213 protein-coding genes and 1 pseudogene (2 of these 214 only partly in view) are annotated in these 230686 nt (G+C 65.8%); 133 read left to right on the top strand and 81 right to left on the bottom strand.

The window, feature by feature from the left end:
- The 14 genes from eccCa to AC4ELH_RS12315 all read left to right on the top strand — a co-directional run.
- Window positions 1-1056: the end of a type VII secretion protein EccCa gene (eccCa, locus tag AC4ELH_RS12380; protein WP_498884669.1), read on the top strand. Its footprint begins 1176 nt before the window's first position; only the last 1056 of its 2232 coding nucleotides appear in the window; its start codon lies beyond the left edge, outside the window; its stop codon occupies window positions 1054-1056.
- Window positions 1053-2804, top strand: a complete 1752-nt coding sequence (gene eccCb / locus AC4ELH_RS12375; protein WP_498884667.1) for a type VII secretion protein EccCb — start codon at window positions 1053-1055, stop codon at window positions 2802-2804. The genes eccCa and eccCb overlap by 4 nt, the downstream gene beginning before the upstream one ends.
- Window positions 2805-2984: 180 nt before the next feature.
- The gene (locus AC4ELH_RS12370) at window positions 2985-3278 is read left to right on the top strand and encodes a PE family protein (RefSeq protein ID WP_498884665.1); all 294 of its coding nucleotides are present in this window, start codon (window positions 2985-2987) and stop codon (window positions 3276-3278) included.
- Between the two features lie 41 nt (window positions 3279-3319).
- Entirely contained in the window at window positions 3320-4648 is a 1329-nt protein-coding gene (locus AC4ELH_RS12365) for a PPE family protein (RefSeq protein ID WP_498884664.1), read from the top strand.
- A 91-nt stretch (window positions 4649-4739) separates the two neighbouring features.
- Complete coding sequence (locus tag AC4ELH_RS12360) at window positions 4740-5042, top strand: WXG100 family type VII secretion target (protein WP_064933487.1); 303 nt, start codon at window positions 4740-4742, stop codon at window positions 5040-5042.
- Between the two features lie 30 nt (window positions 5043-5072).
- Window positions 5073-5360, top strand: a complete 288-nt coding sequence (locus tag AC4ELH_RS12355) for a WXG100 family type VII secretion target (protein ID WP_135358654.1) — start codon at window positions 5073-5075, stop codon at window positions 5358-5360.
- Between the two features lie 131 nt (window positions 5361-5491).
- Window positions 5492-6922, top strand: coding sequence for a MinD/ParA family ATP-binding protein (locus tag AC4ELH_RS12350; protein WP_498884661.1), 1431 nt, complete (start codon window positions 5492-5494; stop codon window positions 6920-6922).
- Entirely contained in the window at window positions 6919-8451 is a 1533-nt protein-coding gene (gene eccD / locus AC4ELH_RS12345) for a type VII secretion integral membrane protein EccD (RefSeq protein WP_498884659.1), read from the top strand. The genes AC4ELH_RS12350 and eccD overlap by 4 nt, the downstream gene beginning before the upstream one ends.
- Before the next feature lie 264 nt (window positions 8452-8715).
- Window positions 8716-8979 (top strand): hypothetical protein, encoded by a 264-nt coding sequence (locus AC4ELH_RS12340; protein ID WP_498884658.1) that lies wholly within the window; start codon window positions 8716-8718, stop codon window positions 8977-8979.
- Between the two features lie 130 nt (window positions 8980-9109).
- Window positions 9110-9430 carry a WXG100 family type VII secretion target gene (locus AC4ELH_RS12335; RefSeq protein ID WP_498884656.1) on the top strand — a complete coding sequence of 107 codons (321 nt, stop codon included), beginning with the start codon at window positions 9110-9112 and terminating at the stop codon, window positions 9428-9430.
- 3 nt (window positions 9431-9433) lie between these two features.
- On the top strand, window positions 9434-10705 hold the full coding sequence (locus tag AC4ELH_RS12330) for an Rv0964c family protein (protein ID WP_498884654.1): 1272 nt from the start codon (window positions 9434-9436) through the stop codon (window positions 10703-10705).
- Window positions 10706-10714: 9 nt separating this feature from the next.
- On the top strand, window positions 10715-11476 hold the full coding sequence (locus AC4ELH_RS12325) for a DUF4333 domain-containing protein (RefSeq protein WP_498884652.1): 762 nt from the start codon (window positions 10715-10717) through the stop codon (window positions 11474-11476).
- Window positions 11477-11511: 35 nt separating this feature from the next.
- Window positions 11512-11853, top strand: coding sequence for a DUF4333 domain-containing protein (locus AC4ELH_RS12320; RefSeq protein ID WP_498884650.1), 342 nt, complete (start codon window positions 11512-11514; stop codon window positions 11851-11853).
- A 99-nt stretch (window positions 11854-11952) separates the two neighbouring features.
- On the top strand, window positions 11953-12345 hold the full coding sequence (locus AC4ELH_RS12315; RefSeq protein WP_498884648.1) for a hypothetical protein: 393 nt from the start codon (window positions 11953-11955) through the stop codon (window positions 12343-12345).
- Window positions 12346-12668: 323 nt separating this feature from the next.
- Here the strand turns inward: AC4ELH_RS12315 and AC4ELH_RS12310 are convergent, their stop codons facing one another.
- Together AC4ELH_RS12310 and AC4ELH_RS12305 are read right to left on the bottom strand one after the other, a co-directional pair.
- A complete protein-coding gene (locus AC4ELH_RS12310) occupies window positions 12669-13247 on the bottom strand; it encodes a hypothetical protein (protein WP_498884646.1) in 579 nt (192 codons plus the stop codon).
- 174 nt (window positions 13248-13421) lie between these two features.
- On the bottom strand, window positions 13422-13850 hold the full coding sequence (locus AC4ELH_RS12305) for a DUF4333 domain-containing protein (protein WP_498884644.1): 429 nt from the start codon (window positions 13848-13850) through the stop codon (window positions 13422-13424).
- Window positions 13851-14613: 763 nt separating this feature from the next.
- Between AC4ELH_RS12305 and AC4ELH_RS12300 the strand changes: the two genes are divergently transcribed.
- The 4 genes from AC4ELH_RS12300 (at window position 14614) to AC4ELH_RS12285 (ending at window position 20601) form a co-directional block, all read left to right on the top strand.
- Window positions 14614-15423, top strand: a complete 810-nt coding sequence (locus AC4ELH_RS12300) for a hypothetical protein (protein ID WP_498884643.1) — start codon at window positions 14614-14616, stop codon at window positions 15421-15423.
- 259 nt (window positions 15424-15682) lie between these two features.
- Window positions 15683-16636 carry an ESX-1 system-associated protein gene (locus AC4ELH_RS12295; RefSeq protein WP_498884641.1) on the top strand — a complete coding sequence of 318 codons (954 nt, stop codon included), beginning with the start codon at window positions 15683-15685 and terminating at the stop codon, window positions 16634-16636.
- A gap of 1265 nt (window positions 16637-17901) precedes the next feature.
- On the top strand, window positions 17902-18918 hold the full coding sequence (locus tag AC4ELH_RS12290; RefSeq protein WP_498884640.1) for an EspK C-terminal domain-containing protein: 1017 nt from the start codon (window positions 17902-17904) through the stop codon (window positions 18916-18918).
- Window positions 18919-19050: 132 nt separating this feature from the next.
- Window positions 19051-20601, top strand: a complete 1551-nt coding sequence (locus tag AC4ELH_RS12285) for a PPE domain-containing protein (protein WP_498884638.1) — start codon at window positions 19051-19053, stop codon at window positions 20599-20601.
- Between the two features lie 387 nt (window positions 20602-20988).
- Here the strand turns inward: AC4ELH_RS12285 and AC4ELH_RS12280 are convergent, their stop codons facing one another.
- From AC4ELH_RS12280 to mycP, 3 genes are all read right to left on the bottom strand, one after another.
- The gene (locus AC4ELH_RS12280; protein WP_498884636.1) at window positions 20989-21318 is read right to left on the bottom strand and encodes a YbaB/EbfC family nucleoid-associated protein; all 330 of its coding nucleotides are present in this window, start codon (window positions 21316-21318) and stop codon (window positions 20989-20991) included.
- Window positions 21319-21418: 100 nt separating this feature from the next.
- Window positions 21419-22816, bottom strand: coding sequence for a type VII secretion protein EccE (eccE, locus tag AC4ELH_RS12275; RefSeq protein ID WP_498884634.1), 1398 nt, complete (start codon window positions 22814-22816; stop codon window positions 21419-21421).
- Window positions 22813-24162 (bottom strand): type VII secretion-associated serine protease mycosin, encoded by a 1350-nt coding sequence (gene mycP / locus AC4ELH_RS12270; RefSeq protein ID WP_498884632.1) that lies wholly within the window; start codon window positions 24160-24162, stop codon window positions 22813-22815. The genes eccE and mycP overlap by 4 nt, the downstream gene beginning before the upstream one ends.
- A gap of 317 nt (window positions 24163-24479) precedes the next feature.
- Between mycP and AC4ELH_RS12265 the strand changes: the two genes are divergently transcribed.
- Both AC4ELH_RS12265 and AC4ELH_RS12260 read left to right on the top strand, forming a co-directional pair.
- Complete coding sequence (locus AC4ELH_RS12265) at window positions 24480-25238, top strand: type VII secretion target (protein WP_498884630.1); 759 nt, start codon at window positions 24480-24482, stop codon at window positions 25236-25238.
- Window positions 25239-25861: 623 nt separating this feature from the next.
- Window positions 25862-26605 (top strand): DUF6199 family natural product biosynthesis protein, encoded by a 744-nt coding sequence (locus tag AC4ELH_RS12260; RefSeq protein WP_498884628.1) that lies wholly within the window; start codon window positions 25862-25864, stop codon window positions 26603-26605.
- Window positions 26606-26749: 144 nt separating this feature from the next.
- Here AC4ELH_RS12260 and AC4ELH_RS12255 read toward each other — a convergent pair whose 3' ends face one another.
- The 6 genes from AC4ELH_RS12255 to AC4ELH_RS12230 form a co-directional block, all read right to left on the bottom strand.
- On the bottom strand, window positions 26750-27394 hold the full coding sequence (locus AC4ELH_RS12255) for a hypothetical protein (RefSeq protein WP_498884627.1): 645 nt from the start codon (window positions 27392-27394) through the stop codon (window positions 26750-26752).
- Between the two features lie 125 nt (window positions 27395-27519).
- Window positions 27520-29874, bottom strand: a complete 2355-nt coding sequence (locus AC4ELH_RS12250) for a TPR repeat domain-containing protein (RefSeq protein ID WP_498884625.1) — start codon at window positions 29872-29874, stop codon at window positions 27520-27522.
- A gap of 466 nt (window positions 29875-30340) precedes the next feature.
- Entirely contained in the window at window positions 30341-30598 is a 258-nt protein-coding gene (locus AC4ELH_RS12245) for an HPr family phosphocarrier protein (RefSeq protein WP_498884623.1), read from the bottom strand.
- 22 nt (window positions 30599-30620) lie between these two features.
- A complete protein-coding gene (locus AC4ELH_RS12240; RefSeq protein WP_498884621.1) occupies window positions 30621-32642 on the bottom strand; it encodes a PTS fructose transporter subunit IIABC in 2022 nt (673 codons plus the stop codon).
- Window positions 32639-33607 carry a 1-phosphofructokinase family hexose kinase gene (locus tag AC4ELH_RS12235; protein ID WP_448444346.1) on the bottom strand — a complete coding sequence of 323 codons (969 nt, stop codon included), beginning with the start codon at window positions 33605-33607 and terminating at the stop codon, window positions 32639-32641. Before AC4ELH_RS12235 ends, AC4ELH_RS12240 begins: the two co-directional genes overlap by 4 nt.
- On the bottom strand, window positions 33604-34371 hold the full coding sequence (locus AC4ELH_RS12230; protein WP_064878619.1) for a DeoR/GlpR family DNA-binding transcription regulator: 768 nt from the start codon (window positions 34369-34371) through the stop codon (window positions 33604-33606). Before AC4ELH_RS12230 ends, AC4ELH_RS12235 begins: the two co-directional genes overlap by 4 nt.
- 102 nt (window positions 34372-34473) lie before the next feature.
- Here AC4ELH_RS12230 and ptsP point away from each other — a divergent pair, with 102 nt between their 5' ends.
- Window positions 34474-36153, top strand: coding sequence for a phosphoenolpyruvate--protein phosphotransferase (gene ptsP, locus AC4ELH_RS12225; protein WP_064878617.1), 1680 nt, complete (start codon window positions 34474-34476; stop codon window positions 36151-36153).
- A gap of 142 nt (window positions 36154-36295) precedes the next feature.
- On the top strand, window positions 36296-37270 hold the full coding sequence (locus tag AC4ELH_RS12220) for a pirin family protein (protein WP_055119343.1): 975 nt from the start codon (window positions 36296-36298) through the stop codon (window positions 37268-37270).
- 4 nt (window positions 37271-37274) lie between these two features.
- Here AC4ELH_RS12220 and AC4ELH_RS12215 read toward each other — a convergent pair whose 3' ends face one another.
- Window positions 37275-39419, bottom strand: coding sequence for an FUSC family protein (locus AC4ELH_RS12215; protein ID WP_498884618.1), 2145 nt, complete (start codon window positions 39417-39419; stop codon window positions 37275-37277).
- An 11-nt stretch (window positions 39420-39430) separates the two neighbouring features.
- Window positions 39431-40006, bottom strand: coding sequence for a TetR/AcrR family transcriptional regulator (locus AC4ELH_RS12210; RefSeq protein ID WP_448444337.1), 576 nt, complete (start codon window positions 40004-40006; stop codon window positions 39431-39433).
- Between the two features lie 123 nt (window positions 40007-40129).
- Here AC4ELH_RS12210 and AC4ELH_RS12205 point away from each other — a divergent pair, with 123 nt between their 5' ends.
- The 3 genes from AC4ELH_RS12205 to AC4ELH_RS12195 all read left to right on the top strand — a co-directional run bounded on the left by AC4ELH_RS12205 (window position 40130) and on the right by AC4ELH_RS12195 (window position 42728).
- Window positions 40130-40765 (top strand): TetR/AcrR family transcriptional regulator, encoded by a 636-nt coding sequence (locus AC4ELH_RS12205; RefSeq protein ID WP_448444335.1) that lies wholly within the window; start codon window positions 40130-40132, stop codon window positions 40763-40765.
- A 71-nt stretch (window positions 40766-40836) separates the two neighbouring features.
- Window positions 40837-41799, top strand: coding sequence for an SAM-dependent methyltransferase (locus AC4ELH_RS12200; RefSeq protein WP_448444333.1), 963 nt, complete (start codon window positions 40837-40839; stop codon window positions 41797-41799).
- Complete coding sequence (locus tag AC4ELH_RS12195) at window positions 41796-42728, top strand: class I SAM-dependent methyltransferase (protein WP_448444331.1); 933 nt, start codon at window positions 41796-41798, stop codon at window positions 42726-42728. Before AC4ELH_RS12200 ends, AC4ELH_RS12195 begins: the two co-directional genes overlap by 4 nt.
- Before the next feature lie 63 nt (window positions 42729-42791).
- On the opposite strand, the gene AC4ELH_RS12190 is transcribed toward AC4ELH_RS12195, so the two are convergent.
- Together AC4ELH_RS12190 and AC4ELH_RS12185 are read right to left on the bottom strand one after the other, a co-directional pair.
- Window positions 42792-42989: a hypothetical protein gene (locus tag AC4ELH_RS12190; RefSeq protein WP_448444329.1), complete on the bottom strand. Its 198-nt coding sequence runs from the start codon at window positions 42987-42989 to the stop codon at window positions 42792-42794.
- A gap of 158 nt (window positions 42990-43147) precedes the next feature.
- On the bottom strand, window positions 43148-43315 hold the full coding sequence (locus AC4ELH_RS12185) for a hypothetical protein (RefSeq protein WP_448444328.1): 168 nt from the start codon (window positions 43313-43315) through the stop codon (window positions 43148-43150).
- 230 nt (window positions 43316-43545) lie between these two features.
- Between AC4ELH_RS12185 and AC4ELH_RS12180 the strand changes: the two genes are divergently transcribed.
- The 6 genes from AC4ELH_RS12180 (at window position 43546) to AC4ELH_RS12155 (ending at window position 47883) form a co-directional block, all read left to right on the top strand.
- Window positions 43546-44409 (top strand): SDR family oxidoreductase, encoded by an 864-nt coding sequence (locus AC4ELH_RS12180; protein ID WP_055119353.1) that lies wholly within the window; start codon window positions 43546-43548, stop codon window positions 44407-44409.
- A 5-nt stretch (window positions 44410-44414) separates the two neighbouring features.
- Window positions 44415-45380 carry an NADPH:quinone oxidoreductase family protein gene (locus AC4ELH_RS12175; protein WP_448444325.1) on the top strand — a complete coding sequence of 322 codons (966 nt, stop codon included), beginning with the start codon at window positions 44415-44417 and terminating at the stop codon, window positions 45378-45380.
- Between the two features lie 66 nt (window positions 45381-45446).
- Window positions 45447-46142, top strand: a complete 696-nt coding sequence (locus AC4ELH_RS12170) for a haloacid dehalogenase type II (protein ID WP_448444323.1) — start codon at window positions 45447-45449, stop codon at window positions 46140-46142.
- Window positions 46143-46151: 9 nt separating this feature from the next.
- The gene (locus tag AC4ELH_RS12165) at window positions 46152-46862 is read left to right on the top strand and encodes a methyltransferase domain-containing protein (RefSeq protein ID WP_448444321.1); all 711 of its coding nucleotides are present in this window, start codon (window positions 46152-46154) and stop codon (window positions 46860-46862) included.
- A complete protein-coding gene (locus AC4ELH_RS12160; RefSeq protein ID WP_448444319.1) occupies window positions 46859-47362 on the top strand; it encodes a DUF456 domain-containing protein in 504 nt (167 codons plus the stop codon). Before AC4ELH_RS12165 ends, AC4ELH_RS12160 begins: the two co-directional genes overlap by 4 nt.
- A complete protein-coding gene (locus tag AC4ELH_RS12155) occupies window positions 47359-47883 on the top strand; it encodes a YceI family protein (protein WP_448444317.1) in 525 nt (174 codons plus the stop codon). Before AC4ELH_RS12160 ends, AC4ELH_RS12155 begins: the two co-directional genes overlap by 4 nt.
- 88 nt (window positions 47884-47971) lie before the next feature.
- Here the strand turns inward: AC4ELH_RS12155 and AC4ELH_RS12150 are convergent, their stop codons facing one another.
- Together AC4ELH_RS12150 and AC4ELH_RS12145 are read right to left on the bottom strand one after the other, a co-directional pair.
- Complete coding sequence (locus tag AC4ELH_RS12150; protein WP_448444315.1) at window positions 47972-48769, bottom strand: tyrosine-protein phosphatase; 798 nt, start codon at window positions 48767-48769, stop codon at window positions 47972-47974.
- Window positions 48766-49983 (bottom strand): acyl-CoA dehydrogenase family protein, encoded by a 1218-nt coding sequence (locus tag AC4ELH_RS12145; protein WP_498885028.1) that lies wholly within the window; start codon window positions 49981-49983, stop codon window positions 48766-48768. The genes AC4ELH_RS12150 and AC4ELH_RS12145 overlap by 4 nt, the downstream gene beginning before the upstream one ends.
- A gap of 55 nt (window positions 49984-50038) precedes the next feature.
- Here AC4ELH_RS12145 and AC4ELH_RS12140 point away from each other — a divergent pair, with 55 nt between their 5' ends.
- Entirely contained in the window at window positions 50039-50524 is a 486-nt protein-coding gene (locus AC4ELH_RS12140; RefSeq protein ID WP_064878585.1) for a nuclear transport factor 2 family protein, read from the top strand.
- On the opposite strand, the gene AC4ELH_RS12135 is transcribed toward AC4ELH_RS12140, so the two are convergent.
- A complete protein-coding gene (locus AC4ELH_RS12135) occupies window positions 50470-51714 on the bottom strand; it encodes an MFS transporter (protein ID WP_236734625.1) in 1245 nt (414 codons plus the stop codon). The two genes, AC4ELH_RS12140 and AC4ELH_RS12135, sit on opposite strands and share 55 nt — an antisense overlap.
- A gap of 46 nt (window positions 51715-51760) precedes the next feature.
- Window positions 51761-52642, bottom strand: a complete 882-nt coding sequence (locus AC4ELH_RS12130) for a LysR family transcriptional regulator (protein WP_498884612.1) — start codon at window positions 52640-52642, stop codon at window positions 51761-51763.
- Between the two features lie 42 nt (window positions 52643-52684).
- Here AC4ELH_RS12130 and AC4ELH_RS12125 point away from each other — a divergent pair, with 42 nt between their 5' ends.
- Entirely contained in the window at window positions 52685-53335 is a 651-nt protein-coding gene (locus tag AC4ELH_RS12125; RefSeq protein ID WP_064878581.1) for a response regulator, read from the top strand.
- 1 nt (window position 53336) lies between these two features.
- On the top strand, window positions 53337-54503 hold the full coding sequence (locus AC4ELH_RS12120) for a sensor histidine kinase (RefSeq protein ID WP_064957575.1): 1167 nt from the start codon (window positions 53337-53339) through the stop codon (window positions 54501-54503).
- A gap of 6 nt (window positions 54504-54509) precedes the next feature.
- Here the strand turns inward: AC4ELH_RS12120 and AC4ELH_RS12115 are convergent, their stop codons facing one another.
- Window positions 54510-56123: an LCP family protein gene (locus AC4ELH_RS12115; RefSeq protein WP_448444308.1), complete on the bottom strand. Its 1614-nt coding sequence runs from the start codon at window positions 56121-56123 to the stop codon at window positions 54510-54512.
- A 91-nt stretch (window positions 56124-56214) separates the two neighbouring features.
- On the opposite strand from AC4ELH_RS12115, the gene AC4ELH_RS12110 reads away from it, so the two are divergent.
- Window positions 56215-57129, top strand: a complete 915-nt coding sequence (locus tag AC4ELH_RS12110; RefSeq protein ID WP_448444306.1) for an alpha/beta fold hydrolase — start codon at window positions 56215-56217, stop codon at window positions 57127-57129.
- On the opposite strand, the gene AC4ELH_RS12105 is transcribed toward AC4ELH_RS12110, so the two are convergent.
- Both AC4ELH_RS12105 and AC4ELH_RS12100 read right to left on the bottom strand, forming a co-directional pair.
- A complete protein-coding gene (locus AC4ELH_RS12105; protein ID WP_448444304.1) occupies window positions 57104-58243 on the bottom strand; it encodes an acyl-CoA dehydrogenase family protein in 1140 nt (379 codons plus the stop codon). The two genes, AC4ELH_RS12110 and AC4ELH_RS12105, sit on opposite strands and share 26 nt — an antisense overlap.
- Before the next feature lie 31 nt (window positions 58244-58274).
- A complete protein-coding gene (locus tag AC4ELH_RS12100) occupies window positions 58275-59435 on the bottom strand; it encodes an ROK family protein (RefSeq protein WP_448444302.1) in 1161 nt (386 codons plus the stop codon).
- Window positions 59436-59687: 252 nt separating this feature from the next.
- Between AC4ELH_RS12100 and AC4ELH_RS12095 the strand changes: the two genes are divergently transcribed.
- Together AC4ELH_RS12095 and AC4ELH_RS12090 are read left to right on the top strand one after the other, a co-directional pair.
- On the top strand, window positions 59688-62396 hold the full coding sequence (locus tag AC4ELH_RS12095; RefSeq protein ID WP_498884609.1) for a cadherin-like domain-containing protein: 2709 nt from the start codon (window positions 59688-59690) through the stop codon (window positions 62394-62396).
- Window positions 62397-62617: 221 nt separating this feature from the next.
- On the top strand, window positions 62618-65419 hold the full coding sequence (locus tag AC4ELH_RS12090) for a cadherin-like domain-containing protein (protein WP_498884607.1): 2802 nt from the start codon (window positions 62618-62620) through the stop codon (window positions 65417-65419).
- 129 nt (window positions 65420-65548) lie between these two features.
- Here the strand turns inward: AC4ELH_RS12090 and AC4ELH_RS12085 are convergent, their stop codons facing one another.
- The 5 genes from AC4ELH_RS12085 to AC4ELH_RS12065 form a co-directional block, all read right to left on the bottom strand.
- Complete coding sequence (locus tag AC4ELH_RS12085; RefSeq protein WP_064878563.1) at window positions 65549-65932, bottom strand: RidA family protein; 384 nt, start codon at window positions 65930-65932, stop codon at window positions 65549-65551.
- Between the two features lie 76 nt (window positions 65933-66008).
- Complete coding sequence (pntB, locus tag AC4ELH_RS12080; protein ID WP_448444296.1) at window positions 66009-67448, bottom strand: Re/Si-specific NAD(P)(+) transhydrogenase subunit beta; 1440 nt, start codon at window positions 67446-67448, stop codon at window positions 66009-66011.
- A gap of 34 nt (window positions 67449-67482) precedes the next feature.
- A complete protein-coding gene (locus tag AC4ELH_RS12075) occupies window positions 67483-69009 on the bottom strand; it encodes a Re/Si-specific NAD(P)(+) transhydrogenase subunit alpha (RefSeq protein ID WP_064878558.1) in 1527 nt (508 codons plus the stop codon).
- 118 nt (window positions 69010-69127) lie between these two features.
- Complete coding sequence (locus AC4ELH_RS12070; protein ID WP_064878658.1) at window positions 69128-70141, bottom strand: magnesium transporter CorA family protein; 1014 nt, start codon at window positions 70139-70141, stop codon at window positions 69128-69130.
- A 62-nt stretch (window positions 70142-70203) separates the two neighbouring features.
- The gene (locus AC4ELH_RS12065; RefSeq protein ID WP_064878556.1) at window positions 70204-70872 is read right to left on the bottom strand and encodes a TetR/AcrR family transcriptional regulator; all 669 of its coding nucleotides are present in this window, start codon (window positions 70870-70872) and stop codon (window positions 70204-70206) included.
- 123 nt (window positions 70873-70995) lie between these two features.
- On the opposite strand from AC4ELH_RS12065, the gene AC4ELH_RS12060 reads away from it, so the two are divergent.
- Both AC4ELH_RS12060 and AC4ELH_RS12055 read left to right on the top strand, forming a co-directional pair.
- Complete coding sequence (locus tag AC4ELH_RS12060; protein ID WP_448444293.1) at window positions 70996-72309, top strand: cytochrome P450; 1314 nt, start codon at window positions 70996-70998, stop codon at window positions 72307-72309.
- A gap of 55 nt (window positions 72310-72364) precedes the next feature.
- Entirely contained in the window at window positions 72365-72979 is a 615-nt protein-coding gene (locus AC4ELH_RS12055) for a DUF3159 domain-containing protein (protein ID WP_064878552.1), read from the top strand.
- A 13-nt stretch (window positions 72980-72992) separates the two neighbouring features.
- On the opposite strand, the gene AC4ELH_RS12050 is transcribed toward AC4ELH_RS12055, so the two are convergent.
- Window positions 72993-73850 carry a 3-hydroxyacyl-CoA dehydrogenase gene (locus AC4ELH_RS12050; RefSeq protein ID WP_498884601.1) on the bottom strand — a complete coding sequence of 286 codons (858 nt, stop codon included), beginning with the start codon at window positions 73848-73850 and terminating at the stop codon, window positions 72993-72995.
- Window positions 73847-74518, bottom strand: a complete 672-nt coding sequence (locus tag AC4ELH_RS12045) for a TetR/AcrR family transcriptional regulator (RefSeq protein ID WP_498884599.1) — start codon at window positions 74516-74518, stop codon at window positions 73847-73849. The genes AC4ELH_RS12050 and AC4ELH_RS12045 overlap by 4 nt, the downstream gene beginning before the upstream one ends.
- A 186-nt stretch (window positions 74519-74704) precedes the next feature.
- On the opposite strand from AC4ELH_RS12045, the gene AC4ELH_RS12040 reads away from it, so the two are divergent.
- The 3 genes from AC4ELH_RS12040 to AC4ELH_RS12030 are packed head-to-tail and all read left to right on the top strand — an operon-like array spanning window position 74705 to window position 77362.
- Entirely contained in the window at window positions 74705-75568 is an 864-nt protein-coding gene (locus AC4ELH_RS12040) for an ABC transporter permease (RefSeq protein ID WP_448444285.1), read from the top strand.
- Complete coding sequence (locus tag AC4ELH_RS12035; RefSeq protein WP_064878546.1) at window positions 75565-76593, top strand: taurine ABC transporter substrate-binding protein; 1029 nt, start codon at window positions 75565-75567, stop codon at window positions 76591-76593. The genes AC4ELH_RS12040 and AC4ELH_RS12035 overlap by 4 nt, the downstream gene beginning before the upstream one ends.
- Window positions 76577-77362, top strand: coding sequence for an ABC transporter ATP-binding protein (locus AC4ELH_RS12030; RefSeq protein WP_498884596.1), 786 nt, complete (start codon window positions 76577-76579; stop codon window positions 77360-77362). The genes AC4ELH_RS12035 and AC4ELH_RS12030 overlap by 17 nt, the downstream gene beginning before the upstream one ends.
- A gap of 95 nt (window positions 77363-77457) precedes the next feature.
- On the opposite strand, the gene AC4ELH_RS12025 is transcribed toward AC4ELH_RS12030, so the two are convergent.
- Genes AC4ELH_RS12025 through AC4ELH_RS12015 form a run of 3 tightly spaced genes read right to left on the bottom strand, consistent with a single transcriptional unit; the run spans window position 77458 to window position 79975 of the window.
- Window positions 77458-78438, bottom strand: coding sequence for a zinc-binding alcohol dehydrogenase family protein (locus tag AC4ELH_RS12025; RefSeq protein WP_463791596.1), 981 nt, complete (start codon window positions 78436-78438; stop codon window positions 77458-77460).
- Window positions 78435-79112 (bottom strand): haloacid dehalogenase type II, encoded by a 678-nt coding sequence (locus AC4ELH_RS12020; protein ID WP_498884594.1) that lies wholly within the window; start codon window positions 79110-79112, stop codon window positions 78435-78437. The genes AC4ELH_RS12025 and AC4ELH_RS12020 overlap by 4 nt, the downstream gene beginning before the upstream one ends.
- The gene (locus AC4ELH_RS12015) at window positions 79112-79975 is read right to left on the bottom strand and encodes an alpha/beta fold hydrolase (RefSeq protein WP_448444275.1); all 864 of its coding nucleotides are present in this window, start codon (window positions 79973-79975) and stop codon (window positions 79112-79114) included. The genes AC4ELH_RS12020 and AC4ELH_RS12015 overlap by 1 nt, the downstream gene beginning before the upstream one ends.
- An 85-nt stretch (window positions 79976-80060) precedes the next feature.
- Between AC4ELH_RS12015 and AC4ELH_RS12010 the strand changes: the two genes are divergently transcribed.
- Window positions 80061-80588: a CGNR zinc finger domain-containing protein gene (locus AC4ELH_RS12010; protein ID WP_463806981.1), complete on the top strand. Its 528-nt coding sequence runs from the start codon at window positions 80061-80063 to the stop codon at window positions 80586-80588.
- On the opposite strand, the gene AC4ELH_RS12005 is transcribed toward AC4ELH_RS12010, so the two are convergent.
- Entirely contained in the window at window positions 80589-80699 is a 111-nt protein-coding gene (locus AC4ELH_RS12005) for a hypothetical protein (RefSeq protein ID WP_088305440.1), read from the bottom strand.
- 127 nt (window positions 80700-80826) lie between these two features.
- Between AC4ELH_RS12005 and AC4ELH_RS12000 the strand changes: the two genes are divergently transcribed.
- Together AC4ELH_RS12000 and AC4ELH_RS11995 are read left to right on the top strand one after the other, a co-directional pair.
- Window positions 80827-81504 carry a TetR/AcrR family transcriptional regulator gene (locus tag AC4ELH_RS12000; RefSeq protein ID WP_064878534.1) on the top strand — a complete coding sequence of 226 codons (678 nt, stop codon included), beginning with the start codon at window positions 80827-80829 and terminating at the stop codon, window positions 81502-81504.
- Window positions 81505-81507: 3 nt separating this feature from the next.
- The gene (locus tag AC4ELH_RS11995; RefSeq protein WP_064878532.1) at window positions 81508-82281 is read left to right on the top strand and encodes an SDR family oxidoreductase; all 774 of its coding nucleotides are present in this window, start codon (window positions 81508-81510) and stop codon (window positions 82279-82281) included.
- On the opposite strand, the gene AC4ELH_RS11990 is transcribed toward AC4ELH_RS11995, so the two are convergent.
- The gene (locus AC4ELH_RS11990; protein ID WP_448444270.1) at window positions 82274-82654 is read right to left on the bottom strand and encodes a DoxX family protein; all 381 of its coding nucleotides are present in this window, start codon (window positions 82652-82654) and stop codon (window positions 82274-82276) included. The two genes, AC4ELH_RS11995 and AC4ELH_RS11990, sit on opposite strands and share 8 nt — an antisense overlap.
- A 99-nt stretch (window positions 82655-82753) precedes the next feature.
- Here AC4ELH_RS11990 and AC4ELH_RS11985 point away from each other — a divergent pair, with 99 nt between their 5' ends.
- Both AC4ELH_RS11985 and AC4ELH_RS11980 read left to right on the top strand, forming a co-directional pair.
- Window positions 82754-83650: a sigma-70 family RNA polymerase sigma factor gene (locus AC4ELH_RS11985; protein WP_064878528.1), complete on the top strand. Its 897-nt coding sequence runs from the start codon at window positions 82754-82756 to the stop codon at window positions 83648-83650.
- Window positions 83651-83659: 9 nt separating this feature from the next.
- Window positions 83660-85378 carry an acyl-CoA dehydrogenase gene (locus AC4ELH_RS11980; protein ID WP_064878526.1) on the top strand — a complete coding sequence of 573 codons (1719 nt, stop codon included), beginning with the start codon at window positions 83660-83662 and terminating at the stop codon, window positions 85376-85378.
- Here AC4ELH_RS11980 and AC4ELH_RS11975 read toward each other — a convergent pair.
- Window positions 85375-86466, bottom strand: a complete 1092-nt coding sequence (locus AC4ELH_RS11975; RefSeq protein ID WP_448444267.1) for an alcohol dehydrogenase catalytic domain-containing protein — start codon at window positions 86464-86466, stop codon at window positions 85375-85377. The two genes, AC4ELH_RS11980 and AC4ELH_RS11975, sit on opposite strands and share 4 nt — an antisense overlap.
- A 26-nt stretch (window positions 86467-86492) precedes the next feature.
- Here AC4ELH_RS11975 and AC4ELH_RS11970 point away from each other — a divergent pair, with 26 nt between their 5' ends.
- Both AC4ELH_RS11970 and AC4ELH_RS11965 read left to right on the top strand, forming a co-directional pair.
- Window positions 86493-86957 carry an acyl-CoA thioesterase gene (locus tag AC4ELH_RS11970; protein WP_448444265.1) on the top strand — a complete coding sequence of 155 codons (465 nt, stop codon included), beginning with the start codon at window positions 86493-86495 and terminating at the stop codon, window positions 86955-86957.
- Complete coding sequence (locus AC4ELH_RS11965; RefSeq protein ID WP_064878520.1) at window positions 86926-87366, top strand: SRPBCC family protein; 441 nt, start codon at window positions 86926-86928, stop codon at window positions 87364-87366. The genes AC4ELH_RS11970 and AC4ELH_RS11965 overlap by 32 nt, the downstream gene beginning before the upstream one ends.
- Here AC4ELH_RS11965 and AC4ELH_RS11960 read toward each other — a convergent pair.
- Both AC4ELH_RS11960 and AC4ELH_RS11955 read right to left on the bottom strand, forming a co-directional pair.
- Window positions 87363-87665 carry a hypothetical protein gene (locus tag AC4ELH_RS11960; protein ID WP_064878516.1) on the bottom strand — a complete coding sequence of 101 codons (303 nt, stop codon included), beginning with the start codon at window positions 87663-87665 and terminating at the stop codon, window positions 87363-87365. The two genes, AC4ELH_RS11965 and AC4ELH_RS11960, sit on opposite strands and share 4 nt — an antisense overlap.
- A gap of 424 nt (window positions 87666-88089) precedes the next feature.
- Window positions 88090-88782 carry a GntR family transcriptional regulator gene (locus AC4ELH_RS11955; protein ID WP_498884588.1) on the bottom strand — a complete coding sequence of 231 codons (693 nt, stop codon included), beginning with the start codon at window positions 88780-88782 and terminating at the stop codon, window positions 88090-88092.
- Window positions 88783-88908: 126 nt separating this feature from the next.
- On the opposite strand from AC4ELH_RS11955, the gene fadD5 reads away from it, so the two are divergent.
- The 14 genes from fadD5 to AC4ELH_RS11885 all read left to right on the top strand — a co-directional run bounded on the left by fadD5 (window position 88909) and on the right by AC4ELH_RS11885 (window position 104303).
- Complete coding sequence (gene fadD5, locus AC4ELH_RS11950; RefSeq protein WP_448444262.1) at window positions 88909-90498, top strand: fatty-acid--CoA ligase FadD5; 1590 nt, start codon at window positions 88909-88911, stop codon at window positions 90496-90498.
- A 306-nt stretch (window positions 90499-90804) separates the two neighbouring features.
- Entirely contained in the window at window positions 90805-91542 is a 738-nt protein-coding gene (locus tag AC4ELH_RS11945) for an MlaE family ABC transporter permease (protein ID WP_165610635.1), read from the top strand.
- A 1-nt stretch (window position 91543) separates the two neighbouring features.
- A complete protein-coding gene (locus AC4ELH_RS11940) occupies window positions 91544-92413 on the top strand; it encodes an MlaE family ABC transporter permease (protein ID WP_064881265.1) in 870 nt (289 codons plus the stop codon).
- A 4-nt stretch (window positions 92414-92417) separates the two neighbouring features.
- On the top strand, window positions 92418-93647 hold the full coding sequence (locus AC4ELH_RS11935; protein WP_064881268.1) for an MCE family protein: 1230 nt from the start codon (window positions 92418-92420) through the stop codon (window positions 93645-93647).
- Window positions 93644-94675: an MCE family protein gene (locus AC4ELH_RS11930; protein WP_064881270.1), complete on the top strand. Its 1032-nt coding sequence runs from the start codon at window positions 93644-93646 to the stop codon at window positions 94673-94675. The genes AC4ELH_RS11935 and AC4ELH_RS11930 overlap by 4 nt, the downstream gene beginning before the upstream one ends.
- Window positions 94672-96237 carry a virulence factor Mce family protein gene (locus AC4ELH_RS11925; protein ID WP_448444258.1) on the top strand — a complete coding sequence of 522 codons (1566 nt, stop codon included), beginning with the start codon at window positions 94672-94674 and terminating at the stop codon, window positions 96235-96237. Before AC4ELH_RS11930 ends, AC4ELH_RS11925 begins: the two co-directional genes overlap by 4 nt.
- Window positions 96238-96246: 9 nt before the next feature.
- Window positions 96247-97881 (top strand): virulence factor Mce family protein, encoded by a 1635-nt coding sequence (locus AC4ELH_RS11920; protein WP_064881272.1) that lies wholly within the window; start codon window positions 96247-96249, stop codon window positions 97879-97881.
- Window positions 97881-99035 (top strand): virulence factor Mce family protein, encoded by a 1155-nt coding sequence (locus AC4ELH_RS11915; protein WP_064881338.1) that lies wholly within the window; start codon window positions 97881-97883, stop codon window positions 99033-99035. Before AC4ELH_RS11920 ends, AC4ELH_RS11915 begins: the two co-directional genes overlap by 1 nt.
- A gap of 6 nt (window positions 99036-99041) precedes the next feature.
- Window positions 99042-100592 (top strand): MCE family protein, encoded by a 1551-nt coding sequence (locus AC4ELH_RS11910; RefSeq protein WP_064881334.1) that lies wholly within the window; start codon window positions 99042-99044, stop codon window positions 100590-100592.
- Window positions 100562-101206, top strand: a complete 645-nt coding sequence (locus AC4ELH_RS11905) for an Rv1363c family protein (RefSeq protein WP_448444255.1) — start codon at window positions 100562-100564, stop codon at window positions 101204-101206. The genes AC4ELH_RS11910 and AC4ELH_RS11905 overlap by 31 nt, the downstream gene beginning before the upstream one ends.
- On the top strand, window positions 101203-102180 hold the full coding sequence (locus tag AC4ELH_RS11900) for an RDD family protein (protein WP_448444253.1): 978 nt from the start codon (window positions 101203-101205) through the stop codon (window positions 102178-102180). The genes AC4ELH_RS11905 and AC4ELH_RS11900 overlap by 4 nt, the downstream gene beginning before the upstream one ends.
- On the top strand, window positions 102177-102737 hold the full coding sequence (locus tag AC4ELH_RS11895; RefSeq protein ID WP_064881336.1) for an Rv1363c family protein: 561 nt from the start codon (window positions 102177-102179) through the stop codon (window positions 102735-102737). Before AC4ELH_RS11900 ends, AC4ELH_RS11895 begins: the two co-directional genes overlap by 4 nt.
- The gene (locus tag AC4ELH_RS11890; protein WP_498884583.1) at window positions 102704-103600 is read left to right on the top strand and encodes a mammalian cell entry protein; all 897 of its coding nucleotides are present in this window, start codon (window positions 102704-102706) and stop codon (window positions 103598-103600) included. Before AC4ELH_RS11895 ends, AC4ELH_RS11890 begins: the two co-directional genes overlap by 34 nt.
- A 16-nt stretch (window positions 103601-103616) precedes the next feature.
- Window positions 103617-104303, top strand: coding sequence for a YoaK family protein (locus tag AC4ELH_RS11885; RefSeq protein WP_064881280.1), 687 nt, complete (start codon window positions 103617-103619; stop codon window positions 104301-104303).
- On the opposite strand, the gene AC4ELH_RS11880 is transcribed toward AC4ELH_RS11885, so the two are convergent.
- Both AC4ELH_RS11880 and AC4ELH_RS11875 read right to left on the bottom strand, forming a co-directional pair.
- On the bottom strand, window positions 104266-105003 hold the full coding sequence (locus AC4ELH_RS11880; protein WP_110777075.1) for a hypothetical protein: 738 nt from the start codon (window positions 105001-105003) through the stop codon (window positions 104266-104268). The two genes, AC4ELH_RS11885 and AC4ELH_RS11880, sit on opposite strands and share 38 nt — an antisense overlap.
- A 48-nt stretch (window positions 105004-105051) precedes the next feature.
- Window positions 105052-106104, bottom strand: a complete 1053-nt coding sequence (locus AC4ELH_RS11875; RefSeq protein ID WP_498884581.1) for a PQQ-binding-like beta-propeller repeat protein — start codon at window positions 106102-106104, stop codon at window positions 105052-105054.
- Between the two features lie 150 nt (window positions 106105-106254).
- Between AC4ELH_RS11875 and AC4ELH_RS11870 the strand changes: the two genes are divergently transcribed.
- On the top strand, window positions 106255-107061 hold the full coding sequence (locus tag AC4ELH_RS11870; RefSeq protein WP_498884579.1) for a fructosamine kinase family protein: 807 nt from the start codon (window positions 106255-106257) through the stop codon (window positions 107059-107061).
- 348 nt (window positions 107062-107409) lie between these two features.
- On the top strand, window positions 107410-109557 hold the full coding sequence (locus AC4ELH_RS11865; protein ID WP_498884577.1) for an AAA family ATPase: 2148 nt from the start codon (window positions 107410-107412) through the stop codon (window positions 109555-109557).
- A 3-nt stretch (window positions 109558-109560) separates the two neighbouring features.
- Here AC4ELH_RS11865 and AC4ELH_RS11860 read toward each other — a convergent pair whose 3' ends face one another.
- The gene (locus AC4ELH_RS11860) at window positions 109561-109887 is read right to left on the bottom strand and encodes an antibiotic biosynthesis monooxygenase family protein (protein ID WP_448444241.1); all 327 of its coding nucleotides are present in this window, start codon (window positions 109885-109887) and stop codon (window positions 109561-109563) included.
- A gap of 61 nt (window positions 109888-109948) precedes the next feature.
- Here AC4ELH_RS11860 and AC4ELH_RS11855 point away from each other — a divergent pair, with 61 nt between their 5' ends.
- Genes AC4ELH_RS11855 through AC4ELH_RS11845 form a run of 3 tightly spaced genes read left to right on the top strand, consistent with a single transcriptional unit; the run spans window position 109949 to window position 112613 of the window.
- The gene (locus AC4ELH_RS11855; protein WP_064881290.1) at window positions 109949-110404 is read left to right on the top strand and encodes a MarR family winged helix-turn-helix transcriptional regulator; all 456 of its coding nucleotides are present in this window, start codon (window positions 109949-109951) and stop codon (window positions 110402-110404) included.
- Complete coding sequence (locus AC4ELH_RS11850) at window positions 110401-111048, top strand: TetR/AcrR family transcriptional regulator (RefSeq protein WP_448444238.1); 648 nt, start codon at window positions 110401-110403, stop codon at window positions 111046-111048. The genes AC4ELH_RS11855 and AC4ELH_RS11850 overlap by 4 nt, the downstream gene beginning before the upstream one ends.
- A 17-nt stretch (window positions 111049-111065) precedes the next feature.
- Window positions 111066-112613: a carotenoid oxygenase family protein gene (locus AC4ELH_RS11845; RefSeq protein WP_498884575.1), complete on the top strand. Its 1548-nt coding sequence runs from the start codon at window positions 111066-111068 to the stop codon at window positions 112611-112613.
- A 3-nt stretch (window positions 112614-112616) separates the two neighbouring features.
- Here the strand turns inward: AC4ELH_RS11845 and AC4ELH_RS11840 are convergent, their stop codons facing one another.
- Window positions 112617-114767, bottom strand: a complete 2151-nt coding sequence (locus tag AC4ELH_RS11840) for an acyltransferase family protein (RefSeq protein WP_498884573.1) — start codon at window positions 114765-114767, stop codon at window positions 112617-112619.
- Between the two features lie 83 nt (window positions 114768-114850).
- Here AC4ELH_RS11840 and AC4ELH_RS11835 point away from each other — a divergent pair, with 83 nt between their 5' ends.
- From AC4ELH_RS11835 to AC4ELH_RS11825, 3 genes are all read left to right on the top strand, one after another.
- Window positions 114851-115279, top strand: a complete 429-nt coding sequence (locus AC4ELH_RS11835) for a guanyl-specific ribonuclease (protein ID WP_448444234.1) — start codon at window positions 114851-114853, stop codon at window positions 115277-115279.
- On the top strand, window positions 115276-115554 hold the full coding sequence (locus tag AC4ELH_RS11830) for a barstar family protein (RefSeq protein ID WP_448444232.1): 279 nt from the start codon (window positions 115276-115278) through the stop codon (window positions 115552-115554). The genes AC4ELH_RS11835 and AC4ELH_RS11830 overlap by 4 nt, the downstream gene beginning before the upstream one ends.
- Before the next feature lie 216 nt (window positions 115555-115770).
- Window positions 115771-116295, top strand: coding sequence for a LuxR family transcriptional regulator (locus AC4ELH_RS11825; RefSeq protein ID WP_448444769.1), 525 nt, complete (start codon window positions 115771-115773; stop codon window positions 116293-116295).
- Window positions 116296-116299: 4 nt separating this feature from the next.
- Here the strand turns inward: AC4ELH_RS11825 and AC4ELH_RS11820 are convergent, their stop codons facing one another.
- The 7 genes from AC4ELH_RS11820 to AC4ELH_RS11790 all read right to left on the bottom strand — a co-directional run bounded on the left by AC4ELH_RS11820 (window position 116300) and on the right by AC4ELH_RS11790 (window position 123681).
- Complete coding sequence (locus tag AC4ELH_RS11820) at window positions 116300-117379, bottom strand: phosphodiester glycosidase family protein (protein ID WP_498884571.1); 1080 nt, start codon at window positions 117377-117379, stop codon at window positions 116300-116302.
- A gap of 63 nt (window positions 117380-117442) precedes the next feature.
- Window positions 117443-118174: a TMEM165/GDT1 family protein gene (locus AC4ELH_RS11815; RefSeq protein WP_448444229.1), complete on the bottom strand. Its 732-nt coding sequence runs from the start codon at window positions 118172-118174 to the stop codon at window positions 117443-117445.
- Between the two features lie 305 nt (window positions 118175-118479).
- On the bottom strand, window positions 118480-120855 hold the full coding sequence (locus AC4ELH_RS11810; protein WP_448444227.1) for an ATP-binding cassette domain-containing protein: 2376 nt from the start codon (window positions 120853-120855) through the stop codon (window positions 118480-118482).
- A gap of 3 nt (window positions 120856-120858) precedes the next feature.
- Window positions 120859-121269, bottom strand: coding sequence for a VOC family protein (locus AC4ELH_RS11805; RefSeq protein ID WP_448444225.1), 411 nt, complete (start codon window positions 121267-121269; stop codon window positions 120859-120861).
- Between the two features lie 5 nt (window positions 121270-121274).
- Entirely contained in the window at window positions 121275-121709 is a 435-nt protein-coding gene (locus AC4ELH_RS11800) for a helix-turn-helix transcriptional regulator (protein ID WP_064881309.1), read from the bottom strand.
- Between the two features lie 27 nt (window positions 121710-121736).
- Window positions 121737-122993: a PQQ-dependent sugar dehydrogenase gene (locus AC4ELH_RS11795; RefSeq protein ID WP_448444223.1), complete on the bottom strand. Its 1257-nt coding sequence runs from the start codon at window positions 122991-122993 to the stop codon at window positions 121737-121739.
- Window positions 122971-123681, bottom strand: coding sequence for a pirin family protein (locus tag AC4ELH_RS11790; RefSeq protein WP_448444221.1), 711 nt, complete (start codon window positions 123679-123681; stop codon window positions 122971-122973). Before AC4ELH_RS11790 ends, AC4ELH_RS11795 begins: the two co-directional genes overlap by 23 nt.
- A 72-nt stretch (window positions 123682-123753) precedes the next feature.
- Between AC4ELH_RS11790 and AC4ELH_RS11785 the strand changes: the two genes are divergently transcribed.
- Together AC4ELH_RS11785 and AC4ELH_RS11780 are read left to right on the top strand one after the other, a co-directional pair.
- Entirely contained in the window at window positions 123754-124530 is a 777-nt protein-coding gene (locus AC4ELH_RS11785; protein WP_055119465.1) for an SDR family NAD(P)-dependent oxidoreductase, read from the top strand.
- 77 nt (window positions 124531-124607) lie between these two features.
- The gene (locus AC4ELH_RS11780) at window positions 124608-125021 is read left to right on the top strand and encodes a YkvA family protein (RefSeq protein ID WP_498884568.1); all 414 of its coding nucleotides are present in this window, start codon (window positions 124608-124610) and stop codon (window positions 125019-125021) included.
- Window positions 125022-125079: 58 nt separating this feature from the next.
- Here the strand turns inward: AC4ELH_RS11780 and AC4ELH_RS11775 are convergent, their stop codons facing one another.
- On the bottom strand, window positions 125080-126204 hold the full coding sequence (locus AC4ELH_RS11775; RefSeq protein ID WP_064881318.1) for an NDMA-dependent alcohol dehydrogenase: 1125 nt from the start codon (window positions 126202-126204) through the stop codon (window positions 125080-125082).
- 174 nt (window positions 126205-126378) lie between these two features.
- Here AC4ELH_RS11775 and AC4ELH_RS11770 point away from each other — a divergent pair, with 174 nt between their 5' ends.
- Together AC4ELH_RS11770 and AC4ELH_RS11765 are read left to right on the top strand one after the other, a co-directional pair.
- Window positions 126379-126870 carry a VOC family protein gene (locus tag AC4ELH_RS11770; protein ID WP_463791560.1) on the top strand — a complete coding sequence of 164 codons (492 nt, stop codon included), beginning with the start codon at window positions 126379-126381 and terminating at the stop codon, window positions 126868-126870.
- A 165-nt stretch (window positions 126871-127035) separates the two neighbouring features.
- Window positions 127036-127944: a type IV toxin-antitoxin system AbiEi family antitoxin gene (locus AC4ELH_RS11765; protein ID WP_498884567.1), complete on the top strand. Its 909-nt coding sequence runs from the start codon at window positions 127036-127038 to the stop codon at window positions 127942-127944.
- 15 nt (window positions 127945-127959) lie between these two features.
- On the opposite strand, the gene AC4ELH_RS11760 is transcribed toward AC4ELH_RS11765, so the two are convergent.
- Window positions 127960-128985 carry a sigma-70 family RNA polymerase sigma factor gene (locus tag AC4ELH_RS11760; RefSeq protein ID WP_448444211.1) on the bottom strand — a complete coding sequence of 342 codons (1026 nt, stop codon included), beginning with the start codon at window positions 128983-128985 and terminating at the stop codon, window positions 127960-127962.
- 44 nt (window positions 128986-129029) lie between these two features.
- On the opposite strand from AC4ELH_RS11760, the gene AC4ELH_RS11755 reads away from it, so the two are divergent.
- From AC4ELH_RS11755 to AC4ELH_RS11725, 7 genes are all read left to right on the top strand, one after another.
- Window positions 129030-129869 carry an alpha/beta hydrolase gene (locus AC4ELH_RS11755; protein WP_064881325.1) on the top strand — a complete coding sequence of 280 codons (840 nt, stop codon included), beginning with the start codon at window positions 129030-129032 and terminating at the stop codon, window positions 129867-129869.
- Entirely contained in the window at window positions 129866-130858 is a 993-nt protein-coding gene (locus tag AC4ELH_RS11750) for a hypothetical protein (RefSeq protein ID WP_448444208.1), read from the top strand. The genes AC4ELH_RS11755 and AC4ELH_RS11750 overlap by 4 nt, the downstream gene beginning before the upstream one ends.
- 9 nt (window positions 130859-130867) lie before the next feature.
- Window positions 130868-131611, top strand: coding sequence for a DUF2786 domain-containing protein (locus AC4ELH_RS11745; RefSeq protein WP_498884564.1), 744 nt, complete (start codon window positions 130868-130870; stop codon window positions 131609-131611).
- Window positions 131608-132078 (top strand): TIGR04338 family metallohydrolase, encoded by a 471-nt coding sequence (locus tag AC4ELH_RS11740; protein ID WP_064957625.1) that lies wholly within the window; start codon window positions 131608-131610, stop codon window positions 132076-132078. Before AC4ELH_RS11745 ends, AC4ELH_RS11740 begins: the two co-directional genes overlap by 4 nt.
- A 130-nt stretch (window positions 132079-132208) precedes the next feature.
- Window positions 132209-135286, top strand: coding sequence for an ATP-binding protein (locus tag AC4ELH_RS11735; protein ID WP_498884562.1), 3078 nt, complete (start codon window positions 132209-132211; stop codon window positions 135284-135286).
- 2 nt (window positions 135287-135288) lie between these two features.
- Entirely contained in the window at window positions 135289-136524 is a 1236-nt protein-coding gene (locus AC4ELH_RS11730; protein ID WP_448444203.1) for a glycosyltransferase, read from the top strand.
- A gap of 16 nt (window positions 136525-136540) precedes the next feature.
- Window positions 136541-137197, top strand: coding sequence for an O-methyltransferase (locus AC4ELH_RS11725; protein ID WP_448444200.1), 657 nt, complete (start codon window positions 136541-136543; stop codon window positions 137195-137197).
- A gap of 74 nt (window positions 137198-137271) precedes the next feature.
- Here AC4ELH_RS11725 and AC4ELH_RS11720 read toward each other — a convergent pair whose 3' ends face one another.
- From AC4ELH_RS11720 to AC4ELH_RS11710, 3 genes are read right to left on the bottom strand one after another with little or no spacing between them, the layout of a single operon-like run.
- On the bottom strand, window positions 137272-140178 hold the full coding sequence (locus tag AC4ELH_RS11720) for an MMPL/RND family transporter (RefSeq protein WP_498884559.1): 2907 nt from the start codon (window positions 140176-140178) through the stop codon (window positions 137272-137274).
- Window positions 140175-140555: an MmpS family transport accessory protein gene (locus AC4ELH_RS11715; protein ID WP_254358843.1), complete on the bottom strand. Its 381-nt coding sequence runs from the start codon at window positions 140553-140555 to the stop codon at window positions 140175-140177. The genes AC4ELH_RS11720 and AC4ELH_RS11715 overlap by 4 nt, the downstream gene beginning before the upstream one ends.
- Complete coding sequence (locus AC4ELH_RS11710) at window positions 140467-141189, bottom strand: SAM-dependent methyltransferase (protein WP_498884557.1); 723 nt, start codon at window positions 141187-141189, stop codon at window positions 140467-140469. The genes AC4ELH_RS11715 and AC4ELH_RS11710 overlap by 89 nt, the downstream gene beginning before the upstream one ends.
- 140 nt (window positions 141190-141329) lie before the next feature.
- Between AC4ELH_RS11710 and AC4ELH_RS11705 the strand changes: the two genes are divergently transcribed.
- Entirely contained in the window at window positions 141330-141917 is a 588-nt protein-coding gene (locus tag AC4ELH_RS11705; protein WP_064880471.1) for a TetR/AcrR family transcriptional regulator, read from the top strand.
- 8 nt (window positions 141918-141925) lie between these two features.
- Here AC4ELH_RS11705 and AC4ELH_RS11700 read toward each other — a convergent pair whose 3' ends face one another.
- Together AC4ELH_RS11700 and AC4ELH_RS11695 are read right to left on the bottom strand one after the other, a co-directional pair.
- On the bottom strand, window positions 141926-143617 hold the full coding sequence (locus tag AC4ELH_RS11700) for an aldehyde dehydrogenase family protein (RefSeq protein WP_064880474.1): 1692 nt from the start codon (window positions 143615-143617) through the stop codon (window positions 141926-141928).
- Window position 143618: 1 nt separating this feature from the next.
- The gene (locus AC4ELH_RS11695; protein WP_498884554.1) at window positions 143619-144704 is read right to left on the bottom strand and encodes an oxygenase MpaB family protein; all 1086 of its coding nucleotides are present in this window, start codon (window positions 144702-144704) and stop codon (window positions 143619-143621) included.
- 90 nt (window positions 144705-144794) lie between these two features.
- On the opposite strand from AC4ELH_RS11695, the gene AC4ELH_RS11690 reads away from it, so the two are divergent.
- A complete protein-coding gene (locus tag AC4ELH_RS11690; RefSeq protein WP_082941576.1) occupies window positions 144795-145511 on the top strand; it encodes a TetR/AcrR family transcriptional regulator in 717 nt (238 codons plus the stop codon).
- 90 nt (window positions 145512-145601) lie between these two features.
- Here AC4ELH_RS11690 and AC4ELH_RS11685 read toward each other — a convergent pair whose 3' ends face one another.
- Window positions 145602-146582: a nitronate monooxygenase gene (locus tag AC4ELH_RS11685; RefSeq protein ID WP_498884552.1), complete on the bottom strand. Its 981-nt coding sequence runs from the start codon at window positions 146580-146582 to the stop codon at window positions 145602-145604.
- 99 nt (window positions 146583-146681) lie between these two features.
- Entirely contained in the window at window positions 146682-148136 is a 1455-nt protein-coding gene (locus AC4ELH_RS11680) for a hypothetical protein (RefSeq protein ID WP_448448020.1), read from the bottom strand.
- 146 nt (window positions 148137-148282) lie between these two features.
- Here AC4ELH_RS11680 and AC4ELH_RS11675 point away from each other — a divergent pair, with 146 nt between their 5' ends.
- Complete coding sequence (locus tag AC4ELH_RS11675; RefSeq protein ID WP_064880480.1) at window positions 148283-148723, top strand: SPW repeat protein; 441 nt, start codon at window positions 148283-148285, stop codon at window positions 148721-148723.
- 177 nt (window positions 148724-148900) lie between these two features.
- Complete coding sequence (locus AC4ELH_RS11670; protein WP_448448022.1) at window positions 148901-151507, top strand: LuxR C-terminal-related transcriptional regulator; 2607 nt, start codon at window positions 148901-148903, stop codon at window positions 151505-151507.
- Here the strand turns inward: AC4ELH_RS11670 and AC4ELH_RS11665 are convergent.
- The 3 genes from AC4ELH_RS11665 to AC4ELH_RS11655 form a co-directional block, all read right to left on the bottom strand.
- The gene (locus AC4ELH_RS11665) at window positions 151479-152645 is read right to left on the bottom strand and encodes an ankyrin repeat domain-containing protein (RefSeq protein WP_448448024.1); all 1167 of its coding nucleotides are present in this window, start codon (window positions 152643-152645) and stop codon (window positions 151479-151481) included. The two genes, AC4ELH_RS11670 and AC4ELH_RS11665, sit on opposite strands and share 29 nt — an antisense overlap.
- A 154-nt stretch (window positions 152646-152799) precedes the next feature.
- Window positions 152800-154503: a dihydroxy-acid dehydratase gene (gene ilvD / locus AC4ELH_RS11660; protein WP_064881144.1), complete on the bottom strand. Its 1704-nt coding sequence runs from the start codon at window positions 154501-154503 to the stop codon at window positions 152800-152802.
- Between the two features lie 65 nt (window positions 154504-154568).
- Window positions 154569-155033 carry a hypothetical protein gene (locus AC4ELH_RS11655; protein ID WP_463807010.1) on the bottom strand — a complete coding sequence of 155 codons (465 nt, stop codon included), beginning with the start codon at window positions 155031-155033 and terminating at the stop codon, window positions 154569-154571.
- Between the two features lie 99 nt (window positions 155034-155132).
- On the opposite strand from AC4ELH_RS11655, the gene ricR reads away from it, so the two are divergent.
- Together ricR and AC4ELH_RS11645 are read left to right on the top strand one after the other, a co-directional pair.
- On the top strand, window positions 155133-155438 hold the full coding sequence (gene ricR / locus AC4ELH_RS11650; RefSeq protein WP_064881149.1) for a copper-sensing transcriptional repressor RicR: 306 nt from the start codon (window positions 155133-155135) through the stop codon (window positions 155436-155438).
- A gap of 2 nt (window positions 155439-155440) precedes the next feature.
- Window positions 155441-155668, top strand: a complete 228-nt coding sequence (locus tag AC4ELH_RS11645; protein ID WP_064881142.1) for a hypothetical protein — start codon at window positions 155441-155443, stop codon at window positions 155666-155668.
- Here AC4ELH_RS11645 and AC4ELH_RS11640 read toward each other — a convergent pair.
- Window positions 155665-155964 (bottom strand): MTH1187 family thiamine-binding protein, encoded by a 300-nt coding sequence (locus AC4ELH_RS11640; protein WP_055119508.1) that lies wholly within the window; start codon window positions 155962-155964, stop codon window positions 155665-155667. The two genes, AC4ELH_RS11645 and AC4ELH_RS11640, sit on opposite strands and share 4 nt — an antisense overlap.
- A gap of 43 nt (window positions 155965-156007) precedes the next feature.
- Window positions 156008-156397, bottom strand: coding sequence for a PPOX class F420-dependent oxidoreductase (locus AC4ELH_RS11635; RefSeq protein WP_064960788.1), 390 nt, complete (start codon window positions 156395-156397; stop codon window positions 156008-156010).
- Between the two features lie 64 nt (window positions 156398-156461).
- On the opposite strand from AC4ELH_RS11635, the gene AC4ELH_RS11630 reads away from it, so the two are divergent.
- Together AC4ELH_RS11630 and AC4ELH_RS11625 are read left to right on the top strand one after the other, a co-directional pair.
- A complete protein-coding gene (locus AC4ELH_RS11630; RefSeq protein WP_064881137.1) occupies window positions 156462-157709 on the top strand; it encodes an MFS transporter in 1248 nt (415 codons plus the stop codon).
- A gap of 142 nt (window positions 157710-157851) precedes the next feature.
- A complete protein-coding gene (locus AC4ELH_RS11625; protein ID WP_064960786.1) occupies window positions 157852-158871 on the top strand; it encodes a L,D-transpeptidase in 1020 nt (339 codons plus the stop codon).
- An 83-nt stretch (window positions 158872-158954) separates the two neighbouring features.
- Here the strand turns inward: AC4ELH_RS11625 and AC4ELH_RS11620 are convergent, their stop codons facing one another.
- The gene (locus tag AC4ELH_RS11620) at window positions 158955-160943 is read right to left on the bottom strand and encodes a M13 family metallopeptidase (protein WP_064881133.1); all 1989 of its coding nucleotides are present in this window, start codon (window positions 160941-160943) and stop codon (window positions 158955-158957) included.
- A gap of 65 nt (window positions 160944-161008) precedes the next feature.
- On the opposite strand from AC4ELH_RS11620, the gene AC4ELH_RS11615 reads away from it, so the two are divergent.
- Both AC4ELH_RS11615 and AC4ELH_RS11610 read left to right on the top strand, forming a co-directional pair.
- Complete coding sequence (locus AC4ELH_RS11615) at window positions 161009-161626, top strand: hypothetical protein (RefSeq protein ID WP_448448035.1); 618 nt, start codon at window positions 161009-161011, stop codon at window positions 161624-161626.
- Window positions 161623-162312, top strand: coding sequence for a hypothetical protein (locus AC4ELH_RS11610; RefSeq protein WP_448448037.1), 690 nt, complete (start codon window positions 161623-161625; stop codon window positions 162310-162312). Before AC4ELH_RS11615 ends, AC4ELH_RS11610 begins: the two co-directional genes overlap by 4 nt.
- 42 nt (window positions 162313-162354) lie before the next feature.
- Here AC4ELH_RS11610 and AC4ELH_RS11605 read toward each other — a convergent pair.
- Together AC4ELH_RS11605 and AC4ELH_RS11600 are read right to left on the bottom strand one after the other, a co-directional pair.
- Window positions 162355-162801: pseudogene (locus AC4ELH_RS11605) on the bottom strand (hypothetical protein); the annotation flags it as partial.
- A gap of 476 nt (window positions 162802-163277) precedes the next feature.
- On the bottom strand, window positions 163278-166136 hold the full coding sequence (locus AC4ELH_RS11600) for an MMPL family transporter (protein WP_064881127.1): 2859 nt from the start codon (window positions 166134-166136) through the stop codon (window positions 163278-163280).
- A gap of 269 nt (window positions 166137-166405) precedes the next feature.
- On the opposite strand from AC4ELH_RS11600, the gene AC4ELH_RS11595 reads away from it, so the two are divergent.
- The 4 genes from AC4ELH_RS11595 to AC4ELH_RS11580 all read left to right on the top strand — a co-directional run bounded on the left by AC4ELH_RS11595 (window position 166406) and on the right by AC4ELH_RS11580 (window position 169662).
- Window positions 166406-166963 (top strand): hemophore, encoded by a 558-nt coding sequence (locus AC4ELH_RS11595; RefSeq protein WP_064881125.1) that lies wholly within the window; start codon window positions 166406-166408, stop codon window positions 166961-166963.
- A gap of 168 nt (window positions 166964-167131) precedes the next feature.
- The gene (locus AC4ELH_RS11590; RefSeq protein ID WP_019346133.1) at window positions 167132-167515 is read left to right on the top strand and encodes a heme-binding protein; all 384 of its coding nucleotides are present in this window, start codon (window positions 167132-167134) and stop codon (window positions 167513-167515) included.
- Between the two features lie 76 nt (window positions 167516-167591).
- Complete coding sequence (locus AC4ELH_RS11585) at window positions 167592-168260, top strand: response regulator transcription factor (protein ID WP_167769574.1); 669 nt, start codon at window positions 167592-167594, stop codon at window positions 168258-168260.
- 55 nt (window positions 168261-168315) lie between these two features.
- Window positions 168316-169662, top strand: coding sequence for a HAMP domain-containing sensor histidine kinase (locus tag AC4ELH_RS11580; protein ID WP_448448040.1), 1347 nt, complete (start codon window positions 168316-168318; stop codon window positions 169660-169662).
- On the opposite strand, the gene AC4ELH_RS11575 is transcribed toward AC4ELH_RS11580, so the two are convergent.
- From AC4ELH_RS11575 to AC4ELH_RS11565, 3 genes are read right to left on the bottom strand one after another with little or no spacing between them, the layout of a single operon-like run.
- On the bottom strand, window positions 169650-170015 hold the full coding sequence (locus AC4ELH_RS11575) for a DUF3054 domain-containing protein (RefSeq protein ID WP_448448042.1): 366 nt from the start codon (window positions 170013-170015) through the stop codon (window positions 169650-169652). The two genes, AC4ELH_RS11580 and AC4ELH_RS11575, sit on opposite strands and share 13 nt — an antisense overlap.
- Window positions 170002-171201: a M23 family metallopeptidase gene (locus AC4ELH_RS11570; RefSeq protein WP_064881119.1), complete on the bottom strand. Its 1200-nt coding sequence runs from the start codon at window positions 171199-171201 to the stop codon at window positions 170002-170004. The genes AC4ELH_RS11575 and AC4ELH_RS11570 overlap by 14 nt, the downstream gene beginning before the upstream one ends.
- Window positions 171202-171209: 8 nt before the next feature.
- Window positions 171210-172397, bottom strand: coding sequence for a lysylphosphatidylglycerol synthase transmembrane domain-containing protein (locus AC4ELH_RS11565; RefSeq protein ID WP_498884545.1), 1188 nt, complete (start codon window positions 172395-172397; stop codon window positions 171210-171212).
- A gap of 72 nt (window positions 172398-172469) precedes the next feature.
- On the opposite strand from AC4ELH_RS11565, the gene AC4ELH_RS11560 reads away from it, so the two are divergent.
- Window positions 172470-173606, top strand: a complete 1137-nt coding sequence (locus tag AC4ELH_RS11560) for an AI-2E family transporter (protein WP_064881115.1) — start codon at window positions 172470-172472, stop codon at window positions 173604-173606.
- A 72-nt stretch (window positions 173607-173678) separates the two neighbouring features.
- Here AC4ELH_RS11560 and mmpL3 read toward each other — a convergent pair whose 3' ends face one another.
- The 3 genes from mmpL3 to trmB all read right to left on the bottom strand — a co-directional run bounded on the left by mmpL3 (window position 173679) and on the right by trmB (window position 178291).
- Entirely contained in the window at window positions 173679-176702 is a 3024-nt protein-coding gene (mmpL3, locus tag AC4ELH_RS11555) for a trehalose monomycolate exporter MmpL3 (RefSeq protein ID WP_448448047.1), read from the bottom strand.
- Window positions 176703-176780: 78 nt separating this feature from the next.
- Entirely contained in the window at window positions 176781-177497 is a 717-nt protein-coding gene (locus tag AC4ELH_RS11550) for an NYN domain-containing protein (protein ID WP_064879806.1), read from the bottom strand.
- The gene (trmB, locus tag AC4ELH_RS11545; RefSeq protein WP_498885025.1) at window positions 177494-178291 is read right to left on the bottom strand and encodes a tRNA (guanosine(46)-N7)-methyltransferase TrmB; all 798 of its coding nucleotides are present in this window, start codon (window positions 178289-178291) and stop codon (window positions 177494-177496) included. Before trmB ends, AC4ELH_RS11550 begins: the two co-directional genes overlap by 4 nt.
- A gap of 230 nt (window positions 178292-178521) precedes the next feature.
- Here trmB and AC4ELH_RS11540 point away from each other — a divergent pair, with 230 nt between their 5' ends.
- The 3 genes from AC4ELH_RS11540 (at window position 178522) to AC4ELH_RS11530 (ending at window position 182930) form a co-directional block, all read left to right on the top strand.
- Window positions 178522-179418 carry a P-loop NTPase family protein gene (locus AC4ELH_RS11540; protein WP_498884542.1) on the top strand — a complete coding sequence of 299 codons (897 nt, stop codon included), beginning with the start codon at window positions 178522-178524 and terminating at the stop codon, window positions 179416-179418.
- Window positions 179415-180944 carry a hypothetical protein gene (locus AC4ELH_RS11535; protein WP_498884540.1) on the top strand — a complete coding sequence of 510 codons (1530 nt, stop codon included), beginning with the start codon at window positions 179415-179417 and terminating at the stop codon, window positions 180942-180944. The genes AC4ELH_RS11540 and AC4ELH_RS11535 overlap by 4 nt, the downstream gene beginning before the upstream one ends.
- A gap of 156 nt (window positions 180945-181100) precedes the next feature.
- On the top strand, window positions 181101-182930 hold the full coding sequence (locus AC4ELH_RS11530; protein ID WP_064879804.1) for a phosphoenolpyruvate carboxykinase (GTP): 1830 nt from the start codon (window positions 181101-181103) through the stop codon (window positions 182928-182930).
- 86 nt (window positions 182931-183016) lie between these two features.
- On the opposite strand, the gene AC4ELH_RS11525 is transcribed toward AC4ELH_RS11530, so the two are convergent.
- Window positions 183017-186049: an MMPL/RND family transporter gene (locus AC4ELH_RS11525; RefSeq protein WP_498884538.1), complete on the bottom strand. Its 3033-nt coding sequence runs from the start codon at window positions 186047-186049 to the stop codon at window positions 183017-183019.
- Between the two features lie 76 nt (window positions 186050-186125).
- Between AC4ELH_RS11525 and AC4ELH_RS11520 the strand changes: the two genes are divergently transcribed.
- Entirely contained in the window at window positions 186126-186695 is a 570-nt protein-coding gene (locus tag AC4ELH_RS11520; protein ID WP_448448056.1) for a TetR/AcrR family transcriptional regulator, read from the top strand.
- 46 nt (window positions 186696-186741) lie between these two features.
- Here AC4ELH_RS11520 and AC4ELH_RS11515 read toward each other — a convergent pair whose 3' ends face one another.
- On the bottom strand, window positions 186742-189393 hold the full coding sequence (locus tag AC4ELH_RS11515) for an ATP-binding protein (protein WP_498884536.1): 2652 nt from the start codon (window positions 189391-189393) through the stop codon (window positions 186742-186744).
- A 225-nt stretch (window positions 189394-189618) separates the two neighbouring features.
- On the opposite strand from AC4ELH_RS11515, the gene fadD4 reads away from it, so the two are divergent.
- The 10 genes from fadD4 (at window position 189619) to AC4ELH_RS11465 (ending at window position 201143) form a co-directional block, all read left to right on the top strand.
- Window positions 189619-191169, top strand: a complete 1551-nt coding sequence (fadD4, locus tag AC4ELH_RS11510; RefSeq protein ID WP_498884534.1) for a fatty-acid--CoA ligase FadD4 — start codon at window positions 189619-189621, stop codon at window positions 191167-191169.
- Window positions 191169-192068, top strand: a complete 900-nt coding sequence (locus AC4ELH_RS11505) for an enoyl-CoA hydratase/isomerase family protein (protein WP_498885023.1) — start codon at window positions 191169-191171, stop codon at window positions 192066-192068. The genes fadD4 and AC4ELH_RS11505 overlap by 1 nt, the downstream gene beginning before the upstream one ends.
- A 136-nt stretch (window positions 192069-192204) precedes the next feature.
- Window positions 192205-193107, top strand: a complete 903-nt coding sequence (locus tag AC4ELH_RS11500; protein WP_498885022.1) for a hotdog family protein — start codon at window positions 192205-192207, stop codon at window positions 193105-193107.
- A complete protein-coding gene (locus AC4ELH_RS11495; protein WP_448448062.1) occupies window positions 193107-194219 on the top strand; it encodes a CoA transferase in 1113 nt (370 codons plus the stop codon). The genes AC4ELH_RS11500 and AC4ELH_RS11495 overlap by 1 nt, the downstream gene beginning before the upstream one ends.
- Entirely contained in the window at window positions 194213-195490 is a 1278-nt protein-coding gene (locus AC4ELH_RS11490; RefSeq protein ID WP_498884532.1) for an amidohydrolase family protein, read from the top strand. The genes AC4ELH_RS11495 and AC4ELH_RS11490 overlap by 7 nt, the downstream gene beginning before the upstream one ends.
- Window positions 195487-196647 carry an MFS transporter gene (locus tag AC4ELH_RS11485; RefSeq protein WP_498884530.1) on the top strand — a complete coding sequence of 387 codons (1161 nt, stop codon included), beginning with the start codon at window positions 195487-195489 and terminating at the stop codon, window positions 196645-196647. Before AC4ELH_RS11490 ends, AC4ELH_RS11485 begins: the two co-directional genes overlap by 4 nt.
- Window positions 196613-198076 carry an aminotransferase class I/II-fold pyridoxal phosphate-dependent enzyme gene (locus AC4ELH_RS11480; RefSeq protein ID WP_448448068.1) on the top strand — a complete coding sequence of 488 codons (1464 nt, stop codon included), beginning with the start codon at window positions 196613-196615 and terminating at the stop codon, window positions 198074-198076. Before AC4ELH_RS11485 ends, AC4ELH_RS11480 begins: the two co-directional genes overlap by 35 nt.
- 306 nt (window positions 198077-198382) lie before the next feature.
- Window positions 198383-199255, top strand: a complete 873-nt coding sequence (locus tag AC4ELH_RS11475) for an enoyl-CoA hydratase (protein ID WP_418009102.1) — start codon at window positions 198383-198385, stop codon at window positions 199253-199255.
- A gap of 60 nt (window positions 199256-199315) precedes the next feature.
- Window positions 199316-199624, top strand: a complete 309-nt coding sequence (locus tag AC4ELH_RS11470) for a hypothetical protein (RefSeq protein ID WP_418009101.1) — start codon at window positions 199316-199318, stop codon at window positions 199622-199624.
- A gap of 4 nt (window positions 199625-199628) precedes the next feature.
- Window positions 199629-201143: a class I adenylate-forming enzyme family protein gene (locus tag AC4ELH_RS11465; protein ID WP_418009100.1), complete on the top strand. Its 1515-nt coding sequence runs from the start codon at window positions 199629-199631 to the stop codon at window positions 201141-201143.
- A 31-nt stretch (window positions 201144-201174) separates the two neighbouring features.
- Here AC4ELH_RS11465 and AC4ELH_RS11460 read toward each other — a convergent pair whose 3' ends face one another.
- The 3 genes from AC4ELH_RS11460 to AC4ELH_RS11450 are packed head-to-tail and all read right to left on the bottom strand — an operon-like array spanning window position 201175 to window position 204491.
- Window positions 201175-202320, bottom strand: a complete 1146-nt coding sequence (locus AC4ELH_RS11460) for an acyl-CoA dehydrogenase family protein (protein ID WP_448448073.1) — start codon at window positions 202318-202320, stop codon at window positions 201175-201177.
- Window positions 202321-202353: 33 nt separating this feature from the next.
- Window positions 202354-203346 carry an acyl-CoA dehydrogenase family protein gene (locus AC4ELH_RS11455; protein ID WP_418025741.1) on the bottom strand — a complete coding sequence of 331 codons (993 nt, stop codon included), beginning with the start codon at window positions 203344-203346 and terminating at the stop codon, window positions 202354-202356.
- 2 nt (window positions 203347-203348) lie between these two features.
- Window positions 203349-204491: an acyl-CoA dehydrogenase family protein gene (locus tag AC4ELH_RS11450; RefSeq protein ID WP_448448075.1), complete on the bottom strand. Its 1143-nt coding sequence runs from the start codon at window positions 204489-204491 to the stop codon at window positions 203349-203351.
- A gap of 295 nt (window positions 204492-204786) precedes the next feature.
- Here AC4ELH_RS11450 and AC4ELH_RS11445 point away from each other — a divergent pair, with 295 nt between their 5' ends.
- The 3 genes from AC4ELH_RS11445 to AC4ELH_RS11435 all read left to right on the top strand — a co-directional run bounded on the left by AC4ELH_RS11445 (window position 204787) and on the right by AC4ELH_RS11435 (window position 208324).
- Window positions 204787-206259, top strand: a complete 1473-nt coding sequence (locus AC4ELH_RS11445; protein ID WP_418009096.1) for an aldehyde dehydrogenase family protein — start codon at window positions 204787-204789, stop codon at window positions 206257-206259.
- Between the two features lie 46 nt (window positions 206260-206305).
- Window positions 206306-207511 carry a CaiB/BaiF CoA transferase family protein gene (locus tag AC4ELH_RS11440; protein WP_418009095.1) on the top strand — a complete coding sequence of 402 codons (1206 nt, stop codon included), beginning with the start codon at window positions 206306-206308 and terminating at the stop codon, window positions 207509-207511.
- Window positions 207512-207577: 66 nt separating this feature from the next.
- The gene (locus AC4ELH_RS11435) at window positions 207578-208324 is read left to right on the top strand and encodes a GntR family transcriptional regulator (RefSeq protein WP_418009094.1); all 747 of its coding nucleotides are present in this window, start codon (window positions 207578-207580) and stop codon (window positions 208322-208324) included.
- A 26-nt stretch (window positions 208325-208350) separates the two neighbouring features.
- Here AC4ELH_RS11435 and AC4ELH_RS11430 read toward each other — a convergent pair whose 3' ends face one another.
- Genes AC4ELH_RS11430 through AC4ELH_RS11410 form a run of 5 tightly spaced genes read right to left on the bottom strand, consistent with a single transcriptional unit; the run spans window position 208351 to window position 213709 of the window.
- Window positions 208351-209169 (bottom strand): mycofactocin-coupled SDR family oxidoreductase, encoded by an 819-nt coding sequence (locus AC4ELH_RS11430; protein ID WP_171512265.1) that lies wholly within the window; start codon window positions 209167-209169, stop codon window positions 208351-208353.
- Window positions 209156-209623, bottom strand: a complete 468-nt coding sequence (locus AC4ELH_RS11425) for an OB-fold domain-containing protein (protein ID WP_171512264.1) — start codon at window positions 209621-209623, stop codon at window positions 209156-209158. The genes AC4ELH_RS11430 and AC4ELH_RS11425 overlap by 14 nt, the downstream gene beginning before the upstream one ends.
- The gene (locus AC4ELH_RS11420) at window positions 209623-210825 is read right to left on the bottom strand and encodes a thiolase C-terminal domain-containing protein (RefSeq protein WP_448401065.1); all 1203 of its coding nucleotides are present in this window, start codon (window positions 210823-210825) and stop codon (window positions 209623-209625) included. Before AC4ELH_RS11420 ends, AC4ELH_RS11425 begins: the two co-directional genes overlap by 1 nt.
- A gap of 27 nt (window positions 210826-210852) precedes the next feature.
- On the bottom strand, window positions 210853-212676 hold the full coding sequence (locus AC4ELH_RS11415) for a flavin-containing monooxygenase (protein WP_448401067.1): 1824 nt from the start codon (window positions 212674-212676) through the stop codon (window positions 210853-210855).
- Between the two features lie 46 nt (window positions 212677-212722).
- Window positions 212723-213709, bottom strand: a complete 987-nt coding sequence (locus tag AC4ELH_RS11410) for a cyclase family protein (protein ID WP_448401069.1) — start codon at window positions 213707-213709, stop codon at window positions 212723-212725.
- Between the two features lie 188 nt (window positions 213710-213897).
- Here AC4ELH_RS11410 and AC4ELH_RS11405 point away from each other — a divergent pair, with 188 nt between their 5' ends.
- The 19 genes from AC4ELH_RS11405 to AC4ELH_RS11315 form a co-directional block, all read left to right on the top strand.
- Window positions 213898-214620 carry a GntR family transcriptional regulator gene (locus tag AC4ELH_RS11405; RefSeq protein WP_171512261.1) on the top strand — a complete coding sequence of 241 codons (723 nt, stop codon included), beginning with the start codon at window positions 213898-213900 and terminating at the stop codon, window positions 214618-214620.
- A 167-nt stretch (window positions 214621-214787) separates the two neighbouring features.
- Complete coding sequence (locus tag AC4ELH_RS11400; protein ID WP_171512260.1) at window positions 214788-215009, top strand: ferredoxin; 222 nt, start codon at window positions 214788-214790, stop codon at window positions 215007-215009.
- Window positions 215006-216220 (top strand): cytochrome P450, encoded by a 1215-nt coding sequence (locus tag AC4ELH_RS11395; RefSeq protein WP_448401071.1) that lies wholly within the window; start codon window positions 215006-215008, stop codon window positions 216218-216220. Before AC4ELH_RS11400 ends, AC4ELH_RS11395 begins: the two co-directional genes overlap by 4 nt.
- Window positions 216217-216984: a glucose 1-dehydrogenase gene (locus AC4ELH_RS11390; RefSeq protein WP_171512258.1), complete on the top strand. Its 768-nt coding sequence runs from the start codon at window positions 216217-216219 to the stop codon at window positions 216982-216984. The genes AC4ELH_RS11395 and AC4ELH_RS11390 overlap by 4 nt, the downstream gene beginning before the upstream one ends.
- Window positions 216985-217266: 282 nt before the next feature.
- The gene (locus AC4ELH_RS11385) at window positions 217267-217629 is read left to right on the top strand and encodes a DUF732 domain-containing protein (RefSeq protein WP_171512257.1); all 363 of its coding nucleotides are present in this window, start codon (window positions 217267-217269) and stop codon (window positions 217627-217629) included.
- A gap of 438 nt (window positions 217630-218067) precedes the next feature.
- A complete protein-coding gene (locus AC4ELH_RS11380) occupies window positions 218068-218871 on the top strand; it encodes an MlaE family ABC transporter permease (RefSeq protein WP_065072675.1) in 804 nt (267 codons plus the stop codon).
- Window positions 218868-219719 carry an ABC transporter permease gene (locus AC4ELH_RS11375; protein WP_065072676.1) on the top strand — a complete coding sequence of 284 codons (852 nt, stop codon included), beginning with the start codon at window positions 218868-218870 and terminating at the stop codon, window positions 219717-219719. The genes AC4ELH_RS11380 and AC4ELH_RS11375 overlap by 4 nt, the downstream gene beginning before the upstream one ends.
- A gap of 2 nt (window positions 219720-219721) precedes the next feature.
- Window positions 219722-221164 (top strand): MCE family protein, encoded by a 1443-nt coding sequence (locus AC4ELH_RS11370; RefSeq protein WP_498884522.1) that lies wholly within the window; start codon window positions 219722-219724, stop codon window positions 221162-221164.
- Between the two features lie 21 nt (window positions 221165-221185).
- Window positions 221186-222214: an MCE family protein gene (locus AC4ELH_RS11365; RefSeq protein ID WP_448401076.1), complete on the top strand. Its 1029-nt coding sequence runs from the start codon at window positions 221186-221188 to the stop codon at window positions 222212-222214.
- Window positions 222211-223503, top strand: a complete 1293-nt coding sequence (locus AC4ELH_RS11360) for an MCE family protein (RefSeq protein WP_171512254.1) — start codon at window positions 222211-222213, stop codon at window positions 223501-223503. The genes AC4ELH_RS11365 and AC4ELH_RS11360 overlap by 4 nt, the downstream gene beginning before the upstream one ends.
- Window positions 223504-223526: 23 nt before the next feature.
- Window positions 223527-224831 (top strand): MCE family protein, encoded by a 1305-nt coding sequence (locus AC4ELH_RS11355; protein ID WP_448401344.1) that lies wholly within the window; start codon window positions 223527-223529, stop codon window positions 224829-224831.
- Entirely contained in the window at window positions 224828-225964 is a 1137-nt protein-coding gene (locus AC4ELH_RS11350) for an MCE family protein (RefSeq protein WP_448448079.1), read from the top strand. Before AC4ELH_RS11355 ends, AC4ELH_RS11350 begins: the two co-directional genes overlap by 4 nt.
- Before the next feature lies 1 nt (window position 225965).
- Window positions 225966-227423, top strand: coding sequence for an MCE family protein (locus AC4ELH_RS11345; RefSeq protein ID WP_448448081.1), 1458 nt, complete (start codon window positions 225966-225968; stop codon window positions 227421-227423).
- On the top strand, window positions 227387-227995 hold the full coding sequence (locus tag AC4ELH_RS11340) for an Rv1363c family protein (RefSeq protein ID WP_418009080.1): 609 nt from the start codon (window positions 227387-227389) through the stop codon (window positions 227993-227995). Before AC4ELH_RS11345 ends, AC4ELH_RS11340 begins: the two co-directional genes overlap by 37 nt.
- On the top strand, window positions 227992-228645 hold the full coding sequence (locus AC4ELH_RS11335) for an Rv1363c family protein (protein WP_418009079.1): 654 nt from the start codon (window positions 227992-227994) through the stop codon (window positions 228643-228645). Before AC4ELH_RS11340 ends, AC4ELH_RS11335 begins: the two co-directional genes overlap by 4 nt.
- Window positions 228646-228669: 24 nt before the next feature.
- Window positions 228670-229107, top strand: a complete 438-nt coding sequence (locus AC4ELH_RS11330) for a lipoprotein LpqH (RefSeq protein ID WP_418009078.1) — start codon at window positions 228670-228672, stop codon at window positions 229105-229107.
- A 45-nt stretch (window positions 229108-229152) separates the two neighbouring features.
- Window positions 229153-229626 (top strand): CAP domain-containing protein, encoded by a 474-nt coding sequence (locus AC4ELH_RS11325; RefSeq protein WP_418009077.1) that lies wholly within the window; start codon window positions 229153-229155, stop codon window positions 229624-229626.
- 21 nt (window positions 229627-229647) lie between these two features.
- Complete coding sequence (locus AC4ELH_RS11320; RefSeq protein WP_109757068.1) at window positions 229648-229758, top strand: hypothetical protein; 111 nt, start codon at window positions 229648-229650, stop codon at window positions 229756-229758.
- A gap of 6 nt (window positions 229759-229764) precedes the next feature.
- Window positions 229765-230686: the 5' portion of an alpha/beta hydrolase-fold protein gene (locus AC4ELH_RS11315; protein WP_448448084.1), read on the top strand. The gene runs 38 nt beyond the window's last position; only the first 922 of its 960 coding nucleotides appear in the window; its start codon is at window positions 229765-229767; its stop codon lies off the right edge, out of view.

The following is a 230686-nucleotide window of genomic DNA, read 5'->3' as shown; positions in this document are numbered from 1 at the left end:
GCAGGCTGGTCGATCACCGGAACGATCATCGACAAGAACGTCCGGGTGCAGAAGAAGGTCTCCAAGGAATGGCACCACCTGGTGGGCGCCAAGTCGGTCGAAGAGGTGACGCCGGCGCGCTGGCGGATGTTCACCGACACCGACCGCGACCGGCTCAAGATCCCGTTCGGGCACGAGCTCAAGTCCGGCGAGGTGATGAAGCTGGACATCAAGGAGGGCGCCGAGTTCGGTGCCGGCCCGCACGGCATGCTCATCGGAACCACCGGCTCGGGTAAGTCGGAGTTCCTGCGCACCATGATCCTGTCGTTGGTGGCCACCCATCACCCAGACCAGATCAACCTGCTGCTGACCGACTTCAAGGGCGGTTCGACCTTCCTTGGTATGGAGAAGCTGCCGCACACCGCGGCCGTCGTCACCAACATGGAAGAGGAAGCCGAGCTGGTCGGCCGTATGGGCGAGGTGCTCACCGGTGAACTCGACCGGCGCCAGCAGATCCTGCGGCAGGCCGGTATGCAGGTGGGCGCCGCGGGTGCGCTGTCCGGTGTGGCCGAGTACGAGAAGCACCGCGAGCGTGGTGCGGACCTGCCGCCGTTGCCGACGCTGTTCGTGGTGGTCGACGAGTTCGCCGAGCTCCTGCAGAACCACCCCGACTTCATCCAGCTGTTCGACCGCATCTGCCGCGTGGGCCGGTCGCTGCGCGTGCACCTGCTGCTGGCCACCCAGTCGCTGAACACCGGCGGCGTGCGGATCGACAAGCTCGAGCCGAACCTGACCTACCGAATTGCATTGCGTACCACCAGCTCCTCGGAGTCCAAGGCGGTGATCGGTACGCCCGAGGCGCAGTACATCACCAACAAGGAGAGCGGTGTGGGCTTCCTGCGGGTGGGTATGGAGGACCCGGTGAAGTTCAGCACCCTCTACACCGGCGCCAACTACGTGCCGGAGGTCGAGGAGTCGACCGACGGCGAAGCCAAGCCGCGGTCGAAGCGCCAGGCCCGCGTGCGGATTCATCAGTTCACGACCACACCGATCTTCGACACGGCGGTGAACTCATGAGCACAGATGCTGAACCGAGAGTGCTGCGCGAGGTCGTCCTCGGGCAGTTGGGCACCGGTGAGAGCCGCGCCTACAAGATGTGGCTTCCGCCGCTGACGGATCCCACTCCGGTGAATGAGCTGATCGAGCGCGACTACCAGCGTCAGTCACTGCGCTTCCCGATGGGAATCATGGACGAGCCGCGCCGGCACCGCCAGGACATCTGGGGCGTCGACGTCTCGGCCGCCGGCGGAAACATCGCGATCGGCGGTGCCCCGCAGACCGGCAAGTCGACCTTTCTGCAGACCCTGATGCTTTCGGCCGCCGCGACCCATACGCCGCGGCAGGTGCAGTTCTACTGCATCGACCTCGGCGGCGGTGGCCTGATGTACATGGAGGATCTGCCGCACGTGGGTGGCGTGGCCACCCGTGCCGAACCGGACCGGGTCAACCGGGTGGTGGCCGAGGTCAAGGCCGTGCTGAGGGCCCGTGAGCAGGTGTTCAAGCAGTACCGGGTGGGCTCGGTTTCGGCCTACCGCGAGATGCGGGAGGACCCGAACAACCCGGCCGCCCAGGATCCCTTCGGTGACGTCTTCCTGGTGATCGACGGTTGGCCGGCGTTCGTGGCGGATTTCCCCGATCTCGAGCCCGCCGTGCAGGACCTGGCCGGTCAGGGGCTGGCGTACGGAGTGCACGTCATCATCTCCACTCCGCGCTGGACCGAGCTCAAGTCACGTGTGCGTGACTACCTGGGCACCAAGGTGGAGTTCCGGCTCGGTGACGTCAACGAGACCCAGATCGACCGGATCACCCGGGACATCCCGGCCAACCGGCCGGGCCGCGCCGTCTCCCTCGAGAAACATCACCTCATGATCGGTGTCCCTCGACTGGACGGTGTCCACAGCTCCGCCAACATCGTCGACGCGATCACGGCGGGTGTGCGGGAGGTGGCCTCGCGATACACCGACCAGGCACCGCAGGTCCGGGTGCTCCCGGACAAGATCTACCTGCACCAGCTCGACCCGAACCCACCGGGACCGGACTCCGACTACCGGACGCGCTGGCAGGTGCCGCTGGGGCTGCGCGAATCCGACCTCGGCGTCGCCTACAACCAGATGAACATGACGCCGCATCTGCTGATCTTCGGCGCTCCGAAGTCGGGGAAGACGACCATCGCGCATGCGGTGGCCAAGGCGATCTGCAGTCGCAACAGCCCCGACCAGGTGCGGTTCATGCTGGCCGACTACCGGTCGGGCCTGCTCGACGCGGTGCCCGAGTCGCATCTGCTGGCGGCCGGGGCGATCAACCGCAACAGCGCTTCGCTGGAAGAGGCGATCAAGGCACTGGCGACCAACTTGAAGAAGAGGTTGCCACCGCCGGACCTGACCACGGCGCAGCTGCGGGCGCGGTCGTGGTGGAGTGGGCCGGACATCGTGCTGCTGGTCGACGACTGGCACATGATCACTGCGGCTGCGGGCATGATGTCGCCGATGGCGCCCCTGGGTCCGCTGTTGCCCGCGGCAGCCGATATCGGTCTGCACGTGATCGTGACGTGCCAGATGAGCCTGGCGCACCGGGCCACGATGGACAAGTTCGTGGGGGCCGCCTACGGTGCCGGTTCGCCGACGTTGTTCCTGTCCGGGGAGAAGAACGACTTCCCGTCGCGGGAGATCATCGTCAAGAAAAGGCCGCCTGGCCAGGCATTTATGGTCGCGCCGGAGGGCAAGGAAGTCATTCAGGCGTCCTATGTCGATCCGCCCGCGGAATAAGTGTTCTCAGCACTCCAAAACTGCAGTTAGTATTTATCCAACGCACTCAGCAACGCTGGCGGCGGCCCGCCAGCAAAGGGATCGGGGGACAGATTCCTTGGCGACTTGGCAAACTCCATGCCACGTCGGTCTTGAGTGCTTGTCCCTGGTTATTTGCAATCGAAACAGGGGAGCAAGCAAATGCAACCGATGATGCACAACCCGGGCGCCGAAGGTGTTGCGGCACAGGTGATCGCAAACGCGGCCCGCGGTTTGGCGGGCGGCACGACTGCTGCCGCCGCCGTCACTGCGCTGGTTCCGGCCGGGGCTGACGAGGTCTCGGCCTTGGCGGCGATGGCCTTCGCCAGCGAGGGTGTCGAGGCGCTGGCCGCGAACTCGTTCGCCCAGGAGGAACTCACCCGGGCGGGCGCTGCCTACGCGGAGATCGCGGGCATCTACAACGCGGTCGACGCCGCCCAGGCCACCACGCTGTAGCTGCTCGTCGGTAAATTCGTCAGAGATAGGGTCATCTGGTAATGGTTGCGGTTCCGCCCGTCCCACCGACCTGGTTCGCGCTGCCTCCAGAGGTCAACACCGCGCGGCTGATGGTCGGGGCCGGTCCGGCACCGATGCTCCAGGCGGCAACCGGTTGGGAAGGCCTGGCCATCCTGCTGGAGACCCAGGCCGACGAACTGGCCGGCGCGTTGAGCAACCTGACGTCGGTGTGGAACGGCACGGCAAGTGAGCGTGCTGTCGCAGCAACGATGCCGATGATCATGTGGCTGCGGACGATGGCTATGCAGGCGCAGAAACGCGCTCTGCAGGCCGGTGCGCAGGCGAGCTCGTACACCCTGGCTCTGACGACCACTCCGCCGATACCTGAGATCGAGCAGAACCACATCACTCACGGGGTCCTGGAAGCCACTAACTTCCTCGGCATCAACACGATGCCGATCGGGCTCAACGAGATCGACTACTTCGTCCGGATGTGGAACCAGGCTGCGGGTGCGATGGAGGCCTACCACGCCGAAACCACCATCAACCTGCTGTTCGAGCCGATCATGCCGATGACTCCGATCGTGCTGCCTGGGGTCGGAGAGACCACCGCGGCGGCGGCGCTCGCGGCGACGGCACCGCGGACCGCCCAAGGGGTGGCCCGCAATATGACGGTCGAAACGATCAGCGCGGTATCCACGTTCTCGTCGATGAAACTGCTTGCCGGCAATGCCGCAGCGCAGGCCAACCATGCCGAGCAGCGGGCCGTCGGTGCGGCCGGCAAGGCCGAGAACGCCGGGCAGCAGGAGAAGGACCCGAACGAGAAAAACCCGATGCAGCAGGGCATGCAGATGGTCATGCAGATGGGGCAGCAGGCCGGCCAGATCGCTGGGCAGATCCCGCAGATGCTCCAGAGCCCCATGCAGATGATGACCCAGCCGCTGCAGCAGGTGACCCAGATGGTCAGCCAGTTCTCCAGCATGGGGGGCAGTGACCGGGGCATGCAGGTGGGTCTGATGGGAGCGATGCCGTTCTCGAACCATCCGCTGGCGGGGGGTACGGGGCCGAGTTCGGGCGCAGGCCTGGTGCGTGCGGCCTCATTGCCGGGCGCACTCGGATCTCCGCCGCGGACGGCGCTGTTGACCAGCATGTTGGGCATCAGCGGAGAAGCGAAGCCCGCCGGGTTTGCCTCGGCCGCGGGCGCCGCAGGTCCGGTGGCGCCGGTGGGTAGCGGTGCCGGCGGAGGTGGCGGGGCACCGGTGCACGCCGCCAAGAACAACGAAGAGAAGAGCGGCGGCACCAAGGACGGATTGATCGCGCCGACCTCGCTCACATACGACCAAACCGACGACGGGGACGACGACTGGTAGTCGTCCACCACACAGACTTTCCGGCCACCCGGCCGGAGGACTCGCCAAATTTTCTCTGGTGAGGACAAAGGAAAAATAAGGGGAATCCAACATGGCACAGATGAATACAGATGCCGCCGTCCTCGCCAAGGAGGCCGCTAATTTCGAGCGCATCTCCGGTGAGCTCAAGAGCGTGATCGCTCAGGTCGAGTCGACCGGCGGCACCTTGGCGGCCCAGATGCAGGGTCAGGCCGGTACCGCCGCGCAGGCTGCGCTGGCCCGGTTCCACGAGGCTGCTGACAAGCAGATCCAGGAGTTGAACGAGATCTCGACCAACATCCACACCTCGGGTACCCAGTACTCCAGCACCGACGACGATCAGGCCGGCAACCTGGCCTCGTCGATGCAGATCTGACCTAACGACCACTAGAAACGGAGACAAGACATGACAGAACAGGTTTGGAACTTCGCGGGCATCGAAGGCGGAGCCAGTGAGATCCAGGGCGCCGTCGGTACCACCGCTGGCCTGCTGGACGAGGGCAAGGGTTCGCTGGCCTCGCTCGCCTCGGCGTGGGGTGGCTCGGGGTCGGAGGCCTACCAGGCCGTCCAGACCCGTTGGGACAACACCTCCAACGAGCTGAACCAGGCGCTGCAGAACCTTGCGCAGACCATCAGCGAGGCGGGACAGACCATGGCCCAGACCGAGGCCGGCGTCTCGGGGATGTTTGCGTAGTCCTGCGCGGCAAACAAGCATGCTTTGGTGGGCGGGTGTTCGGACTATCTGACGATGGCCCGAACCCGCCCACCACTTGTGCTTGGGTGTAAAGATCTAACCATCTGTTTTTGACTATCTGAGGGGTCCCCATGTCGGCCGACTATGACCGGCTCTTTCACTCGTCGGAACCGGGTAAACCGGTCGACGACGCCACGGCCATCGTGGACAGAGATGCCATCCTGAAGGCCGCCGCGGCAGCGGCGCCACCGCCGGTCCCGGTTGGGGAGACCAGTTCCACGGATATGCCCGTGGCCCCCACAGCCTCCACCCAGACTCAGGCTGCTCCGCAGCCGCGGCACGCGGAGACGGCGCAGCAGATGCCTGCGCCCATGCCGCAGCCGCCGGCGAGCGCGCCACAGTGGCCGCAGAACTCCATGCTGCGCGCGCCACAGCAGCAACAGCAGTTCGGCCAGGGCGCCCGGCACGAGCAGGCACGTGCCATGCCCGGTCCGGCGCCGCGCGTCGCGCCCGGTCCGGCACCGTCGCAGTTCGCCGATCTCGATCCTGAGGTCAGTGGCCAGTGGCGGGCGGGGCAGGCCATCCCGAGTCCGGCCGCGCCCGGGCCCACCTCGGCCGCCACGATGGGCAACCACCGCGCGATCGACGCGTTGTCGCATGTCGGGGTGAAGACCGGCGTGAAGATGCCGTCCCAGCGCGGTTGGCGTCACTGGCTGTACCTCACGACGCGGATCAACCTCGGCCTGTCGCCTGATGAGATCTATGAACTCGAACTGCACAACCGGATTCGGCGTAACGCCCGCGACTCCTACCAGATCGGCGTGTTCGGTCTGAAAGGTGGCGTCGGTAAGACCGCGGTCACGGTCGCGCTGGGATCGGCCATGGCCAAGGTCCGTGGCGACCGCATCCTGGCGATCGACGCCGATCCCGACGGCGGCAACCTGGCCGACCGGGCCGGCCGTCAGTCCGCGGCGACGATCTCCGATCTGCTCGCCGACCAAGAACTGTCGCGCTACAACGACATTCGCGCCTACACGAGCATGAACGGGGCGAACCTCGAGGTGCTGTCGTCCGAGGACTACAGCGGCGCACAGCGTGAGTTCAACGACGACGACTGGAAGGGCGCCACCGCCGTGGTGTCGCGCTACTACAACCTCGTCCTTGCTGACTGCGGCGCCGGTCTGTTCCAGAAGGCGTCCCGCGGAGTGCTGTCGACGGTGTCGGGCATGGTCATCGTGGCCAGCGCCTCGATCGACGGGGCCCGGCAGGCCGCCATCACGATGGACTGGTTGCGCCAGAACGGTTACCAGGATCTGCTCGGCCGGTCCTGTGTCGTAATCAATCACGTCACGCCAGGTAAGCCGAACGTTGACGTCGAAGATCTGGTGCAGCAGTTCGAACGTCACGTACCTCCGGGCCGGGTCATCGTGCTGCCGTGGGACAAGCACGTCGCCGCGGGCACCGAGATTCAGCTCGAGCTGCTCAGCGACACGTTCCAGCGCCGCATCACCGAGCTGGCCGCTGCCCTTTCCGACGATTTCGACAGGCTTGAACGGCGTTGACAACCACCGCAGCTGCCGCTGACACGTCGAGCTCGACGCCGGGCCGGCCGGCCACCACCCGCGTCACCATCCTCACCGGTAAGCGGATGACGGATCTGGTGTTGCCGGCCACGGCGGCGATCGAGACCTACATTGACGAAACCGTGAGTGTCCTGGGTGAATTGCTCGAGGACACTCCGAAGGACACCCTCGCCGGGTTCGACTTCTCCGAGCAGGGCATGTGGGCATTCGCCCGCCCGGGTGCGCCGCCACTGAAGGCCGACGAGTCCCTCGATGACGCCGGGGTGGTCGACGGTTCTTTGCTGACCTTGGTTTCGGTCAGCCGCACCGAGCGCTACCGCCCGCTCGTCGAGGACGTGATCGACGCGATCGCGGTGCTCGACGAATCACCGGTATTCGACCGCACGGCACTGAATCGCTTTGTCGGCATTGCCATTCCGGTGGTCGCAACGGTCATCACCGTGATGTCGCTGGTGTCCTGGAGCGGGGCAGGCCAGGGCTGGTGGTGGGCGCTGGCGCTGGGCCTGTTCGGTCTGGGCCTGCTCGGCGGAAGCTTCGCTGCGCAGAGCCGTTACCAGAACCTGGATTTGGCCGAGAGCCTGCTGCTCGCGGCGACGATCGTGTTGGGCGGCGCCGCGGCACTGGCCGTGCCGTTGCCCTATGACGCCGATTCGCTCGGTGCGCCACAGCTGGCCGGCGCCGGCGCTGTGGTGCTGTTGCTGACCTTGGCGACCCGCGGCGGACCGCGCGGTCGGGCTGACGTGGCCTCATTCGCGGCAGTGATGGCGATCGCCATCACCGGCGCGGCGATCGCCGTCGGTTACGACGGCGGTGCCTGGGTGCCGGCCGGAGCCATCGCGTTCGGGTTGATCGTGGTGACCAATGCCGCCAAACTCACTGTCGCCGTTGCCCGTATCGCCTTACCGCCCATCCCGGCGCCCGGTGAGTCGGTGTCCAACGACGAACTGCTCGACCCGGTCATCACTCCCGACGAGGTCGACGAGGCCTCGCCGACCTGGAAGGCGATCATCGCCTCGGTGCCAGAATCCGCGGCGCGGCTGCAGGAGCGCAGCCTGCTCACCCGCCAGCTGTTGATCGGGTTCCTCTCGGCCGGTGCGCTGGTGCTGTCGGTGGGCGCGATTGCCGTTGTGGTGCAAGGACACTTCTTCGTACACAGCATGATCGTGGCCGCCCTGGTGGCGGTGATCTGTGGCTTCCGGTCACGGCTGTATGCCGAGCGGTGGTGCTCCTGGGCGCTGCTCGCGGCAGCGGTCGCCGTGCCCACCGGTGTGATGGTTCGGTTGTGCCTGTGGAATCCCGGCAGCGCGTGGCTGGTGCTGGCGATCTACACGGCGCTCGGGTTGGTCGCGGTGATTGCCATCGGCGCCACCGACGGCGTGCGCCGCGTATCTCCGGTGACCAAGCGGATCCTGGAACTCGGCGACGGCGCGGCCATCGCCGCGGTGATTCCGTTGCTGCTGTGGATCGCCGGCGTCTACGACCTGTTGCGAAACCTGCGGTTGCACTGAGATTACGGGGCGGGCCGTGGAATTCCGCGTCGGTAGCGTCAGGCCGTGATAACCCAATGGCGGCGACTGTTGTTTGCCCTACAAGTGGGCTTGGTAGTCGTCTGCATGGCGATAGTGGGGGCCGCGTGTGCGCCAACCGAGTCTCCGACGCCGCAAGCCCAGCAATTGCATGACGTGAATCAGAATTCGCTTGAGGGCGTAGCGATTCTGACGGCCGCGACTACCGACGTAGATAGCCAGCTGGGTAAACCCGCTCAATTTTCGGTGCAGACTTTCAAGGCGGCGAGCGGGTGGGCGTTCCTGTCGACACAGCTCAAGGGTCCCGACGGGAGCCCGTTCGACTATGCCGGAACTCCGCTGGCCGAGGCGGCGGCAAACGGTGGCGCATCGAAGCGGTACGTCGGGCTGTTCCGGGCAAACGGAAGCGGCGGTTGGGATTTGGTGACCAGCGTGGTCGGGCCCACGGCACCGGTGTGGACCGAGTGGGCGCAGGAATACTCCGCCCCGGCGGAGCTCTTCGGCAGCTGATACCTCAGCCGGCAGGTTGCGGTCCATGGGATAAAACTTCTGCACCTGAGGCCTGTGACCGCGGGTTAGGCTAGCTACTCGTGAGAGGCCGCGCCTGGCGGACTGTTTGAGCATTGGTAGAGGGGGGCCGATGAGCCAACTACGTGTGGACGCGGCGGCTGTGCACGAATCGGGCAAGCAGGTAGGCGAGCTTGCTGCAACGTTGCGGGGTGAACTCGCCTCCTCGAGCCAGCAGCTCGCGGCAGCACAATCGGGGTGGATCGGTAAGTCGGCTGCAGCCTTGGCCGCAAAGTTGGCCGAATGGGACGAGGAGGCCGAGATTCATCACCACAATATTTCTGGGCACGGGGAGCGTTTCGTTGCCGCTGCGGCGATGTACGGCCACACCGATGAATCCGAGGCGGATACGGTGAAATCTGCAGGCGACGCGTTCGATTCCAGCGCGGACTGATCCGTGGGCCTGAACATAGCCGATATCGATCGGTGGGATTCTGCTGCAATCAACGCGGTTAGCCAGTCAAGCGCGGTCCGCGCTGAAGCTGCTTCTCGGGTCAGTGGCTCACTCGGGAGTCTGACTGCATTCCAAAGTTGGTCAGGCCAGGGGTCGGCGGCGGCGCTGCAACAGACGCAGGCCCGCGCAAGCGACCTGCTCAGCCATGTCCAGGATTCAACGGGGGTTTCCACCGCCGCGCGGACTGCGGCGAACGAGGTAAATCAGGTCAAATCACAACTGGCGGCGCTTCGTTCAACGGCGGGGGCCTACGGGATTGTGATCGATGCGGCGACTAGCCGAGTGATAGCACCGTCGGTTGAATCGCTTCAGGCGGCGAGCAAGAAGCTCGTAGAGACGATGGTGAAGAACACCCAGTCAGCCGTCGACAAGCTGCTGCAAGCCGCGGATAAGGCGGATGACCTGCTGGCGAAGGCCTTCGAGCCGGGCGAGAAGAAGAAGGTGCTCGAGAAGTCGAAGGAATTCGACCCGAAACGCAAGGTGGAGCGCGATTTCGGATCCCGAAAAGATGACAAAAACGACGGCAAAGACAAAGACGGCAAAGATAAGGCCGATAAAGACGGCAAAGGTGGCGATGGAAAAGGTAAGGACGGCAAGGACAAGAAGGACCCTCCGAACGTAAAACTCTATGAAAAGGACGGCAGTGTACGAGCGGCCGCCCTGGAGGGTAAGAAGGAGGGCGAGCACACCTTTGGTAACGGCGCCAAAGTGGAGGGCTCGATATCTGGCGAAGTGGCCAGCGCGGAGGCCGGCGCAAACTTCGAGGTCGGTTCCGACGGTATCTCGGCTGGTGTCAACGCCAACGCGACATTGGTTGGCGGGGAGGCGAAAGGTTCTGCCACCTACGGTATCGCTGAGGCTCAAGGCGAGGTGCGTGCCGCCGTCGAGGCCGAGGCCAGCGGCGACGTCTCCCTTGGCGCCGACGGTCTGCACGCAGGGGGCGAGGCATTTGTCGGCGGACGTCTCACCGGGGACGGCAGCGTGGAAGCGGGCGGCGTCGGTGTCGGTGCTCACGGTGAACTTCAGGCTGGTATCGGAGTCTCGGGCGATTTGGATGCTGGGTTCGAGGATGGCAAGTTCAAATTCGGGGGATCGGTTGGCGCCGCTCTGGGTGTTGGCGGAAAGGTAGGGTTCGATGTCGAAATTGATCCTGCAGAGGTCACCAGCACCGTTAAGGACGCAGCCAAGAGCGTCGGTAAGTGGTTTGGACTCTAGGGAGGTCATGTGGCTGGTCGCGCAGTCGAGCTGACGGGGTCCGTGCCCGATGGCTGGGTCTCGGTTGAGCCCCAGGTGGTGAACGAGAATGCTGCATCAATTGTGTTGCTGCGCAAGGCGGAACTCGATGCGCCGTTCACGACGAACATCACGGTCACGGAACAGGTCATGGTGCCGACCGGCGACCTAGCCGAGTCGGCGGCGGAGTACCGCCAGAGACTGGTGGGCCGGACCACGAATTTGACGTTGGTGCGGGAGGGGATGTTGTCAGACTCGCCACCCAACCAGTACGCCCAAGAACTTGAATTCACGATCAATCTTGGCGGGCGCTCTATTGATGTCAAGCAGTCGCAGTTCTTGTTCGAGATACCGACAGAGGAACCGACCACACTGGTCTTGTTGCAACTGTTGTACACCGCTCCGGTGGAATCTTATGAATCCGGGAGATCGGCGGTCGTGACGTTCATGGAATCAATTCAAGCCAGGCGTGAGCCCCTGCAATCAGGTGGGGAGGCTGTCGACAGCCCAAAGATTGCTGGAATGGGAAAGGCCCACCTCGAGGCACGTGTGAAGGAACTCCTGGAGGAGTCCGCTGGCCATAAGTCCGACGCCGTGATTTGCAACGGAGGGCTTCCGGCGACCATCGGTGCTGTGCAACGCTGCGCTCTGGTGGTGGGCCCGGACAAACTCGGCGTGACTGTCACCGTCACCGACGTCGTCGGCTCCGATATAAAGTTCGATATCCAGGTTGACCGTAAGCCCATGGTGTAGGGCGCACCGGGGGCCTGAGAGGGGAATCATCAAGTATGGCAATTGCGAAGCGTAACAAGCGGACTCTGCTCGCCGGGTCGATGCTGGCGACGGCGGGTCTGCTCGGAGCGTGTTCCGGTAGCGTCCACGTTGGCGCGACGCCGGAGATACCGCAGGACAAGTTGGGCACCCTGGTGAAGGGACAACTGGAAACCAAGTTCAAGGCAAAGGCCGACTCTGTCGTTTGTGACGGTGGTCTGCGCGGCGAGGTCGGTGCGACGCAACGTTGCCTGTTGACGGCTGGTTCTACCAAGGTGGGTGTGACGGTGACAGCCACCTCCGTTGACGGTGACAACGTCAAGTACGACATCGTGGTTGATGACAAGGCGATGAAGTGAGCGGCGAGTATGGGATTCAGGGATTTCTTCGGTAGCGGAAGCCGTAAGCCTGAGGCAGACGCCATACCGGTACCTGCTCAGGAGTTGTGGAATCGGTTGATGGGTTTGAACCATCCCACGTGTCCGTGGCGTGTCCGAACCGGAGCGGAGGAGGGAGTCGACCTCGTCGCGGAGTGGAAGACCGGTGATCCGCAGTGGCAGCCGATCTTTGATGAGATCAACATCAACGAGAGCTTCATGATCCACATGCGGTTCGACCATGAGAAGTCCGAACTTCGTGCCAAGGACCACATGTGGGAGTGGCGACGCGCTGATGGCGATCCGTTGCGCAAGATCCGGGTTGATTCCAGTGGCAATCTTCAAGTGACGGCGGCGGGAACGGTGAACGGGTATGACTACAGGTTTTCCACCAACGATATGAAGAATCCGCTACGAGATACCGCGACCGCTTCCGGGTGGATGTACCGGGGGCTGCTGTACCGGAACGTGTGACAGCCAGGTTGCCCGAGTCCGGGCTTATCCCAACGTTGGTAGGGCCTTGTCCGCCGGTCGACTAGCTCGCAAACAACCAATCTGACCGATACCGCCGACAAGTGGCCCATGCCAACTTTACCGTAAACGGTTGGCGTTCTTTGAGTCTAAGTTGTTTGGCAACGCTCTGGATCAGATCCCGGTCACCGCGTGCATGGAACCGACATAGTCGACCACCTGGTCGATGCGGCCGCGATCAGGCAATGTGACTGCGCTCAGGTGAGCGTGCCCGCCGGAGGCACCGACGCATTGGCAAGGGGCCGCAAGGATCCGAACATCTAGGACTATTGGCCGAAATGGCGTATTACCAGCGCGCGTTCGGCGTCGCCGGCCTGCTCCGGGGTTGCGTATGGCATGTTCGTCTCGACGAAGTACCGAGCTTCACGGACGTCCATTCCTTGCTCGACGAGCATGTTCACGGCTTCGCTGTGTAGCACTGCGGTTGCGCGTCTGGCGGCCACCCCGGCCACGAACAAGATTTCATCGGCCAGTTGGGCTTCGGTGAGTGTGGCGACTTTCGGCGCCAGGTCCACCTTCGCGATCGAGCCATTGAGGTACGCGCTGACGGTGACAGTGCCAGGCGGATTGGTGGCCTGAACGATCGGGATCTGCTCTTCTTCTTCGGGCTCAGCTTGGTCCACGTTGGCTCCGAAGCTGTTGACCTCGGGTTCGTCGAACGGGTGGTCCAGGTAGCCAGTTGCTGCGTCGAGGCCCCCACTGTTTTCAGAGTTCTGGCCGCTATGGAGATCTGGCAGGGCATCGAGGCCGGAATCATCGTCGTACACCGGGGTGCCGAAGTCGAGCGCGTCGAGGACACTGTTGTCGTCGGTGTCGTCCCAGTCGTTCGAACCGTAAGGCGCCATATGCCAGTAATCCCCCTTGGCAGTCAGCCAGTCGGCAGGCCGCGATTCACGTTCACCGCAGATCATCTGCGGACCGAGGTTTGCTCCAGCCTGAATATTCTTCTAAGTCGTCCTGCGATGCAAGCGATGTTTGGCTAGCGCCCGTATTGATTCTCATCTGGTCAGCAGCGAGTGTCAGTTGGCGGGGCTGGGTGACGGGTGATCAGAACCCGTTGATCCGCCTGACTTCCTCTGGCCGGGTGGAATCACAATTTGGAAGTCGACGTTTATCCCGTTGACCTCGGTGGCCGTCACCGTCGCGTGATAGGTGTCCTCTCCAACGGTCACAGTGCATGTTTGGGTCGCATTCACCTTGACAGGCAGACCACCGTCGCAATCAACGGAGTCGATTGGGTCGTCGGACTGGGGCTGAAGCTGCTTCCTTGCGGCGGCCTCCAAAGCCTTCTTGCTCACCTCGGGCACTGCTGGTGCGGTTGAGGTGGCAGACGACGCAGGTGCGGAAGACATCGTGCCGACCTCGAAGCTGCCGGAACACCCGGTCAAAACACCGATCAGTGGCAAGGCGGCAAGGGCTATCCCTCGCGTCATCGATTGCAATGCCACATCTGCCCCCTGAATCCTCGCCGCCCGCGGCGACCTCCGCGAACGTCCAAAAGAGTATGGCAGGCAGTCGATTCGTGTGACCGTCACCGTATAGGTGGGCAGGCGTGGTTTTTGCGCACTCGGGGTACTGGCACTGCAGTTAGTCAGTGTCTTGCTGAGCCGTTGGTAGGGAACCACATTTGGGCGCGTCTGAATGGGCGTCCCCGGGGTGCCCTGCCTTCTGGGAAGTGTGTCGAGTGGAGCGATCTTGGGTCGTCATCGTGACGATGAGTATCGGCGCGGGGCCTCCCTCGACATCGAGGCGTGCTGTTTAAGCGGCCTGGGTTGTCATTCGTTCGGACCCGGCTCTCCTGGTTCTGGACGTTCCGTCGATCATGAGGTGCGGTCGGACGCGTGCCTCACGTGGGCTGCGCCGTCTTGAGGTTCCGGCGGAGGTGTGGCAAGCCCGCGCTTACGCTGAGCTATCCGGGCTTGTGTGCAATCGAGTGAAGTGACTGCAACTGCTCGGCTGAATCTTGTGCTCCGACGCCACAGGTGATCGGCTTAAGATGTTGTTCGCGGCGTCGCCAGCTAAACGTTGGTGTCGACATAAGCGGAATTGGGGGGACTAGGTGGTTCATCCGCGATCGAGTATCGACATGCGCGAGTGGATGCATGATCGCGGTGCTGCCCGTCCGCCCGCGGCGATCGATTCTGCTATCGACATACCGGTAGTTCAGGCACAGTGTGACGAGCGAGGGGTTTGCTGATGGGGAGTCCCGAAATGCGGGTCAACGAAGCGTCACTGACGTGGGAGCCGGCAGAGGTGGCGGTCCCGCCCGTTCCCAGTGCTGGGGACGTGGTAGACGGCGCCGCTTCCGATCCGATGAGCTTGATGGTCCAAGCAATACTGCCGAGCATCGCCGACGACGTCGTTGCGAAAGTCGCCGCGACGCGAGCGCGCGAACAACGGTTTGCTGAGAACATTTCTGCTGCCCGAGCGGCATATTCATCCACCGACGGTGCAGCGCAGGGGGACATCAGCGGCGCCGGTCGGGGGGTTTCCGATGCGGGGAGTGCTTCCAGGACTTCGTCTTCGGCGGCGGGTGTTGGTGCTGGTTCGCCCGGCGGCGACGGTATGGGGCAGTTTGGCCAGTTGCTGAGCATGGCGATGCAGATGGGACAGCAGGCCGTGCAGGTTCCGATGCAGATGGCTGGCATGGCTGGGCAGTTGGCCCAGCCCATCTCGCAGGGAGTGCAGGGCATTGTGCAGCAGGCCAGCCAGGCTGCGGACAAATCCGATGGCACGGGTGAGCGTGCCGATGAAGGACAGCCCGGCGGTGGTGACGCGCCCGCCGGCGAGTCAGAACTAGCACCGGCCGAGGACAAGCGTGTCGCTGGCGAAGAAGACAAGGGCGAAGCCGAGAAGGACGACAAGGAGAAGTCCAACGAACAGGCGCCTGGTGATCGAGGCGCGGGTGCGGCCGGTGGTTCGCGTGCGCCAGTCACTGATGCACGGCCTGACGTATCCAGTCCGAACGGTGCACCGGATCACCGGCGTACCCCCGATGTATCTGCGGAGGTTGTTCTGTGACGCGTGGCTGCGGTGCTGCGGTTGATGGCAAGACGGTTGTGGGGGTTGGCCGATGACCCTGCCTCCACCGCCAGGTTCAGTGCCTCCGCCATCGTCGGGAGGTCCGTTTCCGCCGCATTCTGGTGGGCAAGGTCCGTACCCGGGCCTTCCGGGCGGGCAGCCGCAATGGCAGGCGCAGCCGCAGCCGGCAACCCCGCGAAAAAGGGGCAACGCCTGGAAGTGGGCACTCGGTGGTGTGGCGCTAGCGGCGGTCATCGGGGTGACGGCCGCGGTCACACTGTCGGTGGCCGATAACGGCAAGGGCAACGGAAACGGCAACAGCGCCCCGGCCGGGGTCACCGGGCCGGCCGACGGTAAAACCTCGGATATCGCGAGTGCCGACGACACCGGGCCGGTTGCGATTATTACCGAGGATCCGACGTGTGCGGCACTAGACCCGATTCTGCAAACTCTGGGGAGCAAGCGCCGAAATGGTTGGGAAAAACGCGACGCGTCGAAGCCTGCAAGTGAGTGGACACCAGAGGTACGAGCACAGTTTGAGGAAGCGGGTAAAGCGACGCGCGCCGCCGCCGATCAGATGGTCCCTTTGGCGAAACTCACCCCACATCGAGTTATGCGCGAACTGTACGAACAGTTCATCGTGCACGCGCGGGCGTATGCCGACAGCATCCCTACATATACAGCAGCAGATGAGGACCTAGCTGGGGTGTCTAATTCCGCGTCCAGTGCTCTCTCTCATATTTGTGCAGCGATAGGGAATGGATCGGCGGCAGCAAGATCGCCTTTGGTCCCACCGCTGAGCGCACCGGGGCAGGTTACCCCAGTCGGTAACCCAGCGGACCCGCAACGGTTTCTCGACGAACCAAATCCTGTGTGCGGTGATTGGAAAGCAGCCCTGGACCAATATACCAGCGACATTGCTGAATGGGATAAAACGGACCCTGCGATCCCGGCTAGCCAATGGACACCTGAGATGAAAGCGTTGAGCGACTCTGTAGTGCCCGTCATGAGTGGGTTCGCTTCGCGTGTGCAAGAACTTGGTGAGGGAAGCGGAAACCCCGTGCTGCGTGACTTGGCTGATCTATCGGCGCAGTACCGGCGGGCATTTGTCGTTGCGATACCTACCTACCTACCGGCGGATAATTACCTTGCGATTGTTTCCAGCAGGTTGGCGGCGTTGGTGGGGGCGGCATGCCATGCAGTCGAAGAATAGTGCTGTGGGGGCCGTAGCAGAATCGAAGGATTGTAGACAGCGTGGCGATTCAACCTGACGGTAGTGTTCACGGTGGACGGTCCGTGGTCGGCAGCGGCTTTGTGAACTTGAATGAGGACGTTATTGGTTCCGCCGCAAAATCGTTCGAGGATCTGGCGAGCCACATCCGTAGCGAGGTGATTCCGGCCACCCGCAATAAGATGTTTCGATTATTAGATGAATGGGAGGGCGCCGGTTCGGAAGCCGCTCGTGACGAAGCTAGTGGGCTCATCGATGAGCACGAATCGAATGCCAAAGCTGCAGATAAAACTGGTCGCGACTTACGGAAAATCGAAGATACGATCGTAAAGACAAAGAACGCAGTCAATTACACCGCCAACGGGGATTTTCCTGACAGCGCTGGCGAAGGTGGCGATTCTCCGAAGAGCGTCCAGGAAGACTGCGAAAACATAATGGCTGAGGATCCTCCTTCTCGGGAAAGTGGTCTCGCCGATACACGAGATAAGCGGAAAGAGGAACGGATCGCAACGGGCCTGAAAAGCAACGAAGGCGAAGTTTCACAAAATACCACCGAATTGGCGAGTGATCTAGAGGTTAAGGAAGGTACACCAGGCGCCGACGGGAAGATGCCGGCCGCGTCGACTGCTCCGCCGGGTGGGCGCGGGGAAACTCCAGCCGTGCCCGTTGATGACGGCCAGGCGCCCCCTGCGCCCCCTGCACCCCCTGCGCCTGCAGCGCCTGCCCCTGCGCCGGGTGGGCGCGGGGAAACTCCAGCCGTGCCCGTTGATGACGGCCAGGCGCCCCCTGCACCCCCTGCGCCTGCAGCGCCTGCCCCTGCGCCGGGTGGGCGCGGGGAAACTCCAGCCGTGCCCCTTGATGAGGGTAAAGCGGCAGCGCCCCCACCTCTTAACGCGCCAGCAGCGCCGATCGCGCCAGGTCCGGCCATTCCTGGGCCCGGCACCGTTGGAACACCGCCGGCGCCGAAGAGCGGTGGCACACCGCCCTCGCCGCTATCGGGGTTTTCTTCGCCATCCACGGAAGCAGGCGGTAATTCGTCTCCGTCCGTGAATCCAGCTGCTGCAGGGCTACAGCCGTCCAATCCCTTGGATCAGTTCCAGAAGGGCATGGCAGATGCGGCTAAGGCCAGTGGGCCCCCGCAACAGATGTCGTCGTCGCCGTCGCAACCGCTTGGTGGGCCGCCTACCTCGCAACCACTCAACGCAACACCGGCCGGCCCGCCAGCGGGCGCGCCGACACCGGGAACCATGGCTCAGGCAGCAGGTGGCGTGGCCGGCGCCGGCGCCGCTCCGGTGAGTGCGGGCCCGGCCACCGGAGCCGCACCGAGCACCCCGATGCCGTTGGGCCCGCCACCAACCGCACCTCCCGCCGCGCCGGTTTCGCCCGGCGCGCCGGCCCCGGGCGCGCTCGGTCCGGCGGTCAACCCGGCATCTCCTGCGACCGCCAGTGGCGGGGCGCAGGTGGCGCCTATCCCGGTGTCGGCGGCACGGGCCGAGCGCGACGCAGCTGCGAAAGCGTCGCGGCGGTCCAGTACTGATCCTTTGGAGCTCGCTCGGCGGATCGCGGCGGCGCTGAACGTAGGCACGACTGCACCGCGGTTCATGTGGCTGACCGCGTTGACTAACGACGGCACGATCGTGGTGGCCAACAACTATGGGTTGGGCTTTGTGCCAGACGGGGTGAACTTGCCCGATCAGGTGAAGTTCGCCAGTGTGGATGAGTCGGTTGCGGCTAAGGAGCGGGGGCGGTCGGCGACGTATCCGATGTTGGCGCTGGAGAGTTGGGCTCAGGCCCACGACACGCAACTACGGGCCGTGATTGCGCTCGAGGATCAACTCAAGGGGTTCGACTCGGGAGCAGCATCCGTTGTACTGCACCCCGACGACTTGCCGGCCAACGGCCAGATGCAGGGGCGGTCGCGGTTGATGTTGATCGCGCCAGAGGTGGCCGAGCGTTTGTCGAAGGTCAGCGATGCGGGGCTGACGGAGTTGTTGCCGCCGGCGCCGGTGGATCCGCAACCGCCGGAGGATCGTCGGGTGAAACTGCTCATGGCGGTGTTCCGTCCCTTGCTCAACAGCGACCCAGGTCGGGTGGCGGTGCAGTTGCAGGCGATGGTGGCCTACGGCCAGCACATGTATGAGGTGGCGATGCACGCCGCGTACACGGCCACCGATGGACCCAGCCAGCGGGAGGCGATCGCCGACGCATTGTATTGGCAGCATGTGAGTGTGCTGAACTCCGATGCGCTCGGAGAACCGAGTTGACGGCGCTCGCTGAGGCGCTCTCGGGAATTGCCGCCACCCCTCGATCAGGTGGATGGGTAGGGCGCGATCAATGTGAACAATCTGGTTGTGGCTCAAGGGTCTTCGTTAAAGACCATGGCATGAGGAGTACGGGTGGTCGAGCACGTTAACGTCGCTGCAGACGAGCTGAACAAGCGGGCGCAGTGGATCGAAGGAAACGCGGGGGATTGGCCATCCGAAGCGCCGAAAGCCACCGCGCCGGACGGGTTGAAATCGACACAGGCAGCGATCGACAACCTGAACGCTTACGGCGAGTCGTTGCAGCAGTACACAAAGGCCAGTAAAGACGAAAGTCTGCGGATGGCAAAAATGTTGCGCGATACCGCCACGGCATATACCAACGTCGACGACGCCGGCAAGGTCGGTATCGAGAGGACGCAGGCGATAGAGGCCATTCCGGTTCCGAACACTTCCGGGCCTGAGGTGCAGCTACCACCGGCGCCACCGCAACCGGGCATGGTGACCTCGGATGGGTACGCCACGGTGCCTGAAACCGAGGAATTGCTCAACAACCCAGGCAGTACCGCCTCATTGGATGCGGCGATCGCTAAAGCGGCGAAGGCGCATTTCGGCTTGAAATTCAATATTCCCGATTCGAACATAGAAAACTGGGAGGGCGAGGCGGCGGACGCGGCGTTCCGCAAGTTCAACCTGTTTCGCGATTGGATCGAGGACCTCTCCGACGCGTGGGGACAGTATGGTGTCGCGGCCCTGGCAATTATGCAGGCCCACAACAAGGCCGAGGCCGAACACAAACCGATTGCTGCGGCTTACAAGGACCTGGAAAACGCCATGAACGACCTGTTGAACGGGACCAACCCGAGCCAGGCCGACATCGACGCTATCGCCAACCGCATGGAGGAAGAAGAACGCAAGTCTCTGGGTGTTCGTGATGGGTACGCGCAGTCGGCGCGGCCGGAGATGCCCGCACCGCCGAGTCCGCCCTTTGGGAAAGCTGGTGGGAACAGCAACGGTCCCGGCGACCCTGGTGACAAGGAAGGAACCAGCGGTGCCGCCAAGAGCGGCGGCAGTGAGAGCGAGGGTAAGAGCAACGGACAGTCGCCGGCCGGGGAACCGTCCATGTCGCCGGCGAGCGCCAGCCAAACCGGGCAACAATCCGGGGCTCAGTCTGGTGAAGGGAAAGGCGCCGGTGGCTCCGGTTCGGGCGGTGGTTCGCCATCTGGCGGTGGCTCTCCGTCCGGTGGAGGGTCACCGTCTGGCGGCATGCCCGGCGGCTTGCCGGGGGACAAGCTTGGTGACCTACCCGGATTGGGCGAGCCTGGCCTGAAGCCGGCGAGCGCCGGAGGTGGCGGCGGTGGCCTCGGTGGCGGTGGAGGTGGCGGAGTGCCGTCCGCCCCGTTGGGGCCGGCGGTCGGTGCGGATTCCGTCGCGGCCAACCCCGCCGCGGCCGCGCGCGGTGGGGCGGGGCCGGCTGGCGCGGCACCTGGTGGTGCGGGCATGGGAGGCATGGGCGGCGGCATGGGGGGTATGGGTGGCGGCCACGGTCAGGGCAACCAGGGCAAAGAGAAGCGCCGCGATCCCAACCTGACTCCCGACGACGACCTCTACGTCGAAGACCGTGCCCATACCGAGGCCATCATCGGACACCGGCCGCGTAGGGAAGGTAAGGAAAACAAGAAGTAGGGAGAGTACGGCTGGCACAGCGACCCGTGAGAACATCACGGTTCGCCGTGCTGGCCGAAAACTCGAATCTTGTTCTGCGCGAAGCGCGTTGTCTCGTACGGCCTCTACCTCGGGGTCACCGATTCCGGCCATCCAGGATCTGCGGTCGACTACGCGAAATCTGCGGCGGTGAGCGAGCCGCGAGCTAGCCTATTCCTATGGTCGAGTGGGCCTGGCGCAGTCGCTACAAAGTCGGCTACAGCTTACTCATTGGTCGGCCATTCATCTGGGGCCGCACCGGAGTGAGTTCGGAAGCCAAGTCTTTGCAACGACCGATCACATTCACCGCCGGAACGGCAGCCCATCCGTGCTGAGTAAGCCAGGGGGCCTCAGCGGCATTCGTCCGCCCTAAGCATCCTCGGCCGTAATCCGGGCAGCAACCTCATCTATACGTTCGCGGTCGGCTTCGATCGAAGCCGACGCAAGCGCAGTGGCCTTCTGCAGCGCCTCGTTGAGGCGTTGCTGCACCACCTGTGCGCCGAGCCGCAGTAAACCATCCTCGATGAAGATCGATCTCAGGTTGTGGTGACCGTCGAGGGTAACCTCAACTGTGTCGGTTTCGTCGCTGGCAGTGAAGGTTTCATTGGCCATCTTGTGCAGCTGATCGTCCATCAGCGACTGAAGGCGTTGCGCCTGACGTAGAACCGCGGCGACTTCCGGGTGCATATCGTCGTTCACTGCGAGCCCTGCCTCGCGTGGCCGGACTTGATTGCCGATGTCCTCGTCATAACGGTGTCCTCCCGACCTTTCTGGGACCCCTCTCCCAGGAAGCTTGATGTCACTGCTCGAGCGCCATCTGGTAGCGGCTCTCTTCACGCGGATTGATCAACGTGATGGGCAGCTGACGGTGCCGTGGCGTGTCAATGAAGTTGGGCCGCATGATTACTCGGCCGACGCCTTGATGCGGACCCAGATAAGTGGTCGAGTTCGGCCAGGCCACTCGTGGCACGCGGCCGACGCGGCCGTTGATCATGGTTGCGAATTCGCGGAACTGCGGCCCGAGGGTCACCACGGCGCCTGATGCGGCGGAGCGGATGACGAACTGGGTGAACAGGCGCGCGTCGCCGAGGTTGATGCTGACGTCGACGTTGTCGAACGGCATGTACACGGGATAGCGGTCCGAGGTCTCACCCACGAGCACGCCCGCTGAGCCGATCGGCAGCTCATGATGCTTGTCGGTCACCGGAGTGAGGCCTTGAAGGGCCGCGCGCTGCCCGCCGTACAGGCAGGAAAACCCGCGCGGCGTCGTCGGATTGGACAACGTCGTCAAGAGCACCGTCGTGGTCGGGGCGGCCCCGGGACGCACCCGTACACACGTGGTGGTGTGGTCGGCGCGCGCCGACCACCAGACGTCGGGACCGCCGGGAGCGTTGTAGGCCGCGGTGAAGGTGCTGCGGCCCTTGATCACTGACCAGGTCTCCTTCTCGAAGGAGATCTCGGTGGCCTTGTCGAAATCGTCGAAGCTGCGCGAGCACCGCGCGTCAACCCCGTTACTGGCCAACTGGTCTGCGATACGCGTGGCCGACGCCACCAGGTATCGCGCCAGCCCCGACACCCCGCTGTCGCGTCGCTGAGCTGAGCGTCGGGTCTCCTCCGGGTTCGCACGGAGCACAATCCAGGTCCGACGGTTGGCCGGTGCCGGGTACGGCCCCACGACCTGCTCGTAAAGGGCGACCAGGCTCGCGGGTGCGGTCTTGCCGACTCGATAGCCGGCGGAGACGATGTCGGCCTCGAGGTCGGGGCAGTGCGCGGACAGCAGCTTCTCGACCAGCTTGGTGCTGACGGTGTCGTCGGAGACCGCACCTCCGTTGACGATCACGGTCGGGGTGAAAGGCCTTGGTACCAGCTCGATCACCGCGACGAGGTAGTCACCTTGCCAGCGCACTGCCACGTGATCGCCCGGCATCACGGTGGCGCCGACCGCAGGCTCTGACGGCACATCGGGGGTGCTGCGGTGGCGGCGCCGCCAAGAAAAGATCGCCCGGACCCAACCGGTGAGCCGGTAACCGCGGATGGTGAGTACCGAGAAGATCGCGGTCAGCACCGACAGCGTGATTCCCAGCCAAAGCAGGTTGAAGTGCATACATATCGCGATGTACGCCGGGATCAGCGTGGCCGCCCAGATGGCGTGCCCCGTGGTGAAGCGGAAGCCGAAATGCCGCTGCAAGAAGCTCATTGGCGCCGCCGCAGTGCACGTCGGGTCATCGCGGCGATCCCGAGAATCAGTGCGAGTGCAACTCCGGCGACCACCACTCCGGTGATCGGGCCGCGGTCTGGCGGCGGGATGTACACCGGCGGCGGAACTTCCTTGACGCGGAACGGCGCCTTGGCCGGTCCCTCGGGGACCTCCCACGTCAGCGCGGCCACCGGATCGACGACGCCGGCACCGACATAGTTGTCCACGCCGCCGCCGGGGTGGCGCGCGGTGGCGGTGATCCGGTTGATCACCTGGGCCGGGGTCAGATCCGGGAAGCGCTGCTTGACGAGCGCCGCCAGGCCGGACACGAACGCTGCCGAAAACGACGTGCCGTTCAGCGGTACCGGGCCGTCCTCACCGGGGGTGGCATTGATGGGTTGGCCCTCATAGCCGAGTGCAGTGAGGTTCTCGCCAGGAGCTGCCGCACCCAACCATGGGCCCGACATCGAGAAGTTGCTCGGCTGACCGTTCTGGCCGACGCTGCCGACGGTCAGCACCAGCGGGTCGTACCAGGCCGGGCTGACGATCGTCTGCACGCCCTTCCAACCGCGGGCATCGGCCGGAAGCGACTGATCCGGCGGCGGGTTCTGGGTGCAGTCCTGGCCGGTGTTGCCGGCGGCCACCACGATCACCGCGCCTTTGACGTTCACCGCGTAGTTGATGGCCGCGCCGAGGCTGGACTCGTCGATTCGGCGGGTCACCTTGTAGCAGGCGGCCTCACTGATGTTGATCACCTGCGCGCCCATGTTGGCGGCATGCACCACCGAACGGGCCAGGCTGCGGATCGAGCCCGCGGTTTGGGTGGTGTTCGGGTCGTTGGGATCCTGCCGCGAACCCTTGGGCTGGAACGCCACTGACGTCTGACGCAGCGAAATCAGTCGCGCATCAGGCGCCACACCGACGAATCCGTCAGTCGGGGACGGGCGCCCGGCGATGATCGACGCGGTCAGGGTCCCGTGGGCGTCGCAGTCGGACATTCCGTTGCCTGCGGCGTCGACGAAGTCACCACCCGGCTCGGCCGGAACCCGGGGTGAACCGTTGACCCCGGTGTCGATCACCGCGACAGTTACGCCGGCGCCGGTTGCGAACTTCTGCGCCTCGGCCAGCTTCAGGTAGTCCGCCGCCCACGGTTTGTCGGCGAAGTTCGAGTTCGGCATGACCGTCGGTGTCGCGCAGATCTTGCGTTGCTCCGTCGGCTGATCGGGACCGGTCTCATCAGGCGGAACGGCCGCGGCATCGATCGCCGGCGGATCGATCGCGAACGCCGGAGGCGCACTGAATAGGGCCAGCAAAACTGCCAGCAGCATCACGGCTAAGCGCTGCACGCCTCACACTCCCCCAAAGACGTCGGACATGTCTGCAGTGTGCTGACGCACTTTCAGCAAACAATATCCGGCCTGTTCAGAAACGCATCGTCTCACGTCAAGCCGTCCGGCTATTTGCACGCAGGCAATCATAAGGGGACGCTGACCCAGTTGATAACGCTTCTTCGGGGTTGCCGGTTGTTCCACGAACAGGCGGCTGAGGCCGGTCACGCCGGCGTCGACTCTGATTCTGTGGGCAGAAATGTTCTGTGATTGACGTGTCGACGGACCCCATAGACTGCCCACCACAGGCAAACGCCACGCAGGGAGGGGCGGCGATGACAGAGATTAGAGCCTTCACCGAAGGGGTTGCGGCTTTGGGAGGGCAACTCGACAATGTTGCTGCGGACGTAGGGAGCCTGGTCAATGGTGAACCCGGACTGTCGGGGGTGCTCAACAGCCATGGCGCCATTGGGTTCGCGGCTGATTTTGCTGGAGCATCCGAAGCTCGGAGTGCGGCGGTAGGCGCTACCAAGATTGCCTCCGAGGGGATGGCTGAAACGCTTCGCCAGGCCGCCAAAGCGTATGAGCGTGGCGATCTGGAGGCTGCTGAACGGCTGAAAGCGCAAGCTGATCGGATGGACAGTGCGGGTGGTGCATCGGGTTCCGGTGGGGCCGGTCCCAGTGTCGGCGGTGGTCAAGGCGGTGCCCAGGGTGCGAGCCAGCTGATGGGCCAGTTCTCTCAGATGGCCGGGCAGATGATGCAGGGAATCACCCAACCGGTTCAGGGCATCATGCAGGGTCTGTCGCAGGTGCCGCAGCAGGCACTGCAGGGCGTGCAGGGCATCGTCCAGGCCGCCACGCAAGCTGCTGGTGGGCTGGATGGCCCGGGGGCGGCACTGGCCGGAGCTAGCCAACCTGACGGAGCGGCAGCGCCTGCCGACGGCGGGAAGCCACCCGTTCAATCCGGCATCATGAGCGAGGAGCGAGTGCGGGAGATACAGGGTCTGCCACCGCTGGAGCGAGACCGTGTGGCCCACGAAACCGAGCCGGGGTCTCCGTCGCCCATTGACCCACGAAATGCCCGAGACATGTGATGTCGGACGGTGGCGCCGAACGGCGATGGTCATCACGTGCTCGGAACAGAGTACTGAAGCGTCATCTCTGGATGGGAAGGCGCGGATTGTCTTGAGCTGCAAGTCAATCCCGACAGCTGCGAGATATGGCGTCTTTGGTATGGCCGAACTACTGAGATGCGGAGGGTGTCACTGTCGATCCCTTCTGGAGGTTTCCAATCGGTTCGACGGATGCGTTCGATTCGGCGGTCGAATGCGCGAGCAACTTTCGGTCAGAGGACCGCGGTAGCAAGGCGAGTTCCAAGGGCTGCGCAACCAGTCTGGAGACCCAGAGAAAGGCCCGACGGATCCAAACAACCCGCTCGGCGCCCAGAAACAGTATGCAGATGGTGAGCTAACCGCGGAGGGCATAGCGGGTCTTGTCCACAACGCGGCCGAAGGATATGAGGATGCCGCGGCCAAGGTCGACGAACTCCTCCATGTGAACCACATCCAGGGTGAAAGCCCGAGGCTACATTCCGAGACACTGCGAGAGCCGCTGAAGGTGAATCGTGGGACGTCACCTGGCTGGAGACCACAGGCGGAACGGGACCAGCCCCACCCGTGTTGCCGTAGGCGAGAATTCCGGGCATTACGATCCTGGCGTGGCGCTCGCGATCATCATTCTGCTGATTGGTATTCCGATTGGGTTGTTCATGCTGCTGAAACCGAGGGCGGTATGGCGGACCTTTCAGTCATGGAACTACAAGAATCCCGGCATGAACGAGCCGAGCGATGCAGCGTACGCGATGAGTTCGCTCGGTGGGCTGGTGATGATCGTCGCCGTGATGATTGTGGCGGTCATCGCGTGGACGAAACCCGATCGGGCCGACCACCGCGCATCGAACACATCGATACCGGCTTCGCCAGATAGCCACATGCCGAAACCACCCCCAGCGCCTCCGCAAAACCGTGGTGAGATCCCGATCGTGGCATACCACCTCATGGACGGGGACCCCGGCCGATTCGCGGGCAAGACGTATCTCAACGTGGCATACCTGGTGCCTGAGAACGCTGATGCGGTCGCCGGCGGAATGAACACCGAACCGAGAGGCGGTTGCCAGATAATGCAGGCGGTCAGTGGAATGGGTACCGACCGGGTAACTGTAGATCTGCATCTGTGGTGGGCTGACGGAACCGGGCGTGCCAAGCCTGGCGCAGATGAGAAGTGTCGACTCGGGAAGTGGTCGCCATACGTCAGCACAATGGTGGTGACCGAAGTTCGCCCGGGTACCGCGGTTCTGACCAATGGTCCCATCGTTGACAAGTTCGGGCGGGTGCTCGTGCCCGCTGGTACCGGAAACGCGGTACCCAACCTTTACTGCACACTGGATGGCTGCCGTGAATAGTAATTATATGAAGGTGAGGTTACTTCCGAACGCCCCCGACTCGGGTCTGACGACTGTGACCTAACTCAGGTCGGATGCGCTTGCGCCAGATGGCCTCGCCCTGCCTCGTTGGCCGAGTCAATGAACCCAGCGGTCCAAGCTCCGTTAGGTTCTCGGTGGGGCCGGCCAGCCCGGCGTGGCACGGAGAGTGGGAAAGTCACTGGACGGCAGGTAGTTTTCCAGCAGATGCCGTCGCCGCTCCAACGGAACTGGCGCCTTGGCGATGCACTCGTCGGCCGCTTGTTGGCGCTCCGGCCAATTCCAGTTGTCCATGGTGTGGGCCTCGACATAGCCGCCCCAATAACCGGCGACTCGGTACCCTCCGAAAACATCGTCGGACGGTGTACGCGCTGGCCCCGATTGCGGCTCCAGGGAGCCGGCCGAAGGCGAGTCTTCGGCAAGGGTCACCTTGAAGGCGCTGATACCGGACACAGGCATGCCACGCGCTGAGAACTCACCGTCATCCGCCGGGGCGCCAACACCGTAGGTGTACATGCACCCGATCGCCGACACCTCCGAACCATTGCGGGTCACCGACAGCACGTGATTCGTCGCAGTACCGATCCACGGCCCGTCCGGAGCCGGATCACCCGAGGCCGGCTCCCACTTCTCGGCGACCGCTCGGCCAAAACCCGGATACAGGTACTTGTCATCACCGGTCAATTCCACGAGGAAGAACGACTCGATGTAGGCCCGCACCGCAACCACCGGACCGGTGACCAGATCGACACCCTTCTCACCGGTCCACACGATCGTAAAATCCTCATAATCCGCCGGCCAACCGGCAGGTGCCGCCTCGGACCTCTCAGGCGAACATCCGGCACTCAGCAACACTGCAACAATCACGGCGATCCCACCGATTAATGTCTTTGCCACTATTTCTTATTCGGGTCCGGAGTTTTGTTGAGGACGACGTCATCGTACCGGCTTTTATAATGACCGTCTTGGAAATCAAAGCCCAAGGTGTTATTAACCGCGGTGCTCACTACCTCGGCATACCTGCCAGGGGTCAGCATATTGTTCTTCGCATACATTTCCTCATAACTGAGGACGCGCCCGTCTTTCTGGTACTCGGTTGGCAGGTCCACTATTGGCGTATTAACGGAGTGGAGCGCATTAAGCATTTCGGCTTCGGCTCGCCCCGCAGCGAACCGGGCCATGGGTTCGGGTTGGCCTTCCTTCGGCGGTTCTGGACCAATAATGCTGTCCTTCACCGCCGGACCAAGCTGCGACAATGCTTCGCTGCTGATCGTACCTCCCGTGCCTGGAATTGCTGCACCCGCCCCCTCGGTCAATCCCTGCAAGCCGAGATCGAATGCGGCGCTCTTTGCCTTGTACAACTCCTGCTCGATCGCCGCCTGGTTCTTGGCGGTGGTGTCGATATTGTTCTCCAGACCAACGTCTACGAGCGCACGTAAAGTAGCGCTGTCGTATAAGTTGTGTGGCTTATCGCCGGCAACGGGATGCTCGGCGTATGCCGTATCGTGCAGCAAGGCCTGACCCAATGCCGCACCGTTTATGATCTCGCCCGCTTTGTCATCGGTGTTGAGTACCGAGAACAGATTCTTGGCCTCGGACAGGGTCCCGTCTTCAATTTCTCCTGGGCCATCAAGCAGGCCGCCGAAGGTCGAAAGACCACCCTCGGTGCCGGCGATGTTATTGACATACGGCGTCAAGCCTTCGGCCATGCCTTGCACGAGAACTGGATTCACATCGCCGAGGGCATGTGTCCCATACAACCCCACCGTGTTATCTCCGTTGAGCGAGTTCAGTCCGGGGGTGTTACCGAGGTACTCGGACAAAGTCCTGCCGGTTTCGCCGGCGATCTGAGCTTCTGGTCCGTGCGCCGAATCATCCATCCATCTGAACAACTCGCTCGCCCCAGTGCCGGCGTCGTCCCATGCTTCATGCGTCAGGTTGTACATCAAGTGATCGCTGTCGATCTTGAATTTGTCGCGATACTCGTTCCCGGGCTCCACATTTCCTGTAACCGCGTCATGGATCACTTGGTGATCGTATTGAATTCCGCTCATCACATCGGACGCGACCTTTTCCAGTGCCGCATGCGGCGGACGAGGATCATCCCAGGTTCCCGGTAAATTGCTGTCTCCGGGGAGGCGGAATGGCGCATCGTCGGAACGCCACAACGGTGATTCCATCATGTCTGCTACTTTGTGCATCAGCCCACGATCGAGGTCCGTGTTGTGTTGGAAGTGCTCGCCGTTACCACCCTTGACGATATCTGCGATCTGCTGCAGATTTTCTGACTGCTCGATGCCCGGAGACTGGATTGCAGACTTCACGCTATCCGGTAGTTGATCGAATCCGCCTTTTGTGACTTCGGTTGACTCCTGCGCACCATCGCGAGATTCGGTCTTTGGAAATTCAATCTCAGGGTTGCTCATCAGTTGCCAAGAATTCGACATGATGTCCTTGGCGCCTTTATTTGCCGCTTCGGTCAGCTGATCGACCGTCCGCAGCTTCTGCTGCGCTTCCATCTGGCTGACGTAGGAAGCTTGTTCCGGCATAAGCTTTTCCTTGCCGGTTTGTTGAGCGTCGTTGATAGTATTCAGGACATTCCGCACGCGCTGCTGGGCATCTTTGTCTCCCTTCAGCGCAGCATCGACATCTTTCCGGGCCCGTTCTTTGAGGGCCGGATCTGCGGGCCCGCCGTTCTTATCGTCGGTCAGCTTATTTGGATCGGTAGGTGCTTCCTTTGGTCCGCCAAGTTGGTTGCCCAACGCCTGTAACTCGCCCTTGATAGGGTTGACGCGGCTACCGATATCACTCATCGCGCCGTGGGAGTCCTTGATGACATCGCCAATCTTGCCAATGCCCTGGCTAGCGATGGAGAGCAATTTGTTGTTGCGATCAGATGCGCTGGTGCCAGCCGGTATCGCATCTACCATGCCGGAGACCCAACTCTTAACATTGTCGAGGTTCTGGCGGCCGGTCCTTACCACGTTGGCTGCGTTTGTGATCTCGGTCGACATCCGCTTGTCGAGATCTGCAAGCTTGCCGTAGACCGCCGCGTGCTCTTTGTTCTTCGAGGCGTATGCCTCCGAAGCTGGACCTTGCCAGCGCGAATCCGGAGCGGCGGCCTCAACACCTTGTTTCATCTGCTGGAAGCGGGAACTGGCATCGTATTGCGCACCATCTTGAGGGCTGCCTTGCCCAAACGTATCCAGCGCCCTCGACCACGTTGAGTAGAACGCATCAAGCACACTCACGAATACCCTCCTAGGCCACGAGCAGTTGCGTCTCAGTATTCCAGCACCTCGAGCGGTCCGAGCGCACGAAAGTGCCGGGACGGGGGAGCATCAGCGCCGATGGTGCTAAGAGACAGTTGCACTGGCGGCGAGTCGATCGAATTCGACGACTCGACGGCGGTGTGTCCGCCAAGCGGGTGCGATCCAGACCTGCAGGTGACCACCGGTGAGGAGCTGTGTCAACCGCACGAATGTCGACGGCTCACATTGCGGTGCGGCCCGCTTCAGGGCAAGTCCGGTACCGATCTGGATTGACGGTTGGTTTAGCGTCACACCGCCCGGCGAATTGTGGCTTCACGCGGAGCTCGTCGAGCATGTCGTGAGACTCGGGATATCGTAGGCGCGAACATCAGGTTCTTGCCCCCCTGGTCAGGCCTGCGACGGTGAACTCGCGCTCATCGCCCGCCACTTCGAGCGGTAGCCCCAACTACGCGTCCAGATCCTGCTCCACGAGCCCGGCCACAGTGGCCAATGCGTCAGCGTCGTCGGAATCCACCGTCACCTGAGCCCCGTTACCGGCACCCAGCGTCATGATCATCAGCGCCGAACCGGCGTCGACGGGCTCGCCGCCGTCCATGGACAGGGTGACGGGAACTCCGGCATCGACGACCGCCTCGGCGATGATCGCGGCGGGGCGGGCGTGCAGGCCGATGGCCGAACCGACGGTGACAGTCTTGCTTGGCATTGTTTCTCCTTCGGGTTGTGACTCAGGTGGTGGCCAGCGCCGGAGCTTCCGGCGTGGTGACAGACGGTTTTGCGAACTGCTTGGCCGCAACGACCGCCAGGGCGCTGACGACGGTGCCGGCAGCCAGGGCGATCAGGAACCACAGCAGGTTGCCGATCGCGAAGAATACGAAGATGCCGCCGTGCGGCGCCTTGAGCGTGACGTCGAACGCCATGATCAGCCCGCCGGTGACGGCGCCGCCGAGCATCATCGACGGGATGACCCGCAGGGGATCGGCGGCAGCGAACGGGATGGCACCTTCGGAGATGAAGGACGCGCCCAACAGCCATGCGGCGCGGCCATTCTCGCGCTCCGGCTCGGTGAACAGCCGCGGCCGCAGCGTCGAGGCGAGCGCCATGGCGAGCGGCGGCACCATGCCGGCGGCCATCACCGCGGCCATGATGCGCAGCGTGGCGGGGTCGGCGACGTTGAGGCCCGCGGTCGCAAATGCATAGGCCGCCTTGTTGACCGGGCCGCCGAGGTCGAAGCACATCATCAAACCGAGAATGACACCGAGGATGACGACCGAAGTCCCGGTCATGCCGCTGAGCCAGTTGGTCAGACCGGTGGTCAGCGCGGCCAGCGGCCGGCCGAGCAGCAGGAACATCAACAGGCCGACGATCAGTGACGCACCGAGCGGGATCACCACCACCGGCATCAGTCCCCGGAACCACTGTGGCACCTTGAAGGAGCTGATCCACTGGGCGGCGAATCCGGCGATCAGACCGCCGACGATGCCACCGATGAACCCGCCGCCGACGAATACTGCCACCGCTCCGGCGGTGAAACCCGGTGCGATGCCGGGCCGGTCGGCGATCGCGAAAGAGATGTATCCGGCGAGTGCGGGTACCAGGAACATGAGCGCCAGTCCGCCGAGCGTGAACAGCACCGCGCCGAGGTACTGCGTCAGACCACCGGGTGGCAGGTCGGCCAGGGTGTTGGTGACCGCGATGTGATGACCGAGCGAGTTCATTCCGTAGGCCAGCGGGGTGGGTTGGCCGTCCGGGGTGTTGCCGATGTCGTAGCCGGCGAAGAGGAAGCCCAGGGCGATGAGCAGACCGCCCGCCGCGACGAACGGGATCATGTAGCTCACGCCGGTGAGCAGGATCTGTCGGGTGCGGGTGCCCCAGCCCACGTCGCCCGACGCGGCCGGAGCGGCCTCGTCAACCGAGCCGGCCACTCGCGGGGCATTGGGATTGCCTGCGGCGCCGATGGCTTCGGAGATCATCACCCCGGGTTCGTTGATGGCGCGTTTGACGCCGGAGGCGACGACGGGCTTGCCGGCGAAACGCTGCTTGTCCTTGACCCCGACGTCGGTGGCGAAGATGACGGCATCGGCCGCAGCGATCGTCGCCGCGGACAACGGCGTGCTTCCGGACGAGCCCTGGGTTTCGACGGTCAATTCGACCCCGGCATCATCGGCGGCCTGTTTGAGTGCGTCGGCCGCCATGTACGTGTGAGCGATGCCGGTGGGACAGGCGGTGATGGCGACGATCGACACCGCCTTGACGGGCTCAGCAACAGGCTCAGGAGCAGGGGCAGGAACAGGCGCCGGGTTGACCACGCCGTCGACGAGTGCCACCACCTCGTCGACGCTCGCGGCACCCCGTAGTGACGCCACGAAGTCCTTGCGGACCAGCGCGCGGGCCAGGCTGGAGAGCAGCTTCATGTGTTCGGCCCCACCGGATTCCGGTGCGGCGATCAGGAACACCAGATCCGCCGGTCCGTCGGGAGCCCCGAAGTCGACCTTGGGGGAGAGCCGGGCGAAGCCGATCGTGGGCGTCTCGACGTAGGGGGAGCGGCAGTGCGGGATCGCGATGCCACCGGGCAGTCCGGTGGCGGACTGGGCTTCTCGCGCCATTGCGGCGCCCACCAGGCCGTCGGTGTCGTCGGTGCGACCTGCCTCGGCGAGTGCTCCGACCAGTCGCGTGATGACGGCTTGCTTGTCGCGGCCCGCGTCGGCGTCGAGCAGGACCAGCTCGGGGGTGATGATCGGTTGGGTCATGGCGACACCTTCATGGGGTGGGTGCGGACTGCGTCGAGGTCGAGCTGGGCAGGTGTGGGCAGGGCGGATCCGGGCAGTGCCGCGGCGGCGCTGCCGTAGGCGACGGCCATCTGCAGTCGTTGCGGGGCTTCGGCACCGGCGTCGGCGGCGCGCAGGTAGCCGGCCAGGGAGGCGTCGCCCGCGCCGACGGTGCTGCGCGGAACGATCGGCGGCGGCGTGGCCAGCCAGGAGCCCGAACTGTCCACGAGGACCGCGCCGGCTGCCCCCAACGTGGCGAGCACCGCGCCGACGCCCCGGTCCACGAGCCGACCGGCGGCCGCCACCACCGATGACACGTCACCTTGGGCCGCAGCATTTTCCAGGGCGTCGGCCGATACCCCGGCCAGGTCGGCCAGTTCCTCGGCGTTGGGCTTGATCAGATCGGGCGCGGCCACCTCGAACGCGGCGGCCAGCGCGGCCAGCGGCGCTTCGGAGGTATCGACGGCGACCCGGCAGTCGAGCGGCGCCAGCAGCTGCACCACCTGGGCATACCAGTCGTCCGGAATCCCGGGCGGTAACGACCCGGACAACACCAACCACGATGCTTCTTGCGCCTTGGTCAGCAGGCAGCTGGTGAGCGCCGACAGCGTGTCAGCGTCCACGCTGGCGCCGCGCTCGTTGAGTTTGGTTGTGGTGCCATCGGATTCGGTGATGGCGACGTTGGTGCGGACGGGCTCCGCGATCGGAACGGCGGTGAACGGCACACCGTGCGCCCGTAACGCCGCGAGCAGGGGATCAGTGTCGGCAGCGGGCAGCACCGCTTCGGCGGCAACGTCGGCCAGGGTCAGAGCTCGGGCCACGTTGATGCCCTTGCCGCCGGGTTCGACGGTGACGGTGTCGACGCGCTGTACGGCTCCGCGCGTCAACGGCGTCCTCAATGTGACGGTGCGGTCCAGGCTGGGGTTGGGGGTGACCGTGATGATCATGCGATCACCACCTCGACGCCGTGTTCGGTGAGCTGTGCGCGGTCGGCATCGGAGATCTCGCTGTCGGTGATCAGGGTGTCGACGCTGTCGATGGGGGCGAAGCTGACGAAGTCCTCTTGGCCTACCTTTGATGAGTCTGCGACCACCACAACGTAATTCGCGGCCTGCACCATGGCCCGCTTGACGGCTGCCTCGTCGGTGTCGGGGGTCGAGAGACCGTGTCGCACGTTGATGGCGTTGGTGCCGATGAACGCGATGTCCACCCGCAGGGTTTCGAGTACCCGCAGCACCTGCTCGCCGACGGCGGCCTGGGTGAGGCCGCGGACCCGCCCGCCCAGTAATTGCAGGGTGACGGTAGGCATGGTGGCGAGGAGGCCGGCGATCGGCACCGAGTTGGTCACCGCGGTGAGCTCCCGGTCCGTCGGTACCTGCGAGGCGACGCGGGCGGTGGTGGTGCCGGCGTCCAGCAGGACGCTGGCACCGGTGAGGGGGAAGAAGTCGACTGCAGCCGCGGCGATGGCATCCTTCTGCGCGGCGCGGGTGGTGTCGCGTTCGCCGACGCCGGCTTCCACGAGGTGGAGGGTCCGGGCGGGGACGGCTCCGCCGTGCACGCGGCGGACGACGCCGGCCTTGTCGAGCACTGCCAGATCTCGGCGGACGGTTTCGGTGGTGACGTCGTATGTCTGCGCGAGTTCGGCGACCGAGGCGCGGCCCCTGCTCATGACCAGCGCGGCGATGGCCTGCTGGCGCTCCTCGGCGTACATGAGCCTCCGTTTGTGTGGGTTCGAGCCTAACGAGATGTTGATATATGTTGTTTTACGCTTGACTGTGTTGATTTGTCAACATTTTCTTGTAATGTGGCTCACATGGGCACTACAGCATCGGTTGCGTCACCCATCGTCTTGCGCGGGGTTCCGGTGGTCCCGGGAGTGCAGTACGCACCCGTGATCCGGGTCAGCAGACTCCCGGAGGTCGAGGTGCCGGCCGGCGACATCGCCGAGGCGGACCGGCCGGCCGAAGCGGGGCGTTTTGCAGCTGCGGCGACGGAGGTCGCCACCCGGCTGCGGGACCGGGCCGCGCACGCCACGGGTGCCGCCTCGGAAGTCCTCGCCGCCACCGCGACGCTGGCCCAGGACCGGGCCTGGCTCGGGGCTGCTGACAAGAGGATCGCCGCAGGCGCTCCCGCGGTCCGCGCCGTGACCGAGGCCGTGGACCAGTTCGTGGAGTTGTTCACGCAGCTCGGCGGGCTGATGGCCGAACGCGTCACCGACTTGCGGGATATTCGCGACCGGGTCATCGCCGAGCTGTCCGGTTTGCCAGAACCTGGTGTGCCGCTGCCGGATATCCCGTCGGTCCTGTGTGCCGAAGATCTGGCACCTGCCGACACCGCCGGTCTGGACCCGCAGCTGGTGGTCGGCTTGGCCACCACCCTCGGTGGGCCGACCAGCCACACCGCGATCATCGCCCGCCAGCTCGGAATTCCCTGCGTCGTGGCCATCGGTGGCCTCGACGCCGTCGCCGCCGGCGCGATGGTTCTTCTCGATGGCACCGCGGGCACCCTCACGGCAGACCCCGACGCCTCGGAGGCTGCCGCGGCTGTGGCCGCTGCGCAACGGGACGCGCTGGCAGCCCGACAGTGGGCGGGCCCCGGTGCGACGGCGGACGGCCACACCGTCGCCATCTTGGCGAATGTCCAGGACGGTGCCGCCGCCCGCGCAGCCCGCGAAACCCCTGCCGAAGGTGTCGGGCTGTTCCGCACCGAACTGTGCTTCCTCAACCGCGACACCGAGCCCACCGTCGACGAACAGGCGAACATCTACGGTGAGGTGCTCGAGGCGTTCGCCGGGCACAAGGTGGTGGTCCGGACCCTCGACGCGGGTTCGGACAAGCCGTTGAAGTTCGCAGGTCATCCCGAGGAGGCGAACCCGGCGCTCGGCGTGCGCGGCATCCGCATCGCCGAGGGCAATCCCGGCCTGCTGGACCGTCAGCTCGAATCGGTCGGCGCGGCTGCCGAGCAGACCGGCAACCCGCCGTGGGTCATGGCGCCCATGATCGCCACCGCGGCCGAGGCGAAAAGCTTTGCCACCAAGGCACGTTCGTACGGGCTGACGCCGGGCGTGATGATCGAGGTGCCCGCTGCGGCACTGTTGGCCGACAAGATCCTCGAGCACGTCGAGTTCCTGTCGATCGGCACCAACGACCTCGCCCAGTACACGATGGCCGCCGACCGGATGTCGGCCGATCTGGCCGCCCTCACCGATCCGTGGCAGCCCGCGGTACTGGCTCTGGTGGCGATGGCGGCCCGCGCCGGAGCGGCGGCGGGCAAGCCGGTCGGAGTATGCGGCGAGGCCGCGGCCGACCCACTCCTGGCCGCCGTGTTGGTGGGCCTGGGTGTGACGTCGTTGTCGATGGCGCCGGCCGCGATCGCAGCGGTGGGCGCGAAGCTCGCGCAGGTGACGTTGCAGCAGTGCCGCGCCGCCGCGGAGGCGGTACTCGACACCGCGACAGCTGCCGAGGCCCGCGAGGCCGCCGCGGCTCACCTTTGAACCGCGAGCAGACAACTAGGTACCCGAAAATGCTGCCGAAGGGGTACCGGAGCGTCTGCTCGCGGGAGGAAAGGGCCCCGGGGGAATAATCGGACCGCAGTCCGGTTATAGCTGGCATAAGACTACAAACAGGAGGTAGGAGATGCCAGCCATCACCGCAGACACCTTGACCCTGCCCCGTATCGCGGCAGCTCAGGCGTCGGAGACCGAACGCCCGGTTCGCTCGATCACCACCGGCCCGCGCGGATACGAGGGCGAGGGATTCCCCGTCGTCCGCGCGTTCGGCGGAGTCAGCGCCGCCGACCTCGACCCGTTCGTCCACATGGACCAGATGGGTGAGGTGGAATACCAGCCCGGTGAACCGCGGGGCACCGACTGGCACCCGCACCGCGGCTTCGAAACCGTCACCTACATGATCGACGGCCGGTTCGCGCACCAGGATTCACATGGCGGCGGCGGTCTGATCACCGACGGAGCCACCCAGTGGATGACCGCAGGGTCCGGCATCCTGCACATCGAAACTCCGCCGGCCGAACTGGTCGAGAGCGGCGGCACGTTCCACGGCATCCAGCTGTGGGTGAACCTGCCGAAGAAGGACAAGTTCGCGACGCCGCGTTACCAGGCCATCGAAGGTCCCGACGCGAAGTTGCTGTCGTCCCAGGACGGCGGGGCGTTGGTCCGGATCATCGCCGGCGAGATCGACGGTGCTCAGGGGCCGGGTAACACGCACACCCCGATCACCTTGGCGCACGCCACGATTGAACCGGGTGCGCAGCTCAACCTGCCGTGGAACCGCGACTTCAACTCGTTGGTGTACGTACTGAGCGGGCGCGGCAGCGTCGGCCCCGTCGGTCACCCGATCCACCAGGGCCAACTAGCCGTGCTCGGCCCCGGCGACCGGATCACGGTGTCGGCCGAGGGAACTCAGGATTCACACCGGCCCGCCATGGAAGTTCTGCTGCTGGGCGGCCGGCCGATTCGGGAACCGGTCTTCCACTACGGCCCGTTCGTGATGAACTCCAAGTCGGAGCTCATCCAGGCGCTGGAGGATTACCAGGCAGGCAAGTTCGGCCAGATCCCGCCGAATGCGCTGATGCCGCACCGGCCGCTGAACTGATCGACTAACCCACCGACTCGGCGGGCTGCGGGTACAGCAACTCCAGCTCGCCGAGATGCGCTGCAGCCGTCACCAGCGGCAGGGCCGCCGAGACCGCAAGGTCGGTTCCGGTGGCCTCGGCACGCAACGACACCACGAAATTCTCGCCGATCGGTACCAGTTCCGACGTGGTGTCCGCGCCGGTGAGCCGGGCGCAGATCGCCGCGGCATGCTCCTCGATCACCGAGCGGGTCTGCGGATAGACGCCCAGCGGTGGGGGTACGACATCGGCGATCAGCTCTGCTACCGCCCGTACCCGGATGACCCGGTTGGCCGCGCGCACCGCCGGAGCGCGTTGGTCGGTGGGTCCGCCGGTCTCCGAAAGGTACTGGCGGACCGCGTCATCCAGTGTCCGCGTGGCGGTGAGGGTGTCATGCCCGAGTGCGATCACGCGATCGGTGGCTGCCTCGGAGGCGCCGCGTGTCACCCGCAGCACGGCGGCATCGAGGAACTGTGCGCCCACCGCCCGGGCCTGATCGATCGCCTTGGCTACCGAGGCCGTCGCACCCCGCGGCCACAACAGCACCGACGCCACGATCCCCACGAGTGCGCCCACCACGACGTCTTCCACCCGGACGAGTCCGACGCGCCAACCTGTCGGTGCGATCAGGTTGAAGTTGATCAGCACCATCATCGTGAACGCTGCCTGCCCGGCGATGAACGATCCGACCTTGGGCACGTAGGCCGACCCGAATGCCACCAGAGGCAACAAGATCCACATCACCACCGGGTCCACCCCGAGGAACTCGATGAGCACCGCGCCGAGGATGAAGCCGATCGTCGTGCCGGCCACGGCGCGCAGCACCCGTGTCCCGGTGTCCAGCGCGCTACTGCGCAGCACCGACATCACACCCAGCACGACCCAGAACCCGTGCTGCACCGGAAACAGGTGGGTGACGGCCACCGCGAGGGCCAACCCCAGCCCGGTGCGCAGGCTGTTGCGCAGCACCACCGCGCGGGAGGCGACCAGGCCGCGGGTGATGGCGGCGACTGCGACGGTCTCAGGCATCACCCAATCCGCGGCGCCGGTTTTGGGTAGCCGCCGGCCCAGCACCCGGGCCCATACCGGGCGGGCATCGGCCAGCGCCGCGTTGCCGATCACGCGTCCGGTGACCGCGATGGTGGCCGAGATGGTGCGCCGGTTCAGCAGGACACCGCCGACCTTGGCGGCGGACGCGTCGTCGGCCATGCTCAGGATCTGGGTGATGTCCTCGCGGTAACTGCTCTGGGCCACGGTGCGCTGCTCGGCGAGAGCCGCGCGCAGATCGGCTTCGCGGGTGGCACGCTCGGCGCGATCATGAATCTTCAGCAGGGCGGCACTGTCGCGCAGTACCCGCACCGTGGGCTCGCGCGTGGCACCCAGCAGTTCGCCGGTCTGGTCGGTGACCTGGTCGCAGATCCAGCCGAGATCGTCGACGACGCGCACCAGGGCGCGGCTGCCCGCGCTGAGCGCGACGGGCCGGTAGTCGGCGCCGAGAAAGCTGGCGTAGAGCGCGTTCATCGCGCGGGTGACGTCACGGTCCGAGGCCTGGCCCTCCAGCCGGTCGGCCAATAGCCGGCATACCCGCGCGGCGTCGCGGCGCAGCTCATCGTGGTGGCGGGGCGCAAACAGGAACAGCGCGGCAGGCACGCACACCACCAGCGCGATCAGCCAGCCGAGCAGCCGGTCGGGAATCGGGCCGACGGGCGTGCACAGGGGCAGCACGAAAAGCAGCAGCGTGGCGCGTTGCCCGGCGGCGACGATCTCGCTGAGCACCCCGGAGAACGTCACCACCAGTCCGACGACGAACATCGCCGCCACGCTCGGCCACGGATGCGGGGCCAGGACCGTGCCCAGCACGATCAGTACGAACCCGTTGAGGGCCAGGCCGCCGTAGGCCAGGGCGCGGGCCGGCCGGTTGCCGGGGAAGTCGGCGGTGATGAGCAGGGAGACCGCTCCGAAGATCGCGAACAGCGGAGTCTGTGAGTCGCCCCCGACGGCGAAGCCCACGGCTGCGGCGACGGGTAGGACGATGGCGGCCCGGACGGCACGGCGCAGCGCGTCGTAATCGGGGTCCTTATCGCGCAGGCGGTCAGCTGCCCGGTGCCAGATCTCGGCCGGGGTCAGCATGATCGCCGATGTTAGACCGGTTGGTCCGATCCCGGCGTGGGAGTGAAGCGGCCCGTTTCGAGCGCGTCGCGCATCTGGCCGGTGATCCACGCCAAGGTTTCGGGGTCGCGGGGCAACGTCGTCTGCTCGTAACCGACGACCAGATACAAACTCCATGCCGCGAAATACCGGGCGTTCCGTTCGTCGCCGATGATCTCGTAGGCGGACTCGAAGATGATGTCGAAACGCAGTTGGTCCACCACCGCCTGCACGTCGTATACGTAGGGATCGAGCGAGCTCCATACCCGGATGGCTGCCTCTGCCCCATGGGGAAGGGCCAGCGCTTCACCGATCAAGGACTCGATGCGGTGATGCGGATCGGTGTCGGCGCGGATCGCCTCGACCACCCGCAGAGTGCGCGCCTCACGCCAGTGCGCGATCAACTCCTTGGTGTAGGCCGCCCAGTTGGGGAAGTAGTGATAGAACGACCCGGTTGTGACGCCGAGTCGGTTGCACACCTCGGCAAGTTTGAGCCCGCCGTACCCGAGATCGGACAACACATCCAGACCGGTTTCGAAGTACGCCTCCCGCGACACCAGCCCCGCCATCGGGCTAACGCTAGTTCGTCGTCAACATTTTCGGCGCGGCGGGGCTTTGCTGGTCAGCCGCATATAACGCACACGAACATGACGGCATCGGGGCTCTCAGGTGACGTGTGGCACAATTTGGGTGTGGCCCACATGGCGAGTCGAGGACCTGGACGTCCTCCCGCAGCAAAGGCAGCGGAGACACGCGAGCGCATCGTGCGTGCCGCCCGCGAAGTTTTCAGCGAACTTGGCTACGACGCAGCTACATTTCAGGCAATCGCGATCCGCGCGGATCTCACCCGTCCGGCAATCAACCATTACTTCAGTAGCAAACGCGTTTTGTACCGCGATGTGGTCGAGCAGACCAATGCGAAAGTGATCGCCGCAGGCATTGCCAAGGCGCGGGAAGCCACGAGCCTGCTGAACCGTATTTCGGCGTTCTTCGCCGCGGCCATGGATGCCGAGTCCACCGACCGGTCGGCGGCGGCATTCCTGGTGACCTCGGTGCTGGAGGCGCAGCGCCATCCCGAGCTCGTCTCCGAGGAGCACGACGCGTTGCGCAGCTCGCGCGAGTTCGTCAGGTGGGCAGTCGACGAGGCGATCGCCGGCGGCGAATTGTCCACCGACACCGACATCCCGGCCATCGTGGAGATGCTGGTGGCGGTGATGTGGGGAATGGGCTTTTACGCCGGTTACGTGGGGCATCGTGACGACGTAGCGGTCATCGTCGACAAGTTCGAACTGCTGATGGCGAACAAGCTCTGGCAACTGCGCGATTGATGCAGCGATGCCGTGAGGTGCCCCACAGCACCGCATAGATCGGCTAAGTATTCGGTAGTATTGCTTGGCAAATGACTGATCTGAGCGAGGTACGGCCGGGTCGGGCCGAAGGCGACAGTTGGGACATCACCGAGAGCGTCGGGGCGACTGCGCTGGCGGTTGCCGCTTCCCGTGCCGCCGAGACCGTGCAGCCCGAACCCCTGATTCGCGACGAGTTCGCCTTCCTCCTGGTGGCGGCCGCAGGTCCGGCCTGGGCGCAGCTGGCCGGCAGCGAACCGCACTGGATCGGTGACGATCCGGAGGCACACCGCATTCACGACATGGCCCGCAACTACCAGGCCGTGCGCACCCACTACTTCGATGACTACTTCACCGAGGTCACCCATGACGGCATCCGTCAGGTCGTGATCCTGGCCGCGGGCCTGGACTCGCGGGCGTTCCGGCTGGACTGGCCGGCGGGCACCATCGTCTACGAGATCGATCAGCCCAAGGTGCTGCACTACAAGACCGAGACATTGCAGGCGCACGGTGCGTTGGCCCGGGCCGAGCACGTCCCGGTGCCGGTCGACCTGCGTGACGATTGGCCCACGGCGCTGATCGACGCGGGCTTCGACCCCGGGCAGCCGACTGCATGGCTGGCCGAGGGGCTGCTGCCCTACCTGCCTGCCGAGGCGCAGGATCGGCTGTTCGAACTCGTCGGCGCACACAGCGCGCCGGGCAGCCGCGTCGCGGTCGAGGACTTCGTCATGGATCCGGCGCGTTTCACCCCGGAGAAGCGGGCCGCACGTCGGGCCCGCGGTGAGAACATGCGCGCCTCGCTGGGACTCGACATCGATGCCGACGCGCTGATGTACGCGTGTGACGGGCGCGCCGCCGCCGCGGAATGGCTCGCGGCTCACGGCTGGGACGTCGACGCAGTGTCCAGCGCCGACGAGATGGCCCGGTTGGGTCGCGCGGCCGACGCCGACGAACTGGCGGAATTCGGTTTGGACAGCGTGCTGTTGCGCGCCCGATTGGACGGAGAATCCCGATGAGCTCACTGCGCAGCCACGACGACACCTGGGACATCGCCACCAGCGTCGGGTCGACGGCCGTGATGGTCGCCGCCGCCAGGGCCGGGGAGACCGGACGCGAGAACCCACTGATCCGTGATCCGTACGCGGCGGTCCTGGTGGCCGGCGCCGGAACCGGCTTCTGGGAGACACTGCTGGACCAGGATGTCGCCGCCAAGATCGCAGAGGTCGATGACGAGGCCGCCAAGATCTTCGAGCACATGGGCAGCTACCAGGCGGTGCGTACGCACTTCTTCGATGCGTACTTCACCGAGGCCGCGAACGCCGGTATCCGCCAGATCGTCATCCTGGCGTCGGGCCTGGATTCACGCGCGTACCGGCTGGATTGGCCGGCCGGCACCACGGTGTTCGAGATCGATCAGCCGAAGGTGCTGGAGTACAAGGCCGAGACGCTGGCCGCCCATGGTGCGCAGCCGTCGGCGCAGCGCCGGGAAGTGGCCATCGATCTGCGCCAGGACTGGCCCAAAGCATTGCGGGAAGCGGGGTTTGACGATTCCCAGCCGACCGCGTGGCTCGCCGAGGGCCTGCTGATGTATCTGCCTGCCGACGCCCAGGATCGGCTCTTCGAGCTCGTCACCGAGTTGTCGGCCCCGGGAAGCCGGATCGCCGCCGAGACCGCCGGGGTTTCGGCCGGTGAGCGTCGCGAGGAGATGCGTGAGCGTTTCGAGCGTTTCGCCGCGCAGTTCAACATGGAGCAGGCGCTCAACATCCAGGACCTGATCTACGAGGATCCTGATCGTGCCGATGTGGCGGAGTGGCTGGGCGCTCACGGTTGGCGGGCCGACGGTGTGCACTCGCTCGACGAGATGCGCCGGCTGGGCCGCTACGTGGAGATCGAGCACGACGACACGCGGGCGTTCTCCACCTTCGTCACCGCCGAGAAGCTCTGAGCTCGCTGACACGACAAAAGGGGCGCCCCGGTTGCGGGGCGCCCCTTTTGTTTTCGTTGTCGATCAGTGGTTCGACATCGCCTTGGTGCGATTCACATTGGTGTGCTTGACCGTGGTGTCGACCTGAGGAGCCGTTGCCTTCTGATGCATCTGGTGCACCCAGAGGTGGTGGTCCACTCCGGCTGAGGCGGGTGCGGACAGGCCCAGAAGGGCGGTGGCCACTCCGCTGACGAGCACTGCGGGAATTCCGAACTTTTTCATCTATTTCTATCCTTTTAACGAACACTTCCACATCTATTAACCCGCCGGACCTGGGCGTTTATTCCTACTAAACAGTCACGAAAGCGTGACTGTGGTCACCCGGCCGGTCGGTTCGTCGCGAGGTGTCTGCGAGCCGCATCCGCCGGCAGGCCGGAGCTTCAGTGGCTCTGGTGCACCGTGGTGTCGACGTGTGGCACGGTCACGTGCGGGCCGATCTGATCCAGCCAATCGTGGTGGGACACATCGGCGGAAGCTGGGCCGGCCAGGCCCAGAACTGCGGCGGCCAGGCCGCTGGCGACAACTGCGGTCAATCCGAACTTCTTCATTTCCTCTGCCTCTTTCCAACTCTTTACTTTCCTGATTGGTTCAACTAAAGGGGCACACCGTTGATTTCCGGATCGGCGACGTTGGCGGCAATTGACTCCCGGCTGGCAGAAACACGTCAGCCGCGCCTCGAATGAGCGCTGACCGACCCGGTTGACCGGGAGTTGTCCGCTCGCCGTATACAGGAGGGGAGCTGAGCCGTTTCGAGGCCCGTTATCGAGGAGGAATCCCCATGCCAGGAGTGCAGGATCGCGTCGTCGTCGTCACCGGAGCCGGTGGAGGTCTGGGCCGTGAATATGCCCTGACGCTCGCGCGCGAGGGCGCCAGCGTCGTCGTCAACGACCTGGGCGGCGCCCGCGACGGGTCCGGCGCCGGGCACAACATGGCCGACGAGGTGGTGGCCGAGATCAAGGCTGCCGGTGGCCGTGCCGTCGCCAACTACGACAGCGTCGCCGAGCAGGCCGGCGCCGAGAACATCATCAAGACCGCGATCGACGAGTTCGGCAAGGTCGACGGTGTGGTGAGCAACGCGGGCATCCTGCGTGACGGCACCTTCCACAAGATGACGTTCGAGCAGTGGGACGCCGTGCTCAAGGTGCACCTCTACGGTGGGTACAACGTGATTCGCGCCGCGTGGCCGCACTTCCGCGAGCAGAGCTTCGGCCGCGTCGTCGTCGCCACCTCCACCAGCGGCCTGTTCGGCAACTTCGGTCAGGCCAACTACGGTGCTGCCAAGCTCGGCCTGGTCGGCCTGATCAACACGCTGGCCCAGGAAGGCGCCAAGTACAACATCAAGACCAACGCGGTCGCGCCGATCGCCGCCACCCGCATGACGCAGGACATCCTGCCGCCCGAGGTGTTCGAGAAGCTCACCCCCGAGTACGTCGCCCCCGTGGTGGCCTACCTGATGACCGAGGAACTGCCCGACACCGACTCGGTGTTCATCGTCGGCGGCGGCAAAGTACAGCGCACCGCGCTCTTCCAGAACGACGGCATCACCTTCAGCGAGGTGCCTTCGGTCGATGAGATCGCCGCCAAGTGGGGCGAGATCACCGATCTGTCCGCCGCCCAGCAGGCCAGCTTCAAGCTGGGCTGAAATACGTGAAGGCGCTTGTAGCGCAGGCACTTACCGGCACGTCCGGGCTGGCGTACGTCGACGTCGACGGCCCCGTGTCTTCCGACATGGTAGTCATCGACGTCGGCGCCGCCGGCGTCTGCTTCCCCGATCTGCTGTTGCTGCGCGGCGAGTACCAGCTGCGGCTCGAGCCGCCGTTCACACCGGGCATGGAGGTGGCCGGAACGGTGCGCTCGGCACCCGAGGGCTCGGGATTCACCCCGGGTCAGCGGGTCTCGGCGATGACGATGCTGGGCGGGTACGCCGAACAGGTGGCGGCCTTGCCGGCCAATGTGATCCCCACTGCCGACGGACTCGACGACGGCCAGGCCGCATCGCTGCTGGGCAACTACTACACGATGCAGTTCGCGCTGGCCCGCCGCGGTGGGCTGGTGTCGGGGGAGACGGTGCTGGTGCTCGGCTCGGCCGGCGGTATCGGAGTCGCCTCGATCCAGCTGGCCAAAGCCATGGGCGCCAAGGTGATTGCCATGGTGCACCGATCCGGGGCCGAGGAGTTCGTCTCGTCTGTGGGTGCAGATGTGGTGCTACCGCTGACCGACGGCTGGCGTCAGGCGGTCATGGATGCCACCGGAGGCGAAGGCGTCGATCTGGTGGTGGACCCGATCGGCGGCGAGGCCTTCGACGACGCCATCCGGGTGCTGGCACCTGAAGGCCGGCTGCTGGTCATCGGATTCGCTGCAGGCGCCGGCATCCCGACGGTCAAGGTCAACCGGTTGTTGCTGCGCAACGTCAGTGTGGTCGGGGTGGGTTGGGGCGAGTTCGTCCGCCGCCATCCCGCCGCACAGGCCCAGGTCGGGGCCGAGCTCAACAAGTTGGTGGCCGGTGGGCTTCGTCCCCCTGCGCCGGTCCGGTTCCCGCTGTCCGAGGGCGCGGCCGCGCTCGATGCGCTGGCCAGTGGGCAGGTGCGCGGGAAGCTCGTCCTGGAGCCGTGATGAGCGCTTGCGCGAAGAACATCGAGCCCTGATGAGCGCTTGCGCGAAGAACATCGAGCCGTAGCGATGAAAGCCCTGGCCTTCGATGTGTTCGGCACCGTCGTCGACTGGCGGTCCAGCATCATCGGTGAGCTGGAAGCATTCGGTGAAAGCCATGGGCTGCAACGGGATTGGCCGGTCTTCGCAGACAACTGGCGGGCCGGCTATGCCCCGGCGATGGACCGCGTGCGCCGCGGTGAGCTGCCGTGGACCAGGATCGACGATCTGCATCGCGCGATCCTGGTCTCACTGCTCGAGGAGGCAGGCGTAGAGGCAGGCCCGGACGAGATCGACCACCTCAACCGGGCCTGGCACCGGCTGGATCCGTGGCCGGACTCGGTGGTCGGGCTGAGCCGGCTCAAGCAGCACTACCTCATCACCACGTTGTCGAACGGCAACGTCTCACTGCTGACGAACATGGCCAAACGTGCCGGGCTACCGTGGGATTGCGTGATCTCGGCCGAGTTGTTCCGGCACTACAAGCCCGACCTCGAGGCCTACCTCGGGTGTGCCGACCTGCTGGACATCGTCCCCGAAGAGCTGACGCTGGTGGCGGCCCATCCGTCCGACCTGCGGGCCGCCCGCGACGCCGGACTCGGGACCGCATACGTGGCCCGGCCCCTGGAGTATGGCCCGGACGCGACTCCGCACGACGTCACGGCCGACGGTTTCGACATCGTCGCGACCGATTTTCTCGACCTTGCCGACCAACTTGGTGCGTAGCGTAGGGGTGTGGACACCGCACTAACCAAGGCGCTGGAACTTCTCGCCGAACCGCCGGCGGAGCCGGACGTCAGCAAGGGATATCTCGACCTGTTGGGCGACGGCAGTGACGCCCCGAAGAACGCAGGATTCATCCAGAAGGTGTGGGCGTCCCCGCTCGGGTCGAAGCTCTACGACAACGCCCAGGGGATCGGCCGCAAGCTGATGACGGCGTGGCAGGAACCCACCGAATGGCTGGATATCCCGCCCGGCGGCCTCGCACTCGATGTCGGCAGCGGTCCTGGCAATGTGACGGCCGCGCTGGCGCGGTCGGCCGGGCTGGACGGGTTCGCGTTCGGTGTGGACATCTCCGAGCCGATGCTGGCCCGCGCTGTCGAGGCCGAAGCGGGCCGCCAGGTCGGTTTCCTGCGTGCCGACGCTCAGAAGCTCCCGTTCCGGGACGACGTCTTCGATGCGGTGACGTCGATCGCGGTTTTGCAGTTGATCCCCGACGCAGAGGCCGCACTGGCCGAGATGGTGCGGGTACTGCGCCCCGGCGGGCGGATGGCGATCATGGTGCCCACGGCGACCAACCGGGGACCGGCGCAGCTGTTGTCGAAGGGCGGTGCGCGCTTCTTCGCCGAAGATGAGCTCGCCGACCGGTTCGAGGTGCTGGGTCTGGAGCGGGTGCGGTCGAAGACCATGGGCACCATGCAGTGGGTGCGCGGGCAGAAACCGTGAGCACTCTCGGCGTTGTTCTCGTCGCATTGGTGATTGCCATCGGTCTTATCGGCATCGTGTTGCCGGTGCTGCCCGGGGGTGGGTTTCTGGTCTTCGCCGCGATCGCGGTGTGGGCGGTCTTGGAGGCCAAGGACGGGACCAACGCCACAGTTGCGTGGGTGACGCTCGGGGTCGCAGCGGTGTTCTTCGTGACGGCCGAGGTGATCAAGTACGTCTGGCCGGTACGCCGGATGCGGGCCGCGGAGGTGGGGATCTGGAGCCTGGCAGCCGGCGGGGTGCTCGGCCTGATCGGGTTCTTCGTCATCCCGGTGATCGGTTTGGTGATCGGCTTCGTCGCGGGTGTCTATCTGGCCGAGCTGGCCTCGCGCCGCGACTACCGGCGGGCTTGGACGTCAACTGTGCACGCGCTCAAGGGTGTTGCGCTGTCAGTCGGCGTCGAGCTGACCGGAGCCCTACTCGCGACGGTCACCTGGGTGACGGGTCTGGTGATCGCCGCGTGACGCAGTGGAACCTGGGCCCCGACTCGGGCGAGTTGCTGCTCCACACCGGTGTGACGGGGAGCGCGTCGCGGATGGGCCATCGGTTGACGATCGCGATGCGCTCGTGGCACGCGACCGTGGAATGGGACGGCGATGAGCCTGCGGCGGTCGAGGTGACGGTGGACCTTGACTCCCTGGACGTGCTGCGGGGCGAGGGCGGCATGACTCCGTTGTCGGGGGCCGAGAAGCTGCTGATCCGATCGAACGCGTTGAAGACGTTGCGGGCGAAGAAGTTTCCCCAGGCCCGGTTCCGGTCCACATTGATCGAGCGCTCCGGTTCTCTGATACGGATCGCGGGAGTCCTCGAGCTTGCCGGCCATTCCGGCGACCAGACCGTCGAGGTTGAGGTGTCCGGCGATTCTGTGCTCGGCACGGCTTCTGTGCGGCACAGCGATTTCGGAATCAAGCAGTTCTCGATGCTGATGGGGGCGATGAAGGTGGCCGACGAGGTCGGGGTGAGTCTGACAGCCAACCGTCCCTGACCGGCGGGTGGCGGTGCCCGTTGACTTTGACACCACGCACACCGTTACCCGCAAAAATGCAGCGTCAGTCCAAAGTCAACAAGCAGCTTCAGCCCACCAAATTGTTCCGCAACGCGGCGAGGTCGTCAGGCGAGACTCCGGCCGCCTCGAGGAAACCTTGCACCGACCCGTACGCCGCGTCGAGCTTCTTCCACGCCGCGTCGAGGTACTCCTCACGCACGCCCAGCACGTCGTCGGACAACCGCGCCTCGGCGTAGGTGATGGCCTCAGCCGAATCCGCACGAGCCCGCACCGATTCCATGATGCGTTCCCGCAGGGCGACGGTCGCGTCATTGCTGCGCAGGAAGTCGGTGATGACCGCGTCGCGGTCCACGCCTACCGCAGTGAGCACAGTCGCCACGGTGAAGCCGGTCCGGTCCTTGCCCGCGAAGCAGTGCGCGATCACCGGGCGGTTCGCCCCGAGTAGCGAAATCACCTGCCGTACAGCGGTATGCGCACCGGGCAGGCCCGGGAACTCCTCGTACACCTCGGTCATGTAGCGGCGCGCGGACGCGGAGGTGTCCTCGCCGTCGCGTGACTCGGACATCACCCGCTGGAACGTCGACTCGTGTGGTGCGTCCTGGTTGGAGTCGTCGCCCTGGTGGAACGGCAGCATGTGCACCGTCACGCCGTCGGGGACCTGGCCGGGCCCGCGCCGCGCGACCTCCTGATGTGAGCGAAGGTCGGCGACATCGGTGATACCAAGCCCGCTGAACGCCACGCGGCCGTCGTCGGTGAGCCGGCTCAACTCACTGGAGCGGTACAGCAGGCCCGGGCGGATCCCGGCGATCTCGGCGACGTCGCGAAAGTTCCACGCCCCCGACAGTTCCCCCAGCTCGGTGGTCACTGCGCGATCACCGCCGCAGCGAGAGGCGATTTCTCACGGCCCAGCTCCGCTCGGGCGATCGTGCGCATGTGGACCTCGTCGGGGCCGTCGAACAACCGCATCGCGCGGTGCCAGCTGTAGAGCCGGGCCAGCGGGAAGTCGTCGCTGACGCCCGCTGCGCCGTGCACCTGGATGGCGCGATCGATCACGTCGCAGGCGACCTGCGGGGCCACCGACTTGATCTGGGAGACCAGCACGTGTGCGGCCTTGTTGCCTTCCTGGTCGATCAGCCACGCGGCCTTCTCGCACAGCAACCGAGCTTGGTCGATCTCGTTGCGGGACTTGGCAATCGACTCACGTACCACGCCCTGCTCGGCCAAGGGCTTGCCGAAGGCGACCCGCTTCTGCACCCGGTCGATCATCAATGCCAGCGCCCGCTCGGCCGCACCGAGGGCACGCATGCAGTGGTGGATGCGGCCCGGCCCCAGCCGGGCCTGGGCGATCGCGAAACCGCTGCCCTCTTCGTGGAGCAGGTTCTCGGCGGGCACCCGCACGTTGTCGAACACGATCTCGCAGTGCCCGTGCTGATCCTGCCAACCGAACACCGGCAGGGACCGCTGAATGTCCACCCCCGGGGTGTCCACCGGCACCAGGATCATCGACTGCTGGGCGTGGGAGGCGGCGTCGGGATTGGTGCGGCCCATCACGATCAGGATCTTGCAGCGCGGATCGGCGGCCCCGGTGATCCACCACTTGCGGCCGTTGATCACGTAGTCGGCCCCGTCGCGCAGCATCGTCGTCTCGATGTTGCGGGCATCCGAGGACGCCACGGCCGGCTCGGTCATCGCGAACGCACTGCGAATATCGCCGGCCAACAGCGGCTCGAGCCACTGCTTGCGCTGGGCCTCGTCGGCGAACAGGTGCAGGGTCTCCATGTTGCCGGTGTCCGGCGCGGCACAGTTGAGCGCCTCGGGGGCGATCTCCATGCTCCACCCGGACAGTTCGGCCAGGGGCGCGTACTCGAGGTTGGTCAGTCCGGACTCCGAGGGCAGGAACAGATTCCACAGGCCCTGCTCACGCGCCTTGACCTTGAGCTCTTCCACCACCGGCGGGACCGTGTGATCCTTGGGCCCCTTCTCCTCGCGATAGGCGTGGTAGGAGGCTTCTGCGGGGAGAACGTGCTCCACCATGAAGTCGGTCAACCGGGAGTGGTAATCAGCCGCTTTGGCCGACAGCGCGAAGTCCATGGCAGCCACGATAGCCACATGGTTAGACAGGTAGAAAGGTGGCATGACCGGAACGCCACCCGCCATCCCGCCCGAGAGTCGCCCGCCGTTCCCGCCCTTCACTCCCGAAACAGCTCTCCAGAAGGTCCAAGCAGCCGAGGACGCGTGGAACACGCGTGACCCGCAGAAGGTCAGCTTGGCCTATACGCCGGACTCGCAGTGGCGCAATCGCGACCAGCACATCGTCGGGCGGGAGCAGATCGTGGAGTTCCTGACCGCCAAATGGGAGCGCGAGCTGGACTATGTGCTGCGCAAGAGCCTGTGGGGGTTTCGGGAGAACCGGATGGCGGTGCGGTTCCAGTACGAATGGCACGACGCACAGGGCCAGTGGTACCGCAGTTACGGGAATGAGTTGTGGCAGTTCACACCCGAGGGTCTGATGGCCCGGCGCGAGGCCAGCATCAACGACGTCGCGATCGACGAGTCGCAGCGGCGCTACTTCGGTCCGCGCCCGGAAGCGGAGTACGGTCGCGACATCGAACTCTGGTAGTCGCCCAGCGTCGAGGCCAGCACCCCCGCCACCACCGCCAGACCGATCACGGTGCCGGCCACGGCGCGCCATCCCGCGGCGTCGAACGCCAGCCCGCCGACCCAGCCGATGACGCTGGATCCCGCGTAGTAGAAGAGGTTGTACAGCGACGACGCCTGGGCCTTGCCGTCCCCGGCGGCGGCACCCACCCAACCCGAGGCGATCGCGTGCGCACCGAAGAAGCCGGCGGTGGCGATCACCAGCCCGATCAGCACCACGAAGACATTGCCGGCCAGCGTGATCGCGACGCCGGCGATCATCGTGGCGATCGAGCCGATCAGCACGGTCTTGCGGCCGAACCGACTGGCCTCGGCGCCGGCCCGGGCGGAGGCCCAGGTGCCCGACAGGTAGGCCAGGAACACCAGGCTGACGACGGTCTGCGGCAGGTTGAACGGGGTGGCCATCAGCCGGAAACCGAGGAAGTTGTACATCGCCACGAAGCCGCCCATCAGCAGGAAGCCCTGGCTGTAGAGCACCAGTTGACGGGGTGAGCGGAGGTTCTCGGCGAGCCGACGGCCCAGGTTTCGGCTGCGGGCCGGGGTGAATCCCCGCGCCGGCGGGGCGAGCTTGACGAATGCGAATGCCGACAGACCACACAACACCGCGACCACGAGGACGCCGACGCGCCATCCGGCGAACTCGGCGATCGGCCCGGTGACGAGCCGGCCGGCCAATCCGCCGATGGTGGTGCCCGCGACGTAGGTGCCTGCCGCCCGGGCGGCATGCCCGGCGTCGATCTCCTCGGTGAGGTAGGCGATGGCCACCGCGGGCACCCCGCCCAGCATCAGCCCTTCGAGCAGCCGACCGGACAGCAGCAGCGCGGCACTGGGGGCCAATGGCACGATCAGGCCGAGAACCGTTGCTGCGGTGATGGATATCGTCATGGCCTGGACCCGGCCGATGCGATCGGCCAGAGCGGACCACGGGATCACACCCAGTGCCAGCCCGACGGTGGCGGCCGAGATCGTCAAGGCGGCGTGCGCGGCGCCGGTGCCCATGTCGTGGGCGATCAGCGGGAGTACGGCCTGGGGTGAGTACAGCTGGGCGAAGGTCGCGACGCCGGCGCAGAACAGTGCGGCCAGCAGCCTCCGGTACTCGGTTGAGCCACGGGAATGCCCGCGCCATTCAACGGAGGTCAGGGAGGTGGACACTCAGCCGACGGTAGGACGCCGGCAAAAATGTGTCCAATGCATGATTTTACTCAAGCTCATGAATATTCTGCATGATGAATTCGGCCAGACGCGCCGCGGCCGGCGGCAGCGGGCGGTCGGCGTTCCACGTCAGCCCGATCTGGCGCCTGGCCGAACTCTCCGACAGCGGCACGTACGCGGCTGCGGGTTCGGCCCGTTCGGCCCGGGGTACCGGGACAACCGCGACCCCGAAACCGGCGGCCACCAGCCCTTCCATGGTCGGGATCTCCATCGCCTCGAACACCACCGGCGGCGAGATGCCGGCCTCGGCGCACAGTTCGTCGGTGAGCTGACGCAACCCGAAGTCGGGTGCCAGGGCAATGAAAGGCTCGGCGCCGGCGTCTGCCAACCGGACCCTGGATCGGCGGGCGAAGCGGTGCTCGCGCGGCACGGCCAGGCACAACCGCTCCATGTACAGTCCGCTCCAGCGAAAGCCCTCGGGGCGCGGCGAAGTGATCGCCAGGTCGGCTTCACCGCCGGCCAGGCGTTCGACGATCTCGTGGGCCGCGCCCTGGAACAGCTCGAAGCGCACCCGCGGAGCCTCGGTCCGGAACCGGCGCAACAGATCCGGCACGTACCAGCCGGCCTGCGAATGCAGGAAGGCCAGCCGCACGGTCCCGGTATCCGGGTCGCGTAACTCGGCGATTCTCTCGGTGGCCGTACGGATTTCGTTGATACTGCGGCGGGCGTGCTCCAACAGGATGTGCCCGTAGGCGTTGAGCCGGAGCCGCCGGTTCACCCGATCGAACAGTGGAACACCCACCTGCTCCTCGAGCCGGGCCAGTGCGCGCGACAGGGTGGGTTGGCTGATGCCGAGTTCGGCTGCGGCGTCGGTGACATGCTCGGTTTCGGCGAGCACCACGAACCACTGCAGCTCGTCCAGATGCATACCGCCGACTCTAAACGCGCTGATCAACGGTCAGCCTGTGCCATGCTGTGTCGCATGGTCGCCAAGGTGCGGGTGGTCGTGGGTGATGACCACCCGATGTTCCGCGAGGGCGTCGTGCGCGCCTTGACCTCCAGCGGCGAGATCGACGTGGTGGCCGAGGCCGACAACGGTGCCGACGCACTGGAATTGATCAGGACCCACCAGCCGCAGGTGGCCCTGCTCGATTACCGCATGCCACAACTCGACGGGGCCCAGGTGGCGGCCGCGGTCAGCCGTGACGAGTTGCCCACCCGGGTGTTGCTGGTCTCCGCGCACGACGAGTCGGCGATCGTCTACACCGCGTTGCAGCAGGGGGCGGCCGGATTCCTGTCCAAGGAGTCCACCCGCAGCGAGTTGGTGAACGCCGTGTTGTCGTGTGCCAAGGGCCGCGACGTTCTCGACCCAAACCTGGCGGCCGGGTTGGCCGGCGAGATCCGGCGTCGCAACGAACCCGACGTCCCGGTGCTCAGCCCGCGGGAACGTGAGGTGCTCGACCTGATCGCCAAGGGCCTTTCCATCCCGGCCATGGCCAAGCAGCTGTTCCTGGCGCCGTCGACCGTGAAAACCCATGTGCAGCGCCTCTACGAGAAGCTGGGCGTCAGTGATCGGGGCGCGGCAGTCGCGGAGGCGATGCGCCGCCGGCTGCTGGACTGACATGGCTGGCGGGCGCGTCGTCGAATTCTTCACCACCCAACCCGTGCGGGTCTCGGCGCTGCTGCGGCTGCCGCTGATCGGTCTGATCGTGGTGCTGGTCTCGGTGTGGGACGTCGACCACTGGTTACCAGTCCTGTACGCGGTGATCCTGAGCGTCTACGCCGCCGTGGCGGTGCTGTGGCTGGTGGTGGTGTTCCGCGGGCCCATGCCGCCGTGGGCCGAATGGGCCTCGACCGCTGTGGATGTGCTGGTGCTGGTCGCCCTGTGCGCCGTCTCGGGCGGGGCCACCGCGGCGTTGCTACCGGTGTTCTTCCTGTTGCCCATATCCGTTGCGTTCCAAGACCGTCCGTGGCTGACCGCACTGCTCGGCGGCAGCACCGCAGTGGGATATCTCGCGGTGTGGATCTTGTATTCCGAGCGCGACGACAACGTCGGCCTGCCCGACATCGTGTACATGCACGTGGGCTTTCTGGCGTGGCTCGCGGTCGCGTCGGCCGCGCTGTCATTTGTGCTGGCGCGCCGCTCGGCGCGGGTACGGACCTTGATGGAGGTGCGTCGCCAGTTGGTGTCGGAATCCACCCGGGCCGACGATCTGCGCAACGCCGAACTGGCCGAGCACCTTCACGACGGGCCACTGCAGACCCTGCTCGCCGCGCGCCTCGACCTCGACGAGATCCGCGAACGCATCCCGGATCCCGGCCTGGACCGCGTCCATGCCGCACTGCAGGAGACCGCCGTCGGACTGCGCTCCACCGTCACCGCACTGCATCCGCAGGTCCTGGCTCAGCTGGGACTGACCCCGGCGGTGCGGGAACTGTTGCGTCAGTACGAAACTCGGCCAGATATAGCGGTGCGGGCAGATCTGGAGGACGTCGGGCAGCCCGACGGGCAGGCGCTGTTGTACCGCGCCGCGCGCGAACTGCTGGCCAACATCAACAAACATGCCGGGGCGACCACGATTTCCGTCGGCCTCTACCGTTCGGGGGAGCGCGTCGTGCTGACCGTGGCGGACAACGGCAAGGGATTCGACCCGGCGATACTGGGCCAGTCTGTGGCCGAGGGACACATCGGGCTGGCCTCACTGCAGGTGCGCATCGATGCCATGGGCGGCTCGATGGCGATCAGCTCAGAGCCCGGGTTCGGCACCCAGGTCCGGGTCACGCTGTAGCCGCGGCTATTTCACGCAGGGAATGCCGGAGACCTTCATCTGGCTCAGGTCAGTGGGGGCCGGGGTGTAGGTACCGGTCGCGGTGGCGGCCACCGTCGTCACCGGCGTGCTGGGCGTGGTCTCTTCCGTCGTCTCGCTGCTGGAGTCCCAGGTGGAGTCCGACCCGGACTCCGACGTCGCATCGCTCGATCCCGACAGGTATTCGTCGCCGGGGAAATCGGTCCCCAGCGTCAGCTGAACGGTGCCGGCCACCACTTCGGACGACGGGTTCGCGATCACGCCGAGCTCGTCGGCCAACGATTGAGCAGCGGCCTCGGCGCCGGTCCCGTAGTCGATCGTGGTGGTGGCGGCCAGTGATTCGCCGTCACCGATCTGCCCCTCGGTGAATCCGTGTGCGCCGAAGGTCGTTTCGAGCTGGGCAGCCAGTCCGCTGTAGGTCGACGCATTGATCACGTCGAGCACCGCACCGTGGCCGTTGAGCGTCTGAGCCTTGCTGGTGGGTGCCGACGACGACGCGGCGTCGTCCTTGGAGACGAGGTCATGCACGATCTTGCGGATCGTCGGCACATCGACGAGGTTGATGTCCTCGCCGTAGGAATTCTGGCTGAACTCCTTGATCGGCAGCGTGTAGAGCGTCGGTGGTTTGTCGGTCAGCGCGGAGGCCCGTCGGGCGAAACTGGGCAGGTCGAATCCGGCGTCCAACGCGACGTTCTGCTTGACCACGTTCAGCAGGCTGCGCAGTCCGGTTGGGCTGTTCAGCGTTCCGCTGTGGCCCAGCGCCGACACCAGCGCCGCGATGAAGGCCTGCTGACGGCGGGTGCGGTCGAGGTCGGTGAAGTTCTCGTCGTTGATATCGCGACGCTGACGCACGAAGGCCATCGCCTGGGCTGCGTCGATCTCCTGGACGCCCTGGTGGAAGTCGGCCCCCGAGTACGGATCTGAGGTGTCGGCGTTGAGGCAGACCGTGATCGGTGACACGGCCTTGGCGATCTCGAAGAACGCGCCGAGGGTGACCTCGACGAAATGGTCGATCGGGATGCCGAGCAGGTTGCGGACCGTGGCGATCTCCGCCTTGCGGCCCGCCTCACGGGCCTGCTGCTCATTCGCCGACGGGTTCTCGGAGTCAGCCTCCAGCGATTCCATCTCGCGCTGATAGGCCCAACCGTAGGCCTGTTTGACCTTGCCCTTGCACGGCGAGACATCGCACCCGGCCAGGTCCACATAGTCGTCGCGCGGAATCGAGAACGCGGTGGCCGGGCCGCCGTCACCGGGCAGGTGCACCACGATCAGCACGTTGGCGTTGTAGCCGCCGACAGTCTCGTCGCCGGCGTGGAGGGCCTGGTAGACATCCTCGGGCAGCGGGTTGCCGTGCTGATCCAACCGGCTGTCCAACCCCATGATCAGGATGTTCTCGGTGTCGCCGGCCGACATCGGCCCACCGTCCAGAGCGTTGGAGGTGGTGATGCCGTCCAGGGCCCCGTGGTAGGTCACCCAGCCCGCACCGGTACCGGCCACCACGGATGCCGCCACCAGGCCGACTGCGGCGCGGCGAGCGGCCCGCACGCCCCGACGCGGCATACGGTGCCGGGGGACGCCGGCGGTGTGGGCAGGTGTGTTCATTGCCCTGTCATTATGGGGCCGTTCGCTGAGACTCGTTCCACCGGGGAAAATTGCTGGTCAGTGCCGACGTCTTGGCATTAGCGTGCGCAGGATGAAATTGCGCATCGCCGTCGTCGTGCTGCTGTTGGCTGTGGTGGCGTTGCTGCTGAATGAACTGGCGGCGACCAAGGAGCACCATCGGGCCGAGTCGTTCGGCGGCGGGCACGTGCTGGAACTGGACGGTCCCGACCTCAACGTGCGTGAGTACGGGCCGCCGGGGGAACGCGCGGTGGTGTTGCTGCACGGGTACTCGGCCTCCATGGAGTGGTGGGAGAAGGTGGCCCCGCAGCTGGCCCGGGACCAGCGGGTGATCGCGATCGATCTGGTCGGTCACGGCGGCTCGGAGGCGCCCGCCGCCGGCGCCGCCTACCGTTCGGATGCGCAGGCCACGGCGGTGCGCAACGCGCTCGTGGCGCTCGGTGTGCGTCACGCGGTGCTGATCGGCCATTCGATGGGCGGAGCGGTCTCGGCCGAGCTGGCCCGGCAGTATCCCGACCTGGTGGAGCGCGTCGTGGTCTCGGACACCCCGGGATCGGACGATCTGGTCAGCATGCCGCTGCTCGGACAAATGGTGTGCTGGCCGGTGATCGGGCCGGCGATGGATCTTGTCCGCGGCGTCGACGCGATCAGCGAGAGTTCACTGCAGACCGGGTTTGCCGCGGACTACCCGGTGCCCGGCTATGCTCACCGCTCGTTGGAGCGGCTCACCTACACCGGCCTGTGCGACTCGAAGGACGGTCCACACCCGACTGCGGAAACGCTTGCCGCACTGCACAAGCCGGTACTGGTGCTCTGGGGTGACGAGGACGTGCTGACCCCGACAGCGCCCAATGTCCAGCGTTACACCGCGGTTGGGTTGCCGCCCGTGGTGATCAAAGGGTCCGGACATTCGCCGATGGTCGAGCAGCCCGATCAGTTCCTGGCTGCCGTGACCGGCTTCGTCAGGACCCCAGCCCCCGCGAGATGACCAGGCGCTGAATCTGATTGGTGCCTTCGAAGATCTGGGTGATCTTGGCTTCCCGCATGAAGCGTTCGACCCGGAAGTCGCGGGTGTAGCCGACACCGCCGAACACCTGCACCGCGTCGGTGGTGACCTTCATGGCGGCATCGGTGGCGATCAGTTTCGCGACGCTGGCCTGTGACGAGTAGGGCAGCCCGAGATCGCGGCGGCGGGCGGCATCCAGGTAGGTGGCGCGGGCGCTGACCACTGCGGCGGCCATGTCGGCGAGCAGGAACCCGAGGCCCTGATGGTCGACGATCTTGCGGCCGAACGTGGTGCGCTCGTTGGCATAGCGGACGGCTTCGTCCAGGGCGGCCTGCGCGATGCCGACCGCGACCGCGGCGATGCCGAGGCGGCCGGAGTCCAACGCGGAGAACGCGATCGACAGTCCCTGCCCCTCGGTGCCGATCAGCCGGTCGGCGGGCAGGCGGGCATTGTCGTAGAACGCCGAGGTGGTGGGCACGGCGTGCAGACCCATCTTCTCCTCGGGTTTCCCGAAGCTCAGGCCGTCGAGATCGGCGGGGACCAGGAAGCACGAGATGCCCTTCGAACCTTCTCCGGACCGGGCGAACAGTGTGTAGAAATCGGCCTTCCCGCCGTGGGTGATCCACGCCTTGGAGCCGTTGAGGACGTAGCTGTCGCCGTCGCGGGTGGCCTTGCAGTTCAGGGCGGCGGCGTCGGATCCGGCCTGCGGTTCGGACAGGCTGTAGGCACCGATCTGGTCGCCGGCGAGCATGCCGGGCAGCCAGCGCTGCTTCTGTTCCTCGGTGCCGTAGGCCAGCAGCGGGTGCGACGAGAGACTGTGCACGCTGACCGCGACGCCGATCGCGGCCCACCGCGCCGCGATCTCCTCGAGAACCTGCAGGTAGACCTCGTAGGGCTGGCCACCGCCACCCCACTCCTCGGGCTGGGGCAGGCTCAACAGCCCGGCCGAGCCGAGCTGGGCCATGACGCCTTCGGGGTACTTCTCGTCGCGTTCGTACTCGTCGACGATCGGGTCGAGGACCTTGTCGGCGACATCGCGGGTCAGCGCGATCAGGTCGCGAGCGTCGTCCGAGGGCAGGAGGCGGTCAACCGGCATACTTGCACATCCTAGTTTTCCGGGCGGCAGGTCACGGGCTGGGGGTTTGCAGCAGTCCGGCGATGTCGGGATCGAGTTGCTGCAGGGCCACGATGACGGCCACCCGGTAGTCGCGGCCGATCTGCGAGCGCACGGTGGCGGTGCGGCCACGCCTCTCGGGTGGTCTGATCTCGTCGATACGCGCTTCGAGGGCGACGATGAGTTCCTCGAACTCGGTGATGAGCCCGGACAGGATCAGGATCTCCGGGTCAATGAGTGCTTCCATGAGGATCGCGGTGTGCGCGATCCGGTCGATCACATCGCGGATGATCTTCTGGGCGGCCGGGTTCCGGCTCGTTTCCTGCGCCACTGCGTCGAGGTCGATGTCCTTCAGGGGCACACCTTCGGTGTGCGGGGCGACGGGTTGCATGGCGTGCAGTGACATTTCGGCGTTTACGCAACCGGTTCTGCCGCAAAGGCATTGCGCGTTGCTCCCCGCGATCGGCATGTGCCCGACAGCTCCGGCGACGCCGGTGGCGCCGGAATACGGCCGTCCGCCGATGATCAGCCCGACGTTCACGTGGCCTCCGCAATCGAGGAGTAGCGCGGAGCGCACCTCTCGGGCTTCGCCGGCAATCGTTTCGGCAAGCGTCATGGCCTGGGTCGAATCCAAAACGGCGGTCGGTACTCCGAGGGCGTGCGAGATCGGTTGGCCCAGCTCTACCTCGGACCACCCGAGCGACTTGGATTCCACGACGAATCCGGTTGTGCTGTCGATGAATCCGGGTATGCAGATGCCCGCGGCGGCGACGGATTCCACCGCGGGGTCCTCGATCAGCTGTTTGGCGATCCGGATGATCGAGCGGATCACCGACGCGGCCGCTCTGCCTGCCGTGGGTGTCTCATCTTCGTGGGTGATGTTGCCCGTTGCGTCGGCGACGGCGATACGTGCGCGACGTTCGTCTATCCAGATTCCGAGGACCCGACGTGCGTGCGGATTGCAGCCGAGAAGTTTGCGAGGCCGGCCGCGGTAACCCGGACCCTCGACGCGGGAATCCAGTTCGACCAGGGTGCCGTCCTCGATCAGCTCACCGACGAGGGTGGTGATGGAGGGACGGCTCAGCCCGAGGCGATCAGCCAGATCGGCTCGAGCGAGCGGACCCTCGGTCCGCAACAGGTGGACGACGCGCTGGCGGTGCAGCAGGTGCAACACCTGCTTTTCCCGGCGCGCTGATTCTGACCGCTTCAGCGGAACCTCCTTGACGGCGTCGTAAGGCGGCTGCTATTAAGTTCGTCACAGAAATTAAATAGGTACCTAGGGCATCGGAGCCAGGCCATGACCGCTAGTAATCCCCTCATCAACCCCCTGTTCGCCTCGTCTTCGTCGAGCACGTCGGCCCGGTCGGCCGCGTCTCGGAGAACAACTCAAACTACCGCGAGGATCGGCGCGTACAGCGGTGTCGTGGTGGCGGGATGGCTGGTCGCCGCGGTAGCCAGCGGCTATGGCGTCGCCGCGGCCGACACGACCGGTTCGGCATCGGATTCCTCGACGTCGGCGTCCTCTGGTGACTCGTCCCGCGGGGCAACGGCGGCCAAGCCTGAGTCCGGGTCCGCGAAGGGCGTCGCTTCCAAGCCGAGAAAGAGTGGGCCGCCGTCACTCGGTCTTGGCAAGGATTGGAGGCAGAAAGCCGGCGGGTCGAAGAGGCCGGGCAAGACGGCCACGACCAAGGAACTGGCGCCCGGAGTGACGGTGAGCAGCAGTGGAGGGGCACGCGACACCGCAGACGAGGCAGTGACCAGCATTGGGGCTCAGGAGGAATCGGCCAGTTCCGGCATGGCAGTTCCTGCGTCGGGACCCGTGCCATCGGTGCCCGCCACGACTGTTGACCAGCCGCTGGAGGTGGTGTCGTCGATAGCCGACAAGGTCCGATCGACCGTCTTGGATCTGCCGGGGATCAAGAACGCGCCGGAACGACCGGCAACAGACGTGGAGATGTCACACGTCTCGGATACCGCGCAGCCCTTGGCGTCACCGAGTCAGGTGAAACTCGGTGACAGGGTGAAGCAGTCGCTTGACCGAGTGGAGCGAGTGACCGGTGTGATCTCCGAGAAGGTGTCGGAGGAGATCGCCGACAAGCTCGCCGAGCCGAAGCCGGCTTCTACGGTGTATGAGGCCAAGGCGCTTGCGGTGTCGACAGCGAGTGATGTTCAGGTCGCGACGGCTGCGGTGGTGGCTCCGAAGAATCCGGTGGCCAACCCTGTCGAGGATGCGGCGGGGGTGCTCAACGGGATTGTCACGAATCTGTTGAATCCGTTCCTGGCGCCGTCGCCGGATTCTCCGGAGCCGTTTACGCCGATGGCGTGGGCGGTGTTGGGGTGGGTTCGGCGCAATCTGTTCAATCAGGCGCCGGTGGTGAGTAATCCGACGACGACGGTGCAGGCGGGTCAGACGGTGACCGGCAATATCGGGGTGACCGATGCCGAGGGTGACGCGTTGACCTACACCGTGACCCAACAGCCGCAGCACGGCACGGTGACCATCGATCAGGAGACCGGTGAATTCACCTACACTCCGGATGACATCAATTACGAGGCGGCGCAGGCAGATACGTTCACCGTGTCGGTCACCGACGGCGACAAGATCAACCTGTTGGCTCTGTTCAAACCCCGCACTGCTCAGAAAGACGTCGATGTCACGGTGCTCAGCCCGGCTATAGAGCGGGTGATCCTGGATCTTCCCGACGACATCACCAACCCGAACCGGCCGAGGTTCTCCGCGGACGGCAAATCGATCTACTTCGGGGCCACATCCGTAGCCGGCGGTCGCGACGAGGTGTACCAGATGAACATCGATGGCACCGACCTTCGATGCTTGACTTGTGGTGTCACGACGAGCGTTACCGACGATCTGCAGAAACCGCTTCCATTCGAAGACGGATCGGGCCGGGTGCTGATCCGGGTTACGTCCAGCACAGGTTCGTACACCTATGCGGTTCTGGAAGACGGTGTGAACGGAAGGGAACTGGTTCCCCTCACTACGCCGGACAGTCCGACATATGTCGTTGACCGGCAACGCGAAATGAAGATCTCGCCCGACGGGACCCACGTGTTGTTCAGCCGACTTGAATTGGGCACCAACGGTTACGTGGCAATCGTTCCAGTCGTTGGCAAGCTGGTCCGCACGGACAACGGGTACGTGATCGACGACGCACGTGTGGTTGCTCCCTATGGCGAGGGTAAGTCTTGGACGCCCGACGGCAAGAGCGTGATCATCATGGGCGGACAGTACGACGCAGGCAATGTCGACGCCATCAAGGTCGATCTCGCCACCGGGAACATCACCCGTGAGACAGCTGGTCTCGACTACGAGGAGAACGTCTTCGAATCGCCCAACGAACAGTGGATCGTCACCGGAAGCACGCGGGGGTTGAACGCCCTCACCCCGATGTCGCGGATCGCACGGCCGGCATTCCTGCCCGCCTACATCGTCGGACCGGTCTACAACGCCTATGCGTCTCCGGTGAATGTCTCCAATCAGGCCTGGGTGATCGCAGTCGGAGACGAGCTTGAGAGGGAGAACGGTCTCCCGCTGATCGTCGAAGGTGACGGGTACGCCGGTCAAAGCATGCCCGGTTGGAACAACGACGGAACGGCAGTTGCGTTCTGGGAACAGAGCAACGAAGACCCAACGGACACCCGGTTGGTCATTGCCAACCTGAAATACACGACGAGTGTGGGCCCCCTCCAAGGCGATAACCAGACTCCGGAATTGTCGTCGACGCTGCCCAAACTGAGCACCTACGTTCCCAGCGCGCCGGAACTTCCGCCGACCGGTACCTATGCCGGCGCGGGTGGGGGCACCGCGGTGGTCAGCGAGGCCGCGGACCCGACGAATCCGGGGCACACGATCCGCACTGTCACCTACACCAACTATGTCAACGAGGACGGGATGATCCTCAACGGCACCGAGGCCACCGACTCCACGGCCAACCAGTTGTACATCCACTACACCGCCGACGTCAGCGTGACCGGGACGCACACCGGCTACCTCAAGGGCGATGCCACCATCACCAACCGGCAGACATACAGCGGGTACATCACCTCCGATGTCGACGGCGACGTGCAGAGCATCTTGGACCAGAACGCGATCAACGAAGCGCAGCAGAACGTGTAGGCGTCGACGGTCCGTACTACCCCTTCGCCTCGACCACTCCGGCCAGTTCACTCAAGTGGACACGCCGGAGTGGTTGGCGTGCAAAGGATTCAAGCTCAGCTCCGTCGTACATTCTGACATCTGGCCAATTCTGTCAATCGGCTTCCGATCGTCAAGAAAAGTGCTGTGATTAAATTCGTCAACCCAATTAAACCTGCCCACAGGGCAACTGGAGTCACGCCATGACTGTTGTCAATCCGCTCTTCAATCCGCAATTCACTGCCCCTCCATCTCGCCGGACACTTCAGGCCACCGGGCGTATCGGTGCCTACAGCGGCATCGTGGTGACTGGTTGGTTGGTCGCGGCCGTCGCCTCCGGATACGGCGTCGCCGCGGCCGACTCGACCGGCACCTCCTCCTCGGATTCGTCGACGTCGACCTCCGCGAGCTCGGCGGCTGGTGAGACCTCGACGGGGCCGTCATCTGCCGGTGCGTCGGGCGAGAGCTCACCGGGCAAGGGCAGATCGTCGAACGGTCCCCGTAAGAGTTGGGCCAAGAAGACCACCAAGCCGAAGGTCGTCGGCGAGACGTCATCGACCAAGGAGTTGGCACCCGGGGTGACGATCAGCAGTAGCGGTGGGGCACAGAAGGAGCCGGGTCGGCCGGAGGGACTCGCCGGAGCGATCGATGCGCACCTGCAGGCGTTGTCGTCGATACCGGACAGGGTGCGCGAGAGCGTGCTGACCCGCAACGACGGCACGGAGAAGCCGGAGTTGTCGCTGCCGTCGCTCTCGCTGCCGGAAGTCTCGTTGCCGGAAGTCTCGCTGCCCGACGTCACGTCGCCTCGGGCCGCGGATGCTGTGGCGGACGCCGATTCGAAGACCGCGGCTCCGCTCGGGCCGGTCAAGCTCAGCGCCACCCTCGAGCGGTCGCTGGCGAAAGCCAAGGAGGTGACTGAGCGGGTCGAGCAGGTAACGGGGTCGATCAGCGAGAAGCTTTCGGAGCAGCTGAGCCAGAAGCTCGACGCGCCGATGCCGGCGGCTACTGCGCGCGAGGCCAGGACGCCGGCAGTGTCGAGTGCGGCGAATGTGCAGATTGCCACGGCTGCGGTGGCGCCGAGGGGTAAGGTGGCCACCCCTACCGATCCGGCGGGGGTGCTCAACGGGATTGTGGCGAATCTGCTCAACCCGTTCCTGGCACCGTCTCCGGATTCACCTGAGCCCTTCACCCCGATGGCGTGGGCGGTGTTGGGGTGGGTTCGGCGCAATCTGTTCAACCAGGCGCCGGTGGTCAGCAGCCCGACCACCACAGTGCAGACCGGTCAGACCGTCACCGGCAATATCGGTGTGACCGACGCCGAAGGTGACGAGTTGACCTACACGGTGACCGAGCAGCCGAAATACGGCACGGTGACGATCGACCAGGAGACCGGGGAATTCACCTACACCCCGGACGATATTGATTACGATGCGGCGCAGATGGATTCGTTCACCGTGTCGGTCACTGACGGGAACAAGGTCAACCTGTTGGCGCTGTTCAAACCACGCACCGCTCAGAACGACATCGACGTCACGGTGCTCAACCCCACCGTCGAGCGGGTGATCCTGAACCTGCCTGACGGCATCAAGAACCCGAACACCCCGCGGTTTTCGGAAGACGGCCAGTCCATCTACTTCGGGGCCACACCGGCCGAAGGGGGCCGCCAGGAGATCTACCGGATCAGCGTCGACGGCAACGAAGTCGAGTGCATCACCTGTGGTGTGTCGACTGAGGTCACCGGCGGCCTCGGTAGGGTTGTTCCCTTCCAAGATGGTTCGGGGCGACTGATGATCCAGGTCACGACAAGTCCGAACTCCTATGTGGTCTACGAGGAGACGGCCGACGGCAAGCAGCTCGTTCCGGTCATCACACCCCCGGCGGGGGCGCGCGTCCTCGATCCGCAGCGCGAGATGCGGATCTCGCCCGACGGGACACACGTGCTGTTCAGCCAGATCCAGATGACCCCGCAAGGTCTTATCACCGCCGTGCCGATCGTCGGCAGGCTGGAGCGTACCGACGCCGGCTACGAGATCGCCGACGCCCGTGTGGTTTACCCGGTCGGCGAGGGCAAGCAGTGGACCCCCGACGGCAAAGGGGTGATCATCCTCGGTGGGCGGTATGAGGCCGGGAACGTCGACGACATCGTCGTCGACCTCGAGACGGGCGAAGTGACCCGCCTGACCGGCAACCTCGACTACGACGAGGACATCGACCTCTCGCCCAATGAACAGTGGATCGCGGTCGGAAGCACCCGTGGGTACGACGCGCTGACACCGATGTCGCGGATCGTGCGGCCGGCGTTCCTGCCGGCAGACATCCAGGGCGCGGTGTACGAGGCTTACCGAGGTACCGGGGATGGAACGAACATCTCGAACCAGGAGTGGGCACTGGCCGTCGAGGATGACCTTGAGGGCGAGAACGGAATCCCGCTGTTCGTCGACGGCGACGGATACACCGCCCGCAGCATGGCGAGCTGGAACAACACCGGCGATGCAGTCACGTTCTGGGAGGCCAGCCCCACCGGCGAATCCCGACTGGTGATCGCCAATCTGAATTACACGACCAGCGTCGGCCCGGTGGCCGGCGACCGGACGACGCCGGACCCGACGTGGGCCCCCGAACTCAAGACCTACGTTCCCAGCGCGGCCCCGCTGCCTCCCACCGGCACCTATGCCGGGGCCGGCGGTGGTACCGCGGTGGTCAGCGAGTCCACCGATCCGACGACCGGCCACATCGTCCGCACCGTCACCTACACCGATTACGTCAACGAGCAGGGAATGATCCTCAACGGCACCGAGTCGACCGACACCACCGCCAGTCAGTCATCCATCCGCTACCTCGCCGACATCACGGTGACAGGCGAACACACCGGATACCTCAAGGCGGACGCCACCATCAACAAGCTCCAGCGAACGATGACCGGCCACATCACCTCTGACCTCGACGGTGACGTAAAGAGTGTCAACGATCAGGACAGGATCGACGAGGACAGGGCGAATATGTAGTTGTGTCGGCGAGCGCTGTGACGAACGTGCAGGCTTTCGGCGAAAATTCGCCAAATGGCATGGATTTCCTGCACGTTCGTCACAGTGTCGTGAACCGGACATATGTCGGGGTCCCCGGGCGCGGCCGGGTCAGCGCATCCGCGCGACGATCTGGACCTCGACCAGCGCACCTGGGATCGCCAACTCGGTGACGCCCACAGCCGTCCAGGCCGGGTACGGTGCGGCCACGAACTCGTCCTTCACCTCACCGAAAGTCTGCACGTGTTGCTGCAGGCCGACGTGGTAGCTGGTGATGTCGACGACATCGGCGAAGGTCAGTCCGGCCTCCGCCAACAGTCCCTGCAGGTTCGAGAAGGCCTGGATGAACTGGGCCCGTGGATCCTCCGGAACGGACATGTCGGGGCGCATCCCGATCATCCCCGAGCAGCGCAGGTGATCGCCGTCGATCACCGCCGGCGAAAAGTGGTGCGCGTCGTACATCGGCCGCATCCATTCCGGTACAACGATTTTCATGGGCACCTTCCAGTGAAGAAACGCGAAAGCCCCTTATTTCCGGGGAAATAAGGGGCTTTCGCACTAGCTGAGGGAATTACACCCGCGCCTCGGCCGGCAGTGCTGCCAGGATGTCGTTGACGCGGTCGCGGGCGTCGCCGAACAGCATCTGGGTGTTCTCGCGGAAGAACAGCGGGTTCTGCACGCCGGCGTAGCCCGAGGCCATGGAGCGCTTGAACACGATGACGTTGTCGGCATTCCACACCGTGAGCACCGGCATGCCGGCGATCGGACTGCCCGGGTCCTCGGACGCGGCCGGGTTGACGGTGTCGTTGGCACCGATCACGAGCACGACGGAGGTGCCGTCGAAATCGTCGTTGATCTCGTCCATCTCGAGCACGATGTCGTAGGGCACCTTGGCCTCGGCCAGCAGCACGTTCATGTGGCCGGGCAGACGGCCCGCGACGGGGTGGATTCCGAAGCGGACATTGACGCCGCGCTCACGCAGCTTGCGCGTCAGGTCGGCCACGCCGTACTGGGCCTGTGCCACGGCCATGCCGTAACCGGGGGTGATGATCACCGAGTCGGCGTGAGCGAGAAGTTCGGCCGCGCCCTCGGCGTTGATCTCGCGGTGCTCGCCATAGTCCTTGTCCTCGGCCGGCCCGGCTTCGATGCCGAACCCGCCGGCGATCACCGAGATGAACGACCGGTTCATGGCCTTGCACATGATGTAGGACAGGTAGGCACCGGAGGAGCCGACGAGGGCGCCGGTGATGATCAGCAGGTCGTTGCCCAGCAGGAAGCCGGATGCCGCTGCGGCCCAGCCCGAATAGCTGTTGAGCATCGACACCACGACGGGCATGTCGCCGCCACCGATCGAGGCGACCAGGTGCCAACCGAGCAGCAGCGCGAGCACGGTGACGACGATGAGCAGCCACAGGTGCGGCTCGATCACGAACCAGACGGTCAGCGCACCGAAAACCACCAGCGCACCGACATTGAGGAAGTTCTTGCCAGGCAGCATCAGCGGCGCGGACTTCATCCGGGCCGACAGCTTGAGGTTGGCCACGATCGAACCGGTGAAGGTGACCGCACCGATGAAGACGCCGATGAACACCTCGGCCGAGTGGATGCCGAGCATCTTCTCGCCGACGAGCTTCACCGCTTCGTCGCCGCCGAGGCTGTTCTCGACGTGCAGGTAGCCGTTCCAGCCGACCAGCACGGCGGCCAGACCGACGAAGCTGTGCAGCAGCGCGATCAGCTCGGGCATGCCCGTCATCTCGACGACCTTGGCGCGCCACAGGCCGATCGCGGCGCCGACGATCATGGCGACGACCAGCAGGGCCAGGCCCAGCGGCTCGATCTTGCGGTCGAAGGCCAGCGCGATGGTCGCGATCAGGGCGATGGCCATGCCGGTCATGCCGAAGGTGTTTCCGGCCCTTGACGTCTCGTGCTTGGAGAGGCCGGCCAGCGCAAGGATGAACAGCAGGGCCGCGACGACGTAGGCGGCCGAGGCAACGTTTTCTAGGGTGAACATGGAATCCGTTCCAAAGTCTCTGTGGGTAGGTCCGTCAGCTGCGGGAGAACATCGCGAGCATGCGACGCGTCACCGCGAAGCCGCCGAAGACGTTGATACTGGCCAGCAGGATGGCCACGAAGGCAAGGGCGGTGATGGCGATATCGCCGTGGCCGATCTGCAGCAGGGCACCCACCACGATGATTCCCGAGATCGCGTTGGTCACCGACATCAGCGGGGTGTGCAGCGCGTGGTGCACATTGCCGATCACGTAGTAGCCGATCACGATCGCCAGCGCGAACACCGTCAGGTGGACCTGCAGCGCGGCCGGGGACATCGCGATCAGGGCGAAGATCGCGGCCGCGGCGCCGAACGTGACGCCCAGTCGGCGCCCGGTCGACATCGGCTGCTTCTCTTCCTTGACCACCGGGGCCGCTGCAGCCTGCTGGGCGGCCGGAGCGGCGGAGACCTGCACCGGTGGCGGGGGCCAGGTGGTCTCGCCGTCGCGCACCACGGTCATCGAGCGCTGCACCACGTCGTCCCAGTCGAGGACGACCTTGCCGTCCTTCTCCGGGGTCAGCAGCTTGAGCAGGTTCACCAGGTTGGTGCCGTACAGCTGGGAGGCCTGGGCGGGCAGGCGGCCGGCCAGGTCGGTGTAGCCGATGATGGTCACGCCGTTGTCGGTGACGATCGCCTGGTCCTTGACCGTGCCCTCGACGTTGCCGCCGTTGGCCGCGGCCATGTCGACGATCACGCTGCCGGCCTTCATCGAGGCCACCATCTCGGCGGTGATGATGCGCGGCGCGGGCTTACCGGGGATCAGTGCGGTCGTGACGATGATGTCGACGTCCTTGCACTGCTCGGCGTACAGGGCCGCTTCGCGGGCCTTGTAGTCGTCGTCCATCTCCTTGGCGTAACCGGTGGCCGAGACCTCGGCGGCCTCGTTGGCCACAGAGAGGTACTCACCACCGAGGGAGGCGACCTGATCGGCGACCTCGGGACGCGGGTCGGTGGCTCGCACGATCGCGCCGAGGCTGCCGGCAGCGCCGATGGCAGCGAGGCCGGCCACGCCGGCACCCACCACGAGGACCTTGGCCGGCGGGACCTTGCCCGCGGCGGTGACCTGACCGGTGAAGAATCGGCCGAATGCGTGGGCGGCCTCGACCACGGCGCGGTAACCGGCGATGTTGGCCATCGAGGACAGCACGTCCAGCGACTGGGCGCGCGAGATGCGCGGCACCGCGTCCATGGCCAGCACGGTGATCGGTCGGGTGGACAGCTTCTCGACCAGCTCGGGCTTGAGCCCGGGTGAGATCAAGCTCACCAGAGTCGCTCCGTCGCGCAGCTTGCCGATCTCGGCATCATCAGGTGCGTTGACCTTCAGCACGACGTCGGCGTCCCACGCGTCACCGATCTCGGCACCGGCGTCTACATAGGCGGCGTCGGAGAAGCTCGAGGCAGCACCGGCGCCGGTTTCTACGACTACGGCATAGCCGAGCTTGATGATCTGCCCGACTGTCTGCGGGGTGGCGGCGACGCGCGTTTCCCCAGGTAGGGACTCGCGCGGGATCCCGATGAGCATCGAATCCGCTCCGTTCTATGTGTCCAGGCCTCTTCGTTCAGCCTGGAAGAGTGTCGCACTTGTGTTCAGATAACGCGCATGCCCCTTTTGGGGGATGTGACTGCTGGCCCTGGTGCGGCTACAGCCAGTCACGACGTTTGAACATCACATACAACAGGATGACCAGCACAACAATCAAAATGGAGCTGGCGACGAACCCCACGGCGGTGTTGATCCCGGGATACAGGACGTTCTGGCCGTAGAAGCCCGTGATGGCCGTCGGCACCGCGATGATGGCAGCCCAGCCGCTGAGTTTCTTCATCACGGTGTTGAGCCGCGCGTCCTGCAGGGACAGGTTGGTCTCGAACACCGTGGTGACCATGTCGCGTAGCGATTCGGTCCATTCCGAGGCCCGCAGCACGTGGTCGTAGAGGTCGGCATAAAGCGGATCGAGCGCGGGTTCTGTTGACGAGTCCAACCGCCGGTGCTGGATGGTGCTGACCACCTCACGCATGGGCAGCACCACCCGGCGCAGGTCGACCAGGTCCTTGCGCAGCTGGAACGTGCGTCGCTGGAGGCCGCGTCGTGGACCGCCGTCGGCGAACAACTCGTCCTCGAGCCCTTCGATGGCATCGTCGAGCGCTTCGACGGCCTCGAAGTGTCCGTCGACGACGACGTCGAGCAGCGCATGGACCAGTGACCCGACGCCGTACCGCTGTCCACCGAGGTCGTCGAAGCGCCGCGACACCTCGCTGATGTCGAACTCGGTGGACTCACCGTTGAAGCTGGGCAGACGCACGGTGATCAGACCTCGGGGCAGGACGAATGCCGAGATGCGATGTTTGATCAACAGCGATGTGTCGGGTGTCGTGTCCGGCTCCGGCTCCCGGGTGTCGACGGCGTACACCGTGAAGAACGTATGTGTTTGGTACACAGAGGTTTTCGTGCGTTCCTTGGGCGCGACGGCATCCTCGACCGCCCACATGTTGAGCCCGAGCTCGGTGGCCAGTTCACGGAGTGCCTCGTGATCGGGGTCGTAGATGTCAGCCCAGACGAGCGTGTCCTCGTCGGCCAGACAGTCCGAGATATCCGTGAACTTGAAGGCGTCCACCGACTGTCCGGACCGCCACACCCGTCCCTGCACCTGTCTCACGATGAACCAGTCAAGCACCGCGGGATCGTTGTAGCGGTCATTCGCCCCAGTCGGTTGGTCGGTCAGTCGGTTCCGATGGCCACCATCGGAAGTAGGTACCTGCGCACGTACTCGCGGGTGTCGTCCAGGCTGGTCAGTTTGATGCTGGTGTGCGGGGTGACGATGAACGACAACGTGAGTCGGGTGTGCAGCTCGGCCACGGTGCGGATGTGACGTTCCTGCTCCGGGGTGGTTTCGCTGGTCCCGTACACATCGGTGCGTAGCTGCGCAGCCGAGTAATCCGTCGCGAAATCGATGATGGCTCCGGCGTCGATGGTGAGACTGGGCAGGATCGTCTCGGGTTCGGTCCGGAGCAGCTTTTTGAGCAGGGCGTGGTCCCGTAGGAAGGTCACCGTGAAGACGGTTTCGTAGACCATGCGGTCTTCGAGAGTGTCCGCGTGGGCACGAGCCTGTGCACTGCCGTCGAGGTAGCGCCGTGCCTCGGACAGCACCACCGCGTCGATCAGCACGTCCTTGGTGGGGAAGCGGCGGTAGAGCGTCGCCCGCCCGACCCCGCTGCGACGCGCGACATCTTCCATGGTGGTGCGCCGAATGCCGACCAACTCGGCCTGTTCCAGTGTCGCGCTCAAGATGCGCCCGGTGATTTCGTCGGGGTCTCGTACGCGGGCCAGGACCGCGGGATCCGGTTCGGCGAGTCGCCGCACGAAGTCCGCTGTTCGAGTTGATGTCACCGAACTACTCCTTGCCCGCGTCGATCGATCGTCGTAGCCTAGCCATCGAGACGGGTGAGACGATGAGCGTCTAAATGTCTCGCAAGTCTCATTCTAGGGTTCCGGCCGAGCGAGGGGCGCGTTATGGACATCAAGCTGTGGACGAGATGGTTCGCACTGCACGCAGTGCCGAAGGCGTTCATGTCGGTGCAAGGGCGGGCGGGCAATCCGATGGGCGCGCTGATCTCCAGCCACGGCAAGGGCATCGACCCCTATCCGTTGATGGAACAGATCCGCCGACGTGGTCCGTTGGTGAAGACCCCGTTCGTCTGGGTCACCGCCGACCACGGGGTCTCCCGGGAGGTGCTGCGGGACAAGAGGTTCGGCGTTACCGCACCCACCGGGATGGGGATGCCGAAACCGGTTCAGCAGCTGCTGGACCGGACCGATCCCAAGGTGGCGAATCCGGTCGAGCCGCCCGCGATGGTCATCGTCGACCCGCCCGCGCACACGCAGTACCGGCAGCTGGTCGCGCAGAGTTTCACTCCGCGCGCGATCGACAAGCTCGACGCCAGGGTGGCGCACGTGACTGCCGAACTCATCGACCGGCTGGCGGGTACGCCCCGTCTCGATCTGATCGCGGACTTCGCCGCCGTCCTCCCGGTTGCCATGATCGCCGAGATCCTCGGGCTGTCCGGCGAATCCCGCGCGCAACTGCTCGAGTGGGGTCACGATGGGGCGCCGCTGCTCGACGTCGGGATCCCGTGGCGGACCTACCGTAGGGGTATCGACGGCATGCGCGGTCTCGGCGCATTCCTCGCCGAGCACTTCGACAAGGTCCGTGCCGGCGCCGCCGAGGACAACCCGTTCACCAAGATGGCCGCCGACCACACGCTGACAGACCACGAACTCGCGGCCAACGCAGCACTTCTCATCGGCGCGGGCTTCGAAACCACGGTCAACCTCATCGGCAACGGGATCGTGCTGTTGCAGCAGCACCCCGATCAGCTCGCCCTGCTGCTCGACAATCCGGACCTGTGGCCGGCTGCGGTGGAAGAGATCCTGCGTATCGAGAGCCCGGTGCAGATGACCGCGCGCACCGCACAGTGCGACGTGGAGATCGAGGGTCGACGCGTTCGTGCCGGGGACATGGTCGCGGTGCTGCTCGGCGGCGCCAATCGCGATCCGCGGGTGTTCGCCGAACCGGAGCGTTTTGACGTGACCCGCTCCAACGCCCGCGAGCATCTGGCATTCGCTTCGGGTATCCACGCCTGCCTTGGGGCGGCCCTGGCCCGCATCGAGGGGTCGACCGCGCTGCGCGCACTGTTCGAGGCCTATCCGGACCTGCGCCTGACCGAGGCCCCGCGCCCGCGGGGTCTGGTCAATCTGCACGGATATGTGAAGCTGCCCGCCCTGCTGGGGTCCAGGCGCACCGAGCCGGCCAGTCTGGTCTGCTGAGCTCGGTACTCTCGATGTGGACCTGCCCGATCTTGAACGCGAGGCCCACACCCCCATGACGGATTCCCCACTCGACGGACTGATGGCGCGCGTCGGCGGTGTCAGCGGCATGGTCTACTCGGCGCTCCCGGTGACCGTGTACGCGACGGTCTCGGCGCTGTCGGGACGGGTGCCTGCGATCATCTCCGCGCTGGTGACGGCGGCCCTCGTATTCGGTTGGCAGTTGATGCGGCGCGAATCGATCAGGCCCGCACTGTGGGGATTCGTCGGGGTGGCGGCCTGCGGGCTGCTGGCCCTGGTAACCGGCCAGGCCAAGGACTTCTACCTCCCGGGTATCTGGATGTCGTTGGCATCGGCCATCGTGATGACCGGCTCGATCCTGGTCAGGCGTCCCCTCGTCGGGGTGATCTGGGCCTGGGCCACCGGTCGCGACAGCAGCTGGCGCAGGGTCCCCGGGGTGCGGCTGGTCTTCAACATCGTCACCGCAATCCTGGCGACAGTGTCCTGGTCGCGATTCCTGGTGCAGAACTACCTCTACGACACGGGGCAGGACGGACTGCTGGCAGTGGCGCGGCTGGCAATGGGCTGGCCGTTGTTCGTGGTCACCACGACGCTGGTCCTGCTCAGCGCCCGGTACGCCATCCGGGCGCTGCCGCGTTCGGCATCCTGACCGGAGCCGCTCCTCAGCTGTACTTGTAGAAGCCCTCGCCGGTGGCCAGGCCCAACTTGCCTTTGTCGATGTAGTTCTCTTTGAGCCACGCGGCGAGCTTCTGAGCTTCGGCGTCTCCGTTGGCCATGATGTTGTACGGCGTTGTGAGGCCGATGATGTCGTAGATCTGGAACGGTCCGACGGGTGCGCCGGTGGCGATCCGCCAGGTGTCGTCCACGGCGCTGGGGTCGGCGTAGCCGCCGGCCGCGAGCTCGGCAGCCGCATTGAGGAACGGCACCAGAAGTGAGTTGAGGACGTAGCCGGCCTTCTCCTTGTGCAGTTCGATGGGCACCATCCCGATGGCCTTGGCGAAGTCGACCACTGCGGCGAATACCGCCGGGTCGGTGTCGGTGGTCCCCATGATCTCGGCGGTGTTGAACTGCCACACGCGATTTGCGAAGTGCAGGGCCAGAAACTTGTCGGGGCGGCCGGTGGAGTCCTTGAGATCGCTGGGCAGCAGCGTGGAGGAGTTGGTGACGAAAATGGTCTTGGCCGGGGCGAGTTCCCCGAGCTTCTGGTAGGTGTCCCGCTTCAGATCGAGGATCTCCGGGATCGCCTCGATGACCAGATCGGCGTCGGCCACCGCGTCCTTCAGATCGGAGGTCAGCGTGAGCCGGCCCAACGCTTCCTGGGCCTTGCCGTCACGCGCGTCGGGTACCTCGTTGGCGTAGGTTTCGGCCAGCTTCGCGAACCGGTCCTTGGCCGCTTCGAGGACCTTGTCGTCGATGTCGTAGGCCGTGACGGTGAAGCCTTTGAACGCGGATTGGAACGCGATCTGGGAACCGAGCACTCCGGTCCCGAGCACGGTCACCTTCTTGATGGAGTTCGTCATGAAGCCTCTCCTTCTCGTGGTGTTTTGGTTGTCAGGAACCCCAACACGATCTGGTTGATCTGCTGGAGCAGTTCGTGGGCGCCGTCAGCACCCCACTTCACGCCGGTCGACGGTTGGACCACCAGGAGATGCAGTGCAGCGAAGACGCTTCTGGCGGCGCGGTCGGCGTCGGCCCGCAACTCGTTGTCGGTGGCCGGATCGGCCGGGTGACAGCGCATCAGGCGCGCGGCGATCGCATCCTCGAGCCGCATGACGTGGTCGAGGCCCTCGGCACGGAAACGCTCGGTGGGGGAGCCGAACAGCAGTTCGCGCTGGTAGGCCGTTGCATTTCCGGGTTGCCGTGCGGCCTCGGTGATCACGGGTGCCACCATCGCGAACACGGCAGCGCTCGGATCGTCGATGTCGGCCGCGTTGCGCATGCCGGTCTCGATGGCCTGCCGGAACTGGTCGTTGTAGACCATCAGCAGCAGCTCGGCTTTCGACGACGCGTAGCGGAACAGGGTGCCTGCCGCGACGTCGGCGCCCTCGGCGATCTGGGCCACCGTGACGGGCTCGAATCCGTGCGCCTCGAACAGTGAACGTGCGGCAGCGAAGATCCGCTGCTGCTTGTCCTGCATGTTGCGCGTCCGTCGGCCGGTCATCATCACCTCGCTAATGAGTGCGCTCATTAATGAACGTACTCACTAATCGTGGGTGATGTCAACCGGCGTGAATAAACTCAGCCCGATTTCAGACCTTCACCGCACCGGTGCTCGCCGGTACCAATACCCAGGTGAACGGATCACTGCCCGGTTGCTGTCGTCGCTGAAGCCCATCGCCACCCCACTACCTTCAGCAACAGAAAGCTGTCCACAGTGTCTGTGTTCGTCGACATCGTTCCCCCCGAGGCCGAAGCCGGTCCACCGCGCGCGGTCAGGCCGTCAAACCGATGGCGCACCCTGCTGACCACGTCCGCGCTGCCACTGCTGTCGGTGGTCCTGTTCTTCGTGGTGTGGCAGGTGGTGGCCTGGGCAGGCATCTGGAACCAGACGTTCGTGCCTTACCCGTCGGCGGTCTGGCGGGCCTTCGTCGACGTCTCGACCACTCATGACGGCGCACGCGGCTATGCGGGGTACCTGCTCTACGAGCACCTGTACATGACGCTGCGCCGGGTACTGGCCGGCGTGGTGATCGGCGTGGTGGCCGGCGTTCTCCTGGGCCTGCTGATGGGTTCGGTCGGATGGCTGCGCAGCGTGCTCGAACCGTGGCTGACCTTCCTGCGGGCGCTGCCGCCGTTGGCGTACTTCTTCCTGCTGGTGATCTGGCTCGGGATCGACGAGGCGCCCAAGATCACGCTTCTCGCTCTGGCCGCACTACCGCCGGCCGCCGTGGCCACCACGGCCGCCGTGGTCGCTGCCCCCGTCGGTCTGCAGGAAGCTGCGCGGGCGTTGGGCGCCACCCGGGCACAGGTCATCCGCGACGTCGTGGTGCCCTCGGCGCTGCCGGAGACCTTCACCGGGATCCGGTTGGCCGTGGGGATGGCGTACTCGTCGGTGGTGGCCGCCGAACTGTTCAACGGCATCCCCGGCATCGGTGGATTGGTCAAGGACGCAAGCAATTACAACAACACACCGGTCGTACTGGTCGGGATCTTCGCCATCGGGATCTCGGGCTTGGTGATCGACGGAGGTCTGCGGGCTGTCGAACGACGGGCCGTTCCATGGAGAGGGAAGATATGAGATTGACGAAGCTGCTCACAGTGCTGGCTGCCGCGACGGTGGCCCTGGCCGGTTGCGCGGTGGACCACTCCGGGGAGAAGTCCGACAAACCCACCATTCGTGTTGGATACCAGTCCTTTCCGAGCGGCGATCTGATCGTCAAGAACAACAAGTGGCTCGAAGAGGCCCTGCCCGACTACAACATCAAGTGGACGAAGTTCGACTCCGGGGCCGACGTGAACACCGCATTCATCGCCAAGGAACTGGACTTCGGTGCCCTGGGCTCGAGCCCGGTCGCCCGCGGTTTGTCGGCGCCGCTGAACATTCCGTACAAGGTGGCGTTCGTGCTCGACGTCGCCGGCGACAACGAGGCGCTGGTGGCTCGTGACGGCGCCGGCGTCAACTCGATCGCCGACCTGCGGGGCAAGCGTGTCGCCACGCCGTTCGCGTCCACCGCGCACTACAGCCTGCTGGCAGCGCTGGCGCAGAACGGCTTGTCGCCCAACGATGTCCAGCTGATCGACCTGCAGCCGCAGGCCATCCTGGCGGCCTGGGACCGGGGCGACATCGCCGCGGCGTACAGCTGGCTGCCCACACTGGACCAGCTGCGCAAGACCGGCAAGGATCTGATCACCAGCCGGCAGCTGGCCAAGGACGGCAAGCCGACGCTGGACCTTGCCGCCGTGTCCGACGAGTTCTCCACCGCCCACCCTGAGGTGGTCGACATCTGGCGTCGGCAGCAGGCCCGCGCGCTGAACGTCATCAAGGACGATCCGCAGGCTGCGGCCAAGGCGATCGCCGCCGAGGTCGGTCTGAGCCCCGAAGATGTTGCCGGACAGCTCAAGCAGGGCGTCTACCTGACGCCGGCCGAGGTGGCATCTCCCGAGTGGCTGGGTACCGATGGCGCACCGGGCAACATCGCCGCCAACCTGCAGAGCGCATCGCAGTTCCTGGCCGATCAGAAGCAGATCCCCGAGGCCGCTTCGCTGCAGGTCTTCAAGGACGCCATCTACACGAAAGGCTTGCCGGATGTCCTCAAGCAGTGACGCATCGGGCGGCCTGAAGATCAAGAACGTCGCCCATCGGTACAGGCGCGGCTCGGACGAGGTGACCGCGCTCGGACCGGTGGATCTCGATGTCGATCCCGGTTCGTTCCTGGTGCTGGTCGGGGCGTCTGGGTGCGGCAAGAGCACGTTGCTGCGGCTGATCGCCGGTTTCGAGACCCCCTCCGAAGGGGAGGTCGAGGTCTCCGGCTCCCGCCCCACGCCCGGTGTCACCTCGGGTGTGGTGTTCCAGCAGCCGCGGCTGTTTCCGTGGCGCACGGTGGGCGGCAACGTGGATCTGGCGCTCAAGTACGCCGGCGTGCCGCGTGAGCGACGGACCGAACGGCGCGAGGAACTGCTGGAGCGGGTAGGTCTGGAAGGCACTGCCAAGCGCAAGATCTGGGAGATCAGCGGCGGTCAGCAGCAGCGTGTCGCGATCGCGCGAGCGCTGGCCGCCGAGACCCCGCTGTTCCTGTTGGACGAGCCGTTCGCGGCCCTGGACGCGCTGACCCGTGAGCGCTTGCAGGAGGATGTCCGTCAGGTCAGTGCCGAGTCCGGCCGCACCACGGTGTTCGTGACGCACAGTGCCGATGAGGCGGCGTTCCTGGGTTCGCGGATCGTGGTGCTGACGCGTCGACCGGGCAAGATCGCGTTGGATCTGCCGGTGGACTTGCCGCGCACCGGCGTTGATGCGCACGAACTGCGACGCTCACCCGAATACCTCAAGTTGCGTACCGACGTGAGCGAGGCAGTCAAACTCGCTGCCGCATAGGTCGTTTCATCTCGAAAATGACGCGATGGTCGTAAACTTTCGCGGTCAACGACCCTGGCGTCACTTTCGGCGGAGCCGCTACCAACACGCCGCGGTCAGACGACCACCACCATCTTCCCGCCGGCGGCACCTGACTCCATCACTTCGTGTGCTTCGCGGATCTGATCGAACGTGAACACCCGCGACGGCGCGGCGTCCAGCACGCCGTCGGCGACCTGGCGGGCGATGTCGCTCAACGGCACGTCGGACAGCGGGAACCCAGGTGAACCGAACACGAAGCTGCCGAAGAACGTCAGATTGACGCCACTGGCCATCTGCAACAGCGGGTTGAAATCGGGGATCGGGTCGAGCCCGCCCAGCCACCCCGCCAGGCATGCGGTCCCGCCCCGGCGCAACATGTCCAGGGAGTCGAGGATGGTGCTGTTGCCGACCAGGTCCAGTACTGCGTCCACGGTGCCGGATTCGGCGATGTGCGCGCTCAGATCGGGCACCTCCTGTTCGGCGCGAGTAACACCGAGACTTTCCAGCAGTGCGAATCGTTGGGGACTGCGGGTGGTCGCGATGACGCGCGCCCCCGCGTTGACCGCGAGCTTGACCGCGGCTTGGCCGAACGACGAGGTGGCGCCGCGGATCACCACGGTCTGGCCGGGCTGCAGGTCGATGTTGCGGAACAGGCAGGTCCACGCCGTCGCATAGGTCTCAGGCAGGGCTGCCAGTTGGTCCCACGGCAAGTCGGCGTCGATCAGTGCGACGTTATCGGCCCGGACGCGGGTGTACTCGGCGTAGCTGCCGTTGATGGTGCGGCCCAGTCCACCCATGAGTGCAGCAATTTTGGCGCCCACAGGGAATTCGCCGCCGGGACACGAGTCGACGATGCCGACGCATTCGATGCCGCTGACCTCCGCGGCCTCGGCCCATTCACCTCGGCGCATGTGCATCTCGGCGTGATTGATGCCGAAGGCCTTGATCTGGATGACCACCTCGCCGGCTTTGGGCTCGGGTTTGGGGATGTCGGTGTAGACGAGGTGGTCGAGCCCGCCGAAGCCGTCGAGAACGATGGCGCGCATGGTGCTCATGATTGTTCCTCCAGAATGTGGCTGAGTTGTACGAGGTCTGTTGCGACGACGGTGGGTTGGGGCACGTTCGGTGCTCGCAGCACACCGTTACCGGGACGGGTGATGAGTGCTCCGCTGAATCCGGCGGCCTGGGCGCCCAGGGTGTCCCACATGTGGGCGGCCACCATCATGCAGTCCGAGGGCGCCACCCCCAGACGTTCGGCGACGCCGGTGTACAGCACCGGCGACGGCTTGAAAGCGCGATGCTCGTCGACGCTGAACTGGTGCTCGAAGTAACTGCCCAAGCCCGCCCGTTCCAGCGGCGTCGGCCCGTCTCGATGTGGTGAGTTGGTAAGTGTGACAAGGCGAAAACCGTTTGCCAGAAGCCGCTGCAAGCCTGTTGCGACGTCGGTGTGTGCCGGCATGGCGCGCATGCCGTCGGCGAGGGCGGTCAGATCGTCCGCGGTGAGATCCACGTGGCGGACATCGGCGGTCATCCGCAGCGCAGCCTGACCGAGCGTGAAGAAATCGGTGTACCGCCCGGACAGTGTGATGGCCATGGAGTACATCACCAGCTGGTTGAACCATTCGCGAAGGACCTGAGGGTCGCCGAACATTCGCTCGAAATACGGTTGCAGGGAATCGATGTCGATGAGCGTCTCGTTGACGTCGAACACCAGCACCCCGGGCCGCATCAGGCGACCCGGCGTTGCAGGAATCCGTCGATCAGGCCCGCGACTTCGTCGACATGGGTTTCCAGCAGGAAGTGCCCGCCGGCGAGCAGATGGATCTCGGCGTCGACCGCGTCCTTGGCGAAGGCGCGCGCCCCGTCGGGCCCGAAGATCGGGTCGCCCTCGCCCCACACGGCAAGCACGGGAACCTCACTGCTGCGTAGGTACTCGTGCAGCGCGGGATACAACGGGGCGTTGGTGGCGTAGTCCCGGAACAGCTTGAGCTGCACCAGATCGTTGTCGGGCCGCGACACCATCGCGGCGTCGTGCACCCAGGTGTCGGGGTTGACCAGGCTTTCGTCCGAAACCCCGGTCAGGTACTGCCATTTGATGCCGTCGATGCTCAACGCGGTCCGCACCCCGGCCTCGGTTTCGGGGGTCTGCTCGCGCTGGTAGGCCCACACCCCGGACCAGAAGCTCTCGACGAAACCTTCGTCGTAGCCGTTGCCGTTCTGGCTGACGATCGCGGTGATGGCTTCCGGGTGCCGCAGGGCCAGTCGCCAGCCGATCGGTGCGCCGTAGTCCTGGACGTAGATCGCGTAGCGGGACACCCCGAGTTGGTTGAGCAGGCCGTCGGTGAGGTCGGCCAGGGCGTCGAAGGTGTAGTCGAAGTCGGTGACCGCGGGCGCATCGGAGTGGCCGTAGCCCAGGTGGTCGGGGGCGATGACGTGGTAACGCTCGGCCAACCGTGGGATCAGGTCACGGAACATGTACGAACTCGTCGGGAAACCGTGCAGCAGCACGATCGTCGGTGCGTCGGGTGCTCCGGCCTCGCGGTAGAACAGCCGCTGCCCGTCGACGGTGGCGTAGCGATGGTGAACGGTCATGTCTAACTCCTTTAACTAGTTTTAGTGGTTAGTGACATCTAACGCCCGACGGCATAACCTGTCAATAGCTATTTGGGGGTTAGATATGAAGCTCATGGAGGTAGGCCTGACGGACGAGTCGCTGCTGCTCGATCTCCTCAACACCACGCCGGTGGTGGAGGGAATGCAATACGACGTGCTGAAGAGAAATGCCGCCGTGAGGGTCTGGCTGCGTGAGCATCAGGCGGCCGAAGCCGAACTGGCAGAACTGGCCGTAGCGCGGAATCTGCTTCAGGACGTGGTGCGCGGAACCGAGTCGCCGGATGCGCTGACGCCGTACCTGAATGCCGCGGTTCTACGAGCGCACGCGACGGAGAACGGCGTGACCTGGGAACTGGATGTCGACGAGGAAATGCGGGGCGCCGTGCGGGCGGTCCTGGCCTGGGATGCGCTGCGGACCGCGCGTCCGGGGCGGCTGCGCGCGTGCGCGAACCCGGACTGTCGGCTCTTCCTGATGGATCGGAGCAAGCCCAACGCAAAACGCTGGTGCTCGATGACTACCTGCGGAAACCGCATGAAGGCGCGCCGATACCACCGGCGCGCAAGGATTGCGAAGACTGACGAACAGCCCTGATTACACCGGGGGATAGGCCGGCGGCGGGTAAACGCCACGCAAGCCCCAGGCCAGCCACGGGAAGAAGAAGTCGCTCTCGTCGCTGACGTCGTAGTCAGGATTCGGATCCATTCCCGCAGTCTAGACGCAGTACGCGAGGTCGGAACAGGGCCGGGAACGGAAATTGCCTACACTCTTCAACCATCTAGTTGATTGATTTCCCGGGCAAGGTCCCGGCGATGCTGATAGTGAGTGTGCTATGTCATCCGACGCAGAGGGCGGCCGGGGCCGCGGGGGCGCGACTGCCAACGGGACATCCCGCCGCGATGAACTGCTGACCGTTGCGGCGAAACTGTTCGCCGCTCGCGGGTATCACGGCACCCGGATGGACGATGTCGCCGAGGCCGTCGGGCTGAACAAGGCCACGGTCTATCACTACTACTCGAGTAAGTCCCTCATCCTCTACGACATCTACAAGGGCACTGCGGACTTCACCGTCGAGGCGCTCCACGATGACCCGACCGCCTCGGCGCGGGAGACCATCTACAACTTCACCCGGCGGCTGATGGTCGGCATCGCCAACGACCTGGAGCGCGCAGCGGTGTACTTCCAGGAGGGCCCGTATATCGCGGAGTGGTTCACCGAGGAGCAGGTGGCCTACATCCGGCGCGCCGAGACCCAGGTCTACGAGCATGTCCGCGACGTGATCGACCGCGGTATCGCCAGCGGCGAGTTCTACGACTGTGACTCGCACGTGTTGGCACTGGGCTACATCGGCATGACGCTCGGTTCCTACCGATGGCTGCGACCCCACGGCCGACGGAGTGCCCAGGAGATCGCCGTCGAGTTCAGCACGGCGCTGCTGCGCGGGCTGATCCGCGACGAGGGAATCCGCAACGAATCGCCATTGGGCGTCGAGATCGAGGAAAAGGCCTAGAACATGACCGATCTGTTCCGACTGGACGGCAAGGTCGCCGTCGTCACCGGAGGCGGCCGGGGCATCGGCCTGATGATGGCCCGTGGCCTGCTGCAGGCAGGCGCTTCGGTGTACATCTCAAGTCGCAAGGAAGCCGAGCTCAACGCGGCCGTAGACGCGCTGTCCCCGCTCGGCCGGATCTCGGCGGTGCCCGCTGATCTCGGCACCGCCGAAGGGGTCGCCGCACTCACCGCGGCCGTCACCGGACGCGAGGACGCCATCCACGCACTGTTCAACAACGCGGGCGCGGCCTGGGGTGCACCCTACGAGGAGTTCCCGGAGTCGGGATTCGACAAGGTCTACGACGTCAACGTCAAAGGCGTCTTCCTGCTGACCCGCGCGCTCACCCCGTTGCTGAATGCCGCTGCCACCGAAGATGATCCGGCCCGCGTGATCAACACCGGCAGCATCGACGGCATCGTCGCCCCGGGCAAGGGCCGCGACAACTTCTCCTACAGCGCCAGCAAGGCCGCCGTGCACATGCTGACCCGGCACCTCGCCGGTGAACTGGCCCCGAAGATCCTTGTCAACGCGATCGCCCCGGGTCTGTTCGAATCCCGGATGACCAAGGAGATGCTGCGGGCCGGCTCGGAAGAGGTAGGCGCCGTCCTTCCCTTGGGCCGGATCGGACAGCCCGACGACATCGCCGGCATCTCGGTGTTCTTGGCCAGCCGGGCCAGCGCCTACATCACCGGCGCGGTCATCCCGGTCGACGGCGGCGTGAGCACCATCAGGTGATGGGCAGGGTGAACCAGCCCCAGGCCAAGAAGGCGAACACGCCGAGATAGACGATGTCGCCGGCCATGTACAGCCACTCGCTACGACGGAACCTGGTCGTGGCTGCCCCGGCCATGAACAGCGCCAGGCCGCAAGCGGCCACCGGGGTCAGCACCGGTGCGATGTTCAACGCCGCGGGCAGCACCAGGCCGATCGCGCCGACCAGCTTGATGGTCCCGATCACCTTCAGGTGACCGTCACCGAACTCGTCGACCCAGTGCTGGGTGCTGCCCATCGACCGGTACCTCTCCCGCGACATCAGCAGCATCGTGGTCCCGCCTGCGGCGTAGGCCGCCGCGGCGATGATGGTGATGATCCAAAGGGTGGTGTGCATTCCTCGCTCCGTTTCGTGGTTACGTCTGGGCTTCGTAGTTACGTCGGGCACTGCTGACTCGTCACTCTTATGACGGGTCGGCGCGAGGAGAGGTAACTGATGACGCCTGAGGCATCTTTGGCGGAGGCATTCGAAGGGCAGCGGCCCCGACTGCTCGCGGTGGCCCAGCGCGTCCTGGGCTCCCGGGCAGACGCCGAGGACGCCGTGCAGGAAGCATGGCTGCGGCTGTCTCGTCAGGACGCGGCCTCGATCGAGAACGTCGCGGGTTGGCTGACAACGGTGGTGGGCCGCATCTGCATCGACATGTTGCGGTCGCGCACCAGCCGCGGCGAGGTGACGCCCACCGCCGACATTCCCGAATTCGCCGTCACCGAGGACTTGGACACCCGGGAGGACTCCCCGGAGGACGCCGCGGTGCTCGCCGACTCGGTGGGGCTGGCGATGCTCGTCGTGCTGGGGTCGCTGCGTCCGGACGAGCGCCTCGCGTTCGTCCTGCATGACATGTTCGCCGTGCCCTTCGCGGAGATCGCGCAGATCCTGGAGAAGTCGAGCGACGCCGTCAAGATGCTGGCCAGCCGTGCGCGCCGGAAGGTGCAGGACGTGCCGGCGCCCACCGGCGGCCGCCGACGGAAGCAGGAGCAGCGCGCGGTCGTCGACGCCTTCCTGGCCGCCGCGCGTGACGGAGACTTCGATGCCCTGCTTCGCGTGCTGGATCCCGACGTCAGTTGGCAGCGGTACACGGCCACCGGCGTGACCGTCGGGACCGGATCGGACGCGATCGTCGCCGCGGTGCGGCGCGGCCAGGGCACCCGCGTCCTGGCCCGGCGCGTATCGGTCAACGGCGAGCCGGGGATCCTGGCGTGGGGGCCGACCGGTCGTCCGCTCAGCGTGATGGCCTGCGTCGTCGACGGGGGTCGACTGGTGGGGATCGTGTCGATCATCGACCCGGGACGGCTGGCTCGGATGTCACTGCCCGAGCCGCCGTCCGGCGATTAACCTGGCCGCATGAAGTCGACCATCCTCTCGCGGCGCGACCTGGACTTCCTGCTCTACGAGTGGTTGGACGTCGAAAAGCTCACCAAGTTGGACCGGTTCTCCGAGCACTCACGCGAAACGTTCGACGGCGTATTGGATCTGTGCGAGCAACTCGCGACCCGCTACTTCGCGCCGCACAACAAGCTCAGCGATGCGAACGAGCCGACGTTCGACGGGCAGACGGTCACGCTGATCCCCGAGGTGAAAGAGGCCTGGGACGCGTTCGCGGCGGCCGACCTGATCGCCATGGGTTTCGACGATGAGCTCGGCGGTGCGCAACTGCCGGTCACCGTCGCGCAGGCCGCATTCGCCTGGATCGCCGCGGCCAACGTGTCGACATCGGGCTATCTGATGCTCACCATCGCCAACGCGAACCTGCTGGCCCGTTTCGGCTCGGCCGAGCAGATCGAGCGGTTCGTCAAACCCATGCTGGCCGGCCGGTTCTCGGGCACGATGGCGCTGTCGGAGACCCAGGCCGGATCGTCGCTGGCCGACATCACCACGCGCGCCGAACCTCAGCCCGACGGCAGCTATCGGGTGTTCGGGTCGAAGATGTGGATCTCCGGCGCCGAGCATGAGATGACCGAGAACATCGTCAACCTGGTGCTGGCCAAGATTCCCGGCGGGCCGGCCGGAACCAAGGGCATCTCACTGCTCATCGTGCCCAAGTACCTGGACGACGGAAGCCGCAACGGGGTCGCCATCTCCGGGCTGAACCACAAGATGGGGCAGCGCGGTATCACCAACACGGTGCTCAACTTCGACGGTGCGGTCGGCTATCTCGTCGGCGAACCGCACCGCGGGATCGTCTACATGTTCCACATGATGAACGAGGCCCGCCTCGGCGTCGGGATGGGCGCCGTCGCACTCGGGTACACCGGCTACCTGAAGTCGCTGGAGTACGCGCGCGAGCGTCCCCAGGGCAGGCCCCTGGGGATCAAGGATCCGTCGACCCCGCAGGTGCCCATCATCGAACATGCTGACGTCAAGCGAATGCTGTTGGCGCAGAAGGCTTATGTCGAGGGTGGCCTGGCTCTGGCGCTCTATTGCGCCAAACTCGTAGACAGGGATGCCGCCGGGGACAGTTCTGTCCTCGACATCCTCACCCCGATCGCCAAGAGTTGGCCGTCGCAGTGGTGCGTGGAGGCCAACAATCTGGCGATCCAGGTGCACGGCGGCTACGGCTACACCCGCGAATACGACGTCGAGCAGCACTACCGCGACAATCGGCTGAACCCGATCCACGAGGGCACCCACGGCATCCAGAGCCTGGATCTTTTGGGGCGCAAGGTGACCCAGAACGGCGGGACGGGTCTCGCGGCATTAGGAGAGCGGATCGCAGCGACGGTCGCGGCCGCTTCGGATGCGGCGCCCGAACTGGCCGCACAGCTCGACGCGGCCTGGCAGCGGTTGGTCGCCGTCACCGCTGCCATGTTCGCCTCGGGTGATATCGAAGCCGCGATGGGCAACAGCGCGGTATACCTGGAAGCCTTCGGGCACATCGTCGTCGCCTGGATCTGGCTGGAGCAGTTCCTGGCCGCCGAAGGCCGGACCGGGGATTTCTATGACGGTAAGCGTCAGGCCGCCCGGTACTTCTTCCGTTACGAACTGCCCAGGACCGCACCGCAATTGGATCTGCTGGAGAGCCTGGACCGCACCACGCTCGAGATGCGTGACAACTGGTTCTAGTCGAACTCGATGATCTGCCGCACAGCTCGCCCGTCGGCGAGGGCGTCCATCCCGGTGTTGATCTCATCGAGGGTGATGGTGTCGGACACCAGGGATTCGACCGGTAGCCGACCGGCCCGCCAGAGTTCGACGAAGCGCGGGATGTCGCGTGCCGGCACCGCCGAGCCCAGGTAGCTGCCGATCAGCGACCGGCCTTCGGCGACGAAACCCAACGGCGACACCGAGATCCGGGCGTCCGGGCGGGGTAGGCCGACGGTGATCGTGCGCCCGCCCGCGCCGGTCAGCGCGATCGAGGTTTCCAACGCCGCGGGATGACCGGCAGCTTCGATCACGATGTCGGCCTTGAGGTCGGCGGCCTGCTCGGGGGTATAGGTCTCGTGCACGCCGAGTTCACGGGCCCGGGCCAGTTTGTCGGGCAGCTGATCCACACCGATGACGCGGACGTCGTCGTGGGCCAGCGCGGTCACGGCCGCAGCCATGCCGACACCGCCCAGTCCGACGACCGCCACGGTCTGGCCCGGCCGCGGCGTGCCCACGTTGAGTACCGCGCCACCCCCGGTCAGGACCGCGCAGCCCAACAACGACGCGACCACAGCCGGGACATCCGAGGGCACCGGCACCACCGAGCGACGGTCCACGACGGCGTAGGTGGCGAAGCCGGACACCCCGAGGTGATGGAACACCGGTCGGCCGTCGCGGGTCAGCCGGATGTCGCCGTTCATCAACGTGCCGGCACCGTTGGCGGCCGATCCCGGTCCGCAGGGGGTCAGGCCGTCGGTGGCGCACGCGGGGCAGTCTCCGCAGCGCGGCAGAAAGGTCATCACCACCCGCTGGCCCACCGGCAGATCGGTGTCACCGGCCTCGACTATCCCGGCTGCTTCGTGGCCCAGCAGCATCGGGACCGGTCGTACCCGGTTGCCGTCCACGACCGACAGATCGGAGTGACACAAACCCGCGGCCTCGATACGGACCAGAAGTTCACCCGGGCCGGGCTCGGCGAGTTCGAGGTCGCTCACCCGGATCGGTCGGGACTCGGCGTACGGGCGGTTGAGGCCGATGTGCTCGAGGACGGCGCCGCGGATCTTCATGACCTCCAGCCTGTCAGACTGCCGGAATGACCGACGGAGCTGAATTGACCCCCGAGGACTTCCCGCTGCACTGGCCGGTGCTGACCCGTTGGACCGACAACGACATGTTCGGCCACCTCAACAACGCGGTGTACTACGAACTCTTCGACACCGCGATCAACGCCTGGATCAACACCAACTGCGACGTCGATCCGGTCACCGCGTCCTGGCTCGGTGTGGTCGCCGAGTCCGGGTGCCGCTACTTCGCGGAGCTGAAGTTCCCGGACCCGCTGGTGGTCGGTCTGGCGGTGGCCCGGTTGGGGAACAGCAGCGTCACCTACCGGCTCGGGCTCTTCGAGCCGGACGGGCCGGTCGCGGCGGTCGGCCATTGGGTACATGTCTATGTCGATCGGACCTCGCGACGTCCGGTACCGATTCCCGACGTGATCCGCGATCTGTTGCAGTCGATATGCTCGCCGGATGCCACTCGTGAGCAAGACCGTCGAGGTTGATGCCCCTGCCGAGAAGATCATGGCGATCGTCGGCGATTTCGAGGCCTATCCGCAGTGGAACCCCGAGATCAAGGGCTGCTGGATCTTGGCCCGTTACGACGACGGACGGCCCAGCCAGCTGCGGCTCGACGTCGAGATCCAGGGTCAGTCCGGCGTCTTCATCAACGCTGTCTACTACCCGGCCGAGAACCAGATCTTCACCGTGCTGCAGCAGGGCGACCACTTCACCAAGCAGGAACAGCGCTTCTCCGTCGTTCCTTTGGGGCCGGACAGCACGCTGCTTCAGGTCGATCTCGAGGTCGAGGTCAAGCTGCCCATCCCGGCGATGATGGTCAAGAAGCTCATCGGGGACACCCTGGACCACCTGGCCAACGCACTCGTCACCAGGGTGAAGGAACTGTCCGCCTAGGCCGCACGGTCCGCCGCCGCCGCACGGAGTTCCAGCACGCGATTGCGGATGCGGTACTCGGTGGCTCGCGGCATCTCGGCGGGGCGATAGCGGCCGTGCCTGACCCGGTAGACGCGGCCGTGGCTCATCTCCCAGCGCAGGGCGTCGGAGATCGCCTTCGATGTGCGCCCCGAGGTCGTGAATCCCTGATCCGCGAGGGCATCGACCAGGTCGGCGACCGATTGTGGGCCGCATTGCAGCAGCTGCATGGTGAGCACGTAACGGAGGTTGGTGCCCCGCAGCAGGAGTTTGTCCGCCATGGAGTCACGGTGCCAAGGGGGTCTGACAATCATGCCGGTCCCGGATTTCCGGGGGATATCCGATGTGCCCGACTGTTAGCGACAATCCAGCGACAATCGCCACGGGGGCATCATGCGCCACGGCAAGCTCATTGTCGCTGCGCGTTTTTGCCACTCCTGCATCTGAGAGCTCATGGGCCCCAGTAGTTCGTTGCCCACCTGTCAGCGACACTGTCGCTGATAGGTGGGCAACCCGATTTCTGTTACACGCGAGGCTGGTTTGACCTGGAGTGGCGCATGTATTGATCGTTGATGTGACCGCCGATGCTGACGATGTGTGTGAGGCGATTGTCGCTGGATTGTCGCTCGTAGGCGGGCAGGTCGAACACTGGTTTCCCGGGCCGACACGCCGACGCGGACACACAGCCGGCCCGGCTCGGAGTCCTCAGTCCCACATCCCGATCTCGTTCAGCCGCGTGATCAGCCGCTGGGCGGCGTCGGTGAACTGGTTGGCGTTGAGCTCCACCGCGGCCTCCGCATCGCGCCGGCGCAGCGCATCGATCAGGAGCCGGTGGTTCTCGACGGCTTCGGTGCCCCACTTCGGATCGGTCGAGTAGATCAGCGCGGGCAGGTACCGCGCGACATGCAGCAGGAACCAGGCCAGCTTGATCCGGCCGCTGGCGTGGTTGAAGGCCCGGTGGAAGGTGAACTCGGCTGACGAGATCGCCACCGGATCCTGCTCCTTGACCGCCGCGGCGAGGTCGGCGTTGAGCTGCTCCAGCTCGTCGATCTGGGCCGCGGTGATGCGTGCTGTGGCGGTGGCGGCCAGCTTTCGCGCGATGGTGGCCTGCAGCCAGAAGATGTCCTCGACGTCGGCGCGGGTCAGTGGCACCACGACGTGTCCGCGGTTCGGCTCCAACTGCACCATGCCCTCACCGCGGAGCGTGCGCAGCGCCTCCCGCACCGGGGTGATGCTGACTCCGAGTGCCGCCGCGGTCTCGTCGAGCCGGATGAACGTCCCGGGGCGTAGTACGCCGGTCATGATCTCGGCGCGCAGTTGGGCGGCAACCTCGTCGGAAAGTTGCTCGCGCCGCCCTCCGCGACGACGTTGCACGGCCGTTCTGGCAGGTGCATTCACGCGAATCCGGTCGCCTTTCTGGTGGGCTTGTCGCCGAGGCGCCGAGGCCATAGTGTGACCGGGGCAACCCCATGTTTGATCAAATATAAAATTCGTGCAACTCAATACCCATGGAGTACAGATCCGTTGACTGCCGAGCCGTTCCCCACTGAGCAGCCATACCTGGCCCGTCGTCAGAACTGGGCCAACCAACTGACCCGGCATGCCCTGATGCAGCCCGAAAAGACGGCCCTGCGCTTCCTGGGGCACACCACCACGTGGCGCGAGCTCGACCACCGGGTGACCAGGTTGGCCGGCGCCCTGAGCCGGCGCGGGATCGGTTTCGGCGACCGCGTGCTGATCCTGATGCTGAACCGCCCCGAGTTCATCGAGGCGATGCTGGCGGCCAACAAGCTCGGCGCGATCGCAGTGCCGGTGAACTTCCGGATGACCCCGCCCGAGGTGGCGTTCCTGGTCAGCGACTGCGAGGCCCGCGTCATCGTCACCGAGCCCGTGCTCGCCGGAGTCGCCACGGCGGTGCGCGATCTCGATGCCACGCTGTCAACGGTCATCGTGGCCGACGCCCCCACAGAAGAAGGCGTCCTCGGCTACGAGGACCTGATCGCCGAAGACGGCCCGCCCGTCGAACCGGTCGACATCCCCAGCGATGCCCCGGCGCTCATCATGTACACCTCCGGCACCACCGGCCGGCCCAAGGGTGCGGTGCTGACGCACAACAACTTGGTCGGACAGGGCATGACCAACCTCTTCACCACCGGTGTCGACATCAACAACGACGTCGGCTTCATCGGGGTCCCGCTGTTCCACATCGCCGGTGTCGCCGGAAACGTGAACACAGGTCTGACCCTCGGCCTGCCGACGGTCATCTATCCGCTCGGCGCGTTCGACCCGGGTGCGTTGCTCGACGTACTCGCGGCAGAGAAGGTCACCGCGATCTTCCTGGTGCCCGCGCAGTGGCAGGCGGTTTGTGCCGAGCAGAAAGCCAATCCGCGCGACCTGTGCCTGCGGTCGCTGTCGTGGGGTGCTGCGCCGGCGTCGGACACGTTGCTACGCGCAATGGCCGAGACGTTCCCGGGCAGCCAGATCCTCGCTGCGTTCGGGCAGACCGAGATGTCCCCGGTCACCTGCATGTTGTTGGCAGACGACGCAATTCGGAAGCTGGGCTCGGTCGGTCAGGTGATCCCCACCGTTTCGGCCCGCATCGTGGACGAGAACATGAACGACGTCCCGGTCGGCGACGTCGGTGAGATCGTCTACCGCGCCCCGACTTTGATGGCGGGCTACTGGAACAACCCGAAGGCCACCGCCGAGGCGTTCGCCGGCGGCTGGTTCCACTCGGGCGATCTGGTGCGCCAGGATGCGGAGGGCTACATCTGGGTTGTCGACCGCAAGAAGGACATGATCATCTCCGGCGGCGAGAACATCTACTGCGCCGAGGTCGAGAACGTTCTGGCCGGGCACCCCGCCATCACCGAGGTCGCGGTGATCGGGCGCCACGACGAGAAGTGGGGCGAAGTTCCGGTTGCGGTGGTTGCTTTGAGTCGAGGCGATGCACTGAACCTCGGGGATCTCGACGGCTTCCTCACCGAGCGCCTGGCGCGCTACAAGCACCCGAAGGCGATCGAGATCGTCGACGCTTTGCCCCGCAACCCGTCGGGCAAGGTACTCAAGACCGAACTCCGGGAGCGGTTCGGTTCTCCGATCAACGTCCAGTAGCGGTTGACGTTTACGAAAGTAACTCCGCGTCAACGGGTTTCTGCAGGTCGCGGGGAAAGTTTGCTGTCTTTGCACGCCCTTGTTAACGGTTGATGGCACAATCCACCCGATGCAGTGCACGGCCCGGTTTCCATCGGGTACAGTCCGGTGGTCTCAATTACTACTCGCGAGTAGGGAGAGACGGATCACACAAGCTGACAGGCGACGAGGAGGGGGCGTGCGACACGTCCAGGGGGCGCACCGGTGACGGCGCCCGCCGACGGGCTCGTCGGCTACGTACGTGGTCAATTGGAGAAGCCGCTGGCTATGGTCGGTGGCTTCTTCAAGATGACTGTGCTCACTGGAAAGGCCTTTCTCACACGGCCTTTCCAGTGGAAGGAATTCGTGCTTCAGAGCTGGTTCCTGATCCGCGTGGCATTCCTGCCAACGCTCGCGGTGTCGATCCCGCTGACCGTGCTCATCATCTTCACCCTCAACATCCTGTTGGCGGAGTTCGGTGCAGCCGATGTTTCAGGCGCGGGCGCGGCCCTCGGCGCGGTGACGCAGCTCGGTCCGCTGGTGACCGTGCTCGTGGTGGCCGGCGCCGGGTCGACCGCAATTTGCGCAGACCTCGGAGCCCGCACCGTGCGTGAAGAAATCGACGCGCTCGAGGTGCTCGGCATCGACCCGATCGAGCGGCTGGTCGTCCCGCGCGTGGTGGCCTCCACATTCGTCGCTTTCATGCTCAACGGTGCGGTCATCACCATCGGCCTCATCGGTGGCTTCTTCTTCGGCGTGTACGTCCAGAACGTGTCCGCCGGTGCGTACGTGTCCACCCTGACCCTGCTCACCGGATTCCCCGAGGTGATGATCTCGGTCATCAAGGCAACCTTGTTCGGCCTGATCGCCGGACTCGTCGGCTGCTACCGGGGCCTGACGGTGGCCGGTGGCTCCAAGGGCGTCGGTACCGCGGTGAACGAGACCCTGGTGTTGTGCGTGGTGGCATTGTTCGCAGTCAACGTCGTGCTCACCACCATCGGTGTGCGGTTCGGGACAGGGCACTGACATGAGTACTGCAACAGTTCTTCGCTCCCGGTTCCCCCGGGCGTTCTCGCGCACCTCGGACATCGCGGGCACTCCGGCCCGGTTCCTCGACAGCATGGGCCACGTCGCGTGGTTCGTCGTCCAGGCCATCGGCTCCATCCCGCATGCGTTCCGGCACTATCGCCGTGAGGCCCTGCGCCTGGTCGCCGAGATCGGTATGGGTACCGGCGCCATGGCCGTCATCGGCGGCACCGTGGCCATCATCGGTTTCGTCACGCTGTCGGCCGGCTCCTTGATCGCCATTCAGGGCTTCGCATCCCTGGGCAATATCGGTGTCGAGGCCTTCACCGGCTTCTTCGCCGCGTTGGCAAACATCCGCGTCGTTGCCCCGGTGGTCACGGGTCAGGCCCTGGCTTCGACAGTCGGCGCCGGTGCCACCGCAGAGCTTGGTGCCATGCGGATCAGCGAAGAGGTCGATGCACTGGAAGTCATGGGTATCAGGTCGATTTCGTACCTGGTGTCGACTCGCCTGATCGCCGGCTCGATCGTCATCATCCCGCTGTACGCCGGGGCGGTCCTGCTGTCCTTCCTGTCTGCGCAGTTCGTCACGACGGTCTTCTACTCGCAGTCAGTCGGTACGTATGAGCACTACTTCCATACGTTCCTACGCGTCGACGACGTGATGTGGTCCTTCCTTCAGGTCATCGTCATGTCGATCGTGGTCATGTTGAACCACTGCTACTTCGGCTATTACGCCAGTGGCGGTGCCGTCGGTGTGGGTGAGGCAGTAGGGAGGTCGATGCGAACCTCGTTGATCGCAATCGTGTTGGTGGTCCTGTTGGCATCGTTGGCGCTCTACGGCACCGACCCCAACTTCAACCTCACGGTGTAGCGGCATGACCCAGCCTGCAGTGCCGCACGCGCCCTTGAACAAGCCGAAGGTCCCGCCGTACAAGCTGGCCGGCTTGATCCTCGCCCTCGTCACCATGGTGGTCTTCGCGTTGACGTGGATGCAGTTCCGCGGAACGTTCGAGAAGAAGACACAGCTGACCGTGCTGTCGGGTCGGGCCGGTCTGTCGATGGACCCGGGTTCGAAGGTCACCTTCAACGGGGTGCCCATCGGGCGACTGGCCTCGATCGACGTCGTCACCGTCGACAACAACCCCGAGGCGAAGCTGATCCTGGACGTCAAACCCCAGTATCTGAAGCTGATCCCGGAGAACGTGAGCGCAGAGTTGCGGGCCACCACGGTGTTCGGCAACAAGTACATCTCGTTCCTGTCGCCGCCGAACCCGTCGTCGGAGCGCTTGTCGCCCTCCACGCCGATCCGGGCGCAGGGTGTGACGACGGAGTTCAACACGCTGTTCGAAACGATCACCGCGATCTCCGAGCAGATCGACCCGATCAAGCTGAACCAGACGCTGACGGCGACCGCGCAGGCCCTCGACGGGCTGGGGGACAAGTTCGGCCAGTCGATCGTCAACGGCAACGACATCCTCTCGGATCTCAATCCGCGGATGCCCCAGATCCGTCGCGACATCGCCGGTCTGGCCGACCTCGGCGAGGTCTACGCCAACGCAGGACCGGACCTGTTCGACGGTCTGACCAACGCCGTCACCACCGCCCGCACCCTCAACGAGCAGCGCGGCAATCTGGACCAGGCGTTGGTGGCTGCGGTCGGTTTCGGCAACACCGGCGGCGACATCTTCGAGCGCGGCGGCCCGTACCTGGTCCGCGGCGCCCAGGACCTGTTGCCCACCTCGGCACTGCTCGACAAGTACAGCCCGGCGCTGTTCTGCACGATCCGCAACTACCACGACGCCGGCCCGAAACTCGCAGGCGCACTTGGTGGTAACGGCTACTCGCTGCAGACCCAGTCGCTGGTGATGGGCGTGGGCAACCCGTACGTCTATCCCGACAACCTGCCGCGGGTCAACGCCAAGGGTGGGCCCGAGGGCCGGCCCGGCTGCTGGCAGCCGATCACAAAGGACCTGTGGCCCATGCCGTACCTGGTGATGGACACCGGAGCATCGATCGCGCCGTACAACCACCTCGAGCTGGGGCAACCTCTCGTCGCCGAGTATGTGTGGGGACGCCAAGTGGGGGAGAACACGATCAACCCATGAGCATCAAGGGCACGCTTATCAAGCTCGGCATCTTCTCACTGGTGCTGCTCACCTTCACTGCGATCATCTTCGTGGTCTTCGGCCAGATCCGGTTCAACCGGACCTCCGAGTACTCGGCGATCTTCAAGAACGTCAGCGGGTTGCGCACCGGGCAGTTCGTCCGGGCTTCCGGTGTCGAGGTCGGCAAGGTCTCGGCCGTGAAGCTGGTCAACGGTGGCCAGCAGGCCGAGGTCACGTTCAACGTCGAGAAGTCGCTGCCGCTGTTCGAGGAGACCACGGCCGCGATCCGCTACCAGGACCTGATCGGTAACCGCTATCTGGAACTCAAGCGGGGCGAGAGCAACACGAAGATCGCTCCCGGCAGCACCATTCCGCTGGAGCGCACCGAGCCGGCTCTGGACCTCGACGCGCTCGTCGGTGGCTTCCGTCCGCTGTTCCAGTCGCTGAGCCCGGAGAAGGTCAACACCATCTCCCAGTCGATCATCACGATCTTCCAGGGCCAGGGCGGCACCATCAACGACATCCTGGACCAGACCGCGCAGCTCACCCAGAGCATCGCCGACCGGGATCAGGCGATCGGCGAGGTGATCAAGAACCTGAACATCGTGCTGGACACCACCGTGGCGCATCAGCAGCAGTTCAACGACACCCTGAAGAACTTCGAGACGCTGGTCACGGGGCTGAAGAACCGCGCCGATCCGATCGGAGCCTCGGTGGCCAACATCAGCAACGCGGCCGGTTCACTGGCAGATCTGCTGGGGGACAACCGCCCGCTGCTCAAGGACACCATCGGTCAGCTCGAGGTCATCCAGCAGCCGCTGATCGACCAGAAGCAGCAGCTGAATGACATCCTGGTGCAGTTCCCCCAGGCGTTGAAGATCATCGGACGTGCCGGTGGTATCTACGGTGACTTCTTCAACTTCTATGCCTGCGACCTTTCGTTGAAGCTCAACGGGTTGCAGCCGGGCGGGCCCGTCCGAACCGTCAGACTCGCTTCACAGCCGTCGGGGAGGTGCACGCCGCGATGAGGACACTGCAAGGTTCCGACCGCTTCCGCAAAGGCCTGATGGGTGTTGCGGTGGTGGCGCTGGTGATCGGCGTCGGTTCGACGCTGACGAGTGTGCCGATGCTGTTCGCGGTCCCGACGTACTACGGCCAGTTCTCCGATACCGGGGGCCTGAGCCTGGGCGACAAGGTCCGCATCGCCGGTATGGATGTCGGCACGGTCAAGAGCATGGACATCAATGGCGACAAGGTCGAGATCGGCTACACCCTTGGCGGGAAGACGATCGGTACCGAGAGCCGTGCGGCGATCCGTACCGACACGATCCTGGGTCGTAAGAACATCGAGATCCAGCCGCGCGGCAGCCAGACGCTGCCGCCGCGCGGGATGTTGCCGCTGGGCCAGACGACGACGCCGTACCAGATCTACGACGCATTCCTCGATGTCACGCGCAACGCGTCGGGTTGGGACACCAAGTCGGTCAAGGATTCGCTGAATGTCCTGTCGGAGACCGTCGATCAGACCTCGCCGCACCTGAGTGCCGCGCTGGACGGGGTGGCCAAGTTCTCCGAGACCATCGGCAAGCGCGATGAGGATGTCAAGAAGCTGCTGGCCAACGCCAACAAGGTGGCGACGATCCTCGGTGACCGCAGCACGCAGGTCAATCAGCTGCTGGTGAACGCCCAGACCCTGTTGGCCGCGGTCAACGAGCGCGGCCAGGCCGTGAGCATGCTGTTGGAGCGGGTCTCGTCGGTGTCGCGTCAGGTCGAGGGTCTGATCAACGACAACCCGAACCTCAACCACGTGCTGGAGCAGCTGCGGACGGTCAGCGATCTGCTGGTCGAGCGCAAGCAGGATCTGGCCGACACGCTGACCGTGGCGGGCAAGTTCATCACGTCACTCGCCGAGGCGCTGGCCTCCGGCCCGTACTTCAAGGTGATGCTGGTCAACCTGATCCCGCCGCAGATCCTGCAGCCGTTCGTCGATTCCGCGTTCAAGAAGCGCGGCATCGACCCGGAGGAGTTCTGGCGCAACGCCGGCCTGCCCTCGGCGCGGTTCCCCGATCCCAACGGCAAGCGGTTCGAGAACGGTGCTCCGCCGTCGGCCCCGACACCGCTGGAAGGCACCCCGGAGCATCCGGGACCTGCCGTCCCGCCCGGGTCGCCGTGCTCGTACACGCCGACCGCGGCCGGAATCCCGTCGCCGGGCAACCCGATGCCGTGCGCGGCGGCCACCCAGGGTCCGTTCGGTGGCCCGGAGTACGGTCCGCCGGACCTCGCAACCTCGGCGCCGAATCCTGACGGCATCGCGCATTCGCCGGGTGTGCCCAGTGCGGCCATCCCCGGTCAGATGCCCCCGGATCAGCCGGGTGCGCCGGTTGATCTGCTCCCCGGCCCGCCGGGAGCCCGGACCGTTCCGATCGCCCCGTTGCCGGTGGCACCGGGACCCATCCCGGGTTACGCACCGCACCCGGGACCGCTGAACGCTCCTCCGGCACCACCGGGACCGGGGCCGGACGCGGGGCCGGCGGGTACACCGCCGCTTCCGGGTAACCCGCCGTTCCTTCCGCCCGGGTCGCAGGGATAGGCCGCAAACATGTCAACAGTTTTCAACGTTCGAAACATCAAGTTGCCCAAGGCATCACGGGCATCTGTCATCGTCGGTGCGCTGGCGGTGGTGGCTGCCCTGGTGCTGGGCTACTTCGGCCTGAGCCTGTACAAGAAGATGACCAACACCACGGTCACCGCGTACTTCCCCGAGGTCCTTGCGCTGTATCCCGGCGACAAGGTGCTCATCATGGGTGTCAAGGTCGGCGCGATCGACAGCATCGAGACCGACGGCGACAAGATGAAGGTCGTCTTCCACGTCAGCAACAAGTACAAGGTGCCGGAGAACGTCACGGCATCCGTGCTGAACCCCAGCCTGGTGGCCTCGCGCGTCATCCAGCTGTCCCCGCCCTACACCGGTGGACCCCGGTTGCAGAACAACGCGGTGATCCCGATCGAGAACACCCAGATTCCGGTCGAGTACGACGAGTTGCGTAACCAGATCACGCGTCTGCTCGACGATCTGGGCCCGACGGCCGAACAGCCCAGGGGTCCGTTCGGCGACATCATCGAGTCCTTCGCCGACGGCTTCCAGGGCAAGGGTGAACAGCTGAACCGCACCCTCAACGGGTTGTCGGAGGCGCTGACCACGCTGAACCAGGGTCGCGGCGACTTCTTCCAGGTGGTCAAGAGCCTGGCGTTGTTCGTCAACGCCCTGCACAAGAGCGATCAGCAGTTCGTGGCGCTCAACAACGATCTGGCGCAGTTCACCAACTCGTTCACCAACACCGATCAGGAGTTGGCAACGGCCCTGCAGGATCTCAACAAGGTGCTCAAGACCACCCGTGAGTTCCTCGACAAGAACGGCGGCGTGCTCACTCACGACGTGAACAACCTGTCGGAGGCGACGACGGCGATCCTGCAGCCCGAGCCACGCAACGGTCTGGAGACGGGTCTGCATGCCTACCCGAACCTGGCCGCCAACGTGCTCAACATCGTCTCGCCCAATCAGGGTGGCATCGTGGGTCTGCCGGTTCTGCCGGGCCTGACCAACTTCTCCAACCCGCTGCAGTTCATCTGCAGTTCGATCCAGGCGGGCAGCCGGTTGGGCTACCAGGATTCGGCCGAGTTGTGCGCGCAGTACCTGGCGCCGATCCTCGACGCGATCAAGTTCAACTTCCTGCCGTTCGGCCAGAACCTGGCCAACACCGCGATGACGCTGCCCAAGCAGATCTCCTACTCGGATCCGCGTCTGCAGCCGCCGGGCGGTTACAAGGACACCACCGTCCCCGGTATCTGGTCGCGCGACACGTTGTTCTCGCACGGCAACCATGAGCCGGGCTGGACCGTGGCGCCGGGCATGCAGGGTGTGCAGGTGCAGCCGGCCACGCAGCAGATGCTGACGCCGGAATCGTTGTCCGAGTTGATGGGCGGCCCGGACATCGTGGCCCCGCCGGCCCCGCCGGCGTTCGGGGCTCCTCCGGGAGGCAACCTGCCCGGACCGCCGAACTCGTACAACGAGACCAATCCGCTGCCGCCGCCGTGGTACCCGCAGCCCGGACCGCCGCCGGTGCCTGCACCGGGTGTGATCCCGGGTGACCCGATGTCGGGTCCCGCACCGGCCGCTCCGGCTCCGGCTCCCGCCGGACCGGCGTTGCCCGCCGAGGTCGGAGGACAGGGCTAATGAAGACACGTAGCTTGGGTCGCGTCGGTAGACGCGTCGCGGTGTTGTCGGCGTCTGCGCTGATCCTCACCTCGTGTGGGCAGTGGCGCGGCGTCGCCAACGTGCCGCTGCCGGGTGGGCCGGGCACCGAGTCCGGCCGCACCACGCTCTACGTGCAGATGCCGGAGACGTTGGCGCTCAACGCCAACAGCCGGGTGCGGGTGCGCGACGTGTTCGTCGGCCGGGTCCGCAAGATCGAGCTGATCAACTGGACTCCGACGTTGACCGTCGACCTGGAGCCGGGCATCGAGCTGCCGAAGAACACCCTGGCCAAGATCGGCCAGACCAGCTTGCTGGGTTCGCAGCACGTGGAGCTCAACCCGCCGGACAAGGACCCGTCCAAGGAGATGCTGCGCAGCGGGGACACCATCCCGTTGTCGCAGTCGTCGGCGTACCCGACGATCGAGCGGACGCTGGCCGGTATCTCCGGCATCCTGACCGGCGGCGGCATCCCGAACATCGAGACCATCCAGACCGAGGTGTTCAACATCCTCAACGGTCGTGCCGATCAGATCCGCGACTTCCTGGGCCGGCTCGACACGTTCACCGACGAGCTCAATCAGCAGCGCAACGACATCACCCGGGCGATCGATTCGACCAACCGGCTGTTGAACATCGTTGCCGCGCGCAACGACACGTTGGATCGGGTGCTGACCGAGTTCCCGCCGCTGATCCAGCATTTCGCCGACACACGTGATTTGTTCGCCGACGCGGTGACCTCGCTGGGCCGGTTGTCGAAGGCCGCTGACGACACGTTGTCGAACAGCAACGCCAACCTGCACACCAACCTGCAGAACCTGCAGCGGCCGCTCAAGCAGTTGGCCCGTTCGGCCCCGTACCTGGTCGAGGCGCTCAAGCTGATCCTCACGGTGCCGTTCAACATCGAGAACATCCCGAAGGCGGTGCGCGGCGACTACATCAACGTGTCGCTGACGATCGACCTGACGCTGAGCTCGGTGGACAACGCGTTCCTGTCCGGTACCGGTGTCTCGGGCATGCTCCGTGCGCTTGAACAGGCCTGGGGACGTGATCCGTCGACGATGATTCCGGATGTCCGGTTCACGCCGAACCCGCACGACGCACCTGGCGGCCCGCTTGTGGAAAGGGGGGAGTGAGACATGTTGCTGACCCGCTTCATCAAGATGCAGCTCGTTCTGTTCACTGTGTTGACGGTGATAGCACTGGTCGTGCTGGCATTGGTCTACCTGCGGTTGCCGACCTGGGCCGGCGTCGGGATGTACCAACTCAACGCCAATCTCCCGAACTCGGGCGGTCTGTACGCCACCGCCAACGTGACCTATCGCGGAACCACGATCGGCAAGGTGACCTCGGTGGAGCCCACCGAGCAGGGCGCCCACGTCAAGATGGACATCTACAACCAGTTCCGGGTGCCGATCGACGCGAGCGCCAACGTGCACTCGGTGTCGGCGGTCGGTGAGCAGTTCATCGACCTGGTCTCCAAGGACGGCGCGAAGGAGTACTTCCGCAGCGGCGACACGATCCAGAAGGGCACCGTGCCCGCCGAGGTGGGCCCGTCGCTCGACGCCGCGCAGAAGGGCTTGGCGGCGCTGCCGAAGGAGAAGATCGCGACGCTGCTGGACGAGACGGCCACAGCGGTCGGCGGGCTCGGGCCGTCACTGCAGCATCTGGTCGATTCCACCCAGGCGATCGCCGGTGACTTCAAGGACAACATCGGTGCGGTCAACGACATCGTGGAGAACTCCGGGCCGATCATCGACAGCCAGGTGAATTCGGGTGACGCGATCTCGCGGTGGGCCAAGAACCTGAACACGCTGGCCGCCCAGAGCGCTCAGAACGATGCCGCGTTGCGTGGCGGTCTCCAGCAGGCGGCACCGACGGCCGACCAGCTGAACTCGGTGTTCGGAGACGTCCAGGAGTCCTTGCCGCAGACGCTGGCGAACCTGGAAATCGTCATCGACATGCTCAAGCGCTACAACAAGAACGTCGAGCAGGTGCTGGTGGCACTGCCCCAGGGTGGTGCCGTCGCCCAGACCGCGACGATCTTCGCGCCCAAGGGCCTGCTGCACTTCGGTCTCGGCATCAACATGCCGCCGCCGTGCCTGACCGGGTTCCTGCCGGCCTCGCAGTGGCGTTCGCCCGCGGACACGTCCACGGCTCCGCTGCCTGAAGGCCTGTACTGCAAGATCCCCAAGGACGCGCCGAACGCGGTGCGTGGTGCGCGTAACTACCCGTGTGCCGATGTGCCCGGTAAGCGGGCCGCCTCGCCCTCGGAGTGCCGTAGCGACGAGCCTTACCAGCCGTTGGGCACCAACCCGTGGTACGGCGACCCGAATCAGATCCGCAACTGCCCGGCTCCGGCCGCGCGCTGCGATCAGCCCGTCGATCCGGGCCGGGTCATTCCCGCGCCTTCGGTGAATAATGGGATGAACCCGTTGCCGGCAAGTCAGCTTCCACCACCGGAATCAACGGCGATGCGCAGCGATCCGCTGACCGCGCCGCGGGGTGGCAATGTGAGTTGTAGTGGACAGCAGCCGAACCCCTGCATCTACACTCCGGCAGCAGGTTCGACCGCCACCTATAGTCCGTCCAGCGGCGAGGTGGTCGGTCCCGGCGGTGTGAAGTACTCCGTCACCAACTCGAATAAACCAGGAGATGACGGATGGAAGGAGATGCTGGCGCCAGCCAGCTGAACCTCGCCGACCAGCAGGACCCCCACACCACCGAACCGCAAGCGGAGGCCGTCACCGAGATCACTGATCCGATCTCAGCCACGGACGCCGAGGAGGCCGCAGCGCGGCCTTCCCGGCTCGGGCGGGGCTGGATGGCGGCGATCCTTGCCGGGCTGCTGGTCTTGGCCGGGGCCGCCGGTGTCGGCGGCTACCTGGCACTGCGTGCGCATCAGGACAGTGAACGGATCGCCAGCGACGAGGCCGAGGCCCTGCAGGCGGCCAAGGACTGTGTGACCGCCACGCAGGCCCCCAACACCCAGGCGATGATCGAGGCCCAGACCAAGATCATCGAATGTGCGACCGGTGACTTCGGCGCGCAGGCCGGCCTCTACAGCGGCATGCTGCTCGACGCCTATCAGGCCGCCAACGTGCAGGTGAAGGTTTCGGATCTGCGGGCGGCCGTGGAGAAGCACAACGACGACGGGTCGATGGACCTGCTGGTCGCGGTGCGGGTGCTGGTCACCAACAGCGAGAAGTCCGATGAAGAGCAGGGTTATCGGCTGCGGGTGAAGATGGCCCGCGCCGAGGACGGCAACTACAAGGTCGCGCGGCTCGACCAGGTCACGTCGTCGTGACCGCTGTGCTGGACAACGCCGGACCGGTGGCCGCCGAGGGCGCCGGAACGGACGGGGTGCGGTTGGCGTCGTGGCCGGCGCGGGCCGGGGCGTTCGCCATCGATGTGCTGGCGCCCGCCGGTTTGATCGTGACGGCGACGCTGGTCGCCCAGGGCACGGACCTGGGCAAGTGGTTGTGGTGGGCGGTATACGCGGGCGGGCTGGTCCTGCTGGTGGCCGTTTCTTGTGTGAATCGCATTCTGTTGCCGGCGTTGACCGGCTGGAGCCCGGGCCGATCGGTGTTCGGCATCCGGGTGGTGTCCTCGGCCGGCGATGCCGGTCTAGGGCGGCTGCTGCTGCGCGATCTCGCGCATCTGCTGGATACCGCGGCCGTGTTCGTGGGCTGGCTGTGGCCGCTGTGGGATTCGCGGCACCGGACGTTCGCCGATCTGCTGACCCGCACCGAGGTGCGTCGCGTCGACCGGCCTGAGTCCGACGTCCGCCGCCGCGTCGGAGCGATGTTGCTGACGCTTGCGCTGCTCAGCGGAATCGCTGTGGGGCTGGGCTATCTGCTGGTGTACCGGCAGGACCGGGCCGTGGATCAGTCCCGCGCGCAGATCGCCGAGCAGGGGCCGCGCATCGTCGAGGAACTACTCAGCTACGGGGTGGATTCCGTCGATGCGGATTTCAGCAAGGCACAGGCGCTGACCACCGACAACTACCGCCAGCAGCTGGTTGCCCAGCAGGACGCGGTGCGTAAAGCCGGACCGACGACCAACGACTACTGGGCCGTGAGCAGTGCGGTGCTACCCGGCGTGACGAAGAATGCGGCGACCATGCTGGTGGCGCTGCAGGGTCAACGCGGCACCAATCCGCAGGAGTTGAAGTTCATCACCGCGACGGTGCGGGTGGAGTTCAAGAAGTCCGGCGATCATTGGCTGGTCGACAACCTGACGGTGCTCAAGCGGCCGGTACTGAGCGGAGGGGGACAGTGAGCCCGCGTCGCCGGATCGAGCCGGGTCAGCCTGACTACTTCGCCGTCGAACCGAAGGAGCCCAAGGAACCCATCCGTTGGGGTCTGCCGATCGTCGGGATGCTCTCTGCCCTGCTCATCGCGGCCGCCATCGTGGGCAGCAGCCTGATCCTGGTGCGTCACGAATCCGACCGCCGTGCCGAGATCAAGAGTGCCGGTGCGCTCGATTACGTGCGTGAGTTCATGACGGTCTATACGACGCTGGATCCGTTCCACGCCAACGACTACGCCGATCGCATCAAAGAGCAGGCGACCGGTGATTTCCGAAAGATGTTCCAGGAGAAGCAGAACGAGATCGTCGTTCAGGTGGCACGCGCGGAGCCGACAGAGGGTGCTGTGCTCGATGCCGGCATTCAGAGATGGAACGACAACGGCAGCGCCGACGTGCTGGTCGCGACCAAGATCAGCACACGATCTCCGGACGGCAAGTCCGTGGTCGAAAGCGGTAGCCGCTGGATTGCGACGACGATTTGGGAAGGACAGCAGTGGAAGATCAGCCAGCTGATTCAGGTGATCTGACCACCGGCGAGCCTGACAAGCCGCGCCGCAGAATGCGTTTCGGTCGGCGTCGCCGTGCCGAAGCGGTGGTCGAGGAATCGGTCTCAGAGCCCGTGACTGAATCCGAGGACGCCGACGACACCGACGATGCGGACGATACAGCCACGGCCGAGCCGGCTCCGGAACGTCGGACCCCGACGGGTAAGTCGCGCCGCAAGGCCGTGACCGAGGCCGAAGGTGATGCCGAGGCCGAGCCAGAACCCGAAGTCGACGTTGTACCTGAGCCGACGGAGGAGTCGGATACCGAAGCCGGCATCGACGCTGCCGACGCTGAGCCGGTCGAGGACGAGGTACTGGTTCCGCACCGCGAGGCCGGCAAGCGGCTGACGTACGTCGCCGCAGGCGCTGCGGCGGTATTCGTGGCGGCCGGGGCTTTCGGCGGTGCGATGCTGCAGCCATACCTGGCCGATCGGGCGCTGGTGGCCACCAAGCTTCAGGTGGCGCGGACGTCGGCCGATGCCATCACGACGTTGTGGACCTACAACCCGGACAACATCGAGACTCTTCCCGATCGGGCCGAGCGGTACCTGTCCAACGACTTCGCCGCCCAGTACCGGCAGTTCATCGATACCCTCGTGCCCACCAACAAGCAGGCGCAGGTCACCAACAACACCGAGGTGATGGGCACCGCGGTGGAGACGATCGGCCGCAATGAGGCCACCGCGATCGTCTACACCAACACGGTGTCGACCAGTCCGGTCACCAAAAACGTTCCGTCGCTGCGGTATTTGTCGTTCCGGCTGATGTTGCAGCGCACCGATGGTGATTGGCGCATCACCCAGATGCCCACGTTGACCCAATTGGACTTGTCTCCGCAGCTGTAGCGGCGAGGATGTAGGCATGGCCATCGCCTCACCGGTGACACAGCGGTCAACCGTCGTGGCCCTGCTGTTGTTGACGTTCGCGACCGGGGTCGTGGACGCCATCAGTGTGTTGGTGCTGGGTCACGTGTTCGTCGCGAACATGACCGGAAACGTGATCTTCCTCGGGTTCTGGTTCGTGCCGCACTCCGGCGTGGATGTGACGGGCGCGCTGGTCGCGTTCATGGGGTTCGTGCTGGGCACGGTGGTGGGTGGGCGGCTGCGGCGCCATCTCGACAGCCACGTCCGGAACTGGCTGACAACTGCGTTGGGTGTGGAAGTCGTTCTGCTGACCGTGCTTTCGATCCTTTGCGGAACGGGAGTGCTGGCTTACGACGACAACCGGAAACTCATCTTGATCGTTCTTGCGATGACTTTCGGGATCCAGAACGCGACCGCGCGACAGTTCGGTATTCAGGAGCTGAGCACCACGGTGCTGACGCAGACGATCGTCGGCCTCGGCTTCGACAGCAGATTGGCCGGGGGTACCGGGGACCGCGAGAAGCTCCGTTACGGCGTGGTGCTGACGATGTGTGTCGGTGCGGTGCTCGGGGGGACGGTGTCGCAGTTCACGGTTGCGCCGGTGATCGCTGCGGCGGCCGTGGTGGTGGCCATCAGCGCGTTGATCTTCAAGTTCGGGCCGGCTCCTGCGGAGAACGCGCGCTGATCCAGCCCTCCCCCTCGTGCGCTGCGTGTCGCAGGGCATTGACCTCCCCGAAGTAGGCGGCCACCGCGCCGACACCGGGCAGCATCCCGAGGTAACGGTAAACCTTTTGCGGGTGCGGTCTTTTCGCGATCTCCTCGCCGGCGGCCCGCACGCTGCCGGCGAAGTCCCAGAGTTTTTCCGGCAGTGATTGCGGTGGCCGTTCCGGGGCGTCGGCGGGGCTGTTGGTGAGGCCACGATCGCACAGGACCGCGCCGAGTAACCGCACCTGCTCGTCGAGGTCGGTGACGCCGTCCTCGCGGGCCACCGCACACAACACGATGGCCTGGTTGGAGAACCCGAGGATGTCCTGGAGCGGAAGTCGGTTGGCGATGACCCCGAATGCACCGGGGAATGCCACAGGGATGGTGGTCACCGCGCCGGCGCGATGCACCCACCACTTCACATGCCCGTCCTGATCCATCTCGGCCCAGGCCTTGGTGCCCGGCAGTTCGGCGAAGTTCAGCACAGCGGCCGCGACATCGAGGGTCTTCCCGACGGCGCCCTCGGCCGGCTCCTCGCGATGGGTGCGTCGCCGCAGCCCGAAGGGGTCGAATCGGGTGAAGATGTCGAGTACCGGGTTGATCACGGCCACGGCATTCTCGAGCGCCCCCGCGACGTCGGCGTCCGAGAGATGGGCAGAAGGCAACAGGTTTATCCCCACGGCAGCCATCTTGCCGGATGGCGGCGATTGTCGAGGAAACGTCGTCGATCAGGCATAGCCGTCCACCCATGTGCCGGTGTCATCGGTGCGGACGACGAGGGTGACACCGGGTGCCGCCATGAGTGCGGCCGGGCGCGACGAGATCGGGATACTCCCGGTCTGCGCGCACGTGTTTCGGTCGAAGCTCACGAGTGCGTCGTCGGTGCCGAACACCACCTCCCTGTCCAGGATCACCGCCATGCCGTCCGGGGACATGCGCCCGGTGGCATTCGCGGGACGGGCGTTGAACGAGCACTGTTCATGTCCGTTCGGGTTGCGCAGGGTGGCCCGGTCGTTGTCATGGGTCAGGAACTGGTCGGAGCCGTCGGTGGTGAGGATCGGATAGGCAGGATCGTCGTGGTGGGAAAAAGTCTGCAGTCTGGCGTTGACGAAGACGGAGCGATCGGGCCCGCCTTTGGGGGCGATGGTGATGATGGTTGCCCCGTCACCTGCTTCCATGGTGTACAGCATCACGCGGTGGGCTTTGAAATCCTGCTGTGGGTAAGGAAGTCCGCGTAGCACCGTCGCCTGCCAGGCAGTGGTGCCATCGTTCGGATCGGCAAAGGCGAACTGGACATCCATGCCCTGGCCGCCGGGGCACCGGTCGACGACTTGGAGTAGGCGTGCGTCACTGTCGCTCCGGAACCGGCAACCTGTGACGGGGATAGGTGCGGTCCACAACGCGGTCCCCGTTCGTGCGTCGAACCGTGTCCAGGTCAAGGCATCGGGATCCTCATCCACCAGGTACGCCTGACCCGGTGGGCGGCGGTGATCACTGGCATGGCGGTAGGTGTCGACCAGAGTCCGGTCTGAGGACCACCACATCTGGCGGCCAGTGGGCGCGTCGATACCGAACCTATCGCCGGCGGCTTCGTCACCTACGGCAACGGACGCGTCACCGCCTACGGTGCCCACGAACCAGGCAATGGCGGCGGACGCCAGCAGCAGCCCGACCAGCCAGCACAGGGCGACCGCGATGGTTCGGGGAGTCTGGGCACCCAGCGATGCTTGCTTCAGGCGGCAGGAACTCCTCCCATGCGCCGAGAGCCGGGGACGGCTCACCCGTGAGCCAACTCGTGAGGGCGAGTCCCAACGCGGATATCAGCAGGGCGAACGCCAGTCCCAGGCTCGCTGCCGAAATGAGACGCATCAACGATCTCCCCCACGACACGGGTGAAAATTCTGCCAGTTCACGCCGGTAACCTGCCCGGTATGCCCAATGCCGCGGATCGGGCCGGCGTCTTCGTCAAACGCAATGTGTCGGCGCCGGCGGGATTCTTCGCCGCAGAGGCCGCCGGACTGAACTGGTTGGCGGTGGCAGGTGGTGTCCCGAGCGTCCCGGTAATCGGCTACGACGCAACATCATTGACGCTGCGGCGCCTGCACTCGGTGCCCCCTACGGCGCGGGCTGCGCGAGACTTCGGCGTGCAGCTGGCCCATACCCACGATGCGGGTGCACAGGCCTACGGGGCCGGGCCGGACGGTTCCGGGGGAGTCGGGTTCTTCGGACCGATGTCGCAGCCGTTGCCGATGTCGTTGGTCCGCCACGATTCCTGGGGCACTTTCTACGCCGATGAGCGCCTGCTTCCGATGGCGCACTTGGCGGCAGGCCGGCTCAACGCAGGGGCGCAGGACGCCATCGCGGCGGTCGCGGACTTCTGCCGCGCCGGCACGTTCGATGACGATGACGATGACGGGCCGGCCCGGCTGCACGGCGACCTCTGGAGCGGCAACGTGATGTGGACCGCCGACGGTGCGGTGCTCATCGATCCCGCCGCACACGGTGGGCATCGCGAGACGGATCTGGCGATGTTGGCGCTGTTCGGTTTCCCGTTCCTGGATGACGTGCTGGCGGCGTATCGGTCTGTCCGGCCGTTGCGCGACGGGTGGCGTGACCGGATCGACCTGCATCAGCTCTATCCGCTGCTGGCCCACGTCGTGCTGTTCGGCGGCGGCTATGCGGGCCAGGCCGATGCGGCCGCTCGGCGAATCCTCGCCGGCAAACTTCGGATCGAGTAGTTCGAACCGCTGAGCGCCGCTTGTCCGCGTCGACCGACGCAGGTCGAGGCGGGTTCGGCGCCGATCGGAACCAGTTGACATATCGACGGGTGTTTCGCACGGCAAGGCGCACATCCATCGATGTCCAGCAACGTTGGCGAGGGTGATTCACCGCGGATGCGAGGATTGCTTGTCGTTGGCGTCAATATATCTCTGCCCAGCGCAAGGCCGGTCGGGTCGATTGCGACAAGTTTGCGACAAATTGCGAAGGAGAACAGTGAAATTTCTCCAGCAATTCAGTGACAAAGGTCACATTAGTGTTAAGTTGCCTGAGATAAACCTGAGAAGGTGGCCGAAAGGACTGGTCAGATGGCAGTTAAGCACCGTAGGCAGCGGCGGCGCGTCACGAGGGTGGCGACCCTCGGGGCGGCAACCGCAACGGTAACCGCGCTTACGGTGGGCGTTGCACCGCCACCCGCCCAGGCCGCTGCGGTCCAGCGTGACCTTCGGCTGCAATCCGGGGTGCAGATCTTCCCGCCGCCCGACCAGATCCCGGACCTCACGGGTGGCTTCGGAACTCAGGTGTACAACCAGTTCCAGACCGTCGGCGCGCAGGTGGAAACGGCATTCGTCGACAACTTCAATCTGCTGGCCCTCCTACAGGCCGCGGGGATCGATCCGACCACCCCCACCAAGGACGCGCTCAACGGCGTCTTGGGTGGGGCACTGGGCGCACTGCCGGTCGACGTGGAAGCCCTTTTGGGAATCGACCTCAGCGATCCGTTGTCCTCGGCCGGGGTCAACGTGATCACCACCGGCGGCCTTTTCACGCTCATCCGTCTGCTTGGGGTGGACCTCGGGTGGGTGCCGTCGTTCCCGAACTCGGTGGCCGACGAGATCAACAACACGCCATACCTCGATGTCAGCCTCGACTCGATCTTCAAGGCGCTCGGTCTGCCGACGAGTGGCCTCAAGTTCGACAGCCTCAAAGCTGCGCTCGCGTTGCTCGGCATCACGCTGCCACCGCTGAGTACGAATGCCGCCGATGTGCGCATCCCGGTCGTGGCCGGCTGGGGCTTCGGTGCGTTCGCGGCCGGCGCGGCCTACCAACAGGTGGTCGATGATCTGCCGAACCAACCCGGTGGTGCCAACTACACCGGAACCAACCCCCTGCTCGGCAGTTTCACCATCCTGCCGATGATCCTGATCGACAACCCCGGCCGGGCCAACGGCGGCATTCTGGCGCGGGCGTATCCGCTTTTCGGACTGCTCGGGATCGACACCGTGACACCCGATACCCAGGTGCAGAGCAGCGGGACCAGCATCGTCTCGGGCATCCCCGTGGTCGGTGACATCCCGTTGTTCGGGCTCACTCCGGGCGGCGCGAATCTCATTCCGATCAAGATCGACGCCACCGCCGAGTACCTGCCGCTCTCGGACTTCGCCGCCTGGCCCAACCCGTTCACGATGGCGAACAATGTTGCGGCAGGCCTGTTCCCGACCTACATCTTGCGGAACCAGTCGCTCGACACCCTCAGCACGGTGCTGATCGACCAAGTTGTTTCGCAGCTCGGCGCCGACGTCACCGACTATCTGCAGGATCCCGGGGACAACCCTCAGCTGGGCCCCAAGCTCAACATCTACATCACGATCCCGGCCAACAGCCTGCCGCTGCTGGAGCCGACGTATCTGGCGTATGACGTCATCAACCTGCTGACCGGGGCGAACCTCAACAATCCGATCGGCACGGCGCTGAGCCCTGTCCTCACCAGCCTGGTCAACCTCGGCTACACCGATGTGTCCTACAACCCGACGACGGGCATCTATGAGCGCTCGCTTGACGAAGCCGACGTCCCAACCGCTTTCGGCACCCTTCCGGCGGACGTCGATTGGGAACAGGTGCCCGGGCATCTGATCAACAACCTCGTCACCGGCATCGAGAAAGCGATCAGCGACGGCCTGGTGAGCCAGACCCCGGTCTCCAATCCCATCAAGACCCTGCTGGGCCTGCTCGGCGTCGGTGGCTCGTCGAACCTGTCCGGGCTGGATCTCTCGGCACTGACCGACTCGCTGAACAGCCTCACTCCGGAGGCGCTCGGTAACGCTGGGGACAATGTTGGGACACAGAGCCTTACGAAGACGACGAGTTTCGAGCCGCAAGCCGTCACTCAGACCACGGTCGGCACGGACACCGTCAAGCTGAAATCTGTTGAGGGCGACAGCGTCAAGAAGCTCAGCAGCGCAGCTGACGGGGCCCGCCGAGAGGTCGCGAAATCGGTCGCGGAGGCCGGTGAGCGTACGAAGGCTTCGGCCGAGAGGGCGCGTGAGCGCACCGCCAAGGCAGTCAAGGACGCCCAGGAGCGCGTGAACAAGCTCGCCGAAGATGGCCGCAAGCAGATCCAGTCGGCTGCCGAGGGTGTCCAGAAGGGCGCGGACAAGGCGATCAACGACGTGAAGGGTGCCAAGAAGCCCGAGAAGAAAGCCGAGAAGAAGGACACCAAGAAAGACGCCGCCTGACGCCTAGCCCGCCTCGTGCACCGATTCCACGGTGTACAGGTGCGGCTCGAAGCTGGTGGCGAGGTCGGCGCACCGGGCCATGTGTTCCCGCGCAGTGGGGTCGGCGAGCATGGCTTGGAAGTCCTCGGCACTGCGCCACTGTGCGTAGTTGATGACGCGAGTGCCGTCCGTACTCAGATGGATGTTGGCGGAGATGAATCCGGGGACGTGACGCATCACGTCCTCGGTCGCCTGGCCCAGTAACGCGGCGAGTTCGGCTGCTCGCTGTGGCTCCACCGTGAACACGTTGATGAGGGTGGCGTGGGGGCTGTGCTGCTGGATGGTCGTCACGATTCCTCCTATGTCAGGTTCCTTACATATTCGACGGTAGCACTGATGTAAGGTTCCTGTCATGCCTCCGAACGTGGAAAGTGGGGCCGGCTACCTCGTCAAGCGGGTCCAGCAGAGCCTGCGTCGCAATTGCGATGCGGCACTGCGCTCCACCGGGTTGTCGATGGCGCAGTACACGGCCCTTCGTGCGCTGGCCGACCATCCGCAAGCCTCGGCCGCGGAGCTGGCCCGGTTGTGTTTCGTCACGCGCCAGTCGCTGCAGGACGTTTTGACGGGCCTGCGCACCGAAGGCCTGGTCGAGGAATCGCCCGGTCCCCAGCGGGGTCGTGCCCGCGCGTTGCAGCTGACTGCGGCGGGGAAGCGTCGACTGGGCCACGCCCACTCTGCGGTCATCCACGTCGAGCAGGGCATGCTCAACGGTTTGTCCGGCAAGGATCAGAAAGAACTCGCAACGATGCTGTTGCGTTGCGCGGAGAACCTCGAGGCGGTCGTGCCGATAACCACGGTTGGCCTGTGACTTCGGCGAAGCGTGGGCGCGGCAGGCCCGCGGGGCCTGGTGTCGACGTCGAGCAGCGGCGCACGGATCTGCTCGACGCCGCCGAACGCGCGATCCGTGCCCACGGACCCGATGTGGGAATCGCCGAGGTGGCCAAAGAAGCCGGCTTCGTACGCTCGGCCGTTTATGCGGTCTTCCCGAATCGGGCAGCCATCCTGTCTGCGCTCGGAGAGCGTCAGGCTCATCGGTTGCTTACGGAGATCACCCGCCGCGCCGCCGGGTCGACCGACCTGCGTCAACGCATGTCGTTGTTCTTCGATGTCCTCTGTGGCTGGATGCAGGACGACCCGAACCTGTACCGGGCGTTGAGCGTGCATGCCGCCGGGGGACACGAGATGCCGGGGATATTCGACGAACTCGCCACCGCCGTCGAAGCCATGCTGACGGTGTCCATGGCCGCCGGTGGTGCCGACACCGCGGCGGCCGCGCCGTGGGCCCGGGCCATCGTCGGCTCGGCGATGGTCAGTGCCCAGTGGTGGATCCGCGATTCGTCGATGCCTCGCGCCGAACTCGTCGAGCATCTGACGAAGCTGTGCTGGGACGGCGGCTCGGCACTGCCGTTCAGCCCCTTCGACGTTTCGGCTATTGACAGCGGACAGCCATAAAAGACACTATGTCTTTTATGGCTGCGCCCACCTCGCCTCAGGTCGACGGTCCCTCGCGGTACTGGGAGGACGTCTCTGGCGAACATGACCTGACCCTTACTGAGATCACCGGCACGCTCCCGCCGGGGTTGACCGGAACGCTCTACCGCAACGGGTCGGGTCGCTGGAACATCGGTACGTCAAGGGTGGACAGCCTGTTCGACGCCGACGGCATGGTGGTCGCGTTCGCGATCGACGCCAACGGCGTCCGGTTCAAGAACCGGTTCGTCCGCACCGAGCACTACCTCGCCACCACTGCCGCCGGCCGAATGGTGAAGCGCGGCTTCGCATACCAACGTCCAGGGGGATTGCGGGCCAACGCGTTTCGGCTACCCGCCAACACCGCCAACACCAACGTGATGATCGGGGCAGACCAACTACTCGCCCTGTGGGAGGGTGGTCGGCCGCACGGAATGGATCTCGACACGCTCAACACGATCGGGATGTGCAGTCTCGACGGCGTGCTGAAGGGTCCCATCGGTGCGTATTCGGCGCACTACACCTACGACGCGACGACGGACTCCAGGGTCAACTTCGGGTTCGAACCCTACTTTCCTCGCCTCGATCTGCGGCACGTCCGTAGTGCGCCGAGCCGGGACGAGAAGATCAGGCGGCTGCGGGAACTCGCAGGCGAAGCGATCCCGCGTATGCGGCTACGACTGTATGAGACCGACCGCAACGGCGTCACCAGGTACCTCCGTGCGGTGCCGCTACCCGGCATGGGACTCATTCACGACATGGCACTGACCCCGCGCTACGCCATCTTCATGCTGTCTCCCTTGCGGATCAACCCCTGGGCCGCGTTGGGTCGGCAAACCTATTGGGACGCCATGCGGTTCAAGCAGAACGAGCCGTCTTACTTCGTCCTGGCCCCGCGTGACGGCGGGAAGGTCCGGACGATCGAGACCGACCCGTTCTACATGTGGCATTACGCCAACGCCTACGAGGAGGGCGCCGACGTGGTGGTCGAGCTGCCCCGCTTCGCCCCGGAGACCTTCGGCGGGATGCAGGCCTGGGGTGCGGACAGCCGTAGCGACACGGCGCGGTTGTACCGAGATGTCGCAGCCGAAGACCTACCGGACACCGTGCGCCTGACCCGTTTCCGTATCACGCCCGACGACCGGGTGCTGGCCGAACCACTTGCCCAATTGGGTTGCGAATTCCCGCAGATCGATCAGCGTCGCTCAACCCAACCGCACACGGTGACCTACGTGACCGTGCCCGGCGGCGGGGAGGGCAGCGGGGAGGGGATCGGCCGTTTCAACCACGCCGACGGCAGTGTGCAGACCTACTGCCCGCCGGGCCACAAACTCGTCGAGCCGATCTTCGTGCCGCGCCCGGGCAGCACCGAAGAAGGCGACGGATGGGTGCTGACCGTGGGGTATGACGAGGCCCAGCACCGTAGCCGACTGATGGTGTTCGACGCGCCGCACATCGACACCGGACCGATCGCCGAGGCCTGGCTGCCCTTCCACCTGCCGATGAGCTATCACGGTGCCTTCACTGATCGGGTGGCCAGGTTGTAGAAACTAGTTGGGCGCCAGGGCACTTTCGGTCAGACGTGCGATCACCGGCGACAACAACTGGGCGTACTCGGCAGTGATGTGGTTGTCGTCGCGGAACACCAAGGTGTTGCCGACGATCACCGGGCAGCGTTGGTCGGTGCAGAAGTACTGGTCCAGCCGCGCGTACTGGCCGCCGCCGGCCCGCACCGCTGCAGCCTCCGCGGCAATACCGCTGTCGTTCATCGCGATCGAGCGGTCGGGGGCGCAGGCCGACGCGTCGTCCATGTGTGCCGACAGGCAGGTCGGCACCGTCGTGTGCGGGTCGGGCACCGGGCCGAGCACCAGGACCCGCGCGCCGGTGCCGCGCAACTGCGACACGAGTCGCGTCAATCCGTCCAGCCAGGTCGGGTCGTAGCTGACGAACCCGAAGTCGGCCCCGTAGCGACGCACCATGTCCAGCACGATCAGCGCCGGGCGTTCGTTGGCGATCCTGGTCAGTACATCGGCCCGCCACTGCTTGCATTCGGTGAACTCGCGGTCGAGGTAGGGGCTGAGGATCGGGAGCTTCATGGGCGGGCAGGTGACCTTTGCGTAGGTCTCCAGCCGCCAATGCTGCTGTTGTGCGGCGGTTTCCAGCGCCGGTTGCCACATCCCCGCGTGAGAATCGCCGATCAGCGCGACCTTGGTGGCCGATGTGGTCAGGCCGGACGCGCAGTCCGGCACGGAGACGTCCTGCCACGACAGGACGCAACCGTTGACGAACGCCTCGGGTTTGGTGATGTTGTCCAGTGGCGGTGACAGATTCGACGGCACCGCGCGCAGGCCGGCCGAGGTGGCGACGGCTGCCTGTATCTGTTGTTCGGGCGTCAGAGCCCGCGTCGGAGCGGCAGCCGGGGGCGGTCCGATCAGGGCGACCGGAACCGCCGCCGGTCCGGACCCCGTCGGCACCGGACGTACCGCCAACAGCACCAGACCCGCGCAGACGGCCATGCCCGTCGCCGTCGCGCCGACGGCCAAACTGCGCCACGAGGACGCACGCAACGCCGCGGCGAACCGGGCCGGGTTCTCGACCAGATGCAACGTCAGGACCGCCAGGCCCAGCGATATCACCACCATCGCCAGCCGGCCCGCCAGCCCCAGACCCTGGCCGAACAATGCGGGCGCCAACAGCAGGACCGGCCAGTGCCAGAGGTACCACGAGTACGACAACCGGCCGATACCGCGCATCGCCGGTTTCGACAGCAGCCGTCCCACACCCAGGTCGGGTATCGCACACCCGGCCCCGATCACCAGTGCGGTCCCCATCACCGGCAGCATTGCCGCCGTACCCGGATAGGGCGTGGCCGTGCCGAGTTGAGTGCAGGTGGCCAGGATCAGCGCCAGGCCACCCCAGCCGACCAACGCCGCACACACCGGCGGAAGGGTGCGCCAGTGCGCCGCGGTCAACGCGATCAGGCCGCCGGCGGCCAACTCCCAGGCGCGCGTCGGCAGGGAGAAGAACGCCCAAGGCGGCATGGTCTGGGTCCACGACAGTGACACCGCGAGCGACGCACCGGCCACCACGGCCAGGACGCACGCATAAGGGACTGCTGAACGGGTGCCCCGGCCGTTGCGGGCCAGCAGCCACGCTGTGCCGAGGATCAGGGCGGGCCACAGCAGATAGAACTGTTCCTCCACACCGAGTGACCAGTAGTGCTGTAGCGGCGATGCCGCCGTCTCGGCCGCCAGATAGTCGGTGCCCTGCGCCGCTAAGCGGTAGTTCCCGGCGTACAAGGCGCTGGCGATCGCATCGGCCAGCACCGAGCGGGCCCGCAGTGGCGGTAGCAGGAGAGTTGCCGCCATCGATGTCGCCACGAGAACGAGTGCAGCGGCCGGGAGCAGTCGCCTGGCCCGGCCGGCATAGAACTGGGCCATGCGGACCGTCCCGGTGTCCGACGCCTCGCGCCACAGCAGCCCGGTGATCAGGAATCCCGACACGACGAAGAAGACGTCGACGCCGACGAACCCGCCACCGAAGCCGGGGACCTCCGCATGAAACAGCACCACGGCGAGCACCGCGACTGCTCGTAGACCTTCGATGTCGGGACGAAATTGTTTGTTTGACAGGGGTTTTCGCCCGCTCGCGGCGCTGCCGCGGCGGGCAGTCGGCCTCGCTGGGGTAATCACTCTGTTCACTCGAGTAACGATCGTCGCACGGCAACCCGCGTTGACCCTGGATTTGCCGGGCCTGTTGTACGCCTGTTGCTAGCCTCGTGCCGATGGGACGATCACGCATTGCGGCGCTGGCAGTGCTGTGCGGCCTGCTTTCGGGGTGTTGCGCTCCGACCGAAACCACGTCATCTCCGGCGTCGACATCGGGATCGGCATCACCGGCGAAGTCTGCGGCGGCCGACGGCAGCTGCGCTCTGAGCGGACTCCCGCCGGAAGCGGACAAGACCGTCGAGCTGATCCAGTCCGGCGGGCCGTTTCCCTACCCGCGCAACGACGGCGTCGTCTTCGGAAACTACGAGGGCCGATTGCCCAAACACGAGCGCGGCTACTACCACGAGTACACGGTGCCGACGCCCGGCAACAAGCACCGTGGCAAGCGGCGCATCGTCACCGGGGGATCACCGCAGAACGACCCGCCCGAGTACTACTACACCGGCGACCACTACGAATCGTTCTGCCTGATCGGAGGCATGTGAAGACGTATCGGATCGACGGGACCAAGGTGAGTTCCAGAGCGGACTTCTTCACCGAGATCGGCCGCGCGGTCAACGGCGACGGCGGCTACTTCGGCTCTAACCTGGACGCGCTGGCCGACTGCCTGCGCGGTGGTTTCGGTACGCCGGAGGATCGTAAGTTCCGGTTCGTCATGACCGACTATCGCAACATCAAAGACGCGCTCGGCGAGGACACTTGGAGCACCGTGCTGTTGATCTTCACCACCGAGGGTGTCGACCTCTGGCTGGAGAACTGACGCTCACCCTGTCCAGCAAATAGGGCTCGAGACTGCTTACGCGCGTCCGACGTGGGCAACAGCGCTGCGGCCTCGGGTTGGCAACGAGGTTCTGCGGCAACGGCGTTGACGCCTGAGGCACAGCCTGCGAAAACTGGTTACGCTGGCGTTCTGCGCGCCGTCAGGTGCGGGGATCACTGGCGGACAACAGGCGGGAGTGGCGCGCGCGTGACCGAAATGCCGGCGACTGCGACGACGTGGCTGATGGCCCGCACCGAGGGGTCCGCACACCTGTGGCAAACCGACCCAAGGGGTATGGCCGCCGCGCTCCCGTACTTTCGAGCGACGATGACTCACGTTGTCGCGCTCCACGGCGGCGCGTTGTCGGCGAAGCGACCGGCCTGCGACGGCTTCACGGCTGCCTTCGACCGCGCGAGCGACGCGGTGTCCTGCGCGCTGTATCTGCAACTGACGCCGTTGGATCCGTTCGAGCTGTGCATCGGTGTACACAGCACTGCCGCCGGTACCGAGCGGCTGCGCGACATCGCCCATGGTGGGCAGACATTGATATCGGGCACGGCGGCCTCGTTGGTCGAGGGTGACCTTCCGTCCGGCACGACGCTGAAATACCTTGGCGATCAACGCATGGACGGCGGCGAGCCCCAGGAGCGCCTCCTGCAGCTGTGCCATCCGGGACTGCACAAGTACCTGCGGCCCTTGCGCATGCCGAATGCGGTTCTCGCCGAAGTCCTGGTCAACTGACGCCTCAGTTGAAGGCCAGCCAGCTGGGCAGGGCGCGCTCGCGCGAATCGCACAGCACCTGACGGGTATCGCAGTTGCCGCGGGGTGATCCGGCGCCACTCCACATGCCTCCGGTGTCGCGGCGCAATACGATCGCCGACGAACCGCCGCCGTCGAGCAGCAGCGCGTTGTCGGCGCCGAGGCCGCGGAACAGGTCCTGGATGTTGTCCGGGGTGTAGCTGCCGCCCTGGAAGACGTAGAGCTGATCGGTGGCCCGGTTGTAGCCGATGGCGGTGCGCGCCGCACTCGGGCCGTTGTCGTTGAGCTGGCCGGTGTCGCCGGGAGCGAGCAGCCCGATGCCGGCGACCGCGACGAACCGGGCGTTCTGGTCCAGCAGCCGCTGGATCACCGGGGTGGCCGAGTCGTAGTCGTCATTACTCCTGGGCATCACCACGTACGGGGTGCCGCCCATGGGAAGGATCATGGTGGCCAGTGCGGCCCAACGCTCGTCACCGCCGGACAGGCCCTGCTTGCCCGCGTAGGCCAGCGTTCCCGTGACCGCGGCGTTGGCCCGGCCCAGCCCGCGGGTGTTGTCGACGTAGGCGCCCAGCGGGGACGAGCACTTGGTGTCGCGCCACGAGCCGCCCTTCTGCCCGCGTACGTCGAAGAAGTTGGCGTTCACCGCGATGGTCGGCTGGCCCAGGACCTGCCAGGCGGCGAGGGGCGCGTAGGTTTCCGATGCCTGCCAGAGTCCTTCGCTCGTCCGGGCGCCGGGGGTGCGCTCGCAGCGGGACTGATAGCCCTGATGGCTGTCGACCAGCAGGCGCGGGTTGAGTCGTCCGGAGGCGTTCTTCATCGTCATCAGGTGGCCGCCGTTGTTCAGCGTGTAGGCGCGGCCGTCGGCAGACAGGAAGGGCGCGGCGAACTGGCCGCCGAAGTTGTAGACGAGGTAGGCGCCCTTGGTGTTGGCGATCGCTCCGAGTAGCAGCGTCCGGGCGTCCTCGGCGCGTGCGACGGGCGAGCCGGTGGTGGCCAGGGCCGCGCAGACGGCAACGGCGGCCGCAGTGGCGACCGCACGTTGGAAGAGTTTTGCCAGGCCTGGCACGAACTACACAATAACCACACAGGAAACTCTGTCAACATGCGTAACAGCCTGGTCACGGTTGGATCAAGGGGCGATCGCACCTGATTGATCGGTGTTAGCTGGATCGGCCGTCTCGGGCTTACGTAGCACCGCCGGCCGCAAATGTGCGGGCAGCATGCGCAGGCCTGCCGCACCCAGCCCCGTCACCGCAATGGCGCCCGCGGTGGTCAGCAGTGCCGGGGCGGCCGGGAATGCGCCCTCCAGCAGCATCGCGACACCGAAGATGACGAACAAGGCGGCCGCGCCCAACTGGATCACCCGTTCGGGCAGGTGCTTGCCCGCGATCGCCCCGACCACGATGGCCAGCGCGTCGGCCGCCACCATGCCGATGGTCGAACCGATCCACACGCCGACCCAGTCGTTGTCGGCGGCCAACGTGATGGTTGCGAGCATCGTCTTGTCGCCGAGTTCGGCCAGGAGGAAGGCCGAGGTGACCGTGAAGAACGCCGGGGCCGTCGAGCGCTGGGCCTTGGTCGCCTCATCGTCGGACAGCTTGTCGCCGCGCAGAGTCCACAGCCCGAAGAACACGAACGCGACACCGGCGAGGATGCCGAGCAGGTGCGTTGGCAGCGCCGCACCGAGGTAGTGCCCCACCGCGACCGAGATCAGGTGAACTGCGGTGGTGGCCGCTGTGATGCCGATGAGCACCACCCACCAGCGGTAGCGCAGCGCAAATGTCATGGCCATCAACTGGGACTTGTCGCCGAGTTCGGCGACGAAGATGACAGCGAAACTCAAGAGCAGTGCAGCCAGCACTCGACAAACTCCTCGGTCGTTGGCTGCCGTTGGGGGCTGAACAGATGCCTCCGGCCGGCAAACCATTGGTCTACGGCCGAAGGTCTCGCCCACCGGTCGTGACCGGTTCGGATAACCGGGCCGCTCATGCGTCGCTGCTGCGCGGCCAGTATGTCGAATATCCGATTGGGGGCTACTCCCCTTCGCTGTTGTCCACCATACGCACGCCCGCGGGGTCGGTGCAAACCGTGGCGCACGAAAGTGCTTATTCGACAATAAGTTTGGGGATCGACACGGGAAAGTTCGGGTGCCCTGACAATGCTGGTTCAGGCACCCACATATTCAGCGAGGTGCTTACCTGTGAGCGTGGCACGGCCCGCGACGAGATCTGCCGGGGCCCCCTCGAAGATGACGCGGCCGCCGTCGTGCCCGGCGCCGGGACCCAGGTCGATGATCCAGTCGGCATGCGCCATCACGGCCTGGTGATGCTCGATCACGATCACCGACTTTCCCGAATCCACCAACCGGTCCAGGAGCCCGAGTAGCTGTTCGACGTCGGCCAGGTGCAGGCCGGTGGTGGGCTCGTCCAGGATCAACGTATCGGCCTTCTCGGCTCCGGTATCTCCGAGCCGAGCGGCGAGCTTGAGCCGTTGCCGCTCGCCACCGGACAGGGTGGTCAGCGGCTGCCCGAGGGTGAGATAGCCCAGGCCCACATCGGCCATCCGGGACAGGATCTTCTGGGCCGCAGGCACTTTGGCCTCGCCGTCGGAGAAGTACTGCTCAGCCTCGCTGACCGGCATGGCCAGCACCTCGGCGATGTCGCGTCCGCCGAGTGTGTACTGCAGCACCGAGGCGCCGAACCGCTTGCCCTCGCATTCCTCGCAGGTGGTCTCGACGGTGGCCATCACCCCGAGGTCGGTGTAGATCACCCCCGCGCCGTTGCAGGTCGGGCAGGCACCTTCGGAATTCGAGCTGAACAGCGCCGGTTTGACGCCGTTGGCCTTGGCGAAGGCCTTCCGGATCGGGTCGAGCAGCCCGGTGTAGGTGGCCGGGTTGCTGCGGCGCGAACCGCGGATCGGGCTCTGATCGACCACCATCACGCCCTCGCGGCCGGCCACCGAGCCGTCGATCAACGAACTCTTTCCCGAGCCCGCGACACCGGTGATGACCACCAGTGCACCCAAGGGGAGGTCGACGTCCACGTCGCACAGGTTGTGGGTATCGGCACCGCGGATCTCCAACGCTCCATTGGGTTCTCGCACCCTGCTTTTCAGGGCCGCGCGGTATCCCAGGTGGCGCCCGGTCACGGTGTCGCTGGCCCGCAGACCCGCCACGTCGCCCTCGAAGACCACCTCGCCTCCGGCCGATCCGGCGCCCGGTCCCAGATCGACGACATGGTCGGCGATCGAGATCGTCTCCGGCTTGTGCTCGACCACCAGCACGGTGTTGCCCTTGTCCCGCAGGGCCAGCAGCAGATTGTTCATCCGGGCGATGTCGTGGGGGTGTAGGCCGATGGTCGGCTCGTCGAAGACGTAGGTGACATCGGTCAGGGAGGAACCGAGATGACGGATCATCTTGACGCGCTGAGCTTCTCCACCGGACAGCGTGCCCGCGGGGCGATCCAGCGACAGATAGCCCAACCCGATCTCGACGAAGGAGTCCAGCGTGTGCTGCAGAGCAGTTAGGAGCGGGGCCACTGTTTTCGCCTTGGAGGTGTCCTTGACCGTTTCGAGCCACCCGGCCAGGTCGGTGATCTGCATCGCGCACGCCTCGGCGATGTTGACACCCTTGATCTTCGACGACCGCGCAGTGTCGGACAGTCGGGTGCCGTCGCATTCCGGGCAGGTGGTGAACGTGACCGCGCGCTCCACGAACGCGCGGATGTGCGGTTGCATGGCCTCGACGTCCTTGGACAGGAACGACTTCTGGATCTGCGGGATCAGCCCCAGATAGGTCAGGTTGACCCCGTCGACCTTGAGCTTGGTCGCCTCCTTGTGCAGTAGCGCGTCGAGTTCCTTCTTGGTGAACTTGTTGATCGGCTTGTCCGGATCGAAGAATCCGCATCCCCGGAAGATTCGGCCGTACCAGCCGTCCATGCTGAAACCCGGGATGCTCAGCGCGCCCTCGTTCAGCGATTTCGTGTCGTCGTACAGCGCGGTCAGGTCGATGTCGTTGACCGCGCCACGGCCCTCGCACCGCGGACACATCCCGCCGACGATCTTGAAGTCACGCCGCTCCTTGACCGTGCGGCCACCCTTCTCCAGCGTCACCGCTCCCGCCCCGCTGATCGAGGCCACATTGAACGAAAACGCCTGTGGCGAACCGATATGCGGGCTACCCAGCCGGCTGAACAGGATGCGCAGCATCGCCCCGGTATCGGTGGCGGTGCCGACGGTCGAGCGTGGGTCGGCGCTCATCCGCTGCTGGTCCACGATGATCGCGGTGGTCAACCCCTCGAGGACGTCGACCTCGGGCCGGGCCAGGTTCGGCATGAAGCCCTGCACGAACGCGCTGTAGGTCTCGTTGATCAACCGCTGGGATTCAGCGGCGATCGTGTCGAACACCAGCGAGCTCTTGCCCGATCCCGAGACGCCGGTGAACACCGTCAAGCGGCGCTTGGGCAACTCGATGTCTACGTCCTTGAGGTTGTTCTCGCGGGCACCGGTGACCCGGATCAGATCGTGACTGTCGGCGGGATGCATCGGTTAGCGCGACTCCTGGATACGGACCATGTTGCCGGCGGGATCGCGAAGGGCGCAGTCCCGCACGCCATATGGTTGCTCGGTGGGTTCCTGGACTACTTCGACGTCGCCGGCCTGCACTTTTTCGAATGTGCTGTCGAGATCCTTGGTGGCGAGCAGGAGCGTCCCGAAGGTGCCCTTGGCCATCATCTCGGCGATGGTGCGGCGCTCGTCGTCGGTGAGGCCGGGGGTGGCGGTCGGCGGGTACAGGACGATGGAGGTGTCGGGCTGGTTCGGTGGGCCGACGGTGATCCACCGCATCTTGTCCTTGCCGACGTCGAGGCGGACCTCGAAGCCGAGGACGTCGCGATAGAACGCGAGGGATTCTTCCGGATCGTCGAGCGGGAGCATGCTTGAGTGAATGGTGAGTTCCATGGGTTTCACGCTAGGTGCAGGCGGGTGGCCGGCGCTTCTCGATTCCTGATCGGTTTGGTGACCTGCTTCTCGACGCAGGACGGCATGCCATTCGTCACTCCGGCGGTCTGTTGCCGATACGCACTCGGCGGGATGCCGACGAGTTCGGTGAACCGGGTGCTGAACGTGCCGAGCGAGGAGCAGCCGACGGCGAAGCACACCTCGGTGACCGACAGGTCGCCGCGGCGCAGCAGCGCCATGGCGCGCTCGATGCGACGGGTCATCAGATAGGAATACGGCGACTCGCCGTAAGCGATCTTGAACTGTCTGCTGAGGTGCCCGGCCGACATGTTGACCCCGCGGGCAAGCGCTTCGACGTTCAGCGGCTGCGCGTACTCGCGGTCGATGCGGTCCCGGACCCGGCGCAGCAGCTTGAGATCACCCAGCTGTTGGTCGGCCACATCGGCGATGGTACGGCTCGGGCAAGGTCACGGCGACAGCCGATACACCGCGCCGGCGTAGTCGTCGGTGATGTAGATGGCGCCGTCGGGGCCCGCGACCGCGGCCACCGGACGTCCCCAGCGGGAGCCGTCGTCGGCCTGGAAGCCGCCGACCAGGGTCTGCTGCGGGCCCAATGTGCCGTCGTGCCAACCGAAGAACGACACCTCGGGGGCCTGCGGTGACCGCCGGTTCCAGGAGCCGTGGACCCCGACGAGGGCACCGGGTCCGTAGGGCGGCGGCAGTTCGGCGAAGCTCATGCCCAGCGGGGCGGAATGGGCACCGAGAGTCTGTTCGACCGGTGGAAGTGCCGCACAGTCCAGCTTGCTGCCGTCGGGGTTGGTCTGCATGTCGCGGATGAACCCGGCCGGTGGCGGGCCGTCGGGATTGCAGTACGGCCAACCCAATTCGCGTCCGGGCGTCAGCTTGGCCACCGACTCCGGCGGATGGTCGTCGACATAGTCCTGGCGCACCCGGCCCTGCGGATCGGCGACGTCGTCGCGGTTGTTGACCGCCGTCCACAGTGAGCCGTCGGGGGCCGGCGCCAGGCCCGTTCCGTTGCGGACCCCGGTGGCGAACGGGGTGGCAGACCCGCCGCCGGGCGGCACCCGCATGATGGTGGCCCGCGGCGGCGTGGCGGTACGGTCCTCGGCCGAGATGTTGCCCGTCGAGCCGATTGAAAAGTACACGGCGCCATCGGGTCCCACGGCGACGCTCTTGAGTGCGTGGGCGTAGGCACCGTGCAGGTCGGGACTCTTGGCGTCGGGCAGATCGTCGGCGATGGTGCGGCGGTTGACGGCCCGGCCGTCGACGTAGTCGTAGGCGTCGATCCGGTTGCTCTCGGCCACGTACAACGTCGGGCCGGCGAAGAACAGGCCGTGTGGTTGCTCCAGCCCGTCGAGCAGCGTGCGCTGGGCCGGGCGCACCGTCAGCACCTGACCGGTAGCCGGTACCGACACCAGCAAGGCGTCGTCCGGCGCGAACGCGGCCATCCTGGCCTTGGGCACGCGGGCGATCACCTCGATGGTCCAGCCGGCGGGTATCTGGGCGCGGCGAGGTTCGTCGAGCGGGGCCTGGGCGAATCGCTCGGGCACCTGAACGAGTACCGATGCGAGGCCGGCAGGTGGAGGCTCCGAGGTCGACGCCGAGGGGGTCGGCGGTGATCCGGTTCCGGGATTCGTCCCACACGCGGTCAGGGTGACCGCGGTGACCAGTGCGATCGCGCTACGCGCCGCCCAAACCCGCATTCATCTCCCAGACCAGGATCTCGGCTTCGGTGTCAGCTGTGACCCGTCCGCCCGAATCGGTGAGGCGCGCGGCGTCGCCCTCGGCGAGTGGACCGGACCCCGCCAGCGTCACCGCGCCGCGTGCAACGAACAGGTGGACGTAGCGGGCCTGCGGCAGTTCGACCGAATCGCCGGGCCGCAGCCGCGCGCCGTACAGCGTGGCGTTGCGGTTGTGCAGGGTGACGGCCGCATCGCGGGCACCGGAGGCGATCGGGGTCAGCGTGGCGGCCAACTCGATCTCCTGCTGCTGATAGCTCGGTGTCACTCCGGCCGTATCGGGCAAAACCCACATCTGCACGAAATGCACCGGCTCATCGGCAGATCCGTTCTTCTCCGAATGCTGCACGCCGGTGCCCGCCGACATCCGCTGGGCCAGACCCGGATAGATCACCCCGGAGTTGCCCATCGAATCCTCATGCGCCAACTGGCCCGACAGCACCCAGGTGACGATCTCCATGTCCCGGTGCGGGTGGGTGTCAAAGCCGGCAGCCGGCGCGACGATGTCGTCGTTGTTCACCAGCAACAGGCCGTGGTGGGTGTTGGCCGGGTCGTAGTAGTCGGCGAACGAGAAGGAGTGCCGTGAATTCAGCCAGTCGGTTGTGCTGGCGCCGCGGTCCCCGGCGCGGCGGATGTCGACCGTGGCAGGCATGGTGCCAGCCTACCGAGGGCCGTAGCTGACCAACCGGTGGATCGGGGAGGGCCGGGGCCTAGTGTGTTGGGCGTGGAACTCAACGGAGCAAGCGCCATCGTCACAGGTGGCGCATCAGGTATCGGCGCGGCGACTGCCCGCCAGTTGGCTGCCAAGGGAGCCCGCGTTGTCGTGGCTGACCTGCAGGCGGACAAGGGCGAGGCCCTCGCCAAGGAGATCGGCGGCATCTTCGTCACCGTCGACGTCACCAACACCGACCAGATCATCGATGCGGTCAAGACCGCGGCGGACCTCGGCCCGCTGCGCGCCCTGGTGAACTCGGCCGGCGTCGGCTGGGCCCAGCGCACCATCGGCAAGGACGGCGAGTTCTCCTCGGCTCACGACCTCGGCCTGTACAAGAAGGTGCTCGACATCAACCTGGTCGGCACCTTCGACTGCATCCGCATCGCCGCCACCCAGATGAGCAAGAACGAGCTCAGCGAAACCGGCGAGCGCGGAGCCATCGTCAACATGACCAGCGTCGCGGCGTTCGACGGCCAGATCGGCCAGGCGGCCTACTCGTCGTCCAAGGGCGGCGTGGTCGGCCTGACCCTGCCGGTGGCCCGCGATCTGTCCGCTGTCGGCATCCGCGTCAACACCGTGGCCCCCGGCCTCATCGACACCCCGATCTACGGCGAGGGCGAGGCCTCCGAGGCGTTCAAGGCCAAGCTCGGCGAGTCGGTGCTGTTCCCGCACCGCCTCGGCAAGCCCGACGAGCTGGCCTCGATGGTCGTCGAGCTGCTGACCAACTCGTACATGAACGCCGAGGTCGTCCGCGTCGACGGCGGCATCCGGATGCCACCGAAGTAACTTTCGCGAGCAGACACAAAATCGCCCTTTTCCATGCCGAAAAGGGCGATTTTGCGTCTGCTGGGCAAAATCATCAGGTGACCGACACCTGGTGGGGCGACACGTTGATCGGCCTCGGCGCCGCCCTGCTGCTGAGCTGGCTCGTTCTCGTCGTCGCGCTGCTCATCGTGCGGCCGCGCGGAAATCTGCTCACCGAGGCGCTGCGCATACTTCCGGACCTGTTGCGGTTGATCCCTCGCCTGGCCAGGGACAGATCGCTGCCCCGGGGTGTGCGCGTCCGGTTGGCGCTGTTGGTCGTGTACCTGGCGCTGCCGATCGATCTGATCCCCGACTTCATCCCCGTGGTCGGCTATGCCGACGACGCCATCATCGTCACCTTGGTGCTGCGCGGCGTCGTGCGCCAGGCAGGGTTGGCGGCTGTCCGGGCGCACTGGCCGGGTACCGACGACGGGTTCGACGCCCTGACGCGGCTGACCGGGTTGTCCCGCTGAACAAAAAGCAGATTCCCCCTTTTCGACGCTGAAAAGGGGGATTCCGTGTCTGTGGGGTTTACCAGTCCGACTCGTCGAACTTGATGACACCGCGAATGTTGTTGCCGTCCAACATGTCCTGGTAGCCCTGGTTGATGTCCTCGAGCTTGTAGGTCCGGGTGATCATGTCGTCGATGTTGAGCAGGCCCGACTTGTACAGCGCTGTCAGACGGGGCGTCTCGACGTGCGAGTTGCCTCCGCCGAAGATGTTGCCCTTCAACGTCTTCTGCAACATGGTGAACAGGAACAGGTTGAGCTTGACGTCGGCGTCCATCATCGAACCCATGCCCGTCACCACACAGGTGCCGGTCTTGGCGGTGAGGATCATTGCCTCTTCGATGTACTCACCCTTCATCTCGCCCACGGCGATGATGACCTTGTCGGCCATCAGGCCCCAGGTGGTCTCGATCATCGGTGCGATGGCCTCGGCCATCGACGCGTAGACGTGGGTGGCGCCGAACTTGATGGCCTGCTCACGCTTCCACTCGTTCGGGTCGATCGCGATGACGTGCTTGGCGCCCGAGATCACCGCACCCTGCAGCGCGCTCATGCCGATGCCGCCGACACCGACGATGACGACGGTCTCGCCGGGCTTGACGTCGGCGACGTTGGTGGCCGAACCGAAGCCGGTCGGTACCGCGCAGCCCATGATGGCGGCGGTCTCGAACGGGATGTCCTTGTCGATCTTGACGACCGAATCCTTGTGCACCGTCATGTACGGCGCGAAGGTGCCGAGCAGGTTCATCGGCGACACCTCACGGCCGCCGGCGGTGATGCGGCTGGTGCCGTCGGCGATGGCCTTGCCGCCGAGCAGGACGGCACCGCGGTCGCACAGTGAGCGGAAGCCCTTCAGGCACGGCGGGCATTCACCACAGGCCGGGATGAAGGCGAGGATGACGTGGTCGCCCTCCTCGATGCCGGTGACGTTCTTGCCGACCTTGGTGACGACGCCGGCGCCCTCATGGCCGCCGAGCGCCGGCAGCGCCATCGGGGTGGCACCGGTGGTCAGGTGGTAGTCCGAGTGGCACATGCCCGCGGCATGCATCTGGATCTGTACTTCGTCGGCGACGGGGTCGCCGAGGTCGATCTCGTCGACCTTGAATGGCGAGTTGAGTTCCCACAGCAGGGCGCCTTTGGTCTTCATGGGAGGCGATAATAGAACAGGTTGCAATACTGTCGAGTAACTGGCCCCTGAACAGGCAGTTTGTCTGCTTGATTTCGTCGTCGAGTGGCCGGTTGTGACACGCGTCAGGTGGATCTGTGTGCATCAGGTGGCCACTCGGCGATGAGTAGCGCGGCCGACGGGGGTCTATCCCGCATGACCGAGATCAACGCAAGCATCGTCCCCAACCTCTGGTTCGACCGCGAGGCCGAACAGGCCGCGCAGCACTACATCGACGCGTTCGGCGGCAATGGCCGCATCGTCAAGACCATCGCCTCCCATCCCGATTCGCCCTCTCCCCAGGACGTGCCGGTGGTGGTCGAGTTCGAATTGGCGGGTCAGCGCTTCGTCGGCATCAACGGAGGCCCGCACTTCCACTTCACCGAGGCCGTCTCCCTGGAGGTGCGCGTCACCGGACAGGAGCAGCTCGATCAGATCTGGGCGGCACTGGTCGAGGGCGGCGAGGAACTGCCCTGCGGCTGGCTCAAGGACAAATACGGGCTTGCCTGGCAGATCACCCCGACCGAGTACTACGACCTGCTGGACAACGGCGACGACGCCGCCGATGGCCGGTTGATGGCGGCCGTGCTGAAGACCGTCGGCAAGTTCGACATCGCTGAACTAGAGGCGGCCTACAAAGGTTCGTAGGTTCCTGACCGCCGAGTGGCCAGTTGCCGCACATTGAGACCGGTTTGGCGTGTCATAACTGGCCATTCGAATGTTGGATCCCCAGAGCGACTTTGATCCACAGCAGGCGTGCCACCGCGCCGGGAGCCCGGGGGATGTGTCTCACGGCCCGGCGACTGTACGGGCATGGACTCTCCCTTTCTCGGACCCTTTCTCGGCACAGAGGCGTTGGCGGAGGGGACGGTGACGAGACGGAAACTCTCGAGTCGTCATGAGGCCGTCTATCGCGATGTCTACCTCGCCAAGGGCACCGAGATGACAGCGGCGAAGCGCGCTCTGGCCGCGTGGTTGTGGTCCGGGCGTCAGGCGACGTTGACGGGCCTCTCGGCGTCGGCGGTGTACGGCACGCAGTGGATCGACCCCACAGCGCCTGCCGAGCTCTACCGCCGCAATGGAAAACCGACCACCGGGATCCTCATTCACCGCGACGAGTTGTATGCCGACGAGACCCGCCGGTTCGCCGGTCTTCCGGTGACGACGCCCGCACGTACCGCTTTCGACCTGGGCCGGCGGCCGGGTCGGGACGAGGCCGTCATCCAGGTGGACGCCCTCTCGCAGGCGACTCGCTTGTGCGCGCCCGACATCGCACCGCTTCTCGACCGGCATCCGGGTGTTCGAGGTCTGGTGCAACTGCGCGAGGTCCTCGACCTGATGGACGGCGGCGCCGAATCGCCGCCGGAAACCCGCACCCGTCTGGTGCTGATCGACGCCGGACTGCCGAAGCCGCAGGCACAGATCTTGGTGCACGGGAACTTCGGCGCCAGGCGGTCTGCGCGCATCGACATGGGCTATGCCGAATTCAAGGTCGGGGTCGAATACGAGGGCGCACAGCACTGGACCGATCCTCGCGTGCGAGCCAACGACATCGACCGCTATGCCGAACTCGCCGCGCTGGGGTGGTTGATCGTCAGGGTCGGAGCGGACTTGCTGAATCACCGACCGCAGGTGATCGTGGCTCGGGTTTGCGCGGCCCTGCGGGCCCGAGGAGCTCAGTGGCCAGTTGTTGCACGGGTTTCAGCAGATCGTGTGGCGTAATTGGCCACTCGACGCCTAGAGAGATGCCGGCAGCCCGAACTTCTCGAACAGCGACAGTTCCATGAAAGCCACCACGTGGGAGATGCCCTCGGGGCCTACGTCGAGAACATGCAGCTGAAAGGCCTCGTGCCGGCCCGTCTCGGCGTTGAGCATGTACATCGCCGCGGCCGGCTGGCCGTTGGCGCTCGTGGCGATGAACCGCATGTCCCCGGGCTTCTCGGCCGGGCACTTGTAACGGGACAGGTCGCCGATGGCCTGCGGCCCCTGATACCAGCTGTCGAAGGGCGGCATCTCCCAGATGGCCTCTGCGGTGAACAACTCGACGAGCTTGTCGATGTCGTAGGCCTCGAAGGCAGCCATGTAGTTGCGCAGGAGGTTCTGGGCGTGCGGGGAATCCGGCGGGTCCATCGCATCGTCCTGGCTGGGTCCGACCGCGTCGAGCTGGGCCCGGGCGCGCTGCAGCAGGCTGTTGACCGCGGCCGTCGACGCCCCGATGGCCTCGCCGACCTCGGCCGCCTTCCACTGCAGCACCTCCCGCATCACCAGCACCGCGCGCTGACGGGCGGACAGATGCTGCAGTGCCGCGACGAACGCGAGCCGCACCGAATCGCGGGTCCCCACGATCGTGCTCGGATCCGCCGGGTCGTCGGTGGAGTCAGGCAGCGGCTGCAGCCACGGGATCTCGTGGTGTTCGGCGATCTCGTCGGTGGGCGACGAACTCGGATTGCCCAGGCCCGACGGCAGCGGGCGGCGTTGTCTGCCCTCCAGAGCCGTCAGACAGGTATTGGTGGCGATGCGATACAACCAGGTCCGCACCGAGGACTTGCCCTCGAAACCCCCGTACGCCTTCCAGGCGCGCAGGTAGGTCTCCTGCACCAGATCCTCGGCGTCATGCAGCGAGCCGGTCATCCGGTAGCAGTGGGCGAGCAGCTCACGGCGGTAGCGCTGTGCATCGGCCAGGAACGCATCGGCCGAGCTGTCGTCATCCAGGCGGTGGGCGAGGACCGTCACATTCGCGAGCTTACGCAGCGCCCCCGACAACCACGACCGAAAAATCTCCGACAGGTGCGGCTACGCTCGCCAGGGTGACCAGCACCCGCAGTGAACAGACCTTTGACGGCGTCGGAGGGGTCCGCATCGTCTACGACGTATGGACGCCCGACACCGCACCGCGGGGCGTCGTCGTTCTCTCCCACGGCCTGGGCGAACACGCCGGGCGGTACCACCACGTCGCGCAACGGTTCGGGGAGGCCGGCCTGGTCGTCTATGCCCTCGACCACCGGGGACACGGCCGCTCGGGCGGCAAGCGGGTGTACCTGCGCGACATGTCCGAATACGTCGGCGACTTCCACACGCTGGTCGGCATCGCGACTGCCGAGTATCCCGCCCTCCCGCGCCTTGTGCTGGGACACAGCATGGGCGGCGGCATCGTGTTCAGCTACGGCGTCGAATATCCCGACGAGTACACCGCGATGGTGCTGTCGGGACCGGCCGTGGCCGCGCAGGCCGCGGTGTCGCCGGTGCTGGCGGCGGTGGCCAAGGTGCTCGGCAAGATCGCCCCCGGGTTGCCGGTGGAGAATCTCGACGCCAATGCGGTTTCCCGCGATCCCGAGGTGGTGGCGGCCTACAAGGCCGATCCCCTGGTGTGGCACGGCAAGGTCCCCGCGGGTATCGCCCGGGCGCTGATCATCGTGGGGGAGACCATGCCGCAGCGGGCCTCGGCCCTGACCGCGCCACTGCTGGTGGTGCACGGCGAGAAGGACCGGCTGGTGGCCGTCGAAGGCAGCCACCGCCTTGTCGAATGTGTGGCCTCCGAGGATGTGCACCTCAAGGTGTACCCGGGCCTGTTCCACGAGGTGTTCAACGAGCCCGAGAAGGGGCTGGTTCTCGACGACGTGACGTCCTGGATCGAGACCCACCTGTGAGAAAGCTTGTGGTGGCACTGCTTTCGGTGCTCCTGGTCGCCGGCTGCGGTGCGGAGGAGGCATCGACGCAGGACCAGCAGCCGAACTGGACCGACACCGACGTCACCTTCGACGCCGACGGACTCACCATCCACGGGACCTACCGGCATTCGGGCGCGACGACCCCGGCGGCACTGCTGATCTCCGAGAGCGGGCCCACCGACCGCAACGGCGACAACAAGGTCGTCGGCCCGGTCGGCAACATGCGTCAGCTCGCGGAAACACTGTCGGACAAGGGAGTCGCGACCCTGCGCTACGACAAGATCGGAACCGGCGCCACCAAGCTCGGCCCCTACGCGGCGAAGCCCACCGACGTGGTCAGCGCCGTCTACACCATCGGCGCGGCCGCCGCCCTGCGTTTCCTGGCCGCACAGCCCGACACCGACGAGGCCGAGCTGTCGATCTACGCGGTCGGCGAGGGCGCCATCCACGCCATGACCCTGGCCGGCGCCGCCGATCCGAAGGTCCACTCGCTGGCCCTGTTTCAACCGTTGTCCGGCCGCTACCTGGACATCATCACCAACCGGGTGCGCGCCGGGGCCAGTCCTGAGGTCCTGACGGCCTGGCTGGCCGCCGTCGACGAGATCCGCACCAAGGGGACGGTGCCCGCCAACCTGCCCGAAGGCCTCGGTGCCATCGTCAACAAGGACAACCTCAACGCCATCGTCGAGGCCGACAAGATCGATCCCCTGCAGCTGGCCGCGCGGCTGCCCGACGGGATGCCGGTGCTGCTCACCTGCTCGGACTCTGACGCCCAGGCCAGCTGTGAGACCGAACGTCCGCTGATCGGGGCGCTCAAGCACACCGCGCTCACGGTCGTCGAGCTCAAGGGCGTCAACCATGTGCTGCGCGACGATCCCACCGACAGCATCGCCAACTACGGCAAGCCCGGTCCGTTGTCACCGCAGGTGGTTGAGGCGATCGGCAAGTTTGTCGGTACCGGTGGCTAGGTTTGTCGCGTGAGCGACGACAAGATGTTGGCGCGCATCGCCGCACTGCTGCGTCAGGCGGAGGGCACCGACAACCTCCACGAGGCCGAGGCGTTCATGGCCGCCGCCCAGCGGCTGGCCACCGCCACCTCCATCAACCTGGCCCTGGCCCGCGCGCATTCCGCGGAGCGCACCAAGGCGCAGATGCCGGTGCAACGCACCATCACCATCGGCGAAGCCGGAAGACGCGGATTGCGTACCTATGTGCAGCTGTTCGTGGTGATCGGGATGGCCAACGACGTGAAATGCGATGTGGCGTCCAACTCGACCTTCGTCTACGCCTACGGGTTCGCCGAGGACATCGACGCCACCCACGCCCTGTACACCAGCCTCCTGGTGCAGATGGTCAAAGCGTCGGAGAGCTATATCGGCTCAGGCGCCCACCGGCCGACTCCGACCATCACCGCCCGGCTCAACTTCCAGCTGGCCTTCGGTGCCCGGATAGGCCAGCGCCTGACCCAGGCCCGCGAGGAAGCGCAACGCGAGGCCGACGAGGCCGCCCGGCCGGGCACCGCTATCGCCCTGCGGGACAAAGACATCGAGCTGCGTAGCTTCTACCGGGAGGCCTCGCAGGCCCGTGGGACCTGGCGTGCCACGAACGCTTCGGCCGGGTATTCGTCGGCCGCCCGCCGGGCCGGGGATCGCGCCGGTCGCCACGCGCGGCTCGGGGCCACCCAGGAGATCTCCGGCGCGCGCGGCGCCCTGGAGCAGTGAGCGTCAGGGACACCCAGCGTGCCAGGGTGTACGCCGCCGAACAGTTCGTCCGCACCATGTTCGACCGTGCGGCCCAACACAGTTCACGCGTCATCGACTTCTTCGGTACCTCACTGACGTTGCCGCCGGAGGCCAAATTCGGGTCCGTCGATTCAGTGCAGCGCTACGTCGACGACGTCGTCGCCCGGGTCGGAGCCGGCCCGGTCGCAGTGCGTTCCCGTCGGGGTGCCACCGCAGCGCACTACGAACTGGTCGACGGCAAGGCCGTCATCGCCGTCCCCGAGCGTGATACCTGGGCACTGCGAGAGTTGGTGGTACTGCACGAACTGGCCCACCACGTGAGCCAGGCCGACCCGCCCCACGGACCAGCCTTCGTCGTCGCCTACTGCGAGTTGTGTGACACGGTCATGGGTCCGGAGGTCGGGCTGGTGCTGCGGATGGTCTACGCCAAAGAAGGTGTGGTCTGACCCCGAGTACGCGATCATTGCCGTATTGACGCACTAGTTGGATTGGCGAATGGCCGGCCGGGTCGCTGAGACGGCGCGCCGGTGCCAGTCGTGCGGTAGCGACCTGCGGCCGCGGGCACGCTTCTGCGACATGTGCGGGAGCGCGGTCGGTGAGCGGACGACAACCAGCGAACGCAAGCAGGTCACCGTGCTCTTCGCTGACGTCGTCGGCTCGATGAAACTCGCCGCCGCGGTCGATACCGAGCGACTTCGCGAAATCATGAACGAGTTGTTCAACCGGGCCGCGGTGGTGGTGCAGCGCTACCGCGGAACGGTGGACAAGTTCACCGGTGACGGACTGATGGCGCTGTTCGGTGCGCCGGCCGCGCTGGAGGATCACGCCCTGCTCGCGTGCATCGCGGCGCTGGAGATACAGACAGTGGCCACCGAGCTGGCCGCCGAGGTGGCCCGCCGTGACGGCGTCGCGCTGAGTCTGCGGGTCGGGCTGAACTCCGGTGAGGTCGTTGCCGGGGAGATCGGTTCGGGCGGCTACACCGCTGTCGGCCATCCAGTCGGTCTGGCCCAGCGCATGGAATCGGTCGCCCCCGCGGGCGGGGTGATGTGCTCCCTGTCCACCGCCCGACTGGTCGACGACGGAGCGCGGCTCGGACCTACGAGGTACGTCACGGTCAAGGGGTTCGAGGAGCCCGTGGCGGCACGGCAGCTGCACTCGGTCGAAACCGGCGGCGCCGTGCTGGGTCGAACTGCCGGTGTGCTGCTGGGTCGGGCCGCGGAACTGGATCACCTGCAAGAGGCCTTCGATTCCGAAGCGGGTGAGTTCGTCCGAGTGATCGGCGAGCCGGGTTTGGGGAAGAGCCGTCTGGTCAGCGATTTCGCGGCGGCGACGGAACGTCGGGGTGCCCGGATTGTGGTGGCCCGTGGTGAGGCACACGCCTCCGTGTTGGCTTTCCGCATGCTCTCGCTGGTGCTCCGCGGGATGTTCGGCGTGGATGGGCTGAGTCCGGATGCGGCGCGCAAGCGCACCATCGAACAGTTCCATGGACACTTGCCGGTGCAGTCCCCGGACGCCGGAGTGCTGTTCGAGGCCATGGGAATCGGTGACGCCGCCTCGCTCGATGCGAGCATCGCTCTGGAGAGCCGGCGGCGAAGACTGGTGGAACTCATGGCCACCGCGGTTCGGGTCGCTGACGCCCCGACGGTCTTCGTTCTCGAAGACGTGCACTGGATCGACGCCCCGAGTGACGAGGTGCTCGCCGATTTCGTGGCCGAGATCGGCGATGTGGCGACAGCCACCGTTGTCTCCACCTATCGGCCGGAGTATCACGGAGCGCTGCGCCGCGACCGGTCGTCGACCATCAGGTTGCACCCGCTACCGGCGCCGGTCGCGGCCCGCCTGGTCGGCCACCACCTGGGCGAGGACCCGTCGCTGACCGGGCTGGCTGCCCGCATCGCCGGCGTGGCGGTAGGCAATCCGTATTTCGTCGAGGAGATCGTCCGCGATCTAGCCGGCCGGGGTGTACTGGCGGGCAGTCGCGGGAATTACCGGATGACAAGTAATCTCGATCGCATCTCGGTCCCCGCGACGGTTCAGGCCGTCCTGGCGGCACGTATCGACCGGCTGTCGGCGCACGCCAAGCGGGCACTCAACGCGGCTTCGGTGATCGGCACGGATTTCGACACCGACACACTGCGCATGCTGCAACCGGAGGCTGAACCCGACGGGCTGCCCGAGCTGGTCTCTGCGGAACTGATCGACCAGACCGAATTCGTTCCTCGGCAACGGTATTGCTTCCATCATCCACTGGTCCGGACGGTGGCCTACGAGTCACAGCTGAACCGTGACCGGGCTCGCGCCCACGGTCGTCTGGCCGCCGCCATCGAGCGGCGGGATCCCGGGGCCGCTGACGAGAATGCCGCGTTGATCGCCGCCCACCTCGAGTCGGCCGGCGATCTCGTCGCGGCATATCACTGGTATATGCGTGCAGGACAATGGATTCGAGTGCGTGACATCCCCGCAGCGCGTGAGCAGTGGGAGCATGCCCAACGCATTGCCGACGGGCTGGCACCGGACCAGCCCGAGGTGGCCGACCTACAGGTGGCACCCCGTGCACTGCTGGTGTCGACCTCGCTGTATGTCGGCAACGACGACGCCACCGCGCAGCGCTACCGTGAATTTCGGGATATGGCAACGCAGACCGACGACATGAGATCGCTCGCCATCGGCACCGCCGGTCAGCTGTGGTCCCTCACCGTCAACGAGGAGAACCTGAGGGAGGCCGCGACGCTCGCCTCGGAGTTACATCGGATGGCCGAGGACGCCCGCTGGGACGCCGAGGCCACCGGCATCGTGGTGAATGCGGTCGCCTTCGCCAAGCTGGCCAACTGCGAGCTCGAATCGGGGCTGCAGGCCATCGACCTACTCGACGTCGACCGGACCCCGCCTACCGAACTTGCTCCTGCTCAGGCGCTTCGGGGTCTTCTGGAGTTGTGTCTGGGCCGGTCCGAGCAGGGACGCCGCCACCTGCACGAAGGCATCGAACTGGCGCAAGCCGACCGGCCGATGACGTTCACCCACACCGTGCTGTACGCGGGAGCGGCGGTGGCGCTGGGTTTGTGCCACACCGATGAGTTCATCGACTCCCTCGACCAGGCAGTGTTGGCCGCCGACACGATCGGGGACAGCAGCGGCGTCGTGTGCACACGGTGGGCGCGCGGCACCGCCGTACTGCGTGCGCTGCCCCGGCCCGACACCGAAGCGGTCAATGGCCTGCGGCAAGCACTTTCGTTCATCGACGCGCACAGCTCGATGGCATTCATCAAGCCCACCATCATCGCCGACCTCGCCGTCGACGCGGCCTACAACGGAGACCGCGAGCAGGCCCTCGCCGAGCTGCGATCCGGCTTCGCGAGATACGCCGCCGGCGGCTCCAAATTCTTCCTCGGACGCCTCGGGGAGACGCTCGTCGAACTCCTCATCGAGTCCGGCTCCGAAGAGGAGCGAGCCGAGGCACGCGAAGTGGTCGAACAGTGGCGAGGGCTACGACCGGGAATCGCGGCACTCGACCTGTGGTGGTTGCGGTCACGGGCCGTGTTGGCGCAGGCCGACGGGGACTCGGCAGACTACAGCGAACTGTCCGCGCAGTACCTGGCGCTGTGCGAAAAGCTGGAGGCCCGAGGCAGGCTCGATACCGCCCGGAGAATGACGTAGCCGTGGCGACGATCCTCGCCTACACCTCGCCGGCGCTCGGTCACCTGCTTCCGATGTGTGCGTTGCTGGCCGAACTGTCGGGTCGGGGCCACACCGTGCATGTGCGGACCTTGTCCGCCGGGCTGGATATCGCTCGGCAGCTCGGCTTCGCCGCCGAACGCATCGACCCACGGATCGAAGCAATTGAGATCGACGACTGGAAGGCTGCCAACCCACGAGATGCGTTGAAGTTGGGGGTTTCCTCCTTCGGTCAACGGGCCGGCTACGAGACCGCCGACGTCGCGGACGCTGTGCATCAGGTCAGGCCCGACGCGCTGCTTGTCGACGTCAACTGCTGGGGTGCCCAATCGGCAGCACAGGCGGGATCGGTCCCGTGGGCGAGTTTCGCTCCGTACACACTGCCTCTGAGTGCGGCCGGCGTGCCGCCGTTTGGGTTGGGCCTACCACCTTGGACTGGGGTGGCCGGCCGGCTGCGTGACGCCGCGGTGCGGGCCCTGGTGGTCAGGCCGCTTGAGAAGATCATGCTGCCGCCCATCAACCGGGTTCGTGCCGAAGTTCAGCTGCCGCAGGCTGATTCGATGGACGAGTTCCTCCGGTGCGCACCCCTGATCCTGCTGACCAGCGGTAAGCCGTTCCAGTATCCGGCCACCGAGTGGGGCGACGCCGTCCAGATGATCGGGCCCTGTGTGATGGAAACGGATGGTGGTGGCGTACCGGACTGGTTGGCCGAGGTTGACCGACCGATCATCCTGGTGACCACCTCTTCGGAGAAACAGGCCGACGCCGAACTCGCGGCCGTTGCCGTCCGGGCGCTGGCAGGCGAGCCGGTACACGTGGTGGTGACGATGCCGTCCGGGGTGCCACCTGACCTGAAATCGGCTGCGAATGTGACTGTGTGTCAGTTCGTTCCGCACGGCCTGGTTCTGGATCGCGCGATCTGCGCCGTCACCCACGGTGGGATGGGGGCGACGCAGAAGGCGCTCGCCCGCGGCGTCCCGGTGTGCGTCGTGCCCTACGGGCGGGACCAGCTCGAGGTGGCCCGCAGGGTGGACGTGGCGGGGTGTGGCACCCGGTTACCGGCTCGGCGGCTGACGCCGGATCGGTTGCGTGAGAAGGTGCGAGAAGCGGTGGGGATGGCAGCGGGAGCGCGTCGGGTGGCTGCCGGATTCGCGGAGACGGGCGGGGTGGAGTACGGCGCCGACCTCTTCGAGCAGCGGATACTCGGTCTGGCGTCCTGACGCTACTCTGGCGCACATGACCGAGGCTGCTGACGTCGATGCCATGTTCAACGAGGTGCTGCGCACCGAGGACGAGGCGCTGATCGCGGCGCGTCAGTCCGCACACGCCGCCGACATGCCGGCCATCGAGGTGTCGGCTCAGCACGGCAAGCTGCTGTCGCTGCTCGCGACGATTTCCGGGGCGCGTCGGGCGCTTGAGATCGGCACGCTCGCCGGGTACAGCACCATCAACCTGGCCCGTGGTGTGGGACCCGACGGCAGCGTCGTCACGCTCGAATACGAGCCGCGTCATGCCGAGGTGGCACGGGCCAATCTGGCGCGGGCCGGCCTGGCGGGCCGGGTCGAGGTGATCGTCGGCGCCGCACTCGACACGTTGCCGCGGCTGGCCGAACGTGGTGACGTCTTCGATCTGGTCTTCATCGATGCGGACAAGGAGAACAACGTCCGCTACGTCGAGTGGGCGATCCGACTGGGTCGGCCGGGCTCGATCATCGTGGTGGACAACGTGACCCGCTTCGGTCGGGTGCTCGCACCGGCGCCCGACGACGCACAGGCGCAGGCCGTGCGCGACATGCTGGAGATGATGGGTGCCGATCCGCGGTTGGACACCGCGGCCATTCAAACCGTGGGCACCAAGGGCTGGGACGGTTTCGCCGTGGCGCTCGTGCGGTAAACGACCTCTCGAAACGCCGCGAGCGTGCCTGTCCAATCAGCAGACACGCACGCTCGCGGAGTTTCAGGTTGGGGCTAAGCCAGCGAGTCCTGCGGCTCGCGCTGGATCGGCTTCGGCCACGGCTCGGGCTTGGGCCGCTGGCGCACCATCTGCGGCCACCAGAACCACTTGCCCATCAGTGCTGCGATCGACGGGGTCATGAAGGAACGGATGACCAGGGTGTCGAACAACAGGCCCAGACCGATGGTGGTGCCCACCTGGCCGATCACGGCGAGTTCGCTGACTGCCATCGACATCATGGTGAACGCGAACACCAGGCCTGCCGAGGTGACCACCGACCCGGTGCCGCCCATGGCGCGGATGATGCCGGTGTTCAAGCCTGCGTGGATCTCCTCTTTGAATCGGGAGACCAGTAGCAGGTTGTAGTCCGCGCCCACCGCCAACAGGATGATCACCGACATGGCCAACACCATCCAGTGAAGTTCCAGGCCGATCAGGTGCTGCCAGATGAGCACCGACAGGCCGAACGAGGCGCCCAGGGACAGCACCACGGTGCCGACGATCACCGCGGCGGCCACCATGCTTCGGGTCAGGATCAGCATGATGATGAAAATCAGGCAGAGCGAGGCGATTCCGGCGATCAGCAGGTCGTAGTTGGCGCCCTCCTGCATGTCCTTGAACATGGCTGCGGTGCCGCCCAGGTAGATCTTCGAGCCCTCCAGCGGGGTGCCCTTGATGGCCTCCTTGGCCGCCAGCTTGATCGGTTCGACGTGCGCGACGCCTTCGGGGCTCATCGGGTCGCCCTCGTGGCTGATGATGAACCGCACCGCATGCCCGTCCGGGGACAGGAACATCTTCATGCCGCGCTTGAAGTCGGGGTTGTCGAAGGTCTCCGGTGGCAGGTAGAACGAGTCGTCGTTCTTGGCGGCGTCGAAGGCCTGACCCATGGCGGTGGAGTTGTCCTGCATGGCCGCCATCTGATCCTGCATGCCGCCCTGGGTGGCCTGCATGGTCAGCATCATGGTCTTCATGGTCTTCATCGTGGTGATCATCGGCTGCATGTTCGCGATCATCACCGGGATCAGCGCGTTCATCTTGTCCATGTCAGGGACGATCTGCTCGAAATCGGCTGTCATGGTGTCGATTCCGTCAAGGGTGTCGAAGACCGACCTGATCGACCAGCACATCGGGATGTCGAAGCAGTGCGGTTCCCAGTACAGGTAGTTGCGGATCGGACGGAAGAAGTCGTCGAAATCCGAGATGTGGTCGCGCAATTCCTTGATGTCGTCGACCATGCCGTGCATCTTGCCGACCATGCTGTTCATGACGCCGCGCATCTGTTCCATGAGCGCGATCATCTTGGTCATCGTGTCGACGGTGACCTGCATTTCGTCGGCCTGTTTGAGCATGTCGGCCATCCGGTCCTGCATGTACTTCTGATTCATCGTCTGCGTCGTGCCCTGCATGCTGATGTTGAACGGGATCGAGGTGTGCTCGATCGGCGTTCCCTGCGGGCGCGTGATGGCCTGGACCCGGGAGACACCGGGTACGCCGACGATGCGTTTGGCGATCCGCTCGATCACCAGGAAGTCCGCGGAGTTGCGCAGATCGTGATCGCTTTCGATCAGCAGCAGCTCGGGGTTCATCCGGGCCTGCGAGAAGTGCCGGTCGGCCGCGGCGTAGCCGGTGTTGGCGGGTAGATCCGCCGGGAGGTACTTGCGGTCGTTGTAGTTGGTCTTGTAGCCCGGCAGTGCGAGCAGGCCGATCAGTGAGATGGCGATGGTGGCGATCAGGATCGGTCCCGGCCAACGCACCACCGCGGCGCCGATCTTGCGCCACCCGCGGGTGCGCATGGCCCGCTTGGGTTCCAGCGTCTTACCGAACCTGGTGGCCACCGTGATGATGGCCGAGCCCAGCGACAGTGCGACGAGCACCACCATCACCATGCCGATCGCCAGCGGGATACCCAGTGACTGGAAGTAGGGCAGTCGCGTGAAATGCAGGCAGAACGTGGCGCCGGCGATGGTCAGGCCCGAACCCAGGATGACGTGGGCGGTGCCGTGGAACATGGTGTAGTAGGCCTGTTCCCGGTCCTCGCCGACACTTCGGGCCTCTTGATATCGGCCTATCAGGAAGATGGCGTAGTCGGTGGAGGCGGCGATGGCGAGCATCACCAACAGGTTGGTGGCGAACGTCGAGAGCCCGATGATGTTGTAGTAGCCCAGGAAAGCCACCAGACCGCGGGCGGCCGACAGCGACAGCACCACCATGACCAGGGTGAGGAGCACGGTCACGATGGAGCGGTAGACCGACAGCAGCATGATGATGATGACCACGAAAGTCAGGGCGGTGATCATCTCGAGGCTGCGGTTACCGGCGATCTCCTGATCGGCCGACATCGCGGCCGGGCCGGTCACGTACGCCTTGACGCCCTCGGGTGCCTGGACGCTCTGGACGATCTTCTCGGTGGCCTCCACCGATTCGTTGGCCAGCGCCTCGCCCTGGTTACCGGCGGTGTAGACCTGCACGTAGGCCGCCAAGCCGTCGGAGCTCTGCGCGCCCGACGCGGTCAGCGGATCGCCCCAGAAATCCTGGACGTGCTCGATGTGCTTCTTGTCGGCTTCGAGCTTGGCGACGATCTCGTCGTAGTACTTGTGTGCGTCGTCGCCCAGCGGCTTGTCGCCCTCCAGGACGACCATCACCGAGCTGTTGGACTTGAACTCCTGGAACACCTCGCCGACCCGCTTCATGGCGATCATCGACGGTGCGTCGTCCGGCGTCATCGACACCGAGCGCATCTTCCCCACCTCTTCGAGCTGGGGAACGATCACATTGAGGACACCGATGATGGCGATCCAGCCGAGGATGATCGGGATGGCCAGGCGCCGGATCCACTTTGCGATCCCGCCGTGCCCGGCGGGCTGCGCGTGCTGTGGGCCGCTGACCGGGATCGAGTCGGTAGGAGTGTCGTAATTGCTCATGCAGATTTCACCAAGCAGAAGGTCTGGGCGTTCACGCCGTTGGAGGTTCTCTCGTCCTTGAGTTCGTCATCGACGGTGATGCGGCAGCTGATCGTGTTGCCGTCGCCCTGCGCGACGATGTTGGGGAACACCGACGGAGCGGTGGACTCCAGACGTAGCGTCCACGGCAGGGTCACCCCGTCCACGCGCTGAGGCTGGGCGTCGAGATCGAGGTAGTTCACGTCCGCCGTCGCACCGGGGACGCCGTAGATCTCGTAGACCACGACCTTGGGGTCGAACGGCTTGGTGTCATCGACCTTCGCGCTGGCGATGCCGGAGCCGGCGCCTGCGCCGAAGAACGTGCGCACCCGCATGACCGTGAATCCGCCTACCAACACCACCACGATGATGATCAACGGAATCCAGAACCGTCTCAACAGCTTCATATTCGCTGGTCGGCCTTTCGGAGGTCAGGTACGCGGTGACGTACCGGCTAGCGGCGAAGCTCCATTGCCACTTCGTGATCATTTCGGTGTCGGCGGATTCCCGCCAACATCTTTCTACGTCGACGTCCGGGGTGACGTCCCCGCCGGAATCGTCCCGGAACGGACTGACCGACACCTCTGAGATCAGCCGGCTGCCCGGCGCGCTCAGAGCAGTGATGTCGGCGACGAGTCGACGCTGTTCATCCGATGGAATGAAGGGTAGTACGCCTTCGACGCTCCACAGGGCGCTCCGGTCGGCGTCGAATCCCGCTCGGACCAGTGCGGCAGGCCAGTCGCCGCTGACATCGGCGGGGACTGGCCGCACCACTGTGGTCGACGTGGTGCCGGCCATGGCGGCGGTCTTGACGTCGAGGATCGCGGGATGGTCGACGACGTACACCTGGGTGCCTGCGGGCCAGGGCAGTTGATAAGGACGCGGGTCCAGATCGGAGGACACGAACACCACCTGTTCGATGCCGGTTTCGGCGGCGGCGAGCAGAAAGGTGTCGAGGAGTTCTGCCGGATATGACGCGCACGTAATGGGCATCATCACTCCTCCCCCGCAGGATTCCTTGCCGGATGTAAAGTGAAACCTATACAGTCGGCTAACTTCAATCAAGTTAGTTTGGCTATTGACGCTGTGATCTAGAACGCGTTCGGTACGCTCAGCGCGACGAAGGGACGGGTGTGGCGAAGGCTGTTGCGCCGCGTGGCTTTGCCCGCGAGCGGGTGCTGGAGGCGGCGCTGAGCCTGTTCGCAGAGCACGGCGTCAAAGGTACGTCGCTGCAGATGATCGCCGACCGCCTCGGCGTCAGCAAGGCGGCCGTCTACTACCAGTTCCATTCCAAGGACGAGATCGCGCTGGCGGTCATCCAACCCGTCTTCGACGACATGGTGCGGCTGGTCCGTATCGCCGAGGCGATGTCCACTCCGGAGGCGCGGCGGGAAGCCGCCGTCAGCGGCATGGTCGAGATGGCCGTGCGGCACCGACGGGTTACCGCGGTGTTCCACGGTGACCCGGTGATCGACGCTCTGGTGCACGATCGGGCGGAACTCCAGGACACGATCGAACGGCTCACCCTGATCCTGTTGGGCCCCGAACCCGACGCCACGGGCCGGATCTGCATGTCGGTCCTCGCCGCAGGTGTCTATGGCAGTGCCACCGATCCTGCCCTCAACGACGTCACCGACGAGGAGCTGCACCGGGTGCTGCTGGACTGCGCGCAGCGGTTACTGCCCGCAGTGGCGCCGGCCACGCCCGTCGCCTCCGGCTAGCCCCGTACCTAACCCCGCAGCGCCGACGCGAAGATCGCGGGCAGCTTGCTCCATCCGGGCGCCCCGGCGAAGTCCACCAACAATCGGCCCGTCGTCGCCGCGGTGCGGTTGTTGACGAACCACGGCGGCTTCGGGGACAACGACCATTCGCCGCGAAACACCGAACGCGGCGCCGGACGGAATGGGCCGTGGACCACCGTCCGCTCCGGGCGATCGAGCAGAAAAGCGTTGTGCACCACGCCGACTCCACTCTGGATGTCATTGCGCTTGTGGCCGGGGAATGCTCCCCAGGTGGCCGTTGCGGTCAGATAGCCGACGCCGGTCCACGCGTTGATCGCGATGGTGCCGTAGCGCAACTGCTCGACGAGGTGGTCGAACTTGTCGCCCATGGCCTTGATGGTGTCCGGGTGGGCGATGATGTTCACCCCGAGTGTGCCGACGAACTCGTCGTTGGCGACGCGTACCGCTTCCTCGGCGAATTGATCATCGGGCACGTCGAGTTCGATCACCCCGAGGACCGGACCGAAATACTCGGTGCACAGCAACGCTTCGCGGTCGGCGGGATCGACCACCAGGACCCGGGCACCCCTCGAGCCCAGGTGTTGTGCGTCCGGATACGACGTGTCCGCGCCGGCGACCCTGACGTCTGAGCCCGGGTAGTAGGCCGGGCGGGCAGGCGCATCGTTGAAGGCCTTGCGGATGGCGGCGATGAACTCGTCACGCTGCGCCCAGCGCTTGGACAAGACCACCACCTGCGCAGCCACGCAGTTGTAGCCGTTGTTGTGCAAGCGTTGCGTGACAACGTGATTGGCCTGGAACTCGATGTCGGCCGCGCTCCAGGAGCCGGGCAGCACGATCGTCGGGGAAACCCCGCCGAGTTCGGCGGTCATCTCCTTGTCGAGCACGGGTTCGTCAGCTGCCTTGCGCCGGGAACCCTCCTCGCCGGTGCCGAACACGATGGCGTCGTACGTCAGGGCGCTACCGGTCATGTGCACGTGGTCAACGAGCTTGTGCCGCACCAGATATGTGCCGACCTCGGCTCCGCCGGTCAGGATGCGGACCGCACCGACGGCGATGAACGGTGCCAGCACCTTGGTCAGCACGGGCTGTAACGGATCGGTGATCGGGTTGAGCTTGAGGGCCACCACCCGGTTGTTGGCGTACAACTCGTAGATGGTGTCCAGCGGCGCGATCGAGAAGATGTTGCCCGCGCCCAGCACCGCGCCCACGCCGTGGGTGCGGCTGGGGTCGCGTTGAGCCAGGCCGGCCGACCGGATGGCCTCGGCCTTCTCGATTCCGGGCTGCAACCACACCTCGGCACTGAATCCGGACAGCAAAAGTTGATCGAAGGTGTTGAGTGGCAGAGCTTTTACCGTGGTCCGACCGCCGGGAGCGTAGCCGAACTCGGCGCCGTCGAGTGGGCTGCGGCCCGCTTCCAGCTTGTTCAGGCTCTCCGACAGTGCGGCCAGCCCGGCGACCAGTGAGTACGGGCCGGACATCCATTCCTCGCCGACCAGGGGCGAGGCCGGGTCGAGTTGTTTGATCCCGACGGCAGCGTCGACCCACTCGGTGGCATGGCGCACGGTCAGGTCGCGCACCTCGTCGAGGAGTCCGCGGCGGGCCGCCAATGACAGTGAGGCCCAGGTCTTTTCGCCTTCGACGAGATCCTCGAGGGCCTGGTCGATCTGCGATTCGTTCATATCAGCTCACGCTCTTGTCGAATTGCATCAGTGCGTCGTGGTGGTTGTGGGCGTAGGGAGCCGGACCCTGCCCGATCTCCCGCTTGGCCATGATCTGACTGTACTGCTCGAACGGAGTCTGTCTGCCCCACTTCGCCCGGGCCTCGGCCGGCGTGTAGGTGATGGTGTTCCTGGCCGGGATGTCGACCAGAGTGGGGCCGACGATCGGCGTGGTGTTCGGCGTGGTGAGATCCAGGACTGCCAGTTCGAGTCGCGGCTTGGCGGCGATGATCCGCAGGAAGGGTCGCACCACGGCGCGTGCCGCGACATCGGCGATCCGGCGCTGGGGGATGCCGCCCAGCAGTCGCATCCACTGCGGCATGGTCGCGATGATGGCGGCGCGCATCGGGATGTTGAACGCCTTGCGCATCCAGCGCGGCATCCGCTCGGGCAGGATGTGGTAGCCCAGATCGACCAGGTAATCCATCATGCGCTGAGCGACCTCGGAGCCGACCAGGTCCGGGCGGAAGCTCTCGAAGTACGCGCGGATGCCCTCGCGGGTGCGGGGCACGTCGTCGGGATTGATCGTCTGGAACGCCGCGGCCCGCGCGCATTCCTCCCAGTACCGGCTCTCTTCGTCCGCCGACAGCTTGCCGGGGCCGAACATCTCGTAGCTTTTGAGGATCGAGTGCCATGCGGTCAGGTGGATCCACAACTGTGAGTGCGGATCGTTGGCGTCGAACGGGCGCTTGGTGATGGGCTCGGTGCCGACGGCCTTGGAGTGGATCTTGACCAGGATCTCGGATGCGTCGAGGACGGATTTGGCGTCGCCGAAGGCCACCAGGGCGAAGTACTGCATGGTCCGGTCGTAGCGCAGGCGGGTGCGGGCATAGACCTGCCCGGTGGCGTCGACGGCGGCCGCCAGGAACGGATCGAGGTGCTCGATGGTGACGGCGCGGGAGAAGCCGATCAGTAGCGAGGTTGGGTAGCTCCACACCTTCCAGGTGACCGACCCCGGGCCGAAGAAGCCGTAGTCCTCCGCCGGTGCCAGGGGTTCGGCAACTGCCGGCAGACCTGCCGCTTTGCGAAGCGCGATTACCGCGTCCATCTGCGTCGTTCCCTTCGAAATCTAGTGGTACGTTATGTACCAGTTACGGTATGGTACGTCATGTACCACTTGATTGGCTAGGGTGTGTCTGTGGCAACTGAGGGCAGCGGTTCCGGGAGTCGATGGGCCGGCCAGCGGGAGCGGCGGCGGGCAGAGTTCGTCGACGCCGCACTGTCGGCGATCGCCGAACACGGTCCGCAGGCCTCGACCGAGCAGATCGCCGCACACGTCGGGGTGACCCGCACCAAGCTCTACCGACACTTCGCCGGCGCGGCCGATCTGCAGAGCGCGATCGCGCAGCGCGCAGCCGAGATGCTCAACACCGAACTTGCCCCGCTGTGGACGCCCCACGGATCGATGGCCCAGATCATCGAGGCCGGCGTCGGTGCCCACGTCCGGTTCCTCGTCGAACACCGGAACCTCTACCGCTACCTGGCACGGTGCTCCCTGGGCGACGACGGCTCGGCGCCCGATGCCATAGCCGACATCCGGCAGACCATCGGAACTCAGCTGAATGCGTTGTTCACGGTGTATCTCAACGCCTTTGGCGTGGACACCGACCCTCAACCACTGGCGTTCGCCATCGTCGGGTTGGTGGAATCGACAACCGGGCGGTGGCTCGACCAACCCGGCTCAACCGCACAGGACCGGTTGGTGGCCGATCTCGTGCGGTGGATCTGGCTGTTGGTCGAGGACACACTGCGCGCCGGCGGCGTGTACCTCGACAGCGCCGAGCCGCTGCCGACGCCCGACGTGATCGCCGCGCAGGTCGAGAGCTACCGCGATCCGGAGCGCGCCCGCGTCTGAGCCTCTTCGCACCGCGAGCGTGCGTGTCTGCCGCCCGCCACGCCGCATTTCGCCGGCATTCTGCGCACGCTCGTGGCATGCCGAGCGTGGCTACGGTGTGAGATCCGCAACGGCCTGCGCGGCCGACGTGACCCGGTCCAATCGCAGCGCGGTCTCGCCGGCGTACAGAGCCGCGCGGTCCGCCCACCTCGCCGGCATGTCGGCGGTGAGCGTGATCGGGGTGAGGAACGGCAGGGCGGGGCGTTGCAGGCCGAGCAATGCGCCGTCACCACGGTCGGGGACTCGGGACAGCGGCGCGCTGAACTTGTTGATGGCCGCCGGCAACCGGCGGGCCGTGCCGTCCGGGTGGCACCACCGATCCGTGGTCGCATTCGGGATCACCCGATGACGTTCCGGCCAGGCGAGCCCGAACGCCGTCGTCTCAAGCGTCCTGTCCGCATCGATGACCCGCTGCCGGTAGACCGGATGCGCGCCGGACTCGTGGGTGAGCAGGAACCGCGTGCCGGTTACCACACCTGTAGCGCCTGCGGCGAGGGCCGCTTGCGTGTCGCTCGCCGTGGCGATGCCACCCGCGGCGAACACCGGGCGGGAACCGGCCAGTGCCAATGCCTTTGGCAGAAAATCGGCCTGCGCCACCGTGCCGACCAGATGCCCACCCGCCTCGCGGCCCTGCGCGATCAATCCGTCGGCGCCGTAGGCCAGCGCCTCCGCGGCCTGCCGTTCGGTGCCGACCATCACGATGACGAAAATGCCTGCGTCGATTAGTCGTTCGATCAAGGCACGGTCGATCGCAAACGCCATGACCGCGACGTCGATCTTCGTTTCGAGGCAGACCTCGACATGGGGACGGCGGGTGAACGGCATCAAGAGATTGACGGCGACCGCACGGCCGGGCGCCTGGTCGCGGACCGTTGCGATCTCCGCCCTGAGCTGCCTGGGCGGCAGGAGCCCCAAGGTTCCCAGTCCGCCGGCCGCTGATACCGCGGCGGCCAGCGGAGCACCGGCAATGCCGCCGCCCATGCCGGCCTGGACCACGGGCGCATCGAGTTTCAGCCGATCCGCGATATCCATTCCGCGATTCTGCGCCATGTGGGTCTGCGTGAGCGTGCGCAAACTGCCGACGTTTTACGGCGTGGCGGCCGACAGACACGCACGGTCGCGGTGCCAGAGCTACCAGCGGCAGACGTCGGCGCCCCAACCCGAGTCGACGGGGCGGAAAGCAAGCAGATGCCGTTGCCACCACGGCAATGGTGCCGCGAGAACAGGATCTTTCGTGGCGTCGTCCACGACGCGCAGTGGTCCGTCGCGAAGATAGGCGATTCGGATGCCACTGATGCCCGCCTCCTGCCACAGCATCACACTGCGCCGCAGCTCGAGCCAGGGAATGCGGACCGGGGGATCTTCCGACATCCAACGCAGCTGTCGGCGAAGGTATGTCAGGTCCTCCGACTGCTGCGGAATATCCATCCCGACCACGGTGACGGTGTCGCGCTGATAGTCGGCCAGCTGGAGTGCGGTGACGCCAGGCACCAGATGATTGGTGACGCCTTCCTCGGTGCGCAGGTTGGAAAACATCGAGTAGTTCGACACGGTCTTGAGCCCCACATACGACGTCAACCCATTGGCGAGAGCCAGCAGTGGGGCGAGGAGCAGCACCACGGGGCGAAAGCTCCAGTTCGGTGGACGGACACCTGCCGCCTGCGCGGAGTGGTACGCGCGCAGCAGCGCGACCATGAACGGCACCACCGCGACGAACCAGGTGAGCACCAGCAGGGTGTGCCAGGGCAGTCCGACCGGGCTCGTCGGCGAGTCGGCCGAACTCGACACCACACTCAGCAGCACGTGAACCGCAAAACCGGTGAGCGCCACGCCCCGCAGCGCGGAAGCGCGGACGGCCAGGGTCGCGAACACCTCGGTCGGAACCAGCAGTACGTACACCGCGAACACGACCGTGGCGAAGTCGTAGAACGACGTCATCGCCAGTATCGAGTGGAAGCTCACCCCAAGCAGCACGCCCCAGAAACGCAGCCGCGGCACCGCCAGCAACCCGAGAATCGCGGCCTCGGTAACCACCGCGGCGATGCCGACGACCTCACCGACACCCTGGCTCGGTGTCACATCGTCGAAACCGTTCATCCAGATGAGCTGGCCGAACAGCTCGCTGCCACACGAGGTCGCCGGGGTGAAGTACGCGCTGTTCAACTTGTCGAAGACCGTGAACAGGTAGACTACGAGCAACACGAGGCCAACCGGGCTCCGCGCGGCATCCAGCCAGCGTTCGACGAAACTGTCCGGTTCACCGGCCCGGTTCCGGACCGCACATGCCCACACGGCCGCGGTGCCGAGTGCCACGGCGACCAGCAGGCTCAGCACCAGATGGTTCGACGCCGCAGGCAGGCTCCGCACGGCCACCGTTGCGCCGGCGGCGACGGCCAGACCGGCGGCGGCCACCGAGCCGGGAAATATCAGGGCGGGCAGGGCGGCCAGCAATGCCGGAACCACCGCCAGCGGCTGACTGTCGGAGTAGTGGAAGACCAAGGCCATCGCGAAGAGCGTTGCGAACCAGCCGAGTTGCTGACGAGGGCCGGTGGGTTGACCCGTTCGGGCGTTGCTGCGCCAACGCATTGAGAACACCTTACTTGGCGCGGGCCTGCGGCTCTTGCGAGCCTCCGGAACGCGCCGCGATCTTGCCCGTCGCGGCGTAACCTGGAAAGCGATGGATGGGGGCGGTAGGGCCCAAACACCTTGCCGTGTAACGGAAAGGACAAGAAATGAGTACAGTCCATTCATCAATCGACCTACATCCGGACATTCTGGCCCTTCGCGCCGGCTATGACCGGGTCGCAGAGTCGATGGCCGCGCAGGTCACCTTCGGCCTGACGTTGCTGACAGCGATGTACGTCGCGCTGTCCCCGTGGATCGTCGGCTACGACGCCTTCAACCGGCTGACGGTCAACGACCTGATCGTCGGAGGGGCGATCGCGTTCCTGTCAATGTGTTTCAGCTTCGCGCTGGATCGCGCGCACGGCATGACCTGGACACTGCCGATATTCGGGGTGTGGCTGATCATCTCGCCGTGGGTGTTTGTCAGTGGACCGAGCGCCGGCATGATCTGGTCGCACGTGATCAGCGGCGCGCTGGTGATGATGCTGGGGTTCACCGCGATGTATTTCGGGATGCAGGTGCGCAATTCCGAAGCGCGGCACGCCTAACCAGTAGGCGCACCAAGAGTGACCAGCCGGGCCCCGGCTGGTGGGGACTCTGTGCGCCCGGGCCACGCCCCGGTATCCGAAGATGCGTCAATTTGCTACCCGCGGGCGGGTTTGACGCCATATCGTGGGCAATCGCGGGACTTCCGATTACGGCGATAGCGGGTACGAACTGCTGAGATGAAGCTGGCGGGGCGGGAAGAAGAACTGGCGACGATCCGTCGCTCCCTTGGTGGGCCGGGAACCCATCACGGTGTGGTGATCGTCGGCAGTGCCGGGGTCGGCAAGACCCGGTTGGCCCGGGAGGCCCTCAGCCACGCGGCGGCGTCCGGACACCGGACCAGTTGGTTCGTCGGGACCGAATCCGCACGTGCCATCCCGCTCGGTGCGTTCACCGGATCGATCAGCCAGAGCATGTGCGATCCGTTGCCCGACGTGCGGCGCGTGATCGATTCCTTCGTCGCTCACCAGCGCATGGGCAAGGTGGTCATCGGCGTCGACGATGCGCACCTGCTCGATCCGTTGTCCGCGCACGTCGTCCATCAACTGGCGCAGACCCAGGGAGTACGGCTCGTCGTCACCGCGCGTTCCGGTGGCCCGGAACCCGACGCGGTGACCGCCCTGTGGAAGGACAGCCTGCTCGACCGGATCGACCTCGAACCGCTGTCCGCCGCGGCGGCAGCCACGCTGATCGAGTCGGCGGTCGCCGGCCCGGTGGACAGCCGCAGCACGCGCCGGTTCTGGAAACTGACCGGAGGCAACGCGCTGTACCTGCTGCAGCTGGTGAAGGACCAGATCGCCGCCGGGCGGATGCGCAAGTCCGCCGGGGTGTGGATGTGGGACGGCGATGTGGCCGTCTCCCAGAGCATCACCGACATGGTCGGGCGTCGCCTCGGTGGACTCGAGCCCGGCATGGCGTTGGTGCTCGACACGCTGTCACAGTGCGAGCCACTGAGCGTCGACGTTCTGGGCGATCTCGTGGAGCCCGCCGACCTGGAAGCCGCAGAACAGATGCATCTGGTCAGGGTCGACCGCTCCGGGCGCGGACTGGTGGCGACCCTCGCGCATCCGTTGTACGGCGAATTGCGCAGGGCGACAGCCGGGGAGATGCACCTGTCGAGGATCCGGGGGAAACTCGCGCGGCGGCTGGAGTCGGAGGCCGACGGAGATATGCGGGCGACGGTCCGCCGCGCGTTGCTGGCCCTGCACTCCGACCTGCCGCCGGATCCGGAGCTCTACCTCACGGCCGCCCGCTGCGCTGCCGTCCTGCTCGACCCTGATGCCGCCGACCGATTCGCCGCTGCCGCAGCCGAATGCGGTGCACCGGAGGCGGCGCCCATGCGGGCCATGACGCTGATCCTGCTGAGCCGGGGTGAGGAGGCCGAGGCCGTACTGCGGGACATCAGCGCCGACGGCCGTCCGGACAGCCACCACTGGGCGACGGTGCGGGCGGCCAACCTGGCGTGGCTACTCAGCAGACCGCGCGATGCCGGTGACATATTGGAAAAGCTTTCCGGCACAGTAGAATCCGATGAGCAACGGATGGAACGGCTGGCCATGCAGGCCTGTGTCGATGCCGTGCTCGGCCACTGTGTGAGCGCGGAGAAGAATGCCAGGACCGCCCTGGAATCGGACGGACTTCCCGATCTACACGCGATGATGGCCTCGATTGCCTTGATGATGGCGTTCGGCGCGCTCGGACATGTCGAAGAGATCAACGACGTCGCGGAGCAGGCCATCGAACGGGCCACCTCGTCGTTCGAATCGTCGCCCATGCGGTTCTGGCTCGGCGCAGTCCACGCCCGTGCCTGCCGGTTGACCGGCGGTATCGACAGCATCACGGCGATGGCGGCCCGGCTCGACGAATCGGCGCGTGACATGCCCGGCTTGGTGTACGCCAACCTCGCCCACCTGCTGGGCCACGCCGAACTGGTGCGCGCCGATCTCGGTGCCGCCGTCAAACATCTGCACGAGGCTTACGCCGGTGCCGAGACACACGAGATCACCACGGGTTTGCGGGTTGCCAGCTGTTTCTCGCTGGCCGAGGCGCACGCCAAGCTCGGCCAGACCGCCGCGGCCGAGGAGGCGCTGGCCTGCGCCGAGCGGCGGGTGCCCGACGACTACGTCTTCATGAACACCGCGATGTCGGTGGCCACCGGGTGGACGTTGGCGGCCGGCGGTGCGCTGACCGATGCCATCGATGTGGTCCGCGCAGCGGGACGCGATGCCGGGCAACGCGAGCAGCCGACCCATGAACTGCTGTGTCTGCAGACGGCCGCCCAGTGGGGCGACACCACCGGTGCGGCGCGCGCACGCGAGCTGGCTGACATGTTGAAACTGCCGCTCGCCCAAACGGTGGCCGGTCATATCGAGGCACTGGCAGCCGATGACGGTACCGGATTGCTCACCGCCGCAAAGGAATACCGGGCTCTCGGTGACCGGGCCACCGCCGCCGACGCGATGGCGCAGGCCGCGGTCGCGTTCGGCCGCCACGGGCAGGGCAAGCGCAGTGCCTACGCCGCCGCGTTGGCCCAGGAGGGCGCCGACGAATGCGGCGGGCTGTGCACCCCGGCGCTGCGCAACCCGGCCGGACAGCCGCTGACCGGAAGGCAGCGCGAGATCGTCGAACTCGTCGTCGCAGGGCTGAGCAACAAGCAGATCGCCGGACGGCTGGTCATGTCGGTGCGCAGCGTCGAAGGCCATCTGTACCGGGCCTGTCAGCGGGTGGGCGTCAGTTCACGCGAGGAACTCGCCGCGATCATCCGGCGGGGTCCGAAGGGGCTGTGACGACGCCTCTGAGTAGATCTGCCGCTTCGGTCTGGTAGGCATGCTCGGCCCAATCCAGTGGTGTGGAGCCGAATCTGCGGTCGGTGATGGTCGCGTCGGCGCCGGCGTCGAGGAGTCGTCGGATCAGTTCGAGATCACCGGACCAGGCGGCCTGGTGCAGGGGCGTCGCGCCGTCGTCGTCGAAAATGTTCGGATCGTGGGGGAACACCGGGACGACGACGCGCACCCCGGATACGTCGATACCGTGCCGGGCCAGCAGGTCGAGCCGGCCGGTGAAGCCATGCTCGGCGGCCCAGCCGATCTGGCGGCTCCACATCTCGGCACGCGTTTCCATGGCCTCACCGAGCCTCAGCTCCCACGGGCTCGGTCCGGCCTCGGCCAGGCCGCGGGCGAACAACAGTTCCAGATGGGAATCGTCGGCGCGGAACATCCGGTTGTACAGCGTCTGTTGGTCGGCCGGATGTGCGCCGCGATCGAGCAGAAGCGTGGCCAGCTCGGGTGCGAAGCGATGCCGGGGTTGACGACGCGGACCCTGTTCCCCCTCGCCGAACACACCCGTGAGCACCGTGAAGGGCGTCGACATCCCGCACCAGAGGTACCCGGCATTCGGATCGGCGCCGGCGTCGAGCAGCAGTGTCGCGCTGGTGATGACGTCATCGGCGCTGCGGCCCAACGGAACCCGCGAATAGCACAGGTACATCAACGGAACCCAGCCGAACGGTCCGCCGCTGGTGTTCGCGAGCGCCGGGCGGTTCGTCAGATGCTGTGCCAGCGCGGCCGGATCCGCAGCCGAAGCGGCAGCCCAGATGTGTTCGTCGACCAGATTCCGCTCGGAGCCGAGCAGCTTCGCGGCGGCCTGCCACTGGGGCGGAGCATCGGTTTCGTTGTAGCGCAATGATGCCCACGAACAGAAGCGATCGGCGGTGTCGAGGTTGTCCTCGTCGAGCGCGCCTGGGTCGATGCTGAGCTCGGCCGCGTCACGAAGATAGTGCACGAGTCTGGGCCAGCTGCTGAAACCGTAGGCGCGGGCGACGGTCAGCTGCGCCTGGTGCAGCGGGACGCGATTCGCGCGCTGCAGCCTGCGGGCTTCATCGCGGAGGTGCTCGATCGAGGGGTTGCTCGGCAGACGGCTGGCCATGACGGCCTCCTCTCAGACGCCCGCGTCCGCGAATCGGGCTGAGAAGAGGTCGGTCACAGAGCAACTCAACGAGCAGGGAGGCTTGGCCTCTTCGAGCGGACGTCGGGCGTTCCTGCACGCCCGACGTCACGCTACCACTGAGCTTTGCCGGGGCCTAGGTGCAGACGGCGCCGACGGCGGCGGACTGGACCAACTTGGTGTACTTCGCCAGGACGCCGGTGGTGTAGGTCGGGGGAAGCGGCTGCCAGCCGTCCTTGCGGCCGGCGAGTTCGGCCTCGTCGACCAGGATGTCGAGTGTGCCGTTGGCGACGTCGAGCCGGATCCGGTCACCGTCGCGGACGAACGCGATCGGCCCACCGTCGACGGCCTCCGGAGCGATGTGCCCGACACACAGGCCGGTCGTCCCGCCGGAGAACCGGCCATCGGTCATCAGCAGCACGTCCTTGCCCAGCCCGGCGCCCTTGATCGCGCCGGTGATGGCCAGCATCTCGCGCATACCCGGGCCGCCCTTGGGGCCCTCGTAGCGGATGACCACGACGTCGCCGTGAGTGATGGTGCCGTCCTCGAGCGCGTCCAGCGCAGCCCGCTCGCGCTCGAAAACCCTTGCGGTGCCCTCGAAAACGTCGGATTCAAACCCTGCGGACTTCACGACGGCACCCTCTGGGGCGAGCGATCCGTGCAGGATCGTGATGCCGCCGGTCGGGTGGATCGGGTTGTTCATCGCGCGCAACACCTTGCCGTCGGGGTCCGGCGGCGCGATGTGGGCCAGGTTCTCGGCCATGGTCTTACCCGTCACGGTCAGGCAGTCGCCGTGCAGCAGACCGGCATCCAGCAGTGCGCGCATGACCACCGGGACGCCGCCGATCTCGTCGACGTCCTTCATCACGTGGCGGCCAAAGGGTTTCACGTCGGCCAGGTGCGGCACCTTGTTGCCGATGCGGGTGAAGTCGGCCAGGGTCAGCTCCACCTCGGCCTCACGTGCGATCGCCAGCAGGTGCAGCACCGCGTTGGTGGACCCGCCGAACGCCATCACGACCGCGATGGCGTTCTCGAAGGCTTCCTTGGTCAGGATGTCGCGCGCGGTGATGCCGCGGCGCAGCATCTCGACTACGGCCTCACCCGACTTACGGGCGAACTCGCCGCGCCGCTTGTCCACGGCCACCGGAGATGCGCTGCCCGGCAACGACATTCCGAGCGCCTCGGCTGCCGACGCCATGGTGTTCGCGGTGTACATGCCGCCACAGGCGCCCTCGCCCGGGCAGATGGCGCGCTCGATGATGTCGACGTCCTCCCGCGACATCAGCCCGCGCACGCACGCCCCGACGGCCTCGAAGGCGTCGATGATGGTGACTTCCTTCTCGGTGCCGTCGGTGAGCTTGGCGACACCCGGCATGATCGAGCCGTTGTAGAAGAACACCGAGGCCAGATCCAGGCGGGCCGCGGCCATCAGCATGCCCGGGATCGACTTGTCGCAGCCGGCGAGCAGCACGGAACCGTCAAGGCGCTCGGCCTGCATCACGGTCTCGACGCTGTCGGCGATCACCTCACGGGAGACCAGCGAGAAGTGCATCCCCTCGTGGCCCATCGAGATGCCGTCGGACACCGAGATGGTGCCGAACTCCAGCGGGTAGCCGCCGGCCTCGTGCACACCGGCCTTGACGTCCTGAGCGAGCCGCTGCAGCGACATGTTGCACGGGGTGATCTCGTTCCACGACGAGCCGACGCCGATCTGCGGCTTGACCCAGTCGTCGTCGCCCATCCCTACCGCGCGGAGCATTCCGCGGGCTGCGGCCTTCTCCAGGCCGTCGGTGACGTCGCGGCTGCGGGGCTTGATGTCGGGCTGGTCGGAGGAAGACATGCAGGTAAGTATGCCCCCGGGTTAGTTAGCCGCCCAAATTCTTTAGCGTGCCCGAGCGGCGCAGGTCAGCCGGTCCACTCGGTGGCCTTGACGGTCAGGTCGAGCCCCATGAGGAACCCGATCACGGTGCACACGATCGACACCAACGGCCACACCCACAGCCAGCGGCGGGTGAAGAAGACCATGACGATGCTGCCGGCGAATCCGGCGAGCAGGCCGCCGCCGATCCAGCCGAAGATCGTCGGATAGACCTGATCGTCATACGGGGTCGGGCCGCAGGTGGCGTGGCAGGTATCGGTCGACATCGCGAAGAACAACGACAGCCATGCGGCGGCGGCCGCACCGAGCACCGCGACGATCCACAGCGCCACGGCGAGAACCACGCTGACCACGGTGACCGTGGTGCCGACCGCAGATTTCCGGCGGGCAGCCGGGGCCACGGGATATGGGGCCGGCTGGACGGGCGGGTACCCCGGTGCGGGATACACCGGCGGCTGGCCGTGGGGCCCAGGCCAGGGTGGCATCGTCATCGGAGTCAGCGTATCGGCCGAGCGCCGGGTTGTTTTGCGGCATTTCTCCCGGCCAAACGGACGTGCATACCCCGGTGGGGTACCGGTATGATGGGGTTCATGGACGTGGCTGACGGCTCGGGCGCACATGGCTACTCGGCGCAGAAGGAGAACTACGCCAAGCGGCTGCGCCGGATCGAAGGCCAGGTCCGGGGCATCGCCAAGATGATCGACGAGGACAAGTACTGCATCGACGTGCTCACCCAGATCAGCGCCGTCAACAGCGCTCTGCAATCCGTGGCCCTGGGTCTGCTCGACGAGCACCTCGGGCATTGTGTGACGCAGGCGGTCTCTGAGGGCGGTGACCAGGCAGAGGCCAAGCTGGCCGAGGCATCGGCTGCCATCGCTCGCCTGGTGCGCTCCTGACCGTGCTGATCCTCAAGCTCGCACTCGTCGCCTTCATCGTGGCGGCAGTGGTGTTCATCGTCGTCACGGGCATCCGGCGGTGGCGCAAGGATCCGGACCTGGTCGACCTGAGCGAGGCGTACGCGGCGCGATACGGAGCGCCGATGGCAGGTAACTGGACCCCGCCGATCGAGGACAACGTCCAGATCGTGGCCGAGGAGCCGTTCGACGGCAACCGGGAACCGCGCTAGCCGCCCAGCGCCTGCTCGATCCGCTCGACCTTCGCAGTGAGCTGCCCGGTGTATCCGGGCCGGATGTCGGCCTTCAACACCAGGCTGACCCGCGGGGACACCGCCGCGACGACCTCCACGGCCTGTTTCACCACGGCCATCACCTCGTCCCATTCACCTTCGACGTTCGTGAACATGGCGTTGGTCTCGTTGGGCAGGCCTGAGGCCCGCACCACCCGCACGGCCTCGGCCACCGCGGCGCTGACACTTCCGGACTCGTCCCCGCCGGCGGGGCTGATGCTGAACGCGACAATCACAGTGTCGATTGTGCGCGGACTCACGACACCGGTCGAACTCTGATCAGTGCTTGCTGAACAGCGTCGGGCGGACCGCCAGGATCACCCGGTCCGCGGCGTCGGGTGGCACCTCGTTCAGTGATCCGCTGTAGCGGTCGTTGAGGGCCAGGAAGAACGCCGCCGTCGGGTCGGGCACGATCTCGTCCACCACGCCGCGCACCTCCAGGTAGCGGTACGGGTTGTCCGGATCGTGGATCGACATGGCCACCTCGGGATGCGCCGTCACGTTGCGGTACTTCTGGCGCTTGGTGGTGTGGGTGAAGCGCAGGTGCGTGCCATCCCACTCGAACCACATCGGATTGACCTGCACGGTGCCATCGGGCCTGGTGGTGGCCAGATGGCCGAACAACGGCCTCGTCAACAGGTCTTCATATCCATCGGGCACTGCAACCACTGTGGATCCTCTCGGGTCGGCAACCACGCACGGCAACGTTATGGCACTACCGTGGCATCCCAGAATGACCTTCAGCGTCACCGGCGAATCGCTTTCCGCCCACACCAGCCCGTGGACACCGCGTGTTGCCACGCAACTCGCCGTTCTCGCAGCGGCGGCGTTCATCTACGTCACCGCCGAGATGCTCCCGGTCGGTGCCCTGCCGGCGATCGCCACCGACCTCCGGGTCAGTGAGGGCCTGGTCGCCACACTGATGGCCAGTTACGCCCTGGTCGCCGCACTCACCACGGTCGCGCTGGTCCGGCTGACGGCACGCTGGCCGCGACGCCGGACCTTGGTCGCCACCCTGGTGTGCCTGACCGTCTCGCAGGTGATCTCGGCGCTCGCCCCGAACTTCGCGGTGCTGGCCGGTGGGCGGGTGCTGTGCGCGCTGGCCCATGGACTGATGTGGTCGGTGATCGCGCCGATCGGCGCCCGGTTGGTCCCGGCCAGTCACGCCGGCCGGGCCACCGCGGCGGTCTATGTCGGCACCGGTCTGGCCCTGGTCGTGGGCAACCCACTCGCCGCGGCGATGAGCGAAATGTGGGGCTGGCGGCTTGCCGTGGTGGTGATCGCCGTGGCTGCGGCGGTGGTGGCGCTGGCCGCATGGACGACGCTGCCACCGCTCGCGCCCGGGGCCGGCTCGACCGCGGTCGGTGGGGCGGGGCAGGGACGTCGACGAAACCGGCGTCTGCTCATCCTGTCCACCGTGACGATGATCGGTGTCACCGGGCACTTCATCGCCTTCACCTTCATCGTGGTGATCATCCGCGACGTGGTCGGGATCCACGGCCCACATCTGGCCTGGCTGCTCGCGGCGTTCGGGGTCGCGGGTCTGGCCGGGATGGCCGCAATGGCCCGGCCGTTGGACCTGTGGCCGAAGGCGTCGGTGCTGGGGTGCCTCACGGTGCTGGCCGCCGCGCTGCTGACGCTGTCGGTACTGGCCGTCGAGCACGACCCCGGTCGGGTGGCTCTGGTGCTCGGCGCGCTGGCCATCGTGGCCTGGGGCGCCGCCTCCACAGCGTTGCCGCCGATGCTGCAGGCCTCGGCGATGCGGACCTCTCCGGAGGACCCCGACCGAGCCTCCGGCCTGTATGTCGCCGCCTTCCAGATCGGCATCATGGGCGGTGCGCTGATCGGCGGCGGGATCTATGACCACGGCGGAGCGGCGCCGACAGTGGCCGCGGCTGCGGCCCTGATCATCGTTTCGATGTGTGGCGTCGCGTCGTCCCGCGGCGTATTCGTAGTTTCCTGCCCCACCACGGAGAAGTAACGCGAGCACGCTCACACTCGATAAACACCGCAGTTCAGCGCCGTGCAGCCGGTCGCTGTCGGGGGATGGCACCTTCTCGCGGCGGTAGCTGGTCATGGTGCTGTGAGAGACTGGAGCGAGTTGTGCTGTCTGGAGGTTACTCATGCCGAAATCGGCAAAACGTCGACTGATCACTGCTTTCATGGCTGCGGGGCTGTTCGGTGGGCTGGTGCTCAGCCCGTCCGCATACGCAGACCCCGAGGCGCCGCCGGCGCCCGTCGACCCTGCTGTTCCGGGCCCCCCGCCCGGCGCGTACATCCCGCCGCTGCCTGCCGACCCGGCCGACCCGGCCGCCGTCGCTCCGGGCGCTCCGTCGACGCCCGCGCCGATCGTCAACTACGGCTCCCCGACCGTCCCGTTCACCGAGGGCAACGCGCCCGGGCAGAGCTCCGAGCCGTTCACCGGCGAAGCACCGTTCCTGCCGCCGTCGTTCAACCCGGTCAACGGGTCGATGGTCGGCGTCGCCAAGCCCATCTACATCAACTTCCAACGGCCGATCGCCAACCGGCAGATGGCCCAGGACGCCATTCGGATCACCTCGAACCCGCCGGTGGCAGGCCGCTTCTACTGGGTCACCGACACCCAGCTGCGTTGGCGCCCGCAGGACTTCTGGCCGTCCAACACCGTGGTGAACATCGACGCGGCCGGCACCAAGTCGAGCTTCCGGGTCGGCGACTACCTGGTGGCGACGGTCGACGACAAGGCCCACCAGATGGAGATCATGCGCAACGGGAAGCTGGAGAAGACCTTCCCGGTGTCGATGGGCAAGCCCGACGGCAAGCATGAGACCAAGAACGGCACCTACTACGTGCTGGAGAAGTTCCCTGACATCGTCATGGACTCATCCACCTACGGTGTGCCGGTGGACTCCAAGGAGGGCTACAAGCTCAAGGTGAAGGACGCTGTCCGCATCGACAACAGCGGCGTCTTCGTGCACAGCGCGCCGTGGTCGGTCGCCCAGCAGGGCCGGAGCAACGTCAGCCACGGTTGCATCAACCTCAGCGCCGAGAACGCCAAGTGGTTCTACGACAACTTCGGCAGCGGCGACCCGGTCGTGATCAAGAACACCGGTGGCGGCTGGTACAACACGCCTGACGGTGCCTCCGACTGGCAGATGTTCTAACACCTGCCTGCCGAGCAGACACAAAACTGCCCCTTTTCAATTGAAATTGAAAAGGGGCAGTTTTGCGTCTGCTCGCGGGTACGTCAGTTCCAGATCCGGACCCGCTGGTCCGGCTCGAGGTACAGCTCGTCGGAGTCGGCCACGTCGAATTCCTCGTAGAAGGAGTCGATGTTGCGAATGACGCCGTTGCAGCGGAACTCCGGCGGTGAGTGAGGATCCACGGCCAGGCGCCGGATCGCCTCGGCGTCACGAGATTTGGTCCGCCACACCTGTGCCCAGCCGAAGTAGACGCGCTGCACGCCGGTGAGTCCGTCGATCACCGGGGCCTCCTGGCCCTTCAGTGACAGCTGGTAGGCCAGCAGCGCGATGGACAGCCCGCCGAGGTCGCCGATGTTCTCCCCGACGGTGAACGCGCCGTTCACATGGTGCGAGCCATCGAGTCCGCGCGGCGTGAACTGCTCGTACTGGTCGATCAAAGCCTTTGTGCGGACCCCGAATTCGGCGCGATCGGCATCGGTCCACCAGTCCACCAGGTTGCCGTCACCGTCGTACTTGGCGCCCTGGTCGTCGAAACCGTGGCCGATCTCGTGCCCGATGACCGCGCCGATCCCGCCGTAGTTGGCGGCGTCGTCGGCCTCGGCGTCGAAGAACGGCGGCTGCAGAATGGCTGCGGGAAAGACGATTTCGTTCATTCCCGGGTTGTAGTAGGCGTTGACCGTCTGCGGCGTCATGAACCACTCGTCGCGGTCCACCGGCCCACCCAGCTTGGCCAGTTCGCGGTCGGAGTTCACCACGTGGCCCCGGCGGTAGTTGCCGTACAGGTCGTCGCGCTCGACCACCAGCGCCGAGTAGTCGCGCCAGCGGGCCGGATACCCGATCTTGGGGGTGAACTTGTCGAGCTTCACCAGCGCCTTGGCCCTGGTCTCCGGCGTCATCCAGTCCAACTCGTTGATGCTGACCCGGTAGGCCTCGCGCAGGTTGGCCACCAGCTCGTCCATCCGGGCCTTGGCCTCCGGCGGGAAGTACTGCTGGACGTAGAGCTTGCCCAGCGCATCGCCCATCAGGCCCTCCACCAGAGAGACGCCGCGCTTCCACCGGTCGCGGTTCTGCTCGGTGCCGCTGAGGGTGCGGCCGTAGAAATCGAAGTTCTCGGCCACCAGGTCGTCGGTCAGCAGGCCGGCGCGCGAATGGATGACGCGCCAGCGGGTCCAGGCCTTCCAGTCCTCAAGATCCTCGCTCGCCCACAGCGCGGCGAACGCCGTCACGTAGTCGGGCTGACGCAGCACCAACTCGGAGACCTTCTCGGGGGTGGTGCCGAGGGCGCCGAGCCAGCCGGTCCAGTCGAAGCCGGGGGCGTCGCCGGACAGGTCGGCGAAGGTGCGCAGGTTGTAGGTGAGGTCGGCGTCGCGGCGCTTGACCACATCCCAGTGGGCCGCGGCCAGTTTGGATTCGAGCGCGACGATCCGGGCCGCGGTCTCGGTCTGTGCCTCCGCGGTGTCTGCGCCGTAGACCAGCGTGAACATCCGGGCGATGTGGCCGGGGTAGGCCGCCAGGATCTCGGCGTGTTGCTCGTCGCGGTAGTAGGACTCGTCGGGCAGCCCGAGGCCGGACTGGCTCATGTGCAGCAGGTAGCGCGTCGAGTCCTTGGAATCGGTGTCCACATATACGCCGGCTCCACCGGAAACCCCGGTGCGCTCCAGGCCGCCCAGCACCGAGGCCAGCGCATTGCTGTCGGCCGCGCCGTCGATCAGGGCGAGCTCGGCCAGCAGCGGTGCCAGGCCGCGCGTGGCGATGGTCTGCTCGTCCATGAAGCTGGCGTACAGATCGCCGATCCGCTGCTCGTCGGTGCCGGGCTCGGCGCCGGACGCTGCTGCCTGGGTGATCAGATCGCGGATCTGTTCCTCGGCGCGGTCGTGCAGGAGCCGGAAGGCGCCATCGGTGGCGCGGTCGGCAGGTATCTCGTAGTCGGTCAGCCAACGGCCGTTGACGTGGCCGAACAGATCGTCTTGCGGGCGTGCCTGCGGGTCGACATGGCTCAGGTCGATACCCGACTTGATCGCTTCTACCGTCACCCCGACATTCTTCCAGACGGCTGCGGGTGCGCTGGGACGGTTCGGCTGCCGGTACCCTCACGGCCATGCCCGAGGCGCCGAGCAAGGACAGCAAGGTCAGCAAGGACAGTACCGGCGATCATTCCGGCGGTGTCTTCACCGGCTTCGGCTTCGCCTCGGCGGTCGCGGGCCTGATCGCCGTCGCCGCGGTGGTCCTGGCCGCGATGGTGTGGACCGGACATCGCAGTGAAGCCGACGAACGCGCGTACCAGACCCGGGTGCTTCGGGCGGCCGCCGACTGGACCAACATCCTGATCAACATCAACAAGGACTCCGTCGAGGCCGGTATGCAGAAGCTGCGCGAGGGCACGGTCGGTCAGCTCAACGCTGACTTCGATGCGGCCGTACAGCCCTACCGCGACCTGGTGCAGCGGCTGCAGGCCCGCACCACCGGCCAGATCGACTCGGTGGCCATCGAATCGCTGTACCACCCGCCGCCGGGCCCGGACGGTCGGCCGGTGCCCGCACCCAAGCCGGAGCTGACCGGGATGGTGTCGCGCACCGACACCGTGCTCGTGGTGGCCACCTCGGTCAGTGAGAACGCCGGCAGCGACAAGCCCCAGACCGTGCGCTGGAACCTGCGGCTGGACGTCTCCGACGTCGACGGCAACCTGATGGTCTCGCGGTTGGAGCCGATCCGATGAGGAACCGGTTGCGCGTCCTGGCGTTCGATATCGCCGCCCCGCTGGCCGCCATCGCGGCGGTGCTCTACATCGGGCTGGCGCTGTCCTGGCCGCTGTGGTGGGTGTCGCTGTGCTCGGTGCTGTGCCTGCTGATCGTGCAGGGCGTCATCGTCAACGTCGTGCTGGCCCGGCGCGACGGCGTGACACTGGGCACCGATGACGATGCCCCCGGGCTGCGTCTCGCAGTCGCGGGCGTGGCAGCCGCCGCCGTGGTGGCCGCGGTGACGGTGGGATACCTGCGCTGGACGGTGCCCGACCGCACCTTCAACAACGACCGTGACGAGGTGGTGCGCATCGCCAGCAGCGTCTCGGAGGCCACCGCCACGTTCAGCCCGCAGAGCCCGACCTCCTCGATCGACCGAGCGACGGCGATGATGTCGCCGGATGAGGCTGAGCAGTTCAAGAACGAATTCGCCAATGTCGCAAAGGAATTGGCGAGCAAGAACGTGTCTGCCACAGCGGCCACCGTTTCAGCCGGGGTGGAGGCGCTCGGCCCGCAGGTGGCCAGTGTGGCCGTGGTGCTGCGCGGAACCCAGAGTGCTCCGGGCAAACCCACCGACAATGCGGTCATGGCGCTGCGGGTGGCCTTGAGCAAGAGCGACGGGCGTTGGCTCGTCGAGAATGTCACCCCGCTGCACTCCCGCTGAGCCCCAGCGGACCGTCAGACGAAGTGGCCCAACCGACCCGGGCTACTTCGCCTGACGCTGCGCGGAGAGCTTGGCGAACCGGTCCGAGAGGCGCTGCATGCGCAGCAGCAGCGAGGCCGGCGGACTGGTGGTGCCCTCCAGATAGTCGGCGAAGGACTCGTTCGATATCCCGATGCGCGAGGCGAACTCGGGTGCCTGCAGTTCGGACCGGCGAAGCATGGCCTGGATCTGGTGGGCCACCTCGGCGCGCTCGGTGGCTTCCAGGTGCTCACGGGTGCGCACCAGGACCTCCGACAGCGCCTTGGACACCCCGTAGGGGCGGGCGGTCTGCAGCACTTCCTCGACCTGGCGGGCAGTGCGGCCGTAGGGGTCACGCTTGATCGCAGCGACGATGCGCTGCCAGACCGCCATGTCGTCGGTCTCCAGGGCGGCACGGATCGCCGCGGTCGGCCAGTACTCGACCGGCCGGTCGTCGAAGGCGGGCTGACGCTGCTGCGGCGCGGCCTGGCCCTGACGCGGTGGTCGTGGCTGTGCCGGCTGCTGTGAGCGCTGTACCGGTGTGCGTGACGTCTGCGTTCCTTGTCCCTGTGTGCGTTGTCCCTTGGTGTCGTGCCCAGGAGTGCGTTGCTCCTGTTTCCGTTGTACCTGGGTGGACGCATTCTGGGAGCGTTGTGCCGAACTGCGTTGCCCGGAAGTGCGTGACGCGGTATCGCGCTGTGATGTCGTGCGCGGAGCCGAAGCGTCGCGTTGAGCGGATGCGGGTCGTTGAGTCGACGCGGGTCGCTGGGCGTTGGCACGTTGCGTGGTGGTGCGTTGCGTGGTGGTGCGTTGGGCCGAGGCGCGCGGCGCGGCGGTGCGTTGGGCCTGCGGTCCCTGGGGGCGTCGAGCGGACGATTGAACCGGCTGAATCTCGTCGCGACGCGCAATCCGCGCATCCCTCGGTTCCCGGACGTCGGGGGCCAACGTCACTTCGCCTCCTCCAGCATCGCTACCGCAACTGACAGGCAGCGCTGCCTGACCTTCTCCCATTCGGCAGCTGCATCCGGGTCCGACATCGCGAACTCGTGTTCATCGGACGGTTGCGGGTCGGCCAGCCGCCGCACCAGCTGCGTGGCCACCCATCTGCTCTTCGGGTTCTGCCCACAGTAATACCGGTCCATGCCCGACAACACCAGAGCTGCGGTCTCGGTTTCCATCGACTCGACAAGATCAGCAAACTCTTCGAAGTCCTTGGTGCTGTTACGACACATCACCAGATAACTTTTCAGCCGCAGCGTTTCGGCGCCGGTCGGGATCTGCAGCCGATCCCCCGTCGGCAGTTGCACATTGGTGGTCTCGACGGGGCCGAGGCGTTCCATCGGTGCCCGCTGCGCGTCCGCCTCGGCCTCGAGCGCGTCCACGGCTACCGACAGCCTGCCCCGCCACATCGTCACCGGATGCACGCCGGGGCAGCGCTTCGGTCCGCCCGGCCGCCGCGCCGCCAGCCGCGCAGACGGTTTGCCGCAGCCGCTGAAGGCCAGCGGATCGGTGACGATGATCGTCTGTGGGGCAAGATGTTTCATCCGGGCGGCAGTTCGGACCATCATGCGCAGGTCTGATCCGCTCGGGCCCAGCGCGGAAATGTCGTCGGGGATGATCACCAGATCCGTGACCTCGACCTTGGGCAATGGTTTCTCGAAGTCCACCTCGGGCAGCAGCTTGTCCAGCCAGTGCGGCAGCCACCAGTTCCACTCGTCGAACATGGCCATCAGGGCGGGCACGAGGATCAGCCGGACCACGGTCGCGTCGACCGCGATGGCCACCGCGCAGGCGACGCCCAGCTGGGCCACCAGCGGCATGCCGGCAAAAGCGAACCCGATGAACACGGCGATCATGATCAACGCGGCGCTGGTGATGGTGCGCGCGCTGGTGCTGACCCCGTAGGCGACCGCGTCACGGGTGCTGTTGGTCTGGAGGAACCGCTCCCGAATCCGGGTGAGCAAAAAGATCTCGTAGTCCATCGACAGGCCGAAGGTCATCGCCAGCACCAATGGCGGAACGGTGCTGTCGAGTGAGCTGATCTTCTCGAAGCCCAACTCCTCGAACCAGCCCCACTGGAAGACGACCACCAGGCTGCCGTAGGCCGCGGCCACCGACAGCACCGTCATCAGCACGCCCTTGAGCGCCAGGAACACCGACCGGATCGACACCAACAACATCACGAAGGCGATGAGCGCGACGAACAGGAAGACCAGCGGCTGGGTGCTCGACACCCGGTCGTCGAAGTCCTTGATCAGCGCGGTGGGACCGCCGACGTCGATCCGTGCGTTCGACCCGGCCGCCGCCGGCAGGTTGTCCCGCATCCAGTCGACGGCCTCGCGCGCGGCCAGGTCTTCCGGATCGACCGCCAGCACAGCGGACAGCAGAGCGCTGGTGTTGTTGTCGGCGAACACGGGGGGCTGCACGTTGACCACGTTGGGCGCCTTGGTCATCTCCTGGCGAACGGCGTCGAGCGCGGCGGTGCCCTTGGGTCCGTCGGCGGTTCCCTCGGGGAATGTCACCAGCACGCGCACCGGGCCCAGCGCGCCGGGACCCAGAGCGTCGGCGGCTGCGTTGACCCCGCCGCGGATCTCGTGGGTGGGCTCGAACTGGCGTTGCATGCTGTTGCCCAGCACCATGCCGAACGCCGGCGCCGCCAGGATCAGCAGCAGGATCGTCGCCCCGACGGCCGAGGCCCACGGGCGCCGCATCACCGCGCCGGTCCAGCGGGTCCAGAACCGCGACTGGGTGGCCTCGGCGCGACGCGACCAGTGCAGGTACGACGAGCGCTTGGCCGCCGCCTGGCCGAAGGTCGCCAGCACCGCCGGGGTCAGTGTGGTGGAGGTCAGGACCGCGACCGAGACGGCCAGGATCGCGCCGGTCGCCATCGACACCAGCACCGGGGTGTTGATGATGTAGATGCCGGTGACCGAGGCGATCACGGTGAGGCCCGACAGGGCCACCGCCAGACCGGAGGTGGCCATCGCGGCGTCGACCGCATCGGCCGGGTCGCGGCCGGCGCGCAATTCCTCGCGGTACCGCATCAGGATGAACAGCGAGTAGTCGATGGCCAGGGCGATGCCGAACATCGACACCGTCGAGGTGACGAACACGCTCATCTGCGTGTACATCGACAGCAGATAGACCAGGCCCATGGTGACCACGACCGTGCAGATACCGAGCACCAGCGGCAGCGCCGCGGCGGCCAGCGAGCCGAACACCGCCAACAGCACGATCAACACGATCGGCAGGTTCCACTTCTCGGCGGCGGCGATGTCGTGCTTGGTTGCCTGGGTGGCGGCCGCGCCGAGGGCGCCCTGCCCGATGACGTAGAACTTGACCTTGCCGTTCTCGCTCTCACCGGGGTCTTCGCCGTGCACCCCGACCTTCTGGCGCAGCTGTTTGGCCACGTCCACCGCACCGGTGTTGTTGAAGTCCAGCTGCAGGGTGATGACATAGGGCCGGTCCGGCTGCGGGGCGGGCTGTTGCGGATTCGGGACGATCTTGACGCTGGGCACCTGGCCCGCGATCTTCTCCAGCGTGGCCACCGCGGCGTTCATGTCCTGGAACGAGGCGTCCGCGCGGGGCGAGGCGATCAGGGCAAGCGGGGACGCGCCCTGATCCGGGAAATGTTCCTCGAGCTGCCGCTGGACGTGGAGCGACTGTGAACCCTCGACGTCGAAACCGCCGCCGGTCAGATTGGACGACTGGTTGATCGCGAGGTAGATCGAGGGCACCAGAAGCAACAACCATGTCGCGAAAACCGCCCAGCGGAATCTGCGCAGATAGCTGCTCAAGCGCATCATGAACTGCTGGATGCGAGGTCCCCGCTTTCTCCCCCCGACGTGGCTGGGCGTGTCCTGGCTTGTGTCAGCCAGAGCGTACCTCTAGAGGTGTAATGTGGCCCGCTCTCTGCGGGTTCTGAGATCGCCCTGAGACTTCTCACAGCAATATCCACAGCTGACCCCGATAGCGTTACGTCACCGTCGCTAACAGAACAGCGCTGTCCGGCGACATAGCCAAAGACGACCCCGGCTGACGTGTGCGCCGGGGCCCACGCTGAAGGAGTTCTCCAGTGCAACCGACCAACGGTGGATTGCGCCGCTCGCTGGCCGTCGCGTTCGCGGCGATCGCGGCAGGCGGTGCGACGGCGGCCGCGCTCATGGTCCCGTCGGCCACGGCTGCGAGCGATCCGTGCGCGGCCAGTGAGGTCGCCCGAACCGCGGGCGGGGTGGCCACCAACATCGGCAACTACCTCGATACCCATCCGCAGACCAACCAGGCTCTGACCACCATCAGTCAGCAGCAGGGCGGAGCGCAGTCGATCGCGGCGCTCAAGACCTACTTCGATGCCAACCCGCAGGCTGCCAAGGACATCCAGCAGTTGCAGCAGCCCCTGACCGTCCTGGGAGCGCGTTGCAAGTTGCCGGTCACGCTGCCGCAGCTGATGGGGCTGGTGCAGGCCACCCAATCACAGACCGGGGCGGCCACAAGTGGTTTGCCGGGGGCGCTGCCCTCGGCGCAGAACGTCGGAGTGCCCGGCGTCGCGATGCCTGCGCAATCTCCTGCGGCCTCGGCCGTCCGACCGGGCTCCGGTCCGCTTCCGGGACCCGCGACGGCCTCGACGCGCTAGCTCCTCCGTCGTCGCGTCGCGGCGGCGACACCGTTGAGCTGCGGGTTCGCGGCCCGGCGTGACGGTTTGCGCACAAGGCAGGAAAGTCGTCACGGATTCTGCTTAGCTTTCTTGAGCCGATAACCGTTTGGGGTTACGGCCTTCCCCATCCGATGAAGGAGCTTGACCATGTTGCTCTCGGCCCGAAATGCGCGGCGCGTGGTAGCTGGCGTGGCCGGCGCCGGCGCTGTAGCCGGTGCGATGCTGTTCGGCGCCATCCCGTCGGCGCTTGCCGACGACCCGGCGAACAACCCTCCCAACTGCAGCGCAGCCGATCTGGCAGGCGTGGCTTCGGGCGTATCGGCATCGACTTCGGCCTACCTGTTCACCCATCCCGACGTGAACAACTTCTTCACCAGCCTGGAAGGCCTGCCGCGCGAGGAGGTCAAGACCAAGGTGCACGACTACCTCGAAGCAAACCCGCAGACCAAGGCCGAGCTGACCGGTATCCGCCAGCCGCTGGTAGACCTGAAGAACCGCTGCGGCGAAGCTCCGGCTCCCTCCATCCCGTAACCGAGTGCGGGTGGAAGCTACCCCCGCCAGCGGCGAAGGACACGTGACACCCGAGAGCGTGAACCGCACGGTGCTGATGGTCGACGACGACCCGGATGTGCGCACTTCGGTTGCCCGCGGATTGCGGCATTCGGGGTTCGACGTCCGGGTCGCGGCGTCCGGCAAGGAGGCACTGCGCCTGTTGTCGAACGAGTCGCACGACGCGCTCGTTCTCGACGTCCAGATGCCGGAACTCGACGGCGTCGCCGTGGTCACCGCCCTGCGGGCACTGGGTAACGAGATCCCCATCTGCGTGTTGTCGGCGCGTGACACGGTCAACGACCGCATCGCGGGACTGGAAGCCGGTGCGGACGACTACCTGACGAAACCGTTCGACCTCGGTGAACTCGTGGCACGTCTCAACGCGTTGTTGCGTCGGGCGAGCCACACCGACCGTCCGTCGGACACCATGACCGTCGGGGCGTTGACCATCGACACCGCGCGGCGGTTGGTGTTCGTCGGCGGCGATCGTGTCGACCTGACCAAGCGGGAGTTCGATCTGCTGGCCGTGTTGGCGGAGAACACCGGCGTGGTCCTGTCCCGGCAGCGACTCCTCGAGCTGGTCTGGGGATACGACTTCGACGTGGATACCAACGTGGCCGACGTGTTCATCTCGTATCTGCGGCGCAAGCTCGAGCGCCCCGATGTGCCCCGGGTGATCCATACCGTCCGGGGGATCGGGTACGTGCTGCGGGAAGATGCCTGAGGGCCAGGTGATCGATTCGGTGGGGGAACCAGATGCCGTGAGGAACCAGCAGTAGGTGCGGATCTTCGGCTTCATCCGTTCCGCGTCGCTGCGCACCAGGGTCGCGGTGGCCTCGGCGCTGGCCGCCGCGGCGGTCGTCGCGGTGTTCACCATCCTGACGTCAGTGGTGTTGGCCAACAACGACTCTGCGCAGTTGGACCGCAGGCTCGATTCGATCGTCGACGCCAGCATCAACCCCGAGCACCTCCAGGATCCGACGCGTGGCGTGTTGACCACCGGCCGGTCGCGTTCAACGGGGCAGGTGGTGTTCCAGCGGGGCTTCCAGTTGCCCGAGCTGCCGCCGGGAACCGAGACCGTCGAGGTCAACGGCGTCGATTACCGGGTGCGCACCGTCCACGTGGACCAGCACGGCGGAGTGTTGATGTCCATCGGTATCCGTGCCGACAGTATCTTGTTGAGCCCCAACAGGATTCCGCTGTACAGCGCGTTCGGTGTGGCCACCGTCCTGGTGGCCGGTGGGTTGGGCTGGCTGTTGGCGGGTCCGGCCATCCGACCGCTGCGCAAGCTCACCGAGCACACCTCGAAACTGGACAGCGGCACCGACACGATGCCGAAGGTGCGCGGCGTACGGGAGGCCGAGGACCTGTCGGAGGCCATGGCGGGCATGCTCACCCGGCTCGCTGCCGCGCAGCGCGCCACCACCAATTCGCTTCAGGCTGCGCAGGATTTCGCCGCCAACGCCGCACACGAGCTGCGCACCCCCCTGACCGCGATGCGCGCAGATCTCGACACCCTGCGAATCCACAACCTGCCAGAGTCCGAGCGTGACGAGGTGGTCGCCGATCTTTCCAGGGCACAACGCCGGGTCGAGGCGATCATCACCGCGCTGGGGCAGCTCGCCTCGGGCCAACTTGCCCAGGCCGAGGACCGCGAACTGATCGACATCGCCGATCTGCTCGACCGGGTGGTCAGAGAGAACACCCGGGGCAGCGAGCATGTCCGGATCGACGTCCACGTCGCCGACGACATCGGCCTGGTGATGGGCTGGCCCGGCGGGCTGCGCATCGCGGTGGACAACCTGGTGCGCAATGCGGTTGTCCACGGCGAGGCCACCCGGATCGTGCTGACCGCGCACCGCGACAGCGAGTTCCTGGTCATCACGGTCGACGACAACGGGCGCGGGCTACCGGTCGAGGAGCACCAGACCGTCCTGGGCAGATTCCGACGGGGCAGCACCGCGATGGCAGGCGGCTCCGGGCTGGGCCTGGCGCTGGTGGCCCAACAGGCTCAGTTGCATGGCGGCGAGATCACGTTGTCCGACGGACCTCTCGGTGGTCTGCGGGCCAGGTTGACCGTGGCCATGTCGGGCTCATCGACTGGGAACGCGGCTCAGGCGGATTGACGGCGCCGCAGCCCGGCCGCCACCGCGCGCCAGCCCAACAGCAGCAGCGCGGTCGTCAGGGACGCGACGATGATGAAGCTGACGGCCACGCCGGCGGAGGTCAGTTTGCGCAGCACCATGCCGACCACCACCGTGCTGATCCACACCACGATCCCGGTGGGCGCCAACGACGTCGGCCGCTGCCAGCCGCGGGAGAGCAACCAACCGACCACGGTGCCGGTCAGAAACGGCCACGCGGTCTCGGCCACACCGGCGACCGTGAGGCCCTCGGCGTGGCTGCGCCGGCCGATGGTGCAGAACACCACCACACAGATGAGGTCGACCAGGAAGGCCGTGCCGCTAGCTCGTCGCATAGGTCATCACATCCAGTACCAGTGGGCTGACGTCGGTTTGGTCGCGCTCGGCGAAGCCCGGTTGCCGTGCGGCCGGCTTCCCGTCGAAGAGTGCGTCGGCGGCGCTCAGCGAGGTGAGCCGGGAATCCAGCCGGAACGATTTGAAGGTAAATGGTAAGCCATTGGACGCCAACGGATCCGGCCCGTCCATCACATGGAAGTGCAGATGCGGCGCATCGGAGTTGCCGGAGTTGCCCAGGGCACCGATGACCTGCCCGGTGCTGAGTTTGTCACCGGGCTTGACCTTGAGGCTGTTCGGCTGCAGATGCGCGTAGAAGGCGTAGTTGCCGTCACCGATGTCCTGCACGATGTGGTTGCCGCCGTACTGCTGCAGGGTCAGACCCTTCGGCGTGACACCGGGAACCTGCTCGTTGAGGCCGTCGAGCACCGCCACCACCGGCCCGTCGGCGACCGCGTGGATCTCCGAGCCGAAATACGGGTAGCTCGCCACCTTCGCCCGGTCCCCGGCGAAGATCCGGCCGTCGGCGCCGAGTTGCACGTAGTCGATCGCGAATCGCTCAGCCGCCCAGACTTTTCCGTTGATCGGGTTGAGCGCCATGCGGTGCGGTGTCATATCGCAGCAACTGTTGGCGTCGACCCAGTTGTCGCCGGTCAGCGGCGGGGAGATGGACACCGGCTTGCGGGTCTGCACCGACACGGGCGCCACGGATTCGGTCAGGGTGGGCGGGACAAGTGGCGGCATCGGTTTGGCCACGGTGATCCCGAGTTCGTGGGTGAGCTCGGTGGGCACCTGCGTCGGATCGTCGGCGATCACGTCCAGCCACACGTAGGCACTCTGCCCGGGGCCGAGCACATTGGTTCCGACAGCGGAGTTACCCACGGCCCTGGTCCAGTACTTGAGGCTGTCGCCGGACAGGGTCAGCAGCTTGCGGTCGCCGGTCGCGGTGCTCAGTGAATTGAGGGTGACGACGCCCGGCGAGGTGTTGGTCAGCATCAACTCGTAGGCCAGGTGGGTACGGCCATCGGTGGCCGCCACCGGGACCGGTTCGGCCAGAACCGATCCCACCACCGGGGTGACCACCGGCGGCGGAGTGGTGGTCGTAGGCGACTCCGACTGTGGAGTCTCCGCCGACGAGCACCCGGCGAGGGTCAGCACGAGCACCGCGATCGGATACCGGATTCGCATGACGTCTCCTAGCGCTCGGATTCGGGTTTTGGGCAGTCGGGATCCTGTGGCTGTATCGGCGGCCCGCCGGCGTCTTGCTGGATTGCCGGCCCGCCGGCGCTTGGCCGCATTGCCGGCCCGCCGGCGCTTGGCCGCATTGCCGGCCCGCCGGCGTCCGGATCGATGTCCTTCTCCGTGCGGAACATGAAGAAGAACACCACCCAGCCGATCGTGGAGATGAAGATCCAGCTGACCAGGCGGTAGATGAGCATCGCCGAGATGGCCGAGGCCAGCGTCATTCCGGAGGAGACCAGACCCGGCACCAGAACGGCCTCCACCACCAGCAGGCCCCCCGGCATCAACGGGATGGACCCCACGGCCCGGGCCGCGGCGTAGGCGACGGTGACCCCGGCCAGCGACGGATGACCGCCTGCGGCGTAGCACGCGAAAGCCAGGCAGGCCACGTCGGCGACCCAGTTGAACATCGACCAACTGAACGCCACCGCGAGATCCCGCCGGCCCAGACTGACCGACTCGAGTTGCTGCAGGATTTCGCGCCACTTGGCCAGCCCGGTGTTGGCCGGCTTGCCGCGCAACGAGTTCACCCACGACAACACCTTGGCGCCGATGCCGTCGATCAATTCCGGTCTGGTCGCCACCGCCTGGGCCAGCAGGATGATCGCCAGAAACGCGCCGAGCGAAAAGATCAGTGACAGGGGGTTTTTGCTGGCACCCAGCATGAGCGCCCCACCGAGGCCCAGCAGCGCCAGGCCGACGATCTGCAGCACCCCCGACATCACCAGCTGCCACGAGGCCACCAGCGGTGACGCGCCCCAGATGCGTTGTTGGCGATAGACGAACGTCGCGGAGAGCACCGGGCCGCCGGGCATGGTGGTGGACAGCGCGTTGCCGGCGTAGAACGCGGCCTCCGAGCGCCATTGCCTGACGGGCACCCCGGCCGAGCGCAGCAACGTCCGCTGGATCTGGGCGAAGCTGTGCATCGAGGCCATCGCGGCGCCCACTGCCGCCAGCACCCACCACCCGTTTGCGGTGAGCAGGCTGCGCCAGGCCTTCGCCAGTTGGTCCCAGACCAGGGTCACTTCGACGGCGAGCACCGTCACCGCGAGTGCGATGACCACCCAGCGCACCCACCAGTACTTGCCGCGCGTGGAGCCGGCCCGGTCCCGGGCTGTGTCGGCCGGCGCGTCCTGTGACACGCCCTACAGGGTAACCGCGCTGGTCGCGACGACCTCACCGGTTACGGCGGCGCGCCGCATTACGCTACCGACATGGCACTGGACCCTGTTGCTGATGAGGCCGTTACGCCGTTCGTCCGGAAGGTCGCGGCGTGGTCATGGCGTCTGCTGGTCATCCTGGCGGCCGTCGTGGCGCTGCTGTGGCTGATCAAACACCTAGAGGTGATCGTGGTGCCGGTGGCACTGGCCACCATGGTCGCGGCGTTGCTACTGCCCGCGGTCGACTTCATGGACCGCCGGGGAGCCCCGCGCGGCGCTGCCGTCGCCCTGGTGTTGCTCGCGAGTTTCGCGGTGGTGGGCGGCATCCTGAGCTTCGTCATCTCCCAATTCATCGAGGGCGCACCGCAACTCGTCGAACAGGTGACCCGAAGCATCGACGGGCTGCGCAACTGGCTGATCAACGGTCCGCTGCAGCTGAGCAAGGAGCAGATCGACCAGGCCGGCAACACCGCGATCGAGGCGCTGCAACGCAACCAGGAGAAACTCACCACCGGGGCGTTGTCCACCGCGGGCACTCTCACCGAACTGCTCACCGGCGCGCTGTTGGTGTTGTTCACGCTGATTTTCCTGCTGCAGGGCGGGCGCAGCATCTTCGCGTTCGTCACCAAGGTGTTCCCGGGCCATGTGCGTGAACGGGTCCAGGACGCCGGGCGGGCCGGTTTTCACTCGCTGGGCGGCTACATGCGAGCCACGTTCCTGGTGGCCCTCGTCGATGCGGTCGGCATCGGCACCGGCCTGGCGATCATGGGTATCCCATTGGCGCTGCCACTGGCCTCGCTGGTTTTCATGGGCGCGTTCATCCCGCTGGTCGGTGCGGTGGTCGCCGGATTCCTGGCGGTGGTGGTGGCACTGCTGGCCAAGGGGTTTGTCTACGCCCTGATCACGCTTGGGCTGATCATCGCGGTGCAGCAGCTGGAGGGACATGTGCTGCAACCGCTGGTGATGGGCCGTGCGGTGTCGATCCACCCGCTGGCGGTGGTGTTGGCCATCGCGGGCGGCGGTGTCCTGGCCGGCATTGTCGGTGCCCTGCTCGCGGTGCCCACGGTGGCGTTCATCAACAGCGCGACGCGGGTGCTGCTGGCCGACGACCCCGACGCCGAGCAGGCCAGGCAGGAGGAAGCCGAAGGGACGGTGGTTGCGGTGCCGCCGCCGGACGACCCGGGGGATTAGCGCCGAACGTCGGCCTGTGGTCGAGATTCGGGTGAATCGACGAACACAGGCCGACGTTCGATCAGCGAGCTCTTACAGGCGGCCTTCACGGCGCAACAGATCCTGCGCACTCATCCCGCCGCCGCGACGCGGAGGTTCGTCGTCGTGTGGGTTGAACTTCTGGGTCGACGGATCCTGATCACGTTGGCGCGGCGCCGGATTCGGGCCGGGAGCCGGTCCCGGACGCTGCGCGTTGAACGCCGTCGTCGGCGCAGCCTCACCACCGGCAGGCGGACGGTGCTGCTGTTGCGGCATCGCGCGGGTGGCATCAGCCGACGGTCGCGGTGGCGGCCCTGGCGCCGGTGGTGGGGGAGGCGGCGGGGTGCCGTTGGACGGACCACCCTTGGCCGGGCCGCCACGCAATGCACCCAGCCACGACTCGATCTCGCGATCTTCGCGCTGCGGAGGTCCCGCCGGACCTCCGGCAGGCCGTCCCGCCGGAGGCTGCGGGGTGCGCTCTGTGTTGGCGTTGGTGTTGCCGGTCGCGGTGTTGACCGTGTTGACGGCCGTGTTCACCGCGTTGCGCACGGCGTTACGGGCCATGGCGAACCGGGTGGTGGACGGCTCCTGGCTGGGCTGCGGTGGCTGCTGCTCGGGTTGCCGCTGCGGCGGGGTGATACGGGCGGTGCCCGCAGCCGAGGGGGCGTTGGTCCGAGGCATCAGCGGGCGCATCGGTTCGGCCGCCGGGTGCGTCGGATCGTGGGGCCGCGGTGGTGCCGGCAGGGCACCGGCACCGGCCAGTGCGCGGGGGTCCTCGCCGGAGTCCTGCGCCATCGGGCGCTTGCGCTCGTCGGGCAGTTCGGTCTCACCGAGGCCGAGCTTCTCCTGGATGCGTTTCATCCAGTGCGGAGCCCACCAGCAATCGTCGCCGAGCAGCTTCATGATGGCCGGCACCAGGAACATACGGATGACCGTGGCGTCCAACAGAAGTGCGATGAGCAGACCGAACGCCAGGTACTTCATCATCACCAGGTCGGAGAAGGCGAACGCACCGGCCACCACCGCCAGCACCAGGGCGGCACCGGTGATGAGGCGACCGGTGGTCGCGGTACCGATGCGGATGGCCTCGGCGGTCGACATGCCGCGTTCTCGGGCCTCCACCATGCGGGAGACCAGGAACACCTCGTAGTCGGTGGACAGACCCCAGATCACCGCGATGATCAGACCGATCATCGGTGCCATCAGTGGCTGTGGCGTGTAGTTCAATATCCCTGACCCGTGGCCGTCGACGAACATCCAGGTCAGGATGCCCATCGTCGAACCGAGCGTCAGGGCACTCATCAACGCGGCCTTGACCGGTAGCACGATCGATCCGAACGCCAGGAACATCAGCACCGTGGTGGTGATGACCAGGATCGTCACCATCAGCGGCAATCTGGAGAACAGACTGTGGATCGAGTCCTGTTCCAGGGCGGGGGTGCCACCGACGAACACGTCGATGCCGTGTGGGGGCTGCAGGGCCCGCAGGTCCGAAATGTTCGTCGCCGCGTCGCCACGGTTGACCAGGCCGTTCTGGATCACCCGGACCGACTTGTCCTTCGAACCGCTGTCGGTGGCCGCGCGTTCCTTCCACATGGCGTCCGGATTGTTGTCCGGATCGGTGAAGCCCGAGACGGTCATCGCCTTGGCCCGCATGTCGGCGATCTGGGCGTCGGTGATCGGCTCACCGTCCTGGCGCTGCATCACCAGGGTGATCTGTTCGGTGCGGAACCCGGGGAAGAGCTTGTCGAACTGCTCCTGCGACTGGCGCACCGCGTTGTCCGGCGGCAGGTACTTCTCGCTGATACCCGCGAGCGTGAGCGAGCCGATCGGAAGGACCAGCAGGGTCATCACGACCAAGATCGGGGTGGCGAAGGCGATGGGCCGTTTCATCACGATGTTGACCAGTCGGCCCCAGAACCCTTGTTCGACTTCTTCGCGGGTCTTGGTCTTCTGGGTCTTCTCGGCGAACCAGTCGATGATCCGGCGGGAGAACGGCCAGTTGGCCAGGAACGGGATCTTCAGCAGCGTGGTGACACCCAGGGCGTCGACGCGGGGTCCGAGGATGGCCAGGACGGCCGGCAGCACCGTGATCGACAGGAATGCCGCCAACATGACCGAGGCGATGATCGCGTACGTGATCGACTTCAGGAATCCGAGCGGGATCAGCAGCAGTGGCAGCGAGGATGCCACGATGATCACCGCGGAGAACGCCACGGTTCGGCCGGAGGTCATCACCGATCTGCGTACTGCGGCCTCGGTGTCATAACCCTCGGCGAGTTCCTCTCGGAACCGGCTCACGATGAACAGGCCGTAGTCGATGGCGATACCGAAGCCCATCATCGTCACGACGGGCTGGGCGAAGAAGTGCACCGGTCCGAATTCGGCGGTGAACCGCAGAATGCCCAGCGCACCGCCGATGGTCAGGCCACCGATGATCGCGGGGAGGGCGGCGGCAACCGCACCGCCGAAGACGAAGAACAGCACGACTGCCACCAAGGGCACGATCGCGAGCTCGGCCCGTTTCTGGTCGGTGCCGATGGTGCCGGTCAGTTCGCTGGCCAGCGGGTTGAGGCCGGCGAGTTTGATGTCGCCGCCGTTGACCTGTTGCAGATCGGGTTCGACGGCCTGGTAGTTCTTCAGGATCGCGTCGTCGTCGTCGCCCTTGAGGGGGACGCTGATGAAGGTGTGACGTCCGTCCTCGGTCTTCATCGCGGCGAGCGAGGCGACGTCAGGCGCCTTCAGCCAGCCGACCCAACCCTGGACCTGGTCCGGGTGGTCGGCGACGACTTTGTCGAGTTCTTCCGTGACCGTCTTCTGCCACGCCTTGTCGGTGACCTTTTTGTCATCCGGCGGCGTCAGGATCGCGACAACGTGGCTGGTTCGATCGCGGCCGTAGACCTCGTCGCCCAACAGCGACGCCTGGACCGACTGGCTGCCCTCGTCGTAGAAACCACTCTGGGTGACGTGCTCTCCGAGACTGGCGCCGTAGACGCCGCCACCTAGGCACAGCGCCACCATGACACCGATGACGATGTACCTGAACTGGTACACCGTTCGACCCCACCAGGCGAACACTTAGGCTCCTAACGCTTTAACATTTCGCTTCAAAACTTGTGGTGACCCGCGCATGGCTTCGACGAAGGTCTTCAGTTGTCATACCCGTGCGGTCAGTAGCGAGGACAGCGGCCGGAACGGCTGCAGCCATGCTCCCTGCTCGGGCAGCGAGTCCAGGCCGATCCGTGGCAACGGTTCCCGGAACACACCAGGAATGTCCTCCAGGTCGACAAACTCCAAGGTATCCGACGCTAACGCCCAGCTCGCATGTTCGCGAAATCCGAGCACCTGCACCGGGGTGCCCTCACGGGCTATTTCTTCGAGTGGATGCCGGAACGCCTGTCCGTCAGCCGAGGCAACCAGAACTGCTGCCAATCCCTCGCTGCGACGCAGGGCGATGTGGTCGAGCATGTCGCTGTCGACGTCGCTGTCGTCGTCGATCTTCGGTTTTGCGAAGACGGCGAAACCCACGTTACGCAACGCTTCCACCCATGGGCGCACCACATCGGCGCTACCTGGCGCGATGTTGGTGAAGACAGTGGCTTCGGGTTCCAGCGAGACATCTCCGTCATCGCCGCTTTCGGCGACCAGATCAGAGGCGTACGCGAGCAACCAGCGCCCCAACGCGTCGAAGCGGGGACGATGCGCGGCCGTCGGGCGGCCACCCAGAATCGCGCCCAGCCCCATGTCGAGATTCGGCGCATCCCACACCAGCAACACGCGGCGTGCGGGCGTGCCGTCCGGCGTGTCGGAGCCTGCGCTCGATCGGGCCTCTACCTGCGCGGTGTCGTCGTGCATGTCTTCGGTCACACTCATGGCAGTTTCTCCCACACCAGCTCGGTGACGTCGGGACCGGCCAATGCCTTGCGCTCGTACTTGGTGACCGGACGCTCGACCGAGACGGGCAGGGCCGCGCCCGCCTCGACCCGGCGCAACCGGGGCTCGGCGTCGCCGACCTCGGCGATGTGCTCGGCATATCCCGCGTGATCGGTGGCCGCATGAAGGATTCCGCCGGGACGCAACCGGTCGGCGATCAGCGCCACCGTGGCCGGCTGCAGCAGGCGGCGCTTGTGGTGGCGGGCCTTGGGCCAGGGATCCGGGAAGTACACCCGGACCGCGGTCAGGGTCCCGCTGGTGAACATGTGCTCGAGCACGTCGACGCCGTCCCCCCGGACCAGGCGGATATTGGTGACGGGGGCCGACGTCTGGTTGGTGCGGTCGATAGCGCTCAGCAGTTGGGCCAGGCCCTTGCGGTAGACCTCGACCGCGACGACATCGAAATCGGGCTCGGCCTGGGCCATGGCCAGAGTGGAGGTACCGGTGCCGGAGCCGATCTCCAGGATCAGCGGGGCCGAGCGGCCGAACCAGGCCCTGGTGTCGAGGTCGACGACCGGTTGCGAGTCCTCGTCACGGGCCTGGATGCCGAGCTCAGGCCACAGCCGCTCCCAGGTTTGTTGCTGGGCGGGCGACAGCGTCGACCGCCGGGTGCGGAAGCTGGTCACCCGGGGAAAACGGTGCGGCTGGGCAGGCGGCACGTCGGCCGCCTCATCTGCCGACGCCGGCCCACCGACGTCGGACCTGGACGGGTGCATCCGTCCATGGTCTCTTATCGGGGGCGGTGTGCCCGCATCGTGGTAGAGATTGATACCCAACAGTTGCCTCCAGCTGCCAGGGCTCAAACATCCGTTCGCGAGTCCGTCCGGGTCATGTCACGATTTTTCGTGAGGCACCGGGGTTGCGCCCGTCACCGCGTAGGGAAGGCCGCCAGATTTTCGCAGACGAGCTCACACGCTTTGCCGACCGTGACGGCGATGCGCGGTTGGCGGAGATCGTTGCGCGGGTGACGGCTCCCCTGACGGTGGGTGTGCGGGGACGTCGAGGCGTCGGCGTGAGCACAGTGGAGGACGCGCTTGCCGGCGCAGGTCTGGAGATCGCCGAAAGCGGCGACGTCACGGTCGTCGTCATCGCGGAGGTGCTCAAACCCGAGGATGAGGCCCTGCTCGCAGCGTTGAACCGGGCGGGACGCCCGACGCTCGTCGTCCTCAACAAGGCCGACCTGGCCGGGTCCGGACCCGGCGGTCCGATCGCGACCGCCCGTCACCGGTCCAGACGTCTGCAGGAGTTGGCCGGAGTGTCGGTGACGCCGATGATCGCGCTGCTGAGCCGGTCGGTCCTACCGGAGCCGCTGGTAGACGCACTCCGACTGCTGGCTGCCGAACCCGCGGACCTGACGTCGGTGGACGCCTTCGTCTCTGTTCCGCACCGGGTGGACGGGCCGGTGCGCGCCGAGCTGCTGAACCGTCTCGACCGGTTCGGGATCGCGCACACCACGCTGGCGCTGAGGCGCGGCGCAACCGCCGAGAGCTTGCCGGAGTTGTTGCGGCGGCTCAGTGAGGTCGACCGGGTGGTCGCGGACATCGATACTGCAGCCGCCTCGGTCCGGTACCAACGGGTGCGGTGGGCGCTGGCTGAGCTGCGCGCGGTCGGCGGTCCGGCCGTGGGCCGCTTCCTGGCCGCCGACGAGACGGTGATCGCGCTGATGGCCGCAGCCGTGGACGTGGTGCAGGCCGATGGGCTGACGGTGGATCCCGGCGCCGACCGTGACGCCCACCTGTGCCGGGCCCGGCACTGGCGGCGCTACCGTGACGGTCCGGTGAATGCCCTGCACCGTAGTTGTGGCGACGACATTGTGCGAGGGTCACTGAGACTGTTGGGTGCGGCGGGTAAGGAACGATGACCGACGTGGGTACGGCCCGGGACGAGGCCGTGGCGGATGCGGTGGCGGCGGCTGACGCCGTGGTGGCGGCGATCGATCCCGGCCTGAACTCGCCGGGGGTGGAGACCCGCGACGCGGTGCTGGTGGCCGGTCCGTGGTTGGCCGGATCGACCAGCGTGATGGCGGCGTTGCGGGAGCGGATGCCGCAGACCACTTTCGTGGAATCCACCGAACTGGTCGCCGGTGAGGCGCCGGCGGCCGTGGTCTTCGTGGTTTCGGCGGCCGCTCCGATCACCGAATCCGACTGTGCCCTGGTTGATTTGGCGTCGCGCTACACCGACCTGGTGGTCGGCGTGGTGTCCAAGATCGATGCCTACCGCGACTGGCGCGACGTACGCGACGCCGACGCGGCGATCCTGAGTGGACGCGACGAGCGCTACGAGCGCATGCCCTGGGTGGGGGTTTCGGCGGCACCCGATCTCGGCGAACCGCAACTCGACGAACTCGTCGACCTGCTGTCCGGCCGGTTGGTCGATCCCGATATGGCTCGCCGGAACAGGTTGCGCGCCTGGGAAACTCGTCTGGAAGCAGTGATCGGCCGCTACGAGGCCGACGGGTCGGGGGCGGACCGCCAGGCGCGGGTGGATGTGCTGCGGGAGCGTCGCGCAGAGGTGGCCCGGGCCCGGAGGCTGACCCGCACCGAACGCAGCATCGCGCTGCGCAGTCAGATGCAGCAGGCCCGGGTTCAACTCGGCTACTTCGCCCGTAATCGCTGCAATTCGGTTCGCACCGAACTGCAGGAGGATGTCGCAGGCATCAGCCGTCGCCGGATCGCGACGTTCGAGGAGTACGCCCGTCAGCGCGCCGGCGAGGTTGTCGGCGAGGTTGACGAGGGCATCACCGCACACCTACGCGGCGTCGCGACAGAACTGGAGCTGGCCCTGCCCGAGCTGCCGGCTCGGCCGGGGGTGACTGGATTGCCGGCTCAGCCGGCGGTGACTGGATTGCCGGCTCAGCCGGCGGTGCCCCACCTGCCGCCGCCACCGCTGAAATCCCGCACACCCGAGACCCGGCTGATGCTGGTTCTGGGGGCGGGGTTCGGACTGGGCGTCGCGGTGGCGGTCAGTCGGCTGCTGGTCGGTGCGGCGCCGCGGCTGGCAGTGGCCGGACTCGTGGTCGGCGCGGTGGTGGGGCTGCTCCTGGCGGTCTGGGTGGTCGGCACCCGCGCGCTGTTGCACGACCGGGCGGTGCTGGATCGTTGGGTCGGCGAGATCACCACGACGCTGCGTTCGGCGGTGGAACAACTCGTCGCCACGCGGGTGCTCGCTGCGGAATCCGCACTTACCACCGAGCAGGCGGCCCGGGAGGAAGCCGACAGCGCCGCGGCGGCGGAGAAGACCGCCGCGATGGACGCCGAACTGCGGGAACATGCCATCGCCACCGCGCGGGCGGCGGCTCAGCGGGACCGGCGGATCCCGCCACTACAGCGCGCGCTGGACGCGGTCCGGGCCGATTTGTACGGCAACAGCGATGCTACTGACGAGTAACCAGCTGATAACGTTGATCTGAATCGTTCCTGTGAGTGATCGGACATACCACTGGTTCACCGTGGGTATGTCACCCGCGTTAACCTCTACCCAAGGGGTAGCCGTGATCGCGTCGTGACGCGGGTTGGGTTACACAAACCTACGCAGGAGAATTTGATGACCTCAGCGACCATTCCGGGTCTGGACACCGCACCGACGAAACATCAGGGACTGCTGGCCTGGGTTCAGGAGGTCGCAGAGTTGACTCAGCCTGACCGGGTGGTTTTCGCCGACGGGTCCGCCGAGGAGTACGACCGTCTGGCGGCCCACCTGGTCGAGGCGGGCACTTTCCAGAAGCTGAACGAAGAGAAGCAGCCGAACTCGTACCTGGCGCTCTCCGATCCGTCCGACGTCGCCCGCGTCGAATCACGCACCTTCATCTGCTCCGAGCGCGAGATCGATGCCGGCCCCACCAACAACTGGATGGATCCCACCGAGATGCGCGGGATCCTGGCCGACCTCTACCGCGGTTCGATGCGCGGCCGCACCATGTATGTGGTGCCGTTCTGCATGGGTCCGCTCGACGCCGAGGATCCCAAGCTCGGCGTGGAGATCACCGACTCCGAGTACGTCGTGGTCTCGATGCGCACCATGACCCGCATGGGCCAGGCCGCGCTCGACAAGATCGGTGACGACGGCTTCTTCGTCAAGGCGCTGCATTCGATCGGTGCACCGCTGGAGCCCGGTCAGAAGGATGTGCCGTGGCCGTGCAACGACACGAAGTACATCACCCACTTCCCGGAGACCCGCGAGATCATGAGCTTCGGCTCGGGTTACGGCGGTAACGCGCTGCTGGGCAAGAAGTGCTACTCGCTGCGCATCGCCTCGGCCATGGCGCATGACGAGGGCTGGCTCGCCGAGCACATGCTGATCGTCAAGCTGATCTCCCCGGAGAACAAGGCCTACTTCATCGCCGCGGCGTTCCCGTCGGCTTGTGGCAAGACCAACCTCGCGATGCTGCAGCCCACCATTCCCGGCTGGCGTGCCGAGACCGTCGGTGATGACATCGCCTGGATGCGGTTCGGCAAGGACGGCCGCCTCTACGCCGTCAACCCGGAGTTCGGTTTCTTCGGCGTCGCGCCCGGCACCAACTGGGATTCGAACCCGAACGCGATGAAGACGATTGCCGCGGGCAACACCGTCTTCACCAACGTCGCCAAGACCGACGACAACGACGTGTGGTGGGAAGGCCTGGAGGGCGAGCCCGACCACCTGATCGACTGGAAGGGCCAGGACTGGAACCTGCGCGAGGCGGAAACCAAAGCGGCGCACCCGAACTCGCGCTACTGCACCCCGATCTCCCAGTGCCCGACGCTGGCGCCGGAGTGGGACGACCCGCAGGGTGTGCCGATCTCGGCCATCCTGTTCGGTGGGCGTCGCAAGACCACGGTCCCGCTGGTGACCCAGGCCCGCGACTGGCAGCACGGCGTGTTCATCGGAGCCACTCTGGGTTCCGAGCAGACCGCCGCCGCAGAGGGCAAGGTCGGTACCGTGCGCCGCGACCCGATGGCCATGCTGCCGTTCCTGGGCTACAACGTCGGTGACTACTTCCAGCACTGGATCAACATCGGCAAGAACGCCGACGAGTCCAAGATGCCCGCGGTCTTCTTCGTGAACTGGTTCCGCCGTGGCGACGACGGCCGCTTCTTGTGGCCGGGCTTCGGTGAGAACAGCCGCGTGCTGAAGTGGGCCGTCGAGCGCATCGAGCACAAGGCCGACGGCAAGAGCACGCCGATCGGCATCGTGCCGACCGCGGCGGACCTGGACCTGTCCGGGCTCGACGTGGATCCCGCCGACGTGGACGAGGCCCTGGCCGTCAACGCCGAGGAGTGGAAGGCCGAGCTCCCGCTGATCGAAGAGTGGTTCGAGTTCGTCGGCGAGAAGCTGCCCACCGGCATCAAGGACGAGTTCGACGCTCTCAAGCACCGCCTGAGCGAAGAGGCCTAACCCTTTCCAGAACCGACTGGCCAGTTATTGCACGCAAGTTGCGAAAAAGCGTGCGATAACTGGCCTTTCGGCTGTCTAGGCGGGGGTCACGCGCGGGCCGGCCACCACATGCGCTCTCCCAGCAGGCTCATCGCGGCCGGAACCAGGTAGGTCCGCACCACGGTGATGTCGAGTAGCAGGCCGATGCCGATGGTGGATCCGATCTGCACCAGGTTGAGCACCGTCCCGCTGGTCAGGGCGAACATCGTGATCGCGAAAACCACTCCGGCGGTGGTGATCACGCTGCCGGTGCTGCCGAATCCTCGGATGATGCCGCTGGTCACTCCGCTGTGGGATTCCTCGCGGATCCGGGCGGCGAACAACATGCTGTAGTCGGCGCCGACGGCGACCAGGGCCATGAACGCCACCGGGAACACCGACCAGTCCAGGCTGATGCCGATCAGGTGTTGCCAGATCAGGGTCGACATCCCCGCCGCAGCGCCGAAGGACAGCACGACCGCGGCGATCATCAACACGGGCGCCACCAGGCTGCGCAGCATCACGATCAGTACCAACAGCACGGCTGCCACTGCGACGACACCGAAAAGTGCGAAATCACGCCAGGTTTGGTCGAGGTGGCGTTGGGACAGCGAAGCCAGGCCGGTCGAATTGATCTGGGCGTGCTCCAGCACGGTTCCCGTTGCGGCATTGTTCGCCGCTGCGATGACATCCGGCACCGCGCCCATGGCCTCGGCGCCGTACGGGTTGACCGACCAGACCACCATCATGCGGGCGCTGCGGCCGTCGGGGGAGATGAGCATTCGTTCACCTGCGGTGAACCGTCGGTCCGCGCGGCCCTCCTCGGGCAGGTAGAAACCCCGGCCCGCGCCGGTGCTCGTGTCGGCGGACATCCGATGAAGGAAGTCCGACGCGCGGTTGAGCCCCGCACTGAGTTCGGTGGTCAGCGCCATCATGGTGTCAGTGCCGGACTTGACCTGGCCCAGCCCGGTGGTGAGTTGGCCCAGACCGGTTGACAGTTCGTTGATTCCGGACATCAGCCGGTTGAGATCGCCCCGCGTCTGCTCGGGCGTGCGGGTGCCCAGCTGGTCGAGCATGGTCCGCAGGCCTTTGATACCCGCGCGAAGGTCGGGCAGCGTTTCCAGCGCGGTGCTCACCGGGCGCTCGGGGACCAGCGGGGCGGCGAGCGTCAATCCGGTGATCGCGAGCTGCGCCTTCCCGCCGGTGGCCGCATTGAGGTCGGCGAATGCCTGCCGTGCGCGCATGCAGTCCGCTGCGCAGTCGGGGCCGGGGTCGGCTGCCGTGAGTGGGTCGAACACCGCGTGTACGGCTGCCGTGGGAACGGTCAATTTGTCACGGGTGGCATCGATCTCGTTCACCGCACCTTCCAGTGCGTCGGTGGCGCCGGACATGGTGCGCACGACCGCGGACACATCGAGCGATCCGTCAGAGACGGTGTCTACCACCCGGTTCGCGGATTCCAGGGTGCCGAGCAGGTTCCGGGTGAGCGTGACGAGATCGTGGGCGCCCTTGGCGAGTTCGGGCAGCCTTTCGGCGGCGCCGGCGGAGCCGTCGTGCAGCTGGGTGACCCCTGAGGCCAGGCGTTTCAGCTGCGGTATGGCCTGTTCGACGCGATTGTGGGCGTCCGCCAGACCGGCGCCGACTTGCGCGGTTTGAGACCCGATGGCCGTCTCGGGCAAGGGTTTTCCCTCGGGCCGGGTGATCGAGCGGACGTAGGCGACCTGGGGAAGGTTGCCGATGGACATGGCGATCAGGTCCAGCGCGGCCAGGTCATTGGTGTTGCGCATGTCGTGGTCAGCCCGGACGGTGACGAATTCCGGGGCTCCCTCGTTGACGCCCCAATGGCGGTAGACGGCCTCGTAGCCTCGCTTGCTGTCGGTGGCGCGCAACTGCATGGCGTTCTCGTCGATGTTCGGTTCGAACGTGAACAGCACTGAACTGGTGGCGAGCAGGAACGCCAACGATGCGGCGACGAGGGCCGGGGCCCGGCGGATGATGGCCGCACCGCGCTTGCGCCAGCGTCGTTCATCGAGGGGTCGGGGTTCGGCATAACCGCGCCGGCCCCACAGTGCCATGACCGCGGGGGTCAGCGTCAGACTGACCGCCGCCGCTATCGCGATCGCGAGCGCGATGGGCGGCCCGGCGGTGCGGAACATCCCGATCTTGGTGAAAATCATGGCCATTCCGGCCCCGGCAATGGTCAGGGCGGAGGCAATGACGATACCTGCGGTATGCGCACCGGAGCGGGCCACCGCGTCGTCGACACCCAGCCCTCGTCGTCGGCCCTCGTGGTAGTTGGCCAGCAGGAAGATGCCGTAGTCCGTGGCCGCGCCCAGCACCATCGCGGTGACCAGCGCGATGGTGAAGTTCGAAACCGTCATCAGTTCGTGTCCGCCCAGCCACGATATGGCCGGCCGCGCCACGGCCAGCGAAATGCCCACGGTGAGAAGGGGAATCAGCGCGGTCAGGAGCGACCGGTAGACGGCGAGCAGTAGCAGCGTGATCAGCACGACCGATACCACGGTGATGATGGCCAGCGAGGTGTCGATGGCGGAGAACAGATCCGACAGCGTCGGTGCGGCGCCCGTGAAATGTACGTCGAGCCCGGCCGGGCGAGGAAGTTCTTCGACCACGGCACGGACGTTCTCGGTGGAACGGTGCGCGCGGGTCGAGCCGACGTCCCCGGTGGTTGCCACGATCAGGTGGATGGCCTTCCCGTCGGGGCTCAGGCCGAGGTCCTCCAGTCCGCGGGTGCCGTAGGTGTCGAGCACGTAGGCGACGTCGTCCTTGTCGGCCACCAGTCGCGATACCAGGTCGCGGTAGTAGTCGGTGTCGGCGGTGCCGAGGACCCGGTCGCTGGACACCACGATGCTGCCGACGGCAGTGGTGTCGGGGACGTCGAAGTCGCGCGACATCTGCCGGAGGGTTTCGGTGGTCGGACTCTCAGGGGTGAACGGCGCAGAGTGCTCGGCCACCGTGCGCTCGAGCTGGGGGATGGCCAGATTGAGCACGCCGGCCAGGGCCAGCCACGCCCCGAGGACCACCCATGCATACTTCGCGCAGACTCGGGCGAGTTTGCCGAAGATCGCCAGATTGTGCATTTCGGCATCGTAGACCAATCGGTCTACGCGGGGTCAACTAGGATGGACCGACTGGTCTATTCGGTGATGGAGAGGGGTGGCGGCGGTGGCAGGCCCGCGGGAACGTCTCATTCTGAGCGCGATCGAGTTGATGCGTGAGTACGGCGTTCACGGGACGGGCCTCAGCGATCTCCTGGAGCGCAGTAATACCGCCCGAGGCTCGATCTACCAGCACTTTCCAGCGGGAAAAACGGAACTGATGGAACAGGCGACGCTGGAGGCCGGGCGGATCATCACCGCCAGGATCGAGGAGTTGACGCAGGCCCTGCCCGCTGAGGACGTGATCGGCGCCTTCATCGAAGGCTGGAAGCACAACCTGATCGACAGTGATTTCACCGGCGGATGTCCGATCGTGGCGGCCGCCCAGGCAGGGCCGGACGCCCTGGCGGTGCGCGAAGCTTCGGCAACGGTGTTTGCTGACTGGGCCAGAGTGATCGCTGCTTCGATCGAGTCCAAGGGCGTGGACGCTGCGACCGCCGTCTCACTCGGCAGCTTCATCGTCAGCTCCCTCGAAGGTGCCATCATCCAGTGCCGCAGCGCCAGGTCGCTGCAACCCCTCGACGACGCGAACACCAGCCTGACGCTGTTGTTGCGCCGGATTCTCTAGCGCGAGCAGACGCGCAGGTGCCCAAAACGGGCTGATTCCGGGGCTTTCATGTCTGGTCGGCGAGGGTCGTTCGGGCCAGGTCAATCTGTTCGAATGCATAATCGGCGATCTCGGTGGTGGTCATGGTGGCACCGGTCATCGCCAGCGATTGGTAGCGCTCCTCGCCGAGCACGTCGCGCAGATGGGCGATCGCGCCGCTGATCTCGGGAAAACTCGGGTATCCGATTGCAGCCGTGGTGAACCCCATGATGGTAGTCGCCGGCTCGTGAATGCCCAGTCGAACAAGCAGCGCCGCGAGCAACCCAAGCGTGACTCGCATGAGCTCCGTGGTTCCGGAATCGTAGTAGTGCCGCACGGTTTGGGCGATGTAACCAAACGCCTCGGCAAGCTCGCCGCGGTCGGCTGCGAGCCCCGCCAGAAGTCCCGCGATGATGGAAGTCTGCTGCCGGTCACCGCTTTCGTCGGCGATCACCAGTGCCCGGCGAAGGGCTTCGTACGCCGCAGTGGGATCGGACTCCCGCCGGGCCCAGCCGTATCCGAGCAGCGCCGCGCCCGCCAGGCTGGGATTGTCGGCGGCCGCGGCGGCCGCGAGCAGGTTCTCCGACACCGCCATTGCTTCGGCCGCGGCGCCGCAGACGGCCAGCGACACCACCATCACCGCCTCGCTGGCGGTGTGGCCGTCCGGACGCCGCGCAATGCTGGTCCGGCACCACTCAACTGCCCGCTCGGGCCGACCCGTCGTGCTGTACCCGGCGGCTACCACACACGAGAACGCGTCACCCACGTCGTCGAACTCTCCGCTGTCGATCGCCGCCCGGGCTGCGTCGGCGTATTCGTCGAAGTCGTTGAGTCGGCCCAATGCCGCACAGTTCGCAGCCCCCACGTACAACTGCGCCAGCCGCGGATGTCGTGCGGCTCTTGCGAGTGGGATCATCTCCTCGGCCCAGGCGATGGGCTCCCACTGCTCGAGGAAGTACCCGAGGAAGATCGACGTCACCGCGATCGTGGCGGCGGTATCGAGGTCGCCGTGATCGGCCACCCATCGGAATGCTGCACGCAGGTTCGGTAGTTCGCCGGAGAACCATGCGTAGGACTCCCGCTGACGCGGGCTGTCCCACAAGGCAAGCACTTCGGGCTCCAGGTTTGCGAAGTAGCGCGCGTGCGCGGCGCGGACAGTTTCGCCGTCGCCTGAGCCGACGAGTTGTTCCTCGGCGAACTGGCGGATCGTCTCCAGCATCGAATAGCGGGTTCGCGCGGATGCCCGGTCGGCCACCAGCAGCGACTTGCGGACCAAGGCATCGAGGAGATCCAAGGTGATGAGTTCGTCGCCGGAACCCGATACCGCGCACGCTCCCGCCAGATCGAATCCGCCGGCGAACACTGAACACCTTGCCAGTAGGGCCTTTTCATCGCTTTGCAGGAGGTCATAGGACCATTGCACAGCGTGGCGCAGCGTCTGGTGGCGCTCCAACCCGCGGCGTGCTCCGATGAGCAATCGGAAGCGATCATCGAGGCGGTCCCGCACCTCGGCAGCTGTCATCGACCCGGTGCGGGACGCTGCAAGCTCGATCGCCAACGGAATCCCGTCGAGCTTGCGGCAGATCTCGACTACTGCGGCGGCCTCCGCCGGTGCGGTGAACGTGGCGTACGGCGATACCGCCTGCGCCCGATCGATGAACAATGCGGCGGCGGCCGAATTGCTGCCCGCCCGGATATCCAACGACGGTACCGGCCAGAGCTGTTCGTCGTTGAGTCGTAGCCCTTCCCGGCTGGTGGCCAGGATTCCGACGGTGTCGGAATGGGCGAAGATCCGTTCGACCAGATCCGCTGTGGCATCCAGGACGTGTTCGCAGTTGTCGAGCACCAGCAGCCGGGATCGGCCTTCCAACGCCACAGCGACACTGTCGGAGACGCTCAATCCTGCCTGTTGGGTGATGCCGAGCACGGCTGCGACCTCATCAGGGACGGCCGCCGGATCACCGACTGCGGCAAGTTCGATGACGAACACCCCATCCGGGTACCTGTCTGCGGATCGTGAAGCCAATTCCAGTGCGAGTCGGGTCTTGCCGACACCGCCGACACCGGTCAACGTCACCACGCGGTGTGCTTTCAGGGTCGTGTCCAACTCGTCGAGTTCGGCCGCACGGCCGATGAGGCTCGTGCTCGGCGTCCGCAGATTGCCCGGCTGGGCATCGATCGCATTCAACGGTGGGAACTCGGTGCGTAGGCCATCTGCCCGAACCTGGAACAGCTCAACAGGTTTGGTGATGTCGCGCAGCGTGCGGGTGCCAACCGAGATGAGGTTTACGTCGCTCAACATGCCGGATGTCACTCCGTCGAGCAGGATCTGTCCGCCGTGGCCGGCGGCCATGATGCGGGCCGCTCGGTTGAGCACCGGGCCGAAGTAGTCGTCGCCGCGCAATTGAGCTTCTCCGGTGGCGATACCCATTCGGACCGGCAATCCCAACTCCCGCTGCGCGGCCACCGCGGCCTCGACGGCGCCCGCTGGTGAGGTGAAGACAGCACACACCCCGTCGCCGGTGTGTTTGAACGCCTGTCCTTCATGCTCGGTTATCGTCCGATGCAGCACCTCATCGTGGACCTCGAGCGCCGCCCGCATGGCGTCACGGTCGGCCTCCCACCGTCGAGTGGATCCCTCGATATCGGTGAACAGAAACGTGAGGACTCCCGACGCCATGTCTGGGCCGTCCTCAGCGCCATTCGGTGAATCGCATCGGCGCTCCCCACGCTCGATCCGCTGGGCGTTCTGACATCGTAGGTCCGCCGCACCCGACCAGGGCCGTGATTAGCGGTGCGGGCGGACTGAGTGCTTCTGCAGTCAAAGACCTGCTCACGGCCTGCGCGGTGGGTGTAACCCCGCCCTAATTGACACCTGTCAAGTGGCGCCCGTTACAGTGCCATCATGCAGATCCGCGAGCATGCCGAGGCCAACCCCGAAAAGCCGGCGATCATCCTCCACCCGACGGGAACCGTCGTCACCTTCGGTGAGCTCGAAGCCCGCGCGAATCGGCTGGCCCACTACTTCCGGCAGCAGGGTCTGCAAGAGGGCGATGTGGTCGCGATTCTCATGGAGAACAACGAGCACATGCACGCGGTGATGTGGGCGGCGCGCCGCAGCGGGCTGTACTACGTGCCGATCAACACGCATCTGACCGCCGCCGAGGCGGCCTACATCATCGACAACAGTGGAGCCAAGGCCATCGTCGGCTCCGCTGTCCTCAAGGACGTCCTGAGCGGTCTGGAGAAGGAGCTGCCCAACGGCTTGCCGGGCACCCTGCTGATCGCCGACGGAGCCGAATCGTCGGCGACCAGCGCCTCCGGCGAGCTCGACGGTTGGAAGCGCTACCCCGAGGCCGTCGCCGATCTGCCCGCCACCCCGATCGACGACGAGTTGGACGGCGATCTGCTGCAGTACTCGTCGGGCACGACGGGCCGGCCCAAGGGCATCAAGCGCGACCTGCCGCATGTGCCGCCGTCGGAAACCCCGGGCATGATGTCGGCGCTCGTCGGATTCTGGATGCAGCCGGACTCGGTCTATCTCAGTCCCGCGCCGCTCTACCACACGGCGCCGTCGGTGTGGTCGATGCAGACCCAGGCCGCCGGCATCACCACGGTGGTGCTCGAGAAGTTCGACGCCGAAGGTTGCCTGGAGGCGATCCAGAAGCACAAGGTCACCCAGGGACAGTTTGTGCCGGTGATGTTCACCCGCATGCTGAAACTGCCTGAGGATGTGCGTAATTCGTACGACCTGTCGAGTCTGAGGCGCGTGATGCACGCCGCCGCGCCGTGTCCGGTCGAGATCAAGAAGCAGATGATCGACTGGTGGGGTCCGATCGTCGACGAGTACTACGCCTCGTCCGAGGCCATCGGTGCGACGGTGATCTTCGCCGAGGACTGGCTGACGCACCCGGGTTCGGTCGGTAAGCCGATGAACGGTCTGGTGCACATCCTCGACGAGGACGGCAAGGAGCTGCCACCCGGTCAGGCCGGTGAGATCTTCTTCGAGGGCGGTGCCGATTTCGAGTACCTCAACGACGCCGAGAAGACCGCGTCCTCGCGGGATTCTCATGGCTGGAAGACCGTGGGCGACATCGGATATGTCGATGAGGACGGCTACCTGTACCTGACGGACCGGCGCCACCACATGATCATCTCGGGTGGGGTGAACATCTACCCGCAGGAAGCCGAGAACATGCTCGTCGTCCACCCCAAGGTGATGGATGCCGCGGTCTTCGGCATCCCGGACGACGAGATGGGGCAGAGCGTCAAGGGCGTGGTGCAGACCGTGGACCCGGCCGATGCCACCCCGGAATTCGCCGAGGAGTTGCTCGCCTGGTTGCGTGACAAGCTGACGCATTACAAGTGCCCGCGGACCATCTCGTTCGAGGCCGAGCTGCCCCGCACCGATACCGGCAAGCTGTACAAGCAGGGGCTGATAAACAAGTACTCGTGATCCACGAGCTGCCCGCGGGAATCCGGGTCGGGGTCGACACCCCGACCGATGCCGTGACGTTCACGTTGACCGAACGCCCCAGCACTGACCGGCGAGCGGTCACCGTGGAGTCGGTTCAACGGGCTCTGGACGAACTCACTGAGCGCTGCCGGACGTGGCCGCAGGCCGCCGCGGTGTGTGACGACGTGCTGCGTTCGTTCGATCCGGGCGGGCAGACCCGAGCCGGGGTGATCACCGAATCGCTGGCCTACTCAACGCTGCAGTCCGGAGGAGAGTTCGCCCGGTGGCTGGCCGATCGTGGACCGGCCACCGCGCCGCTACTGCCCGACCCGGTGCAGGCCCACCGCGACGGGAACACCCTGCACGTCCGCTTCAACCGGCCCCAGCGGCACAACGCGTTCTCCACTGACGCCCGGGGCGCCCTGCTGGAGGCCCTCGAGGTGGCCCGGCTGGATCCGTCGGTCGACGAGGTGGTCCTCGGGGGAAATGGCCGATCCTTCTGCAGCGGAGGCGATCTGGCCGAGTTCGGCTCGTTCGACGACCCGGCGAGCGCCCACCTGGCCCGTACCCGGCACAGCCCGGCCCTGGTGCTCGATGAACTCACCGAAAGGCTGAGGCGGCGCTGCCGCGCCGAGGTGCACGGTCAGGTGCTGGGCAGCGGTCTGGAGATGGCTTCTTTCTGCGGGTGGGTCCGCTGCCACCCGGACGCCGTGATAGGCCTGCCGGAACTGGCTCTGGGGCTGATTCCGGGCGCGGGCGGCACGGTGAGCATCACGCGGCGCATCGGCCGGTGGCGCACCGCGTATCTGGTGCTCTCCGGGCACACCATCGACGCCGCGACGGCCCAGACGTGGGGCTTGGTCGATGAGGTGCGACCCGAAACGGTGACTCCGCGGTGAGGGCGGTCCCTTCTCGCACTTCCGCGCCCTAAACGCAGGATCACCGTCGGTGAATGGCATAGTGCCAGATGTGAAACAGGGTGGTCCGTACTTCGATGACCTGGTGGTTGGCCAGGTATTCGACACCGCACCGTCGATGACGCTGACCGCCGGTGCGGCAGCGACGCACCAGGCGATCCTCGGCGACCGCTTGCGGCTGGCACTCGATGCCGACCTCGCCACCGCGGTGACCGGCGAACCGGGGCCGCTGGCGCACCCCGGGTTGGTCTGCGATGTGGCGATCGGCCAGAGCACGCTGGTGACGCAGCGGGTCAAGGCGAACCTGTTCTACCGCGGCCTGGCGTTCCACCGCTGCCCGGTGATCGGTGACAGCCTGTACACCCGCACCGAAGTGGTTGGTCTCAAACAGAATTCGATGAAGCCGGGTCGTGCGGCCACCGGCCTGGCCGCCCTGCGGATGACGACCGTCGACCAGTTGGACCGCAAGGTTCTCGACTTCTACCGCTGTGCGATGTTGCCGCTGTCCGGCGATGACGTCGATACCGGACACGCCGACGATCTATCGGCGATCGGGGCCGCTACCACCGCGCCGAACCCCGCGGCAGGCTGGGATGCCGAGGCATTCCGCGCCCGGGTACCCGGGCCGCATTTCGATCCGGGCCTGTCCGGCGCGGTGCTGCACAGCACCGCAGATGTGGTCAGTAGCGCGCCGGAACTGGCCCGGCTGACCTTGAATATTGCTGCCACCCATCACGACTGGCGGGCGGGCGGTCAGCGCCTGGTGTACGGCGGACACACCATCGGGCTCGCGCTGGCCCAGGCCAACCGGTTGTTGCCCAACCTGGTGACCGTGCTGGGCTGGGAGTCCTGTGACCACACCGGTCCGGTGCACGAGGGCGACACCCTGTTCAGTGAGCTGCACGTGGAGTCGGCCGATGCCGGGGTGCTGCGGTTGCGCTCGCTGGTGTACGCGGCCGGCGGACCCGACGACCCCGATCGCCAGGTGCTGGACTGGCGGTTCAGCGCGTTGCAGTTCTGATGGCGGAGTTGGCGATTCCGAGGGCACTGCTGAGGCAGGCCCAGGAGGTCGCCGACGGCTTCACGGCACACACCGGTGTCACGCTCGATGCCACCGAACTGCTGACCGGCCGCGCCGCGCTGATGGATATCGCGCCCCGCGGACAGATCTCGGCCGGTGGGGCTACGCGCCTGTTGGCTGCTCGCGACGGATGGTGCGCCCTGACCCTCTCGCGGCCCGACGATATCGCCATGATCCCCGCACTGCTGCAGGCTGATTCGGTAGCCACCGATGCCTGGCCGGCGATCCGGAGATGGGTGGCGGAAACCGGCGCCGCGACGGTCGCCGAACGCGCTCGCCTGCTCGGATTGCCGGTCGGCGTACTGGGTGAAACCCGGCCGGCGCCCCCGCTGGTGCACCCGCTCGGCTCCGCCGGGCCCGCGGCGCTCGCCGGGGTACTGGTGGCCGATCTGTCGTCGATGTGGGCCGGGCCGCTGTGCGGTCAGCTGCTGGCCCGGGTCGGCGCCACCGTGGTCAAGGTCGAAAGCTGGAGCCGGCCGGACGGCACCCGCGCCGGTGAGCCGGAATTCTTCGACTGGATGAACGGTGGAAAGCTCTCGTACGCTACTGATTTCGACGATCCCAGTGAGCTGGCCGCACTGATCGACGCGGCCGATGTGGTGATCGAGGCTTCGCGACCGGCCGCGCTGGCCCGTCGCGGCCTGGGGCCCGACAAAGTCTCGGACAGGCCAGGGCGGATCTGGCTGCGCATCACCGGTCACGGTACCGACGGGGGCAGGGCCGACTGGGTGGCGTTCGGCGACGATGCTGCGGTATCCGGTGGTCTGGTCGAATACCGCGACGGTGCACCGATGTTCAGCGGGGACGCCATCGCCGACCCTCTCACCGGACTGCACGCCGCTGCCGCGGTGGCGCAGTCACGGGCACGCGGTGGCGGTGAACTGATCGAGTTCTCGATGGCGGCGGTGGCTGCCGGATACCGCTCTTCGGACGATGACGGCACCCGGGCGCAGGCGGTCCGTCCCACATCAGGTGCGGCAGGCCCCGAACTCGGAGCCCACAACGAGGCGGTGCGCCGGTTGGTGGCGGAACGGACCGATGCCCCATGCTGATTCGTCGTGCGACGTTGCTGGACGGAGCCGTGGTCGACATCCGGGTCGGTGAGACCATCGAGCAGGTCGCGGCGTCGCTGTCGCCCGAGCCCGGTGAAGAGGTGCTCGACGCGGCATCGGGTGCCGTGATCCCAGGGCTGCACGATCACCATCTGCACGTGCATTCGGCTGCAGCTGAGCAGGATTCGATCCGGGTCGGCCCAGCCGAGGTGGTCGGCGAGGCCGCACTGGTGCAGGCGCTGACGACCGCAGTGGTGGGCAGTGACGGCTGGATCCGGGCCGTCGGCTATCACGAGGCGGTGGCCGGCCCGTTGGACCGGCACATGCTGGACCGGTTGATGCCGGGCACACCGGTACGGGTGCAGCATCGCAGCGGGGTGATGTGGACGGTGAATTCGCCCGGCCTCGCGGCCCTGGGATTGGGCGATCATCCCGATGGGCGGCTGCGCAGCGCGGACCCGACCTGGGCGGATGCATTGCAACGGCGTCCCACCCAGATCGCGGAGTTCAGCGCCCGCCTGGCCGGTTATGGCGTCACCGGCGTCACCGATGCGACCCCGGACCTTCAGCCGGCAGACCGCCCCATCGGGATGCGTCAGCGCGTGCACTACCTGGCACCGGGCAAGCGAATCCTGCACGATGACGGACTCGACCTCGACGAGCTGACGGCCTGGATTTCCGAGCGGCACCGTGGCGGTCAACCGGTGGCGGTGCATTGCGTGACGGCGGCCCAACTCGTCGTCACCATCGCCGCGCTACGCGCCGCGGGCAGTCACCCGGCCGACCGGATCGAGCATGCCGCGATGGTGCCCGAGGACTGTATCGACGACCTCGTCTCCCTAGGGATCACGGTGGTGACCCAACCCAATTTCGTCGCGGAGCGGGGCGACCAGTACCACGCGGATGTGCCTCGCGCCGAACACGATCAACTGTGGCGACTCGCGACTCTGCTGGCCGCCGGGGTCTCGGTGGCGCTGTCCACCGATGCGCCGTTCGGTGCCCCTGACCCATGGGCGGCCATGCGCGCTGCGGTGCACCGCCGCACCCCGCACGGTGTGGTGCTGAACCCGGTCGAACGGATTTCGGGGCGTCGTGCGTTGACGCTCTTCCTGGGCAGCGCCGGGAACCCGGCCCGGCCGCGCAGCATCGCCCCCGGCCAACCTGGTGACCTGTGCCTGCTGGCGGGCTCCCCGCAGCGCGTGGTGGATACGCTCGACGCCGATCTGGTGACCACCACCATCATCGCCGGTGCGGTGGTGTTCCGCCGGTGACCCGCGACAGTGTGTGGCGGGTACCAGGCATGCCCGCATTGCTGGCCTGTGCCGCACTGGGATTCGCCGGCTTCTCCCTGCTGCTGCCGGTGGCCCCGATGTGGGCGGTCCGGATCGGCGCGGACAACTTCGGAGCGGGAGTGGTCAACGGCCTGCTCATGCTGTGCACCGTCATCGCGCAGTTGTTGGTCGGGCGGTTGTTGCGGCGCGCGGGATGGGCGCTCACGCTGACGCTCGGGCTGGTGCTGCTGGGAGCGCCGGCACTGCTGCATCCGCTGGCCACTTCCCTGTGGCAGGTGTTGGTGCTGGCGGCGTTGCGTGGACTGGGTTTCGGCGTCCTGACGGTCTGTGGTGTCAGCGGTATCGCGGCGCTGATCCCGCAGGAGCGCCGCGGCCGGGCGATCGGCGCGTACGGGCTGGCCATCGCGGCACCGCAGTTCGTGCTCATCCCGCTGGCGCCGTGGCTGGCCGAGCATGTGGGCTATCAGCTGGTGTTCGTGCTGGCCGCCGCCCCGCTCCTAGGGCTACCGCTGGCTTTCGCCCGCCCGGCACCGATCCTGTCCCACGAGGCACACTCCGATCGGCTGCACGGTGTCGGAGGACTGGTCGGACCGATCGCCGCACTCGTGGTGATCACCGCGGCCGGCGGCGGAATCCTGACCTTCGCCCCGCAACTGGGTGGCGCCACCACCGCATTCGCGGCGCTGCTCGGAATGACCGGGACGGCCGCGCTGGCCCGGTGGTGGATCGGGGGTGTCGCCGATCGTCACGGCCCGGCGAGATTCATCGCCCCGATGCTGGGAATCGGTGCGGTCGGCCTTGCGGTGATCGGGATCGGTGTCGGCTCGACCCGCGGCGCAGCCGGGGTGATCTTCGGCTGTGTCCTGCTCGGGATCGCTTACGGGGCCCTGCAGAACCTCACTCTGGTGCAGGCGTTCGCCGCGACCGGTGAGCACGCGCGCGGGGCGGTCAGCGTGGCCTGGAACGTCGGATTCGACACCGGTACCGGTCTCGGCTCTCTGGCTGTCGGTGCGCTGGCCACCTCATTCTCGTTCCCGACGGCATTCGCGGTGATGACAGCCGCGTGTGTGGCGGTTGGGCTGATGTGGGTACTCACCCGCCATGATGGGCAATCAGGCCGCGGCGCCGCTGCTTGACGCGCTGCACGAGTACCACATTTCCAACCGGTACGGGTTCTCGCCGCCGGGGCATCGCCAGGGCCGCGGGGTCGATCGGCGGGTGCTGCGGGTACTCGGTCGAGAGCCGTTCTTCAGCGATGTGTTGGCCAGTGGCGGTCTCGATGACCGCCGGATGAGCAATGGCTATCTGAAGCAGGCGGAGGACCTGATGGCCGAGGCCGTGGGAGCGCGGGCGGCCTGGTTCTCGACGTGCGGCAGTTCGCTGTCGGTCAAGGCCGCCATGATGGCGGTGGCCGGGTGCGACGGCAGTCTCCTGCTCAGCCGGGACAGCCATAAGTCGGTGGTGGCCGGCCTGATCTTCTCGGGTCTGGTGCCCCGCTGGATCACCCCGCAATGGGACGCCGAACGCCACCTGTCTCATCCGCCGTCACCGCAACAGGTCGAGGAGGCCTGGCAGCGGCACCCGGATGCGGCCGCCGCGCTGATCGTCAGCCCCAGTCCGTACGGCACCTGCGCCGACATCGAGGGCATCGCACAGGTTTGTCACCGCCGGGGCAAGCCGCTGATCGTCGATGAGGCGTGGGGCGCGCATCTGCCCTTCCACGAGGATCTGCCGACGTGGGCGATGAACGCGGGTGCGGACGTGTGCGTGGTCAGCGTGCACAAGATGGGCGCCGGTTTCGAGCAGGGCTCGGTGTTTCATCTGCAGGGCGACCTCGTGGACCAGAACCGGTTATCGGCATGTGCGGATCTCCTCATGACGACGAGTCCGAACGTACTGGTGTACAGCGCGATTGACGGCTGGCGTCGGCAGATGGTCGAGCACGGCCACGAGTTGATGGGCGCCGCACTGGAACTGGCTGAACGGACCCGGCGCGAGATCGAGGAGATCGACGACGTCGAGGTGCTCGACAAGGAGCTGCTGGGCAAGCAGGCCTCACACGATCTGGACCGGTTGCAGGTGCTGATCGATGTGTCGGGGACCGGTACGTCGGGCTACCAGGCGGCAGACTGGTTGCGCGAGCGCTGTGAACTCGACCTGGGGATGACCGACCATCGCAGGGTCCTGGCCACCATGTCGTTGGCCGACGGCCCGGATGCCGCGGGCCGGTTGGTCGAGGCGTTGAAGCTGTGGCGCAAGGCCGCTTACGATTTCGACCCGCCGCCGCGGGTCGATCTGCCGTCGCCGACGGAGTTGGAGCTGGAGACCGTGGCGTCGCCCCGCGATGCGTTCTTCGGCCGGGTCGAGGATGTTCCGGTGGAGCAGGCGGCCGGCCGGATCTCCGCCGAACAGATCACCCCGTACCCGCCGGGCATTCCGGCAGTGGTTCCCGGTGAACGGATCAACGAGGCAGTGCTGGATTACCTGCGTACCGGTTTGGCGGCAGGGATGAACGTGCCGGACCCCGCCGATCCTTCGCTGCGCAGGGTTCGCGTCGTCGCGTAGGCGATCCGAAGGTCGGCGACCAGTCCGAAGAACGCACACCCAGGAGCACGACGGCTTCCGATGGCTGGGACCCAAATGCTCAGCGCCGGCGTCACGATGCCGGTCGCAAGGTGATCCTCATGTCATGCGAGTTCGGCGGCTGGCCGAACCAATCACTACGCACCCCCGCGGCGGGGGCCCCGAGTAGGATAGTATCCTGGATACATTAATGGTCACGACCGAAAGGGAGCGAGACTTGCGTTCTTGGCAAAGCAAGAGGGACGGGGCGACCAGTGCGCTCTGCGGCCATCTCACCCCGGCCGGCCGATGAACGAATCGAACACTTCCGCCTCGCCGGCGAGCGTGGTGCAGTACGAGGTTGTCGAGCAATCCGTTGCGGTGGTCCGGATGAACCGGCCCGAGTATCGCAATGCCCAGCACAGTGCGATGACATACGCGCTCGATGACGCCTTCTACCGTGCTGCCGATGACGATGCAATCAAGGTGATCGTGTTGGCCGGCAACGGAAAACACTTCTCCGCCGGGCACGACATCGGTACGCCTGATCGCGACATCGACCAGTCTTACCAGCGGCGGGCGTCGCTGTGGTGGGACCACACGGACAAGGCCGGCGCGGCGAGCCGGTACGCCCGTGAGTCCGAGGTGTATCTCGGCATGTGCCGGCGCTGGCGGGAGATTCCCAAGCCGACGATCGCGATGGTCCAGGGTGCCTGTGTCGCCGGTGCCCTGATGCTAGCGTGGTCGTGCGACCTCATCGTGGCCGCCGACGACGCCTTCTTCGCCGATCCGACCGTCCGCATGGGGATACCCGGAGTCGAATACTTTGCGCATCCTTGGCAATTGGGTCCCCGGTTCGCCAAGGAGTTCCTGTTTCTCGGGGAACGCATCGATGCATCAGAGGCCCAACGTCTGGGCATGGTGAATCGCGTGGTGCCCCGCGCTGATCTGGAACCGACGGTCCTGGACATGGCGAAACGGATCGCGAAGATGCCCGCTATGGGCCTCGCGTTGACCAAGCGGGCGGTCAATCAGTGCGAGGACCTGATGGGTGTCCGCGACGGGATGGATGCGGTGTTTGGCCTCCATCACCTGGCACACGCGCACAATGCCGAACTCGGTCTGGGGTCGCTTGCCGGCCATGATGCCCGCAGCATGCGCGATGTGGTCACGGGCCGTTAGCGGACGACCTCTCAATCACACTTGTCCCTTACAACTTTCAGCATTTCGGAGGTGGATGCAGTGCAACTGACAGTCGGCGCGCGGCTGCGTAGCGCAGTTGACGAGACGCAGGTGATCGTTGTTCGGGCACCGGCGGATCCGGTCGACCTCACCTGTGGTGGGCATCCGCTGCTGCCGATCGATGCCGAGGTGGAATCCGGGCCGGCCGTGACGGCCGGCCATGACGGCGGGACCGTGCTGGGCAAGCGATACGTCGATGCAGATTCGAGTCTTGAGCTGCTGTGCACCAAGGGCGGCGGGGCCGCCCTGTTCCTCGGCGACATCCCGCTGTCCATCAAGGCCGCCAAGGCTCTGCCCGCATCGGACTAGTGCCATGAACATTGCCATGATCGCCGAGATGGCGGCAGAAGCCGGCGGCGACCGGATCGCGCTCAGCGACACCTATGGCGCCCTCACCTATGACCAGCTGTGGGATCGGTCCCGCCGCGCCGCTGAGCAGCTGAACCGTCATCGCCAGGACAATGTCGTGATGATCGGGGTGAATTCCCGACTCTTCCCGATCGCGCTTTTCGGCGCCGCACTCGCCGACAAGCCCTTCGCGCCGCTCAACTACCGCTGGACCGACGATCAACTGGTAACCGCCGTGCGCCGACTCGGTTCGGCGGTGGTTATCGCCGATGACACCATGCTTGCGCGGTTGTCCCCGCTGGCCGGTGAGACCGGCGTGACGATCGTTGGCCGGGAGAAGTTTCTGGAGAGCGTCGAGGCGAATGAACCGGTCGCCATCACCGGTGCAGTGCCGCAGCGGCCCGCCGTCCAGTTGTTCACCAGCGGCACCTCGGGTGCTCCGAAAGTTGCTGTGCTGGAACATATGAACCTGTCCGCCTATATCTTCGGCACGGTCGAACTGATGGCCGCCGAGCCGGGCGACACCCAGCTGGTCAGCCTCCCGCCGTACCACGTGGGTGGTATTGCGAACCTGCTGAGCACGTTGTACAGCGGGCGGCGGATGGTGCAGCTGGACGCGTTCGATCCGGCTGGGTGGATCAGAGCGGTTCGCCAGCATGGCGTTACCCACGCTTCCGTGGTGCCCACTATGCTCGCCCGGATCCTCACCGTGCTGGCTGACGACCCGGCCGGCGGCTTCTCCAGCCTGCGGCATCTGTCCTACGGCGGCGGCCGCATGCCGTTACCGGTTCTCGAAGATGCGATGCGGCGTCTGCCGGATGTCGGGTTTGTCAATGGCTATGGACTCACCGAAACCAGCTCAACTATCACCGTTCTCGGTCCAGACGATCATCGCGCCGCGTCCTCGTCGGAAGATCCGCAGGTGCGGGCCCGGCTGGGTTCGGTCGGACGTGCTCTGCCGACCGTCGAACTGTCGGTCCGCGACGAGGCCGGGCAGATCGTCGGCGCCGGGGAGCTGGGCGAGCTGTGGGTTCGTGGTGAACAGGTTTCGGGCCGGTACGCCGGAGTCGACGCGGGGCCGAACGACGAGGGGTGGTTCCGAACCAAGGACGCCGCGCGTATCGATGATGACGGCTATGTGTTCATCGAAGGCCGCCTCGACGATGTGATCGTGCGCGGTGGAGAGAACATCTCGCCCGGTGAAGTGGAGGATGCGCTGATCAGCCACCCCGACGTCCTCGACGCCGGGGTGGTCGGACTGCCCGATGACGACTGGGGTGAGCAGATCGCCGCGGCCGTGGTCGCCGCACCGGGCCGCACACCCGATCTGGCCGCCCTGCAGGATTGGGTGCGGTCCCGGCTGCGCTCCAGCAAGGCACCATCGACGGTGGATGTCGTCGAGGCATTGCCGTACAACGACAATGGCAAGCTCATGCGCCGGACCTTGCGCGAACACCTCTCCGCTCGAACCGACCTATGAGTTGGCACTGTGGGAAGTGAACCGCGTGTCCTCAGAGTTCCAATGACTTGGCGATGATGGTCTTCATGATTTCACTTGAGCCGCCGTAGATTCGGCTCACCCGCGCATCGGCGTACATCTTCGCAATCGGGTATTCGAGCATATAACCGTAACCGCCGAACAACTGCAGGCAGCTGTCCACCGCCCGGGCCTGCATCTCCGAACTGAACAGCTTCACCCGGGCGGCATCCGCGCCGGACAGTTGCGCGGCGTCCAGTTCTGCCACCGCGCGCTGCAGCATCGAGTCGGCGGCCTCGATCTCGGCGGACACGCCGGCCAGCACAAACTTGGTGTTCTGGAACTGCGACAGTTGGCGACCGAATACCTGCCGTTGGCGGACATACTCGATGGTGTCGGCCAATGCGGTTTTTGCCATCGCCACCGAACCCGCGGCCACGCTGATCCGCTCCTGAGCCAGGTTGCTGGTCAGGTATTCGAATGCGCGTCCTTCCTCGCCCAACATGTCGTCGGCCCCGACGACGACGTCGGTGAAACTCAGCTCCGCGGTGTCGGCGTATTGCATCCCGAGCTTGTCGAGGTTGCGGGTCTTGACAAAGCCGGCGGTACCGTCCTGCACCACGAAGAGCGACAGGCCGCCCCGGCGATCATCCGGACGCGACGTCCGCGCAACGACGATGACCAGATCGGCGTTGATCCCACCGGTGATGAAGGTTTTCGCGCCGTTGATGACGAAGTTGTCACCGTCGCGCCGAGCGGTCGTCTTGATGCCACCGATGTCCGAACCTGTTTCCGGTTCCGACATCGCGATGGACGCCATGCTCTCACCGGTTCCCAGTCTGCGTAGCCAGCGATCCTTTTGGGCGGTGGTGGCGTAGCTGAGGAAGTAGGGGACGACGACGTCGATGTGCACCCGTACCGGCGACAGCGACAGGTGGGCGCCGATCAATTCTTCGGCCACCACGAGGTTGTAGGTGAAGCTGGTCTGGCCGCCACCGCCGTAGGACTCGGGGATCTGCAGGCCAAGGAGTCCGAGTTCGCCTGCCTTACGGTAGAACTCGGTGTCCACCCGGTGTTGCTGCTCCCACTTGGCTACATTCGGGATGGCCTCGCGCTGCAGGAAGGCGCGGACGGCGGTTCGCAGCTGTGCGTGGTCGGGACCGTAGAGCGTGTTTCGCATAGGAATGACCCAATCTGTGGTGGGGCGAAGTGTTCAGTAGCGAGCGTCGAGTACTGCCGAGGCGACGATGTCCTCGTGTGCGGCCGGGGTTCCCCATGCGGTGCCTAAGGTCCATACCCGCTTGATCCACATGTGCAGGTCGTGTTCCCACGTGTAACCGATCGCCCCGTGGCACTGCAGGGCGGTTCGGGCCGCGAGATCTGCTGCCCGAGTGGCATAGAGCTTGGCGAAGCTGATCGCCGGGCCGGGGTCGGCACCGCCGGCGGCGAGCACCCAGCCGGCGCGGTAGACCACCGGCCGGGCATGCTCGAGGCTGACCAGTGCGGTGGCCAGCAGATGCTTCACCGACTGTTGGGAGCCCACCGGAACCCCGAACTGGGTTCTTACCTTGACGTAGTCGCTGGCCATCGCGATCATCCGGTCGGCCAGGCCGATAAGCTGCGCGGCCGCGGCCAAGGTGGCGCGGCGCCGGAAAAGCCCGGCGTCGGCCCCGGGGAGATCCCGGGTCCGACGCGGTATCACACGGGCCGACGGGACCGACCGATCGACCGAGGACAGCTGACGCTCGACATCCAGGTCTGTGCGCGCAGTCAACCGGAGGCCGCCCCGGTCCGGATGAACGAGCAGATCCGCGGTGCTGATCCAGCGCACCCGATCGGAGGCGGCTTCCCGGACGGTGGTGATGGCTTCGCCGGTGATGGCCCGGGCCGCTTCGGGCGCTCCGGCGATTGCCAATGCGGGCACGGCCGCGGCGATGTGTTCGCCGACCGGGCCCGGAACGGCGAACCGTCCGCATTCTTCGAGCAGCAATACCAGTTCGATCTCCGAAGCTCCCATGCCGCCGGCCGTTTCGGGTGCGAGCAATCCGAGCAGCCCAACTGCTCCGAGTTGCTTCCACAACAGCCGGATGGGTTCGGGGCTGGGGGACCAGGCCGCGCGGACCACTGCAGGCGGGCATACCTGGACCAGAAGGTCACGAAGGCCGTCACGTAGCTCGATCTGATCGGCGGTGAACGCAAAGTGCATGGCTATTTCCTCGGCAGTCCGAGCAGTCGTTCAGCGATGATGTTGCGCTGAATCTGGTTGGTCCCCGCGTAGATCGGACCCGACAGGGCGAACTCGAAGCCGCTCATCCACTCGTCCTCGAGGTCGGCATCGGCGCCTCGCAAAGTGCGCGCCACCTGGTGCAACTCGATGTCGAGCTCCGACCAGAACACCTTGCTGAGGCTGGCTTCGGCCCCGATCGGGTCGCCGTCGAGTATCCGGGTGACCGTCCAGTCAGTGGCCAGCTTGTAGGCCTGAGCACCCATCCACGCCTCCGTCACCGCACTGCGGTATCGGGCGTCGTCGCGCAGGTCCGGTGCGGCACAGAGGCTGTCGACCAAACGGTCTGCAGTCGCCAGGAATCGCCCCGGGCTGCGCAGCGACAGACTGCGCTCGGACCCGGTGGTCGCCATTGCGACGTTCCATCCGTTACCCACGCCGCCGAGCACATCGGAATCGTGGACGAAAGCGCCGTCGAAGTAGACGTCGGCGAATCCGTTCTCGCCGTCAAACTTGGCCACCGGCTGGACCAACACCCCGGGTTGGTCCAGATCGATCAGGAAGTAGGTGAGGCCTCGGTGACGCTCGCCGGGCTCGCCGGTACGGAAGATGCCGAACATGTGTGTGCTGAACGCCGCCCGCGTCGTCCAGCATTTTTGCCCGGAAAGCCGCCATCCACCCGACTTTTCGTCCCGCACAGCCCTCGCGCGCAGCGATGCGAGGTCACTGCCGGACTCGGGCTCGGACCAACCCTGGCACCAGATGTCCTCAACGGCTGCCATCCGTCGCAGGATCCGCTCCTGCTGATCGTGGGTACCGAACTCCAGGACGGACGGCCCCAGCAGGAAGATGCCGTTCTGCCCGACCCGCTGTGGCAGGCCGGCCCGGTAGTACTCCTCCTCGAAGGCCAGCCAGTGCCACAGGTCGAGATCGCGGCCGCCAAATCGCTGCGGCCAGCCGACGACAGCCAGACCGGCGTCGAACAGCTTCTTCTCCCAGGCCACATGGGCAGGCATCCCGGCGCTTGAGTCACCGGAGGGCAGCGGCAGCGCCGGTTTGTTGTCGGACAGCCAGGCGCGCACCTCGGCGCGAAACGCCTCGACGGCCGGCATCGGTGTCAGATCCATTCCATCCCTCCGTAGTTCGCCTGAAGGCGGTCAGGCGGACAGCGCCTGTGAACCCGATGCGCAATTGCCCCGGAAGGGGTGGATCAGGTGTGTATCCAGGATTCCTAAAATACTCGAGATGTCAACTGCTTCGCGGCCGACGTGGTAGCCCATCCTTGTCGGCGCGGCTCTGAGGTGGGGCGGAGAGTGTGGGATCGCCCGCCGTTGACTTGGGCCCGCGACGCCCGATATGGTTTGAGAATCCTGGATACAAACATAGATGCGGCCCGCGAAGGCCGTCACGTAGGAGGCATGCATGGCGGAAGAGTTCGTTCCTCAGCTCCTGATCGACGGGCGCCTCGTGGGCGCGCGGTCGGGTAAGACTTTCGCGAACGTAGACCCCTACAACGAAACTGAGATCGGGCAGACCCCGGACGCCGGTATCGAGGATGTGGACGCCGCGGCCGGCGCGGCCCAGTGTGCCTTCGAAGACACCACGTGGTCCAAGGATCATGCTTTCCGATCGCGGTGTTTGGGGCAACTTCGTGAAGCGATGCAGCGCCACCTCGAAGAACTGCGTGAGATCCTCGTCGCCGAGGTTGGCTGCCCGATCTTCATGACCGATTACTTCCAGCTGAACGATCCGGTGGATGAGATCACCGACTGGATGGAGCTGGCCGAAAGCTATGCGTTCGAACGCAACCTGCCGCCGCATCCGGCGATGCTGTCACCGAACGAGCGGTTGCTGATCAAGGAACCCTGGGGGGTTACGGCGCTGATCACGCCGTACAACTATCCGATTCAGCAGCTCATCTACAAACTTGGGCCGGCCCTGGCTGCGGGCAACACCGCGATCATCAAGCCGTCCCCGTTGACCCCGTGGACCGCCAACTTCGTCGGCAAGCTGGTGGTCGAGGAAACCGACATTCCGCCCGGTGTCGTCAACGTCATCACCAGCTCGGAAGCCGACGTGAGCGAGGCGCTCGTCGCGCATCCGTGCGTCGAGATGATCAGTTTCACCGGCTCGACGGCGGTCGGGAAGCGAATCATGGCCACCGCCGCCGAGCGGGTGAAGAAGGTCGCCCTGGAACTCGGCGGTAAATCGGCCACCATCGCGCTCGACGATGCCGACATCGAAACGGTGGTCCGGTTTAATGTGCCCCGGATGGCCCGGCATTCGGGGCAGGGCTGCACGAATCTGACCCGCCTGCTGCTGCCCCGCGCGAAGTACGAGCCGGCCCTCGAACTCGCGGCGGAGGTTGCCGCGCAGGTCATTTGGGGCGATCCCCGTAACCCCGACACGCACATGGGCCCGCAGATCAGCCGGGCGAACCAGCAACGGGTGCTGCAGCACATCGAGAAGGCCCGTGCCGAAGGCGGCCGCATCGTGGCCGGCGGTGGTGTGCCTGAGTCGGCCGAGACCGGGTACTTCGTCGAGGCGACGGTGATCGCCGATGTGGACCCGGATTCCACGATCGCCCAAGAGGAAACGTTCGGACCGGTACTCGCGGTGATCCCCTACGACACCGAGGAAGAGGCCGTGGCGATCGCCAACAATTCGTTGTTCGGGCTGTCTGGCGCGGTCTATTCGGCGACCGATGAGCGCGCCCTTTCGGTAGCGAAGCGTGTTCGCACCGGGACCATGGATGTCAATGGAGCGACCTGGTTCGCACGTGACACCCCGTTCGGCGGGATGAAGCAGAGCGGTCTGGGCCGGGAGTGGGGCATGGCCGGTTTCGAGGAGTTCCTCGACACCCGGATCATCGGCTACCCGACGCCGAAGTCATGACGCCGCCGGCCGGGTCAACGAACCGCACAGAGAGACAGACCAATACATGAAGGTGTTCGAGGGTGTTCGCGTGGTCGAACTGGCCTCCTATCTGTTCGTGCCGGCGGCCGGAGCAATTCTGGCCGACTGGGGTGCGGACGTGGTCAAGATCGAGCATCCCGAGCGGCCGGACCCGCAGCGCAACTTCGTCATCGCCGGCATGAGCGTGGGCAATACCCCGTTCGAGCCGCTCATGCAGCAGACCAACCGCGGCAAGCGAAGCCTCGGCATCGATGTGAGCACCGCCGAGGGATATCACTTGCTCGGCCGGCTCATCGCCACCGCCGATGTCTTCCTGACCAACCTGCTGCCGGACAGCCGTCGTCGGCTCGGGCTTGAGGTTGACGATGTCCGGGCGATGAATCCGAACGTCGTCTATGTCCGAGGGAGTGGTTACGGCCCGGCCGGTGCGGATCGGAATATGCCGGGCTTCGACGGGACGACGTTCTGGGCGCGCGGTGGCGCGGCGGACAACCTGACCCCGGCGGGAGCAGCGGAGCCGACCCCCCCGCCGCCGGCGATGGGTGACCTACCCGGTTCGACGGCCGTGGCCGGAGCCATCGCGGCGGGGCTGTTCCATCGAGAGCGCAGCGGTGAGCCGCCCGTGGTCGACGTATCGCTGCTCGGGGTAGCAGTGTGGGGCAACTCGCCGGCGATCATCGCCTCTGCCCAACACGGCCGCCCGATTCGCAAGACGCTGCGCGAGGAGAACGTCAACCCGGCATCGCTGGCCTATCGCACCCGAGATGGCCGATTCGTCAAGCTCTCGCTGTTCCAGTCGGATCGATATTTCGGACAGCTCTGCGAGTGTCTAGGCGTGCCCGGCCTGGTGGCCGACCCACGGTTCGCCGACGCGGCATCGCGGGCGGTCCACAACCGGGAATGCATCGCCGAGCTCGACGAAGCCTTCGCCCAATTCGACCTCGTGGAAGTTGCCGAGCGGCTGGCTGACCTGGGCGGCCCATGGTCGATTGTGCAAACCGTCTACGAGGTGAGCCGCGATCCGCAAGTGCTGGCGAATCGGTATCTGGCCGGTCTCGACATCGACGGCCGCGAGATGATGGTCGCCGCCTCGCCCTGGCAGTTCGGTGAAACGCGTTACCCGCTGCGGCCCGCACCGGAACACGGCGCCGATACCGACGACATCCTGCTCGAGTTGGGACTCGGGCAGGACGAGATCATCGCGCACAAAGTGGCGGGCACGGTTCTGTAAATTGGAACCCGACGGCGCGTCGACTCCAGGTTGACGGTATTTCGGGACGGCACGTATCCTGGATACGTGCCGTCCGACGTGCGCCCCAAAGCTCGCAGTAGCAAACCGATGCCGAAATCCCGCGCCACCGGCGGCCGACTGGTGGACGGAATCACCGCAACGCTGCGCGAGATGATCCTCGACCACTCGATCGCGCCGGGGACGGTCTTGCTGCAGACCGAGTGGTCGGAGCGGCTTCAGGTCAGTCGCACTCCCCTTCGCGAGGCCTTTCGGATTCTCGAGCAGGAGGGGCTGGTCCGGGTTTCGAATGGCAACCGCACCATCGAAGTCGCCCAATTCACCAGCCGGGCCGACGAGCTACGCGGGCTCTACGAGGTCCGCGAGGTTCTCGACGGCCTGGCCGCCCGATTGCTGGCCACCCACGGTCTGGCCGACGAAACCGCCGGGGAGCTTGAAGCCCTCTTGGACGAAATGGACGCGGCCATGCAGCCATTCGACTCGGGGCGGTGGTTCTCGGCTCATATGGCCTTCCACGTCCGCATCGCCGAATCATGCGGCAACAGCCGGCTCCGTCAGCAGTTGGACGTCATCAAGATGACCAGCGTCTCATTGCACGCCTACCTCGGCGAGCTGTCGCCAACGGACGCCCGGCTGGTCGACGCCCTGACCACGGCGGGCAAGCAGCACCGGGCGATCCTCGACGCGGTACGCAGCGGCAACGGCGACCTCGCCGAGATGGCGGCCTGCCAGCACATCCGCACCGTACTGCACTCCGACCTGATCGAGGCGGCGGCCGGTCGTGGCGGTGCGTGAAAAACCTTGCACAGCAAGGGTTTGGATTACTTGTTGACCATCCCCGCGTCCACCGGCAGGGTGATGCCGGTGACGTAGCGGGCGTCATCGGAGACCAGCCAGGCAATCGCGTTGCTGACGTCGCGCGCTTCGATCAATGGGACCGGCATCGGATTGCCCAGACCGGCCGAAAGCGCGGGGTCGGCCGCCGCGGCGGACTCGTGGAAACCGGCCAGCATCGGGGTGTCGACCCCCGTGGGGTGCACGGTGTTGACCCGGATGCGTTGCGGTGCGAGGTAGTTGGCGTACATCCGCATCAGCCCGACGACGCCGTGCTTGGCGGCCGCGTACCCGAAGTTGCCGCCATTGGTTCCCGCGACCATACCTTTGAGCCCGTTCACCGAACTGGTGATGACGATCGACCCGCCGTCGCCTTGGCGCTGAAGAGTCGGCAATGCGGCCTGGATCGTGTTCCACACGCCGACCAGCATGACGTCGATGGCATCGCGGAACGCCTCGTCGTCGCGGCCCTCGCCCAGCCCCTGGAACATGATGCCCGCATTGGCCAGCACGATGTCCAGCCGACCGAGCATGCTAACCCCTTCGGCCACTGCGGACTTCAGCGCGGCTGCATCGCGGACATCGACCACGAACGACTCCATCCTTCGCCCGAGCTGCTTCACCAGGTCGACCGTCTCGGCGAGATCTGCAGCCGTGGCCATCGGGTAGGTCACGGTAGGAATCTGCCCGCAGACGTCGACACCGATGATGTCGGCGCCCTCCTCGGCCAGCCGAACTGCGTGTGCGCGACCCTGTCCGCGCGCGGCCCCGGTGATCAGGGCGACCTTGCCCTCAAGCTTGCCCATCAACTTCCTCGCTTTCGTGTGGTGATGGCGATGTTCGCGTCAGATCCGGATCAGGCTCCCACTGGGGGAGAGTCACGCCCGGTTCGATGTCCTCGAACCGCACGCGCATCGGCATGCCTTCGGATAGCTCTGCGGCACCGGGTATCTGGCCGATGAATCGGACCGAAGGATCCTCGTCCAGGGCGACCAGCACGATCGTGCTCGGTGCGGGGAATGCCTCATGGATCGTGTGCTGAAGGACGGTCCAGGAATAGACCGATCCTGTCGGCCGCACCTCGCGCCAGCCGACATCCCAGGACCCGCACTCATGGCAGTAGGACTTCGGCAGGTGAATCTTGACGCCGCAGGTGTTGCAGGTGCGGACCACAAGCCGATGTTCGGTGGCCGCCTGCCAGAATCCCGCGGTCTCCTCGTCGTCGACGACGGGAAGCGGACGCGAGGCAGAGGTGGACATCAACCGGCCCTCAGGATCATCGCGCTGGTCATCGTCGGTGCCCCCGAGCTGACCAGACAGGTCTGCGCATCTGGCACCTGCGATGTCGACTGACCGCGCATCTGCCGCACTCCTTCCAGGATGTGGTTCATGCCGTGGATGTAGGCCTCCGACAGATTCCCACCCGCGGTGTTGATCGGAAGGCTGCCGGCCAGATCGATGGCACCGCTGGACGCAAACGCACCGCCTTCGCCCGTCGCGCAGAAGCCGTAGTCCTCGAGCTGTAGCAGCACCGTGATGGTGAAGCAGTCGTAGAGTTGGGCGACATCGATATCGGCCGGGCCTAGCCCGGCGCGCCGGTAGAGCTCCTGGCCCACCGACCGCGACGGGTTGGTCAGCAGGTCGGGGCGCATCAGTGCGGGAAACACCTTGCCGCCCTGCATGTCCGGCACCGTTCCCTGGGATACCGCACGCACCAGTACTGTGGGTTGGGGCGAATCGGCGGCCCGCTCGGCCGCGGTGAGCACCACCGCGCATGCGCCGTCGGATTCCAGACAGAAGTCGAACAACCGGAGCGGGTCGGCGATCATCCGCGACTGGTAGTAGTCGGCAACAGACATGGTGCGGCCGGCCATCATCGCGCGTGGGTTCGCGTTCGCGCGGCGCCGCACCGTCATTGCGATATCGGCGAGGTCGTCGGTGGTCGATCCGTATTCGAGCATGTGACGACGCGCATATAGGGCATAGAGCTGCCCCGGTGCCATCAGGCCATACGGCAGGAAGAACTCATCGAGCGTGCCACCGCCACCGACCCGACGGGCACCCTCGGCCTGTTGCATCGCAGTGCCCTTGCCGAAACGTAGGCCGGAACGGCCATTCAGTGCGCGGTAGACCAGCACATTGTGCGCCTGACCAGACATGATCGCGGCCACCGCCTGCCCCACCATGCCGCACGGGGACGCGCCACCGGTACCGGTCACACCCCAGAACGTCAGCCGGCTCAACCCCAGCCAGTGGCCGATATCGCTGTGGTGCACCGTGTCGTAGTCCGAACGGACGACGCCATCGATATCTGCCGGAGTCAGGCCGGCGTCAGCTATCGCGGCAAGACTGGCTTCGGCGGCCAGCGCGGCCACGCTGCGGCCCGACCGCGCCGAGAACTCGGTGGCGCCGATGCCGGTGATCGCGCACCGGTCCCGGTGGCTGTAGTCGATGTTGTTCACCAAGGGCTCGCTCGAACCTGCCTGGCTTCAGTCCAATTCATCGGCACGCACGATGGTGGCATTGCCCTCGTACTCCTTGGATTCCCGCCACCTGGTGAGAAGCTGCTGGTACTCGAAGGTGCCGCCGCCATAGGCATCCACCCAGATCGGCCGGCCGTTCACGAAATTATTGGTGGTGGCATCGAAGTCGCCCTCATTGTTGAAGTAGCCGGGCGTACAAGCCTGGACCGCCTCCGCGTTGAAAACCAGACCCACCTTCTCGTCCATGGCGTCGCACCATTGCTGGACCGCGGCCTCAGAGATGTCGAATTTCACCACACCGTCGGAGCGCAGCTGCGCGATGCTGTCGGCGATGTGTCGGGCCTGATAGGTAAACGCATAGGTGTTGTTCACCGTGACCGCGGTCTGACGGAGTCCGCCGACCACGAACATGTTCGGGAATCCGTGGGTTTGGATGCCGTGTACCGTCCGGACCCGGTCCTGCCAGGCTTCGGCCAAGGTCCGACCGCTGCACCCAACCACATCGAAGCCGCCCGATCGGTCCGGCGTCACCGCGGCTTCGAAACCAGTGGCATAGATGATCACGTCGACTTCGTGCTCGATGCCGTCGATGACGATCCCCTTCTCGGTGATCGCGTCGGGTCCTCTGCCATCGGTGTCCAGGAGATGGACGTTCGGTCGGTTGAAAGACTGCAGGTACTCGTCATTGAAACCCGGTCGCTTGCAATGCGTTGCGTACCAAGGCTTCAACGCTTCGGCCAGGGCACGGTCCTGCACCACCTCGTCGACCCGGGCCCGGGCCCGCTCCATCTGCTCGATGTCATACTCCTCGACCGTGCGCAGATAGGCGTCCATGTCGGGTTCGGAGCCGTCCTCTGGGAGCTGCAGCGCCGGTATACCCCAGACTTTGGTCCATTCGTCGTCGACGATCTTCTCTTCAACCGGTACGCCCAGCATCTGGGCTTCGAAATTGGCCCAACGCTTCTCCTGCCAACCCGGTTCCTGGCTGGTCAACCACTCCTCGTCGGTGGGGGCGTTGTTGCGCGGCAACACGATCGTCGGCGTGCGCTGCACCATGTAGGTTTCTTTGGCGCTCCTGGCCACGTGCGGAAAGGCTTGCAGTGCGGTCGGTCCGGTGCCGATGATCGCAACCCGCTTGTCCTTGAGCTTGTCCAGGTTGCCACGTGAGTCACCGCCGGTGACATCGAAATCCCATCGACTCGAGTGGAACCAGTCACCCCGGAATGTTTCGAGTCCTGGAATGCCCGGAAGTTTCGGCCGGTGCAGGATGCCGCCGGTCGCCAGAACGACATAGCGAGAGCGGATCTCGTCGCCACGGTCGGTGGTCACCGTCCAGCGCAACGCGGTGTCGTCCCAGGCTGCGCCGGTGACGCGGGCCTGGAATACCGCACTCTGGTAGAGGTCGTACTGCTTGGCGATTGCCTTGGCGTAGTCGAAGATCTCGTCGCCGGGGGAGTACCGCATGGTCGGCACATAGCCGGTTTCTTCGAGCAGCGGCAGGTAGAGGTACGAGTCGGTGTCGCAGGCGATGCCCGGATACCGGTTCCAATACCAGGTGCCGCCGTAGTCTGCCGCCTTGTCGATGACCGTGACGTCCTCGACACCGGCTTTCATCAGGTGAACTGCCGTCAGCAGGCCGGCGAAGCCGCCGCCGATGATCGCAACCTCGGTTTCCTTCTTGATCGGCTCTCTCGGCAGGGTTTTCGCGAAGGGGTCTGCCTCGATGTCGGAGCCGATATCGATGGGGACGTACTGCCGCGAGCCGCGGGCCCGGATCCGTTTGTTGCGTTCCTCGGCGTACTTTCGTGCCAACTGCTCGGCATCAGCCATTACGGGATTGCCTCCTGCGAATTCGTTACGGGGGTCAGAATCGCCGCTACTTGAGGGCGATGGGATTGACGGGTGAGCCGACTGCGCCGGTCACTCGTAGTGGCGGCGCGACCAATTGGAACTCGTAAACGCCGTCGGCGGCGCAGTCGGCCGCCAGATCGTCGAGGAACCAGAACTCGCCGAGCATCATGCCCATATCCCGCAGCGTCAGCAGGTGCAGCGGGTTGAACATGCCCTCCACGCCGGACTCCAAGCTTTCGACCTGGACGTTGTCGGCGGCCACGGCGGCGATGTCGTGATCGTGCAGCCAGGACGCGACCGTCCAGGAGAGCCCGGAGGACGGCTCCAACGGGTTACCGGTCTGTCGAAACTTGGCGATCCAGCCGGTGCGGACCGCGACGACGTCCCCGCGCTGCACGGTCATGCCCTGTGCGGCGGCGGCGGCGTCGAGTTCTTCGGGGGTGATGTCGTTTCCGGGTTCGAGAAAGTCGACCCCGCGGTGCTTGACCATGTCGATCAACACACCGCGCGTCGTTATCCCCTTCACGTCGACCTTGTCGATCGAGCAGTGGAAGGCACCGGCGCTGGTGACCGAGGAGGCCGGGAAGCCGTTGTAGAGCCGGCCGTCGTAATACACGTGCGACAACGCATCCCACTGCGTCGAGGCCTGCAGCGGCATGATGATCATGTCGTCGTTGAACCGGAACGGGCTGGCTTCGAAAAACCCGCTGATCTGTTGCGCTGTCCCGTTGGCGGGCCACCGGCTGCCGTATTTGGCCCACTCGGTCTCGTCGCCGCCGTCAACGGTCATCAGATGCATCGGCTTGCTGCGGAAATCCAGGCTGCCCTGCGGACTCGAGGTACCGAACTCGATACCGAGCGGAAAGACCTTGCCCTTCTTCACCAGCGTCGCAGCCTGCTGCACCTTGTCATCGTCGATGAAGTTGAGGGTGCCGAGCTCGTCGGCGTTACCCCAGCGACCCCAGTTCCGTACCTCGGCGGCGACTCGATGAAACTCGCTCAAACTGTCCACTGTGACTCAATCTTCTCGATCGTGAAGGGACGGCGATCGCTCGATGGCGATCCGTGCCGGTGGCTTACGGCAGTATTGCATCCAGGATCCCAAACAACAAGGCTATGTGCTGATTCGCTGTTTTACACTGGTGTCACCAGCGCCAACGCTCTCGCCGACCGCGGGACCGGCGCCCGTCAGGAGGAATGATGACCGCCGATCCATCAACTCGCATGGAATTGCTCAGAAGGACGCCACGGCTGGTCGACGAAGTGGTCAATCGTCTCCGGGAGAGCATCGTCGACGGCACGTTGCCGGCCGGCACGCCACTTCCCCAGGTCGCCCTGGCGGCGCAGCTGGGCGTGAGCCGCACACCGCTGCGCGAGGCGTTGCGGGTGCTGGACAGCGAAGGCCTGGTCCACAGTTCGGATGGCAACCGCACGGTAGAGGTGGTCGAGATCGGTCCGGACGACCTGCGCGAGATGTATGAGTTGCGCGAGGTCATCGATGGTCTTGCGGCCAGATTGGCCGCCCGCAAGGGTTTGACGGCGCAGGATGAACAGCGGGCCCGGCACCTGCTCGACGAAATGGCCGGCTCATCCGATCCTTACGACCCGGTGCGTCGCAACCGTGCGCACGCCGAGTTCCACGAGTTGTTCGCCTTGGCGTCGGGTAACGCCAAGGTGCAGTCCTTCGCGTCACTGATCCGGACGAGTTCGGCCATGCTGTACCTGCCGCTGGTGCGGGATGTCGCCGCCAAGAACCTGGCGGCCGCGAATCCGGACAAGACGTACAAGAAGTTCCTCGACGATGCGCAGGCGCAGCATCGCGACATCTTCGAGGCCGTGGTGGAGCGCAAGCCTGCTGTCGCCGAAGAGGAAGCCCGCCGGCACATTCAGCGCACGCTGCGCTTCACCCGCTATTTCGGCTGACCGGCTCGTTTCGCGCCGGAATCGTTGACGGCGGTTCATCGGGTCCGGTAGCCTCGGCATTTCCTGTATCCAGGATTCTGCAACGGTTCGGTATCGGCGACCGGCCACCACCATCGGCCGAGACGAACCGGAGCACCAAAGAGCCGGAAAACAAAGGACATCAACTGATGAAGGTTCGAATCGATGAGAACCGCTGTCAGGGACATGGGCGCTGCTATTCCATCGAGCCCGAAATATTCGAGCCCATGGACGATGACGGCCATGCGGCCTTTCTCCTCCACGAGCAGCTCGCGGATGACGCGGATCTGCTGGCCAAGGTGATTGAGGCCAGTGCCAACTGCCCGGAACATGCAATCACGATCGACGAGAGTGGGAGTGCGCAGAGATGACCGAGCTGACCGAAGCGGCTGTATGCCCTATGGGCTACTCAGATTTCGACCACATGACGGCGGATCCCAACGGGGAGAACCCATACCCGGTCTACCGTCAGCTTCGATCCGGTTGCCCGGTAGGACGCAGTGAGGAGTACGGCGGGTTCTGGGTTGTCACCGGTTACCCGGAGTGTTACGAGGTACTCCACAACCCGGAGATTTACTCCTCTCGGAGCATCACGTTTCCGGCGTTCCCACAGGATGCGCCGATGATCCCGATCGAGCTGGATCCACCAGACCACGCGCTGTACCGGTCGCTGCTAGCCCCGGCGTTCTCCCCGCGCCGAACCCGCGAGATGTGGGAGGACCCTATCCGCGAGGTGGTCAATGAACTCATCGACGGGTTCATCGACAGCGGCCGGTGTGACGCGTACAAGACGCTGGCCGAGCCGGTCCCGTGCTACATGGGCACGACATTGCTCGGTCTCCCGGACAAAGATGCGCCCCGCCTGTTGGAATGGGTGTCGGCAATAGTCGATAACTCGCCGTCGGATCCCGAAGCACCCAGACGCGCGATGGAGAGCCAGTACGAGTACTTCTCGGCCAAGCTCGACGAGCGTCGCGCAGACCCGTCCGGCGATGACGTTCTCTCCAGACTGATCCGCGCGGAGGTCGACGGTAAGCGCCTGACCCAGGAGGAGTTGCTGGGATTCTGCCTGCTCCTGCTGTTGGCGAGTATCGACACCACGCAGAAGGCCATCGGCTCGATGATGTGGCACCTGGCCAAGCATGCAGACCTGCGCCATCAACTGGCCGCCGACCCGTCGAAGATCCCCACCGCGGTCGACGAGATGTTGCGGTTCTGGTCCCCATCGCAACCGAGCCGGGTGGTGGTCCGCGACACCGAGCTGGGCGGACACCAGTTGAAGGCCGGCGACATCGTGTTGATGATGATCGGCGCGGCTGATCGCGACGAGCGTGAGTTCCCGGATGCGGAGACCTTCGTGCCTGATCGCAGCCCCAACCGTCATCTCACCTTCGGCGGACATATCCACAAGTGCATCGGCGCGCATATCGCCAGACTCGAGATGCGCATCCTGCTTGAGGAATTCCTGCGCCGCATCCCCGACTTCGAAATCGAGGACGATTCGAAAGTGCGGTGGAACCCCGGTCAGGTGCAGGGCTACAGCTCGGTCCCGATCACGTTCAAGGCCGGATCAGCGCAGTGACCAGACTCGAGTCCAAGGTCGCCGTGGTGACGGGCGCCGGCCGAGGGCTGGGCGCCGCCGTCTGTCAATGGATGGCCAAGGAGGGCGCAACCGTCGTCGCGGCTGACATCGATTCGGTCCATGGTCAACGATGTGCCGACGACCTCGGCGAGCGGACGTCCTTCATCGAACTCGACGTGACCAGCGAGCAATCCTGGGACAGCGCGGTTTCGGCGATCATGGAAAAGTTCGGGCGAATCGACGTGCTGGTGAACAATGCCGGGCTGGTCTGGATCGCACCATTGGTAGATACCTCATTGGCGGACTACCACCGGCTCGTCGCAGTGAATCAGACCGGTCCGTATCTCGGTATGCGTGCCGTACTGCCGGTGATGACGAAGGCCGGACGCGGTTCCATCGTGAATGTTTCGTCGATGAACGGCATCCGGGGGATGCCCGGGGAGTCGATCTACAGTGCCACCAAACACGCTGTCATCGGTATGACTCGCTCGGTCGCCCTGGAAGTGGCCGAGCTGGGAATCCGGGTCAACGCGGTCTGCCCAGGTGCCATGGACACGCCGATGCTCGAAGAAGTCGATCTCGGTGCGGGCGACGGCAAGAGCACCGCAGAGGCGTTGGCACCGCTGGTTCCGTTCAAGCGAGTGGCCTCGGCGGCCGAGGTCGCCGAAGTGGTGGGCTTCCTCGCGTCCGACGCGTCTTCGTACTGCAGTGGAGCGGAATTTGTCGCTGACGGCGCCTGGACCTCGGGCTTGTCGTTCTCCTGACCGGCGGCGGCCGTGTCGAGCGATCCCCATCCCGATGAACAATCGGGATCTCGCACGGCCGCCCCACAGGTTCGCCGGCGCGTCGGCCAAACCTATTGTCGGGGTGGATAATTAACCGCTTGGTGTCCGCGTTTGGTTGCTCGTTTGCGTCGCGGCAAACCGAGCTAGAATCGGAATATGAAGTGCCGCTTACTATTAGCGTCTTTCTGCCGGGCGTTCGGTGCAGTCGACATTTTAGCCATAATCTAGAATTAGCCCGACTTGTCGCCTAAGATCACCTGCATGCAGCGGGCAAAGACGCTACTCGCCTTGATGATTGGGTCTACCGCACTCGGTGCTGTTGCGCCGGCGCCCTTGGCGCACGCTGTGCCGGCACCCGAGGTGGAGTACACATACAACGTCATGGTGCGTCGGCACTACGCCTTCCCGAACAATGATGCGATCGGCTATGGTCACCAGATCTGCCACAAGGTGAGCACTGGGACCAGTTATCCGCAGGTCATGGGTGAGGTGAAGAAAGAGGTCGCGCCGAACGACGAGGCGTCGGCCAATTACCTGGTCTCGTACGCGGTCGGCATTCTCTGCCCGGCCCAGATCTGGCAGCTGCGTAACTCTGCTGCCCAGTACCAGCCCCCGGCGGGGTAAAGCCAAACGGCCGTGCTTCTGCGGCCGTTTCCGCTTCGTCGCCAACGGTATTCGCCCTTATTGCCGAACCCGAGTTCCGCCAAGCGGGCTCTCGCTGGGTGGAGCGAATTCGCGTGCCCGTCGCCGCGGGCAGTCAATGGCCATCACGTAAATGTGGAACCCCTTGAAGTCCAGGCAACTTGAGCTCGGCGCCCCGGGCGCTCGCGGTTGTCGGGGCCGCCCCACGCCGGCGAGGTGAAGAACGCGTGGAAGTCTTTGAGTAAGTGCCGCAACGGGTTCTGTGACGGCGCAATCCTCACGGGCTGCCGCTCGCCGGGAGTTCTTGGCCAGAATGCGGGGATTGACGGCACCATCGCCGCGTTGTAGGTTGAGCCAACTGCTGTATCCAGGATTCGATATCGCGAACATAGTTCGCTGCGAAGGAGAGGCCTTGCTGGCATGGCAGCACTGATAGAAGTCCCAAAAAGCCGCTCAACGGCGGCAATCGGGGTGGCCGCCAAGCCGGTACGCGAGGTCGGCAACTTCTTCGCCGTTTCGCTGGACATCTTGGTGCAGATGTTCCGACAGCCGTTCGCCTGGCGCGAGTTCGTCGACCAGACCCTCTTTGTGGCCCGGGTCGCGATTCTCCCGGCCATCCTGTTGTCGATCCCGTTCAACGCATTCGCGGTTTTCCAACTGAACGCGCTACTCGTCGAGCTGGGCGCGGCGGACCTCGGCGGTGCGACGGCCGGCGTCGCCTGCGTAACCCAGATCGCGCCGATGGTGACGGTGTTGGTGGTGGCGGGCGCCGGAGGCACAGCCATGTGTGCGGACCTGGGTGCCCGAACGATTCGCGAAGAGATCGACGCCCTGCGGGTCATGGGCATGGATCCGGTCCGCAGCCTGCTGGTTCCGCGGGTGGCCGCACTGACCGTCAATGCGTTACTGCTCAACTCCATCACAACGGCCACCGGCCTGGCCGCCGATTACGCCTTCACCGTCTACCTGCAGAACGTCACCCCCGGTGCCTTCGCCTCCAGCCTGACCCTGCTGGTCGGACTTCGCGAATCGGTGATCGCGATCATCAAGGCTGTCCTCTTCGGCATCGCCGCGGGACTGATTGCCTGCTACAAGGGCATCACGGTGGGTGGCGGACCCCAGGGCGTCGGAAACGCCGTCAATGAAACGGTGGTCTTCTCGTTCATGACGCTGTTCGCCATCAATATCGTGTTGACGGCGATGAATGCGCAGATGGCATCATGAGCGCCCCCACTCACGACCCATTCTCGCGAATCACCCATGTTGCCAAGGATTTCGGCGACAAATGGAACCGCGCCGGCACCCAAGCGGCGTTCTATGCGAAGTCGATCGGGCTGATCCCGAATGCGCTGGTCCGCTACAAGGTCGAGACCCTGCGGGTGATGGCCCAGACCAGCCTGGGTGTCGGCGCCCTGGCGGCAATCGGCGGAACCGTCGTTGTCGTCACGTTCTTGCTGATATCCCTGGGCGCCCTCAACGGGCTGGAGGCGCACCGGTCGTTGAGTCATGTCGGGGCGGACGCCGTGGGCGGCTTCTTTTCGGCATACGTCACCACCCGGGTGTCCGCGCCGCTGATCGTCAACATCGCGTTGGCCGCGACCATCGGAGCCGGGGCCACCGCCCAACTCGGGGCGATGCGGATCAACGAAGAGATCGATGCGCTCGAAGTGATGAGCATCAACGCGATGTCGTATCTGGTGTCCACCCGGGTGGTCTCCGGTGTACTCGTCACCATCCCCCTGTTCTGTCTGTCCGCCGAGGCGGCATACCTCACCACTCGCTTCGTGTACACCTTCGTCTTCGGGCAGTCGGCCGGCATCTACGACCACTACTTCAACACCTACCTCAAACCCCTCGACTTGATCTGGGCCCTGGTCCAGGCCGTCGGGACCGCGGTCGTGGTGATGTTGTTGCACACCTATTACGGATTTACCGCCAAGGGCGGACCGGCCGGTGTCGGTGAGGCGGTCGGTCGCGCGGTGCGGGCGTCGCTGATCGTTTCGGTGGCCACCACCTTGATGATCGGCATGGCCGTGTACGGAAATACCGGCGACTTCAACCTATCGGGATAGCGATGACGAAATCGAAGTGGCGAGTGGCCGGTCTGCATCCGGCGATCTGGATGGCCATCGAAGTGGCAGTGATCATCGGGCTGGTGGTGATCACGGTCGGCATGTTCAACCGAGATTTCCGGCCCTACGCCAAGGTGACGTTGACGACCGACCGCGCAGGCCTGGTGATGGAGACCGACGCCAAGGTGAAGATGCGCGGGGTTCAGATCGGTCGGGTGTCGTCGATCCAGTTGGACAACCCGGTGCGGCTCGAGCTCGAGCTCTATCCCGAACAGCTGAAGTACATTCCGGCCAACGTCGAAGCTCAGATCGCGGCACCGACCGCGTTCGGCGCCAAGTTCGTCGAGTTGCTGCCGCCGCAGGATCCCAGTCCGAAGCGGCTTGCCGCTGGAGCCGTGGTGCAGTCGCGGAACGTCAGCATCGAAGTGAACACGGTCTTCCAGAACCTGGTCGACGTGCTCAACCAGGTGGACACAGCGAAACTCAACGCGGTGTTGTCGGCCCTGGCCGAGGGATTCCAGGGCAAGGGCGAGGGGCTCGGGGGCATGATCACCGACCTCACTGAGGTGCTGACAACCATCAATCCGCGCAGCGAGACCATGCGGGAAAACTATCGCTCGCTGAAAGCTGTTGCCGATACCTATGGGACCGCCGCGCCCGACATTCTGACGACCGTGGATGCGGTGAGCACCACAAGTGCCACCATCACCAACTCCGCCGAAGCGCTGGACTCATTGCTGCTCAACCTGATCGGGCTCTCCCGCACTGGTATCGACGTGATCGGCCGCAGCAAGGACGACTTGGTGAACGGCGTCAACACCCTGGAGCCGACCGTGCGGCTGTTGAGGAAGTACGATCCCGAACTCACCTGCACCCTGGTCGGCGCCAAGAAGGCCATGGACATGGGCTGGGGCGAGGTAGCCGGCGGCCACAACGGGAAGTCGATCATCCTGGATGTCGCCCTGCTACCCGGCGATGACGCCTACCGGTACCCCGACAATCTTCCGATCAACGGTGCCAAGGGCGGCCCCGGTGGTGAGCCCAGTTGTGGTTCGCTGCCCGATGTTTCGAAGAACTGGCCGCAGCGGTACCTGGTCACCGACACCGGTTGGGGCACCGGACTGGACGTCCGGCCAAACCCTGGTATCGGTTTCCCGGGATGGGCCAACTACTTCCCGGTGACCCGCGCGGTCCCGGAGCCGCCCAGCATCCGCAGTCCGGGTGGCCCGGCACCAGGCCCGATTCCATACCCCGGCGCGCCACCGTACGGTGCGGCGCTGTACGGACCCGATGGCACACCGCTGTACCCGGGCCTACCACCTGCGCCCGAACCCGGCCGCCCCCGCGATCCAGGTCCGCCGCCGCAGGGAGCGGAGCCGTTCCAGCCGGCCCATCCAGGAGCACAACCGACGCCCTTGCCGCCGATCCCGGCACCGGTCCCCTGACAACGGAACAGGCACACGAATATGCAAAAAGGTCTGCTTTCAAAGATTGTGCGGCTTTCCGTCTACGCGACGGTCTGTACGGCGTTGACGTTTGCGCTCATTGCGGTGCTGGCTCAATTGCGATTTCAGCCGCAGTCCAGCTATTCGGCCGTTTTCGCCAACGTGTCGGGACTGCGGCCCGGCAACTTCGTTCGGGTGGCCGGCGTCGAGGTCGGCAAGGTCGAGCGAATCACGGTCCAGCGGGACTCGACGGTTCTCGTCGAGTTCGGGGCGAAGGATTCGATCACCCTGACCGATGGCAGCCGGGCCGCGGTGCGATTCAGCGACCTGATCGGCGGCAGATTCCTGGCGCTCGAACAGGGTGCGAGCGGAGGCAAGAAACTCGATCGCGGGACCACCATCCCGTTGAGCCGTACCGAGCCGGCCCTGGATCTCGAGGCCCTGGTGGGTGGCTTCCGTCCGCTATTCCGTGCGCTCGAACCCGAGCAGGTGAATGCCTTGACCGAGCAACTGATTGCTGCCTTCCAGGGCCAGGGCGTGACCGTGAGCTCCATCCTCACCCAGACCGCAGCACTGACCAACACGCTGGCCGATCGCGACCATCTGATCGGCCAGGTCATCACGAGCTTAAATACGGTGCTGGCTTCACTCGGTGACCAGACCGGGCAGTTCGCCAAGGCGGTGGATTCGGTGTCTGAACTGGCCGCCGGTTTGGCAGCCCGCAAGCAGGACATCAGCAACGGGATCGCCTACGCGAATGCCGCGGCCGCGTCGATCGCCGATCTGCTGAGCCAGGCCCGCGCGCCGATCAAGACGGTGGTGCAGGAGGCGGATCGGACCGCGGGGACGGTGCTGGTGGATCACGAGTATGTCGACGAGCTGCTCAGGACCCTGCCGGACGCTTACCAAAAACTCGACCGACTGGCGCTTTACGGCGACTTTTTCAGCTTCTACATGTGCGACGTGGTGCTGAAGCTCAACGGCAAGGGCGGCCAACCGACCTACGTCAAGGTGGCGGGCCAGGATTCCGGGAGGTGCACTCCGAAATGAAGAATTTCACCGAACGCAACCCCTACAAGGTCTGCGCCATCGGCGTCAGCATCACCCTGGCCGCGGTGCTGGTCGCGCTGAATTACGAGAAGCTGCCGTTCGTCAACGACGGGCGGGACTATGCGGCCTACTTCACCGAGGCGGGCGGGCTGACGTCCGGCAGCACCGTCGCGGTCTCCGGTTATGACGTCGGGAAGGTGTCCAGCGTCGAACTCGACGGACCGGGCGTACTGGTGAAATTCCGGGTCACCGGCGTGCACCTGGGGGAGCGGACCGAGGCGTCGATCCGGCTGGAGGGCTTGCTGGGCACCAGACACCTCGAGCTCACCTCATACGGGGATGGCGAACTGGACCAGCCGATCCCGCTGGACCGGACCACACCGCCATACGAGCTGCCCGAGGCGCTGGGCGATCTCACCAAAACCATCAGTGGCTTGGACACCGATCAATTGTCGGATTCGCTTGCCGTCCTGTCGGAAACATTCTCCGATACCGCGCCGGCCTTGAAGGAAGCTGTCAACGGCGTGGCCCGGGTGTCCGAAACACTGGAGAAGCGCGATGATCAGCTGCGGAACCTGCTGAAGAACGCCAACAAGGCAACGACGGTGCTGGCCGACCGCAGCGACAAAGTGGTCTCGCTGGTACGCGACACCAATGCGTTGCTGGCCGAACTGCAATCCCAGAGCAGCGCGCTGGACCACATATCGACCAACCTGTCGGCGCTGGCTCGCGAGTTGAAAGGCGTTGTCGCCGACAACAATCAATCGCTAAAGCCGATGTTGGACAAGCTCAACGGCGTGCTGACCATCGTCGACAATCGCAAGGACGATGTGCTGGTGGCGCTGAAGAAACTCAACTCCTACGCACTCGGGCTGGGCGAAGCGGTGGCCTCGGGCCCGTTCTTCAAGGCCTATGTGGTCAACCTGCTACCCGGGCAGTTCGTGCAGCCCTTCGTCGACGCGGCATTTTCCGACCTCGGGCTGGACCCGAATGTACTGGCGCCCACGGAGCGCGCCGATCCGCAGACCGGCCAACCGGCGACACCGCCCCTTCCGGTTCCGTACCCACGAACCGGACAAGGTGGCGAGCCGCATCTGAACCTTCCCGATGCGATCACCGGCAAGCCGGGCGATCCGCGCTATCCGTACCGCGAGCCCCTGCCCGCGCCGCCGCCCGGCGGACCCCCGCCGGGACCGCCTGCGCTACCCGCCAACAGCGCACCGCAGGCCGCCGACGGCCAGGCCGGGTCCGGTGATCGTCCGCAACCAGCGCCAGGAGGTGAGCAGTGAAATTCCTCAAATCCCGATACGCGATGATCGGAGCGGCCGTTGTCCTGGCCGTGGCGCTGGCCGGCGGGATCACCGTTGCCGTGCGGGCTGCCGGCGGTGCTGGCCGGACCCATGTCGTCGGTTACTTCGACAACACCAACGGTATCTACGTCGGCGATCACGTGGTGATCCGCGGTGTGCCGGTGGGGGAGATCGACAAGATCGAGCCGGAGCCCGATCGCGTGAAGGTCTCGTTCTGGTACGACAGCAAGCACGCGGTGCCGGCGGACGCCAAGGCGGTGATCTTGTCACCGACCCTGATCACCGCACGGGCCATCCAGCTCACCCCCGCCTACACCACCGGCCCGGCGATGCAGGACCACGCGGTAATTCCCCAGGAGCGCACCGCTGTCCCGGTGGAGTGGGACGACCTGCGAGTCAACCTGGAGAAGTTGGCCAAAACCCTGCAACCGACGAAACCCGGCGGGGTCAGTACGTTGGGCGGCTTCGTCAACACCGCGGCCGACAACCTGCGCGGCCAAGGCCAGGACATCCGCGACAGCCTGACGAAGTTGTCGCGGGCGGTCTCCACCCTCGGCGATCACCGCGAGGACCTGTTCTCGACGATCAAGAACCTGTCGATCCTGGTGTCCGCCTTGGAGAGCAGCGGTGACCTGCTGACGACGCTGAACCAGAACCTGGCTTCGGTGACAAATCTGGTCGCTAACAACCCAAACGAGATTGGGGATGCGGTAAGGGATCTCAGCGACGTCGCCGGTGATGTCACGAGTTTTGTGGCCGACAACCGGGAAGCGTTGGGCATCACCTCGGACAAGCTGGCGTCGATTTCCACCGCGATCGTGAAGAATCTGGACAACGTCAAGCAGGCACTGCACGTCTTTCCGACCACCGCGCAGAACTTCGTCAACATCTACCAACCCGCACAAGGCACGTTGAGCGGCATCCTGGCGGCCAACAACTTCGCCAACCCGATCCAGTTCTTGTGCGGCGCGATTCAGGCGGCATCGAGACGAGGCGCCGAGGAAGCCTCGAAGCTGTGCGCGCAGTACCTGGCGCCGATTGTGAAAAACCGTCAGTACAACTTCCCTCCGCTCGGCCTGAACCCGTTCGTGGGGGCCACGGCACGCCCCAACGAGCTCACCTACAGCGAGGACTGGTTGCGTCCGGATTACATCCCACCGGTGGCGCCGCCGCCCACTCCGGCTCCCATCGAGGCCGCGCCGCTGGCGGCCGAGGCAGGTGCTCCGCCGCTCCATCCGGCACCGGCGGAGACGGACCCCGCAGAAGGTCTGTTGGGATTGATGATTCCTTCGGGGGCGGGGCAATGACAGAGTGGCGCCCTATCGGCCTGAAACTGCTGGCGGTCGTGGCCGTCGCCGGGTTGCCGGCCTGTAGCGACTTCCAGGGCCTGAACTCCGTGACGCTGCCCGGCACCAAAGGTGGTGGCCCCGGCTCGTACACCATCCAGGCGCAACTGCCCGATGTGCAGAACCTGGAACGGAACTCCCGGGTCCGGGTCAACGACGTGACGATCGGCAATGTGTCGAATATCGAGGTGCAGGGCTGGCACGCGTTGGTCACCATGACGCTCGACGGCAACGTCGACCTGCCCGCCAACGCCACCGCCACGCTCGGCCAGACCAGCCTCCTCGGTTCGGTACACATCGAGCTGGCGCCACCGAAAGAGGTTCCGGCGGAAGGCAAATTGAAGGACGGCTCGCTGATACCGCTGGAATCGGTCCGGGCAAACCCGTCGACGGAACAAACCCTGGCCGCGCTCGCCATGGTGCTCAACGGCGGTGGAGTGGGTCAGATTCAAGACGTCGTCTGGGCCATGAGCACGGCGCTCGACGGTCGAGAGGAAGAACTGAGAAGCCTGCTCGAGCAGTCCAACACCTTTGTGGGCTATCTCAACGACCAAAAAGACGACATCATCGCCGCCACTGACAGTCTCGACAGACTGGTCGGCCAGTTCGCCGATCAGAAACCCGTCATCGACCGGGCTTTGGAAACCGTGCCGGACGCGCTCGCGGTACTGCGCGATGAGCGGGACACCATCACCGAGGCGGCCGATCAGGGCGGCAAGCTCAGCGCACTGTTGACCGATACGGTCAATCAGACCAAGGAAAACCTGGTCAAGGAGTTGGCCGATCTCGGTCCGGTGCTGAAGTCCCTGGCGGACGCCGGGCCGGCATTGACCCGTTCGATGGACCTGCTCTCCACGCTGCCCTTCCCGAAGCCCACCCTGGACAAGTGGATCCGGGGTGACTATGCCAACCTCACCGCGGTAGTCGACCTCACATTGAGCCGGATTGACGCCGCGCTGTTCACCGGCACCCGATGGGAAGGCGATCTCACCGAACTGGAGATGCAGTGGGGCCGCACCATCGGTCAGATGCCCAGTCCGTACACCGCGGGAAATCCGTTGGTCGCTCCCTACAATTTCAATCAAGGGCGTTAGTATGCGGCTGAAACGCGCAGTCAGAATCCAGTTGATCGTGTTCGCGGTGATCGCCACTGTCGGCGTCACATTCATGTTCTTCGGCTACATGCAGGTACCGTCGGCGTTCTTCGGTGTCGGCCGATACACCGTGACGGTGCAGCTACCCCATGCCGGCGGGCTGTACCCCGAAGGAAACGTCACCTACCGCGGCGTTTCCGTGGGGCGGGTCGTGGACGTGCGGTTGACCGACTCTGGCGCCGCAGCGGTGCTGAGTCTCAAATCCGGCATTGACATCCCGGCCGATCTCGACGCCGAGGTGCACAGCGTTTCAGCGGTGGGCGAACAGTACGTCGCACTGCTGCCCCGAAGCCGAAACGCGACGCCGCTGAAGGACGGTGACGTCATACCGGCCGGCCGCACCAGCATTCCGCCGAACATCAACTCGCTGTTGGCCGAAGTCAACACCGGCCTGAAGGCGATTCCCAACGACAACCTGAAGACAGTGGTCGATGAATCCTACGTTGCGGTAGGAGGATTGGGCCCGGACCTCTCCCGGCTGCTGAACAGTACGATCTCGTTGTCGCGTGGTGCCAGGGAGAACCTGGACTCCTTCGTGACCCTGATCGACAAGTCAAAGCCGTTGCTGGACACCCAGGTCCAGTCATCGAACGCAATCCAAACCTGGGCGTCCAACCTGGCGACCGTCACGACTCAGCTGAAGAACAACGACTCGTCCGTCGGAGGCCTGCTGACCAAGGGCGCCAAATCGACCGAGGAGGTGCGCATGCTGGTCGACCGGCTACAGCCGACTCTGCCGGTGTTATTGGCCAACCTGGTCAGCGTGGGGGACGTGGCCCTGACCTACCGAGACAACATCGAAACGCTGCTGGTGGCGGTGCCGCAGGCGGTGGGCAACGTGCAGGGGATCCTGGTGGCCAACACCGGCACCAAACAGGATTACGTCGGCGCGTATCTGAGCTTCAACCTCAACCTGAACTCGCCGCCGCCTTGCACCACCGGCTTCCTGCCGGTCCAACAGCAGCGGGCGCCCGCTTTTGAAGACGCGCCGGATGTTCCGGAAGGCAACGTCTACTGCCGGATACCGCAGGACTCTCAGCTCACCACCGTCCGCGGCGCCCGTAACCTGCCCTGCGCAGGCCGTCCGGGCAAGCGGGCCCCGACGGTGAAGATGTGCGAGAGCGACGAGGAGTACATCCCACTCAACGACGGCTTCAACTGGAAGGGCGATCCCAATGCGACGTTGTCGGGCCAGGGAATCCCGCAGTTCGCCCCAGGCGAGGCGCCGCCCGAGCCCACCGGTGCCGGTATTCCGCCGCTGGCGGTCGTCGAGTACGACCCGGCCACGGGCAGCTACCTCGGGCCGGACGGGATGCGTCACACCCAGCGCGATCTGGCCCAACATCCCGGAGAGGAGAAGTCATGGGAGAACATGTTGATACCGCCGACGGGACAATGACCGACACCACCGACACCGAGGACTGCGACAGCTCGCTTGGGGTCGAAGCTGACGGAGTCTCGGATTCAGCCGCGCCGGCCGCCCCGCTGACCTCGCACGGACGAAAGGCGCTGGCTGTAGGCGTGGCCATCACGGTCGCGCTGGGCGCCCTGGTGGGCTGGCAGGGTTTTCGGTTGTCCCAGGCGCACAAAGACACTGCCGAGCGTGAGATGTTCGTGCAGACGGCGCGGCAGGGAGCGCTGAACCTGACCACGATCGACTGGGAGCACGCCGACCGTGATGTCCAGCGTGTGCTGGATTCCGCAACGGGTTCTTTCCGGGAGGACTTCGCCCAACGCTCGCAACCGTTTATCGACGTGGTCAAGAAGGCGCGTTCACGGTCGGAGGGCTCCATCACCGAATCGGCGTTGGAATCGCAGTCGCCGGACATCGCTCAGGTGCTGGTGGTCGCCAGTGTCGCCATCACAAATGCCGGTGCGGCTGAGCAGGAGCCACGACGATGGCGGATGCGGATGTCCGTCCAGAAGGTAGGCGACGAGATGAAGATCTCTCAAGTCGCCTTCGTGCCATGACAACAACCCAGATTGGTAGCACGGTGGAAACGACCGAGGAACGCAAAGTCGATGCCGGCAGTGAGGTCCCGCCGGCCGAAACAGAGGATAAGGACAGTTTGCCGGCCGATGCCGAGGACACCGACGAGGGTGTCGGCGCAGCGGAAGCGGCGCCGGCCAAACGTCGGACCAACTGGTCCCGGGCGATCACCTACGGTCTGTTGCCCGGTCTGGCGTTGCTGTTGGCCATCACGGCGGGTTGGTTGAAGTGGCAGGACTCCTCACTTCGGGTCTCCGAGCACAGCACGGCCGAAACCGTGGCAGCCGCTACCGAGGCGACCACGGCCATGCTGTCCTATCAGCCTGACTCGGTCGAGCAGGATCTGCAGGCCGCGCAGGACCGATTGACGGGGTCCTTCAAGGATTCCTATACCCAGTTGACCAACGACGTGGTGATTCCCGGCGCCAAGGCGCAACGGATATCGGCCGTGGCACAGGTCCCGGCCGCGGGTTCCGTGTCGCTGACGCCAAAGCACGCGGTGGTGCTGTTGTTCGTCAACCAGACCGTGATCATTGGCGATGAGGCGCCGACGGATTCGTCGTCGGTGGTCCGGGTGTCGATGGACCGGGTCGGTGACCGCTGGCTGGTCTCCGAGTTCGAACCCATCTAGGCCATCGGTCACCAGGGAGGTGTCATGAGGACCCAATATCTCACCGCGGCGGCCTTACTTGTTGCCGGGGCGGCAGGCTGCTCGCCGGGACCGGAAACGGGTGATCGTCAGGCCGGCCGGATGTCGCCGGGTATGGCGCAGTTGACCATCGACGGTGCCGATGCCGGACGGATCGAGGCGGTGGAATGCACACAGACCAAACACACGACGGCGATCACCATCGGAGACCGAGACCCGGTCGCAGCCGCGACGATCTCAAACCTGGATGACCTCACGGTCGACTGGGTCCGATTCCGGGACGCGAATGGTTTCACCGGCAGTTACAACGTCGGCCTGGGCGGGCAGGCGCAGGTTGTGCTCAGTGGATCGGCCTACCAGATCTCCGGTGTTGCGCGTGGTTTCAACGCCGGCACGCCGAGTCAACCGACTACCGCAGAATTCGCGATCGAGGTGTCCTGTTAACCGACCAGGAAAGGGTCACGGATTCATGGCGACTTCAGGATCAGCATGAAAACTATTGCATTGGTGGCGTTTGGCGTCCTTCCCGTCGCGCTCGCGCTACCGGTTACCGCGCACGCCGACAACAAACGGCTCAACGACGGTGTGGTAGCCAATGTCTACACGATCCAGCACCAGGCCGGCTGTACCAACGAAGTGCGCAAGAATCCGCAACTTCGCCAGGCGGCCGAGTGGCATGTCGCCGACTTGATGGCGAACCGGAATCTGGACGGCGACATCGGGTCTGACGGCTCCACCGCGGCGGACCGGGCGGTCGCGGCGGGATATCGCGGAACCGTCGCCGAGACGGTCGCGATCAACCCCGCCATTGCCATCAACGGAATCGAGATTCTGCGGCAGTGGTACTACAACGAGGCCTACATGGCGATCATGAGCAACTGCGCCAACACCGATATCGGTGTGTGGTCGGAAAACAGCCTCGACCGGACCGTGGTGGTGGCTGTGTACGGAACACCAGAATAGATCGAAAGTAGGTGAGCAGCAATGGATCCTAATCCGGACTATGACGCTAGCGATGAGGTCGAGTACTTCTTCAACTGGCTGGCGTGGGGGCTCCGCGGCAACTACCCGCCGCCGGCCTACCCGCCGGTGTAGGCGTACATGTCGAGTTCCGTGGTGAATCTCGGACCGGGAGCGCCAACGAGCGACGCCGGTCGGCTGAATCGAGCGGCGATCACCGTGGCGGGTGCGCTGCTGGCGATCGTGGCGCTGGTGGTATCGCTGTTGACGGCTGTTGTGGCGACGGCGGCCGAACGGGTGGAGTATCTGATGGTGCCGTCGGCGGCGATGGCCGGTGATATCCCGGTGGCGTTCCAGGGGGGCGGTCCGCACGCGGTGTACCTGCTGGACGCGTTCAACGCCGGTCCCCAGATCAGTAACTGGGTGTCGGCCGGCGGGGCGATGGACACCCTTGCCGGTAAGGGAATTTCGGTCGTGGCTCCGGCTGGCGGCGCGTTCAGCTTCTATACCGACTGGGAACAGGACGGCAGCAAGCAGTGGGAGACATTCCTGTCTCGGGAGCTGCCGGATTGGCTGGCCGCGAACAAGGGGCTGGCGCCGAACGGCCACGGTGTGGTTGGTGCGGCGCAGGGCGGTACAGCGGCGATGGCGCTGGCGGCCTTCCATCCGGCTCGGTTCCGGTTCGCCGGTTCGTTATCCGGGTTCCTGACTCCGTCCTCGACGACGCTCAACGGTGCAATCACCGCGGGCATGGCGCAGTTTGGTGGCGTCGACACCTACGGCATGTGGGGTGCCCCGCAGTTTGGTCGTTGGAAATGGCACGATCCCGATTCTCACGCACAGTTGTTGGTCGACAACAACACCCGGCTGTGGGTGTTCAGCCCGTCGACGCTCACCTGCAGTGACCCGGCGGCGATGATCGGCTACTGCGACCAGGCCCAGGGCAGCAACCGGAGCTTCTATGCGCACTACCGTTCGGCCGGTGGCCGCAACGGACACTTCGATTTTCCGGATGGACTGCAGCACGACTGGTCCAGCTGGGGCCCTCAGCTCGGTGCGATGT

The organism is Mycobacterium shunyiense (genome assembly GCF_058270075.1).
This window is presented reverse-complemented; position numbering and strand designations above follow the sequence as displayed.

Coding starts and splice junctions, on each gene's coding strand:
- ricR (WP_064881149.1), top strand. CDS start 155,133: ATGGACGTGGCTGACGGCTCGGGCGCACATGGCTACTCGGCGCAGAAG.
- AC4ELH_RS11970 (WP_448444265.1), top strand. CDS start 86,493: ATGACCGACGGAGCTGAATTGACCCCCGAGGACTTCCCGCTGCACTGG.
- AC4ELH_RS12055 (WP_064878552.1), top strand. CDS start 72,365: ATGACGGATTCCCCACTCGACGGACTGATGGCGCGCGTCGGCGGTGTC.
- AC4ELH_RS11935 (WP_064881268.1), top strand. CDS start 92,418: ATGACCCAGCCTGCAGTGCCGCACGCGCCCTTGAACAAGCCGAAGGTC.
- AC4ELH_RS11530 (WP_064879804.1), top strand. CDS start 181,101: ATGACCTCAGCGACCATTCCGGGTCTGGACACCGCACCGACGAAACAT.
- AC4ELH_RS11455 (WP_418025741.1), bottom strand. CDS start 203,346: ATGCACTTTGCGTTCACCGCCGATCAGATCGAGCTACGTGACGGCCTT.
- AC4ELH_RS12320 (WP_498884650.1), top strand. CDS start 11,512: ATGGCAATTGCGAAGCGTAACAAGCGGACTCTGCTCGCCGGGTCGATG.
- AC4ELH_RS11855 (WP_064881290.1), top strand. CDS start 109,949: ATGCCTCCGAACGTGGAAAGTGGGGCCGGCTACCTCGTCAAGCGGGTC.
- AC4ELH_RS11490 (WP_498884532.1), top strand. CDS start 194,213: ATGCTGATTCGTCGTGCGACGTTGCTGGACGGAGCCGTGGTCGACATC.
- AC4ELH_RS12185 (WP_448444328.1), bottom strand. CDS start 43,315: ATGAAGAAGTTCGGATTGACCGCAGTTGTCGCCAGCGGCCTGGCCGCC.
- AC4ELH_RS12200 (WP_448444333.1), top strand. CDS start 40,837: ATGACTGATCTGAGCGAGGTACGGCCGGGTCGGGCCGAAGGCGACAGT.
- AC4ELH_RS11395 (WP_448401071.1), top strand. CDS start 215,006: ATGACCGAGCTGACCGAAGCGGCTGTATGCCCTATGGGCTACTCAGAT.
- ptsP (WP_064878617.1), top strand. CDS start 34,474: ATGGGCACTACAGCATCGGTTGCGTCACCCATCGTCTTGCGCGGGGTT.
- AC4ELH_RS11920 (WP_064881272.1), top strand. CDS start 96,247: ATGTCAACAGTTTTCAACGTTCGAAACATCAAGTTGCCCAAGGCATCA.
- ilvD (WP_064881144.1), bottom strand. CDS start 154,503: ATGTCTTCCTCCGACCAGCCCGACATCAAGCCCCGCAGCCGCGACGTC.
- AC4ELH_RS11725 (WP_448444200.1), top strand. CDS start 136,541: ATGACCGAGGCTGCTGACGTCGATGCCATGTTCAACGAGGTGCTGCGC.
- AC4ELH_RS11825 (WP_448444769.1), top strand. CDS start 115,771: ATGCCGGCGACTGCGACGACGTGGCTGATGGCCCGCACCGAGGGGTCC.
- AC4ELH_RS12045 (WP_498884599.1), bottom strand. CDS start 74,518: ATGAGCGCACTCATTAGCGAGGTGATGATGACCGGCCGACGGACGCGC.
- AC4ELH_RS12235 (WP_448444346.1), bottom strand. CDS start 33,607: ATGATCATCACGGTCACCCCCAACCCCAGCCTGGACCGCACCGTCACA.
- AC4ELH_RS11700 (WP_064880474.1), bottom strand. CDS start 143,617: ATGAACGAATCGCAGATCGACCAGGCCCTCGAGGATCTCGTCGAAGGC.
- AC4ELH_RS11695 (WP_498884554.1), bottom strand. CDS start 144,704: ATGGACGCGGTAATCGCGCTTCGCAAAGCGGCAGGTCTGCCGGCAGTT.
- AC4ELH_RS12030 (WP_498884596.1), top strand. CDS start 76,577: ATGTCCTCAAGCAGTGACGCATCGGGCGGCCTGAAGATCAAGAACGTC.
- AC4ELH_RS11355 (WP_448401344.1), top strand. CDS start 223,527: ATGATCGGAGCGGCCGTTGTCCTGGCCGTGGCGCTGGCCGGCGGGATC.
- AC4ELH_RS12210 (WP_448444337.1), bottom strand. CDS start 40,006: ATGGCGGGGCTGGTGTCGCGGGAGGCGTACTTCGAAACCGGTCTGGAT.
- AC4ELH_RS11480 (WP_448448068.1), top strand. CDS start 196,613: ATGATGGGCAATCAGGCCGCGGCGCCGCTGCTTGACGCGCTGCACGAG.
- AC4ELH_RS11685 (WP_498884552.1), bottom strand. CDS start 146,582: ATGGATATCGCGGATCGGCTGAAACTCGATGCGCCCGTGGTCCAGGCC.
- AC4ELH_RS11615 (WP_448448035.1), top strand. CDS start 161,009: ATGCCCGAGGCGCCGAGCAAGGACAGCAAGGTCAGCAAGGACAGTACC.
- AC4ELH_RS12050 (WP_498884601.1), bottom strand. CDS start 73,850: ATGACGAACTCCATCAAGAAGGTGACCGTGCTCGGGACCGGAGTGCTC.
- AC4ELH_RS11500 (WP_498885022.1), top strand. CDS start 192,205: ATGACGCTGACCGCCGGTGCGGCAGCGACGCACCAGGCGATCCTCGGC.
- AC4ELH_RS11990 (WP_448444270.1), bottom strand. CDS start 82,654: ATGCACACCACCCTTTGGATCATCACCATCATCGCCGCGGCGGCCTAC.
- AC4ELH_RS11775 (WP_064881318.1), bottom strand. CDS start 126,204: ATGAAGACCAAAGGCGCCCTGCTGTGGGAACTCAACTCGCCATTCAAG.
- AC4ELH_RS11330 (WP_418009078.1), top strand. CDS start 228,670: ATGAGGACCCAATATCTCACCGCGGCGGCCTTACTTGTTGCCGGGGCG.
- eccE (WP_498884634.1), bottom strand. CDS start 22,816: ATGAGCTTCTTGCAGCGGCATTTCGGCTTCCGCTTCACCACGGGGCAC.
- AC4ELH_RS12215 (WP_498884618.1), bottom strand. CDS start 39,419: ATGCTGACCCCGGCCGAGATCTGGCACCGGGCAGCTGACCGCCTGCGC.
- AC4ELH_RS12010 (WP_463806981.1), top strand. CDS start 80,061: ATGAAGCTCATGGAGGTAGGCCTGACGGACGAGTCGCTGCTGCTCGAT.
- AC4ELH_RS12370 (WP_498884665.1), top strand. CDS start 2,985: ATGCAACCGATGATGCACAACCCGGGCGCCGAAGGTGTTGCGGCACAG.
- fadD4 (WP_498884534.1), top strand. CDS start 189,619: ATGCAGATCCGCGAGCATGCCGAGGCCAACCCCGAAAAGCCGGCGATC.
- AC4ELH_RS12105 (WP_448444304.1), bottom strand. CDS start 58,243: ATGCCGGTTGACCGCCTCCTGCCCTCGGACGACGCTCGCGACCTGATC.
- AC4ELH_RS11575 (WP_448448042.1), bottom strand. CDS start 170,015: ATGCGACGAGCTAGCGGCACGGCCTTCCTGGTCGACCTCATCTGTGTG.
- AC4ELH_RS12230 (WP_064878619.1), bottom strand. CDS start 34,371: ATGTACGCCGAGGAGCGCCAGCAGGCCATCGCCGCGCTGGTCATGAGC.
- AC4ELH_RS12220 (WP_055119343.1), top strand. CDS start 36,296: ATGCCAGCCATCACCGCAGACACCTTGACCCTGCCCCGTATCGCGGCA.
- AC4ELH_RS11805 (WP_448444225.1), bottom strand. CDS start 121,269: ATGGAACTCACCATTCACTCAAGCATGCTCCCGCTCGACGATCCGGAA.
- AC4ELH_RS12060 (WP_448444293.1), top strand. CDS start 70,996: ATGGACATCAAGCTGTGGACGAGATGGTTCGCACTGCACGCAGTGCCG.
- AC4ELH_RS11400 (WP_171512260.1), top strand. CDS start 214,788: ATGAAGGTTCGAATCGATGAGAACCGCTGTCAGGGACATGGGCGCTGC.
- AC4ELH_RS11710 (WP_498884557.1), bottom strand. CDS start 141,189: ATGCCCATTACGTGCGCGTCATATCCGGCAGAACTCCTCGACACCTTT.
- AC4ELH_RS11340 (WP_418009080.1), top strand. CDS start 227,387: ATGGGAGAACATGTTGATACCGCCGACGGGACAATGACCGACACCACC.
- AC4ELH_RS11915 (WP_064881338.1), top strand. CDS start 97,881: ATGAAGACACGTAGCTTGGGTCGCGTCGGTAGACGCGTCGCGGTGTTG.
- AC4ELH_RS11845 (WP_498884575.1), top strand. CDS start 111,066: ATGGCTGCGCCCACCTCGCCTCAGGTCGACGGTCCCTCGCGGTACTGG.
- AC4ELH_RS12170 (WP_448444323.1), top strand. CDS start 45,447: ATGAAAGCCCTGGCCTTCGATGTGTTCGGCACCGTCGTCGACTGGCGG.
- AC4ELH_RS12115 (WP_448444308.1), bottom strand. CDS start 56,123: ATGAACACACCTGCCCACACCGCCGGCGTCCCCCGGCACCGTATGCCG.
- AC4ELH_RS12180 (WP_055119353.1), top strand. CDS start 43,546: ATGCCAGGAGTGCAGGATCGCGTCGTCGTCGTCACCGGAGCCGGTGGA.
- AC4ELH_RS11495 (WP_448448062.1), top strand. CDS start 193,107: ATGGCGGAGTTGGCGATTCCGAGGGCACTGCTGAGGCAGGCCCAGGAG.
- AC4ELH_RS11630 (WP_064881137.1), top strand. CDS start 156,462: ATGACCTTCAGCGTCACCGGCGAATCGCTTTCCGCCCACACCAGCCCG.
- AC4ELH_RS11550 (WP_064879806.1), bottom strand. CDS start 177,497: ATGAGTGTGACCGAAGACATGCACGACGACACCGCGCAGGTAGAGGCC.
- AC4ELH_RS12240 (WP_498884621.1), bottom strand. CDS start 32,642: ATGACCCAACCGATCATCACCCCCGAGCTGGTCCTGCTCGACGCCGAC.
- AC4ELH_RS11450 (WP_448448075.1), bottom strand. CDS start 204,491: ATGGATCTGACACCGATGCCGGCCGTCGAGGCGTTTCGCGCCGAGGTG.
- AC4ELH_RS11965 (WP_064878520.1), top strand. CDS start 86,926: ATGCCACTCGTGAGCAAGACCGTCGAGGTTGATGCCCCTGCCGAGAAG.
- AC4ELH_RS11345 (WP_448448081.1), top strand. CDS start 225,966: ATGCGGCTGAAACGCGCAGTCAGAATCCAGTTGATCGTGTTCGCGGTG.
- AC4ELH_RS12300 (WP_498884643.1), top strand. CDS start 14,614: ATGCGGGTCAACGAAGCGTCACTGACGTGGGAGCCGGCAGAGGTGGCG.
- AC4ELH_RS12005 (WP_088305440.1), bottom strand. CDS start 80,699: ATGGATCCGAATCCTGACTACGACGTCAGCGACGAGAGCGACTTCTTC.
- AC4ELH_RS11415 (WP_448401067.1), bottom strand. CDS start 212,676: ATGGCTGATGCCGAGCAGTTGGCACGAAAGTACGCCGAGGAACGCAAC.
- AC4ELH_RS11835 (WP_448444234.1), top strand. CDS start 114,851: ATGGGACGATCACGCATTGCGGCGCTGGCAGTGCTGTGCGGCCTGCTT.
- AC4ELH_RS11930 (WP_064881270.1), top strand. CDS start 93,644: ATGAGCATCAAGGGCACGCTTATCAAGCTCGGCATCTTCTCACTGGTG.
- AC4ELH_RS12085 (WP_064878563.1), bottom strand. CDS start 65,932: ATGAAAATCGTTGTACCGGAATGGATGCGGCCGATGTACGACGCGCAC.
- AC4ELH_RS11600 (WP_064881127.1), bottom strand. CDS start 166,136: ATGATGCGCTTGAGCAGCTATCTGCGCAGATTCCGCTGGGCGGTTTTC.
- eccCb (WP_498884667.1), top strand. CDS start 1,053: ATGAGCACAGATGCTGAACCGAGAGTGCTGCGCGAGGTCGTCCTCGGG.
- AC4ELH_RS12335 (WP_498884656.1), top strand. CDS start 9,110: ATGAGCCAACTACGTGTGGACGCGGCGGCTGTGCACGAATCGGGCAAG.
- AC4ELH_RS12355 (WP_135358654.1), top strand. CDS start 5,073: ATGACAGAACAGGTTTGGAACTTCGCGGGCATCGAAGGCGGAGCCAGT.
- AC4ELH_RS12110 (WP_448444306.1), top strand. CDS start 56,215: ATGAAATTGCGCATCGCCGTCGTCGTGCTGCTGTTGGCTGTGGTGGCG.
- AC4ELH_RS11535 (WP_498884540.1), top strand. CDS start 179,415: ATGACCGACGTGGGTACGGCCCGGGACGAGGCCGTGGCGGATGCGGTG.
- AC4ELH_RS11610 (WP_448448037.1), top strand. CDS start 161,623: ATGAGGAACCGGTTGCGCGTCCTGGCGTTCGATATCGCCGCCCCGCTG.
- AC4ELH_RS11405 (WP_171512261.1), top strand. CDS start 213,898: ATGACCGCCGATCCATCAACTCGCATGGAATTGCTCAGAAGGACGCCA.
- AC4ELH_RS11765 (WP_498884567.1), top strand. CDS start 127,036: ATGGACTCTCCCTTTCTCGGACCCTTTCTCGGCACAGAGGCGTTGGCG.
- AC4ELH_RS11365 (WP_448401076.1), top strand. CDS start 221,186: ATGCAAAAAGGTCTGCTTTCAAAGATTGTGCGGCTTTCCGTCTACGCG.
- AC4ELH_RS11885 (WP_064881280.1), top strand. CDS start 103,617: ATGGCCATCGCCTCACCGGTGACACAGCGGTCAACCGTCGTGGCCCTG.
- AC4ELH_RS12125 (WP_064878581.1), top strand. CDS start 52,685: ATGCTGTGTCGCATGGTCGCCAAGGTGCGGGTGGTCGTGGGTGATGAC.
- AC4ELH_RS11375 (WP_065072676.1), top strand. CDS start 218,868: ATGAGCGCCCCCACTCACGACCCATTCTCGCGAATCACCCATGTTGCC.
- AC4ELH_RS11960 (WP_064878516.1), bottom strand. CDS start 87,665: ATGGCGGACAAACTCCTGCTGCGGGGCACCAACCTCCGTTACGTGCTC.
- AC4ELH_RS12025 (WP_463791596.1), bottom strand. CDS start 78,438: ATGAGCACCATGCGCGCCATCGTTCTCGACGGCTTCGGCGGGCTCGAC.
- AC4ELH_RS12290 (WP_498884640.1), top strand. CDS start 17,902: ATGGCTCAGGCAGCAGGTGGCGTGGCCGGCGCCGGCGCCGCTCCGGTG.
- AC4ELH_RS12130 (WP_498884612.1), bottom strand. CDS start 52,642: ATGCATCTGGACGAGCTGCAGTGGTTCGTGGTGCTCGCCGAAACCGAG.
- AC4ELH_RS11525 (WP_498884538.1), bottom strand. CDS start 186,049: ATGCACAATCTGGCGATCTTCGGCAAACTCGCCCGAGTCTGCGCGAAG.
- AC4ELH_RS12265 (WP_498884630.1), top strand. CDS start 24,480: ATGACAGAGATTAGAGCCTTCACCGAAGGGGTTGCGGCTTTGGGAGGG.
- AC4ELH_RS11385 (WP_171512257.1), top strand. CDS start 217,267: ATGCAGCGGGCAAAGACGCTACTCGCCTTGATGATTGGGTCTACCGCA.
- AC4ELH_RS11790 (WP_448444221.1), bottom strand. CDS start 123,681: ATGCCTGCCACGGTCGACATCCGCCGCGCCGGGGACCGCGGCGCCAGC.
- AC4ELH_RS11325 (WP_418009077.1), top strand. CDS start 229,153: ATGAAAACTATTGCATTGGTGGCGTTTGGCGTCCTTCCCGTCGCGCTC.
- AC4ELH_RS11945 (WP_165610635.1), top strand. CDS start 90,805: ATGGTCGGTGGCTTCTTCAAGATGACTGTGCTCACTGGAAAGGCCTTT.
- AC4ELH_RS12365 (WP_498884664.1), top strand. CDS start 3,320: ATGGTTGCGGTTCCGCCCGTCCCACCGACCTGGTTCGCGCTGCCTCCA.
- AC4ELH_RS11870 (WP_498884579.1), top strand. CDS start 106,255: ATGCCCAATGCCGCGGATCGGGCCGGCGTCTTCGTCAAACGCAATGTG.
- AC4ELH_RS12140 (WP_064878585.1), top strand. CDS start 50,039: ATGACCGGAACGCCACCCGCCATCCCGCCCGAGAGTCGCCCGCCGTTC.
- AC4ELH_RS11515 (WP_498884536.1), bottom strand. CDS start 189,393: ATGGCGTCGGGAGTCCTCACGTTTCTGTTCACCGATATCGAGGGATCC.
- AC4ELH_RS12020 (WP_498884594.1), bottom strand. CDS start 79,112: ATGCGGCCCGGGGTGCTGGTGTTCGACGTCAACGAGACGCTCATCGAC.
- AC4ELH_RS12090 (WP_498884607.1), top strand. CDS start 62,618: ATGACTGTTGTCAATCCGCTCTTCAATCCGCAATTCACTGCCCCTCCA.
- AC4ELH_RS11380 (WP_065072675.1), top strand. CDS start 218,068: ATGGCAGCACTGATAGAAGTCCCAAAAAGCCGCTCAACGGCGGCAATC.
- AC4ELH_RS12315 (WP_498884648.1), top strand. CDS start 11,953: ATGGGTTTGAACCATCCCACGTGTCCGTGGCGTGTCCGAACCGGAGCG.
- AC4ELH_RS11335 (WP_418009079.1), top strand. CDS start 227,992: ATGACAACAACCCAGATTGGTAGCACGGTGGAAACGACCGAGGAACGC.
- AC4ELH_RS11925 (WP_448444258.1), top strand. CDS start 94,672: ATGAGGACACTGCAAGGTTCCGACCGCTTCCGCAAAGGCCTGATGGGT.
- AC4ELH_RS12245 (WP_498884623.1), bottom strand. CDS start 30,598: ATGCCAAGCAAGACTGTCACCGTCGGTTCGGCCATCGGCCTGCACGCC.
- AC4ELH_RS12195 (WP_448444331.1), top strand. CDS start 41,796: ATGAGCTCACTGCGCAGCCACGACGACACCTGGGACATCGCCACCAGC.
- AC4ELH_RS11625 (WP_064960786.1), top strand. CDS start 157,852: ATGCCGAAATCGGCAAAACGTCGACTGATCACTGCTTTCATGGCTGCG.
- AC4ELH_RS11810 (WP_448444227.1), bottom strand. CDS start 120,855: ATGCATCCCGCCGACAGTCACGATCTGATCCGGGTCACCGGTGCCCGC.
- AC4ELH_RS12120 (WP_064957575.1), top strand. CDS start 53,337: ATGGCTGGCGGGCGCGTCGTCGAATTCTTCACCACCCAACCCGTGCGG.
- AC4ELH_RS11560 (WP_064881115.1), top strand. CDS start 172,470: ATGGCACTGGACCCTGTTGCTGATGAGGCCGTTACGCCGTTCGTCCGG.
- AC4ELH_RS12035 (WP_064878546.1), top strand. CDS start 75,565: ATGAGATTGACGAAGCTGCTCACAGTGCTGGCTGCCGCGACGGTGGCC.
- AC4ELH_RS11570 (WP_064881119.1), bottom strand. CDS start 171,201: ATGCGAATCCGGTATCCGATCGCGGTGCTCGTGCTGACCCTCGCCGGG.
- AC4ELH_RS11975 (WP_448444267.1), bottom strand. CDS start 86,466: ATGAAGATCCGCGGCGCCGTCCTCGAGCACATCGGCCTCAACCGCCCG.
- AC4ELH_RS12075 (WP_064878558.1), bottom strand. CDS start 69,009: ATGCTCATCGGGATCCCGCGCGAGTCCCTACCTGGGGAAACGCGCGTC.
- AC4ELH_RS11675 (WP_064880480.1), top strand. CDS start 148,283: ATGAGTACAGTCCATTCATCAATCGACCTACATCCGGACATTCTGGCC.
- AC4ELH_RS11680 (WP_448448020.1), bottom strand. CDS start 148,136: ATGCGTTGGCGCAGCAACGCCCGAACGGGTCAACCCACCGGCCCTCGT.
- AC4ELH_RS11985 (WP_064878528.1), top strand. CDS start 82,754: ATGACGCCTGAGGCATCTTTGGCGGAGGCATTCGAAGGGCAGCGGCCC.
- AC4ELH_RS12310 (WP_498884646.1), bottom strand. CDS start 13,247: ATGGCGCCTTACGGTTCGAACGACTGGGACGACACCGACGACAACAGT.
- AC4ELH_RS11980 (WP_064878526.1), top strand. CDS start 83,660: ATGAAGTCGACCATCCTCTCGCGGCGCGACCTGGACTTCCTGCTCTAC.
- AC4ELH_RS11465 (WP_418009100.1), top strand. CDS start 199,629: ATGAACATTGCCATGATCGCCGAGATGGCGGCAGAAGCCGGCGGCGAC.
- AC4ELH_RS12015 (WP_448444275.1), bottom strand. CDS start 79,975: ATGACCGTTCACCATCGCTACGCCACCGTCGACGGGCAGCGGCTGTTC.
- AC4ELH_RS11350 (WP_448448079.1), top strand. CDS start 224,828: ATGACAGAGTGGCGCCCTATCGGCCTGAAACTGCTGGCGGTCGTGGCC.
- AC4ELH_RS12190 (WP_448444329.1), bottom strand. CDS start 42,989: ATGAAAAAGTTCGGAATTCCCGCAGTGCTCGTCAGCGGAGTGGCCACC.
- AC4ELH_RS11655 (WP_463807010.1), bottom strand. CDS start 155,033: ATGACGATGCCACCCTGGCCTGGGCCCCACGGCCAGCCGCCGGTGTAT.
- AC4ELH_RS11360 (WP_171512254.1), top strand. CDS start 222,211: ATGAAGAATTTCACCGAACGCAACCCCTACAAGGTCTGCGCCATCGGC.
- AC4ELH_RS12000 (WP_064878534.1), top strand. CDS start 80,827: ATGTCATCCGACGCAGAGGGCGGCCGGGGCCGCGGGGGCGCGACTGCC.
- AC4ELH_RS11665 (WP_448448024.1), bottom strand. CDS start 152,645: ATGGCCAGCCGTCTGCCGAGCAACCCCTCGATCGAGCACCTCCGCGAT.
- AC4ELH_RS11590 (WP_019346133.1), top strand. CDS start 167,132: ATGTTGCTCTCGGCCCGAAATGCGCGGCGCGTGGTAGCTGGCGTGGCC.
- AC4ELH_RS11940 (WP_064881265.1), top strand. CDS start 91,544: ATGAGTACTGCAACAGTTCTTCGCTCCCGGTTCCCCCGGGCGTTCTCG.
- AC4ELH_RS11995 (WP_064878532.1), top strand. CDS start 81,508: ATGACCGATCTGTTCCGACTGGACGGCAAGGTCGCCGTCGTCACCGGA.
- AC4ELH_RS11425 (WP_171512264.1), bottom strand. CDS start 209,623: ATGTCCACCTCTGCCTCGCGTCCGCTTCCCGTCGTCGACGACGAGGAG.
- AC4ELH_RS11585 (WP_167769574.1), top strand. CDS start 167,592: ATGGTCGACGACGACCCGGATGTGCGCACTTCGGTTGCCCGCGGATTG.
- AC4ELH_RS11735 (WP_498884562.1), top strand. CDS start 132,209: ATGTGCGGGAGCGCGGTCGGTGAGCGGACGACAACCAGCGAACGCAAG.
- AC4ELH_RS11460 (WP_448448073.1), bottom strand. CDS start 202,320: ATGCGAAACACGCTCTACGGTCCCGACCACGCACAGCTGCGAACCGCC.
- pntB (WP_448444296.1), bottom strand. CDS start 67,448: ATGTTCACCCTAGAAAACGTTGCCTCGGCCGCCTACGTCGTCGCGGCC.
- AC4ELH_RS11905 (WP_448444255.1), top strand. CDS start 100,562: ATGGAAGGAGATGCTGGCGCCAGCCAGCTGAACCTCGCCGACCAGCAG.
- AC4ELH_RS11440 (WP_418009095.1), top strand. CDS start 206,306: ATGAAGGTGTTCGAGGGTGTTCGCGTGGTCGAACTGGCCTCCTATCTG.
- AC4ELH_RS11865 (WP_498884577.1), top strand. CDS start 107,410: ATGGCAGTTAAGCACCGTAGGCAGCGGCGGCGCGTCACGAGGGTGGCG.
- AC4ELH_RS11445 (WP_418009096.1), top strand. CDS start 204,787: ATGGCGGAAGAGTTCGTTCCTCAGCTCCTGATCGACGGGCGCCTCGTG.
- AC4ELH_RS11720 (WP_498884559.1), bottom strand. CDS start 140,178: ATGAGCAATTACGACACTCCTACCGACTCGATCCCGGTCAGCGGCCCA.
- AC4ELH_RS11430 (WP_171512265.1), bottom strand. CDS start 209,169: ATGGGCAAGCTTGAGGGCAAGGTCGCCCTGATCACCGGGGCCGCGCGC.
- AC4ELH_RS11475 (WP_418009102.1), top strand. CDS start 198,383: ATGAACGAATCGAACACTTCCGCCTCGCCGGCGAGCGTGGTGCAGTAC.
- AC4ELH_RS11795 (WP_448444223.1), bottom strand. CDS start 122,993: ATGCGGGTTTGGGCGGCGCGTAGCGCGATCGCACTGGTCACCGCGGTC.
- AC4ELH_RS11370 (WP_498884522.1), top strand. CDS start 219,722: ATGACGAAATCGAAGTGGCGAGTGGCCGGTCTGCATCCGGCGATCTGG.
- AC4ELH_RS12360 (WP_064933487.1), top strand. CDS start 4,740: ATGGCACAGATGAATACAGATGCCGCCGTCCTCGCCAAGGAGGCCGCT.
- AC4ELH_RS11770 (WP_463791560.1), top strand. CDS start 126,379: ATGACCGAGATCAACGCAAGCATCGTCCCCAACCTCTGGTTCGACCGC.
- AC4ELH_RS11670 (WP_448448022.1), top strand. CDS start 148,901: ATGAAGCTGGCGGGGCGGGAAGAAGAACTGGCGACGATCCGTCGCTCC.
- AC4ELH_RS12350 (WP_498884661.1), top strand. CDS start 5,492: ATGTCGGCCGACTATGACCGGCTCTTTCACTCGTCGGAACCGGGTAAA.
- AC4ELH_RS11320 (WP_109757068.1), top strand. CDS start 229,648: ATGGATCCTAATCCGGACTATGACGCTAGCGATGAGGTCGAGTACTTC.